General features: G+C 71.4%; 181 protein-coding genes, 2 tRNA genes, 1 pseudogene and 1 riboswitch (1 of these 185 only partly in view). Of the genes and pseudogenes, 80 read left to right on the plus strand and 104 right to left on the minus strand.

What is annotated here, in order from left to right:
* The 3 genes in view from ACFVYL_RS13350 to ACFVYL_RS13360 are tightly spaced (at most 40 nt apart) and all read left to right on the plus strand, a layout consistent with a single transcriptional unit that may run on beyond the window.
* Nucleotides 1-890, plus strand: the 3' portion of a protein-coding gene (locus ACFVYL_RS13350) for an ABC transporter substrate-binding protein (protein ID WP_389715176.1). 67 nt of this gene lie to the left of the window's left edge; 890 of the gene's 957 nt are visible here — the last part of the coding sequence; the start codon falls outside the window, past its left edge; it ends in the stop codon at nucleotides 888-890.
* 40 nt (nucleotides 891-930) lie between these two features.
* The gene (locus ACFVYL_RS13355; protein ID WP_389715178.1) at nucleotides 931-1875 is read left to right on the plus strand and encodes an amino acid ABC transporter permease; all 945 of its coding nucleotides are present in this window, start codon (nucleotides 931-933) and stop codon (nucleotides 1873-1875) included.
* Complete coding sequence (locus ACFVYL_RS13360) at nucleotides 1875-2636, plus strand: amino acid ABC transporter ATP-binding protein (protein ID WP_389715179.1); 762 nt, start codon at nucleotides 1875-1877, stop codon at nucleotides 2634-2636. Before ACFVYL_RS13355 ends, ACFVYL_RS13360 begins: the two co-directional genes overlap by 1 nt.
* Before the next feature lie 124 nt (nucleotides 2637-2760).
* Here the strand turns inward: ACFVYL_RS13360 and ACFVYL_RS13365 are convergent, their stop codons facing one another.
* The gene (locus tag ACFVYL_RS13365) at nucleotides 2761-3546 is read right to left on the minus strand and encodes a class I SAM-dependent methyltransferase (RefSeq protein WP_389715180.1); all 786 of its coding nucleotides are present in this window, start codon (nucleotides 3544-3546) and stop codon (nucleotides 2761-2763) included.
* A 91-nt stretch (nucleotides 3547-3637) separates the two neighbouring features.
* Between ACFVYL_RS13365 and ACFVYL_RS13370 the strand changes: the two genes are divergently transcribed.
* Nucleotides 3638-4288, plus strand: a complete 651-nt coding sequence (locus ACFVYL_RS13370) for a CGNR zinc finger domain-containing protein (RefSeq protein ID WP_389715182.1) — start codon at nucleotides 3638-3640, stop codon at nucleotides 4286-4288.
* Here the strand turns inward: ACFVYL_RS13370 and sodX are convergent.
* Nucleotides 4171-4605, minus strand: a complete 435-nt coding sequence (gene sodX, locus ACFVYL_RS13375; RefSeq protein ID WP_389715184.1) for a nickel-type superoxide dismutase maturation protease — start codon at nucleotides 4603-4605, stop codon at nucleotides 4171-4173. The two genes, ACFVYL_RS13370 and sodX, sit on opposite strands and share 118 nt — an antisense overlap.
* A 144-nt stretch (nucleotides 4606-4749) precedes the next feature.
* Here sodX and sodN point away from each other — a divergent pair, with 144 nt between their 5' ends.
* The 3 genes from sodN (at nucleotide 4750) to ACFVYL_RS13390 (ending at nucleotide 6968) form a co-directional block, all read left to right on the plus strand.
* Nucleotides 4750-5145: a superoxide dismutase, Ni gene (sodN, locus tag ACFVYL_RS13380; protein WP_078075133.1), complete on the plus strand. Its 396-nt coding sequence runs from the start codon at nucleotides 4750-4752 to the stop codon at nucleotides 5143-5145.
* 271 nt (nucleotides 5146-5416) lie between these two features.
* Nucleotides 5417-6160, plus strand: coding sequence for an ANTAR domain-containing protein (locus ACFVYL_RS13385; RefSeq protein ID WP_389715186.1), 744 nt, complete (start codon nucleotides 5417-5419; stop codon nucleotides 6158-6160).
* A gap of 76 nt (nucleotides 6161-6236) precedes the next feature.
* Nucleotides 6237-6968, plus strand: a complete 732-nt coding sequence (locus tag ACFVYL_RS13390; protein ID WP_389715187.1) for an ANTAR domain-containing protein — start codon at nucleotides 6237-6239, stop codon at nucleotides 6966-6968.
* A gap of 26 nt (nucleotides 6969-6994) precedes the next feature.
* Here the strand turns inward: ACFVYL_RS13390 and ACFVYL_RS13395 are convergent, their stop codons facing one another.
* Together ACFVYL_RS13395 and ACFVYL_RS13400 are read right to left on the minus strand one after the other, a co-directional pair.
* Entirely contained in the window at nucleotides 6995-7651 is a 657-nt protein-coding gene (locus ACFVYL_RS13395) for a response regulator (RefSeq protein ID WP_389715413.1), read from the minus strand.
* A complete protein-coding gene (locus tag ACFVYL_RS13400) occupies nucleotides 7651-9951 on the minus strand; it encodes a histidine kinase (RefSeq protein ID WP_389715188.1) in 2301 nt (766 codons plus the stop codon). The genes ACFVYL_RS13395 and ACFVYL_RS13400 overlap by 1 nt, the downstream gene beginning before the upstream one ends.
* A gap of 118 nt (nucleotides 9952-10069) precedes the next feature.
* On the opposite strand from ACFVYL_RS13400, the gene ACFVYL_RS13405 reads away from it, so the two are divergent.
* Both ACFVYL_RS13405 and ACFVYL_RS13410 read left to right on the plus strand, forming a co-directional pair.
* A complete protein-coding gene (locus ACFVYL_RS13405) occupies nucleotides 10070-11152 on the plus strand; it encodes a CPBP family intramembrane glutamic endopeptidase (protein ID WP_389715190.1) in 1083 nt (360 codons plus the stop codon).
* Nucleotides 11153-11295: 143 nt separating this feature from the next.
* Complete coding sequence (locus ACFVYL_RS13410; protein WP_389715191.1) at nucleotides 11296-13446, plus strand: GTP-binding protein; 2151 nt, start codon at nucleotides 11296-11298, stop codon at nucleotides 13444-13446.
* Nucleotides 13447-13511: 65 nt separating this feature from the next.
* Here the strand turns inward: ACFVYL_RS13410 and ACFVYL_RS13415 are convergent, their stop codons facing one another.
* Nucleotides 13512-14507: a sigma factor gene (locus ACFVYL_RS13415; RefSeq protein ID WP_389715192.1), complete on the minus strand. Its 996-nt coding sequence runs from the start codon at nucleotides 14505-14507 to the stop codon at nucleotides 13512-13514.
* Between the two features lie 79 nt (nucleotides 14508-14586).
* Here ACFVYL_RS13415 and ACFVYL_RS13420 point away from each other — a divergent pair, with 79 nt between their 5' ends.
* Together ACFVYL_RS13420 and ACFVYL_RS13425 are read left to right on the plus strand one after the other, a co-directional pair.
* Nucleotides 14587-15051: a carboxymuconolactone decarboxylase family protein gene (locus tag ACFVYL_RS13420; protein ID WP_389715193.1), complete on the plus strand. Its 465-nt coding sequence runs from the start codon at nucleotides 14587-14589 to the stop codon at nucleotides 15049-15051.
* A gap of 128 nt (nucleotides 15052-15179) precedes the next feature.
* Nucleotides 15180-16088, plus strand: coding sequence for an aminoglycoside phosphotransferase family protein (locus ACFVYL_RS13425; protein ID WP_389715415.1), 909 nt, complete (start codon nucleotides 15180-15182; stop codon nucleotides 16086-16088).
* Nucleotides 16089-16220: 132 nt separating this feature from the next.
* Here the strand turns inward: ACFVYL_RS13425 and ACFVYL_RS13430 are convergent, their stop codons facing one another.
* The 6 genes from ACFVYL_RS13430 to ACFVYL_RS13455 all read right to left on the minus strand — a co-directional run bounded on the left by ACFVYL_RS13430 (nucleotide 16221) and on the right by ACFVYL_RS13455 (nucleotide 22346).
* Nucleotides 16221-16850 carry an HAD-IA family hydrolase gene (locus tag ACFVYL_RS13430; RefSeq protein ID WP_389715195.1) on the minus strand — a complete coding sequence of 210 codons (630 nt, stop codon included), beginning with the start codon at nucleotides 16848-16850 and terminating at the stop codon, nucleotides 16221-16223.
* Nucleotides 16851-16961: 111 nt separating this feature from the next.
* The gene (locus tag ACFVYL_RS13435) at nucleotides 16962-17789 is read right to left on the minus strand and encodes a hypothetical protein (protein WP_389715196.1); all 828 of its coding nucleotides are present in this window, start codon (nucleotides 17787-17789) and stop codon (nucleotides 16962-16964) included.
* A gap of 292 nt (nucleotides 17790-18081) precedes the next feature.
* Entirely contained in the window at nucleotides 18082-18429 is a 348-nt protein-coding gene (locus ACFVYL_RS13440) for a hypothetical protein (protein ID WP_389715198.1), read from the minus strand.
* A gap of 37 nt (nucleotides 18430-18466) precedes the next feature.
* Nucleotides 18467-19159, minus strand: coding sequence for a GNAT family N-acetyltransferase (locus tag ACFVYL_RS13445; RefSeq protein WP_389715200.1), 693 nt, complete (start codon nucleotides 19157-19159; stop codon nucleotides 18467-18469).
* Between the two features lie 490 nt (nucleotides 19160-19649).
* Nucleotides 19650-20819 carry a family 2 encapsulin nanocompartment cargo protein polyprenyl transferase gene (locus tag ACFVYL_RS13450; RefSeq protein WP_389715416.1) on the minus strand — a complete coding sequence of 390 codons (1170 nt, stop codon included), beginning with the start codon at nucleotides 20817-20819 and terminating at the stop codon, nucleotides 19650-19652.
* Between the two features lie 120 nt (nucleotides 20820-20939).
* Complete coding sequence (locus ACFVYL_RS13455) at nucleotides 20940-22346, minus strand: family 2B encapsulin nanocompartment shell protein (RefSeq protein ID WP_389715201.1); 1407 nt, start codon at nucleotides 22344-22346, stop codon at nucleotides 20940-20942.
* 188 nt (nucleotides 22347-22534) lie between these two features.
* Here ACFVYL_RS13455 and ACFVYL_RS13460 point away from each other — a divergent pair, with 188 nt between their 5' ends.
* From ACFVYL_RS13460 to ACFVYL_RS13475, 4 genes are all read left to right on the plus strand, one after another.
* Nucleotides 22535-25141 (plus strand): bifunctional lysylphosphatidylglycerol flippase/synthetase MprF, encoded by a 2607-nt coding sequence (locus ACFVYL_RS13460; protein WP_389715202.1) that lies wholly within the window; start codon nucleotides 22535-22537, stop codon nucleotides 25139-25141.
* Nucleotides 25142-25260: 119 nt separating this feature from the next.
* A complete protein-coding gene (locus tag ACFVYL_RS13465) occupies nucleotides 25261-25497 on the plus strand; it encodes a hypothetical protein (RefSeq protein ID WP_389715204.1) in 237 nt (78 codons plus the stop codon).
* Between the two features lie 139 nt (nucleotides 25498-25636).
* On the plus strand, nucleotides 25637-26227 hold the full coding sequence (locus ACFVYL_RS13470) for an N-acetylmuramoyl-L-alanine amidase (RefSeq protein WP_389715205.1): 591 nt from the start codon (nucleotides 25637-25639) through the stop codon (nucleotides 26225-26227).
* Between the two features lie 79 nt (nucleotides 26228-26306).
* Nucleotides 26307-27221, plus strand: coding sequence for a 1-aminocyclopropane-1-carboxylate deaminase/D-cysteine desulfhydrase (locus ACFVYL_RS13475; protein WP_389715207.1), 915 nt, complete (start codon nucleotides 26307-26309; stop codon nucleotides 27219-27221).
* A 26-nt stretch (nucleotides 27222-27247) separates the two neighbouring features.
* Here the strand turns inward: ACFVYL_RS13475 and ACFVYL_RS13480 are convergent, their stop codons facing one another.
* Nucleotides 27248-28846 carry a Na+/H+ antiporter gene (locus ACFVYL_RS13480; RefSeq protein WP_389715208.1) on the minus strand — a complete coding sequence of 533 codons (1599 nt, stop codon included), beginning with the start codon at nucleotides 28844-28846 and terminating at the stop codon, nucleotides 27248-27250.
* 45 nt (nucleotides 28847-28891) lie between these two features.
* Between ACFVYL_RS13480 and ACFVYL_RS13485 the strand changes: the two genes are divergently transcribed.
* The 3 genes from ACFVYL_RS13485 (at nucleotide 28892) to ACFVYL_RS13495 (ending at nucleotide 30837) form a co-directional block, all read left to right on the plus strand.
* Nucleotides 28892-29152, plus strand: coding sequence for a UBP-type zinc finger domain-containing protein (locus tag ACFVYL_RS13485; protein WP_355802944.1), 261 nt, complete (start codon nucleotides 28892-28894; stop codon nucleotides 29150-29152).
* Nucleotides 29153-29398: 246 nt separating this feature from the next.
* Nucleotides 29399-29812 (plus strand): anti-sigma regulatory factor, encoded by a 414-nt coding sequence (locus ACFVYL_RS13490; protein ID WP_030780840.1) that lies wholly within the window; start codon nucleotides 29399-29401, stop codon nucleotides 29810-29812.
* Complete coding sequence (locus ACFVYL_RS13495) at nucleotides 29809-30837, plus strand: RNA polymerase sigma factor SigF (RefSeq protein WP_389715210.1); 1029 nt, start codon at nucleotides 29809-29811, stop codon at nucleotides 30835-30837. Before ACFVYL_RS13490 ends, ACFVYL_RS13495 begins: the two co-directional genes overlap by 4 nt.
* Before the next feature lie 117 nt (nucleotides 30838-30954).
* On the opposite strand, the gene ACFVYL_RS13500 is transcribed toward ACFVYL_RS13495, so the two are convergent.
* Nucleotides 30955-31413: a hypothetical protein gene (locus ACFVYL_RS13500; protein ID WP_389715212.1), complete on the minus strand. Its 459-nt coding sequence runs from the start codon at nucleotides 31411-31413 to the stop codon at nucleotides 30955-30957.
* Between the two features lie 80 nt (nucleotides 31414-31493).
* Between ACFVYL_RS13500 and ACFVYL_RS13505 the strand changes: the two genes are divergently transcribed.
* Together ACFVYL_RS13505 and ACFVYL_RS13510 are read left to right on the plus strand one after the other, a co-directional pair.
* Nucleotides 31494-32462 (plus strand): diacylglycerol/lipid kinase family protein, encoded by a 969-nt coding sequence (locus ACFVYL_RS13505; RefSeq protein ID WP_389715214.1) that lies wholly within the window; start codon nucleotides 31494-31496, stop codon nucleotides 32460-32462.
* 316 nt (nucleotides 32463-32778) lie between these two features.
* On the plus strand, nucleotides 32779-33036 hold the full coding sequence (locus ACFVYL_RS13510) for a WhiB family transcriptional regulator (protein ID WP_016639615.1): 258 nt from the start codon (nucleotides 32779-32781) through the stop codon (nucleotides 33034-33036).
* Between the two features lie 190 nt (nucleotides 33037-33226).
* Here ACFVYL_RS13510 and ACFVYL_RS13515 read toward each other — a convergent pair whose 3' ends face one another.
* Complete coding sequence (locus ACFVYL_RS13515) at nucleotides 33227-34693, minus strand: sensor histidine kinase (protein WP_389715418.1); 1467 nt, start codon at nucleotides 34691-34693, stop codon at nucleotides 33227-33229.
* Between the two features lie 388 nt (nucleotides 34694-35081).
* The gene (locus ACFVYL_RS13520; RefSeq protein ID WP_389715215.1) at nucleotides 35082-35702 is read right to left on the minus strand and encodes a TetR/AcrR family transcriptional regulator; all 621 of its coding nucleotides are present in this window, start codon (nucleotides 35700-35702) and stop codon (nucleotides 35082-35084) included.
* 93 nt (nucleotides 35703-35795) lie between these two features.
* Between ACFVYL_RS13520 and ACFVYL_RS13525 the strand changes: the two genes are divergently transcribed.
* Together ACFVYL_RS13525 and nagB are read left to right on the plus strand one after the other, a co-directional pair.
* On the plus strand, nucleotides 35796-36554 hold the full coding sequence (locus ACFVYL_RS13525) for an SDR family oxidoreductase (RefSeq protein ID WP_389715216.1): 759 nt from the start codon (nucleotides 35796-35798) through the stop codon (nucleotides 36552-36554).
* A 229-nt stretch (nucleotides 36555-36783) separates the two neighbouring features.
* Nucleotides 36784-37569, plus strand: coding sequence for a glucosamine-6-phosphate deaminase (gene nagB / locus ACFVYL_RS13530; protein ID WP_389715217.1), 786 nt, complete (start codon nucleotides 36784-36786; stop codon nucleotides 37567-37569).
* Nucleotides 37570-37693: 124 nt separating this feature from the next.
* Here nagB and ACFVYL_RS13535 read toward each other — a convergent pair whose 3' ends face one another.
* The 4 genes from ACFVYL_RS13535 to ACFVYL_RS13550 all read right to left on the minus strand — a co-directional run bounded on the left by ACFVYL_RS13535 (nucleotide 37694) and on the right by ACFVYL_RS13550 (nucleotide 42380).
* Nucleotides 37694-39190 carry a glycoside hydrolase family 3 protein gene (locus ACFVYL_RS13535; protein ID WP_389715219.1) on the minus strand — a complete coding sequence of 499 codons (1497 nt, stop codon included), beginning with the start codon at nucleotides 39188-39190 and terminating at the stop codon, nucleotides 37694-37696.
* A gap of 8 nt (nucleotides 39191-39198) precedes the next feature.
* On the minus strand, nucleotides 39199-40029 hold the full coding sequence (locus tag ACFVYL_RS13540; RefSeq protein ID WP_389715221.1) for a carbohydrate ABC transporter permease: 831 nt from the start codon (nucleotides 40027-40029) through the stop codon (nucleotides 39199-39201).
* The gene (locus tag ACFVYL_RS13545; protein WP_389715223.1) at nucleotides 40026-41006 is read right to left on the minus strand and encodes a carbohydrate ABC transporter permease; all 981 of its coding nucleotides are present in this window, start codon (nucleotides 41004-41006) and stop codon (nucleotides 40026-40028) included. The genes ACFVYL_RS13540 and ACFVYL_RS13545 overlap by 4 nt, the downstream gene beginning before the upstream one ends.
* Nucleotides 41007-41099: 93 nt before the next feature.
* A complete protein-coding gene (locus tag ACFVYL_RS13550) occupies nucleotides 41100-42380 on the minus strand; it encodes an extracellular solute-binding protein (protein WP_389715224.1) in 1281 nt (426 codons plus the stop codon).
* Between the two features lie 325 nt (nucleotides 42381-42705).
* Between ACFVYL_RS13550 and ACFVYL_RS13555 the strand changes: the two genes are divergently transcribed.
* Nucleotides 42706-43488 carry a GntR family transcriptional regulator gene (locus tag ACFVYL_RS13555; protein ID WP_389715225.1) on the plus strand — a complete coding sequence of 261 codons (783 nt, stop codon included), beginning with the start codon at nucleotides 42706-42708 and terminating at the stop codon, nucleotides 43486-43488.
* Nucleotides 43489-43555: 67 nt separating this feature from the next.
* Here ACFVYL_RS13555 and ACFVYL_RS13560 read toward each other — a convergent pair whose 3' ends face one another.
* Entirely contained in the window at nucleotides 43556-44125 is a 570-nt protein-coding gene (locus tag ACFVYL_RS13560; RefSeq protein ID WP_389715227.1) for a hypothetical protein, read from the minus strand.
* 192 nt (nucleotides 44126-44317) lie between these two features.
* On the opposite strand from ACFVYL_RS13560, the gene ACFVYL_RS13565 reads away from it, so the two are divergent.
* The 7 genes from ACFVYL_RS13565 (at nucleotide 44318) to ACFVYL_RS13595 (ending at nucleotide 53249) form a co-directional block, all read left to right on the plus strand.
* Nucleotides 44318-46489, plus strand: coding sequence for a carbon starvation CstA family protein (locus ACFVYL_RS13565; RefSeq protein WP_389715228.1), 2172 nt, complete (start codon nucleotides 44318-44320; stop codon nucleotides 46487-46489).
* Between the two features lie 29 nt (nucleotides 46490-46518).
* Entirely contained in the window at nucleotides 46519-46686 is a 168-nt protein-coding gene (locus ACFVYL_RS13570; protein ID WP_389715419.1) for a YbdD/YjiX family protein, read from the plus strand.
* A 110-nt stretch (nucleotides 46687-46796) separates the two neighbouring features.
* Nucleotides 46797-47066 (plus strand): DUF3311 domain-containing protein, encoded by a 270-nt coding sequence (locus tag ACFVYL_RS13575; RefSeq protein WP_389715230.1) that lies wholly within the window; start codon nucleotides 46797-46799, stop codon nucleotides 47064-47066.
* A complete protein-coding gene (gene mctP / locus ACFVYL_RS13580) occupies nucleotides 47063-48706 on the plus strand; it encodes a monocarboxylate uptake permease MctP (protein WP_389715232.1) in 1644 nt (547 codons plus the stop codon). Before ACFVYL_RS13575 ends, mctP begins: the two co-directional genes overlap by 4 nt.
* A gap of 91 nt (nucleotides 48707-48797) precedes the next feature.
* The gene (locus ACFVYL_RS13585; RefSeq protein WP_389715234.1) at nucleotides 48798-49304 is read left to right on the plus strand and encodes a GNAT family N-acetyltransferase; all 507 of its coding nucleotides are present in this window, start codon (nucleotides 48798-48800) and stop codon (nucleotides 49302-49304) included.
* A 236-nt stretch (nucleotides 49305-49540) separates the two neighbouring features.
* A riboswitch (cobalamin riboswitch) is annotated at nucleotides 49541-49677 on the plus strand.
* Nucleotides 49678-49806: 129 nt separating this feature from the next.
* Nucleotides 49807-52227 carry a ribonucleoside-diphosphate reductase subunit alpha gene (locus tag ACFVYL_RS13590; protein ID WP_389715236.1) on the plus strand — a complete coding sequence of 807 codons (2421 nt, stop codon included), beginning with the start codon at nucleotides 49807-49809 and terminating at the stop codon, nucleotides 52225-52227.
* Nucleotides 52227-53249, plus strand: coding sequence for a ribonucleotide-diphosphate reductase subunit beta (locus tag ACFVYL_RS13595; RefSeq protein WP_389715238.1), 1023 nt, complete (start codon nucleotides 52227-52229; stop codon nucleotides 53247-53249). The genes ACFVYL_RS13590 and ACFVYL_RS13595 overlap by 1 nt, the downstream gene beginning before the upstream one ends.
* A 66-nt stretch (nucleotides 53250-53315) precedes the next feature.
* On the opposite strand, the gene ACFVYL_RS13600 is transcribed toward ACFVYL_RS13595, so the two are convergent.
* The 10 genes from ACFVYL_RS13600 to ACFVYL_RS13645 form a co-directional block, all read right to left on the minus strand.
* Nucleotides 53316-54692, minus strand: coding sequence for a cytochrome P450 (locus tag ACFVYL_RS13600; protein ID WP_389715240.1), 1377 nt, complete (start codon nucleotides 54690-54692; stop codon nucleotides 53316-53318).
* Nucleotides 54689-55813: an epi-isozizaene synthase gene (cyc1, locus tag ACFVYL_RS13605; protein ID WP_389715242.1), complete on the minus strand. Its 1125-nt coding sequence runs from the start codon at nucleotides 55811-55813 to the stop codon at nucleotides 54689-54691. Before cyc1 ends, ACFVYL_RS13600 begins: the two co-directional genes overlap by 4 nt.
* Before the next feature lie 302 nt (nucleotides 55814-56115).
* The gene (gene def / locus ACFVYL_RS13610) at nucleotides 56116-56772 is read right to left on the minus strand and encodes a peptide deformylase (RefSeq protein WP_389715243.1); all 657 of its coding nucleotides are present in this window, start codon (nucleotides 56770-56772) and stop codon (nucleotides 56116-56118) included.
* Between the two features lie 63 nt (nucleotides 56773-56835).
* Nucleotides 56836-57816: a tetratricopeptide repeat protein gene (locus tag ACFVYL_RS13615; protein WP_389715245.1), complete on the minus strand. Its 981-nt coding sequence runs from the start codon at nucleotides 57814-57816 to the stop codon at nucleotides 56836-56838.
* A gap of 199 nt (nucleotides 57817-58015) precedes the next feature.
* Nucleotides 58016-59266, minus strand: a complete 1251-nt coding sequence (locus tag ACFVYL_RS13620) for an HD-GYP domain-containing protein (RefSeq protein ID WP_389715247.1) — start codon at nucleotides 59264-59266, stop codon at nucleotides 58016-58018.
* Nucleotides 59263-60609: an HD-GYP domain-containing protein gene (locus ACFVYL_RS13625; protein WP_389715248.1), complete on the minus strand. Its 1347-nt coding sequence runs from the start codon at nucleotides 60607-60609 to the stop codon at nucleotides 59263-59265. Before ACFVYL_RS13625 ends, ACFVYL_RS13620 begins: the two co-directional genes overlap by 4 nt.
* Nucleotides 60610-60772: 163 nt before the next feature.
* Nucleotides 60773-61093, minus strand: a complete 321-nt coding sequence (rsrA, locus tag ACFVYL_RS13630) for a mycothiol system anti-sigma-R factor (protein ID WP_389715250.1) — start codon at nucleotides 61091-61093, stop codon at nucleotides 60773-60775.
* Nucleotides 61090-61773, minus strand: coding sequence for a sigma-70 family RNA polymerase sigma factor (locus ACFVYL_RS13635; protein WP_389715251.1), 684 nt, complete (start codon nucleotides 61771-61773; stop codon nucleotides 61090-61092). The genes rsrA and ACFVYL_RS13635 overlap by 4 nt, the downstream gene beginning before the upstream one ends.
* Before the next feature lie 231 nt (nucleotides 61774-62004).
* The gene (locus ACFVYL_RS13640; protein ID WP_389715252.1) at nucleotides 62005-62640 is read right to left on the minus strand and encodes an alpha/beta family hydrolase; all 636 of its coding nucleotides are present in this window, start codon (nucleotides 62638-62640) and stop codon (nucleotides 62005-62007) included.
* Between the two features lies 1 nt (nucleotide 62641).
* Complete coding sequence (locus tag ACFVYL_RS13645; protein ID WP_389715254.1) at nucleotides 62642-63457, minus strand: SOS response-associated peptidase; 816 nt, start codon at nucleotides 63455-63457, stop codon at nucleotides 62642-62644.
* Between the two features lie 49 nt (nucleotides 63458-63506).
* On the opposite strand from ACFVYL_RS13645, the gene ACFVYL_RS13650 reads away from it, so the two are divergent.
* The 4 genes from ACFVYL_RS13650 (at nucleotide 63507) to ACFVYL_RS13665 (ending at nucleotide 67071) form a co-directional block, all read left to right on the plus strand.
* Entirely contained in the window at nucleotides 63507-64229 is a 723-nt protein-coding gene (locus tag ACFVYL_RS13650) for a M50 family metallopeptidase (RefSeq protein ID WP_389715256.1), read from the plus strand.
* A 32-nt stretch (nucleotides 64230-64261) separates the two neighbouring features.
* A complete protein-coding gene (aroA, locus tag ACFVYL_RS13655) occupies nucleotides 64262-65608 on the plus strand; it encodes a 3-phosphoshikimate 1-carboxyvinyltransferase (RefSeq protein WP_389715257.1) in 1347 nt (448 codons plus the stop codon).
* A 17-nt stretch (nucleotides 65609-65625) separates the two neighbouring features.
* Nucleotides 65626-66636 (plus strand): ribosome small subunit-dependent GTPase A, encoded by a 1011-nt coding sequence (gene rsgA / locus ACFVYL_RS13660; RefSeq protein ID WP_389715258.1) that lies wholly within the window; start codon nucleotides 65626-65628, stop codon nucleotides 66634-66636.
* A 111-nt stretch (nucleotides 66637-66747) separates the two neighbouring features.
* A complete protein-coding gene (locus tag ACFVYL_RS13665) occupies nucleotides 66748-67071 on the plus strand; it encodes a DMT family transporter (protein WP_389715260.1) in 324 nt (107 codons plus the stop codon).
* A gap of 19 nt (nucleotides 67072-67090) precedes the next feature.
* On the opposite strand, the gene ACFVYL_RS13670 is transcribed toward ACFVYL_RS13665, so the two are convergent.
* A complete protein-coding gene (locus ACFVYL_RS13670; RefSeq protein ID WP_389715262.1) occupies nucleotides 67091-67699 on the minus strand; it encodes a TetR/AcrR family transcriptional regulator in 609 nt (202 codons plus the stop codon).
* A gap of 143 nt (nucleotides 67700-67842) precedes the next feature.
* On the opposite strand from ACFVYL_RS13670, the gene hisN reads away from it, so the two are divergent.
* Nucleotides 67843-68643 carry a histidinol-phosphatase gene (hisN, locus tag ACFVYL_RS13675; RefSeq protein ID WP_389715263.1) on the plus strand — a complete coding sequence of 267 codons (801 nt, stop codon included), beginning with the start codon at nucleotides 67843-67845 and terminating at the stop codon, nucleotides 68641-68643.
* Between the two features lie 247 nt (nucleotides 68644-68890).
* On the plus strand, nucleotides 68891-69292 hold the full coding sequence (locus tag ACFVYL_RS13680; RefSeq protein WP_389715264.1) for a cyclic nucleotide-binding/CBS domain-containing protein: 402 nt from the start codon (nucleotides 68891-68893) through the stop codon (nucleotides 69290-69292).
* 81 nt (nucleotides 69293-69373) lie between these two features.
* On the opposite strand, the gene ACFVYL_RS13685 is transcribed toward ACFVYL_RS13680, so the two are convergent.
* Nucleotides 69374-70825 (minus strand): catalase, encoded by a 1452-nt coding sequence (locus ACFVYL_RS13685; RefSeq protein WP_389715265.1) that lies wholly within the window; start codon nucleotides 70823-70825, stop codon nucleotides 69374-69376.
* 144 nt (nucleotides 70826-70969) lie between these two features.
* Here ACFVYL_RS13685 and ACFVYL_RS13690 point away from each other — a divergent pair, with 144 nt between their 5' ends.
* The 4 genes from ACFVYL_RS13690 (at nucleotide 70970) to ACFVYL_RS13705 (ending at nucleotide 74387) form a co-directional block, all read left to right on the plus strand.
* Nucleotides 70970-71386, plus strand: coding sequence for a Fur family transcriptional regulator (locus ACFVYL_RS13690; protein ID WP_389715266.1), 417 nt, complete (start codon nucleotides 70970-70972; stop codon nucleotides 71384-71386).
* 171 nt (nucleotides 71387-71557) lie between these two features.
* On the plus strand, nucleotides 71558-72343 hold the full coding sequence (locus tag ACFVYL_RS13695) for an ABC transporter ATP-binding protein (RefSeq protein ID WP_389715267.1): 786 nt from the start codon (nucleotides 71558-71560) through the stop codon (nucleotides 72341-72343).
* Nucleotides 72340-73212, plus strand: a complete 873-nt coding sequence (locus ACFVYL_RS13700) for an ABC transporter permease (RefSeq protein ID WP_389715268.1) — start codon at nucleotides 72340-72342, stop codon at nucleotides 73210-73212. Before ACFVYL_RS13695 ends, ACFVYL_RS13700 begins: the two co-directional genes overlap by 4 nt.
* Nucleotides 73213-73253: 41 nt before the next feature.
* Entirely contained in the window at nucleotides 73254-74387 is a 1134-nt protein-coding gene (locus ACFVYL_RS13705) for an ABC transporter substrate-binding protein (RefSeq protein ID WP_389715421.1), read from the plus strand.
* A 60-nt stretch (nucleotides 74388-74447) separates the two neighbouring features.
* Here the strand turns inward: ACFVYL_RS13705 and ACFVYL_RS13710 are convergent.
* The 4 genes from ACFVYL_RS13710 to ACFVYL_RS13725 form a co-directional block, all read right to left on the minus strand.
* Nucleotides 74448-74521: transfer RNA gene (locus ACFVYL_RS13710), tRNA-Met, on the minus strand.
* Between the two features lie 114 nt (nucleotides 74522-74635).
* Complete coding sequence (locus ACFVYL_RS13715; protein ID WP_389715269.1) at nucleotides 74636-76456, minus strand: sel1 repeat family protein; 1821 nt, start codon at nucleotides 76454-76456, stop codon at nucleotides 74636-74638.
* Nucleotides 76457-76700: 244 nt separating this feature from the next.
* Nucleotides 76701-76774, minus strand: a tRNA-Met gene (locus ACFVYL_RS13720).
* A 50-nt stretch (nucleotides 76775-76824) separates the two neighbouring features.
* Nucleotides 76825-79797, minus strand: coding sequence for a UPF0182 family protein (locus ACFVYL_RS13725; protein WP_389715422.1), 2973 nt, complete (start codon nucleotides 79795-79797; stop codon nucleotides 76825-76827).
* 148 nt (nucleotides 79798-79945) lie between these two features.
* Between ACFVYL_RS13725 and ACFVYL_RS13730 the strand changes: the two genes are divergently transcribed.
* Nucleotides 79946-80485: a PPA1309 family protein gene (locus tag ACFVYL_RS13730; RefSeq protein ID WP_389715271.1), complete on the plus strand. Its 540-nt coding sequence runs from the start codon at nucleotides 79946-79948 to the stop codon at nucleotides 80483-80485.
* A gap of 66 nt (nucleotides 80486-80551) precedes the next feature.
* On the opposite strand, the gene ACFVYL_RS13735 is transcribed toward ACFVYL_RS13730, so the two are convergent.
* The 4 genes from ACFVYL_RS13735 to ACFVYL_RS13750 form a co-directional block, all read right to left on the minus strand.
* The gene (locus tag ACFVYL_RS13735) at nucleotides 80552-81643 is read right to left on the minus strand and encodes a PDZ domain-containing protein (RefSeq protein ID WP_389715272.1); all 1092 of its coding nucleotides are present in this window, start codon (nucleotides 81641-81643) and stop codon (nucleotides 80552-80554) included.
* A gap of 95 nt (nucleotides 81644-81738) precedes the next feature.
* Complete coding sequence (locus ACFVYL_RS13740; RefSeq protein ID WP_389715274.1) at nucleotides 81739-82074, minus strand: hypothetical protein; 336 nt, start codon at nucleotides 82072-82074, stop codon at nucleotides 81739-81741.
* A gap of 174 nt (nucleotides 82075-82248) precedes the next feature.
* The gene (locus ACFVYL_RS13745; RefSeq protein ID WP_389715276.1) at nucleotides 82249-82713 is read right to left on the minus strand and encodes a molybdenum cofactor biosynthesis protein MoaE; all 465 of its coding nucleotides are present in this window, start codon (nucleotides 82711-82713) and stop codon (nucleotides 82249-82251) included.
* A 121-nt stretch (nucleotides 82714-82834) separates the two neighbouring features.
* Entirely contained in the window at nucleotides 82835-83947 is a 1113-nt protein-coding gene (locus ACFVYL_RS13750) for an SDR family oxidoreductase (protein ID WP_389715278.1), read from the minus strand.
* Between the two features lie 191 nt (nucleotides 83948-84138).
* Between ACFVYL_RS13750 and ACFVYL_RS13755 the strand changes: the two genes are divergently transcribed.
* Together ACFVYL_RS13755 and ACFVYL_RS13760 are read left to right on the plus strand one after the other, a co-directional pair.
* Nucleotides 84139-85614: a zinc-dependent metalloprotease gene (locus ACFVYL_RS13755; RefSeq protein ID WP_389715279.1), complete on the plus strand. Its 1476-nt coding sequence runs from the start codon at nucleotides 84139-84141 to the stop codon at nucleotides 85612-85614.
* A complete protein-coding gene (locus ACFVYL_RS13760) occupies nucleotides 85611-86135 on the plus strand; it encodes an NUDIX hydrolase (RefSeq protein WP_389715280.1) in 525 nt (174 codons plus the stop codon). Before ACFVYL_RS13755 ends, ACFVYL_RS13760 begins: the two co-directional genes overlap by 4 nt.
* 296 nt (nucleotides 86136-86431) lie before the next feature.
* On the opposite strand, the gene ACFVYL_RS13765 is transcribed toward ACFVYL_RS13760, so the two are convergent.
* The 4 genes from ACFVYL_RS13765 to ACFVYL_RS13780 all read right to left on the minus strand — a co-directional run bounded on the left by ACFVYL_RS13765 (nucleotide 86432) and on the right by ACFVYL_RS13780 (nucleotide 90355).
* Nucleotides 86432-87187 carry an AIM24 family protein gene (locus ACFVYL_RS13765; protein WP_389715281.1) on the minus strand — a complete coding sequence of 252 codons (756 nt, stop codon included), beginning with the start codon at nucleotides 87185-87187 and terminating at the stop codon, nucleotides 86432-86434.
* 16 nt (nucleotides 87188-87203) lie between these two features.
* Nucleotides 87204-87884, minus strand: a complete 681-nt coding sequence (locus ACFVYL_RS13770) for an AIM24 family protein (RefSeq protein ID WP_361722062.1) — start codon at nucleotides 87882-87884, stop codon at nucleotides 87204-87206.
* Nucleotides 87885-87895: 11 nt separating this feature from the next.
* The gene (locus ACFVYL_RS13775; protein WP_389715282.1) at nucleotides 87896-89590 is read right to left on the minus strand and encodes a TerD family protein; all 1695 of its coding nucleotides are present in this window, start codon (nucleotides 89588-89590) and stop codon (nucleotides 87896-87898) included.
* A 141-nt stretch (nucleotides 89591-89731) separates the two neighbouring features.
* Complete coding sequence (locus ACFVYL_RS13780; protein ID WP_389715283.1) at nucleotides 89732-90355, minus strand: M48 family metallopeptidase; 624 nt, start codon at nucleotides 90353-90355, stop codon at nucleotides 89732-89734.
* 211 nt (nucleotides 90356-90566) lie between these two features.
* Between ACFVYL_RS13780 and ACFVYL_RS13785 the strand changes: the two genes are divergently transcribed.
* Nucleotides 90567-91709 (plus strand): ThiF family adenylyltransferase, encoded by a 1143-nt coding sequence (locus ACFVYL_RS13785; protein ID WP_389715284.1) that lies wholly within the window; start codon nucleotides 90567-90569, stop codon nucleotides 91707-91709.
* A gap of 41 nt (nucleotides 91710-91750) precedes the next feature.
* Complete coding sequence (locus tag ACFVYL_RS13790; protein ID WP_389715285.1) at nucleotides 91751-93178, plus strand: ABC1 kinase family protein; 1428 nt, start codon at nucleotides 91751-91753, stop codon at nucleotides 93176-93178.
* A 13-nt stretch (nucleotides 93179-93191) separates the two neighbouring features.
* Here ACFVYL_RS13790 and ACFVYL_RS13795 read toward each other — a convergent pair whose 3' ends face one another.
* From ACFVYL_RS13795 to ACFVYL_RS13815, 5 genes are all read right to left on the minus strand, one after another.
* The gene (locus ACFVYL_RS13795) at nucleotides 93192-93383 is read right to left on the minus strand and encodes a hypothetical protein (RefSeq protein WP_389715286.1); all 192 of its coding nucleotides are present in this window, start codon (nucleotides 93381-93383) and stop codon (nucleotides 93192-93194) included.
* A 145-nt stretch (nucleotides 93384-93528) separates the two neighbouring features.
* Nucleotides 93529-93852, minus strand: a complete 324-nt coding sequence (locus ACFVYL_RS13800; RefSeq protein ID WP_389715287.1) for a hypothetical protein — start codon at nucleotides 93850-93852, stop codon at nucleotides 93529-93531.
* The gene (locus ACFVYL_RS13805; RefSeq protein ID WP_389715288.1) at nucleotides 93849-94217 is read right to left on the minus strand and encodes a WhiB family transcriptional regulator; all 369 of its coding nucleotides are present in this window, start codon (nucleotides 94215-94217) and stop codon (nucleotides 93849-93851) included. Before ACFVYL_RS13805 ends, ACFVYL_RS13800 begins: the two co-directional genes overlap by 4 nt.
* 169 nt (nucleotides 94218-94386) lie before the next feature.
* Nucleotides 94387-94728: a hypothetical protein gene (locus ACFVYL_RS13810; protein WP_389715289.1), complete on the minus strand. Its 342-nt coding sequence runs from the start codon at nucleotides 94726-94728 to the stop codon at nucleotides 94387-94389.
* A 163-nt stretch (nucleotides 94729-94891) separates the two neighbouring features.
* Nucleotides 94892-97156, minus strand: a complete 2265-nt coding sequence (locus ACFVYL_RS13815) for an ATP-dependent DNA helicase UvrD2 (RefSeq protein ID WP_389715290.1) — start codon at nucleotides 97154-97156, stop codon at nucleotides 94892-94894.
* Nucleotides 97157-97249: 93 nt separating this feature from the next.
* Here ACFVYL_RS13815 and ACFVYL_RS13820 point away from each other — a divergent pair, with 93 nt between their 5' ends.
* Nucleotides 97250-97492 (plus strand): mycoredoxin, encoded by a 243-nt coding sequence (locus tag ACFVYL_RS13820; RefSeq protein ID WP_389715291.1) that lies wholly within the window; start codon nucleotides 97250-97252, stop codon nucleotides 97490-97492.
* A 182-nt stretch (nucleotides 97493-97674) separates the two neighbouring features.
* Here ACFVYL_RS13820 and nudC read toward each other — a convergent pair whose 3' ends face one another.
* From nudC to ACFVYL_RS13850, 6 genes are all read right to left on the minus strand, one after another.
* A complete protein-coding gene (gene nudC, locus ACFVYL_RS13825; protein ID WP_389715293.1) occupies nucleotides 97675-98622 on the minus strand; it encodes an NAD(+) diphosphatase in 948 nt (315 codons plus the stop codon).
* A gap of 90 nt (nucleotides 98623-98712) precedes the next feature.
* On the minus strand, nucleotides 98713-100116 hold the full coding sequence (locus ACFVYL_RS13830; protein WP_389715294.1) for a dipeptidase: 1404 nt from the start codon (nucleotides 100114-100116) through the stop codon (nucleotides 98713-98715).
* Between the two features lie 10 nt (nucleotides 100117-100126).
* Entirely contained in the window at nucleotides 100127-103759 is a 3633-nt protein-coding gene (locus tag ACFVYL_RS13835; RefSeq protein WP_389715295.1) for a UvrD-helicase domain-containing protein, read from the minus strand.
* A gap of 83 nt (nucleotides 103760-103842) precedes the next feature.
* Complete coding sequence (locus ACFVYL_RS13840) at nucleotides 103843-104541, minus strand: hypothetical protein (protein ID WP_389715296.1); 699 nt, start codon at nucleotides 104539-104541, stop codon at nucleotides 103843-103845.
* 96 nt (nucleotides 104542-104637) lie between these two features.
* Complete coding sequence (locus ACFVYL_RS13845; protein WP_389715423.1) at nucleotides 104638-108021, minus strand: ATP-dependent helicase; 3384 nt, start codon at nucleotides 108019-108021, stop codon at nucleotides 104638-104640.
* Nucleotides 108022-108215: 194 nt separating this feature from the next.
* Nucleotides 108216-108701: an MGMT family protein gene (locus ACFVYL_RS13850; protein ID WP_389715298.1), complete on the minus strand. Its 486-nt coding sequence runs from the start codon at nucleotides 108699-108701 to the stop codon at nucleotides 108216-108218.
* Nucleotides 108702-108913: 212 nt separating this feature from the next.
* Between ACFVYL_RS13850 and ACFVYL_RS13855 the strand changes: the two genes are divergently transcribed.
* The gene (locus tag ACFVYL_RS13855) at nucleotides 108914-111694 is read left to right on the plus strand and encodes a lysylphosphatidylglycerol synthase domain-containing protein (protein WP_389715299.1); all 2781 of its coding nucleotides are present in this window, start codon (nucleotides 108914-108916) and stop codon (nucleotides 111692-111694) included.
* Between the two features lie 104 nt (nucleotides 111695-111798).
* Here the strand turns inward: ACFVYL_RS13855 and ACFVYL_RS13860 are convergent, their stop codons facing one another.
* Complete coding sequence (locus ACFVYL_RS13860) at nucleotides 111799-112566, minus strand: YwiC-like family protein (protein ID WP_389715301.1); 768 nt, start codon at nucleotides 112564-112566, stop codon at nucleotides 111799-111801.
* 159 nt (nucleotides 112567-112725) lie between these two features.
* Between ACFVYL_RS13860 and ACFVYL_RS13865 the strand changes: the two genes are divergently transcribed.
* From ACFVYL_RS13865 to ACFVYL_RS13900, 8 genes are all read left to right on the plus strand, one after another.
* A complete protein-coding gene (locus tag ACFVYL_RS13865; protein ID WP_389715302.1) occupies nucleotides 112726-116385 on the plus strand; it encodes a nitrate reductase subunit alpha in 3660 nt (1219 codons plus the stop codon).
* Nucleotides 116385-117917 (plus strand): nitrate reductase subunit beta, encoded by a 1533-nt coding sequence (narH, locus tag ACFVYL_RS13870; RefSeq protein WP_389715304.1) that lies wholly within the window; start codon nucleotides 116385-116387, stop codon nucleotides 117915-117917. Before ACFVYL_RS13865 ends, narH begins: the two co-directional genes overlap by 1 nt.
* Complete coding sequence (gene narJ / locus ACFVYL_RS13875; protein WP_389715305.1) at nucleotides 117914-118549, plus strand: nitrate reductase molybdenum cofactor assembly chaperone; 636 nt, start codon at nucleotides 117914-117916, stop codon at nucleotides 118547-118549. Before narH ends, narJ begins: the two co-directional genes overlap by 4 nt.
* Entirely contained in the window at nucleotides 118549-119271 is a 723-nt protein-coding gene (gene narI, locus ACFVYL_RS13880; RefSeq protein ID WP_389715307.1) for a respiratory nitrate reductase subunit gamma, read from the plus strand. The genes narJ and narI overlap by 1 nt, the downstream gene beginning before the upstream one ends.
* Nucleotides 119268-120530: a TIGR04053 family radical SAM/SPASM domain-containing protein gene (locus tag ACFVYL_RS13885; protein WP_389715309.1), complete on the plus strand. Its 1263-nt coding sequence runs from the start codon at nucleotides 119268-119270 to the stop codon at nucleotides 120528-120530. The genes narI and ACFVYL_RS13885 overlap by 4 nt, the downstream gene beginning before the upstream one ends.
* Nucleotides 120527-121954 (plus strand): protoporphyrinogen oxidase, encoded by a 1428-nt coding sequence (hemG, locus tag ACFVYL_RS13890; protein WP_389715311.1) that lies wholly within the window; start codon nucleotides 120527-120529, stop codon nucleotides 121952-121954. Before ACFVYL_RS13885 ends, hemG begins: the two co-directional genes overlap by 4 nt.
* Before the next feature lie 119 nt (nucleotides 121955-122073).
* On the plus strand, nucleotides 122074-123618 hold the full coding sequence (locus ACFVYL_RS13895) for an alpha/beta hydrolase (protein WP_389715312.1): 1545 nt from the start codon (nucleotides 122074-122076) through the stop codon (nucleotides 123616-123618).
* An 87-nt stretch (nucleotides 123619-123705) separates the two neighbouring features.
* Complete coding sequence (locus ACFVYL_RS13900) at nucleotides 123706-125274, plus strand: alpha/beta hydrolase (RefSeq protein WP_389715313.1); 1569 nt, start codon at nucleotides 123706-123708, stop codon at nucleotides 125272-125274.
* Between the two features lie 114 nt (nucleotides 125275-125388).
* On the opposite strand, the gene moeZ is transcribed toward ACFVYL_RS13900, so the two are convergent.
* The 12 genes from moeZ to ACFVYL_RS13960 all read right to left on the minus strand — a co-directional run bounded on the left by moeZ (nucleotide 125389) and on the right by ACFVYL_RS13960 (nucleotide 140131).
* Nucleotides 125389-126567 carry an adenylyltransferase/sulfurtransferase MoeZ gene (gene moeZ / locus ACFVYL_RS13905; RefSeq protein ID WP_389715314.1) on the minus strand — a complete coding sequence of 393 codons (1179 nt, stop codon included), beginning with the start codon at nucleotides 126565-126567 and terminating at the stop codon, nucleotides 125389-125391.
* A gap of 62 nt (nucleotides 126568-126629) precedes the next feature.
* On the minus strand, nucleotides 126630-127379 hold the full coding sequence (locus tag ACFVYL_RS13910; RefSeq protein WP_389715316.1) for a spherulation-specific family 4 protein: 750 nt from the start codon (nucleotides 127377-127379) through the stop codon (nucleotides 126630-126632).
* The gene (locus tag ACFVYL_RS13915) at nucleotides 127367-128323 is read right to left on the minus strand and encodes an NAD-dependent epimerase/dehydratase family protein (protein ID WP_389715317.1); all 957 of its coding nucleotides are present in this window, start codon (nucleotides 128321-128323) and stop codon (nucleotides 127367-127369) included. Before ACFVYL_RS13915 ends, ACFVYL_RS13910 begins: the two co-directional genes overlap by 13 nt.
* A 141-nt stretch (nucleotides 128324-128464) precedes the next feature.
* Nucleotides 128465-129940 (minus strand): hypothetical protein, encoded by a 1476-nt coding sequence (locus ACFVYL_RS13920; RefSeq protein WP_389715318.1) that lies wholly within the window; start codon nucleotides 129938-129940, stop codon nucleotides 128465-128467.
* Complete coding sequence (locus ACFVYL_RS13925) at nucleotides 129937-131859, minus strand: DUF3492 domain-containing protein (RefSeq protein WP_389715319.1); 1923 nt, start codon at nucleotides 131857-131859, stop codon at nucleotides 129937-129939. Before ACFVYL_RS13925 ends, ACFVYL_RS13920 begins: the two co-directional genes overlap by 4 nt.
* Before the next feature lie 201 nt (nucleotides 131860-132060).
* A complete protein-coding gene (locus ACFVYL_RS13930) occupies nucleotides 132061-133671 on the minus strand; it encodes a dipeptide ABC transporter ATP-binding protein (RefSeq protein WP_389715320.1) in 1611 nt (536 codons plus the stop codon).
* Nucleotides 133668-134666 carry an ABC transporter permease gene (locus ACFVYL_RS13935; RefSeq protein WP_389715321.1) on the minus strand — a complete coding sequence of 333 codons (999 nt, stop codon included), beginning with the start codon at nucleotides 134664-134666 and terminating at the stop codon, nucleotides 133668-133670. The genes ACFVYL_RS13930 and ACFVYL_RS13935 overlap by 4 nt, the downstream gene beginning before the upstream one ends.
* Nucleotides 134663-135598 carry an ABC transporter permease gene (locus ACFVYL_RS13940; RefSeq protein ID WP_389715322.1) on the minus strand — a complete coding sequence of 312 codons (936 nt, stop codon included), beginning with the start codon at nucleotides 135596-135598 and terminating at the stop codon, nucleotides 134663-134665. The genes ACFVYL_RS13935 and ACFVYL_RS13940 overlap by 4 nt, the downstream gene beginning before the upstream one ends.
* Entirely contained in the window at nucleotides 135595-137322 is a 1728-nt protein-coding gene (locus ACFVYL_RS13945; protein WP_389715324.1) for an ABC transporter substrate-binding protein, read from the minus strand. Before ACFVYL_RS13945 ends, ACFVYL_RS13940 begins: the two co-directional genes overlap by 4 nt.
* A gap of 215 nt (nucleotides 137323-137537) precedes the next feature.
* Nucleotides 137538-137630 carry an Ms4533A family Cys-rich leader peptide gene (locus ACFVYL_RS13950; RefSeq protein ID WP_389715326.1) on the minus strand — a complete coding sequence of 31 codons (93 nt, stop codon included), beginning with the start codon at nucleotides 137628-137630 and terminating at the stop codon, nucleotides 137538-137540.
* A 69-nt stretch (nucleotides 137631-137699) separates the two neighbouring features.
* Nucleotides 137700-139121, minus strand: a complete 1422-nt coding sequence (locus ACFVYL_RS13955) for a DUF3152 domain-containing protein (RefSeq protein ID WP_389715327.1) — start codon at nucleotides 139119-139121, stop codon at nucleotides 137700-137702.
* An 8-nt stretch (nucleotides 139122-139129) separates the two neighbouring features.
* A complete protein-coding gene (locus ACFVYL_RS13960; protein WP_389715329.1) occupies nucleotides 139130-140131 on the minus strand; it encodes an alpha/beta fold hydrolase in 1002 nt (333 codons plus the stop codon).
* A 199-nt stretch (nucleotides 140132-140330) separates the two neighbouring features.
* On the opposite strand from ACFVYL_RS13960, the gene ACFVYL_RS13965 reads away from it, so the two are divergent.
* From ACFVYL_RS13965 to ACFVYL_RS13980, 4 genes are all read left to right on the plus strand, one after another.
* Nucleotides 140331-140552, plus strand: a complete 222-nt coding sequence (locus ACFVYL_RS13965) for a hypothetical protein (RefSeq protein ID WP_389715330.1) — start codon at nucleotides 140331-140333, stop codon at nucleotides 140550-140552.
* A 235-nt stretch (nucleotides 140553-140787) separates the two neighbouring features.
* Nucleotides 140788-141429 (plus strand): TetR/AcrR family transcriptional regulator, encoded by a 642-nt coding sequence (locus ACFVYL_RS13970; protein ID WP_384249395.1) that lies wholly within the window; start codon nucleotides 140788-140790, stop codon nucleotides 141427-141429.
* 139 nt (nucleotides 141430-141568) lie between these two features.
* Entirely contained in the window at nucleotides 141569-141796 is a 228-nt protein-coding gene (locus tag ACFVYL_RS13975) for a DUF3107 domain-containing protein (protein ID WP_358590202.1), read from the plus strand.
* 192 nt (nucleotides 141797-141988) lie between these two features.
* Nucleotides 141989-142258 carry a hypothetical protein gene (locus tag ACFVYL_RS13980; RefSeq protein ID WP_389715332.1) on the plus strand — a complete coding sequence of 90 codons (270 nt, stop codon included), beginning with the start codon at nucleotides 141989-141991 and terminating at the stop codon, nucleotides 142256-142258.
* An 89-nt stretch (nucleotides 142259-142347) separates the two neighbouring features.
* On the opposite strand, the gene ACFVYL_RS13985 is transcribed toward ACFVYL_RS13980, so the two are convergent.
* Nucleotides 142348-143085, minus strand: a complete 738-nt coding sequence (locus tag ACFVYL_RS13985; RefSeq protein WP_389715333.1) for a ferritin-like fold-containing protein — start codon at nucleotides 143083-143085, stop codon at nucleotides 142348-142350.
* Nucleotides 143086-143550: 465 nt separating this feature from the next.
* On the opposite strand from ACFVYL_RS13985, the gene ACFVYL_RS13990 reads away from it, so the two are divergent.
* Nucleotides 143551-145938: a DEAD/DEAH box helicase gene (locus tag ACFVYL_RS13990; RefSeq protein ID WP_389715335.1), complete on the plus strand. Its 2388-nt coding sequence runs from the start codon at nucleotides 143551-143553 to the stop codon at nucleotides 145936-145938.
* Between the two features lie 102 nt (nucleotides 145939-146040).
* Nucleotides 146041-146949: an alpha/beta fold hydrolase gene (locus ACFVYL_RS13995; protein ID WP_389715337.1), complete on the plus strand. Its 909-nt coding sequence runs from the start codon at nucleotides 146041-146043 to the stop codon at nucleotides 146947-146949.
* Between the two features lie 35 nt (nucleotides 146950-146984).
* Here the strand turns inward: ACFVYL_RS13995 and ACFVYL_RS14000 are convergent, their stop codons facing one another.
* Nucleotides 146985-147956 (minus strand): NYN domain-containing protein, encoded by a 972-nt coding sequence (locus tag ACFVYL_RS14000; protein ID WP_389715338.1) that lies wholly within the window; start codon nucleotides 147954-147956, stop codon nucleotides 146985-146987.
* Nucleotides 147957-148137: 181 nt separating this feature from the next.
* Between ACFVYL_RS14000 and ACFVYL_RS14005 the strand changes: the two genes are divergently transcribed.
* Nucleotides 148138-148290, plus strand: a complete 153-nt coding sequence (locus ACFVYL_RS14005) for a hypothetical protein (RefSeq protein WP_389715339.1) — start codon at nucleotides 148138-148140, stop codon at nucleotides 148288-148290.
* Between the two features lie 101 nt (nucleotides 148291-148391).
* Here the strand turns inward: ACFVYL_RS14005 and ACFVYL_RS14010 are convergent, their stop codons facing one another.
* The 5 genes and pseudogenes from ACFVYL_RS14010 to ACFVYL_RS14030 form a co-directional block, all read right to left on the minus strand.
* Complete coding sequence (locus tag ACFVYL_RS14010; protein WP_389715340.1) at nucleotides 148392-149582, minus strand: cytochrome P450; 1191 nt, start codon at nucleotides 149580-149582, stop codon at nucleotides 148392-148394.
* Between the two features lie 44 nt (nucleotides 149583-149626).
* A complete protein-coding gene (locus ACFVYL_RS14015) occupies nucleotides 149627-150895 on the minus strand; it encodes a cytochrome P450 (protein WP_389715342.1) in 1269 nt (422 codons plus the stop codon).
* Nucleotides 150892-152091 carry a cytochrome P450 gene (locus ACFVYL_RS14020; RefSeq protein WP_389715343.1) on the minus strand — a complete coding sequence of 400 codons (1200 nt, stop codon included), beginning with the start codon at nucleotides 152089-152091 and terminating at the stop codon, nucleotides 150892-150894. The genes ACFVYL_RS14015 and ACFVYL_RS14020 overlap by 4 nt, the downstream gene beginning before the upstream one ends.
* A gap of 147 nt (nucleotides 152092-152238) precedes the next feature.
* Nucleotides 152239-163626: pseudogene (locus ACFVYL_RS14025) on the minus strand (SDR family NAD(P)-dependent oxidoreductase); the annotation flags it as partial.
* Nucleotides 163627-163858: 232 nt separating this feature from the next.
* Nucleotides 163859-175207 (minus strand): type I polyketide synthase, encoded by an 11349-nt coding sequence (locus tag ACFVYL_RS14030; protein WP_389715345.1) that lies wholly within the window; start codon nucleotides 175205-175207, stop codon nucleotides 163859-163861.
* Nucleotides 175208-175901: 694 nt separating this feature from the next.
* Between ACFVYL_RS14030 and ACFVYL_RS14035 the strand changes: the two genes are divergently transcribed.
* The 4 genes from ACFVYL_RS14035 to ACFVYL_RS14050 all read left to right on the plus strand — a co-directional run bounded on the left by ACFVYL_RS14035 (nucleotide 175902) and on the right by ACFVYL_RS14050 (nucleotide 180757).
* The gene (locus tag ACFVYL_RS14035; protein WP_389715346.1) at nucleotides 175902-176981 is read left to right on the plus strand and encodes a polyprenyl synthetase family protein; all 1080 of its coding nucleotides are present in this window, start codon (nucleotides 175902-175904) and stop codon (nucleotides 176979-176981) included.
* On the plus strand, nucleotides 176978-177895 hold the full coding sequence (locus tag ACFVYL_RS14040; RefSeq protein WP_389715347.1) for a terpene synthase family protein: 918 nt from the start codon (nucleotides 176978-176980) through the stop codon (nucleotides 177893-177895). Before ACFVYL_RS14035 ends, ACFVYL_RS14040 begins: the two co-directional genes overlap by 4 nt.
* Before the next feature lie 13 nt (nucleotides 177896-177908).
* The gene (locus ACFVYL_RS14045; protein WP_389715348.1) at nucleotides 177909-179285 is read left to right on the plus strand and encodes a cytochrome P450; all 1377 of its coding nucleotides are present in this window, start codon (nucleotides 177909-177911) and stop codon (nucleotides 179283-179285) included.
* Between the two features lie 104 nt (nucleotides 179286-179389).
* Complete coding sequence (locus ACFVYL_RS14050; RefSeq protein WP_389715350.1) at nucleotides 179390-180757, plus strand: cytochrome P450; 1368 nt, start codon at nucleotides 179390-179392, stop codon at nucleotides 180755-180757.
* 33 nt (nucleotides 180758-180790) lie between these two features.
* Here ACFVYL_RS14050 and ACFVYL_RS14055 read toward each other — a convergent pair whose 3' ends face one another.
* The 3 genes from ACFVYL_RS14055 to ACFVYL_RS14065 all read right to left on the minus strand — a co-directional run bounded on the left by ACFVYL_RS14055 (nucleotide 180791) and on the right by ACFVYL_RS14065 (nucleotide 183266).
* Nucleotides 180791-181396, minus strand: coding sequence for a MarC family protein (locus tag ACFVYL_RS14055; RefSeq protein ID WP_389715352.1), 606 nt, complete (start codon nucleotides 181394-181396; stop codon nucleotides 180791-180793).
* 154 nt (nucleotides 181397-181550) lie between these two features.
* A complete protein-coding gene (locus ACFVYL_RS14060; RefSeq protein ID WP_389715354.1) occupies nucleotides 181551-182426 on the minus strand; it encodes a PHP domain-containing protein in 876 nt (291 codons plus the stop codon).
* A gap of 198 nt (nucleotides 182427-182624) precedes the next feature.
* The gene (locus ACFVYL_RS14065; RefSeq protein ID WP_389715356.1) at nucleotides 182625-183266 is read right to left on the minus strand and encodes a DUF6758 family protein; all 642 of its coding nucleotides are present in this window, start codon (nucleotides 183264-183266) and stop codon (nucleotides 182625-182627) included.
* Nucleotides 183267-183430: 164 nt separating this feature from the next.
* Here ACFVYL_RS14065 and ACFVYL_RS14070 point away from each other — a divergent pair, with 164 nt between their 5' ends.
* The gene (locus tag ACFVYL_RS14070) at nucleotides 183431-184684 is read left to right on the plus strand and encodes an MFS transporter (RefSeq protein ID WP_389715357.1); all 1254 of its coding nucleotides are present in this window, start codon (nucleotides 183431-183433) and stop codon (nucleotides 184682-184684) included.
* A gap of 44 nt (nucleotides 184685-184728) precedes the next feature.
* On the opposite strand, the gene ACFVYL_RS14075 is transcribed toward ACFVYL_RS14070, so the two are convergent.
* Nucleotides 184729-185313 (minus strand): suppressor of fused domain protein, encoded by a 585-nt coding sequence (locus tag ACFVYL_RS14075; protein WP_389715359.1) that lies wholly within the window; start codon nucleotides 185311-185313, stop codon nucleotides 184729-184731.
* A gap of 499 nt (nucleotides 185314-185812) precedes the next feature.
* Between ACFVYL_RS14075 and ACFVYL_RS14080 the strand changes: the two genes are divergently transcribed.
* Nucleotides 185813-186949 carry a magnesium and cobalt transport protein CorA gene (locus tag ACFVYL_RS14080; RefSeq protein ID WP_389715361.1) on the plus strand — a complete coding sequence of 379 codons (1137 nt, stop codon included), beginning with the start codon at nucleotides 185813-185815 and terminating at the stop codon, nucleotides 186947-186949.
* 44 nt (nucleotides 186950-186993) lie between these two features.
* On the plus strand, nucleotides 186994-187506 hold the full coding sequence (locus ACFVYL_RS14085) for a hypothetical protein (RefSeq protein ID WP_389715362.1): 513 nt from the start codon (nucleotides 186994-186996) through the stop codon (nucleotides 187504-187506).
* Nucleotides 187507-187618: 112 nt separating this feature from the next.
* Here the strand turns inward: ACFVYL_RS14085 and ACFVYL_RS14090 are convergent, their stop codons facing one another.
* On the minus strand, nucleotides 187619-188392 hold the full coding sequence (locus tag ACFVYL_RS14090; RefSeq protein WP_389715363.1) for a hypothetical protein: 774 nt from the start codon (nucleotides 188390-188392) through the stop codon (nucleotides 187619-187621).
* 193 nt (nucleotides 188393-188585) lie between these two features.
* Here ACFVYL_RS14090 and ACFVYL_RS14095 point away from each other — a divergent pair, with 193 nt between their 5' ends.
* From ACFVYL_RS14095 to ACFVYL_RS14105, 3 genes are read left to right on the plus strand one after another with little or no spacing between them, the layout of a single operon-like run.
* Nucleotides 188586-189863 (plus strand): magnesium transporter MgtE N-terminal domain-containing protein, encoded by a 1278-nt coding sequence (locus ACFVYL_RS14095; protein ID WP_389715365.1) that lies wholly within the window; start codon nucleotides 188586-188588, stop codon nucleotides 189861-189863.
* On the plus strand, nucleotides 189853-190410 hold the full coding sequence (locus tag ACFVYL_RS14100; protein WP_389715367.1) for a DUF1003 domain-containing protein: 558 nt from the start codon (nucleotides 189853-189855) through the stop codon (nucleotides 190408-190410). The genes ACFVYL_RS14095 and ACFVYL_RS14100 overlap by 11 nt, the downstream gene beginning before the upstream one ends.
* A gap of 44 nt (nucleotides 190411-190454) precedes the next feature.
* The gene (locus ACFVYL_RS14105) at nucleotides 190455-191588 is read left to right on the plus strand and encodes an Mrp/NBP35 family ATP-binding protein (protein WP_389715368.1); all 1134 of its coding nucleotides are present in this window, start codon (nucleotides 190455-190457) and stop codon (nucleotides 191586-191588) included.
* A gap of 280 nt (nucleotides 191589-191868) precedes the next feature.
* Here the strand turns inward: ACFVYL_RS14105 and ACFVYL_RS14110 are convergent, their stop codons facing one another.
* The 5 genes from ACFVYL_RS14110 to sigE form a co-directional block, all read right to left on the minus strand.
* Complete coding sequence (locus tag ACFVYL_RS14110; protein WP_389715370.1) at nucleotides 191869-192537, minus strand: hypothetical protein; 669 nt, start codon at nucleotides 192535-192537, stop codon at nucleotides 191869-191871.
* Between the two features lie 120 nt (nucleotides 192538-192657).
* Nucleotides 192658-193119 (minus strand): sec-independent translocase, encoded by a 462-nt coding sequence (locus tag ACFVYL_RS14115; RefSeq protein ID WP_389715372.1) that lies wholly within the window; start codon nucleotides 193117-193119, stop codon nucleotides 192658-192660.
* A gap of 215 nt (nucleotides 193120-193334) precedes the next feature.
* Nucleotides 193335-195446 (minus strand): trypsin-like peptidase domain-containing protein, encoded by a 2112-nt coding sequence (locus ACFVYL_RS14120; protein ID WP_389715374.1) that lies wholly within the window; start codon nucleotides 195444-195446, stop codon nucleotides 193335-193337.
* Nucleotides 195447-195577: 131 nt separating this feature from the next.
* Nucleotides 195578-196591, minus strand: coding sequence for an anti-sigma factor family protein (locus ACFVYL_RS14125; RefSeq protein WP_389715375.1), 1014 nt, complete (start codon nucleotides 196589-196591; stop codon nucleotides 195578-195580).
* Entirely contained in the window at nucleotides 196588-197361 is a 774-nt protein-coding gene (gene sigE / locus ACFVYL_RS14130; RefSeq protein ID WP_389715377.1) for an RNA polymerase sigma factor SigE, read from the minus strand. The genes ACFVYL_RS14125 and sigE overlap by 4 nt, the downstream gene beginning before the upstream one ends.
* A gap of 154 nt (nucleotides 197362-197515) precedes the next feature.
* Here sigE and ACFVYL_RS14135 point away from each other — a divergent pair, with 154 nt between their 5' ends.
* The gene (locus ACFVYL_RS14135; RefSeq protein WP_389715424.1) at nucleotides 197516-198214 is read left to right on the plus strand and encodes an O-methyltransferase; all 699 of its coding nucleotides are present in this window, start codon (nucleotides 197516-197518) and stop codon (nucleotides 198212-198214) included.
* A 417-nt stretch (nucleotides 198215-198631) separates the two neighbouring features.
* Here ACFVYL_RS14135 and ACFVYL_RS14140 read toward each other — a convergent pair whose 3' ends face one another.
* Nucleotides 198632-198799, minus strand: coding sequence for a DUF3117 domain-containing protein (locus ACFVYL_RS14140; RefSeq protein WP_003966491.1), 168 nt, complete (start codon nucleotides 198797-198799; stop codon nucleotides 198632-198634).
* A gap of 308 nt (nucleotides 198800-199107) precedes the next feature.
* Here ACFVYL_RS14140 and ACFVYL_RS14145 point away from each other — a divergent pair, with 308 nt between their 5' ends.
* Complete coding sequence (locus ACFVYL_RS14145) at nucleotides 199108-199908, plus strand: enoyl-CoA hydratase/isomerase family protein (RefSeq protein ID WP_389715379.1); 801 nt, start codon at nucleotides 199108-199110, stop codon at nucleotides 199906-199908.
* 46 nt (nucleotides 199909-199954) lie between these two features.
* Here the strand turns inward: ACFVYL_RS14145 and ACFVYL_RS14150 are convergent, their stop codons facing one another.
* Together ACFVYL_RS14150 and ACFVYL_RS14155 are read right to left on the minus strand one after the other, a co-directional pair.
* Nucleotides 199955-200545 (minus strand): DNA-3-methyladenine glycosylase I, encoded by a 591-nt coding sequence (locus ACFVYL_RS14150; protein ID WP_389715380.1) that lies wholly within the window; start codon nucleotides 200543-200545, stop codon nucleotides 199955-199957.
* A complete protein-coding gene (locus ACFVYL_RS14155) occupies nucleotides 200542-200925 on the minus strand; it encodes a DivIVA domain-containing protein (RefSeq protein WP_389715382.1) in 384 nt (127 codons plus the stop codon). Before ACFVYL_RS14155 ends, ACFVYL_RS14150 begins: the two co-directional genes overlap by 4 nt.
* 125 nt (nucleotides 200926-201050) lie before the next feature.
* On the opposite strand from ACFVYL_RS14155, the gene folP reads away from it, so the two are divergent.
* On the plus strand, nucleotides 201051-201911 hold the full coding sequence (gene folP, locus ACFVYL_RS14160; protein ID WP_389715383.1) for a dihydropteroate synthase: 861 nt from the start codon (nucleotides 201051-201053) through the stop codon (nucleotides 201909-201911).
* Nucleotides 201912-202100: 189 nt separating this feature from the next.
* Here folP and ACFVYL_RS14165 read toward each other — a convergent pair whose 3' ends face one another.
* Together ACFVYL_RS14165 and dapE are read right to left on the minus strand one after the other, a co-directional pair.
* Entirely contained in the window at nucleotides 202101-202868 is a 768-nt protein-coding gene (locus ACFVYL_RS14165) for a TIGR00730 family Rossman fold protein (RefSeq protein ID WP_389715384.1), read from the minus strand.
* A 97-nt stretch (nucleotides 202869-202965) separates the two neighbouring features.
* On the minus strand, nucleotides 202966-204045 hold the full coding sequence (dapE, locus tag ACFVYL_RS14170) for a succinyl-diaminopimelate desuccinylase (RefSeq protein WP_389715385.1): 1080 nt from the start codon (nucleotides 204043-204045) through the stop codon (nucleotides 202966-202968).
* Nucleotides 204046-204477: 432 nt separating this feature from the next.
* Between dapE and ACFVYL_RS14175 the strand changes: the two genes are divergently transcribed.
* Nucleotides 204478-204921, plus strand: coding sequence for an ATP-binding protein (locus ACFVYL_RS14175; protein WP_389715387.1), 444 nt, complete (start codon nucleotides 204478-204480; stop codon nucleotides 204919-204921).
* Between the two features lie 67 nt (nucleotides 204922-204988).
* Here ACFVYL_RS14175 and ACFVYL_RS14180 read toward each other — a convergent pair whose 3' ends face one another.
* Both ACFVYL_RS14180 and fdxA read right to left on the minus strand, forming a co-directional pair.
* Nucleotides 204989-206083, minus strand: coding sequence for a bifunctional succinyldiaminopimelate transaminase/glutamate-prephenate aminotransferase (locus ACFVYL_RS14180; RefSeq protein WP_389715388.1), 1095 nt, complete (start codon nucleotides 206081-206083; stop codon nucleotides 204989-204991).
* A 93-nt stretch (nucleotides 206084-206176) separates the two neighbouring features.
* Entirely contained in the window at nucleotides 206177-206497 is a 321-nt protein-coding gene (gene fdxA, locus ACFVYL_RS14185) for a ferredoxin (protein ID WP_030573070.1), read from the minus strand.
* A gap of 143 nt (nucleotides 206498-206640) precedes the next feature.
* Between fdxA and ACFVYL_RS14190 the strand changes: the two genes are divergently transcribed.
* From ACFVYL_RS14190 to ACFVYL_RS14200, 3 genes are all read left to right on the plus strand, one after another.
* Nucleotides 206641-207642, plus strand: a complete 1002-nt coding sequence (locus ACFVYL_RS14190; RefSeq protein WP_389715390.1) for a GNAT family N-acetyltransferase — start codon at nucleotides 206641-206643, stop codon at nucleotides 207640-207642.
* A gap of 83 nt (nucleotides 207643-207725) precedes the next feature.
* Nucleotides 207726-208556 (plus strand): tetratricopeptide repeat protein, encoded by an 831-nt coding sequence (locus ACFVYL_RS14195; RefSeq protein WP_389715391.1) that lies wholly within the window; start codon nucleotides 207726-207728, stop codon nucleotides 208554-208556.
* 68 nt (nucleotides 208557-208624) lie between these two features.
* Nucleotides 208625-209479 carry a tetratricopeptide repeat protein gene (locus tag ACFVYL_RS14200; RefSeq protein ID WP_389715392.1) on the plus strand — a complete coding sequence of 285 codons (855 nt, stop codon included), beginning with the start codon at nucleotides 208625-208627 and terminating at the stop codon, nucleotides 209477-209479.
* Nucleotides 209480-209524: 45 nt separating this feature from the next.
* On the opposite strand, the gene ACFVYL_RS14205 is transcribed toward ACFVYL_RS14200, so the two are convergent.
* The 8 genes from ACFVYL_RS14205 to ACFVYL_RS14240 all read right to left on the minus strand — a co-directional run bounded on the left by ACFVYL_RS14205 (nucleotide 209525) and on the right by ACFVYL_RS14240 (nucleotide 217255).
* Nucleotides 209525-210184 (minus strand): response regulator, encoded by a 660-nt coding sequence (locus tag ACFVYL_RS14205; protein ID WP_389715394.1) that lies wholly within the window; start codon nucleotides 210182-210184, stop codon nucleotides 209525-209527.
* Complete coding sequence (locus ACFVYL_RS14210; RefSeq protein WP_389715395.1) at nucleotides 210181-211377, minus strand: sensor histidine kinase; 1197 nt, start codon at nucleotides 211375-211377, stop codon at nucleotides 210181-210183. Before ACFVYL_RS14210 ends, ACFVYL_RS14205 begins: the two co-directional genes overlap by 4 nt.
* Nucleotides 211374-212132 (minus strand): ABC transporter permease, encoded by a 759-nt coding sequence (locus tag ACFVYL_RS14215; RefSeq protein ID WP_389715396.1) that lies wholly within the window; start codon nucleotides 212130-212132, stop codon nucleotides 211374-211376. The genes ACFVYL_RS14210 and ACFVYL_RS14215 overlap by 4 nt, the downstream gene beginning before the upstream one ends.
* Nucleotides 212129-213097 carry an ABC transporter ATP-binding protein gene (locus ACFVYL_RS14220; protein WP_389715398.1) on the minus strand — a complete coding sequence of 323 codons (969 nt, stop codon included), beginning with the start codon at nucleotides 213095-213097 and terminating at the stop codon, nucleotides 212129-212131. Before ACFVYL_RS14220 ends, ACFVYL_RS14215 begins: the two co-directional genes overlap by 4 nt.
* A gap of 239 nt (nucleotides 213098-213336) precedes the next feature.
* Entirely contained in the window at nucleotides 213337-215457 is a 2121-nt protein-coding gene (locus ACFVYL_RS14225) for a hypothetical protein (protein ID WP_389715400.1), read from the minus strand.
* 164 nt (nucleotides 215458-215621) lie between these two features.
* On the minus strand, nucleotides 215622-215990 hold the full coding sequence (locus tag ACFVYL_RS14230) for a DUF6113 family protein (RefSeq protein ID WP_389715426.1): 369 nt from the start codon (nucleotides 215988-215990) through the stop codon (nucleotides 215622-215624).
* Between the two features lie 113 nt (nucleotides 215991-216103).
* A complete protein-coding gene (gene mshB / locus ACFVYL_RS14235; protein WP_389715401.1) occupies nucleotides 216104-217036 on the minus strand; it encodes an N-acetyl-1-D-myo-inositol-2-amino-2-deoxy-alpha-D-glucopyranoside deacetylase in 933 nt (310 codons plus the stop codon).
* Between the two features lie 24 nt (nucleotides 217037-217060).
* Nucleotides 217061-217255, minus strand: a complete 195-nt coding sequence (locus ACFVYL_RS14240) for a hypothetical protein (protein WP_389715427.1) — start codon at nucleotides 217253-217255, stop codon at nucleotides 217061-217063.
* Between the two features lie 147 nt (nucleotides 217256-217402).
* On the opposite strand from ACFVYL_RS14240, the gene ACFVYL_RS14245 reads away from it, so the two are divergent.
* Nucleotides 217403-219571, plus strand: a complete 2169-nt coding sequence (locus ACFVYL_RS14245; RefSeq protein WP_389715402.1) for a prolyl oligopeptidase family serine peptidase — start codon at nucleotides 217403-217405, stop codon at nucleotides 219569-219571.
* Between the two features lie 29 nt (nucleotides 219572-219600).
* Here ACFVYL_RS14245 and ACFVYL_RS14250 read toward each other — a convergent pair whose 3' ends face one another.
* The 4 genes from ACFVYL_RS14250 to ACFVYL_RS14265 are packed head-to-tail and all read right to left on the minus strand — an operon-like array spanning nucleotide 219601 to nucleotide 223571.
* Nucleotides 219601-220638, minus strand: a complete 1038-nt coding sequence (locus ACFVYL_RS14250) for an ABC transporter ATP-binding protein (RefSeq protein ID WP_389715403.1) — start codon at nucleotides 220636-220638, stop codon at nucleotides 219601-219603.
* A complete protein-coding gene (locus tag ACFVYL_RS14255; protein ID WP_389715405.1) occupies nucleotides 220625-221671 on the minus strand; it encodes an ABC transporter ATP-binding protein in 1047 nt (348 codons plus the stop codon). Before ACFVYL_RS14255 ends, ACFVYL_RS14250 begins: the two co-directional genes overlap by 14 nt.
* Nucleotides 221672-221677: 6 nt before the next feature.
* Complete coding sequence (locus ACFVYL_RS14260) at nucleotides 221678-222655, minus strand: ABC transporter permease (RefSeq protein WP_389715407.1); 978 nt, start codon at nucleotides 222653-222655, stop codon at nucleotides 221678-221680.
* The gene (locus tag ACFVYL_RS14265) at nucleotides 222648-223571 is read right to left on the minus strand and encodes an ABC transporter permease (RefSeq protein ID WP_389715409.1); all 924 of its coding nucleotides are present in this window, start codon (nucleotides 223569-223571) and stop codon (nucleotides 222648-222650) included. Before ACFVYL_RS14265 ends, ACFVYL_RS14260 begins: the two co-directional genes overlap by 8 nt.
* Nucleotides 223572-223626 lie beyond the last annotated feature (55 nt).

Here is a 223626-nt window from a genome sequence, read left to right on the forward strand (position 1 = left end):
GCGCCATCGCGGTCGCGGGCACGCTGCTGCTTTCCGGCTGCGGCGACCAGACCAACGACAAGGAGAGCAACTCGGTCAGCAATGCCCCGCTCGCCGACAAGCTGCCCCAGGACATCCGCGACAAGGGCGTCCTCAAGGTCGGGTCCGACATCGCCTACCCGCCGGTCGAGTTCAAGGACAAGTCCGGCAACACCGTGGGCATCGACCCCGATCTGGGCGAGGCCCTCGGCAAGCAGCTCGGCGTGCGGGTCGAGTTCGAGAACGGCACCTTCGACACCCTCCTCGGCGGTCTGCGCTCCAAGCGCTACCAGATCGCGATGTCGGCCATGACCGACACCAAGAACCGCCAGGAGGGCATCGACGAGGAGACGGGCAAGAAGGTCGGCACCGGCGTCGACTTCGTCGACTACTTCACCGCGGGCGTCTCGATCTACACCAACAAGGGCGAGGACCAGTCCATCAAGACCTGGGACGACCTCTGCGGCAAGAAGATCGTCGTCCAGCGCGGCACCGTCTCGCACGACCTGGCCAAGGCCGAGTCGAAGAAGTGCAAGGGCGGCAAGAGGATCTCGATCGAGCAGTACGACAACGACCAGCAGGCCCAGGCCCGGCTGCGCTCCGGCGCCGCCGACGCGGGCTCGTCCGACTTCCCCGTGGCCGCGTACGCGGTGAAGACCTCGGGCGGCGGCAAGGACTTCCAGCTGGTCGGCGAGCAGGTCGAGGCCGCCCCGTACGGCATCGCGGTGTCCAAGAAGAACCCCGAGCTGCGGGACGCCGTCAAGGCCGCGCTCGACGCGATCATCAAGAGCGGCGAGTACGGAAAGATCATCAAGAAGTGGGGCGTCGAGGACGGCGCGGTCAAGGAAGCCAAGGTCAACGGCGGCAAGTGATCCCCTCCCCCTCCCTCCCCGTCGCTGAAAGGCCACGCACGTGACCCCCGACATCTCCAAGAAGGGCCCGGCGGACGACGTCCCCACGGCCCGCCCCGCGGAGGCCATCAAGGCCATCCCGGTCCGGCACTTCGGCCGCTACATAGCTGCCGTCCTGGCGATCGGCGTACTCGCCGCGATCGTCTTCGCCTTCGCGCAGGGCGACATCAACTGGGGCGCGATCCCCGACAACTTCTTCGACGAGCGCATCCTCAAGGGTGTCCGCGAGACGCTGATCCTCACCTTCCTTTCGATGCTCATCGGCGTGGTCGGCGGTGTGCTGCTCTCGATCATGCGGCTGTCGAAGAACCCGGTGACCCAGTCGATCGCCTGGTTCTACATCTGGTTCTTCCGCGGCACACCGGTCCTGGTCCAGCTCTTCGTCTGGTTCAACCTCGGCTTCGTCTTCGACTACATCAACCTCGGTCCGATCTACAAGGACGAGTGGTCGGACTTCATGACGCCGATGCTGACGGCGCTGCTCGGCCTCGGCCTCAATGAGGCCGCGTACATGGCGGAGATCTGCCGTGCCGGTCTGCTCTCGGTCGACGAGGGCCAGACCGAGGCGGCGCACGCGCTCGGCATGAGCCACAACAAGACGCTGCGCCGCGTCGTGCTGCCGCAGGCCATGCGCGTCGTCGTGCCGCCGACGGGCAACGAGTTCATCAACATGCTGAAGACGACGTCGCTGGTCGCGGCCGTCCAGTACTACGAACTCCTCAAGTACGCGCAGGACATCGGCACCTCGTCAGGCGCGACGGTGGAGACGCTGCTGCTCGCCGCCTGCTGGTACCTGATCATGACGTCGGTCCTCAGCGTCGGTCAGTTCTACCTGGAGCGGTACTACGCCCGCGGCTCGTCCCGCTCCCTGCCGGACACCCCCTTCCAGAAGATCAAGGCCAACATGCTGTCGCTGAGCAACCGCGGCGCCGGAGGTGTGCGCTGATGACCGCCATGGTGAAGGCCGAGGGCGTCCACAAGTCCTTCGGCAACGTAGAGGTCCTCAAGGGCATCGACCTGGAGGTCGAGTCGGGCCAGGTGTTCTGCCTGATCGGCCCGTCCGGCTCCGGCAAGTCGACCTTCCTGCGCTGCATCAACCACCTGGAGAAGATCAACGCCGGGCGGCTGTACGTCGACGGGCGCCTGGTCGGCTACCGCCAGAAGGGCGACAAGCTGTACGAGCTCAGGGACAACGAGGTCGCCCTGCAGCGCCGGGACATCGGCATGGTCTTCCAGCGCTTCAACCTCTTCCCGCACATGACGGCCCTGGAGAACGTCATGGAGGCGCCGGTCCAGGTCAAGGGCGTCGCCAAGGCGCAGGCCCGGGAGCGGGCCGGGCAGCTCCTGGAGCGCGTGGGCCTCGGCGGCAAGGCGGGCAACTACCCCTCGCAGCTCTCCGGCGGCCAGCAGCAGCGCGTGGCGATCGCCCGCGCGCTCGCGATGGACCCGAAGCTGATGCTCTTCGACGAGCCGACGTCCGCGCTCGACCCCGAGCTCGTCGGCGACGTGCTCGACGTCATGCGCGACCTCGCGGAGTCCGGCATGACGATGGTCGTCGTCACGCACGAGATGGGCTTCGCCCGCGAGGTCGGCGACAGCCTCGTCTTCATGGATGAGGGCGTGGTGGTCGAGTCGGGCCACCCGCGCGAGGTCCTGACGAACCCTCAGCAGGAGCGGACGCAGTCGTTCCTGTCGAAGGTCCTCTAGCGCCCCGTAAGGGGTGCGGGGCGCTGCGCGAGCGGCTACTGCGCGGCCGCGGCTGACAAGCGCGCGACGGGAAGGGGCGGTACGGATCACCATCCGTACCGCCCCTTTTCCTGATGGCGGAGGGCTACTTCAGGCCAAGCACCAGCGCGTCCGACGGCGACGCCCAGACCGGCCGCGCCTCCGCGAAGCCCGCCTCGCGCAGCGTGCGCGCGTGCCACTCGGCCGAGGGCATGTCCCCGTCCGCGTGCTCCCCGTAGATCTCGAACCGCTTGGCGGTCGGCCCCGCGAGGACCGGATCCTGCGCGGCGAGCTGCCACCACTCCCGCCAGTCCAGCACGCCCTCCGCCTTCGCGCGGTCCATCTGCCGGTGCCGGCGCTCGCTCTCGGCGGCGTTGATGCGCGGGGTGGCGGGGTCGGGCATGTGGTCGGCGTTCATGAAGACTCCGCCGTCCCTGACGAGGCCCGCGACCTGGCCGTAGAGCGTGGCCAGCGGGTCGCTGTAGAGCCAGTGCAGGGCCGTGGCCGTGAGCACCGCGTCGTACGCGTCGTGCGGGAGCGCGGCGGTCCAGTCCGGGTCCTTCAGGTCGGCGGTGACGAAGGTGACCCGGTCGTCCCCGGCGAAGGTGCCCTCGGCGATGGTGAGCAGCGCGGGGTCCAGATCGACGCCGACACTCGTCGCGTCCGGGAACCTCTTGAGCAGCCGGTCCGTAATACTTCCCGTACCGCACGCCAGATCCAGGACGCGCGGCGCGGTTCCGACCACGGCCTCGACCATGTCGAGCATGATCCCGAACCGCTCCTCGCGGTCGGGCAGGTACCACTGCTGCTGCCGGTCCCAGCTGTCCTGCCAGGCGCGCCAGTCGGTGCCGAGCCCGGCGGCCGCCTCTGTTCCGGTCCCCGTATCCGTCATCAGAACCCCTCCACTCCGTAATACCCTGGTACCGCAATCGGCTATTACCGGCCGACGAGATGACCCTAGCCCGCCCCCGTAAGGACTACAAGTGGAACTGGCCTATTACTCGGACTACGCCGTACGTCTGGTCAACAGCGAGGAGCCGGGCCGCAACAAGGACACGCTGACGTCCGTCGAGGCGATCAGGGAGCTCTTCGGTACGAGCACCCAGATGGCCCGGCGCGCGACGGACTCCGACGTCACCCGCTTCCGGTCCGTGCGGGGCAGGCTCCGGGCGGTCTTCGAGGCGGCGGACGGCGGCGACGAGACGCTCGCGGTCGACCTCCTGAACTCACTGCTCCTTGAGTTCCCCGTCAGCCCGCAGATCTCGGGCCACGACCACCGGGACGACGACGGGCGCCCGCTGTGGCACATGCACCTGGCGGACCACCCCTCGAACGCGACGGCGGGGTACGCCGCGATCGCCGCGATGGGGCTCGCCTTCCACCTCACCGAGCACGGCGTGGAGCGCCTCGGCCTGTGCGAGGCCGCGCCGTGCCGCAACGCCTACCTCGACACCTCGACTAACCGCTCCCGGCGCTACTGCTCGGACCGCTGCGCGACCCGCGCCAACGTCGCCGCCTACCGCGCCCGCAAGCGCCTGGAGAGCGAACATTCCGCCGGAACCGGCCGTACGGCACCCACCGCCCAGCGCGCCAGCGTGAGCGGCGAACGGTGGCCGGGCGCCGGCGGGCGATAGCGGAACCACACCTTCCCGAGGACGAGTTCCTCGGGAACGACGCCGTAGTCCGTACTGTCCCCGCCCGCGAAGGTGTTGTCGCCGAGCACCCACCAGCCGCCCTCGCGCCGCTCCTTGGCCCGCTTGACGACCAACAGATCCTGCTGGAAGGGGTGACGCAGGATCACCACGTCACCCGGACGCACGCGCGCGCCCCACCGCACGAGCAGACGGTCCCCGTGCTGCAGCGTCGGCACCATCGAAGGGCCCGTCACCTCCGCCGCGCCCCACGGCACAAGGGCCCTTCCGCGCTCGCTCTCCTGCGACAGCTCCGGCATCACCGGCACCTCCCCGGTCCTATCCTCCACCAGTCCCAGTCTGACCCTGGACTTTTGTCCTAAGCCCATGGGGGCACTCGCGAAAACCCGCCTCTCACGGAGTAATGTCCCACCTGAGAAGACGATCACGAGGAGGACAGCACCATGCTTTCCCGCCTGTTTGCCCCCAAGGTGAAGGTCAGCGCCCACTGCGACCTGCCCTGCGGTGTGTACGACCCGGCCCAGGCCCGCATCGAGGCGGAGTCGGTCAAGGCCGTGCAGGAGAAGATGGCCGGCAACGACGACGCGCACTTCCAGGCGCGCGCCACGGTCATCAAGGAGCAGCGCGCCGAGCTCGCGAAGCACCACGTCTCGGTGCTCTGGAGCGACTACTTCAAGCCCCCGCACTTCGAGAAGTACCCGGAGCTGCACCAGCTGGTCAACGACGCCCTCAAGGCCCTCTCGGCCGCCAAGGGCTCGACCGACCCGGCCACGGGCCAGAAGGCGCTGGACTACATCGCGCAGATCGACAAGATCTTCTGGGAGACCAAGAAGGCTTGATCTTCACCCGGGCCACCGACCTGCCGTTTCGCGGGTCGCGCCGCCCGTCCGGCCGCACCCGGACCGCAGGCCGCCGTGAGAACGGCGTTCATGGCGGTCAGGGTGCGGTCTTTCGTTTCACGCCTCCCCGCGTCCGCACGCCCCCGCACCGGCCTGGCCAAGCCCCGCGCGGTCGACGAGACTGACAACGCGGTCGACGAGACTGACAACAGGTGGACACGTGAGAGCCTGTGGGAAGGTGGACCCGGATCACCGTGGGAGGTGTGTGGGCATGCTGGAACCGCCGCGCGAGGAACAGCTCGCGTCTGCGTTCGTCGACCTCGCCGACACCCTGGTGCAGGACTTCGACGTCATCGGCTTCCTGCACACACTCGCCGAGCACTGCGTGGCCCTCCTCGACATCGCGGCGGCCGGAGTGCTGCTCGCCACCCCGGGCGGCCGGCTCGTGGACGCCGCCGCCTCCGACGAGCGCACCCGCCTGCTGGAGCTCGCCAGCATCGAGTGGGACGAAGGCCCCTGCAGGGACTGCTACCGGACCAGGACCCAGGTGTCCGACGTGTCGCTGGGGTCCGAGGCGGCCCGGGAGCGGTGGCCCCGGTTCGCACCCAGAGCCGTGGAGGCGGGCTTCACCTCGGTCGTGGCCGCCCCGCTGCGCCTGCACGACCAGGTGATCGGGGCGCTGAACCTGTTCAGGGACCGGCCGGGACCGCTGGACGGATCCCAGGTGCGGCTCGGCCAGGCGCTGGCCGACACCGCCACCATCGGTGTCCTGCAACAGCGGGCGGTGAGTGAGCAGCTGACGGTGTCCGCGCAACTGCAGGCCGCCCTGGACAGCCGCATCATCATCGAACAGGCCAAGGGCTACCTGGCGCACCGCCGCGACACCGGAGTCGAGGAAGCGTTCACGCTCATGCGCCGCCATGCACGCAGTCACCAGGTGCGACTCACCGAGGTCGCCCGTCAAGTCCTCCAGGGCACCGCCGACACCTCTCTCCTGGTGCGGCGCGACCCGTGAAGCGTCGGCCCATCGGCGCTGGCCGGTGGGCCGGACACCGGCTGACCTGCCCGGCACACGGAACGGAGCGTGTTCGGTGACCCACCCGGTGATGGCCGACTACCTGCGCGCCCTCAGCTCGCACGAGGGGCCCGGCCTCGCACCCCTGCCCCTGGCGGCCTGCGCCGGCATGCTCGGACTCGACGGCCTCGGCCTGGTGCTGACCCCGGGGGACGGCCCGGCCGAACTGGTGCAGTCCCACGGAGAGCGCACACTCGCCCTGGAGGACCTGCAGCAGGTCCAGGGCCAGGGCCCCAGCCTGGACGCCGCCCGCCACGGAGCGCTGATCCTGCTGCCGGACGTGGCCGACGGCTCCGCGTTCGCACCCCAGCGCTGGCCCGGTCTGCCGGTCGCGATGGAGGCACTGGGCGTACGCGCGGTGTTCTCCTTCCCGCTGCGGGTCGGGGTCATCGGGCTCGGCGCCCTCACCGGCCACCGCACGCGCTCCGGCCCGATGACCACCGATCAGCTGACCGAGGCGTTCCGGCTGACCGGGACCATCGCCGAGATCGTCATCGCCACCACCGCCGAATCCGGGCTCGCCCGGACGCCGCTGCTCGACGATCCCGGTCTGCACTTCGCCGAGGTCCACCAGGCCACCGGCATGCTCGCCGCCCAGCTCGACACCGACTGCGACCACGCCCTGATCCGGCTGCGCGGTTACGCCTACAGCCACGACAGGCCCCTGCTCGATGTCGCCCGCGACGTGCTGGGGCGCAGGCTGCGCCTGGACCTGGTCGACGGCGGGGACGGGCACAGCTCGCCCTGATCCGCGCAACGCGCCGGTCGGTTCGGTCAGTACGTGTTCCGGGGCCGGGCAAGGCCCAGGTCGTAGGCGAGGATCGTGGCCTGCACGCGGTCGCGCAGACCCAGCTTGCTCAGCAGGGCGTTGACATGGGACTTGACCGTGCCGGTCGTGACGCCCAGGGCGGCCGAGATCTCCGCGTTCGTGTGGCCCGCGGCCACCAGGGCGAGGACCTCGTGCTCGCGGGGCGTGAGCGCGTCGAGGAGTGCGGGGTCCGGGGCGGGGGCCGTGCCGGCGAAGGCGTCGATCAGGCGGCGCGTGACGGTGGGGGCGAGCATGGCCTCGCCCGAGGCCACCACGCGGATACCGGCGAGGAGTTCCTCGGGCCGCGCGTCCTTCAGGAGGAAGCCGGAGGCGCCGGCGCGCAGGGCGTCGTGGACGTACGCGTCCTGGTCGAAGGTGGTCAGGACCAGCACGCGTGGGGCGGGGGCGGCCGTGCCGGGGGCCGCCGTGAGCAGGCGGGTCGCCGTCAGGCCGTCCATGCCCGGCATCCGGATGTCCATCAGGACGACGTCCGGTACGAGTTCGGCGGCCAGCTGCACCGCGTGGGCGCCGTCCGCCGCCTCGGCCACCACGCGGAGGTCAGGCTCCGCGTCGACGATCGCCGCGAATCCGGCACGGACCACGGCCTGGTCGTCGACGACCATCACCCGGGTCGGCGAACTCCCTGCGGGGACATGATCGGTTCCGGGTCCGGTTCCGGGTCCGGGTCCGGGTCCGGTGTCCGTACTGCGGGGGCCGGGCGCGCGCTCGGTAGTGATGGCGGTGCCTCCTTCGGGCTGTCGGGGGGTGTGGGTTTCTTGGGCGGGTCGGGGGTGGGGCCGGGGTTGTGTACGGGGGTGTGTACGGGGGTGTGTACGGGGGCGGGGACCGGACCGGCGATACGGCCTGGGTCAACGTCGGCGGCCGGGCCCGGGCAGGAGGCAGGTACGAGGCCGGGCCCCGCCGCCTCCCGCAGCACCGCCAGCAGGCCCCGCATCGCCGACAGGCCAGCCCTCGCCGCGTCGGCGACCCCGTCCAGGTCACCCGCCTCGGCCCGGACGACCACCGCGTCGGCGTGCCGCAGTACTTCGCCGCGCAGTTCCCCGGCGATGCGGCGGCGCTCCTCGTGCGCCTCGGCCACCGCCGACCGCACCGTCGCCGTGAGCGCGTGGTCCTCCCAGGCCCTGACCCGTTCGCGCCGCGTCCGTACACCCGCGCCCAGACCCCACAGCGCCGCCATCGGCAGCAGGAACACCGCACCGAGCACCACCGCGAGGAACACCAGGAGGCCGAAGCCGCCGTCCGTCGCGAGGTCCCGGATGCCGTTGGCCGACGCGAGGGCGAGCGAGGACAGGGACAGCCCCGCGGCCCCCACCGCCATCACCGGCCAGGTGCGGCCCCCCGGCCCGGCGAACGCCGCCACCGCGTACACCGCCACGCACTCCGCGGCCCCGCCCGCCACCAGCAGGCACAGGGCCACGGCGGGCGACAGCAGCCCGAGGGCGAGGCCGAGCGGCGCGAGCCATGCCGTGGCGAGGACCGCGCACAGCACCGCCCAGGGCGCCCGGCGCCGCCACAGCAGCGGCAGCGCGTGCGCGGCGGCCGGGCCGCAGGCCAGGACGGTCGCGGTGGGCTCCTCGGCGAGGATCACGACGAGCGGGAGTGCGGCGGCGGCGAGGGCGAGGGCCCCGTCGGACAGGTCGAGGCCGCGCAGCGCGGGGTGGCGGGCGGCCCGGTCGCGCAGGGCCCCTGTGGGGCGCAGGGCTCCCGAGGCGCGCGGCAGACGGGCCCGCACGGACCAGCCCGGGCCGTCGTCGCGCGGCCCGGCCGCCAGGGTGCCGCCGAGCGCGGTGGCCCGCTCCCTCATGCCCGCCGTGCCGCGCCCGGAGCCGAGCCGCTGCCCGGCGGGAACGCGGGTGCCGCTGCCCTCGCCCTCGCCCGATGAGCTCGCCCCGTCATCCTCGACGGTCAGGTGCACCGCTCCGTCGGCTCCGTCGGCTCCGTCGGGCCCACCAAGTCCCTCCGCCACCCGGATACGGACACGTACCGTCGCTTCGGGGGCGTACCGCAGCGCGTTGGTGAGGGCCTCGCGCACGATGCCGAACGCCGCGTCGGCGACCGGTCCCGTCAGCGCCGCCAGGTCCGGCGCCACGTCGACGGCGGGCCGCAGGCCCAGGCGGGCGAAGCCGGCGGCCAGTTCGTCGACGCGGTCCCGCAGGGCACTCCCCTCGTCCGCCGCCGCGGTCCGCGCCATCGCCACCAGGCGGTGCAGCGCCGCCAGCGTCTCGCGTCCGGTGTCGGCCGCGAACCGCAGGGCCTGCCCGGTCAGTTCGGGCCTCCGGTCGCCGAGCCGCAGCGCGGCGGCCGCGGTGACCACGACCGATGTGAGGTGATGGGCGCTGACGTCGTGCAGGTCGCGGGCGAGGCGCTCGCGCTCGGTGAGGGCGGCGCGGGCCCGTTCGGACTCCGCCCGCGCGAGGTCCCGCGCGGCGGCCCGGCGTCCGGCGAGCCAGCGGCGCCGGGTGCGGCCCAGGCCCGCGACGGTCAGGAAGAGCACGCAGTTGATCACGGCCTCACCGCCTGCCTCGACCCCCGATTCGAGCAGCACCGCCGCACGGCCCGTCTCGCAGAGGGCCAGGGCTCCGCCGACGAGTGCCGCCGTCCGCCCCGGGCAGCGCACCGCCACCGAGTACAGGGCGACCAGCGGGCTCAAGGCGTGCAGGAGCGTCGCGTCCTCCGGGAGCGGCAGGCAGGCGAGCAGGACGGCCTCGACGGCGAGCGCGGCGACGACCGGGCGGCCGCGGCGCACGCCGAGCGCCGCGGTGATCACGACCGCGGCGGCGAGCCCCGCCGCCGGCTGGAGCACGCCCACCGGGTCGTCGTCGCGCAGGGCGCGGCCGGGCCAGTAGGCCACCTGCTGGATCGCCAGCAGGACGGGCAGCAGCCAGTTACGTATCCGCTCCATGGTGGCCTCGATGATACGGAGGGGTGGCTTCCTGTCGGCCGCGTCTATCCCTGGTTGGAGAGCACGATCGTGCGGGCGGCCGACGCCACGGCCCGGCCCCGCCGGAATGCTGGTGCACATGACCACGCCGCCCTCCGCGAACCGCTCGGCCCACCCGTACGAACCCGCGTACGGGCCGTACGAACCCGCGCATGGGCCGTACGAACCCGCGTACGGGCCGCACGCCTCGTACGGGCCCTACGCGCCGCACGAGCCGAGGGCCCTCGTCCCCACCCCGCCGCTCCCCTACCACCGCCTCGCCCTGGCCACCGGCCGGCACCGCTGGTGGCGCCCCCTGGCCGGGACCGGACTCGTGCTGGTCGGCGCCGTCGTCGCGTCGCTGGTGGTGCTGCTGGCGGGCGAGGTGGCGGGAGCGTTCCTGGACCGGCCCGTCGGCAAGGACGGGTTCCGCGCCTGGGGCGGTATCGGTGAGACGGGGCAGGCACTGTTGTCGCTCGCCCTGCTCACCCCTGTGGTGTTCCTGGCCGCCCACTGGGCGCAACGGCGTCCCGCGGGCACCCTGTCGTCGGTGACCGGACGGCTGCGGTGGCGCTGGCTCGTGCGGTGTCTGGGCGTCGGACTGCCGCTGGTCACCGCGTCGACGGGACTCATGCTGCTGCTCCCGGAGTCGGCGGCCGACGGCACGAACGCCACGGAGTGGGCGGGCTTCCCGGACTTCCTGCTCGGGCTCGCGATGGTGTGCGTACTCGTGCCGTTCCAGGCGTCGGCGGAGGAGTACGCGTTCCGGGGCTGGCTCACCCAGGCGGTCGGCGCCTGGTGCCGCTCGCCGTGGGTGGCGATCCTGCCGCAGGCGTTCCTGTTCGCCGCGGCCCACGGGTGGGGGACGCCGTGGGGCTTCGCGGATCTGGTCGTGTTCGGGCTGGTCGCGGGCGTGCTGACGGTCCGTACGGGCGGACTGGAGGCCGCGATCGGCCTGCACGTGCTCAACAACCTCCTTGCGATGGGGCTGTCGGCCGCGATCGCCGGAGGCCTCGCCTCCGAGGAGACGGCCGCGGACATGGAGTGGGCTGCCGTGGGTGTCGACGTGCTGGCGGTCTGCGCGTACGCGGCGGTCGTGCTGTGGCTGGCGGGACGCAGCGCCCTCTTGCCGCCCGACGCGAAGGCCACCGCACGGGTGGCCCCCACGACCCCCTCGTCCTAAATCATTTGCCGCCTGCGAGCACCGGCTGCTGCACTGGGGAAGTCGGCAAGGGTCGGCGGAATCTGCGGAGGAGACGGAAATGCGGCGTTCGTGCATGTCCCACACGAAAGGAATTCCCACTTCCGCAAAGGACATGACGGTACGTGCACTCATCTGCTCCGCACATTCTGAATCTGGGCATTCTGGCCCACATCGACGCCGGTAAGACCAGCCTGACCGAGCGGCTCCTGCACGCCGCCGGTGTCATCGACGAAGTCGGCCGCGTCGACGACGGAAACACCCGGACCGACTCGCTCGCCCTGGAGCGGCAACGCGGCATCACCATCAAGTCCGCCGTCGTCTCCTTCGTCATCGACGCCCCGGAGACGGCCGGGGGGATGGACGGCGGGACGGGCGACGAGGCTGCTGACAGGACCGACGACGGCGTCACGGTCAATCTGATCGACACCCCGGGCCACCCGGACTTCATCGCCGAGGTGGAGCGGGTCCTGAGCGTGCTCGACGGCGCCGTGCTCGTGGTCTCCGCCGTGGAGGGCGTCCAGGCACAGACCCGCGTCCTGCTGCGGACACTGCGGCGGCTGCGCATCCCCACGCTGATCTTCGTGAACAAGACGGACCGCGGCGGCGCCCGTTACGAGGGCGTCCTGCGGAACATCTCCGAACGGCTGACCCCGGACATCGTCCCGATGGGAACGGTCTCCGGCCTCGGCACGCGCACGGCACGCTGCACGGCGTTCACCGCGCAGGACGCCGAGTCCTCGCCCGGGGGCGACTTCACCGCCCGCCTCACCGAACTGCTCGCCGGTCACGACGACGCGCTCCTCTCCGCGTACGTCGAGGACGCGGCGTCCCTCTCGTACGACCGTCTCCGCGCCGAACTGGCCCATCAGACCCGCCGCGCCCTCGTGCACCCGGTGTTCTTCGGCTCGGCGGCGACGGGTGCCGGAGTGGCCGAACTGATGGACGGCATCCGGGAGTTCCTCCCCGCCTTGGCCGGTGACGCCGACGGGCCGGTCTCCGGAAGCGTGTTCAAGGTGGAGCGCGGGGCGGCCGGGGAGAAGATCGCGTACGTACGGATGTTCTCGGGCACGGTCCGTACGCGCGACCGTCTGGACATCGGCACCGGCGTCGACGGGGGCGGGGCCCGCCGTGCGGGCAAGGTCACCGGCGTCAGCGTCTTCGAGCGGGGCGAAGACGTGCGCGGCCACGAGGTCCGCGCGGGCCGCATCGGCAGGCTCCGGGGGCTCGGCGACGTCCGGATCGGGGACGTGATCGGCGTACCGCGCGAGGGGACCGAGCCCGGCGGCCACTTCTTCGCGCCGCCCACCCTGGAGACGGTCGTCTCTCCGCTGGACCCCGCCGACCGGGGCGCCCTGCACCTCGCGCTCACCCAGCTCGCCGAGCAGGACCCGCTGATCGACCTGCGGCAGGACGCCGTCCGCCAGGAGGTGTCCCTCTCGCTCTACGGCGAGGTGCAGAAGGAGGTCATCCAGGCGACGCTCGCCGCGGAGTTCGGCCTCGACGTGTCGTTCCGTGAGACCACGACGATCTGTGTGGAGCGGGTCGTCGGCACCGGCTCGGCGTTCGAGATCATCGACAAGGACCCCAACCCGTTCCTCGCCACGGTCGGACTGCGGGTGGAGCCCGCGCCGGTCGGCGCCGGTGTGGAGTTCCGGCTCGGGGTCGAACTCGGCTCGATGCCGTACGCGTTCTTCCGCGCGGTCGAGGAGACGGTCGAGGAGACGCTGCGGCAAGGCATCCACGGCTGGCGCGTCCCCGACTGCACGGTCACGATGACGCACGCCGGGTACTGGCCGCGGCAGAGCCACGCCCACGGCACGTTCGACAAGAGCATGTCGAGCACCGCCGGGGACTTCCGGAACCTGACTCCGCTCGTCCTGATGGACGCGCTGCGGGAGGCGGGCACGGCGGTGCACGAGCCGATGCACCGCTTCCGGCTCGACGTCCCCGCAGACACGGTCGGGGCGGTCCTGCCCGCCCTCGCCCGGCTGCGGGCCATCCCGCACACGCAGACGACGAACGGGTCGTCGTACCGCCTGGAAGGAGACGTCCCCGCACAGCAGGTGCACGCGCTGGAGCAGCTGCTGCCCGGACTGACGCGTGGCGAGGGCGAGTTGGAGTCCGCCTTCGACCACTACGAGCCGGTACGCGGCGGCACACCACCGACCCGCGAACGGACGGACCACGACCCGCTCAACCGCAAGGACTACCTGCTGCGGGTGGTGCGCCGGACGAACGGCGGCAGCGGCCGGGACTGCGCCGCCGGTCAGTGACGCCCTGCTCCCGGCTCCTGCCTCGCGCCCAGCGCGGGGCGGGGGTCATCGCCGCGCACGCACCACTAGCCCCCCAGCACCGGGAGGTTGAGCCGCTTCAGGCGCTCGCGGTCCGCGATGATGTTGATCTCCACGATCTTGCCGTCCACCACCGTGAAGGACCCGAGCGAGACCGCCTCGCCGCCGGGCAGCCCGACCAGGCCCGGCAGTCCGTTGACGAGCACCAGATACTGGTCCGCCGCGACCCGCGCGAACATCTTCGCCTGCCCGGCCACCACCGCGGCACCCCGCACCACCTTCGACAGACCCGACGACAGCTCGCCGGTGTCCGCGCGCAACACGACGTCCGGGTCGAGGAGTTCGAGCAGCGCGTCGAAGTCACCGGTACGCGTGGCGGCCATCCACGCCTCGACGACCTCGCGCTGCTTGGCCACGTCCGTCTCCGCGGCCGGCGTGGAGCCCTGCACGCGGCGGCGCGCCCGGCTGGCCAGCTGGCGCGTCGCGGCCGGCGAACGCTCCACCACCGGCGCGATCTCGTCGAACGGCACGGCGAACATGTCGTGCAGCACGAACGCGAGCCGCTCGGCGGGCGCCAGCGTCTCCAGTACGACCAGGAGCGCGAGGCCCACCGAGTCGGCGAGCAGCACCTCCTGCTCGGGGTCGGCCGCGTCCACGCGGGTGACGACCGGGTCCGGGATGTGCGTCTCCCCGAACGTCTGCAGCGAGGCGTCCAGGGAGTCCTCGCGGCGGGACTGCCGGGAACGCAGCAGGTCGAGGCAGATGCGTCCGACGACCGTGGTCAGCCAACCGCCCAGATTCTGCACCTGGCCCGGCCCCTGCTCCGCGCCGCCCGACGCCGCGCCCGCCCCCGACTCCGACTCCGACTCCGCGCCCACCCCCGACCCGGCCACGGTACGGCTCAGCCGGAACCACGCCTCCTGCACCGCGTCCTCGGACTCGCTCAGCGAGCCGAGCATGCGGTACGCGACCGCGTTCAGACGCGGCCTGTGCTCCTCGAACCTCGCCGCGAGCGCGACCTGTGCCGATCCGTTCTCGTCCATCTGTCACTTTCTCCCGTCGCGGCCCGTCATAGGTATGACGGTCAGCCCCACACATGCGTGACAACCGAGGAGAACAGTAATGATCATCGGGATGAGGAGTCCGACCGAGGTCCTCCCCGACGTCGCGCCCACGCTTCAGATCCTGTTGGAGAGTACGCAGACCGCCGGCGTGCCCGAGGCCACGCTCGGACTCGTCCGTCTGCGCACGAGCCAGATCAACGGCTGCGCCGCGGGGGTCGGACTCGGCGTGCGCAGCGCGCTGCGGAACGGCGAGACCGACGAGCGCCTGCACGCCGTGGCCGCCTGGCGCGACACCTCCTGCTTCACCGGCGCCGAGCGGGCCGCGCTCGCGCTCGCCGAGCACACGGCGCGCCTCGCCGACCGCCCGGACGCCGTCCCTGACACCGTCTGGGACGAGGCCGCCGCCCACTACGACGAACGCCAACTCGCCGCGATCGTCCTCATGATCGGCGTGACCAACCTCTTCAACCGCCTCGACGTCACCACCCGGCAGCCGTCGGGCGAGGGCGGCGAGCCGAGGTGACGAGCCGGACGCCCGCGAAAATCGGTGGACGCGGGACCGGCGGAACAGGTGGGATGAGGAGTCACCCCAAGCTGTCACCGGCTGCCCAAGCGCCGTAGGACCCCGAGGAGTTGCCCGAGTTGTCGTCCGTGCAGATCGATGCCGACCTCGTCCGCCGGCTGCTGGCCGAACAGTTCCCGCGGTGGGCCGACCTGCCCGTCGCGTCGGTACCGCTCCCTGGCATGGACAACGCGACGTTCCGGCTCGGTGACGACATGTCCGTACGGCTGCCGCGGTACGCCCGTTGGACCGGGCAGGTCGAGCGGGAGCAGCGCTGGCTCCCGTGGCTGGCCCCGCAACTGCCGCTCACCGTCTCGACACCGGTCGCCGCGGGGCGGCCCGGGCAGGGCTACCCCTTCCCCTGGTCGGTCTACCGCTGGCTCGACGGTACGGCCGCGACCACCGAAGGACTCGCCGACCCCGTCCGCACGGCACGCGAACTCGCCGGATTCATCGGCGCGTTGCAGAAGATCGACGCCACCGACGGCCCCGCCCCGGACCTGAGCAACGCCTTCCGAGGCGAGCGCGTGGGCACCGAAAGCGACTCCCTGGCCGCCGACTCCCTCGTACGGTCCAAGATCACGAAGCTGGACGGCATCGTCGACACGGGCGCCGTCACGGCGGTCTGGGAGGCGGCCCTCGCGGCGCCCGCATGGGACCGCGAGCCCGTGTGGCTGCACGGCGATCTCGCGACCGGCAACCTCCTCGCCGTCGACGGCCACCTGAGCGCCGTCATCGACTTCGGCACGCTGGCCGTGGGCGATCCCGCCTGCGACCTGATCCCCACCTGGATGTTCCTGCCCGCCGAGGCACGGGCACCCTTCCGCGCGGCGGTCGGCATGGACGACGCGACGTGGGCTCGGGCCCGCGGCCTGGCACTCGCCGGGTCGCTGCCGGTGCCCGACGACCCGTTCTTCGCCATCCCCGCGCGGGTGACGGCGGCGCTGCGGCACCTGAACGCGGTGCTCGACGACTTCGCGGAGCACGCGGGTTCCTAGGGGCGGCGGGGAGGACGTGGCCTTGGAGGCAGGTTCAGCCACGTCAGGTCGGGCCAGGCCCGGTCAAGTCAGGCCCGGTCGGTCGGGTCAGGCCCGGTCAGGTCAGGTCAGGTCAGGTCAGGTCAGGTCAGGTCAGGTCAGTGAGGCCAACGCCGCCCGCAGGTCCGCCGGTTCCTGGTAGAGCAGGCCGGTCATCCCGAGCGCGACGGCGGCGTCCACGTTCTCCTGGCGGTCGTCCACGAAGAGGCAGCGGCCCGGTGCGACCCCGGCCCGCGCCGCCGCCGTCTCGTAAATGCGGCGGTCCGGCTTGGCGATGCCGAGATCGGCGCTGCTGACCACGTCGTCCAGCAGGCCCTCCGGCCCGGTCAGCCCCAGCAGGGCGAGGTCGTCGGCGAGCCACGGGGTCGCGTTCGTGACGAGCAGGACGGGCAGCCCGGCCGCGCGGACCTGCCGAAGCAGCCCCACGACCACCTCGTCGGCCCGGAACTTCGCCTCGGCCAGCGTCGCCCCGAGCTCCTGCCCGCGCGCCCACGGCACCCGGTCGGCGAGCCCGTCCGCGATCGACTCGATCCACCGCTCCTTGGTGATCTCCCCGCGCATCAGCGGCATGTCGGTCTCGGGCCGGAAGGCCACCTCCGCCGTGCTCCCCTGCGGCAGGCCGACCGAGCGCTCCAGCTCTTCCAGCTCCGCCATGTCGTAGAAACGGATCACGCCGTCGAGGTCACTCAGTACGGCGTCGAACGCCCGGGCGCAGATCGTCATCACACGTGTTTATCACGCTGCCCCCACTGCCCCGCTGCCCCGCTGCCCCGACGGGCATCCTCCACCCGAGCCGCGCCCCACCCCGCCCCTCGTGCGCCCGCCACTCCGGACTCACCGCTCCCCGAGCACCTCACTCACCCTGGCGCGCACGCGCATCTGGTTCTTGCCCACGACCTCGTACCGCGACTTGTGGCGGCGCAATTCCTCACGCTGCTTCTCGTTGCTGACGACCCACCACACTCCGGCCACATTCAGCTTCCGGCTGCACTCGACATCGGCGACAGCCGTCTCCAACTCCCGCTTCGTACGGTGGGTGTTGCCGTCCTTGCGCCCCTCGCGCCACGCCTTGTCCCGATAGGCCTGCGACGGGTTCTCATACCGTTTGAAACCCTTGTCCACCACGCAGCGCGACCAGCCGCCGAAGGCATCACGCACCCGCCGGTCCCCGGCAACGGCCTTGTCGATCTTCCCCTTGCGCTCCTGCACGTACCCCCAGAGCCGCGCCCGCTCGGCCGCACCTCCCGTGACCTCCCGCATGCCCTCCCCGGAGCATCCGCCCTCGGGGAGCACGCGGCCGTTCACCACGTCACGACCGCCGCGCTCCGCATCGAAGCCGTACAGCACTTCGTACTCTTGCTGCGTCAGCGCCCGCCCCTTCGGCCGCACCCCCGCACGCAGACGCCTCAAGCGGTCCGGTTCGATGCCATAGCCCCAGCGGCGAGCCTGGTCGAGGTCGAGCATCCCGTACGGAGACACCGTGGTCATCGTGAGCGCGACGACATGTTCGCCTCCCGATCCGACCTGCGGCTTGGGGTCGAGCGGGAAATCGGCGAACCCGAAGGACCGCATGCACCGCTGCGTCGTCCGCTGCAGCGCCCGCCCCAGACGTTGGTCGTCCCGGCGGCTGAACTCGTATCTCTCCAGCGGAAGTTCGGGCATGTCCCGCAAACTCCGCACCCGCGGCACACCGGATTCCCGCCCGTTCCCCGGGCCACCATCCCCGGAGCCGCACCCCGACATCGCCCCCGTCAACACCACGCCTGCCAGGGCGAGTACGCCCCACCACGCCTTCATCGCGCCCCTCCCCGGGCGGCCACATCACCGCTCCGCGGGGACCCTACCGCCAGGCCGACCAGGGCAGCCCGACACGTCCCGGCACACCTCACCCCGGGCCGGTCCGAGCACGGTCGAGACGGCGGTCGACCCGCAAGGCGTCACGTCCCGCAAGGCGTCACGTATCGCCGCTGCTGCCCTCCCCGCGAGGGGCTGCGCGCTCGCCCTCGCCCCCGCGCGCGACGGACCTCCTGCTGTACCGCGACCAGGTCCGGTGCCAGGGCCGGGGCCGCTTGACCGCCGCACCCACGCCACCGCCCGCCCGGCCACCCGGCTCCTCGCCGTCACCGAGGACACATGCCTCACACTCCGCGTTGCGGCACGGCCCGGGGCCCCACACGGGGACGAACACCCCGAGTACCTTGCGCCGCCGGATCGCCGTACCCACCGGCCCTCCGCAGACCTTGCACACCGGCTCGCCCTCGTACTGCGGCGCAAGGTCGGGCCGTGGCTCTTCGCTGCCCATACCTCCAGGTTATTCCGATACGGCCGACCGAGCAGTCCTACGACGTCGACCTCTTCGCCACGGCCGCGCCCGGATCACGCCACATCGGCCACATCCGCGGACCGTCCGGCAGATCGAGCGTCGTACTCATGATCTCGAACCCCAAGCGCGCGTACAGGTCACGGCTCCGCGTGTTGCTCGCCTCCAGATAGGCGTGCGTGCCCTCGCGATCGCACCGTTCGAGCACCGCGGCGACGAGCTCCGTACCGAGCCCCTCGCCCTGCCGGTCCGGGTGCACGGCTATGAGGTGCAGGTATTCGTGCGCCCTGTCGGTCGGATGGATCGCGTCCGTCAGCCGCCCGATCACCTCGACGCGCTCGTTCCCGGGGTCGACGATCCGGCGCAGCAACGCCGGTCCGTCCTCGTCACCCGCCCCCTCCCCCGCAGCGGCCTCCCCCAGCTCCCCGCCACCTGCGTCTTCGTCACCCGTGTCCCTGTCACCCGCGTCTCCGCCACCCGCGGGCACGGACCACCACAGCGCCACGGCCGCGCCGTCCTCGGTGACGTCGACGTACCCCTCGCTGAGCGCGATGTCGAAGAAGGCACCCATCAACCCACCGTGCAGGCGCAGGCGCCGCTCCTCCTCGGGAAAGATCCAGCTGCTCACCGGGTCCTGCATGAACGCCGCATCGAGCAGCCGGACCACGTCCTCCCGGTCGCCCTCCCCGGCCCTCCGGATCGCCACGCCCACAGCCCGCCCCTCACCACTCGTCCGCTCCCGACGACGCGTCCACGGGCCCCTCAACCCCTGGGCTCGGCACGTCGGTTGCAGAGTAGGTGATCTCCGGCGTACACCGGAGGGCGGTCTCGGAAGGCGTCGGGACCCACAGCCCGGCGGGCCCGGACCTCCCCAGGCCGAGCCACACCGGGCTATGTCCCACCTCACCTCCTCACCCCACTCCATCCCAGGCCTTCATCCCGTCCCCCCATTACTGTCTACGCCGACTGTCTACGCAGCCCCAGCGCCCCCCCGTCGCCCCCCTTCGCTCCCCACTCAGTTCCGCGGCGAGGCGCACGGCGTACTCCCCCGAGGCCGCGGCTTGGCCCGCGCTCCTCTCTCCTCACCCAGCCCCCTTCACTCCGCACCCCGGCCCCATCACTCCGCACCCCGCCCTCGCAGCACCTCACCCCATTCCTGTCCCTTCACCCCCCTCCTCAGCACGCCACTCCCCCGCCCCCTCTCAATACGTACGCCGCGTCACGAACTCCGCGAGTGCCAGCAGGCCGCCCGCCGATTCCGGATCAGGAACCGCTCCGGCGAGCTGCCCCACCGCCTTGGACATACGGTCCGCCGCGTGCCCCTGCGCCCAGTCGCGACCACCCGCACGCTCCACGGCATGGGCCGCGCGCGCCGCGAACTCCCGAACTTCTCCGGCCTTTTCGATCCCCGCCTTCTCGACCCCCGCCTTCTCGATCCGGGCCCCCTCGAACCCCCTCGTGCCGTCCCCCGCCCCGCCGTACAACTCGGCCAGTTCGGCTGCGGCCGGTGTGCCCGAGGCCAGAGCCGCGACGACCGGCAGGGACTTCTTCCGGGCCGCCAGGTCGGCACCCGCGGGCTTGCCGGTGCGGCCGGGGTCGCCCCAGATGCCGATGACGTCGTCGATGAGCTGGAAGGCGAGGCCCGCCTCCCGGCCGAACCCGTCCAGCGCATCGGCCTCCTCCTTGCCCGCGCCCGCGTACACCGCCCCCAGCGCGCAGGCACAGCCGAGCAGTGCCCCGGTCTTGGCCTCGGCCATGGCGAGGCACTCCTCCAGCGTGACCTCGTCCGGACCGCGGGCCTCCAGCGCGGAGTCCGCGAGCTGGCCCGCGCAGAGCTCCACCACGCAGGCGGTGAGCCGGGCGGCGGCTGCCGGGGCCCCCGGGTGGGGGTCTTCGGCGACCAGTCGCTGTGCCAGTGCCTGCAGGGCGTCGCCAGTGAGAATCGCGCCGGCCTCGCCGAACACGGTCCAGGCGGTGGGCCGGTGCCTGCGCGTGGTGTCGCGGTCCATCACGTCGTCGTGCAGGAGTGTGAAGTTGTGGACCAACTCCACGGCGGCCGCCGCCCGTACGGCCGCGGCGGGCTCCCCGCCGAGGGCCCGCACCGCGGTGAGCACGAGCGCGGGCCTGATGGCCTTGCCCGCGTTCCCCGAGGCCGGTGTGCCATCCGCGTGCTCCCACCCGAAGTGGTAGAGCGCGATCCGGCGCAGCGATCCGGGCAGCGAGTCGATCGCCCTGCGCAGCTCCGGATCGACGTGCGTCCGTGCCGACGCCAGAATCTCCGCGGCCTCGTGCCCTTCGCCCGGTACGGCCCCCGGGGCACGCCCCGAGTCGCCGCCCGCCACGTCCACCGATTCCGTCGTTTCCGTCGTCATGTCCGTCATGGACTCACCCCGTGAAGGATGCGGACGGTGGCGGTTCCTCGGCCTGTGGGCGCGTACGGAGGGGGTGTACCCCGTGCCGTCCCCGGAGACACGGCGCCTGGCTCGGCTGGCTCACTGCCATCGACCGATCTCGACGTTCTCCAGGACCCCGAGCGCGTCGGGAACGAGCACCGCCGCGGAGTAGTACGTCGAGACCAGGTACGAGATGATCGCCTGCTCGCTGATGCCCATGAACCGTACGGACAGGCTCGGTTCGATCTCGTCGGGGATGCCGCTCTGGCGCAGGCCGACGACACCCTGTTCCTCCTCTCCTGTACGCATGCAGATGATGGACGTCGTCCGGGCCTCGGTGACCGGGATCTTGTCGCACGGGAAGATCGGCACCCCGCGCCAGGTGGGGATCCTGGTGCCTCCCACATCAATGGCCTCCGGAGCGAGCCCCCGCTTGTTGGTCTCACGGCCGAACGCGGCGATCGCGCTCGGGTGGGCGAGGAAGAGCTTGGAGCCGCGCCTGCGGCTGAGCAGTTCGTCCAGGTCGTCCGGGCTGGGGACGCCGTCGTGGGGCTGGATCCGCTGTTCGTACTCGCAGTTGTTCAGGAGGCCGAACTCGCGGTTGTTGATGAGCTCGTGCTCCTGACGCTCCTTGAGCGCCTCGACGGTCAGCCGCAACTGCTGCTCGGTCTGGTTCATCGGCTGGTTGTAGAGGTCGGCCACGCGCGTGTGGACGCGCAGCACCGTCTGGGCGACGCTCAGTTCGTACTCACGCGGCGCCGATTCGTAGTCCACGAAGGTGCCCGGGAGCACGGCCTCTCCGACATGGCCGGCCGACAGGTCGATGGCCGCCTCGCCGTACCCGTTCGTGCGCTGGGCCGGGAGGGACCGCAACCTCTGCAGGTGGTCGCGGAGCGTGTCGCTGCGCTCCGCGACCTGTTCGAGTTCCTGGCGGGGCAGGGTGAGGACCGTGCACGCGGTCACCGCACGCGCGGTGTACTCCCAGATGGACTCGGAGTCGATGAGTGCCTGTTCGCCGAAGTAGGAACCGTCGGCGAGCGTTTCGAGCACGGTGTCGTCCCCGTACGGACCCGCACCGATCTTCTCGACGCGGCCGTGCGCGAGCAGGAACACCTCGTCCGCCTGGCTGCCGAAGGAGGCCAGGACCTCTCCCTCGGCGAACTCCCGCTGATGGCAGCGCTGCGCCAGCTCCCCCAGCACCCCCTCGTCCTCGAAGTCCCGCAGCACCGGCAGCTCGCCGAGCTCGGCCGGGATGACCTGCACGCGGTCGCCGGTCTTCACGAAAGTCACCCGGCCGTCGCCGACCGAGTAGCTCAGCCTGCGGTTCACCCGGTACGTGCCGCCCTGCACCTGGACCCAGGGCAGCATCCGCAGCAGCCAGCGGGAGCTGATCTCCTGCATCTGTGGTGCGGATTTGGTGGTGGTGGCCAGATTCCGCGCGGCGGATGTGCCGAGACTCTGCTGCGGCTTCTCCGACTCAGTACGGATCTCTTCGCCTACCGACATTGGCTTTGCCCTCCCGAATACCTGCATGCGGTGATCTGCCCGCCCAAATCCTTCCAGCACCGAACGTGGTCGCGCCATTACACAAACGAGCGGGAATAGATCACGCTTCCGCGGGGCAGTAGGTGCGTTTCCACCCGTTCGGCCCAACTCGGGAGGTGCCGGGCCGGGCAGCCTGGTGGGCTCGGGAGATGACCACCTCCGAGGCCGCTGCCGACGCCGGTGCGCGAGAGCCGGCGGCGCCGGTCGCGCCGCCGGGCGAGCGCGGTCCGGTGCGCTGGCTGCACGCCGTCGGCCGGGCCTTCGAACCGGTGCGCCGTGCGCCGGTGACCGTGTTCGTGGTCGTGGCGCTGTGGGCCGTGGGCTTCTTCACCGGGAGTCTCGGCGCCGGCCCCTCCCGCACGCTCCTGAACGACATCGGCGTGGGCGTTCCCGCACTCGCCGAGGGCCGCTGGTGGACACCGCTCACCTCGATCCTCTGGTGCCCGGGCATTGGCAACTACATCGGCTCCACCCTGCTGTTGCTGCTCCTGGGCTCAGCCGCCGAGCAGCGCATGGGCTCCGTGCGCACCGCCGTCGTCCTGGTCCTCGGCCAGGTCCTTGGCGCGCTGCTCGGCACCGGCGTCGTCAAGCTGGGCGCGCTGGCCGGTGAGGACTGGCTGGACGACCTCTCGCGCAGCCTGACGGCGACGCCCGGGATCGGCGCCTGCGCCGTCGGCGCCTTTCTCAGCTTCCGGCTCGACGCCCTGTGGCGGCGCAGGCTCCAGCTGTGCCTGATCGTGTTCCCGCTGATGCTCGCGCTGTACGTCGGCCATCTCCAGGGGGTGCTGCGGCTGGGCGGCGTCGTGGTGGGCCTCGGGCTCGGCGCCCTCGCGCACCGGCACACGCACCGGCTGCGGATGCCGCACGCCTCACACTCCGAGGGGCGGGTCCTGGTGGCCCTCGTGGTGGCCGCCTCCGCCGTCGGCCCCCTCGTCGCCACGCTCTACAAGGACTCGCTCGGCCCCTTCAACGTCCTCGACCTGTACGTCTCCGGAGGACCCAGCCCCGAGGAGATCGCGGAGGCCTGCGTCCGGGCCGGCAGCACGGACTGCGCCCGCATCCATGCCCAGGACCGCTTCTACGGCTCTCCCGCGATGCTCATGGGCATCGCCATTCCGCTGCTGCTGCTTGTGCTCGCCGAGGGACTGCGCCGCGGTCTGCGGCTGTCCTGGCGGATCACCGTGGCCGCGCAGCTGGTGTGGCTGGGGCTCATGGCGTACCTGCTGAGTGACATCGCCTCGCACCCGGACCGGTACGTGCTGGAGGGCAGCGACCTGTCCGACCAGAAGGCCGCGATGATCCAGTCGGTCGTCGAGCAGATGATGCTGCCCCTGCTCGTCCTGGTGCTGCTCCTCCTCGCCCGGCGCCTCTTCGACCAAAGCCTTTCGCGGACCACCGTGACGGGGCTCGCGGGGACCGTCGGCGGCACGCTGCTGCTGGCCTGCCTGGCCTACGTGGGCATCGGTTACGCGGTGCGCGACCAGTTCACGCCCGACGCGACCCTCTCGAAGCTGGTCTCGGGCATCCCCGCCCAGTTCCTGCCGCCGAGCTACGAACCGTTCTTCTTCCAGGGCCGGGCCCCCGTGCCGGTCGGCGGCACGGCGCTGTCCCTGTACGAGTACTGCGGGATGCTGTTCTGGGTGGTCACCCTGATCGCCCTCTTCGTGGCGTTCCGGCGGCCCCTGATGCATGCCGACGCCGGGGCGGCCACACGCGCGCGTGCCCTGCTCGCCGCGCACGGCGGCTCCACGCTCTCGTATCTGACGACGTGGCCGGGCAATCACTACTGGTTCTCGGCGGACGGCCGGGCCGCGGTGGCCTACCGCGTGCATTCCACGGTCGCGCTCACGACGGGTGACCCCTTCGGGGAGACGTCCGCGCGCGCGGAGGCGATCGGCGGGTTCGCCGACTACTGCGACCGGAGGGGCTGGACACCGTGCTTCTACAGCGTGACGGCCGACGCCAAGCTCCGTACGGACGCGCTGGGCTGGAGCTCCGTGCAGGTCGCCGAGGACACCGTCGTTCCGTTGCCCGAGCTGGCCTTCACCGGCAAGAAGTGGCAGGACGTCCGCACGGCCCTGAACAAGGCCAAGAAGGAGGGGATCACCGCGGAGTGGCACATCTTTCCGGAGGCACCCCTGGCGCTCACCGACCAGATCCGCTCGATCTCCGAGGAGTGGGTGGCGGACAAGGGACTCCCGGAGATGGGCTTCACGCTCGGTGGCCTCGACGAGCTCGACGACCCCCATGTGCGCTGTCTCCTCGCTGTCGACGAGGAGCGCACGGTGCACGGCATCACGAGCTGGATGCCCGTCTACGGAGACAACGGAAGAGTCGCCGACGGCACGCCCGCCCCGCCGGTGGGCTGGACCCTGGACTTCATGCGGCGCCGCTCCGACGGGTTCCGCGGCTCGATGGAGTTCCTGATCGCGTCCGCCGCGCTCGGCTTCAAGGAGGAGGGCGCCCAGTTCCTCAGCCTCTCCGGAGCGCCGCTCGCCCGCTCCTCCGACTCGGGGGAGCCGCCCGCCGCGCTGCAGCGCCTGCTGGACTACGCGGGCCGCACCCTGGAGCCGGTCTACGGCTTCCGTTCGCTGCTCAACTTCAAGGCCAAGTTCCAGCCCCAGTACCGGCCCATGTACATGTGCTATCCCGACCCGGCGGCCCTGCCCAACATCACGCGGGCGATCGGCAAGGCCTATCTGCCGCACATGAAGCCCACCCAGGGAGTGCGTCTGATGCGCAAACTGACCTCTTAGACACCGGGAAGACGCGGCCCGAGCACGGGCCGGGAACTCCAAGATCTGCACAACCGTTGAACCCATCGCGGGGCATCCGTACCACCCGCCCCCTTCGCACCAACCGGCAGGAGAAGGCAATGGCAGGCTTCCTGGATCGCGCCAAAGAGCAGGCCCAGCGGGGCCTCACGCAGGGCAAGCAGAAGATCGACGAGGTCCAGGAGAAGCGCGCGGGCGACGCCCTCCTGAAGAAGCTGGGCGCCGCGTACTACGCGGAGCGGCGGGGCACCGGCTCCGCCCAGGCCACCCAGCAGGCGCTGCAGGCCCTGGAGTCCCACATCGCGACGAATGGCGACGGCTTCCTGCACGGCAACTGACCGGATCGGCTCGCACGCTGTCCGAACAGGCCTCGAATCGGTTCCGAACAGCTGGTTACGGCACCGGAGTTCCGGTACAAGCAGGGCGTACGAGACGGTCCGCGACCGGCGGCCGTCGCGCCTTGCGAAGAAGGCCGCCATGTCCCCACCCATGTCTGCGGGCAGGTTCCTGGACATCCTGCGAGACGAAGGCGTGACCGTCGTCGAAGTCGGCGACTGGGAGCACCACAACCGCAACCACAAAGGTCCCTGGGGCCCCGTGCACGGCGTGATGATCCACCACACCGTGACATCGGGCAGCCAGCGCACGGTGGAGATCTGCCGCGACGGTTACGCGTCGCTGCCGGGCCCGCTCTGCCACGGCGTCATCACCAAGGACGGCTGTGTCCACCTCGTGGGCTACGGCCGCGCCAACCACGCGGGACTCGGCGACGACGACGTGCTCCGCGCCGTCATCGCCGAGAAGCGGCTACCGCCGGACAACGAGGCGAACACCGACGGCAACCGCCACTTCTACGGCTTCGAGTGCGAGAACCTCGGCGACGGCGAGGACCCCTGGCCCGACGAGCAGCTGGACGCCATCGAGAAGGTCTCGGCCGCGATCTGCCGCCACCACGGCTGGACGGAACGCTCGGTGATCGGCCACTTGGAGTGGCAGCCGGGCAAGATCGATCCGCGCGGCTTCACGATGGACCGGATGCGAGACCGCATCGAAGAGCGCCTCAAATAACCCCACCCCGAGGAACGCCCGGGGAGCCCCGGCACAGGGCTCCCCTGCCGGACGTCGCCTCGCGGGGGACAATGGCGGGGTGTGTCCCACCCCGCCCGCAGGCCTGCGCCCCCGACTGCCGTCCCCGTTGCAGCCCATAGAGGACGACCGTTTCGCCCGGCGCGGCGTACGGCTGCTGCTCAAGCGCGACGACCTGATCCACCCCGACCTGCCGGGCAACAAGTACCGCAAGCTCGTCCTGAACCTGCGGGCCGCGGCCGACGCGGGCCACGACACCCTCCTCACCTTCGGCGGCGCCTACTCCAACCACCTGCGCGCCACCGCCGCGGCGGGCCGTCTCCTGGGCTTCGCCACGATCGGCGTCGTCCGTGGCGACGAACTCGCCGGGCGCCCCCTGAACCCGTCCCTGACGCGCTGCGCGGCCGACGGCATGCGCCTGCACTTCGTCGACCGGACGACGTACCGGCACAAGGCCGAACCCGGCACTCTGGCGGAGCTCCTGCGCGCGACGGACGCCCCGGACGCGTACGTGATCCCCGAGGGCGGCAGCAACAGCCTTGCCGTACGGGGCTGTACGGCGCTCGGCGGGGAGCTGCGCGAGCACACCGATGTGGCGGCCGTGGCGTGCGGCACGGGCGGCACCCTCGCGGGTCTGGCCGCCGGCCTCGGCCCGGACCGTCACGCCCTCGGCATACCCGTCCTCAAGGGCGGCTTCCTGGGCGGCGACATAGCGGCCCTGCAGCGCCGGACGTTCGGCGAGCCGACCGCCAACTGGCACCTCGACGACCGCTTCCACTGCGGCGGCTACGCCCGTACCCCGCCCGAACTCATCGCCTTCGCCGAGGACTTCGAGGCCCGCCACGGCCGCGCGACCGGCCTCTTCGTGGAGCGGCTCTACGTCGCAAAGCTCCTGTACGCCCTGACCGCCCTCTCCGAAGAGGGTGCCTTCCGACCCGGCACCCGCCTCACCGCGGTCATCACCGGCACGGTGTAGGCCGCCAGTCCTCGCTCGGCCCTCGCTCAGTCCTCGATCTCCCGGTGGGCGGCGGCCTCCTCCAGGTCCAGCTTGCGCAGCAGCGTCCGCATCATCTCGTCGTCGATGCGCCGCTCGTCCCGCATCCTCACGAACACCTCGCGCTCCGCTTCGATCGCCTCGCGCGCCAGCCGGCGGTAGGTGTCGTCCGCCGACTCCCCGGTCACCGGGTTCGATTGGCCCAGTCGCTCCCACACGGAGTTGCGGCGCCGCTCCAGAACGGTGCGCAGACGGTCCTGGAGGGGCTCTGGCAGGCGATTGCGCTCGTCCCGCATGAGTTCCTCCACCCGCGCCTCCGCGGCCTGTGAGGCGGCGTTCTGCGCCTGCGCCTCCGCGAGCGTCTGCGCCTGCGCGTCACGGCCGGGCAGTTTCAGGACACGGATGAGCCACGGCAGCGAGAGGCCCTGCACGACGAGCGTGCCGATCACCGTGGTGAACGTCAGAAACAGGACAAGATTGCGCGCCGCGAAGGGCTGCCCGTCGTCCATGACGAGCGGGATGGAGAAGGCGATGGCGAGCGAGACGACGCCCCGCATCCCGGCCCAGCTGACGATCAGCGGCCGCCGCCAGTCCAGATCGCCCTCGCGCTCCCTGATCCGGGCCGACATCCCGCGCGGCAGATACGTCGCCGGGTACGACCACACGAAGCGCACCACGACGACGAAGACGAAGACCCCGACGGCGTACCAGACCGCCTGTCCCACGCTGTACTCGCCGAGCCCCTTGAGCACGACGGGCAGTTGCAGTCCGATGAGCGCGAACACCGTCGACTCCAGGATGAACGCGACGACCTTCCACACGGCCGCCTCCTGCAGCCGCGTCTCGAAGTCGACCTGCCAGGACCGGTGGCCCAGGTAGAGGGCGACGACGACCACGGCGAGCACTCCGGAGGCGCCGGCCTGTTCCGCGGCGGCGTACGCGACGAAGGGGATGAGCAACGACAGCGTGTTCTGCAGCATCGCCTCCTTCAGGTGGGTGCGCAGCCAGTGGATCGGCACCATGAGCAGCAGCCCGACGCCGACCCCGCCGACCGCCGCCATCAGGAACTCCCTGATGCCGCCCGCCCAGCTCGCGCCCTCGCCGACCGCCGCGGCGAGCGCCACCTTGTAGGCGGTGATCGCGGTCGCGTCGTTCACCAGGGACTCGCCCTGCAGGATCGTGGTGATCCGTGAGGGCAGCCCCACCCGGCGCGCGACGGCGGTCGCCGCGACCGCGTCCGGGGGCGCGATCACGGCGCCCAGGACGAGTGCGGCGGTCAGCGGCAGGTCGGGGATGAGCAGGTACGCGAGCCAGCCGACGGCGACCGTGGCGAACAGGACGTACCCGACGGAGAGCAGGGCGACGGGCCTGAGGTTGGCGCGCAGGTCCAGGTAGGAGCTCTCCAGGGCAGCCGTGTGCAGCAGCGGGGGCAGGATCAGCGGCAGCACGATGTGCGGGTCGAGGTGGTAGTCGGGCACCCCGGGGACGTACGAGGCGATGAGTCCCACCCCCACCAGGAGCAGCGGTGCCGGCACGGGCGTCCTGCGCGCCGCCCCCGCCACCACGGCGCTCGCCGCGATCAGTGCCACCAGGGGCAATACATCCATCGCCGGACTCTCCCACCCTCCGCGTTCCGTCGTAACCTGGCAATCATGAACGAGTGCCCGCACGTCGCCGCGCTGCCGCACCCCGAGGTGTCACCGCTGAGCGAAACGTGTCTCGAGTGCCAGGCGGCCGGCAGTCACCCGGTCCAGCTCCGGCTCTGTCTGGAGTGCGGGCACGTCGGCTGCTGCGACTCATCGCCCTTCCAGCACGCGACGGCGCACTTCAAGGAGACCTCACACCCAGTGATGAGGACCTTCGAGCCGGGCGAGAGCTGGCGCTGGTGCTTCGTGGACGGTTCGATCGTCTGACGCCTGGGTACGTCAACCCGGCACCCGTTCTTTCCAATTGGGCCTGCGCAACCCCTAGCCACTGTCCGTACTCATAGGCTTACTATGAGTGACAGCATCGGGTGGGGCCCCCGGGACACGGAACTGGGGAGCGCGGTAGCGTCACCGCAGAAAGAAGTGGTGCGTTACCCGTGTGACGCAGTCCGGACCACCGCTGGACGTTGGGTCCGGAACCCCGAAAGTGCTTGTACCACCTTGGAGGTGAGGGTGTCCCAGATCGCAGGCGAGCCCGGGAATCAGGACTTCGTAGAGGTCCGTCTTCCGGCTGCGGGTGCCTACCTGTCTGTGCTGCGGACGGCGACCGCCGGCCTCGCGGCGCGTTTGGACTTCACTCTCGACGAGATCGAGGACCTCCGTATCGCGGTCGACGAAGCCTGCGCGATCCTGCTCCAGCAGGCCGTGCCCGGCTCCGTGCTCAGCTGCGTCTTCCGCCTCGTCGACGACTCGTTGGAGGTGACGGTCTCGGCGCCCACGACCGACGGCCGGGCCCCGGAGCGGGACACCTTCGCCTGGACTGTGCTGTCGGCCCTCGCGGGCCAGGTCGACTCCACCGTCGCCGAGGACAACACCGTCTCGATCAGTCTCTACAAGAAGCGCGGCGCGGGACCCGGGCCGGCGTGAGGAACGGGGACGGGCCGGTGCGGGACGAAGAGCGCGGCACACAGGGTCCACCCGCCGGCGGCAGGGAGGGGACGCGCCGCATGACCACCGGAATCCCCGAGCAGCAGGCCAAACCGCACCCTGAGGAACCGGGCCCGGTTCCGCTCAGGGTGGCCGATGTGTCGGAGCAGGCAGAGCCGACCGCCAAGGACGAGTTCAAGCGGCTCTCCGGCCGGGGCGGCGGGCGACGGGTGGGAAACATGAGCGAGCACGAGCACAGCCGGCACGATCCACAGGACCGCAGCGGCGCACGCGCGATGTTCATCGAACTGCGTTCCCTGGCGGACGGCAGTCCGGAGTACGCCGAGCTGCGCAACAGGCTGGTCCGCATGCACCTGCCGCTCGTCGAGCACCTGGCCCGCCGCTTCCGCAACCGCGGCGAGCCCCTCGACGACCTCACCCAGGTCGCCACGATCGGGCTGATCAAGTCCGTGGACCGCTTCGACCCGGAGCGCGGCGTGGAGTTCTCCACGTACGCGACACCGACAGTCGTCGGCGAGATCAAGCGGCACTTCCGCGACAAGGGGTGGGCCGTCCGTGTCCCGCGGCGCCTTCAGGAGCTGCGTCTCGCGCTGACGACGGCGACGGCCGAGCTGTCGCAGCTGCACGGCCGCTCCCCCACCGTGCACGAGCTGGCCGAGAAACTGGCCATCTCCGAAGAGGAGGTCCTGGAGGGCCTGGAGTCGGCCAACGCCTACTCCACCCTGTCCCTGGACGTCCCCGACACGGACGACGAGTCGCCGGCCGTCGCGGACACCCTGGGCGCCGAGGACGAGGCCCTGGAGGGCGTCGAGTACCGCGAGTCGCTCAAGCCCCTCCTGGAGGACCTGCCCCCGCGCGAGAAGCGCATCCTGCTGCTGCGCTTCTTCGGCAACATGACCCAGTCGCAGATCGCGCAGGAGGTCGGCATCTCCCAGATGCACGTCTCCCGCCTGCTGGCGCGGACGCTCGCGCAGCTGCGGGAAAAGCTGTTGGTCGAGGAGTAGTCACTCCCCGTAGTCGCCCTCGGGCAGTCGCAGTAGTCACCCTCGGGTGGTCACTCCTTGTAACCGCTCCCGCAGGGGCGCTCCCCGCGGTCACTTCCTCTACTGGGCGCGTACCCGCTACTTCTGATCCTGAACGTTGCCGGGGCCCTGGATGCCGAGGGCCTCGGTCGTCGCCGGATTGATCAGGAGCACGAGCGAGGCGACGGCCGCGATGGCCAGGACGATGCCGGCCGGGATCGCCACGCTGTCGGCCTGCAGCATCTGCCAGGCCACCGGAAGCGCCATGATCTGCGTGATGATCGCGGGCCCGCGGCTCCAGCGGCGCAGCTTCATCAGTCCGCGTGCGGCGAGCAGCGGAAGCAGCGCGAGGACGATCAGCGTGATGCCGCCCGTCTCGGCCTGCCGGGCGTCGTCGGGCGATCCCGCGAGACCCATCGCAAGCATGTACACGCCCCCGGCGAGGAGGGCGAGACCCTCCAGTGCGACCAGGGCTGCGGCGGCGGTCACCCGCGCGGGTCGGGGGCCCGGCTCGGGCGACTCCGGGGTTTCGGGGGTGGTTTTCCGCTCAGTACTCACCCCAGCAGGGTAGCTCCGGGTGCCCTCGCCCCGGCACCTCGGTCTAGGCCGGGTAAAGACGGCTAGGTAGTCTGCTGCGCATGCGTGCACTCCTCGTGGTCAACCCGGCGGCAACCACCACCAGTGCGCGTACGCGTGATGTGCTGGTCCACGCCCTGGCGAGCGAGATGAAGCTCGACGCGGTCACCACGGAGTACCGCGGGCACGCCAGAGACCTCGGCCGGCAGGCCGCGGAGAGCAAGGACATCGAGCTGGTGGTCGCACTCGGCGGCGACGGCACCGTCAACGAAGTCGTCAACGGACTGCTGCACCACGGCCCCGATCCGGACCGCCTGCCCCGCCTGGCCGTCGTCCCCGGCGGCTCCACCAACGTCTTCGCGCGGGCCCTGGGGCTGCCGAACGACGCCGTGGAGGCCACCGGCGCCCTCCTGGACGCCCTGCGCGAGGGAAGTGAGCGCACGGTGGGCCTGGGCATCGCGGGCGGCACACCCGGCACGGAGGACGAAGCCGTGCCCTCGCGCTGGTTCACGTTCTGTGCGGGCCTCGGTTTCGACGGCGGTGTCGTCGGCAGGGTCGAACAGCAGCGCGAACTCGGCCGCCGCTCGACACACGCCCTTTATGTGCGCCAGGTGCTCCGTCAGTTCATCGACGAGCCGCACCGCAGGCACGGAATGATCACCCTGGAGCGGCCCGGCGAGGACCCGGTGACCGACCTGGTGATGTCGATAGTCTGCAACACCTCGCCCTACTCCTACCTGGGCAATCGCCCCCTGTACGCCTCCCCGCAGGCCTCCTTCGACACGGGTCTGGACGTCCTCGGCCTGAAGAAGCTCTCCACTGCGGCGGTGGCGCGTTACGGCACTCAGCTGCTGACGTCGACGCCGGATCGCGGACCGCACGGTAAGCACGCGGTTACGCTCCACGACCTCACGGACTTCACCTTGCAATCGAAGGTGCCCCTGCCCCTCCAGATGGACGGCGACCACTTGGGGCTGCGGACGAGCGTGACGTTCACAGGCGTACGCCGTGCACTGCGTGTGATTGTGTGAGTAGAAGGGCCTAAAGTCCTTTCACTCGAACGTTTAGGCCAGGGTCCACCCCATAGAAGTACGGCTGTGACCCAGCCGACACTGAGGAATCAAAAAAAACTTTCCTGAAGGGGTTGTATCCGCCGCCGAGGTTTGCGAATCTCTACATGGCGATCGGGACGGCCCGCAACATCGGCCCCACAGAGAGCCAGAACCCCTCCTCCACCACAGGTCCACACCAGGCAACTGGGCGTCGGCCCTTCCCGTGCGGGGGGATTCGTGAAAGCGTTCACATTCACAAGCAACCTGCATGTAATACCAAGGAGAGGTAGCAGCCATGGACTGGCGTCACAACGCCGTTTGCCGCGAGGAAGACCCCGAGCTCTTCTTCCCCATCGGCAACACCGGTCCTGCGCTGCTGCAGATCGAGGAAGCCAAGGCCGTCTGCCGCCGCTGCCCCGTCATGGAGCAGTGCCTGCAGTGGGCGCTCGAGTCCGGCCAGGACTCCGGCGTCTGGGGTGGCCTCAGCGAGGACGAGCGCCGCGCAATGAAGCGCCGCGCCGCTCGCAACCGTGCACGCCAGGCCAGCGCCTGACGTTCACGCCCCCCACGAGCCTGAGCTTGGCGGCGCGTACAGCGAGTACGCAACTCCCGCCCCCGAGCCGCAGCCGCGCAGTACCCCCGATGCGCATCGCAACGTGAGCAGTGAGCCCCGGACCCATGGGTCCGGGGCTCACTGCTTTCGTCTGTCCGGCCGCCGGCGCCCGCCCGGCCGTTTGCCGCTGCTACTTGTCGCCGCGGACCGGAATGTCGAGGACGACCTGCGTGCCGCGCTCCGGTGCACGGACCATGTCGAAGGTGCCGCCCAACTCGCCCTCGACGAGCGTGCGGACGATCTGCAGGCCGAGATTGCCCGAGCGGTGCGGGTCGAAGCCCTCGGGAAGTCCGACGCCGTCGTCCTGGACCGTGATCAGCAGTCGCGCTTCCTTGGTGGTGCCGCCCCGCACGGCGGACACCTCGACCGTGCCGGTGTCCCCCTCGCGGAAGCCGTGCTCGAGCGCGTTCTGCAGGATTTCCGTGAGCACCATCGACAGCGGCGTCGCGACCTCCGCGTCGAGGATCCCGAAGCGGCCTGTGCGCCGGCCCGTGACCTTGCCGGGTGAGATCTCGGCGACCATCGCGAGCACGCGGTCGGCGATCTCGTCGAACTCCACGCGCTCGTCCAGGTTCTGGGAGAGCGTCTCGTGGACGATGGCGATGGAGCCCACCCGGCGCACCGCCTCCTCCAGGGCCTCGCGGCCCGTGGCGGAGTCGATGCGGCGGGCCTGCAGGCGCAACAGCGCGGCGACCGTCTGGAGGTTGTTCTTCACCCGGTGGTGGATCTCCCGGATGGTGGCGTCCTTGGTGATCAACTCCCGCTCGCGGCGGCGGAGTTCGGTGACGTCCCGCAGGAGGACGAGCGATCCGATGCGGGGGCCCTTGGGCTTGAGCGGGATCGCGCGCAGCTGGATCACGCCGTCGCCGCCCTCGATCTCGAACTCGCGCGGCGCCCAGCCGCTCGCGAGCTTGGCCAGGGCCTCGTCCACCGGGCCGCGGGACGGGGCGAGTTCGGCCGTCGCGGTGCCGAGGTGGTGGCCGACGAGATCGGACGCGAGGCCGAGACGGTGGTACGCGGAGAGGGCGTTCGGCGACGCGTACTGCACGACGCCGTCGGCGTCGAGACGCACCAGACCGTCGCCCACGCGCGGGGAGGCGTCCATGTCGACCTGCTGCCCCGGGAAGGGGAACGATCCTGCGGCGATCATCTGCGCGAGATCGGATGCCGACTGGAGGTAGGTCAGCTCCAGCCGCGACGGTGTGCGCACGGTCAGCAGGTTGGTGTTGCGGGCGATGACGCCCAGGACGCGCCCTTCCCAGCGTACGGGAATGGACTCGACGCGCACCGGGACCTCTTCGCGCCACTCCGGGTCGCCCTCGCGCACGATGCGCCCCTCGTCCAGGGCGGCGTCGAGGAGAGGCCGGCGGCCGCGCGGCACGAGGTGGCCGACCATGTCGTCGTGGTAGGAGGTGGGGCCGGTGTTGGGCCGCATCTGCGCCACGGAGACGTAGCGGGTCCCGTCGCGCGTGGGGACCCAGAGCACCAGGTCGGCGAAGGAGAGGTCGGAGAGCAGCTGCCACTCCGAGACCAGCAGGTGCAGCCACTCGAGGGCGGAGTCGCCGAGGGCGGTGTGCTGGCGTACGAGGTCGTTCATGGAGGGCACGTGTGCGAGCGTACCTTTCGCTTCCGGCGGGTCCGCTCCGTGGAGTTCCCGGCGGGAGACCGGGCGAGGCGGGCGGGCTCCGGCGTTCCCGACGAGCCGCGGCGCCAGGGCGGGACCCTCAACCCGCCCACGGCACCGCAGCCCTTCAGGTGCATCGGCCGCCAGAATGTGCGGTACTGAACAGCCGATCGGGAGGATCCGACGCGGTCAGGGCAGAGAGCGCCGGTTCCTCGATCCGCTCTCCTGTGCGGGAAGAGCGGAGGCTTTACCCACGCATTGTGGACTAGACCATTCTCCCATGTCTACGCGTCTACAGATGTTTGTCGTTGTCTCTTTCTCCGACGCGTGGGTGAGGCGCGGACTCGACCGGATCCGACGCTCAGGCCCCATTCTCCACCGGGGTCTGCGCCTGCGGCCACGCCTGCATGGCGAGATCGGCCACCGCTTCGAGGTCGGCTCTGGTGGCGCCGTCCCTGGCCTGCTGCGACATCCCCTGAAAGACGGCCGCCGTGTAACGGGCGAGGGCGGCGGGGTCGGTGTCGCCGGGCAGTTCCCCCGCCGCGACGGCCGCGCGGATACGGGACTCGATGCCCGCCACATTGGCGTTCCGCCGCTCGCGCAGGGCCTCCTCCACCTCCGGCGTCGTGCAGTTGGCGGCCGCCGAGATGACGAGGCAGCCGCGGGGATGGCTCGGGTCGGTGAACTCGGCCGCGGCCTCGCGCAGCATCCGTGACACGGCGCCGCGCGCCGTCGGCTCCTCGTCGAAGGCACGGCCACCGAAGGACCCGTGAGTGAGGCGGTACCGCACCACGACCTCGTCGAAGAGGCTGCGCTTGTCGCCGAAGGCGGCGTAGAGGCTGGGCGCGCCGATCCCCATGACGCGCGTCAGATCGGAGACCGAGGTCCCCTCGTACCCATGCTCCCAGAAGGCGCGGATCGCCTGCTCCAACGCCGTGTCGCGGTCGAAGGAGCGGGGGCGGCCGCGCTGTTTCGTCGCCATGGAGTGAATTGTATAGCGGGCGCTAGTAAATGGTGCCGGGGTCGGGTACGGTCTTTTCTGTAGCGACCACTAGAGAAAGAGGGGGCGCCTGACATGAGTGCGTCTACGGGCAGGCTTGCGGGGAAGACGGCGCTGGTCACGGGCGGGAGCCGGGGCATCGGTCGAGGTATCGCCGAGCGGCTCGGGCGGGACGGTGCACGGGTGGCCGTGCACTACGGCAGCAATGAGGTGGCCGCGAAGGAGACGGTCGCCACGATCGAGGCGGCGGGCGGGTCCGCCTTCGCGATCGGCGCGGAGCTGGGGGTGCCCGGCGACGCCGAGGCGCTCTGGTCGGAGTTCGACCGGCACGCGGACGGCCTGGACATCCTGGTGAACAACGCGGGCATCGGCCTGTACAGCCAGGTGGGAGAGGTCCAGGAGGAGGATTACGACCGGGTGTTCGCGGTCAACGCCAAGGCACTCTTCTTCGTCACGCAGAAGGGGCTCGGCCGGCTGCGCGACGGCGGCCGGATCATCAACATCTCCTCCGGTGTCACCCGGATCGCCTTCCCGATCACCATCGCGTACTCGATGACGAAGGGCGCGGTGAACGTCTTCACCCACACGCTGGCGCAGGAACTGGGCCCGCGTGGGATCACGGTCAACGCGGTGGCGCCGGGGATCATCCAGACGGAAATGATGGACGGGCTCCCCGGAGGACAGCAGGCGGAGATGGCGGGGTACTCGGCCTTCAACCGGATAGGACAGCCCGCCGACGTGGCGGACATCGTCGCCTTCGTCTCCTCGGACGACGCCCGCTGGATCACCGGGCAGTACATCGACGCGACGGGCGGGTCGGTGCTTGGGGTGTGACGGCGGCGGCCGGAGAGGCCGGTCACGCGGAGCCGGGCCCGGCCCGCGCGGGGGGTGCTGTCCGACGGGAATGGTTCGACGGGCGGAGGCGGTGGGGAGGGCCGAGCATGGACTGGAGGAATCGACCGTTCTGGCGGCACAGCTCTGCTAGATTGGTCTATACCACCAGTCCTTGGGAGTCCCCCTCACTCCTCCCGCAGTCCACCCTCTCCAGATCGGCAGGCCCAGCGTGGAAGTTGTCATCGTCCCGGACGCCAAGGCAGGCGGCGAGCTCATCGCGGAGGCCATGGCCGCCCTGGTGCGCCGTAAGCCTGACGCCCTGCTCGGTGTCGCCACCGGGTCCACCCCGCTGCCCATCTACGAAGCGCTGGCCGCCAAGGTCGCCGCCGGTTCCGTGGACGCCTCGCGTGCGCGCATCTGCCAGCTCGACGAGTACGTGGGGCTGCCCACGGGACACCCCGAGTCGTACCGCTCCGTCGTCCTGCGTGAGGTCGTCGAGCCGCTCGGGCTGAGCGAGGCCTCCTTCATGGGTCCGGACGGCAGTGCCGAGGACGTGCAGGCGGCGTGCGTGGCGTACGACAAGGCGCTCGCCGAGGCGGGGGGCGTCGACCTCCAGCTGCTGGGGATCGGCACGGACGGGCACATCGGGTTCAACGAGCCGTGCTCGTCGCTCGCTTCGCGTACGCGGATCAAGACGCTGACGGAGCAGACGCGGGTGGACAACGCGCGCTTCTTCGACGGGGACATCGACCAGGTCCCCCACCACGTGATCACCCAGGGGATCGGGACGATCCTGGAGGCGCGGCACCTGGTGCTGCTCGCCACGGGGGAGGGCAAGGCGGACGCGGTGGCCGCGACGGTCGAGGGTCCTGTCGCCTCGGTCGTGCCCGCCTCCGCGCTGCAGCTGCACCCGCACGCCACGGTCGTCGTGGACGAGGCCGCCGCCTCCAAGCTGAAGCTGGCGGACTACTTCCGGCACACGTACGCGGACAAGCCCGACTGGCAGGGTCTGTAAGCGAGTTCGGCTACGGGTTCGGATCGGATACGGCTTCGGATACGAAAGGGGCGCCCCTGCTCGGGGGCGCCCCTTTGTCTTACTGGTTTGCCGGTTTGCCGGTTTGCCCGGTGCGGCTCGTGCGTCAGGCTCCCGTGACGGCTTCCGCCGCCGCCTCGCCGCACACGCGCGACGCGCCCCGCGTGGCGATGTGGATCGCGCCGGTGGGGGCGGACTGCGGGACGCCCATCTCGACGACGACCGTGTCAGGGCGGGCCGAGACGAGCGTGGTCAGGGCATCGGCCATCCACCCGTGACGGTGGGCGTCGCGGACCACGGCCACGATGCGGCGCTCCCCCGCCGCCGCGAGGGCCCGGTCGCCCGAACCGTCGCCGGAGAAGGTGCCCGACGTCGTGCCGGGGAAGCGGCGTGCCAGCTCGGCGGTCACGCCCCAGGGGGTCTCGTCGCCGACCGCGATGTTCGGGACCGGGGAGAAGGTGGCGACGTAGGGGGCCTCGCTGACCGGGGCCGCGTAGGTGGCGCCGCGGGTGACCGTCAGGGCGCGGCGGGCCGCGACCAGTCCGATCCCGGTGTCGGGCACGCCCCCCGAGAGATCGGTCGCGCCCGACACCGAGGTCCAGCCCGCCAGGGCGCGCACGCGGTCGGCCGCCTCGGCGAGCCGCTCCTCGGGCAGTTCGCCCGAGCGCACCGCGGCGACGAAGGCGTCCCGCAGCCGCAGCACGGTCCCCTCGTCCGAGGGGCCGCCGCCCGTGCAGATCGCGTCGGCGCCGGCGGCGACGGCGAGGACACAGCCGCGCTCGAAGCCGTACGTACCGGCGATCGCCTGCATGTCCATGCCGTCGGTGACGATGAGCCCCTCGTAGCCGAACTCCTCGCGGAGCAGGCCGGTCAGGATGCGGCGGGAGAGGGTTCCGGGGTTGTCCGGGTCCAGGGCCGGGGCCAGGACATGGGCGCTCATCACGGCCCGCGTGCCCACGGCGATCGCCGCGCGGAACGGCGCCAGGTCACGGGAGTTAAGGACGTCCCGGTCGACGTCGATGACCGGCACGGAGTGGTGCGAGTCGATCGCCGTGTCGCCGTGGCCCGGGAAGTGCTTGGCGGAGGTGGCGACGCCGGAGGACTGCATGCCCTCGACGTAGGCGGCCGTGTGCCGGGCGACCAGTTCGGGGTCCGTGCCGAAGGAACGTACGCCGATGACGGGGTTGTCGGGGTTGGCGTTGACGTCGGCCGAGGGCGCCCAGTTGAGGTTGACGCCGCAGGCGGCCAGGCGGCGGCCGAGGTCGGCGGCCACCTCGCGGGTGAGCGCGGTGTCGTCGACGGCGCCGAGCGCGTGGTTGCCCGGGTAGGAGGAGCCCGTGCGCACCTCCAGGCGGGTGACGTCGCCGCTCTCCTCGTCGATGGCGATCAGGAGGTCGTCGCGCTCGGCCCGCAGCTGCGCGGTGAGGGCGGCCACCTGCTCGGCGGTCTGCACGTTGCGGCCGAACAGGCTGACGGAGGCGAGGCCTTCGCCGATCCGGCGGCGCAGCCAGTCCGGGGCGGCGGTGGTGCCGTCGAAGCCGGGCTGCAGGACGGCGAGGGCGTTGCGGGTGAGGGTGTCACCGGCGTGCGTGAGTGTCGTCATGTGCGGAGCTATCCCTTCACTGCGCCGTCGGTCAGGCCGCTGACGGCCCTGCGCTGCAGGAAGACGAAGAGGATGAGGATCGGGATGGCGAAGAGGGAGGAAGCGGCCATGATGGCGCCCCAGTCGTCGCCGTAGACAGACCGGAAGCCGCGGAGCCACACGGGCAGGGTCTGGGCGTCGGCATCCTTGTTGAGTACGAGGACCAGCGGGAACTCGTTCCAGGCGGTGATGAAACCGAAGAGCGACGTCGACATCAGACCGGGCGCGAGCAGCGGGAGGATCACCTTGCGGAAAGCCTGTATCCGGGAGCAGCCGTCGACCATGGCCGACTCCTCGAGCTCCCTGGGCACCGCGGCCACGAACCCGCGCAGCGTCAGGAGCGTGAAGGGCAGGATCATCACCATGTAGAACAGGGTCAGCGGCACCAGACTGTTCAACATGTCCGCGTCGCGCACGATCATGTAGACCGCGATGACCATGACTTCCCAGGGCGCCATCTGCGCGAGCATGAAGCCGATGATGAAACTGCGGCGCCCCTTGAACCGCATCCGGGCGAGCGCGAAGGCAGAGGCGAGACCGAGCACCATCGAGAGGAGCACCGCGCAGACGGTGACGGTGACCGAGTTGGCCACCAGGCTCCAGAAGTTGGGCGCGTCGACGGCCGTCTTGAAGTGCTGGAAAGTGGCGTCCGTGGGGAACCAGACCGGGTCCTCGCTGATGATGTCGCCGGTCGGCTTGAGGGCCGTGGCGAACATCCAGTAGACGGGGAAGACGAACCCGATGAAGAGGATGACCGCCGTGGCGTTGGGCCAGATCCGGCCGAAGAGTGAGCGCTTCACAGCTCGTCCTCCGATTGCTTGAGCACGATCCGCAGGTAGAACGAGGTCACGCCGAGCAGCACGAGGATGGTGAGCAGGGAGATCGCCGCGCCCATGCCGAAGTGCTGGTTGCCGATGCCTTCGATGTACGCGTAGACGGGCAGGATCTCGGTGAGCCGGTCGGGGCCGCCTTCGTTGAGCGCGAAGACCTGCGCGAACGCCTTGAAGACCCAGATGACTTCCAGGAACGTCGTCGCGTAGAGGAAGGGCCGCAGAAAGGGAAGCGTGACCTGGGTGAACTGCTTCCAGGCGCTGGCCCCGTCAAGGGAGGCGGCCTCGTACAGTTCCTTGGGGATGGTGGTCGTGGCGGCGTACAGGTTGATCGCCACGAAGGGGATCGACTGCCAGACGATCAGGACGAGCACCACGAAGAACGTGGAGTACTGGCTGCCGGTCCAGTTGTAGTCGGCCATCGAGTCGAAGCCGGCCTTGGCGAGCACCCAGTTGACGACACCGAAACGCTGCGCGAAAAGCCACTGATAGACGGTGGTCGCCGCGATGACCGGCATCGCCCACGCGAGTACGAGGCCCACCAGCAGGAACGTCCGCATCCGCTTGCTGAGGCGAGTGAGCAGCAGCCCGGTCAGGGTGCCGAGCAACATGATCAGTACGACGTTGGCCGCGGTGAAGACGATCGAGCGTCCGGTGACCCGCCAGAAGTCCTCACCGGTGAGGACCTCCTTGAAGTTGTCGATGCCGTTCCACTCGGTGAGATGCAGAATGAACTGCCTCATGTTGAGGTTCTGGAACGACAGCAGCCCGTTGTTGAGCAGCGGCCAGCCCAGCAGCAGCAGCGTGGCCGCGACTGCCGGAAGCAGGAGCAGATAGGGCGCGAAGGCTCCGGCTCTGCGGGATGCACGTGGCCCCCGCGGCCCGCCCCCATCCGTTTTCAGTACCTCCGTCGGGCCGGAGGGCGGCCGTTCGGTCTGCACGGTCATGCTCGCCATCTCTCTCGTTGGCCTGACAAGACGCAGGGGCGCGCCGGGGGCGGCGGGCGTGGCGGGCCCGCCGTCCCCGGCACAAGCGCGCCCTTACTGCTTCTGCGACAGACGCTTGTTGAACTCGCCTTCGACCTGCTTGGCGGCATCCGCCGGAGACTTGCCGTTCAGCACCGCGGTCATATAGCCCTTGACCGGGTTCGGCGCGTTCTCCACCGCGGCCCACTCCGGGATCAGCGGGGTCGTGCCGCCGCCGGCCGTGGCGGGAGCCATGGCCTCCGCGGCCGGGTTGCCCTTGAGGTTGGACTTCAGCGACTCCTTGTTCGGGATGACGCTGCCTTCCTTGGCGAGCTGGCCCTCGAACTTGTCGGAGAGCGCCAGCTTGAGGAACTCCTTGGCGAGCTCCTGCTTCTTGCTGGTCGCGGCGACGGCGAGGTTCGAGCCGCCGAGGAAGACGCCCTCGGGCTTGGCGGCCGTGGCGCCGGGGATGGTGAAGTAGCCGACGTCCTTCGCGAAGTTCTTGTCCTTGCTGGCCTTGATCGCGGTACCGGCCTCCCAGCCCATACCGATGAAGGCGCCGGTCTTGCCCTTGCCGAAGATCTCCCCCTGCTGCGGGGTGGCCTCGTCCTTGTCCTTGGGTGCCTTGGACAGAGCCGCGAACTTCTTGTACGTCTCCATGGCCTTGGCGACCTTGGGGTCGGAGAGGTTGGAGACGTACTTGTCGCCGTCCTTCTTGACCAGTTCGGCGCCCTCGCCGATGGTCAGGCCGACGAAGTGGTACCAGTTCTGGCCGGGCAGGTAGATCGGCTCGGCGTCGGTCTTGGAGCCGATCTTCTTCAGGTCGGCGTAGAACTCGTCGCGCGTCTTGGGGGTGCCCTTGATGCCGGCGTCCGCCCAGATCTTCTTGTTGTAGACCACGACGCGGTTGAGGACGAACCACGGGGCGGCGTACTGCTTGCCGTCGATCACCGAGGAGGCGTTGATGGACTTGGTCCAGTCGGAGCCGATCGAGGACTTCAGATCGCTGAGGTCGGCGAGACCACCGCTCTTGGCGTAGGCGGACGTCATCGTGTTACCGATCTCGAAGACGTCGGGCGGGTTCTCCTCAGAGAGGGCCGTGGTCAGCTTCTCCTGGATGCCGTCCCACTTCTGCACCTCGATCTTCAGCGTGGCGCCGGTCTTCTTCTCGAAGGCCGCCTGGAGATCCTTCTGCCACGTGTCCGGCGTGGAACCGTCCATCGCCCAGAGCGTCAGCGTCTCGCCCTTGAAGCCGTCCGCCCCACCGGACTTCTTGTCCTCGTCGTCACTGCCGCAGGCCGCGACCGAGATCAACATGCCCGCGACACCGATGGCCGCTATGAGCTTGCGCTTCACGTCACCCTCCTCAAGGGATGCCAGTCAACCCCCCACCCGCAGCGACCTAATGGACCGAGATCTGCCCGTGGGACTGGAACCTGGTCTTTAATGGTGTAGACCAGTACGGGGAGCTTGGCCTAGACCTTTAGGGGTGTCAAGGGTGTATAAGAAGGGCTGTCGCGTCCGTTATCGGACCGACACCTGAGCAGGCAGAGTCTTCCCCCAAGCTCTCGACTTCGCTCGACCAGGGGGCGCCCCCATGGCCCGGTACGTGCCACGATGTGAGCCGCGACAGACGGAGGAGCCGGTGACGGCAGCAGCACAGGAGCCGGGAAGGTCAATCATGGGCACCGAAGCGGGCAGCACAGGGGCCGATGTGGGCGTGCCCGCGGAGGGCACCGGCGTCGGCCGCACCGCGCGCGTGCCCAAGTACTACCGCCTCAAGCGGCACCTCCTGGACATGACCGAGACGCTGCCGCCCGGCACCCCCGTCCCGCCGGAGCGCACGCTCGCCGCCGAGTTCGACACCTCCCGCACGACCGTGCGCCAGGCGCTGCAGGAGCTGGTCGTCGAGGGGCGCCTGGAGCGCATCCAGGGCAAGGGCACCTTCGTCGCCAAGCCCAAGGTGTCGCAGGCCCTCCAACTCACCTCGTACACCGAGGACATGCGGGCCCAGGGCCTGGAGCCGACCTCGCAGCTCCTCGACATCGGCTACATCACCGCCGACGACACCCTCGCCGGCCTGCTCGACATCAGCGCGGGCGGCCGCGTGCTGCGCATCGAGCGGCTCCGGCTCGCCAACGGCGAGGCGATGGCCATCGAGACCACGCACCTGTCGGCGAAGCGCTTCCCGGCCCTGCGCCGCTCCCTGGTCAAGTACACCTCGCTGTACACGGCGCTCGCCGAGGTGTACGACGTGCATCTCGCGGAGGCCGAGGAGACCATCGAGACCTCGCTCGCCACCCCGCGCGAGGCGGGCCTGCTCGGCACCGACGTCGGCCTGCCGATGCTGCTCCTGTCGCGGCACTCCCGGGACGGCTCGGGACAGCCGGTGGAATGGGTACGTTCGGTGTACCGCGGCGACCGGTACAAGTTCGTGGCGCGCCTGAAGAGGCCGGTCGACTGACGACTTCGCAGAATACGGCGCGGACCGCTTTCCCCTGCACCGGAAAGCGGCCCGCCTGAACGTGGAGCTACACTCCGCGCTTACTTATCTCCAGCTCGACGTAGCCCTTCAGTTTCCCGCCGCTGCCGCACTTCGCCACTGAGTTCGCAGACTTTTTCCATGGTCCACGCACAGTCCACTTGTGGTTTCCCTTTTTGCACGTGACGCGAGCCCGGACTTTCCTGTCCCTAATGTTCCTGCAGCTGGCGGACGCGGCCTTGCTCGATGTCTTGCGGACGAGGCAGAGCGGGTAGGGGCGCTCGTTGTTCTTGAACTCCACCTCCATCGTCAGGACCTTCGCTCCACAGTTCGCCGTGACGTACGCGGGGCGTCCCACCACCTCCCATGTGCTCCGCTTGGTGAAGGTCCCGGTGCCGTTCCCGCGCAGACAGGTCGCCACCGTCCGGTAGGCATTGGCCGTCGCGGTGCCCCGGCAGTTGCCGTTGGCCTTCGTCCCGCTGCCTGACTTCCACGTTTTGCAGGCAATATGTGGCACGTCTGTAGCCTCTGCCGCCTGCGCGGGAGCAGTTCCCGACAATCCGCCCATGAGCAGTGCGGCAGCAATCCCCGTGGCGGCAAGTACGTTCCGCTTGGTCATACGGAATCCCCGTCTATCGGTCTGTCGATGTGAAAGTGGCCAACTGGCCGAGCACGCACGCTAGTTGAGGCTCCCACCCACATCAAGGTCTGAACCAATCAATCTTTCGACGGAATCAGCTCCTCGCTATAGCAGGAAGTCCTCCCTTGCCCTACCGTCTTTCCGATATCGCAAGAGCGGGAGGACACCTCTGTGCGCGTCGCGACTTCACGAGCGAATCCCCGATCCGTCGTCATCTGGTCCCTCGTCGCGCTGACCGGCGCCGCGGGCTGGACCGTCCTGGCCCTCGCACGCGACGAGGAGGTGTCGGCCGCCTGGATGGTGGCCGCGGCCCTCGGCTCGTACGCCGTCGCCTACCGCTTCTACTCCAAGTTCATCGCGTACCGGGTCCTGAAGGTCGACGAGAAACGGGCCACCCCGGCCGAGCGGCTCGACAACGGTATCGACTTCCACCCGACCGACCGCCGGGTGCTGCTCGGCCACCACTTCGCGGCGATCGCGGGCGCGGGACCGCTGGTGGGCCCGGTCCTCGCCGCACAGATGGGATACCTGCCCGGCACCATCTGGATCATCGTCGGCGTCATCCTCGCGGGCGCCGTGCAGGACATGGTCGTGCTGTTCTTCTCGACGCGGCGCGACGGCAAGTCGCTCGGGCAGATGGCGCGCGAGGAGATCGGCCCGTTCGGCGGGGCCGCCGCGCTGCTCGCCACCTTCACCATCATGATCATCCTGCTCGGGGTGCTCGCGCTTGTCGTCGTCAACGCGCTCGCCGACTCGCCGTGGGGCACCTTCTCCATCGCGATGACCGTCCCGATCGCCCTGCTCATGGGCTTCTACCTGCGGGTGCTCCGCCCCGGCCGGATCAGCGAGGTCTCCCTGATCGGTGTCGCGCTGCTGCTGCTCGCGCTCGTCGGCGGGCGCTGGGTCGCCGAGTCCTCGCTGGCGGACACCTTCACGCTGGCGCCCTCGACGCTGGTGATCTGGCTGGTGGCGTACGGGTTCATCGCCTCGATCCTGCCGGTGTGGATGCTGCTCGCGCCGCGTGACTACCTCTCCACCTTCATGAAGATCGGCACCATCCTGCTGCTCGCGCTCGGCGTCGTGATCACCCTGCCGACACTGAAGATGGACCCGGTGACCGACTTCGCCTCGCGCGGCGACGGGCCGGTCTTCGCGGGCTCGCTCTTCCCCTTCGTCTTCATCACCATCGCCTGCGGCGCCCTGTCCGGCTTCCACGCGCTGATCTCCTCGGGCACGACGCCGAAGATGATCCAGAAGGAGACGCAGATCCGCATGATCGGCTACGGCTCCATGCTGATGGAGTCGTCCGTGGCGGTCATGGCGCTCGTCGCGGCCTCGGTCATCGACCCGGGCCTGTACTTCGCGATGAACGCGCCGGCCGGTGTCGTCGGCGAGACCGTCCAGGAGGCGTCGAAGGCCGTCGCGGGCTTCGGGTACTCCATCTCGCCGGCCGACCTGGCGCAGGCCGCCAAGGACGTCGAGGAGTCCTCGCTGCTCTCGCGGACCGGCGGCGCGCCCACGCTCGCGGTCGGCGTCTCGGAGATCTTCTCGAAGGTCACCGGCGGCTCGATGCGGGCCTTCTGGTATCACTTCGCGATCATGTTCGAGGCGCTGTTCATCCTGACCGCGCTCGACGCGGGGACGCGCGTGGGCCGCTTCATGCTGCAGGACATGCTCGGGAACGTCTACAAGCCCTTCAGGAACCTGAGCTGGAAGCCTGGGCTGCTCCTGACCAGTGCGGCCGTCACCGGCCTTTGGGGCTACTTCCTGTGGGTGGGCGTGCACGAGCCGCTCGGCGGGATCAACCAGCTCTTCCCGGTCTTCGGCATCGCCAACCAGCTCCTCGCCGCCGTCGCCCTCGCCGTCTGCACCACGCTGCTCGTGAAGTCCGGTCGCCTCAAGTGGGCCTGGGTCACGGGGATTCCGCTCGCCTGGGACGCGACGGTGACGCTCACCGCGAGCTGGCAGAAGGTGTTCTCCAGCGATCCGCGCGTCGGCTTCTTCCAGCAGCGCGCGAACTACCGGGACGCCATCGACGAGGGCAAGGTGCTGCCGCCCGCCAAGTCGATGGACGACATGCACACCGTCGTCACCAACTCCACGGTGGACGGCGTCCTTTCGGCGGCGCTCGCACTGCTCGTCGTCATCGTGATCCTGGACGCGGCGCGGGTGTGCGTCAAGCACCTCCGCGACCCCGGGGCCACCCGCCTGAAGGAAGCGCCGTACGTGGAGTCGAAGGTGACCGCGCCCGCCGGGCTCTTCGCGACCCGCGAGGAGAAGCGGGAGGCCCTGGAGTCTGCGGACGGACAGCGCACCACCACCGGGCCGGGGGCGTCCTCGTGACGGCGCTGCTGCTGCGGGGCCTGCGCTGGATGCGCTGGTACTTCAGGGAGTTGACCGACGAGTCGGGGTACGAGCGGTACGTGGCTCATATCCGCAAGGACCATCCCACCGCAACCGTCCCCAGCCGTCGCGCATTTGAGCGCATGCGGACAGACCGGCAGGAGTCGGACCCCCGCCAGGGGTTCCGCTGCTGCTGAGCAGGGACATTCATCTGTCCGTTATCCGGACGGGGGTTCCATACCGCGAGACTGTGGCTTAGATTTCCCGCACGTTAAGCATGGGATAAGTGAGGGAACGGAGCCGCGATATGTCAGATGCGCCTGAAGTGAACAGACCGGTCGTCACGCCGGTCCGCGTGGTCGTCGCCCTCTGCCTCGTCGCGCCCTTCGTGGCGATGCTGTGGGTGAGCTCCTACGCCAAGGTCGACCCGACACTCATCGGCATTCCGTTCTTCTACTGGTACCAGATGCTGTGGGTGCTCATCTCCACGGCGCTGACGATGATCGCGTACAAGCTGTGGCAGCGTGACCAGCGCGCCCGCAAGGCCGAGCAGGCCCACGGGGGTGCCGGACAGTGACCACACTCGCATCGGGGACGGGCGGCGTGAACGGCATCGCCCTGGCCGTCTTCATCTTCTTCTTCGTGGCCGTCACGGCGATGGGCTTCCTGGCCGCGCGCTGGCGCAAGGCCGAGACCGAGAGCCTGGACGAATGGGGCCTGGGCGGCCGATCGTTCGGCACCTGGGTCACCTGGTTCCTGCTCGGCGGCGACCTCTACACGGCGTACACCTTCGTGGCCGTCCCCGCGGCCATCTACGCGGCGGGCGCGGCCGGCTTCTTCGCGGTGCCGTACACGATCCTCGTCTACCCGCTGATCTTCACCTTCCTGCCGCGTCTCTGGTCGGTCTCGCACAAGCACGGATACGTGACGACGTCCGACTTCGTGCGCGGGCGGTTCGGCTCCAAGGGGCTCTCGCTGGCCGTCGCGGTCACCGGCATCCTCGCCACGATGCCGTACATCGCGCTCCAACTGGTCGGCATCCAGGCCGTGCTCGACGTCATGGGCGTCGGCGGCGGCCCCGACACCAACTGGTTCGTCAAGGACCTGCCGCTCCTCATCGCGTTCGCGGTGCTCGCCGCGTACACGTACTCGTCCGGTCTGCGCGCGCCCGCGCTGATCGCGTTCGTGAAGGACGGCCTGATCTATCTCGTCATCGCCGTCGCGATCATCTACATCCCGATCAAGCTCGGCGGGTTCGACGAGATCTTCCGGGCGGCGAGCGACAAGTTCTCGGCGACGAACGAGGCGGCGGGCAAGCCCGTCGCGGGCCTCGCGCCGGGCGAGGCCGGGCAGTGGACGTACGCGACGCTGGCCCTCGGCTCCGCGCTCGCGCTGTTCATGTACCCGCACTCGATCACGGCGACGCTCTCCTCCAAGAGCCGCAACGTGATCCGCCGCAACACCACGATCCTGCCGCTCTACTCGCTGATGCTCGGCCTGCTCGCGCTGCTCGGGTTCATGGCGATCGCCGCCGGGGTGAAGGTGGAGAACGGTCAGCTGGCGATTCCGCAGCTGTTCGAGAACATGTTCCCCGACTGGTTCACGGGCGTCGCGTTCGCCGCCATCGGCATCGGCGCGCTCGTCCCCGCGGCGATCATGTCGATCGCGGCCGCGAATCTCTTCACCCGCAACATCTACAAGGACTTCCTCAAGCCGGACGCGACACCGCAGCAGGAGATGAAGGTCTCCAAGCTGGTCTCGCTCCTGGTGAAGGTCGGCGCCCTCGCCTTCGTCCTCACCATGGACAAGACGGTCGCGATCAACTTCCAGCTGCTCGGTGGCATCTGGATCCTGCAGACGATGCCCGCGCTGGTCGGCGGCCTGTTCACCCGGTGGTTCCACCGCTGGGCGCTGCTCGCGGGCTGGGCGGTCGGCATGGCCTACGGAACGCTCGCCGCGTACGGCGTCGCCTCGCCGACCCAGAAGCACTTCGGCGGCTCGTCCGACGAGATCCCCGGCATCGGCGAGATCGGCTACATCGGCCTGACGGCGTTCGTCCTGAACGTGGTCGTGACCGTGGTCCTCACCTTCGTCCTGAAGGCGCTCAAGGCCCCCGACGGCGTCGACGAGACGTCCCCGGAGGACTACACGGCCGACGCGGGCGACCCCGGCGTCATAGAGGAACTGCCGAAGGCGACGGCGGGCGCCGGACACTGAGAGCCTGTGTCATAACCCGCTGCGCACAGCGGCAAAGGGCCGCCGGAAATCCGGAGGCCCTTTGTCGTACCCGTGTTGCACACTGCGCCGCATGGACATCACGATCAGGCGGGCACGGCCCGAGGAGTACGGGGCGCTGGGTGATCTCACCGCGCGGGCCTATCTCGAAGACGGACACCTGGACTTCGGGGCGGAGGACCGCTATCTGCCCGTACTGCGGGACGTGGCGGGGCGCGCGGCGCACGCCGAGATCCTGGTGGCCGCGGCGGACGACACGACGGCAGGCGGGCTGCTCGGCGGCGTGACCTTCGTGCCGTCCTGCGGCCCCGTGGCCGACATCGCGCGGGAGGGCGAGTCGGAGATCCGCATGCTGGCGGTCTCGCCCGGGGCGCGCGGCCGCGGTGTGGGCGAACTCCTGGTGCGCGCCTGCGTCCAGCGGTCCAGGGACGCGGGCAGGGACCGGCTCGTGCTGTCCTCCTCGCCCTCGATGCGGACCGCCCACCGGCTCTACGAACGCCTCGGCTTCGCACGGACCCCGGAGCGCGACTGGTCCCCGGTCCCCGGCCTCCCACTGCTCACCTACGCGTTGACACTCTAGGTCCTGTCGTCAAACTCGCGTCGTTCGCCCGGAGGGCGGCCTCGCGGCGTCTGGTGCGTGCGATCGCAAGGCGGAGGGTCATCCCGGTACTGGGCGTACCGGGATGAGCCCGACAACGCGGCGAGCGTGCGTGCCAGGCGTCGCGAGGCAGACGGGAGTTTGACGACAGGGCCTAGGGGCCACTGTCCGAGCCCGCCGCGCGATCCGACACAAGATGTAGGCCTGCTTCAGCAGCGCGACACAAGATGTATGCTCGTGCTCGCTGTCGCCGCAGGGGAATCCGGTGCAAGTCCGGAACTGTCCCGCAACGGTAGACGTGTACGCATTTGTCGTGCGCGGAGTCCGAAGACCTGCCGGCAGTGCACCCGAGTCGTCCGGCCCGGGTGCCGACCGTCCGGGCCTCGTGGAATGGGCCGGTGGACGCGGTACGCCGCCCTGCCCGGGTGCGCCCGTGTGTGCCGATCCCTCCCCAGGCCCAGAGCCGAGCGAGGGAGAGCCCCACGTGACCATCGCGCCCGCCGAACCTGCGTCAGCGCTGGCACCGCAGCCCACCGACAGCGCTGAGGGTACCGACGCGCCGGGGACCGCGCTGCTGCGCACCCTGACCGACCTCACCGCCGACCTCCCCGACGCCGACCCCGGCCGGGTGGCGGCCGCCGCGCTGCGCGGCCGGTCGGCCAGGGCCGACGAGAGTGAGCTCCGGGAGCTCGCGACCGAGGCGGCCGCGGGGCTCATCTCCGAGGACCCTACGTACTCGAAGCTCGCCGCCCGGCTGCTCTCCCTCTCCATCGCCGCCGAGGCCGCCTCGCAGGGCGTGCGCTCCTTCACCGAGTCGATCGCGGTCGGCCACCGCGAGGGCCTGATCGCCGACCGCACCGCCGCGTTCGTGACCGCGCACGCCGCCCGGCTCGACGCGCTCGTGGAGAGCGCGCTCGCGGACGGCGCCGACTTCCGCTTCGGCTACTTCGGCCTGCGCACGCTGCACAGCCGCTACCTGCTGCGCCACCCGATCACCCGGCAGGTCATCGAGACGCCGCAGCACTTCATGCTGCGCGTCGCGAGCGGCCTGGCGGAGACCGACTGGGACACGGCGGCGGACAGCAGCCGCGCGGTCGGCGAAGTCGCCTCGCTGTACGGGCTGATGAGCCGCCTGGACTACCTGCCGTCCTCGCCGACGCTCTTCAACTCCGGCACCCGCCACCCGCAGATGTCCTCCTGCTACCTCCTCGACTCCCCGCTGGACGAGCTCGACTCGATCTACGACCGCTACCACCAGGTCGCGCGGCTCTCCAAGCACGCGGGCGGCATCGGCCTCTCGTACTCCCGCATCCGTTCGCGCGGTTCGCTGATCCGCGGCACGAACGGGCACTCCAACGGCATCGTGCCGTTCCTGAAGACGCTGGACGCCTCGGTGGCCGCGGTGAACCAGGGCGGGCGGCGCAAGGGCGCGGCCGCGGTCTACCTGGAGACCTGGCACTTTGACATCGAGGAGTTCCTGGAGCTGCGCGACAACACCGGCGAGGACCAGCGGCGCACGCACAACCTCAACCTCGCGCACTGGATCCCGGACGAGTTCATGCGCCGCGTCGCCGCCGACCGGGAGTGGTCGCTGTTCTCGCCGTCCGACGTGCCCGAGCTCGTCGACCTGTGGGGCGAGGAGTTCGACGCCGCCTACCGCCGGGCGGAGGCCGCAGGACTCGCCAGGAAGACGATGTCGGCCCGCGACCTCTACGGCCGCATGATGCGCACCCTCGCGCAGACCGGCAACGGCTGGATGACCTTCAAGGACGCCGCCAACCGCACCGCGAACCAGACCGCCGAGCCCGGCCACACCGTGCACTCCTCCAACCTCTGCACGGAGATCCTGGAGGTGACGGACGACGGCGAGACGGCCGTCTGCAACCTCGGCTCGGTGAACCTCGGCGCGTTCGTGGAGAACGGCGACCTCGCGTGGGACCGTCTCGACGAGACCGTCCGGACCGCCGTCACCTTCCTCGACCGCGTCGTCGACATCAACTTCTACCCGACCGAGCAGGCGGGCCGCTCCAACGCCAGGTGGCGCCCGGTGGGCCTCGGCGCGATGGGACTTCAGGACGTCTTCTTCCAGCTGAAGCTTCCCTTCGACTCCCCCGAGGCGCGGGCGCTCTCCACCCGTATCGCCGAGCGCATCATGCTCGCCGCGTACGAGACCTCCGCCGACCTCGCCGAGCGCAGCGGCCCGCTGCCCGCCTGGGAGAAGACCCGCACCGCGCGCGGCGTCCTGCACCCCGACCACTACGACGTCGAGCTGACATGGCCCGAGCGCTGGGCGGCGCTGCGGGAACGCATCGCCGCGACCGGCATGCGCAATTCGCTGCTGCTCGCCATCGCGCCGACCGCCACCATCGCGTCCATCGCGGGTGTCTACGAGTGCATCGAGCCGCAGGTCTCCAACCTCTTCAAGCGCGAGACCCTGTCCGGCGAGTTCCTCCAGGTCAACGCCTATCTGGTGGAGGATCTCAAGCGGCTCGGGAGGTGGGACGCGCAGAGCCGCGAGGCGCTGCGCGAGGCCAGCGGCTCGGTCCAGGGATTCGACTGGATCCCCGCGGAGGTGCGCGCGCTGTACCGCACGGCGTGGGAGCTCCCGCAGCGCGGCCTGATCGACATGGCCGCCGCGCGCACCCCCTTCCTCGACCAGGCGCAGTCGCTCAACCTCTTCCTGGAGACGCCGACCATCGGCAAGCTCTCCTCGATGTACGCGTACGCCTGGCAGCAGGGCCTGAAGACCACGTACTACCTGCGCTCGCGCCCCGCGACGCGCATCGCGCGCGCGGCCGGCGGCTCGAACGCGGCCGCCACCGCCCCCGTCCCCGCCCAGGCCACGGCCGAAGAAGCCGTCGCCTGCTCCCTGGAAAACCCCGAGTCCTGCGAGGCCTGTCAGTAATGAGCACCACGACGAACAGCGAGAAGAACCTCCTCGACCCGGGCTTCGAGCTGACCCTGCGCCCCATGCGCTACCCGGACTTCTACGAGCGCTACCGGGACGCGATCAAGAACACCTGGACCGTGGAGGAGGTCGACCTCCACTCGGACGTCGCCGACCTCGCCAAGCTCTCGCCCGGCGAGCAGCACATGATCGGCCGTCTGGTCGCGTTCTTCGCGACCGGCGACTCGATCGTCTCCAACAACCTGGTGCTCACGCTCTACAAGCACATCAACTCCCCTGAGGCGCGGCTGTACTTGAGCCGTCAGCTCTTCGAGGAGGCCGTGCACGTCCAGTTCTATCTGACGCTGCTCGACACCTATCTGCCCGACCCGGATGACCGTGCGGCGGCCTTCGACGCGGTCGAGGAGATCCCCTCCATCCGTGAGAAGGCCGAGTTCTGCTTCAGGTGGATGGACTCGGTCGAGAAGCTGGACCGCCTGGAGAGCAAGGCCGACCGGCGCCGCTTCCTGCTGAACCTGATCTGCTTCGCCGCGTGCATCGAGGGCCTCTTCTTCTACGGTGCCTTCGCGTACGTCTACTGGTTCCGCTCGCGCGGTCTGCTGCACGGCCTCGCCACCGGCACCAACTGGGTGTTCCGCGACGAGACGATGCACATGAGCTTCGCCTTCGACGTCGTCGACACCGTCCGCAAGGAGGAGCCCGAGCTCTTCGACGACGCGCTCAAGCAGCAGGTCACGGACATGCTGAAGGAGGCCGTCGAGGCCGAGCTGCAGTTCGCGCGGGACCTGTGCGGCGAGGGCCTGCCCGGCATGAACACCGACTCGATGCGCGAGTACCTGCAGTGCGTCGCCGACCAGCGCCTGCAGCGCCTCGGCTTCGCACCGGTCTACGGCTCGGAGAACCCCTTCTCCTTCATGGAGCTGCAGGGCGTCCAGGAGCTGACCAACTTCTTCGAGCGGCGGTCCTCCGCCTACCAGGTCGCGGTCGAGGGTTCGGTCTCCTTCGACGACGAGTTCTAGCCTCGGCGCCCGGCGCACGCGCGTGCCCGCCCCGTCCGGTGCGACGGGGCGGGCACACGGGTCCGCTCAGCGCGGCCGGGCCCGCAGGACGAGCCGTTTGGGGTGCAGGGTGATGCCTACGCGGGTGCCGGTGTCGGTCTCATCGACCCGTTCCAGGCGCCACTTCGGGACCACCGTCCCCAGGATCAGGGCGAGTTCGGCCAGGCTGAAGTGGTCGCCGGGGCACTTTCGGTTGCCGACGCTGAACGGCATCATCGCGAAGTCCGGTACGTCACCCGCGCGTTCCGGATTCCAGCGGTCCGGGTCGAACTCCAGGTGCCGCTCGAAGGAACGCGGGTCGCGCTGCATCGCGTAGACGCTGTAGACGATGTCCGCGTCCGCCGGAATCGAATAGCCGCCCAGCTCGGTTTCGGCCACGGACCGACGGGTGAATATCCAGGCGGCCGGCCGTATACGCATCGCCTCGGTGACGACATTGCGGGTGTGCGGCAGGTCCCCCAGATCGTCGAATGTGATCGCCCGGTCCGGGGCCACGGAATTTACCTCTTCAACCAACCGCCTTTCCTGCTCGGGGTGTTCGGTGAGCAGATGGAACGTCCACGCCAGCGTCGACGCCACATTCTCCGCACCCGCCACGACGAGCGAAACCACGTTGTCGTGGATCTCCTGGTCGGCTATGGGCGCACCGGTTTCGTCCCTGGCCCGCAGCAATTCGGCGAGCAGGTCGTCCGGACCGCCGGGTCCGGCCGCGCGGCGTTCCGCGACGATCTCGTCCACGAGCGCGTGCAGATCGGCAAGGGCCCGTTCGAACCGCCGGTTGGCCGGGGTCGGCACGCGGTAGAGCGGGCCGACGGAGAGCACCATCCGGCGGTAGAGCCCCTCGAAGACGGTGTGCAGCGAATCGGCGATGCGGTCCGCCTTCTCACCGATCGAGTCGACCTCCAGGAGCGAGCGCGAGACGATGCGCACGGCGGTGCGGAACATCTCCGCGCTCACGTCGACCGTGGCGCCCGGCTGCCAGCGGGCCGCCGTGGCGCGCGCCTCCTCCTCCATCACCCTGGCGTAGCCGGCGATCCGCTCGGGCCGGAACGCGGGCTGCATCGTGCGCCGCTGGCGGCGGTGCAGCTTGCCGTTGCTGGTCGCCACGCCCTTGCCGAGGAGCACCTCCAGGGTGTCCCAGAGCGGTCCGCCGACGATGTACTCGGGGCTCTTCAGGAGGGCGCCGACGAGCTCCGGATCGCAGACCGCGTACGCCGTCCTCGGTCCCAGCCTGATCCGTACGAGATCCCCGTGGTCGCGCAGCGCGGCGAGGAAGCCGAGCGGGTCGCGCACCAGTTTCCAGGCGTGGCCGAGCAGCGGCACGGCTCCCCGGACGAGGGGCGGGGTGCGCAGCGGGCCGGGGCCCGGTGTGGCCGACGTGGGTATCGCGGATTCGACGCTCATTCTTCACCCACCAGTTCGTTTTCCGCCAGGACGTCTTCCGTCACATACGGGGGCATGGACCTGTCGTCCCAGCTGTCCACCCGATAGCGGCCGGATTCGTGATGGAACCAGTACACGGAAGAGAACCAGTTCCGCATATTGAAGACGCACGATTTCACCGCGTCCGAGAGTTCCCTTCCGCGTTCGCTTCCGTCCGCCAATTCATCGGCGAGCAGCATTACTTCGCGCTCGGCTTCCATGAATTCCAGGACGCAGCCGCTGACGCGTCTGTGGACTTCGCGGACCGCCTCTTCGAGTGTCATTCCCTCGTGGTGGATGAGGCTGATACCGAGATTGTGCAGCTCGTCTCCCGCGAGCTCTTTCGGCAGGGAACACAGGTCGTTGTACCAGGCCGAGAAATCCTGGGTCGCCAGTGCCGCCCGCCGGTACGCACGGTGTTTCCTTATGGCGCCCGGCAGTTCGCGCCCCGCGGTGGGTTCGAGGAGGTCGATCCACGCCCAGTGCGCGAACGTGAGGCGGCGCAGCTCGACGTAGGCCTCGACCGTGGGCACGCTGCCGCAGGACCGGTTCCTGAACTCCCGGTCGTACGCCTCGATCACCGGGTGGAAGTGCCGGGCGAACCTGGCGTTCCAGCTGGGGCCCAGGAAGGAGTACAGGCGCCGGACGCAGTCCGCGAACCCCGCGACCAACGGGTCCTTGTGGTGCAGGTACTGCCGGGGGTCGTTCAAGGTGGCGTGCAGGCCCCGGCACAGCCGCCGCCACTGTGCCGTCCTGCCGTGCACCGAGTCCCTGTCGTGCCGGTCGTCCCACGCGAAGAACCAGCTGCTGAGATCGGCTATCGCACTGAGCAACTCGTCCGGCGCGCCAATGTAGTAGCCGGCGACCAGGTCGGTGTAGCAGAGGCTGTCCGCGTACCGTTCGACCTTGTCCGGTGGCATCAGGCGCATTTCGCGCAGCCACGTCCTGGACTTCTCCTGAAGCTTTGGCCAATACGGGTGCAGACGGCGAGGGAACGTGGCTTCGATCACCGGAACGGCCAGCGCCGGTGGGACGGTAACCACCGGTGTGCGTGGCTGTGTGTGTGCTTGGGTCGGTGAAGTGCTTCCGGAATATGCAGGCACGAACGTACCCCTTTCAGCCGCCTGAGGACACGCGCCCCTTCCGCCGTGCCGGGCGCGCGCCGTTGCGTATCCCCGCGCTTTCCATTCAGCACCACAACTGACCGTTCAGGGAACAGATTTGCGCCATTCACTACCCCCCAGTGCCGAGAACATCCCCGTACGTGACTGAATATGGATCACTGGCAGCCTGTTTTGCTCGCACTGGCGAGCGGTTCACGCCAACGGCCCCTGGTCAGGGGCTAGTTCCCGACCAGGGGCCGCTCGTGTCACGCGGTACCCACGCCTCTCAGGCGTCGCGTGCGTCAGTCATTCGCCACCACGGGGTAGCGCGGGGTGCCCTCTTCCATCTGCCGCAGCGCGTCCTTGCGCTCCCGCTTGGAGAGCCGGTCGATGTAGAGGTAGCCGTACAGGTGGTCCGTCTCGTGCTGCAGGCAGCGCGCGAAGTAGCCGGTGCCGCGCACCTTGACGGGGTTGCCCTTCTCGTCCTGCCCGGTCACCTCGGCGTAGTCCGGGCGGGCCAGCGGGGCGTACGCCGTCGGGACGGAGAGGCAGCCCTCGCCCGAGTCGTCGAGGCTGCGCCGGTCGGCGGGCAGCTCGGTCAGGACCGGGTTGCAGATCACACCGACGTGGCGCACGCCCTCGTCGTCCATGCAGTCGTAGACGAAGACCTTCAGGTCGACGCCGACCTGGTTGGCGGCCACGCCCACGCCCTGCGCGACGCGCTGCGTGGCGAACATGTCGTCGACCAGCTTCGCCAGCTCGTCGTCGAAGGCCGTGACGTCCTTGCACTCCTTGTGCAGCACCGGGTTGCCGACGACCGTGATCGGCCGGGACGTGCCGCGCTCGCGGTAGGCCGTCTCCCGCTCCTCACAGTCCTCGGTGTCGATGACGAAGCCCTCGTCGTCGACGGGGAGGACCCCGTCGCCGCCGATGGCCTGCTGCTCAGTGTCCTGCGCCATGTCCGCCGTACGCCTTCCGTGTAACCCTCAAGAGTTTGTGCCGGTACAGCCTACGGCGAAGTGTCAGCAGACCTCTTCGAGATCCCGCCAGTCACGGGAATCCGGGCTGTCCGCCACCCAGCCGTCCAGGAGCCCGCGCACCAGGGCGGCGGGCGCCGCGAGGCCGCACTCGCGCTCCGGCACCCAGAGCGCGCCCGGGCTGCGGTGGCCGAGCGGGCCCGGGTGGCCGGGCTCGCTGTGGTCGTGCGGGTCGAGGTGCTCCCCGTCGCCCTCATCGCTCGGCATCCGGGACTCGGAGCACATCCGGCAGAGCAGCCGCACGGAGGACGACCAGTCCTCGGCGGCGAACCCCGCGTCGGCCGCGAGCCGCTCCAGGGCGTCCCTGTCCTCCTCGGTGGCCGCCTCCAGGAGGACCACCCAGGTCGGCACGGGTGAGGGCGCCCACAGCTCGATCTCGTCGAAGACGGGGTACGAGTGCCCGTCCGCCGTCGTCCGCTCGCCGTGCGGGACGCCGTCGTGCAGCACGACCTCGCCCCAGCGGCGCCCGGACGAGGGCAGCGGGATGGACAGGACCTCCATGCGGGCCGGGTCGAGCCGGCGGCCCCACACGACCTCGGCCTCGCCCTCCGGGGAGAGCCGCACGGCCGCGCTGCCGAGCTCCATGCCCGTCGGCTCGCCGGAGGCGGCCACACCGCCGGGCACCCGCAGGCCGTACGCCTGCCAGGCGCGGCGGGCCAGGGGCCAGTCCTGCAGGGCGGTCGCCGCGATGCCGACGTTCCACCAGTCGGGGGCGCCCGCGGACCGGTCGAGGAGCGCCACGGCACGCAGCCCCGCGGCCCGTGCCTGCTCCCAGTCGTGCCGGAACTTGTGCAGCAGGGCGAGGTTGAACCAGGACTCGGACAGCCAGGGTTCGAGATCCGCCGCGCGCGTGAGCAGTGCCCCCGCGTCCTCGTACCGGCCGTCGCCGATCAGCGTGAACGCGCGGTCGGTCGCCTGCCGCCATGAGGCGGAGGGCCGGTGCCGTCCCTTGCCGAAGATCCTCACGATTCCCGCCTGTTTCCCGCCTGCCACGTCAATTCGCAGTCTCGTCTCGATCGGGCGCGGCGTCGGGTCCGTACCCCCGTGCACCCTCTTCTTCGCATCCAACCACGTACGGTCGGACAGCCGCTCATTACCCATGGGTTACCCAGCTGGACCCGAGGTAAGGCCCGCCGGTCCCCCGGCTCCACCCTGGCCCGGGACCCTAAGGGCCGCCTCGCCCGTCCCTGGACAGCACCCTGGCCAGCGACTCCACGACCTCCGGCTGGTAGTCGTGGCCGGTGGCCAGGCGCAGCCTCTCCAGGGCCTGGAGGGGCCCGTCGAGCGCCCCCGAGGGTCCTTCTCCCCGCGCCATCTCGTCGTACGCGTTCGCGGCCCGCACAATTCGCGCGGTGAGCGGCTGTTCGCGGTACGGATCGGCCTGGCGCTCCACGACGACGGCGACGGCGGCGTCCACCCCGGTCTGCCGTACGACGGCGCCGCCGAGCAGGGCTATTCGGCGCTGTTCCGCCTCCGGCAGCGCGGCCGTGGCGCCCTCGGGGACGGGGTCGACGAGGGAGAGCTGGCCGATGTCGTGCATCAGGGCGGCGTGCTCCAGGACGGTGAGATCCGACGCGGAGAGCCCGAGGTCCCGGCCCACGGCCCGGCTCAGCCCCGCCACGCGGTGGGCGTGGCCCTGCGGGGTGTACCCGGCGATCTCGGTGGCCCTGGCCAGGGAGGCCATGGTCTGCCGGTAGGTCGCCCGCACGGCCGCGTACCGCCGGAAGGACAGCTGGGTGAGGAGCAGCGGCAGGCTGAAGACGGGCAGCGCCCACAGGCCCGCCACGGCCACCGAGAGCGCCATGACGGCGCCCGTCGCGCAGACGGCGGAACCGATGCCGAGCGTCGCGCGCAGCTCCTCGCGCAGCAGCGGTCCGAACGGCCACCGGGTGCGGGCACGCGCGGTCAGGGCGGCGAGAACGGCGTCACAGAGCGCGGTGAGGACCAGCAGGGCGACGATGACGAGCGCGAAGTACGGCCCGTGCCCGACCCACTCCCCCAACTTGCCGGAGTTGTAGAGGGGTTGGAAGCAGGCGGCGGCGAAGCCGACGGTCAGCACCCGGCGGGCGATGTGGTCGGGCGTGCCCCCGCGGCCGAGTGCCACGTGCGGCACCGCGCCCACCAGGGCCGCCGCGACGACCACGGCGATCACCTGCGGCACCCCGTGGTGCGTGGCCCGCCCGGCGTTCTCGCCGAGCAGGGCGTACGCCAGGGCCCCCGCGGCGCCGAGCGGCGCGGACTCCCGGCCCTGCCCGCTCCCCCACCGGGCCAGCTCCCCGAGAGCGATCAGCACCCCGAAGGCGAGCGCGATCCGGCCCTCGGTGATGCCGTGCCAGAGGGTCCAGGCCAGGGCGGCGAGGGCCCCGAGAGCGGCCAGCCAGACGACGGTCGGGGGCAGGCGCGCCGGGGCCTTCACCGGGCCGCCGAGCGGGAGACCGCGGGGGTGGCGGGGGCGGCACCGGCAGGCACGTTTCCGCCCTGGTCCGGCACGTCGGCCGTGACCTCGGGGTGCCAGCCGTGCCGCTCCAGGGCGCGCGCGAGGGCGCCGACCATCTCGGGGTCGAACTGCGCCCCGGCGCACCGCGAGAGCTCGGCCACGGCGGCCTCGACGGGCCTGGCCCGCCGGTAGGACCGGGTGGAGGTCATGGCGTCGAAGGCGTCGGCCACCGCGACGACCCGCGCGCACTGGGGAATCTGCGGCCCGGTGAGGCCGTACGGGTACCCGCTGCCGTCGACGCGCTCGTGGTGGTGCAGGATCGCGGCCCGCGCCTCGCCGAGGAAGCCGATGCCGCGCACCATCTCGTGCCCGTACTCGGGGTGCAGCTCGATGATGCGCCGCTCCTTCGGGGTCAGCGGCCCGTCCTTCCTCAACAGCCGTGTGGGGACGCCGAGTTTGCCGACGTCGTGCAGGATCCCGGCGAACCGCAGGACCTCGACGCGCTCGTCGTCCATGCCCAGTTCGCGCGCGATCATCACGGAGGCGCGGCCGACCCGCTCGCTGTGCCCGCGGGTGTACTTGTCCTTGATGTCGACGGCCTGCACCAGGGCCCGGATCGTGGCCTGGTGGGCGGCCCGCTCGCGGTGGTACTGCGCGAAGGCCCAGCAGGAGACGCCCATCGGGAGCAGCACGAGGAGGGCGGCGGGCGGGCCGTACGGGCTGGCCCAGAGCACGGCCATCATCAGCCCGGCCAGGCCGTGCACGGCGACGGGCGCGAGCGAGCGCAGGAAGAGGCCACGCCAGGCGGTCCTTGCGGGCAGGCGCTCGGCGGTCACGAGGATGCCGCCGTCCAGCACGGTGAGCACTCCGGAGAAGGCGAGCACGGCGGCTCCGGCGGGCGCGAGGACGTACGGGAAGTCGGGCGCGGCACCGGCCGCGGGGCCGCCAAGCGCGCCGTACACCCACGCCGACGCCCAGGCGGCCAGGGCGAGTTGGGCGGCGCGCCAGAGGCGGCGCACCCGTCGGGGCTGCCGGTCGACGCGGGCGAGCAGGGCGCCCGGCAGGGCCACGAGGGCGGCGGCGGGCGGCGGCAGCAGGAACACCGCGGCGAGCAGTACGGGGAAGAAGGTGCCGAGGCCGCGCGGGACGCGGCGCCCGAGGGAGCGGCACCGCGTGATCTGCTCGCAGCCGGCGAAGAGCGCGGCCAGGAGCAGGACGGCGGGCCACGACGGGCGGGTGCTCGGCGTGGGCACGGCGCAGGCGGCGCCCGCCAGGGCGACGCACAGGATGTAGACGCGGGCCCGCGCCGGCACCGACCGCATGGAGCTCTCCTCCCCGTTCCAGGTCCGGAGACTAGAACGGGTACCCCGCGGTCAGCGCTCGGCTGCCGTTAATTAGCACGTTCGAGTGACGCAGGAGGAGAACGGGACGGACTGGACCGCCGGACGGCGTCCGACGGTCAACCGCCGGTCGTCAAGCGGGTGTTCAGGCCTCCGAGGCCGACACGTCCCGGGGGAGGTCCTGCGTGACGTCCTGGTCGGGCACGGCCTGCCCGGAGCGGATGAGGTCGATGCGTCCCATGACCTTGGCCCGCAGGTCGACGGGGACGTCGTCCTGGCCGCAGCAGCGCTTCACCAGCTTCTTGACCGCCTGCTCGAGGCCGTACTTCTCCAGGCACGGAGAGCACTCCTCGAAGTGCGTCTCGAACTTGTTGCAGTCGCTGTCCGGCATCTCGTGGTCCAGGAACTCATAGAGATGGTCCAGGACCTCACTGCAGTCAGTCTCGTGCGGCTCTCCGCAGCTCATGAGCCCGAGCCTTTCGTTCCGTTCGACTCCCCGGCACCCGCCGGGACGAGCCCGCGCTCGCGGGCGTAGTCCTCCAGCATGCCGCGCAGTTGGCGACGGCCCCGGTGCAGTCGGGACATGACCGTACCGATGGGTGTCCCCATAATGTCCGCGATCTCCTTGTACGCAAAGCCCTCTACGTCGGCCAGATAGACGGCGATGCGGAACTCCTCAGGGATCGCCTGCAGCGCCCGCTTCACGTCCGAGTCCGGCAGGTGGTCGAGCGCCTGCGACTCGGCGGAGCGCAGACCGGTGGACATGTGCGACTCGGCACGTGCGAGCTGCCAGTCCTCGATCTCCTCGGCGGCGCTGCGCTGCGGCTCGCGCTGCTTCTTGCGGTACGAGTTGATGAACGTGTTCGTGAGGATGCGGTACAGCCAGGCCTTGAGGTTGGTGCCCTCGCGGAACTGGTGGAACGACGCGTACGCCTTCGCGTAGGTCTCCTGCACCAGGTCCTCCGCGTCCGCCGGGTTGCGCGTCATGCGCAGCGCCGCCGAGTACATCTGGTCGAGGAACGTCAGGGCGTCCCGCTCGAAGCGGGCCGAGCGCTCCGCGGCCGTCTCGGACTTCTCGGCACTCTCTCGGGGCTGCTCCGCCTGGCCGTGCTCGGCCCCTGCGTCGGTCCCAGTGACCGGACCCACCTCCTCCAACGACGTGGTGGGGCCGAATGCAGCCCCACTCGAATCGGAGGATAGACGACGATCCATACCGCGCGCCGCCCGAATAGTTGCGTTTTTGGGTGCGCTCAGCACCGTCCACTCCAGGTCAGAGGCGCTGGAGCGGTTCGGGCAGATGGTCGAACCCATGCGGCGGACTCCCTCTCGTACGAGCAGCTACCGACGGCGTTCACCGTCTGTCCGCCACAACAGGGGTCAGCCGCTCAGCATTCCCGTCCAACGCGTCACAGCGTCCGTGATGCGCTTCACTGCCTGGTCCTGTCCGATGTCCGCGCGCTTGGGCACGGCGAAGCCGTGGTCCCCGTACGGGATCTCCACGAGCTCGTACGTCCCTTCGGGGAATTCGGCGGGCCTGCCGAAGGGGTCGTTGCCGCCCTGTACGACGAGGGTGGGCACGCCCGCGCCGAGCAGTTCGCCGGCGCGGGTCTTCTCGGGCCTGCCCGGGGGGTGCAGCGGAAAGCTGAGGGCGAGGACGGCTGCGGCGCCCAGCTCGGTGGCGGTGCGGCAGGCGACGCGGGCGCCCGCGCTGCGGCCGCCGGAGATCACCGGGAGGCCCTTCTTCTCCAGTGCGGGCCAGATGCCGCGCCACCCGGCGTCGAGCGTCTTCGGCGCGGGCGCCACCTTCTTGCCCGCGACCCGCCAGGGCTGTTCGACGAGGGCGACGCTCACGCCGTGCGCGGGCAGGACGGCCGCGATGGCCTGGAGGTCGCGGGCCTCGACGCCGCCGCCGGCGCCGTGGCCGACGGCCAGCAGCAGGCGGGCCTTCCGCGCCGGGTGCCAGGTGATCCTGGCCACACCGGCGTCGGTCTCGACTGTCTCGCTCTTGGTCACGTCAGAAGAGTGTGCCCTCTTCGGGACCGTCCAGCTCCTTCAGCAGCTCCGGGCCGTTGTTGCGGACGTTGCTGACGGCAGTGGACACCGGATAGGCCCGCATCAGGCCGTGCGGCGGCGGCTCCAGGAGGGTGCGCAGGTCCTCGGCGTCCGTACGGGACGGGTCGAGCCAGGCGTCCCAGCGGTCCGGCGTCAGCATCAGCGGCATGCGCGGGTGGATGTCCGCGAGCGCGCGCGGGCCCTCGTCGGGGGCGACCGCGAGGGGCGCGGTCTCCGCCTCCGTGGTGATCACCGTGCACGTCACCCACCAGGCCAGAGGGTGCTCGTCGGGCAGGGTCTTGTCCCGCCAGAACTCGTAGAGCCCTGCCATGGCGAAGACCGAGCCGTCGGCGGGGGTCACGAAGTAGGGCTGCTTGCGCGGCCGCTTCTTCTTGCCCTCGACCTCCAGCTGCCGCTCCTCGGGCGCGGTCACCCACTCGTAATAACCGTCGGCCGGGACGACGCAGCGCCGGGAGGCGAAGGCGCGGCGGTAGGACGGCTTCTCGTGCACGGTCTCGGCGCGGGCGTTGATCATCCGCGCGCCGCCCTCGGGCGTCTTGGACCAGGAAGGGACGAGGCCCCACTTCAGTGTGCGGAGCTGGCGAACCGGACGCGGGTCGTCGGCGTCTTTCAGGGGACGGTCGAGGATCGCGTAGACCTCTTTCGTGGGCGCCACGTTGTAATCGGGGGCCAGGACCTCCGCCGGCTCCCACTTCTCGATCCCGAAGATTCCCGCGAGATCCTCGGGCCCACGACTGGATGCATACCGTCCGCACATACGTGCCAGACTGCCAGACCGCGCACGACCCGAGGGAGCCGTCCCAGTAATGGAAAGCACCGCCAACGCCAGCCTGACCGACCTCTGGGACCGGGTGTTCGGCACGCAGTCGGCGCCCGAGCAGTGGCTGGTCATAGCCGCCGGCGTCGTCGCCCTGGCCGTCGTCGTCCCGCACAACGTCTGGCGCCTCGCCCGCAACGCCATCACCATCGCGCACGAGGGCGGCCACGGCCTGGTCGCCCTGCTCACCGGGCGCCGCCTCGACGGCATCCGGCTGCACTCCGACACCTCGGGCCTGACGGTCTCGCGCGGCAAGCCCTCCGGGCCCGGCATGATCCTCACCGCGGCCGCGGGCTACACCGCGCCGCCGCTGCTTGGCCTCGGCGGGGCGGCGCTGCTCGCCGCCGGGCACATCACGGCGTTCCTGTGGCTCGCGACCGCGCTGCTCGTCGTGATGCTGGTGATGATCCGCAACGCGTACGGCGCCCTGACGGTGATCCTCACCGGCGGCACCTTCCTGATCGTCTCCTGGCTCGCCGACACCGACGTGCAGGCGGCGTTCGCGTACGCGGTGGTGTGGTTCCTGCTCCTGGGCGGCGTACGTCCCGCCTTCGAGCTGCAGTCCAAGCGCAGGCGCGGCGGAGCGGGCGACTCGGACGCGGACCAGCTCTCGCGGCTCACCCACGTCCCCGCGGGACTCTGGCTCTTCCTCTTCCACGCCGTCTCGCTCTGCTCCCTGATGGGCGGGGCCCGCTGGCTCCTCGACGTCTGAGCAAGGTCCCTGACAGGCCCTAAAGTGAGGGCATGACCGCAACTCCGGCGCACACCGCCCTCTGGCCCGCCCCGCACGCACGCGGAGCCGTCACCGCGACGGTCCACGTCCCCGGTTCGAAATCGGTCACCAACCGTGCGCTGGTCCTGGCCTCCCTGGCCGCCGAGCCCGGCTGGCTGCGCCGCCCGCTGCGCTCCCGCGACACCCTGCTGATGGCGGGCGCCCTGCGCGCCATGGGCGTCGGCATCGAGGAGACGGTGTCGTCGAGCTCCGCCGTCGCCGGGGGCTCGGACACCTCCGGCGAGGCCTGGCGCGTGATCCCCTCGCGTCTGCACGGCCCGTCCGCGGTCGACGTCGGCAACGCCGGTACGGTCATGCGCTTCCTGCCCCCGGTGGCCGCCCTCGCCGACGGCCCGATCCGCTTCGACGGCGACCCCCGCTCGTACGAGCGCCCCCTGCACGGTGTCATCGACGCCCTGCGCGTGCTCGGCGCCCGCATCGACGACACGGACGGCAGCCGCGGCGCGCTGCCCCTGACCGTGCACGGCGGCGGCGCCCTGGAGGGTGGCCGGGTCGAGATCGACGCCTCGTCCTCCTCGCAGTTCGTGAGCGCCCTGCTGCTCTCGGGCCCCCGCTTCAACCAGGGCGTGGAGGTGCGGCACGTGGGCGGCGCGCTGCCGTCCATGCCGCACATCCGGATGACGGTCGACATGCTCCGCGCCGTCGGCGCGCAGGTGGACACCCCGGAGGCGGGTGGCGAGCCGAACGTGTGGCGGGTCGCCCCCGGCGCCCTGCTCGGCCGCGACCTGACCATCGAGCCCGACCTGTCGAACGCCCAGCCGTTCCTCGCCGCGGCCCTGGTCACCGGCGGCACGGTCACGATCCCCGACTGGCCCGCCCACACCACGCAGCCCGGCGACGCGCTGCGCCAGATCTTCACCGAGATGGGCGGCTCCTGCGAACTGACCGAGCAGGGCCTGGTGTTCACCGGCTCCGGATCGGTGCACGGCCTGGACGTGGACCTGAGCGAGGTCGGCGAGCTCACCCCCGGCATCGCGGCGGTCGCGGCCCTCGCGGACTCCCCCTCGACGCTGCGCGGCGTCGCCCACCTGCGCCTGCACGAGACGGACCGCCTGGCCGCGCTCACCAAGGAGATCAACGAACTGGGCGGTGACGTCACCGAGACCGCCGACGGCCTGCACATCCGGCCGCGCCGACTGCACGGCGGCATCTTCCACACCTATGACGACCACCGCATGGCGACCGCGGGCGCGATCATCGGCCTCGCGGTGGACGGTGTACAGATCGAGAACGTCGGGACGACGGCGAAGACGCTCCCCGACTTCCCCGACCTGTGGACCGGGATGCTCGGGAACTGACGGGCGGATCGAGAGCCATGCGCCGCTACGGCAAGAACCCCGACGAGGACGACATCCGCGTCCGCCCCAACCGCAAGGGCAACCGCCCCCGTACCCACATCAGGCCCAAGCACGAGGACGCCACCGAGGGCATGGTCCTCACCGTCGACCGGGGCCGGCTGACCGTCCTGGTCGACGACCGGATCGTGATGGCCATGAAGGCCCGCGAGCTGGGCCGCAAGGCCGCCGTGGTCGGTGACAGGGTCGCGGTCGTCGGAGACCTGTCCGGCAAGAAGGACACGCTCGCGCGGATCGTGCGGATCGCGGAGCGCACCTCCGTCCTGCGGCGCACCGCGGACGACGACGACCCCTACGAGCGGGTGGTCGTCGCCAACGCCGACCAGCTCGCCATCGTCACGGCGCTCGCCGACCCCGAGCCGCGTCCGCGCCTCATCGACCGGTGCGTCGTGGCGGCGTACGACGGCGGTCTGGAGCCGATCCTCGTCCTCACCAAGTCGGACCTGGCCTCCGCCGACAAGATCCTGGAGACGTACTCCACCCTCGACATCCCCTATGTGGTCACCAGCCGCGAGGAGTTCACCGACGGCGCGGAGCTCGCGCGCGTCCACGAACTGCTCGACGGCAAGGTCACCGCCTTCGTGGGGCACTCGGGGGTCGGCAAGACGACGCTCGTCAACGCGCTCGTACCCGAGGCGCGGCGGCGCACGACCGGGCACGTCAACGCGGTCACGGGCCGCGGCAGGCACACCACCACCTCCGCCCTCGCGCTCCCCCTGGAGGGCTCGGGGGGCTGGGTGATCGACACGCCGGGCGTGCGGTCGTTCGGGCTCCACCACGTCGACCCCTCCCGCGTCATCCTCGCCTTCCCCGACCTGGAGCCGGGGACGGCGGACTGCCCGCGCGGCTGCAGCCACGACGAGAAGGACTGCGCCCTGGACGCCTGGGTCGCGGGGGGCCACGCGGATCCGGCGCGCCTCTATTCGCTGCGCCGCCTGCTCGCCACGCGGGAGCGGCACGACGGCGACTGACCTCCCCGTTGTTTGCGCCGCGACGGCAAAGGTAAATGCATAATCGCACCAAGCCGGATTCAAGCCAGACGAAGCGGCCGCGGATCGTGGACGAGTACGGGAGGCAAGGACATGGCGTGGCTGCTGGTCATCGTCGCGGGGATCCTCGAGACCGGCTTCGCGGTCTGCCTGAAGCTGTCGCACGGCTTCACCCGGCTCTGGCCCACGATCGCGTTCGCCTGCTTCGCCCTCGGCAGCTTCGGCCTGCTGACCCTCGCCCTGCGGAAGCTGGACGTGGGTCCGGCGTACGCGGTCTGGACGGGGATCGGCGCCGCGGGCACCGCGATCTACGGCATGATCTTCCTCGACGACCTGGTCTCCACGCTGAAGATCGTCTCGATCTCCTTCGTCATCATCGGCGTGATCGGCCTGCAGCTCTCCGGCTCGACGCACTGACAGCACTGACCCGGGCCGACTAGGGCCGCACGCCCACCCAGCGCCCGATGGCCCCGCGGACCAGTTCCGCGGGGTCGTCGTCGTTCCCGGCGGGCGCGACGACGTACGACAGGGCGAGGCGGACGGCGCTCTCGCAGGCGAGGGCGAGTTCGGGGTCCCTGGTCCGGCCCCGGCCGCCGAGCGCGAGGACCGCCCGGTCCCTGACGAGCGCGAGCAGCTCCGCGGCGGAGGGCACCCCCGCGTCCGCGCGGCGCTGCGCGGGCACCGGCGAGGTGGACCCGCCGACCCGGCTCGGCGCGGGCAGCCGCTCGCCCCAGCAGTCGGTCAGCGCGGCCCGCACCAGCGCGTTGGCGCGGGCGGCGCCCACGGTCCACGCGGCCACGGCGGCGAGCCGCTCGGCGGGCTCGCGCTCCTGCGCGAGGGCCCGCTCGACGCCGTGCAGATAGCCGTCGGTCTCGCGGCGGAGCAGGGCGCGGGCGAGGCCGTCCTTGCTGCCGAACTCGTTGTAGAGGGTCTGCCGGGAGACCCCGGCGCTCGCCGCCACGTCGACCATGCGGACGCCGGGCCACGGCCGCCGCGCGAGCGCCGTGTACGCCGCGTCAAGTAAGGATTCCCGTGCTGCAGGCATCGTCGCCTCCCCGGGCCCGAAACGGCTCCCGTGCCAGAGTTGACGCGCTCGGCAGCACTGTCAATAGTTCCGGCGATGGCACGGGTGAGCGCCCGCGACCCGGCCCTGTGGATCGTGCTGAACGAGATCGATACTGTTCACCCATGCCCGACTACCACGATGATCTGCGTCTCGCCCACGTCCTCGCGGACACCGCCGACGCCGCGACCATGGACCGGTTCAAGGCCCTCGACCTGAAGGTCGAGACCAAGCCGGACATGACACCGGTGAGCGAGGCCGACAAGGCGGCCGAGGAGCTGATCCGTGGCAACCTCCAGCGGGCCAGGCCGCGTGACGCGATCCTCGGCGAGGAGTACGGCGTCGAGGGCACGGGACCGCGCCGCTGGGTGATCGACCCGATCGACGGCACCAAGAACTACGTACGCGGCGTGCCGGTCTGGGCCACCCTGATCTCTCTGATGGAGGCGGGCGAGGGCGGCTACCAGCCGGTGGTCGGCGTGGTGTCGGCGCCCGCGCTCGGGCGCCGCTGGTGGGCGGCGAAGGGCGGCGGCGCCTACACGGGGCGCTCGCTCAGCTCGGCGACCCGGCTGCAGGTCTCCAAGGTCTCGCGGCTCTCGGACGCCTCACTGGCGTACTCCTCGCTCACCGGCTGGGAGGAGCAGGGCCGCCTCGACGGCTTCCTGGACCTGACGCGCGCGGTCTGGCGCACCCGCGGCTACGGCGACTTCTGGCCGTACATGATGGTCGCCGAGGGCGCGGTCGACATCTGCGCGGAGCCGGAGCTCTCGCTCTGGGACATGGCGGCGACCGCGATCGTGGTGACGGAGGCGGGCGGCACCTTCACCGGCCTCGACGGCAGGCCGGGACCGCACAGCGGCAATGCGGCGGCCTCGAACGGCGTGCTCCACGACGAACTGCTCGGCTACCTCAACCAGCGGTACTGAGGGCGCGGCCCGCGCCACCGAGGACCGGGTCGGCGCTCGCCGGGGTCGCGGTCCGCACCGGCGCGTGGGCCCGGACCGCACACGCCCTGAACTGACCGCACGCGCCCCCTTGCTGCCCTCCGGTGTGGCTGCGACTCTATGAGTCCCCCCACTTGTGAACTTGTGAATCCCTTCTCCAAGCCGGTAGCGGAGGCAATCCTTCGCCCACCGGGAGACCGAGGATTCGCCAAGGAGGTGGCTCACGCCCATGCTCGTCCGCGACGCCATGAGCTCGATGGTCCTCACCATCGGCCCCGCCCACACCCTCCGTCAGGCCGCCCGGCTGATGTCGGCGCGCCGCGTCGGCGCCGCAGTGGTCCTCGACCCCGACACCTACGGACTCGGCATCCTGACCGAACGCGACATCCTCGTCTCCCTCGGCCTCGGCCAGGATCCGGACCAGGAGACCGCAGGCACGCACACCACGACGGACGTCGTCTTCGCCTGCCCCTCGTGGACCCTGGAGGACGCCGCGGACGCCATGTCGCACGGCGGCTTCCGGCACCTCATCGTCATGGACCGGAACGAGCCGACCGGGATCGTCTCGGTCCGCGACATCATCCGCTGCTGGGCGCCGGTGCGGCGCGCGGCGGCCACCGTGGCGGGCTGACATACGGCGGCTGGCATACGGCGGCGGGCCGGTCCCCGAGGGGATCCGGCCCGTCGCTCATCCACGGCAAGTGGCGCAGGGTCAGCCGCGCAGGGCCTGGACCGCGGCCTCCAGCCGCTTGCCGAAGTCACCGTCGGCCTGACGGAAGTTGTCGATCGCGCGCTCGGCTATGTCCTCGCGCGAGACCTTGGCGATGAAGCCCGACAGGTTCTCGACCAGGCGGTTCTTCTCGTCCTCGGACATCAGGCGGTAGAGGTTGCCCGCCTGTACGAAGTCGTTGTCCTCGGCGTGGACGGCCGGCGCGTGGTTGCCGGTGGAGCCCGTGACCGGGATCGGCTGCCACAGCGGCCGGCCCGTCTGGGCCGGGCCGCCGAAGCTGTTCGGCTCGTAGTTCTTCGCGCCCTTGTGACGGCCGTCGTACAGGAAGCCGTCACGCGAGTTGGTGCGCGCCTCGGTGGCGTGCGGGCGGTTCACCGGCAGGTGGTCGGCGTTGATGCCGACGCGGTAGCGGTGGGCGTCGCCGTAAGCGAAGAGGCGGCCCTGCAGCATCTTGTCGGGGGACGGGCCGATGCCCGGCACGAAGTGGGCGGGCGAGAAGATGGCCTGCTCCACCTCGGCGAAGATGTTCTCCGGGTTGCGGTTGAGCTCCAGCTTGCCGATCTCGATCGGCGGGTAGTCCGCGTGCGGCCACACCTTGGTGAGGTCGAACGGGTTGAAGCGGTAGTTCGCCGCGTCCGCCGCCGGCATGATCTGCACCTGTACGGACCAGGACGGGAAGTCGCCGCGCTCGATGGCCTCGCGCAGGTCGCGCTGGTGGGAGTCGGGGTCCTCACCGGCGAGCTTGTTGGCCTCGTCCTGGGTGAGGTTCTTGATCCCCTGGTCGGTCTTGAAGTGGTACTTGACCCAGAAGACCTCGCCGGCCTCGTTGTTCCACTGGAAGGTGTGCGAGCCGAAGCCGTCCATGTGGCGGTACGAGGCAGGGATGCCGCGGTCGCCGAACAGCCAGGTCACCTGATGGGTGCTCTCCGGGCTGAGGCCCCAGAAGTCCCAGACGTTGTCCGCCTCCTGCGAGCCCGAGTAGGGGTCCCGCTTCTGGGTGTGGATGAAGTCGGGGAACTTGATGGCGTCCCGGATGAAGAAGACCGGGGTGTTGTTGCCGACGAGGTCGTAGTTGCCCTCTTCGGTGTAGAACTTCAGCGCCCAGCCGCGCGGGTCGCGCACCGCGTCGGCCGCGCCGAGGTTTCCGGCCACGGTGGAGAAGCGCAGGAACGTCTCGGTCTGCTTGCCGACCTCGGAGAGGAACTTCGCACGCGTCCACTGCGAGACGTCGCGGGTCAGCGTGAAGGTGCCGTACGCACCGGCGCCGCGGGCGTGCACGATCCGCTCCGGGATCCGCTCGCGGTTGAAGTGGGCGAGCTTCTCGAGCAGCGCCTGGTCCTGCACCAGGACCGGACCGTCGACGCCCGCGGTCTCGCTGTTCTGGTTGTCGGCGACCGGTGCCCCGGCCTCCGTGGTGAGCGGTCCCTGCGTCACGTGCGCCTCCTGCGTCATTCCTGCAAGTCCTGTCCCTTGGCGTTTTCCGTACTCGATCCTACGATGGACTTTGTCTAAGTCAAGCGACGATCCAAAGTCACATCCGTTCGGGACTGAGGTCCCCCGCCTGTTAGGCTGGCTCACATGAGTGACCTGTTGGAACGACTGCGCGGACGCGGCTGGCGCATGACCGCGCAGCGGCGCGTCGTGGCCGAGGTCCTCGACGGGGACCACGTCCACCTCACCGCGGACGAGGTGCACGCCCGCGCCACGGACAAGCTGCCCGAGATCTCCCGGGCGACCGTCTACAACACCCTGGGCGAGCTGGTGACCCTCGGTGAGATCCTCGAAGTCTCGACGGACCGCCGCGCCAAGCGGTACGACCCGAACGCGCACCGCCCCCACCAGCACCTGGTCTGCGCGCGCTGCGGCACCATCCGCGACGTGCACCCCACGGGCAACCCCCTGAGCACCCTCCCCGACTCGGAGCGCTTCGGCTTCACGATCGAGGACGTCGAGGTCACGTACCGCGGCGTCTGCCCGAACTGCGCGGCCGCGTAAGCACTTTCCCGTACGTCACGAAGGGGTCCGGCACCGCTCTCGGTGCCGGACCCCTTCGGCGTACCCCCGGAACCGGCGGATCCCGGCCACGGCGCACCTCTTCCAAGATCTGACGCACCGTCATATTCTCTGCGGCGCCCGCCGTCCGCCTGCCCTCCGCGAGGAGAAGCCGTGGAAGCTCCGCACCCGCCGCACCCCAAACTCCGCGCCCGCGCAGTGACCAGAACCTTCGGCCGAGCCGCCGGGGCGGTGCACGCCCTCGGCCCCGTCGACCTGGACGTCGCCCCCGGCGAGTTCACCTGCGTCGTCGGCCCCTCCGGCTGCGGGAAGTCGACCCTGCTCCGCATCGCCGCCGGCCTGCTGCGACCCAGCTCGGGCGAACTGGGCATCCGCACCGCCGCCCGCCACCCCGTCGCGATGATCTTCCAGGACTACGGCATCTACGACTGGAAGACCGTGCAGGCCAACGTACGTTTCGGCCTGGACATCCAGAAGACCCCCCGCCGCGAGGCGAACGCCCGCGCCACGGCCTGGCTGACCCGCATGGGCCTCGCCGACTTCGCCGACGCCTACCCCGCCGCCCTCTCCGGCGGCATGCGCCAGCGCGTCGCGATAGCCCGCGCCCTGGCCGTGGAACCCGAGATCCTCCTCATGGACGAGCCGTTCGCCGCGCTCGACGCCCAGCTCCGCACGATCCTCCAGGACGAACTCCTCGCCCTCACCCAGACCACCCGCACCACGACCCTGTTCATCACGCACAGCCTCGAAGAGGCGATCGTCCTCGGCGACCGTGTCCTGGTGATGTCGGCCCGGCCCGGCCGCATCATCGCCGAGCGCCGCCCGCCGTTCCCGCGCCCCCGCCGCGGCGAGGTCCGCGCGGCACCCGAATTCACCGCACTGAAGAGCGAGTTGTGGGAGCTGCTGCGCGCCGAGGTCGGCACGGCGGCGGCCGCATGACCACCGCCACCGGCAAGAGCCCCGCCCCGCGGGAAGAGGTGCTGGTCAGAAGGCCCGGCCCGCAAGAGCTCCACCCCGTCCGCGCCCATCGCCGCCGCCGGGCCCTTGAGCTGTCGCTCGCCGCGGGCGTGCCCGTCGCCCTGATTCTGCTGTGGCAGCTCGCCGCCGTCAGCGGCTGGATCGACGACCGCGTCTACCCCGCGCCGCAGACCATCCTGGAGGACGGCTGGCAGCGCGCCGCGGACGGCGATCTGTGGCCGGATGTGTGGGCCACGCTCAAGCGCGTGCTCGCCGGGTACGCGATCGGCACGGTCGCCGGGTACGCGCTCGGCCTCCTGATGGGCTCGCTCTCCGTCGTGCGCGCCGCCCTCGAACCCACCCTCGACGCGCTGTACGTGGTCCCGAAACTGGCGCTCCTGCCCGTCTTCCTGAACATGTTCGGCCTCGGCGAGGGCCCGCAGATCGCCCTCGTCGCCGCGACGGTCTTCTTCTTCGTCTGGATATCGACGATGGCGGCGGTCCTCGCCGTCCCCTCCGGCCACCGCGACGCGGGCCAGGTCTTCGGCGCCACGCCCTGGCAGATGTTCCGCCACGTTCTGCTGCCCGCCTCGCTGCCCGCCGTGCTGGTCGGCGCGCGGATCGCCGCGGGCGTCGCGGTCCTGGTCATCGTCGCCTCGGAGCAGATCGCGGCGGCGGACGGCCTGGGCCACCTCATCTTCGACTCGCGCGCCCTCTTCCAGAACGACGTGATGTTCGTCGGCATCGTCTGTGTCGCCGTGCTCGGCGTCGTCTTCTCCGAACTGGTGCGGCTCGCGGGCCGGTTGCTCACCCCCTGGGCACCGCGCGACCGCGGCCGAAGCCAGTCATGACCTCGCCCGACGTACGTACGAAGACAGCACTCGGAGGCGCCATGCGCACCCGCTCCACCGGACTCGCCCTGCTCGTGACCGGCTCGCTGCTCGCCGCCGCGGGCTGCGCGAAGGAGGACGACGAAGCCGCGTCCACCCCCGTGAAGCCCCGCACCGTCACCGCCGTCTCCGGCTGCGGCAAGGGCAGTTGGACCGACCCATCCGACCTGACACACGACCGCGCACCGGCCCGCTGCGCGCCCCGCACCCCCGCCCCCGATCCGCTCCCCGAGGAGCGCGGCCTGACGATAGCGACCGGCGCCCTGAGTGCCGAGTACGTCGCCCCGCTCCAAATGGCACTGGAAAAGGGGGAGTTCAAGAAGGAGGGTCTGAACGTCGACCTGAAGGTGCTGCCCACCCCCGACGCGCTCCCCCTCCTCGCCAAGGGCGACATCGACGCCCAGTGGGCGGCCCCGGAGGCCGCCGTGATGAACGGCATCACCAGCGGCTTCGACATCAAGTGGACGGCAGGCAACTTCTCCCCCGGCCCACGGTCCAAGAGCGGCCTGTGGGTGCGGCTGAAGAAGAACGAGAGCGCGGCCCATGTCCCCATGGCGGGCCGCAAGCTCGGCACGATGATCGGCAAGGGGTCCGTCATCGCGTACCCCATGAACCAGGCCCTGAAGAAGCACGGCGGCGGCCTGGACAAGATCCGGTTCCAGCAGCTGGGCTCGGCGGACGTCCTCACCGCGCTGCAGAACGGCGGCACCGACTCGGCGTGGCTGCTCGACCCGGTCTGGCGCGAGGTCGACGGCGACAAGAGGTACGCGTTCCTCGGCGGCCAGCCCCCGGCCGAGCCCCTGGGCGGCCTCCTCTTCGGCCCGAACCTGCTGAAGAAGGACCCCGACGCGGGCGTCGCGCTGCTGCGCGCGTACATCCGGACGGTGAACACGTATTTCGCCGGTGACTACAAGGCCGACAAGTCCTTCGCGAGAAAGCTCGCCAGACTGCTCAAGACGGACGAGGAGGTGCTGCTCTCCACCCCGTCGCTGCGCATGGACTGGGAGATCCGCGCGGGCACGACGGACCGCCTGCAGGACGCGTACCGGGCGGCCGGGGTCTCGGAAGGCGCCAAGGTCCCGGAGAAGAAGGCGGTGGACCGCACGCTGTACGAGGAGGCGGTCGGGCACAAATGAACGAGGGCCCACATGAATCGAGGGCCGGAAGCCAATCGGCTTCCGGCCCTCGACCGTCAGTAGCGGGGACAGGATTTGAACCTGCGACCTCTGGGTTATGAGCCCAGCGAGCTACCGAGCTGCTCCACCCCGCGTCGGTGAATACAACTCTACGTCAGGGCTACGACCAGCGCAAATCCGTTCGGCGGAGGCTCCGCGTAGGGGTTCGGCGGAGGCTCCGCGTAGGGGCGGACGCGGTGCGCCCGCCCCTACGCGGTGAGCTCTTGCCGCAGGGCCTCGCGCAGCCGCCCGGCACGCTCGGAGACCTCCGCTGGCCCGAGATCGACCGCCCGCGAAGCCCACCGCTGCCCCTGCGCCAGCTGCCCACGCCGGGCGTAGAGCAGGGCGAGCCGCAGCGCCGCCCGGCCGTGCCCCGCGTCGGCGGCCCGCGTCCACCACAGCGCCGCCTCCGGCTCACTGCCCTCGCGGGCGAGGAGCAGCCCGAGGTTGAACGCGCCGTTGCTGCTGCCGGCCTCCGCGGCCTTGCGGTACCACCGTGCCGCCTCGACGACGTCGCCCCGGCCCGAGGCCAGCATGCCGACCCGGACCTGGGCCCGCCGGTGCCCCTGCTCGGCGGCCCGCTGGTACCACTCCTCGCACTCGCTCTTCTCCGCGGCGGGCTCGCCGAGCGCGGGCGGGGCGGCAGCCGGGCGCCGCGCGTCGAGCACCGTCCCGAGCCGGTACGCCGCCTCGGCGCTGCCGCCCCCCGCCGCGCACCGCAGATACCGCTCGGCCTCGCGGTCGTCGCCCGCGCGCAGCCGCGCGGTGCCGACCTGGAGCGCGGCGTCGGTGTGCCCGGCCGCGGCCGCGCGCTCGTACCAGCGCAGGGCGCCCGCCTCGTCGCCCCGGCTCGCGTACAGGATCCCGAGGTTGAACGCGGCGTCGACGCTGCCGGCCTCCGCGGCCTTGGAGAACCACGGCTCGGCCCCGGCGGCGTCGCCGCCCTGGAGCAGCAGCACGGCGAGCGCGTTGGCCGCCTCCCGGTGCCCGGCGTACGCGGCGCGGCGGTACCACTGGTCGGCCTGCGCGGTGCGGTCCTGCTCGGCGCAGAGCAGCCCGAGGTTGTACGCGCCGTTCACGTCGCCCGCGTCCATGGCGGCGCGGTACCAGCGCTCGGCGGTCTGCGTCTCGCCCCGCTCCGCGTGCAGCGCGCCCAGTGCGTTCGCGGCATTGCCGTCGCCGTCCTGCGCGGCCTTGAGCCACCACACGGCAGCGCTCTCCTCGTCGCCCGCGTCCCGCAGCAGGAACCCGAGGGCGCAGGCCGCCCTGGACTCCCCGTCCTTCGCGGAGTTGAGGTACCAGCGGCCTGCTTCCTTCAGCTCGCCGCGCCGCTCCAGGATCGCGCCGAGGTGCAGTGCGGCCCTGCGGTGTCCGCGGGCGGCCGCCTGGCGGTACCACTGCTCGGCCTCGTCGGCGGGCGTCTTCGTGTCGTCCTGGCCGTGCTCCGCGCGCGAGGGGCGCTCGCCGCGCTCCGTGGTGGCCCGCCGGTCGAGCACGCGGGCCAGGCGGTACGCGGCCTCGCGGTGGCCGCGCTCGGCGGCGACGCGCAGCCAGCGCTCGGCGCCGACGTCACCGCGGTGCTCCAGGAGGTCCGCGAGCGCGTACGCCCCGAGGGTGTGGCCGTCCTCTGCGGACTGGCGCAGCCAGTACTCGGCGGCGGGCTCGTCGCCGCGCTCGCGGTGGTGGCGCCCGAGCGCGTGCGCGGCCGCCGCGGAACCGGCGACGGCGGCGACCCGCCACCAGCCGGCCGCCTCGTCGGCGTACCCGCGCTGGTGGAGGAGGACACCGAGATTGTTGGCCGCGGCCCGGTCGCCCTCGGCGGTCGCGGCGCGCAGCAGAGATTCGGCCCCGTCGAGATCACCGCGGCGCAGCAGAAGACTTCCGAGAACGCTCATCGCGTCCACGTCCCCGGCCTCGGCGGCCAGCCGATGGCGCATCTCCTCGGCGGCCGCCCCGGGATCCTCCCGGTCGGCCGGCTGCACAAACCGCCCTGTCTCCAACAGAGTTGCCTTGTCCCCCATAACGTCCATCGTCGCACCACCTGCAACCTGGGTACACCTGGTATACCGCAGCCAGTGAGGTCACTTCAGCGTTTTGTCGACATGCCCACAGAGAGATAAGTGAAACACAGATCCCCCAACTCTCCCCCGACCTCGCACCGTTCGCATGTCTTGGCATAGGACACCCGCACACGACCGCCACCGGCCGCCGCACGTGCCCCGGCACACACGACGAAGGCCCGGATCCGTAAGGATCCGGGCCTTCACCTTGCAGTAGCGGGGACAGGATTTGAACCTGCGACCTCTGGGTTATGAGCCCAGCGAGCTACCGAGCTGCTCCACCCCGCGCCGTTGTGTTCAAACCCTACCACGGCGCGAGGGGGCTCCTTGACCAGCCACTAGCCGGTCTCGTCGGCCCCGGGGTCGTCCTTCTTGTCACCGCTCTTGTCACTGCTGTTGCCGGCGTTCTTGTCGGCGTTCTTGTCGTCCTTCTTGCCGCCGCTATCGGCGCTCTTGTCGTTGGCCTTCGCCGACGCCTCCTCGGCTCGCTCCAGGGCCTCCTGAAGCTGGTCCTGGGCCTCGCCGTACGCCTTCCAGTCGCCCTTCTTCATGGCGGCCTCGCCGTCCTCGAACGCCTGCTGGGCGTCGTCGAGCGCGGCCTGGACCGTCGGATCGCTCGTCTTGGGCGGCTTGGTCGGCTCGTCCTGGCCCTCACCCGGTGGCTTGGTGGCGCCCTCGGCGCTGAAGACCTCGTTGAGCCCCTCGCCGAGCGAGTCCGCGAAGGCGGTCTCCGTGCCGTACGACACGGCGACCTTCTTCAAGAGGGGATACGCCGACTTGCGTCCCTGTACGTAGACAGGTTCGACGTACAGGAAGCCGTCGTCCAGTGGCACGGTCAGCAGATTGCCGTAGAGGACGTCGGAGTCGGCGCCCTTCATGTCCCGGACGAAGTTGCCGACCTGCGTCATGGAGTTCAGCTTGTTCTGGACCTGTTCAGGTCCGTCGACGTCGCCCTGCACTCTGAGCAGCTGCATCCTGCCGTAGTTCTTGCTTCTGGCATCGGCGTCGACCGTCATGAACGCCCGTAGGTTGGGCCGCTCGCTCGGCGTGAACGTCGTCGTCAGAGAGAACTGCTGCTGTGTCTGCCCCGGCGACTTCAGGGACAGGTAGTACGGCGGGACCGCACTGTCGTCCTTCTTCGTCGGGTCGTTCGGCACCTGCCAGGCGTCACTCGCGTTGTAGAACTGGCCGGGGTCCGTGACGTGGTACTTCGTCAGGAGTTCGCGCTGGACCTTGAACATGTCCTGCGGATAGCGCAGGTGGTCCATCAGCTTCGGCGGGATCTCGCTCTTGTCCTTGACGGTGCCGGGGAACGCCTTCTTCCAGGTCTTCAGGACCGGGTCCTTGTCGTCCCAGGTGTAGAGCTTGACGTCACCGGTGTACGCGTCGACGGTCGCCTTCACCGAGTTCCGGATGTAGTTGACCTGGTTCTGCTGGGCGATCACGGTGCGCTGGCTGTCGGCCTGCGACAGGGAGTCGGCCGTGGTGTCGCCGAGCGTCGTCCGCGAGGCGTACGGGTAACCGTTGCTGGTCGTGTACGCGTCGACGACCCACTGGATGCGGCCGTCGACCACCGTCGGATAGACGTCGCCGTCGATGGTCAGCCAGGGGGCCACCGCCTCGACGCGCTCCTTGGGCGTGCGGTTGTACAGGATCCGCGAGCCTTCGCCGATGGCGCCGGAGTAGAGGATCTGCGGCTCTCCGAACGACACCGCGTAGGCCGCGCGGTTGATCGGGTTGGAGAGATTGACGCCGCTGTCGCCCTTGTAGCTGTACGTCTTCTGACCGCCGCCATTCTCTTCGTAGTCGAGCTCCTTCTGGGGCCCGCCCACGATCGAGTACTGGGTGGTCTTCTCGCCGTAGTAGATCCGCTGCTCGTACTCGCCGAGGTCACCGTTGGTGGGCAGACCGGACTCGGTGAACGCCGGGGCGCCCTTGGAGCCCTTCTTGGTCTCCGTGCCCTTGGCGGCGACCATGCCGTAGCCGTGGGTGTAGGCGAAGTGGTCGTTGATCCAGTTCCGCTTGTCGAGCTTGTTCACGTTCAGCTCGCGCAGGCCGACGATGGTGTCCTGGCCCTTGTAGCGGTCCACGTCCAGCGTCTTCGGGAACTGGTAGTAGCTGCGCTCCTGCTCCAGCTGCTGGAAGGTGGGCGAGACGATGTTCGGATCGTTCAGCCGGTAGTTGGCCGCCCTGTCCGCGTTCTCGCGCTTCTTCTTCGAGTCCTCCTCGACCTTGCCCGCGCCCTTGTACTCCTGGGGCTTCACACCGTTGATGCCGTACGCGTTACGCGTGGCCTCGATGTTCTTCTCGATGTACGGCGCTTCCTTGGCCTGCTCGTTCGGCTGAACCTGGAACTTCTGGACGATCGCAGGGTAGAGCCCGCCGATGAGGATCGCCGAGAGCACCATCAGGCCGAAGCCGATGACGGGCAGCTGCCAGGTGCGCCGCCAGAGCGTCGCGAAGAAGAGGATGGCGCAGATGACGGCGATGCAGAACAGGATCGTCTTCGCCGGCAGATACGCGTTCGCGTCGACGTACCTCAGGCCGGTCCAGTTGCCCGTCGCCTTGAAGTCACTGGACTTCACCGCGAGGCCGTACCGGTCGAGCCAGTACGCGATGGCCTTGAGCGACACGAAGACGCCGAGCAGCACCGAGAGGTGCCCGGTGGCCGCCCCGGTCGCGCGCGCGCCGGGGCTGGTGATCCGCAGCCCGCCGTACAGGTAGTGCGTCAGGGCGGCGGCGACCAGGGAGAGCACCGTCGCCGCGAAGCCGAAGCCGAGCAGGAAGCGGTACCAGGGCAGGTCGAACGCGAAGAACGCCACGTCCATGTGGAACTGCGGGTCCTTCTGGCCGAAGGGCACGCCGTTGACCCACAGGAGCCAGGTGCGCCACTGTCCCGCGGCGGACGCTCCCGCGATCAGCCCCACCAGAGCGGTGACTCCGATGAGGAGCCACTTCTTGTAGGGGGCGATGCCCATGCGGTACCGGTCGAGGCTCTGCTGCTCCATCGACATGGCGCTCAGCGGCGGGCGCAGCCGGTGCGCCAGCCAGATGTTCACGCCGACTGCGGCCGCCATCAGGAGGCCGAAGACGAAGAACAGGCCGATCTTGGTCCACAGGGTCGTCGTGAAGACCGATGAGTAGTGGACCGAGCGGTACCAGAGCCAGTCCGTCCAGAACCCCGCGAACATGACGAAGGCCATGGCCAGAACGGCCAGTACCCCCAGTGTCATGAGCAGGGTGCGGACACGCCGGGAGGGTCGGCCCACTCTGATCCGTGGCCCCGTCGGGCCTCCGCCGCGGTCCGGCATCTGGAAAGCCAAGGTGCGCACCTCGAAGTTCGCTGTTGATGAGCTGTTGGTCCGTCAGGCCCCCGAGATCGCGGACCCACACCTATGCAACTTACTCACGCTTTACTCGGTTCCCGTTTCTCGGGACTAACGAGGCAGGATTGTGACCATGTCCAACACTCCCATGGCAGCGAGCCCCCTCACGCGGGCAGTGCTCGAGATCGACGAGTACGTCTCCGGCCTCGGCTGGGACCGGCCCGCCCGCCTCTTCGCGCTGGTCGACACGGCGCGACTGCGTACCCAAGAACCCGGCCTCGCCTCCCAGCTCGGCCTCGACGACGGCGTGGAACACGCCGGTTACACCCCCATCGAGCAGGAGGAAATTCCCGCCGACAAGCCGCTGGACGAGTTCCTCGGCACCATCGCCTGGCCCGACGCGGTGACGGGCTGCGCTCTCACGGTGGAGCGCCTGATGCTGCCGCCGTCCGCCGAGACGTCCGTCCCTGAGGGCCTCAGCGAGGCGCAGCTCGCGAAGTGGGTGGCCGAGCACCCGGACCGCCAGGAGGTCCGCATGACCGTGGCGGTGCTCCGTGACGGGGCGCGCGAGTCCGCGCTGCGGCTGCGCGAGAAGGACTCCGCGACGGAGGTCCTCACCGGCTCGGACCTGGTGCCGGGCCTCGCGGAGGCGCTCGCGGCGACGTTCGCGTAGGGGAAGGTCCTCACGTTCTGTACGCGGGTGGCTCGCCGCCCGCGTACAGCTGTTCGTCGTCGGGGGTCAGCTCGCCGTGCACCGCGGCAGGCCGGCCGTGTCGCCCTTGCGGATCTTCTTCAGGGACTTCACCGCGTCGTCGATGGTGTTCACCTTCACGAGCTTGAGCCCGTCGGGGACGTCCTTCGCGGCGGCCGCGCAGTTGGCCTTGGGCGTCAGGAAGTACTCGGCGCCCTTGTCGCGCGCGCCGACGGTCTTCATCTCGATGCCGCCGATCGGGCCGACCTTGCCGTTGTCCTCGATGGTGCCGGTGCCGGCCACGAAGTTGCCGCCGGTGAGGTCGTCCGGGGTCAGCTTGTCGACGATGCCGAGGGCGAACATCAGGCCGGCGCTGGGACCGCCCACATCGGCCAGCTTGATGTCGATCGTGAACGGGAACGTGTGGTCGGTGCCCGCCTGGATGCCGACGACCGCGCGGTCGGCGTCGCCCTCGGCCGGCTCCGTCGTGATCTTGATGTCGTCCGTGCCCGTCGCTTCCTTGCCCGCCTTCTCGGCGGCGGCCGCCTCCTTGACCGGGACGATCGAGAACGTCACGGGCTCGCCGGGCTTGTGCTTGGTGACGAGCTTCGCGACATCCGTCATCTCATGGACGGGCTTGCCGTCGACCTTCCTGATGACGTCACCCGCGTGCAGCTTGCCCTCCGCCGGGTCGCCCTTGAAGACGGTGGAGACGATGACCTGGGACTTCACCGGGATGTCCAGCTGCCGCAGCGCCGCGACCTTGGCGCTCTCCTGGGAGAGGCTGAACTCCTCGGCGTTCTCCTGGGAGGACTGCTGCTCGGTCTTGCCGTCCGGGTAGAGCGTGTCGTGCGGCACCACGATGTTGTCGTGCGCCAGCCAGCCGTAGACGGCCTCCGCGAGGTTCATGTTGTAGTCGGCGCTCGTGACCCGGACCGTCGTCATGTTGAGGTTGCCAGTCGTGGGATAGGTCTTCCGCCCGGAGATCTGCAGCACCGGTTCGCCGTCGTGGTCCCCGAGGGTGTTCACCGTGGGGCCGGGAGACATCTCCGAGTACGGCACTTTGATGAGCACTCCGGCGCAGAGCAGCGCGATCAGCATGAGGGTGGAGGCGAGCATCGTCGCGGTGCGGCGTGGCATGGAACGACAGTACGGGACCTGCCTGTGGGAGCACCCCTGGGGCCGGTCCGTACGGGGCCTCCCGGCCGGGCGGGGCGGGGCCCCGGGCCGCAGGACTACGTCCCGGTGGAGGACTTCCCCATGACCACGTGACGCTTCTCGGTCTTGTCGGTCTTGTGGAGCTCGCTCTCGTCGAGCGCGGTCTCGAAGAGCTCGGCCTCTTCGGACTCGGCCCCTCCGGGCTCGGCGCCCTCCTCGGGACGCACGCTCTCGCGGGGGCGTTCCGTCGCCCCGCGGGACTTCTCCATCGCCTCGCGGAACGCGGCGTAGCCGTTGAGCTCGGTGGCGTCGCCCGTCCGACCGGACTTGCGGTTACGGGCGGCCCAGCTGCCCCACAGACCCGCACCGACGGCCGCCAGGAGCGGAATCAGCAACCAGGCAAGTGATGCCATGTCGACCTCCCGACCCCATGATCCACCGCAACTGACTGATCAGCAGATTAACCATCTGCATGGTCAACGCTCACGGCAGGGGTCGGGTTACGCAACCGGAGCCACACGGGTCAATCACGCCTCAGGTGATTTACCTCGCCCCGGCCCGCGCTCCCCCGCGCTCCCGCACCCGTCTCAACAGGCGCCGACCCACTCTTCCTTGCCGTCGGAGAAGCGCTGGTGCTTCCAGATCGGCACCTCGTGCTTGAGGTCGTCGATCAGCTTGCGGCAGGCGTCGAAGGCTTCCGCACGGTGCGGACAGGAGACGGCCACGACCACCGCGAGATCGCCGACGGCGAGGTCACCGACGCGGTGCACGGCGGCCAGGGCGCGCACCGGGTACGCGGCGACGACCTTCTCGGCCACCCGGCGCATCTCCGCCTCCGCGCTAGGGTGGGTCGAGTACCCCAGCTCGTCGACGTCCGCGCCGCCGTCGTGATTGCGCACGGTCCCCACGAAGAGTGCCGTGCCGCCCGCCGCGTCGTCGCCGACGGCCCGGAAGACCTCGTCCAGCGAGAGCGGGGTGTCACGGATCGCGAGGAGGCGGATCGGGTCCTGGGCGGCCTGCTCGCCGGGGTGGTCCATCGTGGTGCGTGCCATGCGGCCATGGTGCCGCACGGCACGGGCCACACGGAATAGACCTTTCCCCCGGCACGCGCGCGTGTCGCCTTGGAGCTCCCTACAGGGTGCCGCCCCGCGCGGTCGCCCCGCGGAGTGCGCCTCAGATCCGCCGCCGCGCCTTCCGTGCCCTGCGCACCACCGCGGCGGCGCCCAGCAGCGCGACCGTCGCGCCCGCCGCGCCCGCGGCCGTGGCGTCCTTGCGGCCGAGGCGCCGGCCGGCCACGGTGCGCCGTCCGGAGACCTCTTCGAGCAGCTCCGAGAGGACCTCCTCGTTGGTCCACTGCGGCCGCCACCCGGCGTCGTGCAGCCTGCTGACGCTGACCACCCAGGGGTACATCGTGTACGCGAGATCGCCGGCCGGGGACGGTGTCAGGCCGATCCGGTGCAGCCGGGCGGCGGCGCCGAGGGCGACCGTCGAGGGCAGCTCCATGCGCCGGATCCCGCTGAGCTCCTCGACCTCCTCCTGCTCAAGCCAGCCGTCGCAGCCGACGGCCAGCTCGCCGTCGACCTTCTCCAGGACCGCGTACTCCAGAGCGCTGCACAGGTCCTCGACGTGGCAGAACTGCCAGGCGGGGCGTGAGCCCGCCACGACCAGGAGCCGGGGCGACTCGAAATAGCGGGTGAGGGCTGTGTCCGTGCCGCCGACCAGGGTCGCGGGCCGTACGACGGTGACGTTGAGGCCGGGGTGCGCGCGGGGCGCCCGGCGGGCGAGACGCTCGACCTCAAGGAGGTCGCCGACGCCGGTGGCCTCGGCCGTGGCGCGCAGTTCGGCGTCTTCGGAGAGGGGCAGTTCGTTGTCGGACAGCGCTCCGTAGACCATCGCCGATGTGCACAGGACGACGCGGTGCACGCCCGCGGCGGCGGCAGCGGTCAGGACGGTCTGGGTACCGCGCACGTTGTAGGCGGTGCGGGCCGCCCCGTCCGTCTCCAGGTCGAGGTCGAGCGCCAGGTGCACCACGACGTCCGCGCCGCGCAGCTTCTCGGCGATGGCCGGATCCCGTACGTCCAGAATGTGCCACTGCGCCTGCGAGCAGTCACCGCGGCGCTCGTCGATGGCGATGACCTGCTTGATCTCCTCCGAGGCCGCGAGGCGCTCGGTCAGCAGCGCGCCCACCCCGGAGGCCGCGCCGGTCACGGCGACGACGGGCCCTCGGACGGGCGCCGGGGTTGACGGGTTTCGCGCTGCGCGAACCTGTGGATCTGGGGAACTCACCGGGCGTCTCCAGCGGTTGTCTTCAGTACGTACGCGAATGACGCGTACGTACCAGGTGGCATCCATCCTGCCGCAGGCCATGAGTCGGCGAAGCACCGAGGCCCGATCCCGTCACGGTGTCTACGCTGGGTGGTGTTGTAGGGCAGCCGCCGCCGGCACATGACCGGCGGCCTGACGAGCCGAGGAATCCCGTGAGTGACACCCCATTCGGATTCGGCCTTCCGCCGGAGGAGCCGGAAGACGGCGACGAGGGCAAGAAGAAGGAATCCCCTGGAGAGGGCCAGAGCGGGGGACAAGGCGCAGGTGGCCCCGCGAACCCGTTCGGTTTCGGGGGGTTCCCGGGCGCGGGCGGTCCCGGCGGCGGCGACAATCCGTTCGCCGCGATGTTCGGTTCGATGAACCCGAACGACCTGGGAGCCGCGTTCCAGCAGCTCGGCCAGATGCTCTCGTACGAGGGCGGCCCGGTGAACTGGGACATGGCCAAGGACATCGCCCGCCAGACCGTGTCCCAGGGCACGGCGGACGGCACGAAGGACGCCAGCGTCGGCCCCGCCGAGCGCTCCGCCGTCGAGGAGGCCGTGCGCCTGGCCGACCTGTGGCTGGACGACGCGACGTCGCTGCCGTCCGGGTCAGGCACGGCGGTGGCATGGAGCCGCGCCGAGTGGGTCGAGGCGACCCTGCCGGTCTGGAAGGAGCTCGTCGACCCCGTCGCCGAGCGCGTCGGTCTGGCCATGGGCGACGTGCTGCCCGAGGAGATGCAGGCCATGGCGGGCCCACTGATCGGCATGATGCGCTCGATGGGCGGCGCCATGTTCGGCCAGCAGATCGGCCAGGCCGTGGGCGTGCTCGCGGGCGAGGTCGTCGGCTCCACCGACATCGGCCTGCCGCTCGGCCCGTCCGGCAAGGCCGCGCTGCTCCCCGTGAACATCGAGGCCTTCGGCAAGGACCTGGGCGTCGACAAGGACGAGGTGCGGCTCTATCTGGCGCTGCGCGAGGCCGCCCACCAGCGCCTCTTCGCCCACGTCCCGTGGCTGCGCTCGCACCTGTTCGGAGCGGTCGAGGGGTATGCGCGCGGGATCAAGGTCGACACCGCCAAGCTGGAGGACGTGGTCGGCCAGCTCGACCCGCAGAACCCCGAGCAGCTGCAGGAAGCGCTCCAGCAGGGCATGTTCCAGCCGGAGGACACCCCGGCCCAGAAGGCCGCTCTGGCCCGCCTGGAGACGGCTCTCGCGCTCGTCGAGGGCTGGGTGGACGCGGTGGTCCACGCCGCCGCCAAGCCGCGCCTGTCGTCCGCTGACGCCCTCCGGGAGACGCTGCGCCGCCGCCGCGCCACGGGCGGACCCGCCGAGCAGACGTTCGCGACCCTGATCGGTCTCGAGCTGCGCCCACGCCGTCTGCGGGACGCCTCGCGCCTGTGGGCCTCCCTCACGGACGCACGCGGCGTGGACGGCCGCGACGGCCTGTGGGAGCACCCGGACATGCTGCCGACGGCCTCCGACCTGGACGACCCGGACGGTTTCGTCCACCGCGAGCAGCTGGACTTCTCCGAGCTGGACAAGATGCTCGGCGAGGCCGCCGGGTCCGGCCCCGCGAAGCCGGACCTCTCGAAGGAGAAGGCCGACGAGAGCGACGCGGGCGACGAGGACAAGGGCGACGACGGCAAGTGAGCCTGTACGACGACACGGTCCTCGTGCTCAAGAGGTACGAGGGCCAGCCCGAACTGCGCCAGGCCTACCTGGACCACCTGTCCGAGCACGGCGACGACGGCATGTGGAAGGCCTGCACCGCGGGCCATGTGACGGCGAGCGCCCTGGTCGTCGACCCTTCGCGCGGCCGGGTGCTGCTGACCCTGCACAAGAAGCTGCGGATGTGGCTCCAGATGGGCGGCCACTGCGAGCCGGGCGACGCGTCGCTGGCCGCGGCGGCGCTGCGTGAGGCCACGGAGGAGTCCGGCGTGCCGGGCCTGACCCTCCTCGCGGGCGGTCCCGTCCGCCTGGACAGGCACCCGATCCCGGGCCCGTGCACCCAGCACCTGGACGTGCAGTACGCGGCGGTCGCCCCGCCCGACGCCGTCGAGGCGATCAGCGACGAGTCCCTGGACCTGCGCTGGTTCGCGTACGACGAGGTGGCGGGTGCGGCGGACGAGTCGGTCGTACGGCTCATGGAGGCGACAAGGGCACGCCTGTAGGGGGACCCCTTCGAGGCGCCCCGAAGGGGCTCTCGAAGGGACGCGGGGAACTGCGCGACCAGCCACATACGGCCCGCGGAAAACCCCGCGCCCCTCGGTCACCCCTGCCCGGGCAAGGGCCTAGGCCCTGTCGTCAAACTCGCGTCGTTCGCCCGGCGGGCGGCCTCGCGGCGTCTGGTGCGTGCGATCGCAAGGCGGAGGGTCATCCCGGTACTGGGCGTACCGGGATGAGCCCGACAACGCGGCGAGCGTGCGTGCCAGGCGTCGCGAGGCAGACGCGAGTGTGACGACAGGGCCTAGCTCCAGACGTTGCCCTGGTTCGCCCCCCGGGCGCCCTGCTGGCCCACCCCGAACTGCGCCTGGGCGCCCCGCCCGATGACCGCGTTCTGCGGCGGCAGCATCTCGCTGGGCTGGACGAGGGCGTAGCCCTGGCCCATGAAGCTCAGCTCCCAGCCCTCGCCGGTGTTGCCGCGGCGCCGCCACACGCCCGAGGAATGGGTCTGGGCCTGCATCTGGACGCGCAGGCCGTTGGACCAGGCGACGATCGCGTCGGCGTCGGCGTTGACGTACCGGTCCGGCGTGACCTGCAGCATCAGTGGCTGGCCCGACGTCATCAGGGCGACCTTGCCGCGTCCGGTGATGTTGAGCTGGTACTTGCCGGAGCCGGAGATTCCGTACTGACTGTCCACGGCGATGACCTGGTGGGTCAGCGACGAATCCATCGCGAGGACATAGCTGCTGTCCACGGTCAGGCCGTCCTGCTCCACATCCACTACGTGGATGTACTGGGCGAGGTTGGCGAGGTAGACCGTCCCCTGGCCGTGGCAGCGCATCAGGTCCAGGCCCTCACCGGTGTGCGCACGGGCGCGCTGGTTGCCCCGGCTCTGGTACTCGGCGTCGAACTCCATCAGCCCCTGGTAGGCGACCATGGCGCCCTTGCGGGCCAGGACGTCGTCGTGGCCCTCCAGGGCGACCCGCAGCATCTGCGGGTTCTGGACGGAGTAGCGCTCCTGTGTCTGCTGTTCGGCGTGCGCGAAAAGTGGACTCTGCATGGTGTGTTGCTCCCCCTCAGCCCCGTGCTCGGAGACGGTCGGTGCTGTCCTCGCTGGGCTGTACGACGACGATGCCCTCTCCGGAGAAGCCCATCTGGTAGGCCTCGCCGCTGCCGCGCCCAATGAGGGAGCCGGCCTTGAAGCTGCGCTTGCCCTTCACCTTCAGGTTCGGGGACCAGGCGATCAGGGCGTCCGGATCGACATACGTCTCGTCCTCGCCGCGGCCGCAGTCGACCACGATCGGGGTGCCGCGGGAGGTCAGCGCGACCCAGCCCTGGCCGGAGATCTTGATGTTCCACAGGCCCTGTCCCGCGAACTTGGCCATGCCCTTGACCCGCTCGACGCCCCACTGGAGAGACGCGTCGAAGGCGAGCAGGTTGGTGCCGTTCACCGAGAGGGAGTCACCCGCCAGGTTGATGACGACGACATCCGCTCCGTAGTCGGCCAGGTAGAGGAGGCCGTCTCCGGAGCACTTCATCAGGGGCGCGCCCTCGCCGGTCATCCACTCGCGCGCGACCTGACGGACGGCGGGCGGATTCGGCTCGTACTGCACGAACCCTTCGTAGGCGACCATCGAGCCCACGCGCGCGAAGAGGTCGTTGCCGGTCTGCATGGCCACCTTGACCATGTGGTGGCCGTGGTTCTCCATGCGGGTGGCGACGGGTGCGGGAGCAAAGCCCGCGAGTTGCTGATTCATGACGGGCTCCCTCAGACCTCGTACGGCTGGACGACGATGAAATTGCCGGGTGCGCCACGGAACTGGAGATTCACGCTCTCCCCCGTGGAGCCCGCGTAGGCGTTGCTGCGCAGCCGTACCTGGCTGGAGACGATCGCCTGCGCGGCGGCCGACCAGGCGACGACGGCGTGGCAGTCGGCGAACGTCGTCGGCGTGACGGGCAGCACGACGGGCACGCCGTGGGTCTTCACGATGATCGTGCCGGTGCCCTGGAACTGCATGACGAACAGGGCGCCGCCGGGGATCCCGTGCCCCTCGATCCTGCGCACCTCGTGCTGCAGGCTCTCGTCGAACGCGAGGACGTTCTCCGCGGAGACGCAGATCGCGTCACCCTGGAGCTCGATGGGATGCAGGTGGGTGCCCTCTTCGGCGAGGAAGACCTGGCCCCGGCCGGAACAGCGCATCAGCTGCATCTCCTGGCCGGTGGAGTTGCCGACGATGCGCCCGGCGAAGCCCGCGCCCTTGTAGCTGAACTCGACCTTGCCCTGGTAGAGCACCATGCTGCCCTGGCGGGCCAGGATCGGCTGGTCGGCGACGCCCAGGTCGACGCGGACCAGCTTCTCGTTCTGCTGCGTCCAGCGCTGGCCGGTGGGGGCCTCGCGGTACTTCTGCAGGGCGGCGGCCACACCGGCACCCTGCGGAGCCGCGCCCTGCGGGGCGGCGGGCTGGCCCGGGAACTGGCTACCCGGAGGCTGCTGACCGTAGCCGGGAGGCATCGGGGCCCCGGGCTGCTGCCCGTACCCGGGGGGCATCGGGGCCTGCGGCTGCTGGCCGTAGCCCGGCGGCAGGGGCGCGGTCCCGCCGGGAGCCTGCTGGCCGGGGACCTGGCCGAACTGCGGCTGCTGCGGGGGCTGCTGGCCCGGCTGGCCGTACGGCGAAGGGGGCGGCGGAGGCGGGACGGGGCCGCCCGGCGGCTGGTTCAACGGGGCGACGACGGTCTGCGCGGCGTGCACCGACGGGTCCGCGGGAGCGGGCGGCGCCGTGGCGCCCTGGGGCGGCGCGAAGTGCTGCGCCGGTGCGGGCGCCTGGGGCGGCGCGGCGGCCGCCGGGGCACCGAACGCGGGCGGGGCCGCGGCCTGCGCCGGCGGTGCGAAGGAAGGAGCGGCGCCCTGCGGCTGCTGAGGGGCGGCGGGCTCCTCCTCGGCGACCTCGCCGCCGAAGTTCTTCAGGAGCGCGTCGAGTCCGCCGTCGAAGCCCTGGCCGACCGCGGCGAACCGCCAGACGTCCTTCAGATAGAAGTCGCCCAGCATGACGGCGCGCTCCGTGGAGAACTCCGCGCCGTTGAAGGCGTAGCGCGCGACTTCCTCGCCGCCCGCGACGATGCGGATGTACCCGGAGGCGACCTGCGACATCTGTCCGGCTCCGTCGACCGTCGCCGTGAACGACAGCCGCTGGATCTGCTGCGGGATGCGGTCGAGCGTGACGCGGAAGGACTCGCTGTCGCCCGCCTGCGCGCCGAGGAGCTGGATCGACTCCTCGGGCGACTTCGGCTGGTTGAAGAAGATGAAATAACGGTCGTCCGAGAGCCGTTCGCTCGCGTCCAGGCCGAAGCAGCTGATGTCGAAGGTCAGCCCGGGGGCAGAGATCTGTACGCCGACGTACAGGTCCGTGCCCGGAGTGAGATCACTGATCTTGGCCTTGTGGCCGCGTTGGAATTCCCTGGCCATACGTAACGACCGTCCCCCATCCCGAATGTGAATACGTCGCGTCAGGCTAACCGCAAAGTCTGACAGCGAACGAAGCCGGTACAGACCCGCTACACAACCCTCGAGGTCCGGCGAACATTCACTCCGCGCGGTCGCGGACGTTCACTCCTCGCGGGCGGCGGGAAGGTGCGGCAGCCTGCTCGCCGCGACCACTCCTTCGAGGTACCCCCTGGCCCGCTCGGTACGGGGGTAGGCCTCAAGGAGGCGCCAGAAGCGGGGGCCGTGACCTGGGACGAGAAGGTGGGCGAGCTCGTGGACGAGAACGTAGTCCACGACGTATTCGGGCATGCCCTGCAGCCGGTGCGAAAGGCGGATGCTGCCCTCCGCCGGCGTGCAGGAGCCCCACCGGGTGTTCTGGTTCGTGACCCAGCGCACCGAGGCCGGTCTGGGGCGCCCTTCGAAGTACTGCTCCGACAGCTGCCCGGCGCGCTCGGCGAGCTCCGTGTCGCCGAGGAGCCGCTTGCTCTCCTGGGCCGCGAGCTTGTCGAGCATGACATTGACCCAGCGCTGCTCCTCCGCCTCGGACATCCGGGCGGGGATGAGGACGACCGTGCGGTCGCCCTCCCGGTACGCGGAGACCGTTCTGCGACGGCGCGCACTCCGTCTGACCTCGACCGCGCTGGTCGCCGCGCCGGACGGCGCCGGGCTGGTCGTGCTGCGCTGCGGAGTTCCGGCGCGACGCGCTGAGGTCTCCCCAGCGACGCGAGAGGACGGGTCGGCGGGCACGCCCCGACGTTACCCGCTGGGCATAGGGGAAGTCCCGCCTCCGGGACGGTTCGGCGCCGTTCCGCACCCCGCGCGTTTGATTAGTACGACGAACACCCTCCGCCTGTGGACAACGCGACGCAAGAGTCCGGCGATGCGGGCATTCTGGCAATCGATCGGCGCGGCGGACGGGACCGCGCCGACCGGCCGACGGGGGACGACCATGCGTCTGATGCATCCGATGGTGAAGCCGGCGCTCCGGCGTGGCTGGCGGGACATGAGCACCGTGCAGTTCGGCGTGGCGCCCGCGCACGCCCTGGTGCTCGGCCCGATGGACACGGCGACGAGCAGCTTCCTGACCCTCCTTGACGGCACCCGCGGGCTGCCGCTGCTGCGCGAGGAGGCACGGCGGATGGGGCTGCCCGACGGGCACGTGGACAGACTGCTGGGAGAGCTCTCGCGCGCCGGGCTCCTCGACGACTCGACGGGCGGCGGAGCGGCGGCCGACTCCCTGCGCGAGCGGGAGGAGGTCATGGAGCGGCTGCGGGCCGACGTGGCGTCGCTGTCGCTCCTGTCGCCCGAGCCGGGCGGTGCGATCGCGAAGATGGCGGCGCGTCGGGCCATGCGGGTGCGGGTCCGGGGCGCCGGGCGGGTGGGCACGGTCGTGGCCTCGGTGCTCGCGGCCGCCGGAGTCGGCCGGGTCGATGTGCTGGACGGCGGACATGTGCGGCCGTGGGACGTCGCACCGGGCGGCCTGCCCGCGGAGTCCGTCGGGGAGCGCAGGGACACGACGGCCCGTCGGATCGTGCGGCGGTCGGCGCCCGGCCGACCGGTCCGGCAGCCTCGGCAGCCGGCTGAGCCGGAGGGGACAGCGGGCCTGTCCCTCGTGCTCATCACCCCGAGGGACGGTCTGGATGCGTATGCTCCCGCGCCCGCCGCGGCAGAGGAACTCCTCGCCTCGGGCACCCCCCATCTGTACGCCGGAGTGATCGAGGGGACGGGTGTGGTGGGCCCGCTGGTTCTGCCGGGGGCGACCGCGTGCGCCGAATGTCTCTTCCGGCAGCGCACGGATCGCGACCCCACCTGGCCCCGGATGCTGGCCCAGTGGCGCTCGGGCCACGCCCGGCAGGTGCCCGCGTGCGATGTGGCCCTGTCGACGTCGGTCGCCGGGCTCGCGGCGGGGCACGCCCTCGCCTTTCTGGACGGGGAGCCATCGGCCTGTGCGGGTGCGCGCTGGCAGGCTGCCGTGCCCGGATTCGAGTGGCGCTCGAGCCCGATTTGGGCCCATCCATCATGCTCTTGTGGGGCGGCGGTGTCCGTTAGGGGGGATCGGCCCACCGCTGGTTCGGAGCCGCACGCAACAATGGCCGGGTAACCGCCTGAGAGGGCGCGGCTGTCTGGGACTTGGAGGGGCGCATGTCTGATCTTCCCCGGAAGGCGGTCACCCGTACCGCCAAACTGGCCGCGCTGCCACTCGGCTTCGCGGGGCGCGCGACCTGGGGGCTCGGCAAGCGGATCGGGGGCAAGTCCGCGGAGATCGTCGGGCGTGAGCTGCAGCAGCGCACGGCCGAGCAGCTCTTCAAGGTCCTCGGTGAGCTGAAGGGCGGTGCCATGAAGTTCGGGCAGGCGCTGTCCGTCTTCGAGTCAGCGCTGCCCGAGGAGATCGCGGGGCCGTACCGCGCTGCGCTGACGAAGCTGCAGGAAGCGGCGCCTCCGATGCCTACCAGCACCGTGCACTCCGTCCTCACGGAGCGTCTCGGAGCGGACTGGCGCGAGTATTTTCTGGAGTTCGAGGACAAGCCGGCGGCCGCCGCGTCCATCGGTCAGGTGCACCGGGCCGTCTGGACGGACGGTCGTGAGGTCGCGGTCAAGGTGCAGTACCCGGGAGCGGGCGAGGCGCTGCTGTCCGACCTCAACCAGCTCGGACGGTTCGCCCGGCTTCTGGGCCCGCTGATTCCCGGGATGGACATCAAGCCTCTCATCGCGGAGCTGCGGGACCGGGTGTCGGAGGAGCTCGACTACGGCTTGGAGGCCGCGGCCCAGCAGGCGCACGCCGAGGAGTTCGCGGACGACCTCCACGTGGTGGTGCCCCAGGTGGTGCACCAGAGCGACCAGGTCCTGGTCACCGAGTGGATGGACGGGACCCCCCTGTCGAAGGTGATCTCGGAAGGCACGCAGGAACAGCGCGACCGGGCGGGACAACTGCTGGCCCACTTCCTCTTCTCTGGTCCGGCCCGCACCGGACTGCTGCACGCCGACCCGCACCCGGGCAATTTCCGCCTGCTGCCCGACGAGGAGAACGGCTATCGCCTGGGGGTCCTCGACTTCGGCACGGTGGACCGGCTGCCCGACGGGCTGCCCCCGACCATCGGCACGTCCCTGCGGATGACGCTGGCGGGCGAAGCCGACGCGGTCTACGACATGTTGTGCGAGGAGGGCTTCGTCAAGGAGTCCGTCGATCTTGAGCCGCAGGCGGTGCTCGACTACCTGCTGCCGATCATCGAGCCCATGGCCGTCGACGAGTTCACCTTCACCCGTGCCTGGATGCGCAAGCACGCGGCACGGCTGGCCGATGTCCGCTCCCCCGCCTACCAGTTGGGCCGGTATCTGAACCTGCCCCCGGCGTATCTGCTGATCCACCGGGTGACGGTGAGCACGATCGGAGTGCTGTGCCAGCTGGGCGCGACGGTGCGGATGCGGGACGAGCTGGAGGAGTGGCTGCCCGGTTTCGTGGAGGAGACCGAGGAGCTCAGGGACTCCGAGGAGCTCACGGAGTCGGAGACGCTCACGGAGTCGGAGGAGCTGGTCGAGGCTCGGGAGGGCGGCGCGGCGGCGGAGGCCTGAGCCACGGAGAGGCTCACCACCAAGCGGAGTCGAGGCGTCCTTCGATGGCTCTGATGTTCTCCCGTGCGCAGGCGTCGCAGAAGTAGCGGCGGGCGCCGTTCTCCACGGAGCAGGTCCAGGTCGGTGGCATGCCCTCGGCGACCGCACCGCAGCGGCAGCACACGAGATTCCCGGTCTCCTGGGGCTGGGGATTCTGCTGGTCCACCCGGTGACCATAGCGCCGTACCGGGAAGATCGGGGAGCACAACGCACCACGGGGGGCGGTCCGTTCGGACCGCCCCCCGTGGACGTCTGTCAGGGTGCCGAGCCGCGTCGGCGGCGCTTTCGGCGTGACATCTGCTGCGTGGCTCCTACTGCATGACCGCGATGGCGAGCGCGCGCCGGGCACGCAGCGAGGCGCGCTCCGCGCGGCGCTGCATGCGGCGGGCCGCCAGCAGGCGCTCGGCCGGGCGTTGGGCCTCGGCCTCGCGCAGTCGTTCGTGCATATGCGCACGAGCCATGGCTTCTGGGATGAGTTGCATCTCGCGGGTCCTGTTCTGGCGCGCGACGTGCGCACCGGTGGTGGTGAAGTCTGTGGTGGCGGAGCCGGCGGGCTCACGCGTGGCTGCCTTCATCGGGGCCTGTTTCTTGGGGTCGTGCGTCAGGGGGCGGTCGATGGTTCCGGCGGTGCTCATGCGGCGACCGGGTTCTTGCGCGGGCGACCACGGGGCCGCTTGCGGGCAACGACGACACCCTGGACGAACAGCTCGCCGCCCCAGACGCCCCACGGCTCACGCCGCTCCTTGGCGCCGGCGAGGCAGGCTTCCATCAGCGGGCAGGTCCGGCAGAGGGACTTGGCGTACTCGACGTCGGCCGGGGACTCCGCGAAGAAGACCTCCGGGTCGTAGGCACGGCAGGGAACGGGTACGCCGAGGTTCTCGATGGCGTCGTCGAGCGCGGTGAGCGCAGTCAGGGGGGTCAAGGCCGGGTCCTCCGTGGGTGCGGGCGGGGGGAGCGTCTGTGAAGGCGGTACGGACGGGGCGTGCGCTTCGAGTTGCACGGTGGTGTTTTCCTCGTCTGGTCGTGCCGGCCTGGGTCGGCCGGTTGGCGGCTGGTACCGGGCTTGCTGTCGGCCCCTTCGCTCCGTTCTCCCTGTTCTGGGGAAAACAGAAGGGCCGCGGATCCCGGGTGGGGTTCCGCGGCCCTGAAGGCGCCTGTCTGATCGAGGATCAGACTGGATCACTCCAGGGTTCGAGCCCACGGAAGGCCCACATCGTGTGGTGCTGCGTCGTCTGCTTCCGGAATCCGGCACCGGCTGCCGCAAAGGCATAGGCCTGGGCCTGCGCCTCCGCTACTGCTGCTTCCGGTGCCTTGGTCGGTCGCTCATTGCCCCCATTGATCTCGCGGACGGGAAGACCGGCGAGAGGCAGGGAGGCGGACATCGGACGGGAGGCGGGGATGCCGCCGGACAGACCGGTGCCCTGGTTCGAGAAGCCGAGCAGGCAGGAAGCGACGACCGAGCGATCGGTCATTTTCGCGGTGCTGATGAAGCTCTCGTTGATGCTGATCACTGGAATCGCCTCCTCTCGGCGTCTAGGGGTTCGGTCGGAACCGAACCTGCGGACTGACAAGTACAGCACGGAACCGGGGCTTCGGAGAAGCCCGCCGTTTCCGTGTTAAGAACCTATGGGTCTTCCTTGCGCATGCGCAAACTATTTTTTCGACGAGTTTGAATCATTCTTCCTCGGCGCCCCTTACACGCTCCTGACCTGTGCACATGGCAAGGACGTCGGCGCCGAACCGGTGAAACTTGCGGACGCCGACCCCCGGGATCCGGGCCAGCTCGCCCTCGTCCTCCGGCACGGCCTCCGCGATGGCGATCAAGGTCTTGTCCGTGAAGACGCAGTAGGCGGGCTGTCCCAGCTCCCTCGCCTGGCCGGAGCGCCACTCCCGCAACCGTTCGTAGAGCCCCTCGTCCATGTCGGACGGGCAGTCCTCGCACCGCATGAGCTTCATCTCACCCGCCTCGGTGAGGGTCCTGCCGCAGACCCGGCAGCGGGCCGGCGTACGGATCTTGCGCTGACGGCGGCCCGCAGCGGCCACGGTCCCGCCGCCGCTGCCGCGCTCGACACCACCGGGACCACCGCCCGCGGCGCGGGCCGCGGAGCCCGTCCCGGATCCGGGACGCAGCCCGTCCAGGAAGCGGCTGGGACGGCGGCTCGGACGGCCCCCCGGCGAGCGGGAGAGCGCCCAGGAGAGCGAGAGGTGGACGCGGGCGCGGGTCACGCCCACATAGAGGAGACGACGCTCCTCCTCGATCTGCTCGTCCGTCTTGGCGTACGTGATCGGCATCATGCCCTCGGCGAGGCCCACGAGGAACACGGCGTCCCACTCCAGGCCCTTCGCCGCGTGCAGCGAGGCGAGCGTGACGCCCTCGACGGTGGGCGCGTGCTGGGCGTTCGCCCGCTCGTCGAGCTCGGCCACCAGGTCGGCGAGGGTCGCCTCCGGTCTGGCCCGCGCGAAGTCCTCGGCGAGCCGCACCAGCGCGGCCAGCGACTCCCAGCGGTCGCGGACGGCCCCGGAGCCCGCGGGCGGCTCGCTCGTCCAGCCCTTCGTGGAGAGCACGGCGCGCACCTGGGAGGGCAGGTCGACCACGTCGTCGAGGAGGGCGTCGTTGCCCCCGAAGCGGGCCGCGCCGCGCAGGGCCGCGCCCGCCTCGCGCACCTCGGTGCGCTCGAAGAACCGCTCGGCACCGCGCAGCTGGTAGGGCACGCCCGCGTCGGCGAGCGCCTGTTCGTAGATCTCCGACTGGGAGTTCGTGCGGAAGAGGACCGCGATCTCGCTGGCGGGGACGCCGTCGGCCATGAGGGCGCGGATGCGGCGGGCGGCGCCCTCGGCCTCGGCCGGCTCGTCCACATACTCCGTATAGACCGGTTCCGGGCCGGGATCGCGCTGGGAGATCAGCTCCAGGCGGTGGTCGGCGGCGCGGCCGCGGGCCTGGGAGAGCAGGCCGTTGGCGAGGTGGACCACCTGGGGGGTGGAGCGGTAGTCACGGACCAGCTTGACGACCGTGGCCCCGGGGTGGCGGGTGCGGAAGTTCAGCAGGTGGTCGGGGGTCGCGCCGGTGAAGGAGTAGATCGTCTGGCTGGCGTCGCCGACGACGCAGAGGCTGTCCCGCTCGCCGAGCCACAGCTCCAGGAGGCGCTGCTGGAGAGGGCTCACGTCCTGATATTCGTCGACCACGAAGTGCTGGTACTGGGCGCGGATCTGTTCGGCGATGTCGTGCCGGTCCTGGAGGATGCCGACGGCGAGCAGCAGCACGTCCTCGAAGTCGATGACGGCGCGGTCGCGCTTGAGGTCCTCGTACGCGGCATAGAGCTGGGCGATCTCGGCGGGGTCGCGCGGGACGTCCCGGCCCGACTTGGCGGCGGCGGCCGCATAGTCCGCGGGGACGGTCTGGGTGACCTTGGACCACTCGATCTCGCTGGTGAGGTCGCGCAGCTCGTTGCGGTCGAGCCGGATGCGGCAGGCGGCCGCCGCGTCCGCGACGAGCTTGATCTTGCGGTCGACGATCCGGGGCAGCGGGCCGCCGACCGCCTTCGGCCAGAAGAACTGGAGCTGGCGCAGGGCGGCGGAGTGGAACGTACGGGCCTGGACGCCGGAGGCGCCGAGCTGGCGCAGGCGGCCGCGCATCTCGCCCGCGGCGCGGTTGGTGAAGGTGACGGCCAGCACGCTGGCGGGCTGGAGCATCCCGGCCCGCACCCCATAGGCGATCCGGTGGGTGATCGCCCGGGTCTTGCCGGTGCCGGCGCCCGCCAGGACACACACCGGCCCGTGCAGGGCGGTGGCCACCTCGCGCTGTTCCGGGTCGAGCCCGTCGAGCACCGCGTCGGCAGAGTCCGGGACCTGCGGGAAGAGGGAGGAGTGCGTTGCTGATGTCACCCTGCCATGCTGCCAGGTCGCAGGAGGCGGCTGAGCCGGTTGTCCACAGGGCAGCACCTGCGGTCGTACTAATGCGGGAATGGTGGCTGGGTCGCGTACGTTCGATCCATTGCGAACACGCACCCCGAGCGACGAAGGAGCACGAAAGACATGCCGGGCACTGTGACGATGTACAGCACCACGTGGTGCGGCTACTGCCGCCGCCTCAAGGGCCAGATGGACCGCGAGGGCATCGGGTACACCGAGATCAACATCGAGCAGGACCCGGACTCGGCGGCCTTCGTCGAGAAGGCGAACGGCGGAAACCAGACGGTTCCCACCGTCCTCTTCCCGGACGGCTCGACGCTCACGAACCCCTCGCTGGCGCAGGTCAAGCAGAAGCTGGACGTCTGAGGGCCTGTCTTTGAACCCCCGTCGTCCGCGCGAAGCGTGGGCGCAGCGGCGGCCGGTGCGTGCGATCAGCGTGCGGAGCCTCAGGTCATGTGGCGGAGCCACCTGTCCTGGGGCTCCGCACGCCGAGCGTGCGTGCCGGCCGCCGGGGCGCAGGCGGGGGTTCAAAGACAGGCTCTGAGGGCTCAGCCCACGGTCCCGGGCTTCGGCAGGGGCTTGCCGTACCAGAGCTCGATCAGCCGGGCCGCAATCGAGATTCCGTAGGGAGGCAGGACCTCTCCGGACTCGAATGCGGCCCGCAGGTCTTCGCGGGAGAACCAGCGGGCCTCCTGGATCTCCTCGCCGTCGACGTTGATCTCCGAGGAGGTCGCGTCGGCCATGAAACCGAGCATCAGGCTGGAGGGGAACGGCCAGGGCTGGCTCGCGACGTACTCGACGTCGCCGACCGTGACGCCCGCCTCTTCGAAGACCTCGCGCCGTACCGACTGCTCGATGGACTCCCCCGGCTCGACGAAGCCCGCGAGGGTGGAGAAGCGGCCCTCGGGCCAGTGCACCTGGCGGCCGAGGAGGATGCGGTCCTCGCTGTCCCTGACCGCCATGATCACGGCGGGGTCCGTGCGCGGGTAGTGTTCGGCGCCGCAGGCCTGGCAGCGGCGGATGTGGCCCGCCGCCGCGATCACGGTGCGCTCGCCGCAGCGCGAGCAGAATCGGTGCAGGCGCTGCCAGTTCTCCAGGGCGACTGCGTGCACCAGCAGGCCCGCGTCCCGGGGGGAGAGCAGGAGCCCCGCCTCGCGCAGCCCGGCCGGGCGGGCCGACTGGTCCATGCGGCCCGGCAGGCCGTCCTTCTGGAGCGCGAAGTAGCTGACGCCGTCGTCGTCCGTGCCCAGGAAGTAGCGGTGCTCCTCGGTGAGGGGCGCCTCGAAGGCAGGCGTCATCACCAGTTCGGTCCGGCCCTCGGGCGTCTCGTCGATGAGCGCCTGGCCACCGGAGACCACGAAGACCCGGGTCGTGGGGTGGCTCCAGGCCGCGGCGAGCCACGCCTCGTCCATGCGGTGGTGGGCCGCGCGGTCGATGCCGCTCGCGGCGGTCAGCGAGACGGGGCGGCCTGCGGTGCGGTCGGTCCAGGTGGTCACAGGTGCTTCCAACTCCCCCGATGGAATGGATGGTTCAGCAGGGCGTGCGGCAGGACGTGTTCGGCGTCCGGTGGGGCCACGACGGGGTCTTCAGTGTGCATCGCGCCAGTTCTCCGCGAGGTCGCCCCACAGGTGTGCCGTCGTCTCGACACCCTTCAGGAGCAGGTCGATCTCGACCTTCTCGTTCGGCGCGTGCCAGCCGTCGGAGGGGACGGAGATGCCGAGGAAGAGCACGGGGGCGGCGAGCACGTCCTGGAGGTCGGCCGCCGGTCCGGAACCGCCCTCACGCGTGAAGCGGATCTGCTGCCCGAAGGCGCGGCCCATCGCCCGCACGACGGACTGCAGGGCTGGGTGGTCGAGCGGGGTCAGGCACGGGCGCGTACCGGCGCTGAAGGTGACCGTGTGGCGGATGCCGGCGGGGACGCGGTCGGCGGCCCAGGCGCGCACGGCCTGCTCCACGCGCTCCAGCTGCTGCCCCGCGACGAGCCGGAAGGACAGCTTCACGAAGGCGGACGACGGGATGACCGTCTTGCTGCCCGCGCCCTGATAGCCGCCGCCGATGCCGTTGACCTCGGCGGTGGGGCGGGCCCAGATGCGCTCCAGGGTGGTGTGCCCGGCCTCGCCGTGGGTGCCGTGGGACTTGGCCGTGCGCAGCCAGCGCTCCTCGTCGAAGGGCAGCTCGGCGAAGAGCTCGCGCTCGCGTTCGGTGAGCTCGGTGATGCCTTCGTAGAAGCCCGGTATCGCCACGCGCGCGTGATCGTCGTGGAGGGCGGCGACGAGGCGGGCGACCTCGGTGGCGGGGTTCGGCACGGCGCCGCCGAAGGAGCCGGAGTGGATGTCCTGGTCGGGGCCGTGCAGTTCGATCTCGCACTCGGCGAGGCCGCGCATGCCCGTGCAGACGGTCGGGGTGTCCTCCGACCACATGCCGGTGTCCGACACGATCACCGCGTCGGCGGCGATGCGGTCCCGGTGGGCCTCGATGAGGGCGCGGAAGTGCGGGGAGCCGGACTCCTCCTCACCCTCGACGAGCAGCTTGAGGTTGACCGCGGGCGCCGTGCGGCCGGTGGCGGCGAGGTGGGCGCGGACGCCGAGGGTGTGGAAGAAGACCTGGCCCTTGTCGTCGGCCGCCCCTCGCGCGTGCAGGCGGTTTCCCCGGACGACGGGTTCGAAGGGCTCGGTGTCCCAGCCGTCCTCACGGGCCGCGGGCTGGACGTCGTGGTGGCCGTAGACGAGGACCGTGGGGGCCTGCGGATCGTCGGAGGGCCATTCCGCGAAGACGGCTGGCGCCCCGGGCGTCTCCCAGATCTCCGCGACCGGGAAGCCGGTCTTCCTGAGCTGAGCGGCGAGCCATTCGGCGCTGCTGCGCACGTCCCCGGCATGGTCGGGCTGGGCCGACACGGACGGGATGCGCAGCCACTCGGCGAGGTCGTCGAGGAAGGCGGCGCGGTGGTTCTCGATGTACGTGCGGACGGCGCTGTCCGGTGTCTCGCTCATGGTCACGAGCCTATCCGCCATCCGGGGTGGTCTCGTCCGGCGGCTCGTCGCCCGGCGCACCGGCCGGTTCCTCCAGGAGGAGGCGCTCCAGCTGGGCACGGCCCGGCAGGTTCCCCGGGCGGGCGGTCTCCCCGCTGCGTACGTAGAGGAAGGCGGCCTTCACCGACTCCAGGGGGATGCCCTGCTGCTCGGCCCAGGCAAGTCGGTACACGGCGAGCTGCAGGGGGTCGGCGGTGCGGGTACGGCTGGTCTTCCAGTCGACGATCTCGTACGTGGTGTCGGCGCCGTCGCCTTCCTTGTAGACGGCGTCGATGCGGCCCCGGATGACGCGGCCGGCGATCACGAACTGGAAGGGGACCTCGACGCGGTGGGGCGCGCGGTGGGCGTACTCGGTGCGTTCGAAGGCCTCCTTGAGGGCTTCCAGGTCGCGCTCGTCGGCGATCTCGGCCTCGTCGGGGCCGCCGCCCGGCAGGTCCTCCGGGGGGAGCATCGGCAGGGTGAGTTCTTCGAAGCGGGATTCGATCCAGGCGTGGAAGCGGGTGCCGCGGCGGGCCGCGGGCTGCGGCGGGCTCGGCATGGGCCGGGCCAGGTCCCGCGCGAAGCCCTCGGGGTCGGCGGCCAGGCGCATGAGCTCGGACGCGGTGAGCGAGGGTGGCACCGGGATGTCCCTGACGGTTTCGCGGGCGCGCAGGAGCTCGCCGGTCAGGGCGTCCAGGTCGCGGTCCCAGGAGGCGAGGGTGCGCGCCTCCTCCGGGGTGAGGCGGACGCCGAGCTCCCCCGCGCCGGGCTCCGCGGGGGCGGGGCGGCTGTTCGGGACGTGGTCGGCCGGGTGGGGCAGGGCGTCGGGCGCGGCTGCGGGGGGCGGCACGCGTACGTGGCCGCTCTCCTGCGGGGCGTCGGGGTGCGCGGATACGGCGCCCGACGTGTCCGCGGGGTGCGGGAGCGCCGGGCGCCGTGTCGCCAGCGCGTCCCAGTCCGCCGGGTCGGCGGCGGGAAAATCGGCCTCTCCGTAGGGAGGCTCGTCATCCTCCGGAGGGGGCGGCCATTCCGGGTCGTCGGCCGGGGCCACGTCGTCGTACGCCGCCGGGTGGGCCTCTTCGTGGGAGCGGGCGAGCTCCGGGGCGTCCTCCCCCGTCAGGCGGTCCAGATGGGCGAGGACGGTCTGCGCGGCGGTGCGGCGGCGGGCCATGGAGTCGTCGTCGAGCGGGAGCGGCCACGCCTGGTCGGCGGTGGCCTCCCCCAGGGCGGGGTTCTCCTCGTCCTCGGCCGGCTCGTCCGCCCAGGCCTCGATCTCGCCGTGGCCCGCCGCGCAGTGGTCGTGCAGGGCCTGGAGGAAGTCCGAGGGGCCGCGCGGCTTCTTCTGGGAGGGGCCCCACCAGTGGCCCGAGCCGAGGAGCAGGGAGCGCGGGCGGGTGAAGGTCACGTAGCCGAGACGGAGTTCCTCGGTGCGCTGGTGGTCCTTCATGGCTTCGTGGAAGGCCTTCATGCCCTTGGCGTCCCACGCCTCGATGTCGGGCAGGGTCGCCGCGTCGCCGCGCAGTTCGTGCGGGACGACCTTGGCCTGGGCGGTCCACTTCTCCCGGCCCTGCGCGCTGGGGAAGACGCCGCTGACCAGTCCGGGGACGGCGACGACGTCCCACTCCAGGCCCTTGGACTTGTGGGCGGTGAGCACCTTGACGGTGTTCTCGCCGCCCGGCAGGGCGTTGTCGAGGCCCTTCTCGTACTGGGCGGCGGTGCGCAGGAAGCCGAGGAAGGCGAGGAGTGTCGCGCCGTTGTCGTTCGCGGCGAAGGAGGCGGCCACGTCCAGGAAGTTGGAGAGGGTCTCGCGGCGGCGGGCCGCCAGAGCGCCCGGTGAGGCGGAGAGCTCGACCTCCAGGCCCGTCACGGCGAGGACGCGGTGCAGCACGTCCATCAGCGGGTCGGACAGCGAGCGGCGCAGCTCGCGCAGTTCCGCGGCGAGACGGGCGAAGCGGACCCTGGCCTCGGCCGAGAAGGGCAGCCCGTCGTCCCCTCCGGAGGCGTCGGCCGGTTCGAGGGGGGACTCCAGGAAGGTGTCCAGTGCGTCCGCGAGCGATATCACCTCGGCGGGGTCGACTCCCTCGACGGCTTCGGCGAGGCGCCGGTCCGGGTCGTCGGGGGCGACGTGTCCCGGTCGTACGAGGAGGCGGGCGCGGCGGCCGAGGAGGGCGAGGTCGCGGGCGCCGATGCGCCAGCGCGGACCGGTCAGGAGCCGCACCAGGGAGGCGTTGGCCCCCGGGTCCTGGAGGACCTCGCAGACGGCGACGAGGTCGGCGACCTCGGGGAGGTGGAGGAGTCCGGAGAGGCCGACGACCTCCACGGGGATGTCGCGGGCCACGAGCGCGCCCTGGATCTCGCCGAAGTCCGTCGCCGTGCGGCACAGAACGGCGATCTCACCGGGCGCCTTGCCGGTGCGGACCAGGTGGGCGATCGAGTCGGCGAGCCAGTCGATCTCCTCGGCGTGGGTGCGCAGCAGGGCGCAGCGCACCACGCCGTCGCGCTCGGCGCCGGGCGCGGGCCGCAGGGCCTCCACGCCCGCGTGCATGGCGCGCAGGGGCTCCGCGAGGCCGTTGGCGAGGTCCAGGAGGCGGCCGCCGCTGCGGCGGTTCTCGCTGAGCGCGTGGCGGGCGGCGGGGCGGCCGTCGGCGTGTGCGAAGTGCTCGGGGAAGTCGTCGAGGTTCGCCACCGAGGCGCCGCGCCAGCCGTAGATGGCCTGGCAGGGGTCGCCGACCGCGGTCACCGGGTGGCCCGTGCCGCCGCCGAACAGGCCGGACAGGAGGATGCGCTGGGCGACCGACGTGTCCTGGTACTCGTCGAGGAGTACGACGCGGAATTCGTCGCGGAGGATCTCGCCGACTTCCGCGCGGGTGCGGGCCAGCGTCGCGGAGAGGGCGATCTGGTCGCCGAAGTCGAGGAGGTCGCGGGAGCGCTTCGCCTCGCGGTAGTGGCCGACGAGCTCGGCCAGTTCGAGCCGGGCGGCCGCCGTCTCGGGGACCTTGCGCAGGTCGGCGTTGGAGAGCTTGGCGCCCTCCAGGGCCTGCAGCAGTCCGGTGTCGTACGCGCGGAGCCGCTCGGGGCGTACGAGGTGTTCGGCGAGCTCGCTGTCGAGGCTGAGGAGGTCGCTGACGAGGTCGGGGAAGGACCGGGTGAGGGCGGGGTAGGGCCCGGGGGCCTCGCGCAGCACGCGTGCGGCGAGCTGGAAGCGGGTGGCGTCGGCGAGGAGGCGCGAGGTCGGTTCGAGGCCGATGCGCAGGCCGTGGTCGGTCAGGAGGCGGCCGGCGAACGCGTGGTACGTGGAGATGACCGGCTCGCCGGGCGGGTTGTCCGGGTCGACCGCGTCGGGGTCGGTGACGCCCGCCCTGACGAGGGCCTGGCGCACGCGCTCGGCGAGCTCCCCCGCCGCCTTGTTCGTGAACGTCAGGCCGAGGACCTGCTCGGGGGCGACCTGCCCGGTGCCGACCAGCCACACCACGCGGGCCGCCATCACCGTCGTCTTGCCCGAGCCGGCGCCGGCCACGATCACCTGCGGGGCGGGCGGCGCGGTGATGCAGGCCGTCTGCTCCGGGGTGAAGGGGATGCCGAGGAGCTCCTTGAGCTGCTCGGGATCGGTGAGGCGAGGTGACACGTCAGAGAGGCTAGCGGTGGCCACTGACAACCGGGACGGGTCAGGCTACGAGCGGCCACCGCACGCTCATGGGAGGCGTGGGGTCAGGAGCCCGCGGCCAGCTTCTTCGGGTCGACGACCTGGTCGGCCGGCGGGGCCTTGACGTCGACGGCCTTGCCGTAGTCCTGGAAGGTGACGGTGCCCGGGCCGTCGGTGCCCTTGTTCACGACCTTCAGGAAGTAGGGCTTGCCCTCCATCGCGACGTAGAAGGTGGTGGTCTCGTCCTTCTTCGTGCGGGTGAGGACCGCGGCCTTCTGGCCGGCGACCTCGGCGTCGTCCTCGCGCTTCAGCTTCTTGAGGTTCTTGTTGCTGAACATGTTGTCCGGGTTGCAGACGGCCTTGCCCCCCTTGTTGGGCCGCTTCACCCAGCGGCCCTTGAGGAGTTCCGCCGTGGCGCCGCCGCCCTGGGCCTCCCAGAACTTGTCGTCACCCTTGGAGTACGAGAACTCGCCGGAGGACAGGAACTCGGCCTTCCCCATCTTGGCCGAGCCCATCGTGCCCTTGCAGTCACCGGACTCGGCGACCGCGAACTCGATGTCGCTCACCTCGCCCTTCTGCTTCATCTGGCCCTTCATGCGGTAGGACCCGGCGTCCTTGGACGCCTTGGACGCCTTCTCAGCGATCTTGTCGGCGCTCATGCCGTCGAAGGGGTCCTTGTCGCCGTCGCTGCTGCAGCCCGTCATGCCGATGACGGCGGCGGCGCAGGCGACTGCCACTGCCAGGAGCTTCCGGTTGGCTGCCATATACGCGTACTCCTCAAAAAGGTGCGCCTCGGGCGGCGCACAGCAAGTTCTTACGGTGACTTTAATTCGCCCACGTGGGTGCCGTGTCCCCCGGGGCTACTCCACGACCTGGCGGCCCTCCGGACGCGCGCTGCACGACGCCCGAAACGCGCAGTGTGTGCAGTGCTGGCCGGTGGTGGGAGTGAAGCGTTCGTCGAGGACCTTGCCCGCGGCCGTCGCAAGGAGGTCGCCGATCCACTCCCCGGAAATGGCCTCCTGGGCCTGCACCTTCGGGAGGGCGTCGCCGCCGTTCTTCTTGGCGGCGCCCTGGCGCAGCTGCACCAGTTCGGCGCCGCCCGGTTCCGGACGTACCCCTTCGAAGAGGTCGTCCGCGGCGCCTTCGCGGACCGCCAGCTGGTAGACGGCGAGCTGCGGGTGGCGGGCCACCTCGGCGGAACTGGGGGCCTGCTTGCCTGTCTTGAAATCGACTACGTAGGCACGGCCTTCCGCGTCCCGCTCGACACGGTCCATGGAGCCGCGCACCCGCACTTCGTAGGAACCTGCTTCCAGAGTCACGTCGAAGCCGTGCTCGCTGGCGACCGGGGTACGGCTCGCGCGGTCCATCACATGCCACTGGAGGAAGCGCTCCAGCGCCGCACGCGCGTGCTCCTTCTCCTGCGCCGACTTCCAGGGCGCGTCGAACGCGAGCGCGTCCCACACCGAGTCGAGGCGCTCCATGAGGACGTCGAGGTCGGCGGGGGTACGTCCGGAGGCGACCTCGTCGGCCAGTACGTGCACCACGTTGCCGAAGCCCTGGGCGGCGGTCGAGGGAGCGTCCGCCTTCACCTCGCGGCCGAGGAACCACTGCAGGGCGCAGGTGTTGGCGAGCTGGTCGAGAGCGCTGCCGGAGAGCACCACAGGCTTGTCCCGGTCCCGCAGCGGGACCTCGCTCGCCGTCGGTTCGTACATGCCCCACCAGCGGTAGGGATGCGCGGCCGGTACGAGGGGGCGGCCGTCGGCGTCGCTGAGCGCGGCGAGGCGGGCCAGGCGCTGGGCCGCCGCCTCGCGCAGGGTGTCGGAGACGCGCGGGTCGACGGTGGTGGCGCGCAGCTCCGCGACGAGCGCGGCGACGGAGAGGGGGCGGCGCGGGCGGCCCGTTATGTCCTTGGGCTCGACGCCCAGTTCGGTGAGGAAGCGGGAGGGCTGGTCGCCGTCGTCCGCGGCCGCCTTCACCGCGGTCACGACGAGGCGTTCACGCGCGCGCGTGGCGGCCACGTAGAACAACCGGCGTTCTTCGGAGAGGAGCGCTCCGGGAGTGAGCGGCTCGGCGAGGCCGTCGCGGCCGATGCGGTCCGCCTCCAGGAGGGAGCCGCGGCGGCGCAGGTCGGGCCAGAGGCCCTCCTGGACGCCCGCGACCACGACGAGCCGCCACTCCAGGCCCTTGGAACGGTGGGCCGTCATCAGGCGTACGGCGTCGGGGCGGGCCGCCCGGCGCGTGAGCGTGTCCGCGGCGATGTCCTGCGCCTCGGTCTCCTCCAGGAAGTTGAGGGCGCCGCGACCGCCCGTACGCTCCTCCGCGCGGGCCGCGGCGGCGAACAGGGCGCACACCGCGTCGAGGTCACGGTCGGCGTTGCGTCCGGCCGCGCCGCCGCGGCGCGCGGTGCGCTCCAGACGCCTGGGCCAGGGCGTGCCGTCCCACAGCTCCCACAGCGCCTCCTCGGCGGTGCCGCCGCCCGCGAGGCGCTCACGGGCCTTGCGGAGCAGCGCGCCGAGGCGCTGGGCGCCCCGGGCGTACGTCGGGTCGTGCGCGACGAGGCGCTCCGGCTCGGCGAGGGCGCGGGCCAGCAGCTCGTCGGAGGAGGGCGGCACGTGGTTGCCCGCCGCGCGCTCCTCCTCGCGCAGGGCGCGGCCTAGGCGGCGCAGGTCGGCGGCGTCCATGCCGGCCAGGGGCGAGGTCAGGAGGGTGAGCGCGGTCTCGGTCTCGAGCCAGGCGGGGACGGTGCCCTCGTAGGCGGCGCTCCCGGAAGCAGCACCTTCGGAGGTAGCACCTTCGGAGGTAGCACCTTCCAAGCCGATGCTTTCGGAGACGGCACCCTCGGAGACACCATCCTCGGAGACAGCACCCTCGACCGCCCTCGCCACCACCCGCAGCGCCGTGAGCAGCGGTGTCACCGCGGGCTCGTGGCGCAGGGCGATGTCGTCGCCGTCGATCTCCAGGGGGACGCCCGCCGCGCTGAGGCTGCGGCGGACCGCGGGGATCGTGCGGGCGCCCGCACGGACCAGGACCGCCATGTCGCCCCAGGGGACGCCGTCCTCCAGGTGGGCGCGGCGCAGGATGTCCGCGATGTTGTCGAGCTCGGCGCCGGCCGTCGGGTACGTGTACACCTCGACGCGGCCGCCGTCCCTGACCGGTGCCAGCTCCCGGTGGGCCCGCACCTTCTCCGCGGGCAGTCTGGTCAGCGGCATGCGCCGGGTGAGGAGCCGGGTGGCCTCCAGGAGCTGCGCGCCCGACCTGCGGGACGTCCTCAGGACCTCGACCGGCGCCGGGGTGCCGTCCGCGCGCGGGAAGTCGTGCGGGAACTCCAGGATGCCGTTCACGTCGGCGCCCCGGAACGTGTAGATCGACTGGTCGGGGTCGCCGAAGGCGACGAGTGTGCGGCCGCCCCCGGCGAGCGCGTGCAGCAGCCGCACCTGCGCCGGGTCGGTGTCCTGGTACTCGTCCACGAAAACGGCGTCGTACTGCGCGCCGAGCGCTCGCGCCACCTCGGGCCGGCGCGCGAGCAGCACCGCGCGGTGCACCAGTTCCGCGTAGTCGAGCACTCCTTGCAGGTCGAGTACGTCCAGGTACTCGGCGAGGAAGGCCGCCGCGGCGCCCCAGTCGGGCCTGCCGCTGCGGCGGGCGAAGGCGTCCAGGGCATCCGGGCCGAGGCCCAGCTCACGGCTGCGGGCGAGCACGGCGCGCACCTCGTCGGCGAAGCCGCGCGTGGTGAGGCAGGCGCGCAGCTCGTCGGGCCAGCGGATGTGCCCGTGGCCCTCCTGCGCGAGGTCGATCTGGCCCGCGAGCAGTTCACGTACCGCCACGTCCTGCTCGGGACCCGACAGGAGGCGCAACGGCTCCACGAACAGGTCGGCGTCCTGGTGGGCGCGGACGAGGGCGTAGCAAAAGGAGTGGAAGGTCGTGGCCTGCGGAGCGCGCGCCGCCCCTATGCGCAGCGCCATGCGGTCACGCAGCTCCACCGCGGCCTTGCGGCTGAAGGTGAGCACCAGGATCCGCCCGGGGTCCCCGCCTTGGGCGACGCGCTCGGCGACCGCCTCCACGAGCGTGGTCGTCTTGCCGGTGCCGGGCCCGGCCAGGACCAGCAGGGGCCCGCCCTTGTGGTCAACCACACCGCGCTGACCTGCGTCCAAGCGGGGAGGAGCCAACGGTGCCGGCGGCGTACGCACCAGTCGGTAGACATCCCGGCTCCCCTGTCGTACCTGGTGGTGCGACGGGTGCCGGATGTGCCGAGTGGAAGAAGGGGAACTCACGTGGGTCGCCGGTCCTGGTGGGTGTGCTGGTCTCGGAGCGGCTGCACGGTGGCAGCGGGGTGAAGGGGATGTGTGCTGTCGACGCTACGCCAGTGGGCGCACAGGACGCGTGGCTTCCCCCGTACGGGCCACCGGTCCCCCGCCGGACCGCCGGATGCCGGAAGCTGTCAGGTGTGAGCCTCCGGAGCCTGCGGGCGAGCGTCACCCGCGGCGTCGCTTTCCCCGGCGCCGCCGGCCACCGTGCATCCGATCACCACGCCATCGACAACCGCCTCGTCGGCCACCGCGCCGCCGTCCCACCGCGCCTGCCGCATGTCGAGCTTCGGAACGTGCCCCTGGGCGGCGCGCGACGCCTGCCTCAGGGGTGTGCCCTCCTCCCGGTACCGCTCCAGGGCCCGCAGTTCGCTGCCCGGCAGCAGCACGCCGTCCGAGCGGACCACACGCCACCACGGAACGCCCCCTCCGTAGAGGGCCATCACGCGTCCGACCTGGCGCGGACCGCCTTCCTCGAGCCACTCGGCGACGTCCCCGTACGTCATCACCTTCCCCGGAGGGATCAGCTCGGCGACCTCGAGGACCCTTTCCGCGTACTCCGGCAGTGCCTGCCCCGCATCGTCGGGCCGTGCCTGTCCCGTTCGGCTCTCCTCGCTCATCCGGACCATCCTGCCGTACCCCACCGACAAGGTGACGGGCCCGGCACAGAGCGTGCCGCAGGGCCTCTGACTGGGCACAAAGTGTCGTTTCGTGACCACTTCGCAGCCTTGCGTTGCCCCCTGCTGCCCCCCTCCGGGGGCAGGACATGCCACCATCGTCCGGGCGGTGACTGGTGATACGAGATCAAGAAGAGACTACGGAGCAGCAGGGCGTGCATCCCGATGAGAAGGCGGGCACCTCTGCGTCCCAGTCACACCTGGACACCGGTGAGCGCCCCCTGGAACCCGAGAAGAGCGAGCAGCGGACCGGCGAGCGGGACGACGAGCCAGGGGTCGAGCCCGATGTCGCACACGAGATCGACCCCGGCTCCGGCTGCGCCGACGGCGAGGGGGCGCACACCGACCGTGTCGCGGGCGACGAACCGCTCCTGGCCGCTCGTGTGCACCGCCCGTCCGACCTCATGCGGCTCCTCGTCGGTGTCCTCGCCATCGCCGTGCTCCTCGCCATCGCCGCGTTCGCGCACGGCACGACCTCCGGCCTCGAACAGGACATCGACAAGGGCACGGAGCAGGCGCCCGATCTGCTGATCAAGGTCGCGGGCCTGGTCGCCAGCATCGGCGTACTCCTCGTCCCGGTCGCGTTCGCGATCGAACGCCTGATCAAACGGGACGGGCTGCGCATCGCCGACGGTGTCCTGGCCGCCGTCCTCGCGCACGGCGTGACACTGGCCACCGACCTCTGGGTCGCGAAGGCCGCCCCCGACTCCATCCAGGACGCGCTGACCAAGCCGTCCCCCGCTGACCTGCACGCCTTCACCGATCCGGTGCACGGCTACCTCGCGCCGGTCATCGCGTACATGACGGCCGTCGGCATGTCCCGCAGACCGCGCTGGCGCCTGGTGCTGTTCGTGGTGCTGCTGCTCGACGCGTTCACGATGCTGGTGACCGGTTACACGACGCCGTTCTCGATCATCCTGACGGTGCTGATCGGCTGGGCGGTGGCGTACGGCACGCTCTACGCGGTCGGCTCTCCGAACGTACGGCCGACCGGGCAGACCCTCCTCGTGGGCCTGCGGCACGTCGGCTTCCGCCCCGTGAGCGCCGCCCGCGAGGAGTCCCCGGACAGCGAGCACGGCGACCGCGGCCGCAGATATTTCGTCACTCTGGAGGACGGCCCGCCCCTGGACGTCACGGTCATCGACCGCGAGCAGCAGGCGCAGGGCTTCTTCTACCGGGTCTGGCGCAGGCTCACCCTGCGGGGCATCACCCAGCGCCGCAGCCTGCAGTCGCTGCGGCAGGCCCTGGAGCAGGAGGCCCTCCTCGCGTACGCGGCCATCGCGGCCGGGGCGAACGCGCCCAAGCTGATCGCCACGTCCGAGCTCGGCCCCGACGCCGTGATCCTCGTCTACGAGCACACCGGCGGCCGCACCCTGGACTCCCTGCCGGACGAGGCCATCACGGACGCGCTGCTGTGCGAGACCTGGCGGCAGGTACAGGCGCTGCAGTCGCGCCGGATCGCCCACCGCAGGCTCGCGGGCGACGCGGTGCTGGTGGATCGTTCCGGCAAGGTCATCCTCACGGATCTGCGCGGCGGCGAGATCGCCGCGGGCGACCTGGTCCTGCGGATGGACATCGCCCAGCTCCTGACCGCCCTCGGCCTGCGCGTGGGCGCCGAGCGCGCGGTCGCCGCCGCCGTCGAGGTCATCGGCCCGGACGCGGTGGCCGACTGTCTGCCGCTGCTGCAGCCCATCGCCCTCACCCGCTCCACCCGGGGCACGCTGCGCAAGCTGGCCCGGGAACGGTCCCAGCGCGAGCGCGAGGCCGTCCTGGAAGCCTCCCACCGGGCCAGAAGCGTCCGCGCGGAGGTGTCCGAGGACGGTCCGCAGGACAAGCCGTCGCAGAAGGCCGAGAAGCAGGCCGCCAAGCAGGAGCAGCAGGCCGAGAAGCAGGCCATAGACGACGCCATGGAGCAGGCCCGCGAGGACGACCTGCTCACCCAGATCCGCCACCAGGTGCTGCTCATCCGCCCGGCCGCGCCGGTCGAGCCCGCGCAGCTGGAGCGGATCAGGCCCCGGACACTGCTCAGTTTCATCGCCGGCGCCATCGGCGCGTACTTCCTGCTTTCGCAGCTCACACACGTCGAGTTCGGCACGCTCTTCCAGGAGGCGGAGTGGGGCTGGGTGGCCGCCGCGGTGGGCTTCTCCGCGCTGAGCTACTTCGCGGCGGCGATGAGCCTGCTCGGCTTCGTGCCGGAGCGAGTGCCGTTCCTGCGGGCGGTGGCGGCGCAGGTCGCCGGCTCGTTCGTGAAGATCGTGGCACCCGCGGCGGTCGGCGGTGTCGCGCTGAACACCCGGTTCCTGCAGCGGTCCGGAGTGCGCTCGGGCCTCGCGGTCGCGAGCGTCGGCGCCTCACAGCTCTTCGGCCTCGCCTCGCACATCCTGCTGCTGCTGGTCTTCGGCTATCTGACGGGGACGGAGAAGACGCCGTCGTTCACGCCGTCCCGCACCGTCATCGCCGGTCTCCTGTCGGTCGCGGTGCTGGTGCTCGTCGTCACCGCGATCCCCTTCCTGCGGAAATTCGTCGTCACGCGCGTGCGGTCGCTTTTCGCCGGTGTCGTGCCGCGCATGCTGGACGTGCTGCAGCGGCCGCAGAAGCTGCTCACCGGCATCGGCGGGATGCTGCTGCTCACCCTGATGTTCGTGCTCTGTCTGGACGCCTCGGTGCGGGCCTTCGGCAACGAGGAGATGACGTCGCTCAGTCTCGCGAGCGTCGCGGTCGTCTTCCTCGCGGGCAACGCCCTGGGGTCGGCGGCGCCGACGCCCGGCGGTGTGGGCGCGGTCGAGGCGACGCTGACCGTCGGTCTGATCGCGGTCGGTGTCCCCAAGGAGGTGGCCGCGCCCGCCGTGCTGCTCTACCGCCTGCTGACGCTGTGGCTGCCGGTGCTTCCGGGGTGGCTGTTCTTCAACCATCTGACACGGAAGGGGCTGCTCTGACTCATCCGGCGGTATGACACGTCGGCGGTACGAGCGGTACGACACGTCGGTGGTACGAGCGGTACGACACCTCCCCGGTACGACACCTCCCCCGGTACGACACGTCAGAACAGCAGCAGAAGCCCCGCCAGCAGCACCACGGCCCCGAGCACCTCCACCGCCCCCACCACGGCCACCTTCACGCCCTTGCCCGGCAGCAGCGCCGCGCGCGCCAGGTACGCCGCGAAGGGCACCGCGAGCCAGGGGCTCAGCGCGTACGCGGCGGGCACCGCGAGCACGTGGTACGCCACCGACGCCCGGTAGTAAGCGCGTGAGCCGCGCTCGCGGATCATCGTCTTCACGTACGGCACCGTGCCCGCGAAGAACAGCAGACAGGCGAGTGCGGGGCGCCAGCCGTCGGCGAGGGGGCCGCCGCCCGTCCGCAGCGTCACGAGGAGCATGCCGCAGGCGGGGATCACCGCCGCCAGGCCGTTGACCAGGGCCCGTTCCTTGTTCCGCCACGCGTAGTACGTGTTGACGGCCACGAAGGGTGCGACGCACAGGGCCGCGACCAGCAGCCAGGGATGCGCGAACAGGAGCGGTACCCCGCAGGCCGCGCACAGCGCCGAAGAGGCGAGGGCGGGGCGCACATGGCGGCGCGGGGCCCTCGGATTCCGGGAGAGACGGCGCAGCCGCAGCCACTGCTGGGCGTGGAAGGCGGCGACGTACCCCGCCAACCAGGCGAGGAACAGCGGCAGATGGGCCCAGCGGGGTCCGGCGCCCGGCCCGTGGGCGAGGAACACGCCCGCCGCGAACGGCACCGTGAGCATCGCCCACGCGCCGTGCTGGTTCGGCAGCCACGTGTGGAGGGCGCCGCGCTTCTTCCTGCTCATGCTCTCAGCCTCGCAGTACAGGGGCCCGAATAATTCCTGCTGTTGGTCACCCCTTCACGGGACCTAAGACCTCGGGGCCCCAACCAACCCCAGGCTTAGGGTCGTTGTAGGCGGCACGTGCGTGCGGCCTTTTCTTCGGGACGGCCAGGAGACAAGACGTTGCAGCAGAGGAAAGACATCGCTGAGACGCTCGTGAAGGCCGGGAGTTTCTTCACCCGGACCGCGGAGACATCCGATGACCTGCACCGGGTGCAGCACACCGGCGGCCGGGACGGGGAGTCCTTCTATCGTGACCGCTGGAGTCACGACAAGGTCGTGTATTCCACGCACGGAGTGAATTGCACCGGCTCGTGCCGCTGGAAGGTGTACGTCAAGGACGGCATCATCACGTGGGAGACGCAGGCCACGGACTATCCCTCCGTGGGCCCCGACCGCCCCGAATACGAACCCCGCGGCTGCCCGCGTGGAGCCTCCTTCTCTTGGTACACGTATTCGCCGACTCGCGTCCGTTATCCGCATGTGCGCGGCGCGCTCCTCGAGATGTACCGCGAGGCGAAGTCGCGGCTGAAGGACCCGGTCCTTGCCTGGGCCGACATCCAGGGCGACCCCGAGCGCCGGCGGCGGTACCAGCGGGCGCGCGGCAAGGGCGGCCTGGTGCGGGCCGGCTGGGACGAGGCCGTCGAGATCGTCGCGGCCGCACACGTCCACACGATCAAGGAGCACGGCCCCGACCGGGTCGCGGGCTTCTCCCCCATTCCCGCGATGTCGATGGCGTCGCACGCCGCGGGCGCCCGATTCCATTCCCTCATCGGCGCCCCGATGCTCTCCTTCTACGACTGGTACGCGGATCTCCCCGTCGCCTCCCCGCAGGTGTTCGGCGACCAGACGGACGTACCGGAGTCGGGCGACTGGTGGGACGCCGCGTATTTGATGATGTGGGGTTCCAATGTGCCGGTGACGCGGACGCCGGACGCGCACTGGATGACCGAGGCGCGCTATCGGGGCCAGAAAGTCGTCACCGTGTCTCCGGATTTCGCGGACAACACGAAATTCGCGGACGAGTGGATGCATCCGCACCCCGGAACGGACGGCGCGCTCGCCCTCGCCATGGGGCACGTCATCCTGAAGGAATTCTTCGTCGACCGGCAGACGCCCTTCTTCCAGGATTACGTACGCCGCTATACGGATCTGCCTTTCCTGGTCACACTCGACGAGACCGGAAAGGGCCTCGTACCGCACAAGTTCCTCACCGCCGCCGATATCGGCGAGGAGACCGAGAACGCGCAGTGGAAGACCGTTCTGATCGACGACGCGAGCGGCGAGTTCACGGTGCCCAACGGCACGCTCGGGCACCGCTGGGGCGAATCCGGGACCCCCGACTGGAATCTGGACCTCGGTGACACGGTGCCCCGGCTCACGCTGCACGCGCCGGACGCCGAGAGCGCGGAGATCCTGCTGCCCCGCTTCGAGGACGACGTGCACGGTGTCATGCGCCGGGGAGTCCCGGTGCGCCGGATCGGCGGCCGGCTCGTCACCACCGTCTTCGACCTGATGCTCGCCCAGTACGGCGTCCCGCGCGCGGGGCTGCCCGGTGAGTGGCCCGCCTCCTACGAAGACGCCTCCCAGCCCGGCACCCCCGCGTGGCAGGAGACCCTCACGTCCGTGCCGGCCGCCCAGGCCACCCGGGTGGCGCGGGAGTTCGGCGAGACGGCCGAGGCCTCACAAGGGCGCTGCATGATCCTCATGGGCGCGGGGACGAACCACTGGTTCCACGCGGAGACGACCTACCGCGCCTTCCTCGCACTGCTCACGCTCACCGGCTGCCAGGGGCGCAACGGCGGTGGCTGGGGGCACTACGTAGGGCAGGAGAAGTGCCGCCCGGTGACCGGCTGGGCGACGCTGGCGAGCGCGTCCGACTGGGGGCGCCCGCCCCGGCACATGATCGGCGCGGGCTGGTTCTACCTGCACACCGACCAGTGGCGCTACGACAGCCTGCCCGCCGAGTCCCTGGCGTCCCCACTGGGAGAGGGCCGTTTCGAGGGCATGACGGGCGCCGACTGCCTGGCCGCCTCCGCGCGCATGGGCTGGATGCCGTCGTACCCGACCTTCGACCGCAACCCCCTCGACCTCGGAGCGGCCGAGGACCCGGTGGCGAGCGCCGTCAAGGAGCTGGCGGACGGCACGCTGGGCTTCGCCGGGGAGGACCCCGACGCGCCCGGCAACTGGCCGCGCGTGCTCAACGTATGGCGGGCCAACCTGCTCGGCTCGTCCTCCAAGGGCAACGAGTACTTCCTCAAGCATCTCCTTGGCACCCACTCCAACCTGCCCGCCGACGGCCCGCGTTGCGCGCCCCGCGATGTGAAGTGGCGCTCCGAGGACGTCGAGGGGAAGCTCGATCTGCTGCTCTGCCTCGACTTCCGGATGACGTCCACGACGCTGCTCTCCGACGTCGTCCTGCCGGCCGCCACCTGGTACGAGAAGCACGACCTGTCGTCCACCGACATGCACCCCTTCCTGCACGCCTTCACACCGGCCGTGGACCCGCCCTGGCAGGCGCGCACGGACTACGACGCGTTCCTGGCCGTGGCGCGCCGCTTCGGCGAACTGGCGGGCGAGCACCTGGGCGTGCGGCGCGACCTCCTGGCCACCGCGCTGCAGCACGACACCCCGGGCGGCGAGATGGCCCAGCCCGGGGGTGTCGCGCTCGACTGGTCGAAGGGCGAGTGCGAGCCCGTCCCGGGGCGCACGATGTACAACCTGGCGGTCGTGGAGCGCGACTACGGAGCGGTCGGCGAGAAGTTCGCGGCGCTCGGCCCGCTGGTCGACCGGCTCGGGGTGACCACGAAGGCGGTCACGTTCGACGTCACCGAGGAAGTCGCGTACCTGAAGGAGAAGAACGGCACGGTGCGCGGCGGCGCCGCCGACGGCAGGCCGCGCCTGGACACCGCCCAGCGGGCCTGTGAGGCGATCCTGTCGCTCTCCGGGACCTCCAACGGCCGCCTGGCCACCCAGGGCTTCGAGACGCTTGAGAAGCGCGTCGGCACCGAGATGGCACACCTGGCCGCCGAGGCCGAGGGGAAGCGGATCACCTTCGCCGACACCCAGGCCCGGCCGGTGCCGGTCATCACGTCTCCGGAGTGGTCGGGCAGCGAGTCCGGCGGCCGCCGCTACACGGCGTTCACCGTCAACACCGAACACCTCAAGCCCTGGCACACGCTCACCGGGCGCCAGCACTTCTTCCTCGACCACGACTGGATCCACGAGGTCGGCGAGGCACTGCCCGTCTACAAGCCGCCGCTGAACATGCACCGCCTCTACGGAGAGCCTCAGTTGGGATCCCGGACGGACGGCGACGGCGGCCGCGAGGTCGCCGTGCGGTTCCTGACCCCGCACAACAAGTGGGCGATCCACTCCCAGTACCAGGACAACCTCTACATGATGACGCTCGGCCGGGGCGGGCAGACGGTGTGGATGTCCCCGCAGGACGCGGACGCCATCGGCGTGCGGGACAACGAGTGGATCGAGGCCGTGAACCGCAACGGCGTCGTCACGGCCCGCGCGATCGTGTCCCACAAGATGCCCCCGGGGACGGTCTACATGAACCACGCCCAGGAGCGGACCGTCGGCGTCCCGAAGACGGAGAAGACCGGGCGGCGCGGCGGCATCCACAACTCCCTCACCCGGATCATGCTCAAGCCGACCCATCTGATCGGCGGATACGCCCAGTTGACCTGGGCCTTCAACTACCTGGGCCCGACCGGCAACCAGCGCGACGAGGTGACGGTCATCCGCCGCCGCGACCAGGAGGTCACTTACTGATGCGGGTCATGGCACAAGTGGCGATGGTCATGAACCTCGACAAGTGCATCGGCTGCCACACCTGTTCGGTCACCTGCAAGCAGGCGTGGACCAACCGCAAGGGCACCGAGTACGTCTGGTTCAACAACGTCGAGACGCTTCCCGGGCAGGGCTATCCGCGCCGCTGGGAGGACCAGGAGCGGTGGCGGGGCGGCTGGGAGCGGACCAGGTCCGGCCGACTGCGGCTGAGGGCCGGAGGGCGCCTCAAGCGGCTCGGGCAGATCTTCGCCAACCCCGAACTGCCGGAGCTCACGGACTACTACCAGCCCTGGACGTACGAGTACAAGAACCTCACCGACGCCCCGGCGGGCGACGACATGCCCGTCGCCAAGCCCGTCTCGCAGCTCACGGGCGAGCCCATCGGGACCATCGAGTGGGGGCCGAACTGGGACGACAACCTCGGCGGCGCCCCCGAGCACGCGCCCAAGGACCCCTTGGTGGAGAAGATCCGCGACGAGGTCGGCGAGAGGATCCGCTTCGAGTTCGAGCAGAGCTTCATGTTCTATCTGCCGCGGATCTGCGAACACTGCCTCAACCCCGCGTGCGTCTCGTCGTGCCCCTCCGGAGCGATGTACAAGCGCGTGGAGGACGGCATCGTCCTGGTCGACCAGGACCAGTGCCGCGGCTGGCGGATGTGCGTCACCGGCTGCCCCTACAAGAAGGTCTACTTCAACCACGCCACCGGCAAGGCCGAGAAGTGCACGTTCTGCTTCCCGCGCGTGGAGGCCGGGATGCCGACCATCTGCTCGGAGACCTGCGTCGGGCGCATGCGCTATCTGGGCGTGATGCTGTACGACGCCGACAAGGTCACCGAGGCGGCCTCCGTGGCGGACGAACAGGACCTCTACCCCGCCCAGTTGGAGTGCTTCCTCGACCCGCACGACCCGGCGGTCACGGCCGCCGCCCGCGCGTCGGGCATCACCGACGAGTGGCTGGCCGCGGCCCGCCGCTCCCCCGTGTACGACCTGATCAGGACGTACCAGGTCGCCCTTCCGCTGCATCCGGAGTACCGCACGATGCCGATGGTCTGGTACGTGCCGCCGCTCTCCCCGGTGGTCGAGGCGGTCGCCGCGACCGGCCGCGACGGCGAGGACCCCGGCAACCTGTTCGGCGCCATCGACGCACTGCGGATCCCGGTGGAGTACCTCGCCGAGCTGCTCACGGCGGGCGACACCTACGCCGTCGACGCGGTGCTGCGCCGCATGGCCGCCATGCGCGCCTACATGCGGCGCGTCAACCTCGGCGAGGAGCGCGACGAGTCCGTCGCCGCCGCCGTCGGTCTGACCGGGCAGGAGATGGAGGACATGTTCCGCCTCCTCGCCGTCGCCAAGTACGAGGACCGGTACGTGATCCCGACCGCCGCGCGGCCGGAGGCGGACGCCCTCGCCGACGCCCACCCCTTCGAGGACGACTGCCCGGTGGCCGGGGCCGCACCCGCCGCCTCCGAACAGCGCGTCCTGCTCAATCTCAGCCCCACCCGGAGGAGCGCATGAGCCCCGACGCCCTCACCCGTCTCGTCGCCGGGCGGCTCCTGCAATACCCGGACGAGCGGCTGTACGCGGAGCTGGACCGTCTCTACGAAGCGAGCGGTCACCCGCTGCTGCGCGCCTTCATCACCCACGCGCGCGGGCAACGCCCCCTGGACCTCGCCGCGCACTACACAGACGTCTTCGACACCCGCAACCGCCGCTGCCTCTACCTCACCTGGTGGTCGGACGGCGACACCCGCAACCGCGGGCTCTCGCTGGTGCGCGTCAAGCGCGTGTACCGCGAGCACGGCCTGGAGTTCACCTCCGAAGAGCTGCCCGACTTCCTGCCGGTGCTCCTCGAATTCGCCGCCCGCGAGGAGAGCGCGGGCACCACCCTCCTTGAGGAGCACCGGGCCGGACTCGAACTGCTCCGGCTCGCCGTCACCGACGCGGACACCCCGTACGCGCGCGTGCTCGAAGCGGTCTGCGGGACGCTCCCGGGGCCCTCCCCCAAGACGCGGGCCGAGGCGAAGGCGCTCGCCCGCAGCGGGCCGCCCCGCGAGTCCGTCGGGCTCGAACCCTTCGGGCCGGGCGTGGAGCTCCCCTGGCCCACCCTCCCCGGCGCCCGCCCCGGCCGCGAAAGGACCCCGGCGTAATGGACCTCATCCTGTGGGGCGTCATGCCCTACGTCGCCGTCACGCTCCTGATCGCGGGCCTGGCCTGGCGGGCCAGGTACGACCGGTTCGGCCTGACCACCCACTCCTCCCAGCTGCGGGAGTCGCGGCTGCTGCGCATCGGCTCGCCGCTCTTCCACTTCGGGATGGCGTTCGTGGTGCTCGGCCACGTCGTGGGCCTTCTGATCCCGGACAGCTGGACCGACGCGGTGGGCGTCAGCGACCACACGTACCACCTCCTTGCCGTCTCCACGGGCGCCGTGGCGGGCCTCGCCGCGGCCGCCGGCATCGGGATCCTCGTGTACCGGCGCCTGACCGTGCCCGCCGTCCGCAAAGCCACTCTCCGTAGCGACCACCTGATGTACACGGTGCTGCTCGGCGCGCTGCTGCTCGGCCTGACCGCGACCGTCCTCAACTCCTCCGGAGCGGTCGACTACAACTACCGCGAGGGCATCTCCGTCTGGTTCCGCAGCCTGTTCACGCTCCGGCCCGACTACGGGCTGATGGGCGCCGCGCCCCTCGCCTTCAAGCTGCACATCGTCTTCGGCTTCGCGCTGTTCGCGCTGATCCCCTTCTCCCGGCTCGCCCACATCGTCAGCGCACCCTTCAAGTACCTCTTCAGGCCCTACGTGGTCTACCGCCGCCGCGACCCCGGGCAGCTCGCGAACCGGGCTCCGGAGCGGGGCTGGGAGCGGGTGTCGTGAACCGGGTCGTCAGACGCCCCCGGCACGATGTCGGCGAGCGCCCCTTCATCGTCATCTGGGAGGCCACGCGCGCGTGCCCGCTGGCCTGTCCGCACTGCAGGGCCGAGGCACGGCCCGCGCGGGACCCGCGCGAACTGGACGGCGCGGACGCCCGCCGCCTCATGGACCAGATCGCCGCCTTCGGACGGCCGGGCCCGCTCTTCGTGATCACGGGCGGCGACCCGTTCCAGCGGGCCGACCTCACCGACCTGATCTCTTACGGAACAGCCCGCGGACTGCGCGTCGCCGTCTCCCCCTCGGGGACGCCGACCCTGGACCGGGCGAACCTCACGGCCGTGCGCGACGCGGGCGCCGTCGCCCTCTCACTGAGCGTCGACGGCTCCACGCCCGGGCGGCACGACGCCTTCCGGGGCGTGGACGGCGTCTTCGAGTGGACCCTGGAGGGCTGGCGGACCGCCCGCGAGCTCGGTCTGAAGGTGCAGATCAACACCACCGTCACGCGCGACAGCCTGGAGGACCTCGCGGACATCGCCGCGCTGGTGCGGCGCGAGGGCGCGATGCTGTGGAGCGGCTTCGTGCTCGTGCCGACGGGCCGCGGCGGACAGCTCGCCGCGCTCACCCCCGACGAGGTCGAGGACGTCCTGCACTTCCTGTACGACACGGGCGCGGTCCTTGCCACCAAGACCACCGAGGGCCACCACTTCCGCCGCGTGGCGCTCCAGCGCGTCATCCTGGAGCGGCACGGCGAGACGCCCGAACGGGGTCCCCTGTACGCCCGCCTCACGGCACGCGCGCGTGCGCTCGGTCTGCACGAGGGCGAGCGGCGCGCGGCGCGCAGGCCGCCCATGGACGTCGGCCCGGGGCGCGGCTTCGTCTTCGTCTCGCACACCGGCGAGGTGCGTCCCAGCGGCTTCCTGCCGCTGTCGGCCGGCAATGTGAAGCACCATCCGCTCGTCGACATCTACCGGGGCTCCGCGCTGTTCACGACGTTGCGCGAGCCGTCCCTGCTCGGCGGCGCGTGCGGGCGCTGCGAGTTCAACACCGTCTGCGGGGGCTCCCGTTCGCGCGCCTACGGGGTGACGGGGCGGGTCCTCGCCGCCGATCCCTGGTGCGCGTACGAGCCCGGGAGCTTCCCGTACCAGGACGAGCTGCGGGAGCTGCTCGCGCAGGCCACGCCGTCCCACACCGGCCCCGCGGCCCACACCGGCCCCGCGGCCCGCACCAACGCCTCGGCCCGAACGGAAGGGGGCGCCGCATGACGCGCTCAGTGATCGTCGTCGGTGGCGGCATCAGCGGTCTGACCGCGGCCTGGCGGCTGCGCGCCGACGCGGAGGTCACCGTCCTTGAGGGCGCCCCCCGCATCGGCGGCAAGCTGCGCACCGGCACCCTCGCGGGCATTCCCGTCGACGAGGGCGCCGAGTCGCTGATGGCGCTGCGCCCCGAGGCCGTGCACCTCGCGCAGGAGGTCGGTCTCGGCGACGACCTGTGCGACCCGGCACCGGCTCCCACCACCCTGTGGTCGGACGGCGCGCTGCGCCCGCTGCCGCCCGGTCACGTCATGGGCATCCCCACCGACCCCGGCGTGCTGGCGGGCACCGGGCTGCTCTCCCAGGAGGGCGTGGCCCGGCTGCGACACGAGGAGACCCTGCCCGCCGAGCCGATCGCCGACGACGTGTCCGTCGCCGAGTACCTCGGCGGGCGCCTCGGGCAGGAGGCAGTGGACCGGCTCGTGGAACCGCTGCTCGGCGGGGTCTACGCGGGCCGCCCCGACCGTCTCTCGCTGCGGTCCGTGCTGCCGCGCGTGGCGGCGGTCGCGGAGCGGGGCGAGCCGCTCCTCGGGGCGCTGCGGCGCATGCGTCCGTCCGGCGGCGCCGCCGCCCCGCGCGCGGGTGCCCCGCGAGCCGTCCCCGTGCAGGGCCTGCGCGGCGGCGCCGGACGCCTCCCGCTGGCCGTCGCCGCGGCGAGCGGGGCCCGCGTGCTCACCGGCACGCGCGTGCGTGAGCTGCGGCGCACCCCCGGCGGGCGGTGGCGGGTGTTCGCCGTCACCGGGGACGGACCGCTGCTCCTGGAGGCGGACGCGGTCGTCCTTGCCGTGCCCGCGTACGAGGCCGCGGAGCTCCTGCGACCGCACGCCCCGCTCGCCGACGCCGATCTCGGGGCGATCCAGCACGCCAGCACCGCCGTGGTGACCATGGCGTTCCCGCGGGCGGACGCCCTCGTCCTCGGGCACGGGAACCGGCACGGGGACGAGCTGCCCACGGGCAACGGCTTCCTCGTCCCCGCGGTCGACGGAGGCGCCCTCAAGGCCGCCACGTTCCTCAGCAACAAGTGGCAGTGGCAGCGTGCGGCGGCCCCCGACCTCTTCCTGCTGCGCACCTCGATCGGCCGGGTCGCCGAGGAGCACCGGCTCGCCACCCCGGACCGCCATCTGGTGCGCGCCTCGGTCACCGAGCTGCACCGGGCGCTCGGGTCCATCGGCGAGCCCGTCGCGGCCCGCGTCACCCGCTGGGAGCGGGGCCTTCCGCAGTACGGCGTCGGCCACATCGAGCGCATCGCCCGCGTCCGCGAGGCCGTCGGCAAGCTGCCGGGGCTCGCGCTGTGCGGTGCGGCGTACGAGGGTGTGGGCGTCGCCGCGTGTGTGGCGACGGGGACGGCCGCCGCCCGCCGGATCACCGAGGGCTGACCCCGGCGACGCGCGCGGGAACGCCGGAAACGCCGGGATCGCCCAAAACCGGAAGGCCGAGCTCACCCACACGGCCCGCGCCCCGAGCGCCCCGTCAGGAGCCCGCGCAGGATGAGCACATGCCCACACAGTTCCAGCCGCGCGTCACCGCGCTGGCCGCCGTCACCCTGCTCCTGTCCGCCGCGCTCTCGGCGTGCGGCGGCGACTCCAAGGAAGAGGACCTGTCGGCTCAGAAGCTGAGCTGGAAGGACTGCCCCGCACCCGCCGACTCCGAAGGCGGCGGCGGGGCCCCGTCCCCGCTGCCCGGCGGCGCCGAGTGGCAGTGCGCCACCATGAAGGCGCCCCTCGACTGGTCGAAGCCGAAGGGCGACACGATCGACGTCGCTCTGATCAAGGCGGCCACGAGCGGCGGCAAGGACGACCGCATCGGCTCCCTCGTCTTCAACTTCGGCGGCCCCGGCGGCTCGGGCATCACCACGCTGCCCGCCTTCGCAGAGGAGTACGCAAAGCTGCGCACCCGCTACGACCTGGTGAGTTTCGATCCGAGGGGCGTCGGCCGCAGCGCGGGCATCCGGTGTGAGGACGCCGAACAGCTCGACACGTACTTCCAGCAGGACTCCACGCCCGACGACGAGGCGGAGCGCAAGAAGCTCATCGAGAACGTGAAGTCCTTCAACAGCGGCTGCGAGAAGAACGCCGGCGACACGCTCGGACACGTCCGCACCACCGACGCGGCACGCGACATGGACCTGATGCGCCAGGTCCTCGGCGACGACAAGCTGCACTACTTCGGGATCTCGTACGGCACCGAACTCGGCGGCGTATACGCACACTTGTTCCCCAAGAAGGTGGGGCGAGCGGTCTTCGACGCGGTCGTCGACCCCACCGAGAACGCCGAACAGGGCTCGCTCGGCCAGGCGAAGGGGTTCCAGCTCGCGCTCGACAACTTCGCGAAGGACTGCACGTCCCAGATGGCGGACTGCACGGTGGGGGACAGCGAGCAGGACGTCAAGGACAAGATCGCGAAGCTCCTGAAGGACCTGGACGGCAAGCCGATCCGCGGGCTCCCGCCGCGCGAACTGACGCAGACCGCCGCCACCAACGGCATCGCGCAGGCCCTGTACTCCAAGGACTTCTGGCCCTACCTCACCCAGGGCCTCGAAGAGGCCTACGACGGCGACGGCAAGATCCTGATGGCGCTCTCCGACTCGATGAACGGGCGCAACGAGGACGGCGAGTACAGCAACATCCAGTCCGCCAACGTCTCGGTCAACTGCGCGGACGACAAGGCGCGTTACACCCCGCGGTACGTCGAGGAGAAGCTCCCCGAGTTCCGCGAGGCCTCACCGCTGTTCGGCGACTACCTGGCGTGGGGCATGGTCAGCTGCACCGACTGGGCGGTCGAGGGCCAGGCCGACCACCCCGACGTGAGCGCCCAGGGCGCGCCGCCCATCGTCGTCATCGGCAACACCGGCGACCCGGCCACGCCGTACGAGGGCGCGCGCAAGATGGCCCGGGCGCTCGGCAAGGGCGTCGGCGTCGAGCTGACGTACAAGGGCCAGGGGCACGGGGCGTACGACAGCAAGAACAAGTGCGTACGGGACGCCGTGGACGGCTACCTGCTCAAGGGGACGGTGCCCGAGGCGGACACGGTCTGCTCCTAGAACCTGTGTCGCGGGTGGCACTCGCCGCCGCTGTCACAGGCCCCGCCTACTATGACCTGACTGTCTTTCGAGGGGGGAAGCGCTTCCATGCAGCGTTTCGTACGGTCGACGGCCCTGGCCGCCGCAGGAGTGCTGGTGGCGGGCCTGGCCGTCGGGTGCGGGTCGTCCGGCGACGACGGCGAGAGCGACGGGAAGGGCCCCTCGGCGACCTCCCGCGGACCGCGGCCGAAGCCGGACCCCTCCTCGACCCTGCCCGCCTCGCTGACCGCCCAGAAGCTGGACTGGGGCCGCTGCAAGGCGCCCGAGGGAGGCAGCGCCCCGGGCGCCGGGTGGCAGTGCTCGACGCTCAAGGTCCCGCTGGACTACACGAAGCCGGACGGCGAGCGGATCGGGATCGCCCTCATCCGCGCCAAGAGCACGGGCAAGGGCGACCGCATCGGCTCCCTCGTCTTCAACTTCGGCGGCCCCGGCGGCTCGGGCGTCTTGGGCCTGCCGTCCTTCGCCGACTCGTACGACACGCTGCGCGAGCGGTACGATCTGGTCAGCTTCGACCCGCGCGGGGTCGCGGCGAGCGAGGGCGTGCGCTGCCGCGACGACCGGGCGACACAGGCCGCCGAGAAGAGGATCGACCTGACGCCGGACACCCCGGCCGAGGAGAAGGCCTACTTCAAGGACGCGGCGGAGTTCGGCGCCGGCTGCGCGCGGAACGCGAAGAAGGTCATCGAGCACATCTCCACGGCGGACACCGCCCGCGACATGGACGTCATGCGCCAGGTCCTCGGCGACGACAAGCTGCACTACTTCGGCGTCTCGTACGGCACCGAACTCGGCGGCACGTACGCCCACTTGTTCCCCCGGCGCGTCGGCCGCCTCACCTTCGACGCGGTCGTCGACCCGAGCACGGACTCGATCGGCCACACGGAGAACCAGGCCAGGGGCTTCCAGCGCGCCCTGGACAACTACTTCAGGTCCCGCGGCCAGGATCCGAAGGCGGGAACCGCGAAAATAGTGAGACTGTTCAAGCGCCTGGACGCGGAGCCGATGCGCGCCTCGGGCGACCGGAAGCTGACCGAGTCCCTCGCGAGCACGGGAATCCTGGTCACGCTCTACAGCAAGCAGACCTGGCCCACACTGACCCGCGCCCTGGCCGACGCCGAGAAGGGGGACGGCTCGGCGCTGCTCCAGCTCGCCGACGCCTACAACGAACGCGACCCCTCCGGGCACTACAGCACGCAGAGCCACTCGCAGCGGGCCATCTCCTGCCTGGACTCCAAGACCCGGACCTCTCCAAAGGAGGCGAAGAAGCGCCTGGACCGCTTCCGTGGCATCTCGCCCGTCTTCGGGGAGATCCTCGGCTGGGACACGGCGGGCTGGTGCCACCAGTGGCCGGTGGCCGGGCTGTACGACTCCCCCGAGGTGAGCGCGCCCGGTGCCGCGCCGATCCTCGTCGTCGGCAACACCGGCGACCCGGCCACGCCCTACGAGGGCGCCCGCAAGATGGCGGACGAGCTCGGCAAGGACGTCGGCGTCCACCTGACGTGGAAGGGCGAGGGCCACGGGGCGTACGGCAACGGCAGCGACTGCGTGGACGGAGCGGTCAACACGTACCTGCTGGAGGGCACGCCCCCGAAGAACAACAAGGTCTGCTCCTCCTGAGCCACACCAGCCCATGTCAGCCCGTCCGGCGTTGGAGGACGAGCCCTTGAGGCGAAAAAGGGGGACCCGCACCGAAAAGGTGCGGGCCCCCCTTGGACCGTTCAGGCCCTACGCCTAGTAGACCGGCTTCTCGGGCTCGATCTGGTTGACCCAGCCGATCACGCCGCCGCCCACGTGCACCGCGTCCGCGAAGCCCGCGGACTTCAGCACGGCGAGGACTTCCGCGGACCGGACACCCGTCTTGCAGTGCAAGACGATCTTCTTGTCCTGCGGGAGGTCCTGCAGGGCGTTGCCCATGAGGAACTCGTTCTTGGGGATCAGCTTGGCGCCGGGGATCGAGACGATCTCGTACTCGTTCTGCTCGCGTACGTCGATGATCTCGATCTTCTCGTCCGCGTCGATCCACTCCTTGAGCTGCTTGGGAGTGATCGTCGAACCGGCCGCCGCCTCCTGGGCCTCCTCGGACACGACGCCGCAGAAGGCCTCGTAGTCGATGAGCTCGGTGACGGTGGCGTTCGGGCCGCAGACCGCGCAGTCGGGGTCCTTGCGGACCTTGACCTGGCGGTACTGCATCTCCAGGGCGTCGTAGATCATCAGGCGGCCGACCAGCGGGTCGCCCACGCCGACCAGGACCTTGATCGCCTCGGTGACCTGGATGGAGCCGATCGACGCGCAGAGCACGCCGAGCACGCCGCCCTCGGCGCAGGAGGGCACCATGCCGGGCGGCGGGGGCTCCGGGTAGAGGCAGCGGTAGCACGGACCGTGCTCGCTCCAGAAGACGGACGCCTGGCCGTCGAAGCGGTAGATGGAACCCCACACGTACGGCTTGTTGAGCAGCACGCACGCGTCGTTGACCAGGTAACGCGTCGCGAAGTTGTCCGTGCCGTCGACGATCAGGTCGTACTGGCCGAAGATGTCCATCACGTTGTCGGCCTCGAGCCGCTCTTCGTGGAGGATCACGTTCACGTACGGGTTGATGCCGAGGACCGAGTCCTTCGCGGACTCCGCCTTGGAGCGGCCGATGTCCGACTGGCTGTGGATGATCTGACGCTGCAGGTTGGACTCGTCGACCTCGTCGAACTCGACGATACCGAGCGTGCCGACACCGGCCGCGGCCAGGTACATCAGGGCCGGCGACCCGAGGCCGCCGGCGCCGACACACAGCACCTTGGCGTTCTTCAGCCGCTTCTGCCCGTCCATCCCGACATCGGGGATGATCAGGTGGCGGGAGTACCTGCGGACCTCGTCGACGGTGAGCTCGGAGGCGGGCTCGACCAGGGGTGGCAGCGACACGGGGACTCCGTTGGTCGGTATTTCGGAAGGTTGTTCTCCACGTAACACTGCCACGCCCTTCTTCATTCCGAGACACCCGTTCCGATACGCGAGACGATTTCGTCCCAGTAACCGGGCAGCGACTCCCAGGGGTCGCCGCCGGCACCCCTTTCCACACAGTCGGTGAAGTAGATCGTGGAGGCGCCCTGCCAGCGGGCGATGCGCAGCGCCTCGTCCAGGTGCCCCAGCGGCATGCCGTGCACGAAGTGGCAGAAGCGCTCCGGCGGGTAGTCGGCGGTCCACTCGGCCACCTGCGACCAGCGGTAATCGCTCCACGGCCCGGCGAAGGTCACCAACTGGTCGCCCGTCTCGGCATATCCGGGGTACGGATGGCTGCCGTGGCCGAGCACGATGTGCGCGTCGTCGATCAGCGCGCGCAGGGTCGTCACCGTCCGGCGCACCTCCGCAAGCGCGGCCCGTTCGGTCGGGCAGCGGTCCAGGGAGAAGCCGTCGACCTGGTACCAGTCGAGGTAGCGGTGCGCGTCGGACACCAGCTCCCCGAACGAGCGGGCGCCGTACGTCGCGTCGAGGTGGCCGAGCACCCGGACGCCCGCGTTCCGCAGTCGGCCCGCCGCTTCGAGGCAGTGCGGGTCGGGCCGCTCGCCAGGACCGTTCGCGACATTGAGGACAACCCACTTCAAAGGGGTGCCGGGGCGGGTGAGTTCGGCCCATTCGACGGGCGCGACGAGCGGGTGGGCAAAGCCCGGGATGCCGAAGCCGACGCGCACCTCGGTGCTCGCGGCGCCCCTCGTGGACCTGGTCAGATGCGGCATGCGGCCTCCATCCAGATGTCGGCGAGCGACTCTTCGAGGTTGATGCGCGGCCGCCAGCCGAGCCGGTCGCGCGCGGTGCGGACATCGGCCTGCTGCCAGCTGCCGCAGCCGTCCGGGTAGGGGTACGCGGCGGCCGGGGTGCCGTGCTCGGACTCGCCGCGCTGGTGGCCGATGACCTGGCGCACAGGCACCTGGTCCAGCTCGTGCAGCGCGCCGCCGTACCCCGCGACGCGGGCCAGGACGGCGGCCGCGTCACGCAGTCGTACGGCACGGCCCGCGCCGATGTTCACGACGCCCTGGGCGGCGGAGAGCGAGGCGGCGTGCACGGCGCGCGCCACGTCGCGGACGTCGACGAAGTCCCGCTGCACCCCGAGCCCGCCGAGCTTGAGCTCGCCGTCGCCGGACTGCATCGCGCGCCGCATGGCCTCCGCGAGGCGGCCGAGCGGCGACCCGGCCGGCGTCCCGGGTCCGGCGGGCGAGAACACCCGCAGGACGACGGCGTCGAGCCCGGAGCCGAGCACCAGTTCGGTGGCCGCCAGCTTGCTGACCCCGTAGGGCCCGCCGGGGCGCGGCACCGCGTCCTCCGCGGTCGAGGAGCCGGGCTGGCTCGGCCCGTACTCGGCGCCGCAGCCCAGCTGCACGAGGCGCGCCCCGCAACCGCTGCGGCGCAGGGCCTCGCAGATGGTGGCGACGGCGACGGTGTTGTGGCGGGTCAGGTCGCGGGCGCCGCCGCGGGTGGCGCCCGCGCAGTTGATGACGACGCCCGGGTGCACGGCGTCCAGGAAGCGGGTGAGCGCGCCGGGGCTGCCGCTCGCGAGGTCGAACCGTACGTCCGAGTCGTCGCCGCGGCCGAGTGCGGTGAGCTGCACCGCCGGGTCGGCGAGCAGCCGGTCGGCGACGAACCGGCCGAGGTATCCGTTGGCTCCGATCAGCAGCACCCTCATCGGGCGCCTCCCGGGGTGGCCGCTCGATGGCGGAGACGGCTGCGGGTGATCATCTGTCTTTCTCCTTCGGGGTGTTGCCGTGGTGCACGGGTGAGGCCCGCGGTGTCGGCCCCGCGGGAGGGTGGTCGTGCCGGTCGGTGGCTACGGCGCGGCACGGGATGCCGCGTGGGCCGAGGCGAGGGTGAGGGTCCTGGCCGCGTGGACCAGGAGGACGAGGGCGGCGGCGCCGCACGCGGCGGCCGGTACGGCGCCGGGGCCCCAGCCGTCGACGGCGGCCGTGACGGGCGCGGCCAGTGCGGCGCAGCCGGGCAGCCTGGCCATGAACACCAGGGCCAGCGCGGTCGCTTCGCAGGCGCCCGCGGCGCCGAGCAGCAGGGCGGGGGCGCGGGTGAAGCCGTAGACGCCGAGGAGGCGGGCGAGCAGCAGCAGGGCGCCGAGTGCGGCGGCCCCGAGCAGTGCGGGAGGGCCGCCGCCGGGGTGGTCGCCCACTCGCCCGCCCAGGTCGCCGAGCACGGCGTCCGCGGCCGCGAGGAGCGCCCCGAGCGACCCCAGGAACAGCGCGAACACCCCGAGCAGCAGCGGCCGTACGGAGGACGCGAACTCGTCGAGCCCGCGGCTTGCGGCGAGCCGGCCCCCGGCCCGTACGGCGAAGAGGCGGGCGCACCAGGTCGCGGGCGCGACGGCGAGGGCGAGACCCAGGAGCGCGGCGGCCGCCGGGTCCCACAGGTCGCCGAGTCCGTCGGGCCCGCCCGCGAGGACGCCCCGCAACAGGCCGTCGCCGAGCAGGGCGTACGCGAGGAGCCAGCACACCCACGCGCGCGTGGCGGGCATCGGGTGCGTGGCGGCGCGCAGCGGTCCGTGCCGCAGGGCGATGCGCAGGGCCGCGCCGACGGCGAGCGCGCCGAGGGGTACGGCCACGAGCCGCGTGTCCCCCTCGCTGTGGGCGAGGCCGGTCACGGCTGCGGCGCAGGCCGCGCCGGGCAGCAGCGCGAACAGGGCCCAGCCTGTGGGCACTTCGGGGGCGCCGACGGGTGCGCCCTCGCAGGTGGTCCGCGTGTCGCCCCCCGTCCGTCCGCCGCCGCGTCCGCCGGTGGGCGGGTCGTCGGCGGCGGGCGAGGTGTCGCCATCGTCGCGGGGCACGCGCGCGTACATCTCCTCGGCCAGCGCGAAGACGTCGCGGTGCCGGAAGCGTGCGGCCGTTCTGTCGGTGACGCCGTGGGCCTCCAGGCCCGCCGCGATCTCCAGCGGGTCGACGGCGCGCTCGCACAGTCGGCGGTGGCGGTGCATGAGGGCCTTCACGGGGTCGGCGGGGCCGCGCCGCGCGGGCTTGGCCGGGGCGGCGGGCGGGCGGGGCGCCGGGACACCGGTGGAGCCGGTGCCTCTGCCCTTGCCGCGCGCGTCCCAGCCGCTGTCGCCGTCGTCGCCGCCGCCTTCGCCGAAGGCGGGTACGGACGCGCCGCCGACCGGGGCGGCGGTTCCGGCGCCCGGCAAATCCGTCGGCACCGGCGTCAGCGCCCGGTCCGCGAGCAGTTCCTCGGACCGCGAGTCCCAGCCGCTCGCACCCTCCGGAGCGTGCGGTGCGTCCACGGCCCGGACGGCTCCCTCGTGTCGCTTCATACGGTGGCCCCCTTCAGCTGCGCCCGAACATCGGCCTCGCCCGACCCCAGGACCTCTCCCGGCCCCAAGGTCTCTCCCGGCCCCAGGACCTCTCCCGACCCCAGGACCACGCCAGACCCCAAGACCTCTCCTGGTGCCGCGACCTCTTCCGTCACGGCCCAGCTCGGCACGCCGCCGCCCTCGGCGCCCGACCCGGCCCCGTTCGACGCGGGCCCCACCGCGACCGCCCACCGCCCCGGGAGATACGCCTCCGCCGGATGCGCGAACGGCACGGGCTCGCCCGCCTCGTCCACCACGTCCCTGTGCACCGGGCAGTGCGAGACGATCTCCAGGTAAATGCTTCGAAATGCCGCGACGTTCTGCTCGACGGTGAAGAGTTCAAGGGCCCGCGCCCGCGCTGCGGCGCCCAGGCGCGCGCGCCGCTCGGGGTCGCGCAGGAGCGACACGCACGCCTCCGCGAGCGCCTTCGGATTGCGCGGCGGCACGACAAGACCCGTGCCGCCGATGACCTCCACCACCGCGCCGACATCCGTCGAGACGGTCGCGCGCCCGCAGAACATGGCCTCGACCAGGCTGATCGGGAAGCCCTCGACGACGCTGGAGAGGACGACGACGGCTCCGGAGGCGTACGCGTCGGCGAGTTCGGGGACGTCGGGGCCGCCGATCTCCTCGAAGGAGACGGGGTTGCAGCCGACGGCGTGCGCGCCCGGCGCCTCGTCGGGGAAGAGCTGCGCGGCGAGGGCCCGGCAGTGCGCGAGGTACTCCAGCGCCTCCGGCTCCTCGGCCGGCGCCCCGACGATCCTGAGGCGCGCGCCCGGCGCCGCCGCGCGGATCTCGGCGAAGGCGTGGAGCAGCGAGATCAGGTCCTTGGCGGGCTCGATGCGGCCGACCCACAGGAGCGTGCCGGGGCCCGCGGCCAAATCGTCGTAGCCCCCTTCGCCGATCTCCGAGAAGCGGGCCGCGTCCATGCCGGGGTGGACCGTGCGCAGCTTGGCGCGATCGGCGCCGCAGCGCTCCTGCCAGCGCCGGGCGTGGGTGTTGCCGGGGGTGATGAGGGTGGCCCCGCGGTACACCTCGGCCGCGAGGAGGCCATGGAAGGACGCGAGGAGCGCCCGCGCCGGTGCGCTCAGGTCCGTGTCGCCCGCGGCGAGGTAATGCGCCCGGAGCTGCACGCCGTACTCGGTCACGAGCAGCGGGACCCCGTCGAAGTGGCCGGCAAGGAGTCCCGGCAGCGCCGCGGGTCCGCCGGAGGCGGCGTGGCACAGGTCGACGGCGCCGAGTCCGTCGGCCCCGTACCAGTCGAGGGAGAGCGGTCGCAGCGCGCGCTCCATCAGGCCCGCGGCGGTGAGCAGGTCGGGCACGCGGGCGGCGCGGGCCGCCCGCAGTGCGCCGGGCGCGCGGCAGGCGCGCTCCAGGGCGCGGACGGCGGACTCGGAGCGCAGGGCGGCGACAAGGCCGCCCTCGTCGCGGGCGAGTTCGGCCAGCCCGTACAGGGCGTTGCTGAAACGGTCCGCCACTTCGCCGCGAGCGCCCTGCGCCCCGCCCTCCGCACCAGCAGCGACACCGGCACTGGCACCGGCGCCAGCACCCGTACTCCCGCCGAAACCCCCGCGGCAGACCACGTCCGCCAGCTCCCCGTAGTACTCCACGAACCGGCGGCGGGCCCGTCGCCCGTGCCCGCCGCGGGGACCCGCGGCACAGAGCGCCTGGTCGTCGACGGTCCACAGCGGCGCCGTGCGCACCCGGCCGACCTGCGGGGGCAGTTCGACCCAGCCCTGCGCCTGCTGCCGCCGGCTGCGGCTGAGGGCGTAGACGTCGAACTCGTGCTGCCCGAGCCCGCGCACGAGCCGGTCGCACCAGAGCCTGGCTTCACCGCTCACATACGGATAGCCACCCTCCGTAAGCAGTCCGACGCGCACGAGTGCACCCCCGATATCCCGTCCGGGGAGCCGCCGTTGGTCCGGCGGCTCGCAGCGGGACGAACGTATGCGGTCATGCGGGTGGCGCGACGGACGGTTGTCCATCGCGCCACCAAAAGGGGTGAACGGCAGTAACTTTCCCGCGTCGGTCGCGTTCTGTCGCGCTATAGCACCCCAGAAGCCCCGTTCCGCTACCGGGAGTCAGGCTGCGGCCAGCTCCTTGCGGGCCTCGCGCCGTTGCCTCGCCGCCTCGGGGTCGAGCGCGGGCACGGCCGCGAGGAGCCGCTGGGTGTACGGGTCCCGTGGCGCGCGGTAGACCTCCGCCACCGGGCCCTCCTCGACGATCCGCCCCCGCCGCATCACCGCGACCCGGTCGCTGACCTGGCGCACCACCGCGAGATCGTGGGCGACGAAGACCAGCGCGAGCGCGAGCTCCCGCTGCAACTCGGCGAGCAGCGCGGTCACCTGGGCCTGCGTCGTCACGTCGAGGGCGGATACGGGCTCGTCGCACACGATGAGCCGGGGCTCCGCCGCGAGCGCCCGCGCGATGCCGACGCGCTGGCGCTGGCCACCGCTGAACTCGTGCGGGTAGCGGTCGTAGTGCGCCGGTTCGAGCCCCACGCGCCCCAGGAGTTCGCGCACCCTCCCCCGCACGAAGGAGTCGGCCTCGCCCCGCGCGCGCAGCGGGTCGGCGATGGACTCGCCCACGGAGCGGCGCGGGTTGAGCGAGGAGACGGGGTCCTGGAACACCATCTGCACCCCGGGCACCACCCGGCCGCCCGGCACCTCCGCACCCCCGTGGCGGAGTTGCCCGGCGGTCGGTTCCAGGAGGCCCACGAGCATGCGCCCGAGCGTGGTCTTGCCGCTGCCGCTCTCGCCCACGATGCCGAGGGTCTCCCCGCGCCGGACGGTGAGCGAGACGTCGTCGACGGCGGTGACCGCACGCCTGCCGCGCCCGAACTCCCGGCGCAGGCCGACGGCTTCGAGCACGACCTCGCCCGCTTCACCGGCGGCCGGCACCAGCGGCGAGTCCACCCGCGGGACGGCCTTCAGGAGCTCCTGCGTGTACGCCTCCCGCGGCGCTCCGAGGACCTCCCGTACGGCGCCGCGCTCCACCGCGCGCCCGTCCCGCATGACCAGCACGTCGTCGACGCTCTCGGCGGCGACACCCACGTCGTGGGTGACCAGGAGCAGCCCCATGCCGGTCTCGCCGCGCAGGGTGTGCAGCAGGTCGAGGATCTGGGCCTGGACGGTGACGTCGAGCGCGGTGGTCGGCTCGTCGGCGACGAGCAGCGCGGGTTCGCAGGCCAACGCCATGGCGATGAGGGCGCGTTGGCGCATGCCGCCGCTGAACTCGTGCGGGCGGGCCCGCGAGCGGCGCGCGGCGTCGGGGATGCCGACCCGGTCGAGCACCTCCACACCGCGCGCGCGTGCCGCCCGCCGGGACGCGCCCGTGTGGACGCGGTACACCTCGGCGATCTGGTCGCCCACCGCGTAGTAGGGGTCGAGGGAGGAGAGCGGGTCCTGGAAGACCATCGCGGCCTTCCCGCCGCGCAGCCGCCGCAGTTCGGTGCCGGACGCCGCCTGTACATCGACGCCGTCGACCAGTACCGACCCGCCGACGTGCGCGCCCGTGCCCCGGTGGAGGCCGAGGAGTGCGGACGCCACGGTGGACTTGCCGGATCCCGACTCGCCGACGAGGGCGAGCGCGCCGCCCTTCTCCAGCGTGAAGGAGACACCGTCCACGGCCCGGACGGCACCGGCACCGGACCCGAACTCGACTCTCAGGTCCTCGACTCGGACGAGACTCATGACAGCACCACCCGTCGGTCGGCCACCGCGTACAGCACGTCCGCGACGGCATTGGCGAGCACCACGAAGAAGCCGGTGACCATCACCATCCCGACCACCACCGGCAGGTCGACGACCTTGACCGCGTGCACGAGTTCGCGCCCGAGTCCGGGCAGTCCGAACAGCGTCTCGCTGAGCACCGCGCCGCCGAACATCGACCCGAAGTCGTTGGCGGTCAGCGCGATGACGGGCGCGACGGCGCCGCGCAGCGCGTGCTTCCCGATGATCGACCGCTCCCCCACGCCGTACGCGCGAAAGGTCCGCACGTGATCGTCGGCGAGGGTCTCCAGCATCGAGGAGCGGGTCAGGCGCGCGTACTTGGCGGCCTCGATGAGGGCCAGCGAGAGCCAGGGCAGGAGCAGGTTCCACGCCCACTGCGTCGGGTCGTCCGCGAAGGGCACGTACTGCGGGAAGGGCAGCCACTGGAGCTGACCGCAGACCACGATCATCAGGAGCAGGCCGATCACGAAGACGGGCGTGGCGGTGCCCGCGAGCGTGACGGCGGTCAACACGCGCTCGCTGATCCGGCCGCGCCGCCAGGCGGAGAGCACGCCCGCGCCCACCCCGAGGATGAGCCACAGCACCATCGCGCCCAGCGCGAGCGACCCCGTGACCGGCAGCTTCGCCGTGATCAGCGCGGTGACCTGCTGGTCGCTCTGGTACGAGATCCCGAGGCAGGGCGCGTCGCAGTGTTCGGTGCCGGTGCCCGTCGAGTAGTCCTGGCCCACGACGATGCCTTGCAGGAAGTCCCAGTAGCGGACGTACAGCGGATCGTCGAGCCGCAACTGCTCGGCGACCTGGTGCACTTGGGCAGGTGAGCAGCGCGGGCCGCAGGTGATCTGGGCGACGTCGCCCGGAGCGGTGTAGAAGACCGCGTAGATGATGACGGAGAGCACGAGGAGCGTGACGGCGGCGCCGATGAAGCGCCGCAGCAGGAATCCGGGGAGGCCGGTCATGCGCGGGCCTCCTGCTTCCGGCCGGTGCCGATCCGCAGCCGCGACGTGGCCCGCGGGTCGAGCGCCGTGCGCACGCCGTCACCGAGGACGGTGAGCGCGAACACGGTCACGAACAGCGCACCCGCCGGGTACAGCAGGTGCTGCGGCGCCGCCTGGTACCAGACGTCGGCGGACGTGAGCATCTGGCCCCACGACGCGGTGGGCGGCTTCACGCCCACGCCGAGGAAGGAGAGCGCGGCCTCGGCGGTGATGTTGGTGGGGACGAGCAGCGCGGCGTAGGTGATGACGGGCGCGGCGAGGGCGGGCAGCAGTTCGCGGCGGGCGATCCGCACGGAGCCCCAGCCGCTGAGCCGCGCGGCGGCCACGTGGTCGAGCTCCTTGAGCGTGATGGTCTGCGCCCGCACGATCTTGGCCAGGCTGCCCCAGGCGATGAGCCCGATGACGAGGGCGACGAGCATGGGCCGCGGAAATCCGCTGGGCACGACCGCCATCAGCGCGAGTGCGAAGACCATGAGCGGCAGGGCCACGATGACGTCGGTGGCCCTGCTGAGCACCTGGTCGACCCAGCGGTTGCCGAACCCGGCGGCCATCCCGACCGCCACACCGACAATGACCTGCACGAGGGTCGCGGCGAGCGCGACGCCGAGCGAGACCCGCGCCCCGTACACGAGGCGCGCGAAGAGGTCACGCCCGGTCTGCGGCTCGACGCCGAGCCAGTGCTCGCCGCTGATCCCGCCGAACGGGCCGACCGGGACGCCGCCGCGCGCCGAGTCGATGAGATCCGGATGGTACGAGGTGGGGTCCTGCCCCTCCAGGGCGGTGAGCAGCGGCGCGGTGAGCGCCACGACGACGAGCAGCGCGACGACGCCCGCCGCCACGAGGGCGGCGCGCTGCGCGCGCAGCCGCCCCCAGAAGCCGGAGCGGACGGTCACGACGACCTCACCGCGACCTGGGAGACATCGAGGACACCGGTCCAGTCGCTGATGACGATGTTCTTGACGTCCTTGCCGTAGAGGCGCTTGTAGACCGGGTGGAAGAGCGGCACGGTCAGCGCCCGCTCACCGATCTTCTTGTCCAGGGCGCCCCAGCGCGCGGCGGCGGCCTTCAGGTCGGTCAGCTTGTTGATCTCGTCGATCTCGTCGTTGACGGACTTGTCGTCCAGGAACCCGGAGTTGAAGTTGGCGCCGTCCTTCACGATCTGCCGGCCGTCGAAGATCGGGGCGAGGAAGGGACCGCCGGAGGGCCAGTCGGCGCCCCAGTGGGCGAGGAAGAGGCCGGGCTCGTCCTTGGCGCGGTGGGTCTTGTCCCTGTAGTCGTTGTCCTCCAGGCCCTGGAGCTTGACGGTGATCCCGGCCTTCTTGAGCGCGTCCTGGATGGCGGTGGCGATCTCGGGGCTGGTCTCGAAGTCCTTGGCGTTGGAGTGCGTGAGCGTGATGGTCAGCCCGTCCTTGTGACCGGCCTCCTTCAGGAGCTCCTTCGCCTTCTGCGGGTTGCCGTTCGGGCCCGCCGGGAAGTGGTCGTACTTCGTGTATCCGAAGGACTTCTGGTTCGGCAGGTACGTGGTGGCGGGCTCGGCGAGCGAGGAGCCGCCCGCGGCGTTGACGACGGAGGAGCGGTCCACGGCGTAGGCGACGGCCTGGCGCACCTTGGGGTCGTCGAAGGGCTTCACCTTGGGGTTGAAGGCGAGGTAGTTCGTGTAGCCGAAGTGCCCGGTGCCGACGTGCGAGGCCAGCTTCTTGTCGCCGGTGACCCTGGCGAGCTCGGCCGGGCCGAGGTTGGTGCCGGCGGTGACGGCGGCGGCGTCGGCGCCCTGGCTCGCGGAGAGCCGCTGGTTGATGACGGACGAGTCGAGCCCGGACCGCACGTCGATGACGTCCGGGTAGGCCTTGCGCTCCGGGTCGGTCTTCGCGGACCAGTGCGGGTTGCGCTCCAGACGGAGCCGCTCGCCGTCGTTCTCGTTCCTGACGACCTTGTAGGGGCCGGAAGAGACGGGGTGCTCCTCGTACTTGGTGCCCTTGTCCTTGCTCTTCGGGACGGGCGCGAACTGCGTCTGGGTCGCGAGATAGGGGAACTCGCCCTCGGGCTTGTTCAGATGGAAGACGATGGTCCGCTCGTCGGGCGTCTCGATGGACGCGAGCCCCTTGCCGCTCTTGTCCTTGTACGGGCCCTGGTATGTGGCGCCGCCGACCAGCCAGTCCCTCAAGTAGGGCGCGCCACCGCTGAGTTCGGCGGCGAAGGACCGCTCGATGCCGTACTTCACGTCCTTCGAGGTGATCGGCGAGCCGTCCTCGTACGTGATCCCCTTCTTCAGCGTGTACGTCCACACCGTGGCGTTCTTGCTCGGCTTGCCCAGATCCGTGGCGAGGTCCGGCACGACCTCGGTGCCCTTGGCACCGTCCTCGCGGTTGCGGGTGGTCAGGGTGCGGAAGACGAGGCTCGGCACGTTGCCGCCGCCGGAGGTGTAGAGCCGGGCGGGGTCGAAGTCGGTCTGCGGGTCGCGGTTGAGGACGGTGAGCGTGCCGCCCTCGGCCGGCTTTCCGCCGCCGCTCCCGGCGTCCTCGTCCTTCGGACCCGCGCAGGCGACGACGCCCGAGGCCAGGACCAGGCTGACGGATGCCGCTGCCACGCGGCGGGCTATGACGGGCGATTGACGCATCGGAAGAAGACCTCTCGGGGGACGCTGCGAAAAGGGCAGCGGATCAACGGGAATCGAGCAGAGACCGAGCGGAGCTCGCCCCGGAGAAGGCGCGGAATACGCGGCACAAAGGCAGCGAAAAGCAGCTGAGCCCGACTACGAGCAGCCGAAAAAGGCTACGGTCCGGCCGGGACCGGTACAGCTGGGAAAGAGCGACGCACTCGCCGGGGCGGGCGTCAGCAACAGTGGATGTCGGCCACGCAGAGCGCGGTCACGCCGAACAGCGCCAGCTCAATGGCGGCGCTCGACGGGGCGTGAAGGTTCGACATGCGCAGAAATATGAACGAATTTCCGACCGATGTCAAAACCGCCCCCGGGACCCCGGGACCCGCCCCGCCTCAACTCTTCGGGAACACCCAGGGGTTGGCCTTGCACTTGATGCCGTCGTGCTCCAGGAATTTCGTCTGCTGCTGCATGACGGGGGCGAGCTGCCCGTCCTTCGTGCAGTCCGTGTGATTGTGGCCGAGCCGGTGGCCGACCTCGTGATTGATGAGCATCTGGCGGTACGGGTGGATGGCGTTGCCGAATTCCTTCTTGACGGCGTCGCCGTAGGTCTTGGCGCCCTGCGCCCACCGATAGGCGTTGATCATCACGCGGTCCGTCGCCGCGGAATCGCACGACACGTTGTCCTGGGTGATGTCCAGGCCGGATTTCGCGCACCACTTCGCGGTCGTCCCCGGGCTCGCCAGCGTGACGACGAAATCGGGCCGTCCCGACGAGATCCGCTCGAAGGTGCGGGCCCCCGCGTGGGCCCAACTCCGGTCGTCGTTCAGGGTCTTCTGGACCGCCTGCGCGAAGAGCTGCCCGTCGAGACCGAGCCCCTTCTCGACGTCGACGCGGTAGCGGAGCCGCTGCCCCTTGCCGGGCGCCTTGTCGAACCCGGGCATCGCCTCGAAGTCACCGGACGCCTTGAGCTTCGGGTCCAGCGGGAATACCTTGCCCATCTTCTCGTCGTACGTGTCCGGAGCCGCGTCCCGCAGATCGTTCGGCGTCGGCCTGCGGTCCGAGCGGGACGCGGGGTCCTCGGTGTCGCGCGCGCCGCCCGGCGCCGCCTTGGTACCCGTGTCCGAGCCCTTCGCCCCGCCGGCGAGCTGCCCCACGACGACGACCGCGACCACGCCGATCACGGCGGCGGCCGCGATGCCGCCGACGGTGCGCCCGCGCTTCTTGGTGCGGCGCCCGGTGTCGGACCCCTGACCGTCCAGGAGGGGCTCGACGTCGCCCCAGTCGGTGACGGAGGCATACGGGTCGCGGGGCGGTGGCGGCTCCATGGCCGCGTCGACCGCGCCGACCGCGTCCGCGCCGGGCTCCGGCGAGGCCGGTGTGAAGCCCTCGGGGAGTTCGTCGGGGAAGGCGGCCATGTAGTCCTGCCGGGGCCCGGGCACACCGCTGCCGCCCCCGGCCCGGGGGCCACCGCCTGTGCCGGTACCTGTGCCCGTACCAGTATCGGTACCTGTGCCGGTGTCGGCGCCGTCGCCCCAGCCGCCGCCGGGCTCGCGCTGCTCGGGGTGCCCGCCCCGCACGTGCGGAACCCCGTGGGAGGGCGTGCCCTGCGCGGGTGTCCCGTGAGCGGGTGTCCCGTGAGCGGGTGTCCCGTGGGCGGGCGTGTCCTGCGCGGGCGTTCCGTCCGCGCTCGGCGCACGCCTGCGTCGCCCCGGGCCGGGACCCGACTGCGGGCCCGCGCCGCGCGACTTCGGTATCCCCGAGGTGCTGGTGTGGTCAGGTGTGTCTGCCGGGCCCCGGCGGCTGTGACGTCCCACGCGCCGCCTCAGCTCCCCGAACCCGTACGCGAGCCCTCGCGGCCCGCCGCGGTCAACTCACCCGTGTCGACGAGGAGTTCACGGAAGGCCGTGGCCACGGTCTCGGGGTACTCCATCATCGCCACGTGCCCGGCGTCGGGCAGCGTGAGCAGCCGCGAGTCGCGGAACGCGGCGGCCGCCTTGCGGGCCATGCGGAACGAGACGAGCAGATCGCGGCCGCCGTAGACCAGCAGGGTCGGCGCGAGCACCCGCTCGGCCTGCCGCCACAGTCCATGCTCGCCGCCCAGCGTGTACGCGTTCACGACGCCGCGCGCCGACCGGGTCATCGCGTCCCAGAAATAAGGGAGCTGGAGCCTGCGCTCCATCTCCCGCACCGCGGCGCCGAATCCTTCCGGCGTGACCCTGCCCGGGTCGCCGTAACAGAGCCCCATGACGCCGCGCACCCGCTGCTCCGCCGTCCACTCCCTGGTGAGCCGGGTGAAGAGCGCGGCGACGCCCGGCACCGCGAGCAGCCCGGTCGGCACCGCCGTGCGCTGCACCCGCAGCTCCGGCAGGGCGGGCGAGATCAGTGTCAGCGTGCGGACGAGGTCGGGGCGGACCGCGGCGACGCGCGTGGTGATGGCGCCGCCCAGTGAGTTCGCCACGAGGTGGACGGGGCCGCGGCCGCGCGCGTCGAGATAGCGGATGACCGCACGGGCGCCCCCGGTGACCGAGTAGTCGCCGTCGTCGGGCGGCGGGGAGTCCCCGAACCCCGGCAGGTCGAGCGCCTCGCAGTCGACGACGTCCTCCAGCCGCGGCATCAGGGCCGACCAGTTCTGCGAGGAGCCGCCGAGCCCGTGCACGTACAGCGCGGGCGGCAGTCCGGGGCGGACCGAGGGCCGGGAGCGCACGGTCAACGAGAGCCCGGGCAGGGCGACCGAGTCGAGCCGTTCCCCCTCCGCGACCGCCACGGCACCCGGCTTGGGGGCGGCGGCGGTGGCCAGTAGGTTCGGCAGGTCGGTCGAAGGCATGCGGCAATGTTACGAGACGATCACGCGCTAGTTCACGTGTTCGCTGTCACAGAACGCACACAGATCGCGTAGCGCCTCGTCCAGGTCTCTTCTACGCTCGGAAGAGCTGGCGAAAACCGACGGGAAGAGTCATGGAAAGAGGGCGCAGGGGCACTCGAACCACCAGGCCACCGAGTACCGCGAGGGAAGAGAGCCATACATGAGTGTCGACCCGACCGACCCGGACACCTTCGAAACGGAAGAGACGCAAGAGCCCGAGGTCGACGTCGAGGCCCCGGAGGCGGACACGGCCGAGCAGCACACCGATCTCGCTCCCCGCCGGGACGACTCCCTGGTGGAGGCCGACCCGAACTCCGCCAGCGAGGCCGACCTGGCCGAACAGGCCCGCGTCGTCAGCCTCGACGAGGACGACTACCGCTAGGCCGCCCTCCGGGCGAACGACGCGAGTTTGACGACAGGGCCTAGGGAACCCGGGCGGAAGCCGAGAACCGCGGGCCCGGACCTGACCGCGTTTGCCCTGCTACGCACCGGTGCGCGGCCCTTCTGCGGTCGTCCAGTCCGTGAAATCCTGCGCTCGCACCGCGCACATCACAGTTACCGAAAAGTACGATGGCGGCGCGGCGCTCACCGCACATCGGACGATTTTGGGAGGCGGCGTGACAGCCATCGAGCAGACAGAGGCAGCACGCCCGCGGGGCACACGACTGCCGCGCCGTGCCCGACGCAACCAGCTCCTGGGCGCCGCCCAGGAGGTGTTCGTCGCACAGGGTTACCACGCGGCGGCGATGGACGACATCGCCGAGCGCGCCGGCGTCAGCAAGCCCGTGCTCTACCAGCACTTCCCGGGCAAGCTCGACCTCTACCTCGCCCTGCTCGACCAGCACTGCGAGTCACTGCTGCAGTCCGTGCGCACGGCGCTGGCGTCCACCACAGACAACAAGCTCCGCGTCGCCGCGACGATGGACGCCTATTTCGCGTACGTGGAGAACGAGGGCGGCGCCTTCCGGCTTGTCTTCGAGTCGGACCTGACGAACGAGGCCGCGGTGCGCGAGCGCGTGGACCGCGTCACCCTCCAGTGCGCGGAGGCGATCTGCGAGGTCATCGCCGAGGACACCGGCCTGCCCAGGGACGAGGCGATGCTCCTCGCCGTGGGCCTCGGCGGGTATTCGCAGGTCGTCGCCCGGTACTGGCTGGCCAGCCGCAGCACGGTGCCACGCGACAAGGCGGTGGAGCTGCTCACCTCGCTCGCCTGGCGCGGCATCGCCGGTTTCCCGCTGCACGGCACGGAAGGCCACTGAGCCTCCGCGTTTTTGTTCCCGTCCCGTGTTCGCTACCGGCGTGCACGGCCGCGGCCGTCCCCGTCCCCTCACCGGGCTAATGTGTGCTGGGTACGGCGCGGACGGCCGCGCACAGACTGACCGTCGGAGGGACAAAGCCGTGGAGGTCAAGATCGGCGTGCAGTACGCGCCCCGCGAGATCGTGCTGGAGAGCGGCCAGAGCGCCGAGGAAGTCGAGACCGCGGTGTCCGAGGCGCTGACCGGCAAGTCGCCGCTGCTGAGCCTCGTGGACGACCACGGCCGCAAGGTCCTGGTTCCGGCCGACCGCCTCGCGTACGTCGAGCTCGGTGAGCCGACCGCGCGCAAGGTGGGCTTCAGCGCCCTGTAGGACGCTCGGGCGCATGCCTGACGGAACGGCCCGGTGGTTCTCAACCACCGGGCCGTTCCTGTGCGTTGTGCCGGTCCTGTGCGCGTCGTACGGGGAAACCGGCGCCATCCGATCATGGAGGGTTGCATTCCGGCCGCCCGGGGTAGACCGGCTACGACCGATTTGCACCTGGCCGCAAGGGAGGGCACCACCGTGATTCTGGAAGCACTCGGCTCCACACTGCTCGGCCTCGCCCTGGCCTGGGCCGCCGCGCACCGCCTCGGGCACCGACTGCCCGGGCGCAGCCTGGTCCTGTCCACGGGCCCCGTCGGCGCACTCATCGGCGCCTTCATCACGCACATGGCGCTCGGCTCCGGCCACGCCCCCGCGACGCTCGTGGGAGCGCTCGCCGTATCGGCGGCCCTGCTGTCGCTGCTGCTCCGCCCGACCGGCGGCAGACTGCGCCACTCGGCGACGGCCTGAGGGCCGAAAGCGGCCGAAGGCCCCGTCGGCCCGAGGCCCCGTCGGGCGGCGCGCCCCGCAAGGGGTGCGGGGCGCCCCCACGGGGGTCGTTACGCCGCCAGGCCCAGCGCGGCCATCCGCTTGGTGTGCGCCTCGGTGATCCGGGAGAACATCCGGCCGACCTCGGCGAGGTCGAAGCCGTCGGCCACGCCCCCGACCAGCATGGTCGACAGCGCGTCACGGTCGGCGACGACCCGCTGCGACTGGGAGAGGGCCTCGCCCATCAGCCGCCGCGCCCACAGCGCGAGCCGCCCGCCCACGCGCGGGTCCGCATCGATCGCGGCGCGCACCTTCTCCACGGCGAAGCTCGCGTGCCCGGTGTCGTCGAGCACCGCGAGCACCAGGGCGCGGGTGTCGCCGTCGAGACGCGCTGCCACCTCGCGGTAGAAGTCACTGGCGATCGAGTCGCCGACGTAGGCCTTGACCAGGCCCTCCAGCCAGTCCGACGGCGCGGTCTGGCGGTGGAAGCCGTCGAGCGCGGCGACGAACGGGTGCATCGCCTCGGTCGGCTCCGCGCCGATCGCCGAAAGGCGGTCCCTGAGCTGCTCGAAGTGGTGGAACTCGGCCGACGCCATCTTCGCCAGCTCCGCCTTGTCGCCGAGCGTCGGCGCGAGCTTCGCGTCCTCCGCGAGGCGCTCGAACGCCGCGAGCTCCCCGTAGGCGAGCGCGCCGAGCAGGTCCACCACCGCGGCGCGGTAGTCGGGCTCGGCGGAAGCTGTCGCCCAGTCCTGAGCGGCGACTCCAGTGGGTTCGGGGGCGGATTCGGCAGGGGTGTCAGGCGTCTCCATGAAGCGCACAATAGCCCGCTTGCCGGAAGGCGTAAGGCCCTGGTCAGTGACTGTGACGACGACCATGTGACGAATTCGCCGGACACACATGCGAGATTTAGCGGTACAGTGGTAATGCGCCCGCCGAGTATTTGACGGGCCGTATGAATGAGGATGCCCGGTCGGTGGCCCGATCGGCTCCGACCCGACAGCCCTCCGGGCGGTGCGCACACGCTGCGTACGGCACGAGGAGGGAACCTCAGCGGTACGAGCGCTCGAGCGCCGGCAGTGGTCCCGCGCCCCCGGCCCGCCCCACAAGCGGCCGGCGGTTACCGGCACGGTCACGACCCCCAGCGTTCGCCTCGCACCGCATCTCACAGACAAGGCATAGCCCTGACTACGACTTTCCGAGAGCTCGGGATCCTTCCCGAGACGGCCGAGGCCCTCGAAGCCGTCGGCATCATCAGCCCCTTCCCCATCCAGGAGATGACGCTCCCCGTCGCCCTTTCGGGCTCGGACGTCATCGGCCAGGCCAAGACCGGCACCGGCAAGACGCTCGGTTTCGGCCTTCCACTCCTGGAGCGCGTGATCGTCCCCGCCGACGTCGAGGCCGGCCGCGCCAAGCCCGAGCAGCTGACCGAGGCGCCGCAGGCCCTCATCGTCGTGCCCACCCGCGAGCTCTGCCAGCAGGTGACGAACGACCTCCTGACCGCCGGCAAGGCGCGTAACGTCCGCGTCCTCGCCATATACGGCGGCCGTGCCTACGAACCGCAGGTCGAGGCCCTCAAGAAGGGCATCGACATCGTCGTCGGCACACCCGGCCGGCTCCTCGACCTCGCCGGGCAGCGCAAGCTCGACCTCAAGCACGTCAAGTGCCTGGTCCTCGACGAGGCCGACGAGATGCTCGACCTGGGCTTCCTGCCCGACGTCGAGAAGATCATCAACATGCTTCCGGCGAAGCGCCAGACGATGCTGTTCTCGGCGACCATGCCGGGCGCCGTCATCGGCCTGGCCCGGCGGTACATGTCGCAGCCCACGCACATCCGCGCCACCGCGCCGGACGACGAGGGCCAGACCGTCGCGAACACCAAGCAGCACGTGTTCCGCGCGCACAACATGGACAAGCCCGAGATGGTCTCGCGCATCCTGCAGGCTGAGGGCCGCGGACTCGCGATGATCTTCTGCCGGACCAAGCGCACCGCCGCCGACATCGCCGAGCAGCTCGAGAAGCGCGGCTTCGCCTCCGGCGCGGTCCACGGCGACCTCGGCCAGGGCGCGCGCGAGCAGGCGCTGCGCGCGTTCCGCAACGGCAAGGTCGACGTGCTCGTCTGCACCGACGTCGCCGCGCGCGGCATCGACGTGGGTGGCGTGACGCACGTCATCAACTACCAGTCCCCCGAGGACGAGAAGACCTACCTGCACCGCATCGGCCGCACCGGCCGCGCGGGCGCCAAGGGCATCGCGATCACGCTGGTCGACTGGGACGACATCCCGCGCTGGCAGCTGATCAACAAGGCGCTCGACCTGGGCTTCAACGACCCGGTCGAGACCTACTCCAGCTCCCCGCACCTGTACGAGGAGCTGAACATCCCGGCGGGCACCAAGGGTGTCCTGCCGCGCGGCGAGCGGACCCGTGCGGGTCTGGGCGCGGAAGAGGTCGAGGACCTCGGCGAGACCGGTGGGCGTGGCCGTGGCGGCCGCTCCAGCGGTCGTGGCCAGGACCGTGACCGAGACCGCGATCGGGACCGTGACCGCGACCGTGCGGGCTCCGCGTCCGCCGAGCGCGAGCGTCCGGCCCGTACGCCGCGTCGCCGCCGCCGCACGCGCGCCGGCAGCCCGCTCGACGCCGCCACGACGGTCGCTCCGGCCGCCGTGGTGACCGAGAGCGCCGCTCCGGTGGCCGAGGCCGCTCCGGTGACCGAGACCGCCGCCCCGGTCGCCGCCGAGGCAACCGAGCCGCGCACCCCGCGCCGCCGTCGGCGCACGCGTGCCGGTGCCGCGTCGGAGGCCCTGGCCACGGCCGAGGGCACCGCCGTCGAGGCGGAGGCGCCCGCGCCCGTCGCCGAGGCGGAGGCTCCGGTGTCGAAGCCGCGCCGCCGCACCCGCAAGACCGCCGAGACGGTGGCCGACGCCGCCGCCGCGGAGGTCACCGCGCCCGAGGCCGCCCCGGCGGCCGAGGCGGAGGTGGAGGCTCCGGTCACCAAGCCGCGCCGCCGTACGCGCAAGACCGCGGAGGCCGCCGAGGTCGCCGTCGCCACGGCCGAGGGCGCCCCGGAGACGGCCGAGGCCGTCGAGGCGCCTGCCGCCGAGAAGCCGAAGCGCCGCACGCGCAAGGTGGCGGAGAAGGTCGCCGAGGCTGCCGCCCCGGAGGCCGAGGCGGAGGTGGAGGCGCCGGTCACCAAGCCGCGCCGCCGTACGCGCAAGGCCGCCGAGACCGTCGCCGACGCCGCCACCCCCGAGGTCACCGCGCCCGACGCCGAGGCCGAGAAGCCCAAGCGCCGTACCCGCAAGACCGCGGCCAAGGCCGTCGAGACCGTCGCCCCGGAGGCCGAGGCGGAGGTGGAGGCGCCGGTCACCAAGCCGCGCCGCCGCACCCGCAAGGCCGCCGAGACGGTCGCCGACGCCGCGACCCCCGAGGTCACCGCGCCCGACGCCGAGGCCGAGAAGCCCAAGCGCCGTACCCGCAAGACCGCGGCCAAGGCCGTCGAGACCGTCGAGGCCGAGATCCCGGCGCAGGCGACGGACGAGGCCAAGCCCCGTCGTCGTACGCGCAAGGCCGCTGCCGCCCCGGTGGACGCGGCCGAGGCGCCCGTCGCGGCTCCGCGCCGCCGCACGCGCAAGAAGGCCGAGTCCGTGGAGACCTCGGAGAGCTGACCCAACGGTCACCCCTCCGCCGGTCCTCACCGCCGTACCGAAGGCCCGCCCCCGCCCGGGGCGGGCCTTCGCGCCTGGTGCGACGACCGTTAGCCTCGGCTCATGAGCAGGCCCCCGACCTTCGTCCCGCCCGCGTGTGCGACCGCGCGCACCCTCCGTACCGCCCGCGGTGACTTCGCCGTCCTCGACGCCGTGCCCGCCGCGGGTGTCCGGTGCCGGGGGACCGTGCTCCTTGTCCCCGGCTTCACCGGCAGCAAGGAGGATTTCATCGCCCTCCTGGAGCCGCTGGCCGACGCGGGCTACCGTGCGGTGTCCGTGGACGGCCGCGGCCAGTACGAGACCGCGGGCCCCGACGACGAATCGGCGTACGCCCAGGCGGAGTTGGCGCGCGATGTGCTGGCCCAGGCGGACGCCCTGGCCAAGGCCCCGGAGGCGACGGAGCCACACGATGCCGCGCCGTCGCTCCGCCGCCATCTCCTCGGGCACTCCCTGGGCGGTCAGATCGCCCGCGCCGCGGCGCTCCTCGAACCCGGCGCCTTCGCCACCCTCACCCTCATGTCCTCGGGCCCCGCCGCGATCGCCCCCGCCCAGCGGGAACGCGCCGCGATGCTGGCGGACGCCCTCAAGGTGCTTTCGATGGACGAGGTGTGGCAGGCGATGCGGGCCATGGAGCCGCCGCCCCCGCAGGACGTGGAGACCGGCGCCGGAGAGGGCGGCCTCGACGAGGCGCTGCGGGCCCGCTGGCTGCTTCACAGTCCCGCCCAGCTCATCGCCACGGGCAGGCAGCTCTCCACCGAACCGGACCGCGTCGCCGACCTCGCCGCGCTGCCGCTGCCCAAGCACGTGGTGTCGGGCGAGCGCGACGACACCTGGCCCGTGCCGCTCCTGGACGAGATGGCAGAGTGCCTGCACGCCCACCGCACGGTGATCCACGGTGCCGAGCACTCCCCCAACACCGACCGCCCCACGGAGACGGCGGCGGCCCTGATCGACTTCTGGGACCGCCACTGACCGCGCAGTACGGCGTCAGTACTGCGTCTGCCGCGTCAGTACTGTGCCTGCAAGTGCTCCCAGAAACCGTCCCGCAGCGCCCGGCGCAGGTCCGCCTGCCCGCGCAGCGAGTACTGCAGGAGCCGCTCCGCCTCCACCAGGAGGTCCTGGTCCACGGAGCCCGGCAGATAGGGATGGCCGGGCAGCAGCCCCACCAGCGCCTCGCGCCCCCGTGCCGCGAGCCACTTCGCGGCGATCTGCGCGCCGACGAAGCGGACCTCCTCGCGGGTGGGGCGGTGCACGGTGGCGCCCGCCTCGTACGTCGTGACGGTTCGGCGCGTGACGTACGGCTTGAAGAAGTCGAGGTCGAACGTGCGCTGGCTGTCGACCTCCCACAGCAGCGCCTCCGCCTGGTTGCGCCCCTCGGGCGCCTCGATGCCCCACAGGTGGACCCGGGCGCCGTACCCCTGCGCCGCCTCGACCGCCGAGACCAGGTCCTCGTCGCCGCCGATCAGTGCCGCGTCGCTGATGGCGCGGTGCCTGGCCAGTGACTCCAGGTCGCTGCGGATCAGGGAGTCGACGCCCTTCTGCTGGTTGTTGGCGTTGAGGTTGCCGAGCCTGACCTTGACGTCGGGCAGCTCGGCGATCGACTGCTGCTCGGTCGTGTGGATGCGGCGCCTGGCTCCGTCGTACCAGTAGACGCGCAGCAGACGGCTGTCCGCGAAGATCGTCCTGGCCTTGTCGATGAGCGCGTCGATGAGGCCCTCCGCGTCCAGGTCGAAGGCCCGCCGGTCCTCGGTCCCGGTCGCGAGGCGGCCCGCAGCCGCGTACAGGTACCCGGCGTCGACGAAGATCGCGTGCGTGGACGGCGTCCTCGCGACCTCGGCGAGCACGCGCGCAAGCAGGCCGTTGGCGCGCTCCAGCTGAGCACTGATCTCGGCCGCGTCGAGGGTGTCGGGAGCGGCGGGGGCGGCGGGGGCGGGGTCGACTGCGGTCGGGTCGACTGCGCTGGGGTCGGCGTCGTTCATATCGAGTCCAGTCTCCCGCCGGTCACACAGCGAACACAACTGGTCTCGCTACTCGCAGGTAATTAGGTTCTCGAAAAATTTCCTTAGCGTAGGGAATGTTTGCACCGAGCAACTCGTTGTACCCATCAGAAACACAGCAGTTCTCCTTGCAGGAGGATGACCAGACGAAGGGAGAAGCCCTATGCGCTTCGAAATCATGCGACTCGACGACGTCGATGGCTCGGCCGTGGACAGCACCGTCGTGGACGCCGCCTCCGTCAAGCGGATCGTGCAGCAGGCCGCCGCGATCGGCCAGCGCCTCTACATCCGCCCGGCCGGCACCCCGGCCTCGTAACGCAGACGTCGAAGGGCCCCCGTACGGATTCCGTACGGGGGCCTTTCGTATGGCACGACCACGCGCGTCGACGCCGTCAGCCGAAGGTGACGGGCATGCCCTCAGCCGAAGGTGACGGGCAACTGGTGCAGGCCGCGCAGCATCAGGCTGGGGCGCCAGGCCAGGCTGTCGGGCCCGGCGTCCAGCGCGAGATCCGGGCAGCGCTCCAGGAGGGTGCGGAAGGCGACCGCGCCCTGCATACGGGCCAGGGGCGCGCCCAGGCAGTGGTGGATGCCGTAGCCGAACGCCATGTGGCCCCGGGCGTCCCTGCGGATGTCGAAGCGGTCGGGCTCGGCGAACTTCTTGGGATCGCGCGAGGCCGCGGCCAGCACCACGGCCACCGACTCGCCCCGGTCCACGGACACCCCGCCGATCTCCACCGGCTCCTTGGTGTAACGGAACGCCGTCGTCTCCACCGGCCCCTCGTAGCGGAGCATCTCCTCCACGGCGTTGTCCAGGAGCGAGAAGTCGGCGCGCAGGGCCGCCAGCTGCTCGGGGTGGCGCAGCAGGGCGAGCGTTCCGCTGGAGAGCAGGTTGGCGGCCGTCTCGTAGCCCGCCACCAGCAGCAGGAAGGCCATGCCCAGCATCTCCTCCGGGGAGAGCCGGTCGTCCTCGGCGTGCAGGCCGCCGGCCAGCGCGCTCAGCAGGTCCGCGCCCGGCTCCACCCGCTTGGCGGCGACGAGCTCGGCGAGATAACCGGTCATCGCCTGCGCCGCGGCACCGGCCTCCTCGGGCCGGGTGAAGTCGGTGCTCGCCAGATACCAGTCGTGGAACATCTTGCGGTCGCCCGACGGCACCCCGAGCAGTTCGCAGATCACGGCCAGGGGCAGCGGCAGCGCGAACGCCTCAAGGAGGTCCGCCTTGCCCAGCGGCAGCATGGCGTCCACCAGCTCGTCCGCGATCTGCTGGACCCGGGGCCGCAGCTCCGCGATCCGCCGGGACGTGAAGTCCTTGGCGACGAGCTTGCGCAGCCGGGTGTGGTCCGGGGGGTCCGTCTGCACCATGTTCAGGCCGATGGAGTTGCCTCCGTCGTCCTGCCACCCGGCCGAGTGCCGGATGTCGTTGGACAGGCGCGGGTCGGTCAGTGCGGCGCGCGCCTCCTCATGGCCCACCACGAGCCAGAACTCGCCGGACGCGGCGGTACGGACGCGGTGCACCGGGCCTTGGGCCCGCATGCGCTCGTAGACCGGATACGGGTTGTCGACGAAGCCCTGGCCGAGCCCGGTCAAGTCCTCGAAATCTGTCACTGCCAAGGCGTTTCCTCACTAGGGATGGATGAGATGGGTGGGGGCTGACGTCAGCTCGTGGTCCAGGTCACCGGGAGAGCCAGCAGGCCGTTGATGACGAAGCCGCCCGGGATGTGCTGCGGTTCGAACCCGGCGGCAAGTTCCAGGGTCGGCACCCCTTCGACCAGCGCTTCCAGCGCCACCTGAGCCTCCAGCCGCGCCAGGCCCGCCCCGAGGCAGGAGTGGGGGCCGTGGCCGAACGCGAAGTGCCGCGGCGGCGCCGTGCGGCCGAGTGCGAAGGTCTCCGGGTCGTCGGCCGAGCCGGGGTCCCGGCCCGCCGCCGCGACCATCGCGTGCACCTTCGCGCCGGCCGGAAGGTCCACCCCGCCCAGCGTCACGTCCTCGGTCACCGTGCGGGGCACGCCCTGCACGGAGGTGTTGAACCGGAGCCCTTCCTCCACGGCCCCGGGTATCAACGACCGGTCGGCGACGAGCCGCTCCCACTGCGCACGGTCCCGCAGCAGCTGGTGGACCGTGTTCGTGATGAGGTGCGTCACCGTCTCGTGGCCGGCGGCCATCATGACCAGGAGGGCGAGGACGGCGTCGTCGACAGTACACACCGGATCGCTCTGCGCGGCGGCGTCGGCGAGCACGCCGAGCAGGTCGTCCGCGGGGCGCCGGCGCCGGTCCGCCAGCAGGTCCCGGAAGTACGCCTCGAAGGCGAGCACGCTCTTCGCGCACCGGAGCTGGTCCTCGGGCGGCAGCGGGAGCACCTGCATGAGGAGCCAGTCGCCCAGCCACGACTTGACGGTGGCCCGGTCCGCCGGCGGTACGCCGATGACGTCGCAGAGCACGGTCAGCGGCAGCGGGTACGCGAAGCCCGCGAGGAGGTCGACGCCGCCTGCGTCCTTGAAGCCCGCCACCAGCTCGCCGGCCGTGGCCCGGACGGCGGGCTCATGGCGCCGCAGAGCGCGCGGCGAGAACTCCTCGTCGAGCAGCGAACGGAACCTGCCGTGGCCGGCGGGACCGGCGTTGAACAACGCGACCCGGTAGTAGACCGATCCGGCGAGCAACTCCCGGCACGCGTCGGTGAATTCGTACGCGCCATGGGTGTTCGTGCGGCTGGTGAACCGCGTCGGGTCCCCCAGCACGCCGGCCATCTCCGCCCGTCCCGTGACCACCCACGGGCCGTCGGCCGACATCGGGCAGACCGGTACCCGCTCCCGGGCGACGCGATAGGCGTCGTACGGACTCGCCATGTACCGCGGATTCATGAGGTCGAACAGTTTCGCGGGGTCGACCTCGCCCGCCTCGCCGTATTCCTGGAGGCCCTCGGTCACCTGTCACTTCCTTCGTAGCGCACCGGCAGGTGAAGCAGCCCGCGCATCAGGCTCGGCCGCCAGGCCAGGGTGTCCGGGTCCGTGTCGAGGGCCAGGCCGGGGCAGCGCTCCAGGAGGGCGCGCAGGGCGACGGTGGCCTCAAGGCGGGCCAGCGGCGCGCCCAGGCAGTGGTGGACCCCGTGGCTGAAGCCGAGGTGGCCGCGCGCGTCGCGCCGGATGTCGAAGCTGTCGGGGTCGGTGAAGCGCGCCGGGTCCCGGTTCGCCGCCGCGAGGAGGACGAGCACGGGGTCCCCCGCGGGGATCACCGTGCCCGCGATCTCCACGTCCTCGGAGGCGAAGCGGTGCGCCGTGGAGTGCGACGGGCCGTCGTAGCGGAGCATCTCCTCGACGGCGTCGTCGATCAGCGCGGGGTCGGCCCGCAGGGCGGCGAGCTGCTCCGGGTTGCGGAGCAGCGCACACGTGCCGTTGGCGATGAGATTGACGGTGGTCTCGTGCCCCGCGACCAGCAGCAGGAAGGCCATGCCGAGCATCTCTTCGGGCGAGAGGCGGTCGCCGTCCTCGTCCATGGTGCGCACCAGGGCGCTGAGCAGGTCCTCGCCGTCCGAGCGGCGCTTGGCCTCGATGAGTTCGGCCAGATAGCCGGTCATCGCCTGGACCGCGGCACCGGCGGCCTCGGGGCTGCTGGGGAAGACGAGTTCCCCGGACCAGACGCGGAACTGGTCCCTGTCGGTGGCCGGAACCCCGAGGAGTTCGCAGATGACCGCCATCGGCAGCGGCATCGCGAACGCCTCGACGAGGTCGGTGCGGCCCAGGGGCAGCATGGCGTCGATCAGCTCGTCGGCGAGCTCCTGGATGCGCGGGCGCAGCGCCTCGATGCGGCGCGCGGTGAACTCCCTGGCCACCAGGCGGCGCAGCCGGGTGTGGTCCGGCGGGTCGGTCTGCAGCATGTTCAGACCGATGGCGTTGCCGCCGTCGTCCTGCCAGGAGGACGAGTGGCGGATGTCGTTGCGCAGGCGCGGGTCCGTCAGGGCGGCGCGGGCCTCCGCGTGTCCGACGATCAGCCAGACGTCGCCGGCGTCGTAGGTCGGCACGCGGTGAACCGGTCTCTGCTCGCGCAGGTGGGTGTAGATCGCGTACGGGTCCGAGGCGAAGTCGGCGCCGGGCGGGGCCACTTTTTCGAAGGCGGGCATGGTCATGGGGAGGCTTCCTCTCCTGTGGTGGCTGGGGTGTTGTAGTCGGATGTGCCGAAGTGGCGGGTGCCGATGCTCAGGGCGTCGCGGGGGCTCGGGGCGTCGCGAGAGCCCAGGGCGTCGCGGCTCTGGGTGTCGCAGCTCGGGGCGTGCTCACAGGCCGTGTTCGGTGAGCCAGCTCTCGATGGCGCCGGTGGTCAGCGGCAGGTTGTGCTCCATGATCGTGAAGTGGTCGCCCGGGGTGGGCACGGCCGTGTGGGGCAGGGGCCAGATCGCCCGCCAGCCCTCGTCCTCGAAGCCCTCGTCCTGGTGGGGCATGGGGTCGGCGGCGCTGAGGAAGAGCGTCGGGGCCTTGATCGGACGCAGCACGCACTGCTGCATGAAGAGGGCGTTGTAGCGGCCCATGGCGGTCAGCTTCACACCGTTCAGGGCGAAGGGACCGAGGAGTCGTTCACGGGAGTCCAGGCCCTCGTTCATCGCGAGGGTCGTCTTCTCCGCGAACTGGTGGGTCGCCTGGAAGGTGTCCAGGAGGACCACCGCGTCCGGTGTCAGGCCCGCCTCCTCGGCCCGCATGGCGAGGGCGTGGGCGATCAGACCGCCCATGGAGTGCCCGAGCAGGACGAACGGCTCGCTCCCGGCCATCTCGCGCAGCTGCACGAGATGCACCTCGACCAGGGCGTCGAAGGTGTCCGCCACCAACTCGCCCTCGGCGTAGCCGGGGTTGACCAGCGACAGGACGTCCCGCTTGCCCTCGAAGTGCTGCGCCATCATGGCGTACTGGATCGGCCCCGCGGTGGCCGTGATGGCGGGCAGGCACACCAGCTTGGCCCGGCTGCCGTCACCGGTGGCCATCCGGACCGGCGGCAGCACGTGATCGGCGGCGTCGTCGACGGTGAAGGAGGGACGGAGCCAGCCCGCCGCCTGGATGAGATCCATGCCGGTCGAGCCGGTCCTGCCCTGGGCGTAGGCCTGGTGGTAGAGGGCGGTGAGGCTGTCCAGAGGTTCGGCGGGTGCGACGGCGGCGGGTGCGACGGCGGCGGGCGGTCCGGCCTCCGGCCGCGTCTCCGCTTCCGCCGCTGCCGCCCGCTCGGGGTCGGCGTGCGCCCCGGGCTCCGCGTGCGCCGTGGGCCCCGCTTGCGCCGTGGGCTCCGCGTCGCCGGGTTCGAGGGTGGCCCGCTCCTCCAGCAACTCGGCGAGGCGGCCGGCGAGCAGGGACGTGGTCGAGTACTCGAACGTCGTCGTCGCCGGGAGCCGCAGATCCAGCAGGGCTCCGAGCCGGTCCCGCAGGGTGATGCCCCCGATCGAGTCCATCCCGAGGTCCAGGAACGCGACGTCCCCGCCGATGTCCGTGGCGTCGTTGCGCAGTACGGCGGTGAGCTGGTCGCGGATGAGGCGGGCCAGCAGTGCGGGGCGTTCCGCCGGTGCGGCGTCCCTCACCAGACGGGCGGCCGCGCTGTCCACGGGGGCGTGCCGGGGCCGCTCGCGCGGTACGGGCCGGGCCGCGGTGCTCTCCTGGAACCGTGCGCGGTCGACGGCTCGCAGGGTCAACTCCCCGATGGATGCGACGGGTTGACCGATGCTGCCCGCGAGGTGGAGGCCGAGCGTCTCCGGGCCGGAGGCCGAGAGGCGCACGCGGAGCGTGGTGGTGGGCGCCGAGTGCAGCCGGATACCGGTCCAGGAGAACGGGATGCGGACCTGTGCCGCACCGCCTTCTTCCCGGCCGCTCCCGTCGGCGTCGGCACCGGCGTCGGCACCGGTCGCTCCTGCCGCGTGCAGGGCCGCGTCCAGGAGTGCGGGGTGCAGGGCGAAGCCGTCCGCGAGGCTGGTGGCCTCTTCGCCGAGGGCCACCTCGGCGAAGATCTCCGTACCGCGCCGCCAGGCGGCGTGCAGGCCGCGGAAGGCGGGCCCGTACGCGAATCCGCGAGCGGCGAGACCGTCGTAGAAGTCGTCCAGTGCGACGGTCGACGCGTTCGGCGGCGGCCATGTGCCGGAGAGTTCCGCGAAGGCGTCGGCGTCGGCGTCTCCACCCACTGCGCCGGCGTCTCCACCCTGTGCGCCGGTGCCGGTGTCCGTCCCGGGCAGGGCCGGGGCGACGATCGCCCGGGCATGGCGCGTCCATCCGTACGCCGTGTCCGCATCGGTGGACTCCACGCGGGAGTGGACGGTCAGCGAGCGCTGCCCGCTCGCGTCGGGACGTCCCACCTCCACCTGGACGTGCACCGCGGCGGAGGCGTCGAGGAACAGCGGTTCCTCGACGGTGAGTTCGGTGATCCGGGGGCAGCCGGACTCGCCGCCCGCGTACAGCGCCCAGTCGACGAACACGCTGCCGGGCAGGATCACCGTGCCGAGCACGGTGTGGTCGGCGAGCCAGGGGTGGGTCGTCCGGGACAGCCTGCCGGTGTACACGAGGGTGTCGCTGCCGACCGGGCCGACCACGCCCGCGAGCAGCGGATGGTCCGGCACCGCCAGTCCGACGCCGCTCGCGTCGCCCGCGTGCTCCGGGGCGTCCAGCCAGTACCGCTGCCTGCGGAAGGCGTAGGTCGGCAGATCCACGGTACGGCCGCCCGGGAAGGCGTGCGTCCAGTCCACCGGGGCGCCGTGCACGAACACCTCCGCGAGGGCGGCGAGCATCCGCTCCTGGCCGTCCTCACCGCGCCGCAGCGTTCCGGTGACCACCGCCGCCGCGCCCTGGCCCGCGGCTTCTCCGGCCGTGCCGTCCTCAAGCGTGTGCTCGATCGCGTTGATCAGCACCGGGTGCGGGCTGACCTCCACGAACACCCGGTGTCCCGCGGCCGCCAGAGCGCGGGTCGCGGAGTCGAACCGTACGGTCTCCCGCAGGTTGCGGTACCAGTACTCGGCTCCGGCCGCGCCGCCGTCCAGCAGCGCCCCGGTCACGGCGGAGTACATCGGCACGCCGCCGGGGGCGGGCGCGACGGGCGCGGCCAGGTCGAGGAGCGCGGTGCGCAGCCGCTCGACCTGCGGGGTGTGGGAGGCGTAGTCCACCGGGATACGGCGCGCCTGGACGCCCTCGTTCCCGCATGCCTCCATCAGCTCGTCCAGCGCGTCCGCGTCGCCCGCGACCACGGTGGCGCCGGGCCCGTTGACCGTGGCCACGCCGATCCGGCCGGGCCACCTCGCGAGCAGTTCCGTCACCTGGTCGACCGGCCGCGCCAGCGAGACCATGCCGCCCTTGCCGGACAGCTCGGCGCCGATCAGCTTGCTGCGCAGCGCCACGATCCGGGCGGCGTCGTCGACCGACAACACACCCGCCACACACGCCGCGGCCAGCTCACCCTGCGAATGCCCCACGACAGCAGCGGGCTCCACGCCGTACGAGCGCCACAGCTCGCCCAGCGACACCATCACCGCCCACAGCACGGGCTGGACGACATCGACGCGGTCAAGCGACGGGGCACCCGGACGCGAGCGCAGCACATCCAGCAGGGACCAGTCGGTGTGCGGCGCCAACGCCTCACCACACCGCTCGGCCGACTCCGCGAACACCGGCGACGTATCGAGCAGATCCGCGGCCATTCCGGCCCACTGCGACCCCTGCCCCGGGAAGACGAATACGGTCCCGGACCGCCCGGCCGACACTCCGCGCACCACGCCTTCGGCCGGTTCGCCCCGGCCCAACGACGCGAGCTTGTCCAGGAGTTCGTCGCGGGTCCCGCCGATCACCACGGCGCGATGGTCGAACAGCGCACGGGTGGAGAGCAGCGAGCGGGCGATGTCGACGGGTGCCAGGGCGGGGTCGCCGCTCACCCGCTCGTGCAGGCGGCGGGCCTGTTCGCGCAGGCTGTCGGCGTTCTTCGCGGAGATCACCCACGGCACCGGTCCGCCGGTGGGGCCGGCGGTGGGCTCGGCGGTGGGGTCGGCGGTGGGCGCGGCCGTCCCGGCCGGACCCTCCTCGATGATCACGTGCGCGTTGGTACCGCTGATGCCGAACGACGACACGGCGCCGCGCCGCGGCCGGCCGGCCGGTGTCCACGGCTCGTCCTTCTCCACCAGGCGCACCGCGCCGGCCGTCCAGTCGATGTGCTCGGCGGGCCGCTCGACGTGCAGGGTGCGCGGTACGACACCGTGGCGCATCGCCATCACCATCTTGATCACACCGGCCACGCCCGCCGCCGCCTGGGTGTGACCGATATTGGACTTCACCGAGCCGAGCAGCACGGGCCGGTCGGCGGGACGGTCCTTCCCGTACGTCGCCTGAAGGGCCTGCGCCTCGATCGGATCGCCCAGCGGGGTACCCGTACCGTGCGCCTCGACGACGTCCACCTCGGACGCCGCCACACCGGCGTTCGCCAGCGCCTGCGTGATCACCCGCTGCTGTGCCCGGCCGCTGGGCGCGGTGAGGCCGTTGGACGCGCCGTCCTGGTTGAGCGCGGAGCCGCGGAGCACCGCGAGCACCCGGTGCCCGTTGCGCCGGGCGTCGGACAGCCGCTCCACCACCAGCATGCCGACACCCTCGGCGAAGCCCATGCCGTCGGCCTCGGCGGAGAACGCCTTGGACCGGCCGTCGGGCGCGAGCCCCCCGACACGACTGAACTCGACCATCGGCCGCGGCGTCGACATGACGGTCGCGCCACCGGCGACCGCGAGCGTGCAGTCGCCCTGCCGCAGGGCCTGCGCGGCCAGGTGCAGTGCGACGAGCGACGACGAACAGGCGGTGTCCACCGTGATCGCGGGACCTTCGAGACCGAGGGTGTACGCGATGCGGCCGGACGCCACGCTGGGGGCGCTGCCGTTGCCGAGGTACCCCTCGAAGCCGCTGAGCGGCTCGCGGAACCGCGAGGCGTAGTCGCTGTAGATCAGTCCGGCGAAGATGCCGGTCGACGTGGACCGCAGCGTGGTCGGATCGATTCCGGCGCGCTCGAACGCCTCCCACGTCGATTCGAGCAGCAGCCGCTGCTGCGGGTCGGTCGCCAGCGCCTCGCGCGGCGAGATCCCGAAGAACTCGGGGTCGAAGTCGGCCATGTCGTGCAGGAATCCGCCGACCCGGTCGAAGCGGTCGGCCGACGCGGAGTCGCCGAGCTCGACGTGCCACCCCCGGTCGTCGGGGTACGCGCCCATGGCGTCCCGGCCGTCGGTGAGCAGCTGCCACAGGTCCTCGGGCGAGCGCACCCCACCGGGGAACCGGCAGCTCATGCCGACGATGGCGATCGCGTCGTCGTCGCCCGAGGCGTCGACCGAGGCATCGACCGAGGCGTCAGCCGGGACATCGGCCCAGGCGTCGGCCGCGCGGGCGCTCACGACGGCGGCCGAGCCGCTCTCCGCACCCTCCGGTACGAGCCGTACGCGCAGCTCCGCCGCCAGTGCGGCCGGCGTCGGGTGGTCGAACACGACGGTCACCGGGAGCCGCAGCCCGGTCGCGGTGCTGAGGCGGTTGCGCAGTTCGACCGCCGTCAGCGAGTCGAAGCCCAGGTCCTTGAAGGCCCGGTCCTCGGCCACGGTGTCGGCGTGCCCGTGGCCGAGGACCACGGCGGCCTGGGCGCGCACGAGTTCGGTCAGGGTCCGGTCGCGGTCCGCAGGGGAAAGCCCGGCAAGCCGTTCCCGCAGGCCGCCGCCGACGGCCGCGTTCACGGCCGCGCGCCTGGCCGGTGTGCGCACGAGCCCGCGCAGGACCGGGGCCGGGTCCTCCTGCCTGCGCAGGGCCGCCACGTCCAGTGCGGCGGGCACGCTCAGGGCGCGCGGCGACCGTACCGCCGCGTCGAAGAGGGCGAGGCCCTGGTCGACGGAGAGCGGCCGCACTCCGATGCGGCGCATCCGGTCCAGGTCGGCGTGGGTCAAGTCGCCGGTGAGCGCGCTGCGCCGGGACCAGAGGCCCCACGCGAGCGAGTGGGCGGGAAGGCCCTGGGTGCGCCGGTGCCGGGCGAGCGCGTCCAGGAACGCGTTGGCCGCGGCGTAGTTGCCCTGTCCGGCCGACCCGAGCACACCCGCGGCGGAGGAGAACAGGACGAAGAGCGACAGGTCGCGGTCCCGGGTCAGCTCGTGCAGATGCCAGGCGGCGTCCGCCTTGGCCCGCAGTACGGCGTCCAGGCGCTCCGGCGTCAGCGCGGCGACCACGCCGTCGTCCACCGTCCCCGCGGCGTGCACCACACCCCGCAGGCCGGGCAGTCCTTCGAGGAGTGCGGCCAGCGCGTCCCGGTCGGACACGTCGCACTTCATCACCCGCACCGAGGCGCCCGACGCGGTCAGCTCCGCGACGAGTTCCGCGGCTCCGGGGGCCTCGGCGCCGCGCCGGCCGACCAGGACGAGGTCGGTGGCCGCGCCGCCGGTGACCAGGTGGCGGGCGACCGCCGAGCCGATGACCCCCGTACCACCGGTGATCAGCACCGTGCCCCCGACGGCGGCCGCGGGAGTGGTCAGGACCGCCTTGCCGGTGAGCCGTGCCTGGCTCAGCTGCCTAAACGCCTCGGGCGCCTCACGCGTGTCCCACGCGGTGACCGGCAACGGGGACAGCACGCCCCGGTCGAAGAGCTCAGCGAGTTCGGCGAGCATGGCCCCCAGGCGCTCCGCTCCGGCCTCACCCAGGTCGAACGCCCGGTACCGCACTCCCGGCCACTGCGCGGCGACCTCCTCGGCGGCACGGATGTCCGTCTTGCCCATCTCGATGAACCGGCCGCCCCGCGGCAGCAGTCGCAGTGAGGCGTCCACGAACTCGCCTGCCAGGCAGTTCAGTACGACATCGACGCCCCGGCCCCCGCTCTCGTCGAGGAACCGGTCGGCGAACTCCACGGTGCGCGACGACGCGGTGCGGGCGGCCGGGACACCGGTGCCGCGCACGACGGGCCACTTGGGCTCGCTCGCGGTGGCGTACACCTCCGCGCCGAGGTGGCGCGCCAGCTGCACGGCCGCCATGCCCACCCCGCCCGCGGCGGCGTGGACCAGCAGCGATTCCCCGGCGCCGACCTGGGCGAGGTCCGTCAGCGCGTACGAGGCGGTCAGGAAGACCGCGGGCACGGCGGCCGCCTGGGCGAAGGACCAGCCGCGCGGCATCGGTACGACGAGGCGGCTGTCGGCCACCGCCACCGGCCCGCCGTACGCCCCGGACAGCAGCCCCATGACCCGGTCGCCCACCGCGAGGCCGGTGACCTCGGCGCCGACTTCGAGGACCACGCCGGCGCCTTCGCTGCCGAAGAGCCCCTCACGGTCGGGGACGACGCCCAACGACACCAGCACATCCCGGAAGTTGACGCCGGTCGCCCGCACCGCGACCCGCACCTCACCCGGGCCGAGCGGCTCCTCGGCGCGCGGGCGGGGGGTCAGCCGCAGATCGTCCGGGGTGTCACCGGCGCCGAGGTCCAGACCCCAGGCGCCGCTCCCGGCGGGCACCGCAAGCACCTTCGGGTCCGACGGCGAGACCCGGCCGAGGCGCGGCACGGACAGCGCACCGGCACGCACGGCGATCTCGGGTTCCCCGGCGACCAGTGCGGCGGCCGCCACCGCCGCCGGGGAGGAGACGGCGTCCACGTCGAGCTGCCCGAACCGCTCCGGGTGCTCCGAGCACACCGAACGCCACAGTCCGCGCACCCCGGCCACCGCCACGTCGACCGGCTCACCGGGGAGCACGGCAGCGGCGCCCCTGGTCACCAACACGAGCTTGGTGGCCTCCAGTTCGGGGCAGGCCAGCCACTCCTGCGCGGCCCCCAGCGCCGCGGCCAGCCGCTCCCGGGCCGCCGCGGGGACGTCGGACACCTCACGGGCCGGCGGGCACGACAGCAGCACCGCGCGCGGCGCCTCCTCGCCCGCGCGGACGGCGGCGATCAGCGACGCGGCGTCCGCGTACGCGGACGCGTCGAACCCGGGCAGGCCCTCGCCGATCACCACGACCGGTGACACAGCAGCCTCGTCCGAATGGTCTGATGCGCCTGAACTTCCGGACAGGGGCGTCCAGTTCAGCTCGAACATCGAGTCGCGCGGCAGACCGGCCGTCGAGAGGCCGACGGCCGGCGGGCGGACGACGATCTCCTCGATCGTGACGACCGGCAGGCCCGCGAGGTCGCTCATCACCAGCGAGAAGGCGTCCTGGCCGGTCCGCGACACCCGTACCCGTGCGGAGGTCGCACCGGTGGCATGGATGCGTGCGCCGGTGAACGAGAACGGCATCATCCTCTCCGCCGACCCGTCGAGCAGCGCCACGAGGCGGGTCTGCAGGGCCGCGTCCAGCAGCGCCGGGTGTACACCGAACCGGTCGGCGTCGCCGCCGGACTCCGGCAGGGACACCTCCGCGAACATGTCGTCACCGCGCTGCCACACGGCACGTACGCCCTGGAACACCGGCCCGTAGGCGTAGCCGTGACCGGCCAGACGCTCGTAGAACCCGTCGAGATCGACCGGCTCCGCGTCCGCGGGCGGCCACTGGGCCGTGGCCGCGGACCCGCGGTCCGTCGCCTCGTCCGGGCGCGGCAGCGGCGTCGCGGTCAGGGCGCCCGTGGCGTGGCAGTCCCAGGCGGTCACCTCGCCGTCGAGCTCCGGGAGGTGTGGCCGGGAGTGCAGGCGTACGGCTCGCACGCCGTGCTCGTCGGCGGCGTCGACGCCCACCTGGATGTCGACGGCGGTGCCGTCGGCCGGTATGACCAGCGGGGCGTGCAGAACGAGCTCGTCCAGCCCGTCCGCACCCGCGTACTGGCCGCCCCGCAGCATCAGTTCCACCATGGCCGCACCCGGCACCACGATCCGGTCGAGGACGGCGTGATCGGCCAGCCACGGGTGCGAACCCGTGGACAACCGGCCGGTGAACAGGAAACCGCCGCCCTCCGCCACGCTCACACCGGCTGCCAGCAGAGGGTGTCCCGTCCCCGACATGCCCGCGCCCCGCATGTCACCGACACCGCCGGACGTGAGCCAGTAGTGCCGGCGCTGGAAGGCGTAGGTGGGCAGGTGGGCGGTCGGTTCGCCGTCCGGGGCGGGGGCGGGCAGGAGGGCCGTCCAGTCCGGGGTCACGCCGTGGACCCAGAGGGCGGCGAGGGAGGTGAGGAACTGCCGGTCGCCTCCGTGGTCACGGCGCAGGGTGCCGGTGACGGTCAGCGGCTTGTCCGCCGCGTGCCCCGTCTCCTCGATCGCACCGGTCAGGACCGGATGCGCGCTGACCTCCACGAACGTGGTGTAGCCGTCCCTGATCAGAGCCTGGACCGTCTCGTGGAAGCGCACCGGCTCCCGCAGGTTCCGATACCAGTACCCGGCGTCCAGCTCCTCCCCCGCGACCCGCTCACCGGTCACGGACGAGTACATGGGCACCTGGCCCGCGCGAGCGGTGACCGGCGCGGCCACCTCCATCAACCGCTCGCGGACCGCCTCCACGTGCGGGGTGTGGGAGGCGTAGTCCACCGGGATACGGCGCGCCTGCACACCGTTGCTCTCACACGCCTCCATGAGCTCGTCCAGGGCAGCCGCGTCTCCCGCGACCACGGTGGCGTCCGGCCCGTTGACCGTGGCGACAGAGATACGTCCCTGCCAGGGGGCCAGCACTTCCCTCACCTGCTCGACCGGGCGGGCCAGCGAGACCATGCCGCCCTTGCCGGACAGCTCGGCGCCGATCAGCTTGCTGCGCAGCGCCACGATCCGGGCGGCGTCGTCGACCGACAGCACACCCGCCACACACGCCGCGGCCAGCTCACCCTGCGAATGCCCCACGACAGCAGCGGGCTTCACACCACGCGAACGCCACAGCTCGCCCAGCGACACCATCACCGCCCACAGCACGGGCTGGACGACGTCGACGCGGTCAAGGGACGGGGCACCCGGACGCGAGCGCAGCACATCCAGCAGGGACCAGTCGGTGTGCGGCGCCAACGCCTCACCACACCGCTCGATGGAGGCCGCGAACTCCGGTGACGCGTCGAGCAGTTCGACGGCCATACCGGCCCACTGCGACCCCTGACCCGGGAACACGAACACGACATCCGCGTCGGTCCCGCTGGGGGCCGTGCCCGTGACCACGTTGCCGCAGGGCTCGCCCGCAGCGATCGCGTCCAGGCCCGCGAGGAACTCCTCCCGGCCCCCGGCCACCACCACGGCACGCTGCTCAAGCGCCGCACGGCGCGTCGCCAGCGACCAGCCCACATCCGCGACGCGGGCCTCGTCGGCCTCGGCGAACGCACGCAACCGCGCCGCCTGCCCCCGCAGCCCCTCCGCGGACCGGCCCGACACCACCCACGGAACCACCGCAGCGGCACCACCGGCAGCAGCAGCGCCACCGGCACGTACCGCCGGGGCCGGAGCCGCCGGAGCCGCTTCCACAGTCGGCGGGCCCTCGACGATCACGTGCGCGTTCGTGCCGCTCACGCCGAAGGACGACACCGCCGCCCGACGCGCCCGCCCGGAGTCCGGCCAGGACGTGTTGCTCGTCGCCAGCTCCACCGCGCCCGAAGACCAGTCGACATGCGGAGTCGGCTCATCGGCATGCAGCGTCCTGGGGACGACTCCTTCCTGGAGGGCCATCACCATCTTGATCACACCGGCCACGCCCGCCGCCGCCTGCGTATGACCGATGTTCGACTTCACCGAGCCGAGCAGCACGGGCCGGTCGGCGGGACGGTCCTTCCCGTACGTAGCCAGCAAAGCCTGCGCCTCGATCGGGTCACCCAGCGCGGTACCCGTACCGTGCGCCTCGATCACATCCACCCCGGATGCCGCGAGACCCGCGTCCGCCAGCGCCTCCCGGATCACCCGCTCCTGCGCCGGACCGTTCGGAGCCGTCAGCCCGCTCGAAGCGCCGTCCTGGTTCACCGCCGAACCACGGATCACCGCCAGCACCCGGTGTCCGTTGCGCCGGGCGTCGGACAGCCGCTCCACAAGGAGCATCCCCACGCCCTCGGCCGCGCCCATCCCGTCCGCGGCGGCGGAGAACGCCTTGCACCTGCCGTCCCTGGCCAGGCCCCGCTGCTTGCTGAACTCGGTGAAGAGGTCGGGGGTGGACATCACCGCGACACCGCCCGCGAGGGCGAGCGAGGACTCGCCCCGACGCAGCGACTGCACCGCCAGATGCAGCGCCACCAGGGACGACGAGCAGGCCGTGTCCACCGTCAGGGCCGGTCCCGTCAGGCCGAAGGTGTAGGCGATACGACCCGACGCGACGCTTCCGGCGACGCCGGTCATGGCGTGGCCCTCGACCTCCTCCGGGATCGCGGCCAGTCTGCTCCCGTAGTCGCGGAAGCTGGCGCCGACGAAGACACCGGTCCGGCTGCCGCGCAACGACAGCGGGTCGACGCCCGCGTTCTCCAGCGTCTCCCAGGAGGTCTCCAGGAGCAGCCTCTGCTGCGGGTCCATGGCGAGGGCCTCACGCGGCGATATCCCGAAGAAACCGGCGTCGAACTCGCCCGCGTCGTGCAGGAATCCGCCCTCGGCCGTGTACGAGGTGCCCGGCCGGTCGCCGTCGGGATCGACGAGCGAGGCCAGGTCCCAGCTGCGGTCGACGGGGAACCCGGTGATGCCGTCCCCGCCCTGCGACACCAGGTCCCAGAGTGCCTCGGGCGAGGACACGCCGCCGGGGTAACGGCAGCTCATCCCGACGATCGCCACCGGCTCGTCGGTAGCCGATTCCGCCACCCGGAGTCGTGCTCGCGTCTCCTGGAGTTCGGCGGTGACCCGCGTCAGGAAATGGCGGAGCTTCTCGACGTCGTCCATTACTTGCTCCATGCGGTGAGTCAGCAGTAGGTCAGGAGATCCTGAGGACAGGAGATCCGAGGGCAGGAGATCCGGGGGCAGGAAATCCATCCGAGGTCAGGTGACCCGAGGTCAGGAGACCCCGAGGCCAGGGGATCCCGGGTCAGGAGATCCCGAATTCCTTCTCGATGAAGGTGAAGAGCTCGTCGTTGGTGGCGGCCGCGAGTTCCTCCCCGGCGACGGGGCTCTCCGTGGCTCGACCGGCGCGCCCGCCCTCGGCCGACCGGAGGAGGCGGCGCAGCCGGTCGGCGATCGCACTTCTGGCGGGGTCGTCGTCCGCCATCGTCGCCAGCAGACTGTCCAGTCGGTCCAGGTCGGCGACGCCGGCCGTGTCCGCTTCCGCTTCCACTTCCGCTCCCGCCCCCGCTTCCCCCGCAGCCGTCTCGTCGGCGTCGGCGTCGAACAACTCCGTGCCGATGTGGGCGACGAGTGCGTTCACCGTCGGGTGGTCGAAGATCACGGTGACCGGCAGCCGGACCCCGGTGACGCCGTTCAGCCTGTTGCGCAGTTCCACGGCGGTGACGGAGTCGAGGCCCATGTCCAGGAACTGCCGCTCCACACCCACCGCTTCGGCCGAGTCGTGCCCGAGGACGGCGGCCACCTGGGTGCGTACGGCATCGCGCAGGTGCCGCTTGCGCTCCCTCGGGTCGGCGTCGGCCAGTCGGTCGCGCAGGGTGGTGCCGGTCCCCGCGCCGCCTGCGCCGCCCGCTCCCTCACTGGGTGCGGATCCGGGTCCGGGTCCGGATGCGGATGCGGATGCCCCGACCGCCTGCCGGGCCTCGGGAATCCCGTCCAACAGACTGCTCGGCCTGACGGCCGTGTAGGCGTGGGTGAACCGCTCCCAGTCGATGTCGGCCACGACAACGGCCGCCTCGCCGCGTTCCAGGGCCGCTTCCAGTCCCAGTACCGCCGTGTCCGGGGACAACAGGGGCAGGCCGTGCCGGAGTCGCAGCCCGGCCACCGCGTCGGCGTCGGCCATGCCGCCCTCCGCCCAGGGTCCCCAGGCCACGGAGGTCGCCGCAAGCCCCTGCGAGCGGCGGTAGCGGGCCAGCGCGTCCACGTAGGCGTTCGCCGGGGCGTAGTTGGCCTGGCCCGCCATTCCGACGCTGCCCGCCACGGAGGAGAACAGGACGAAGGCGGCCAGGTCCCGGTCGAGGGTGAGCTCGTGCAGCCGCCACGCGGCGCCTGCCTTGACCCGCAGTACGGCGGCCACCTGCTCGGGTGACAGGGCCTCGACGGCCGCGTCGTCCAGCACGGCAGCCGTGTGGAAGACCGAGGTGAGGGGGCAGTCGGCCGGGACCGATGCGAGAAGGTCACGGAGGGCGTCGTCATCCGCGATGTCGCACGCCGCCACCGTCACCCTGACGCCCGTCGCGGCGAGCTCGGCCTCCAGTTCGGCGGCTCCCGGCGCGGCGCTCCCCCGACGGCTGACGAGCAGGAGGTGTTCGGCGCCGCGGGCCGCCAGCCGACGGGCGACCTGGCTCCCGAGCGCTCCGGTGCCCCCGGTGATCAGTACGGTTCCGCTGCCCGGCTTCCAGTCGGTGCCGGAAAGGTCGCCGAGCGGGGCCCGGACGATGCGGCGTCCGAGGATTCCGGCGGGGCGGAGCGCGATCTGGTCCTCGTGACCGTCGGCCGCCAGGACCGCGCACAGCTGGCTCATGGTCCGCTGGGACAGGGTCGGGGACGGGGTGCGGTCGGGGTCCAGGTCCGGGGACGGGTCCAGGTCCGGGGACAGGCCCTGGGCCAGGTCCTGAGCCGCCGGGAGGTCGATCAAACCGCCCCACAGCGAGGGGAGTTCCTGGGCCGCGGCGCGTCCCAGACCCCACACCATCGCCTGGGCCGGGCTGGTCAGCGGATCGTGGCCACCGACGGACACCGCCCCTTGGGTGACACACCAGACGGGAACGGCGAGCTGGGTCGCCGCAAGGCTCTGCATCAGGTCCAGCGTCCGCCGCAATCCACTCGGGAACACCGTCGTGCCCGCGACGGGCCGCTCGTCGAGAGCGAGCAGCGAGACCACGCCGGCCACGGACGACCGCGCCTCGATCATGTCGGCCCATCGCAGTGGGGCGTCGGACGCCACCAGCGTTTCCACCACGGCCCCGTGTGCCCGCAGCCCTTCGACGCTCGCCTCGTGCACCGCGCTCCCGACCTGGTCAGGGTCGACGGCCACCAGCCAGGTGCCGGTCAGCCGGGGAGCCTGACCGCCCTGACCGCCCTGACCGCCCTGACCGGCAGGACCGAACTGACCAGCAGGACCGGCAGGACCGCCCTGACCGAGCACCGGCGTCCAGTCCTCGCGGTAGCGCCAGGAGTCCAGCGCGGAGACGGCACTGTGTCGCCGATGCCATGCCGACAGGGCGGGCAGCACGGCCGTCAGCTCGGTGCGGTCGACGTCCCACTCCAGGGTCCGCCCCAGTTCCTCCAGGTCCTCGCGCTCCACGGCTGCCCAGAAGTCGGCGTGCGTGTCCGGTGCCGTGGTGCCGACGACCGGTTCCTTAGGGGCGAGCCAGTAGTGGTGGTGCTGGAAGGCGTAGGTGGGCAGGTTCACCGGATCGCCGTCGGGGGCGGGCAGGAGACTCGCCCAGTCCGGGGTCACCCCGTGCACCCACAGCGCGGCGAGAGAGGTGAGGAACTGCCGGTCGCCCCCGTGGTCCCGGCGCAACGTCCCGGTGACCGTCAGCGGCTTGTCCACCGCGTGCCCGGTCTCCTCGATCGCACCCGTCAGCACCGGATGCGCACTGACCTCCACGAACGTGGTGTGCCCCTCACCGATCAGGACCTGGACCGTCTCGTGGAAACGCACCCGCTCCCGCAGATTCCGATACCAGTACTCGGCATCCAGCTCCTCACCCGCGACCAGCCCACCCGTCACGGTCGAATACATCGGAACCCGACCCGCACGGGGAGTAATCGGCGCGGCCACCTCCATCAACCGCTCACGCACCGCCTCCACATGAGACGTGTGCGACGCGTAATCCACCGGAATACGGCGTGCCCGAACGCCCCCGCGTTCACACGCCTCCATCAGCTCGTCCAGGGCAGCCGCGTCTCCCGCGACCACCGTGGCACCCGGCCCGTTGACCGTGGCCACAGAGATACGCCCGTCCCACGGACCCAGCAGCTCGGTCACCTGCTCGACGGGCCGGGCCAGCGAAACCATGCCGCCCTGCCCCGACAGCTCACGCCCGATCACCGCGCTGCGCAGGGCGACGATCCGCGCACCGTCCTCCACGGACAGCACACCCGCCACACACGCCGCCGCGATCTCACCCTGCGAATGCCCCACGACAGCAGCGGGCTCCACGCCACGCGAACGCCACAGCTCGCCCAGCGACACCATCACCGCCCACAGCACGGGCTGCACCACGTCCACCCGCTCCAGGGACGGTGCACCCGGACGCGAACGCAGCACATCCAGCAGGGACCACTCGGTGTGCGGCGCCAACGCCTCACCACACCGCTCGACCGACTCCGCGAACACCGGCGACGTATCAAGGAGATCCGCGGCCATACCGGCCCACTGCGACCCCTGACCCGGGAACACGAACACCACACCAGCATCGGAGCCGCTCGGGGCCGCACCGGTGACCACGTTGCCGGAAGGCTCGCCCGAAGCGATCGCCTCCAGGCCCGCCAGGAACTCCTCCCGATCCCCGGCCACCACCACCGCACGCTGCTCCAACGCGGCCCGCCGCACCGCCAGCGACCACCCCACCTCCGCAACCGAGGCAGCCGCACCCTCACCAGCAGCGACAAACTCACGCAACCGCGCCGCCTGCCCCCGCAGCCCCTCCACGGACCGCCCCGACACCACCCACGGCACCACCGCAGCAGCACCACCGGCACCACCAACACGTACAGCCGGGGCACCAGCGGGCGCCGAAGCCGACTCGACAGTCGGCGGACCCTCGACGATCACATGCGCGTTCGTGCCACTCACGCCGAACGACGACACCGCCGCCCGACGCGCCCGCCCGGCCTCCGGCCAGGGCACGGTCCGCGTCACCAAGTCCACCGCGCCGGAAGACCAGTCGACATGCGGAGTCGGCTCATCGACATGCAACGTCCCAGGGACTGTCCCCTCGCGCAGGGCTATCACCATCTTGATCACACCGGCCACACCCGCCGCCGCCTGCGTATGACCGATGTTCGACTTCACCGAGCCGAGCAGCACGGGCCGGTCGGCGGGACGGTCCTTCCCGTACGTAGCCAGCAAAGCCTGCGCCTCGATCGGATCACCCAGCGCGGTACCCGTACCGTGTGCCTCCACCACATCCACACCGGACGCCGCGAGACCCGCGTCCGCCAGCGCCTCGCGGATCACCCGCTCCTGCGCCGGGCCGTTCGGAGCCGTCAGACCGTTCGACGCACCGTCCTGGTTCACCGCCGAACCACGGATCACCGCCAGCACCTGATGCCCGTTCCGCTCGGCGTCCGACAGGCGCTCCACAAGGAGCACACCCACACCCTCCGCCCAGGCGGTGCCGTCCGCCGCCGCCGCGAAGGGCTTGCACCGGCCGTCGGGCGCGAGTCCGCGCTGATGGCTGAACTCCGTGAAGATGCCGGGTGTGGACATGACGCTGACCCCGCCGACGAGGGCCATCCCGCACTCGCCGTTGCGCAGGGCGCGTACGGCGAGGTGCAGTGCCACCAGGGACGACGAGCACGCCGTGTCCACCGTGATGGCCGGACCGGTCAGGCCGAGGGTGTAGGCGATACGGCCGGACGTCACGCTGCCCGCGGAGCCGGTGAAGAGGTAGCCCTCGGAACCCTTGGTGTCGGTCGCCCCACTGCCGTAGCCCTGCGGTACGACGCCGACGAAGACACCGGTCCGGCTGCCGCGCAGCGACAGCGGGTCGATGCCCGCGCGCTCCAGGGACTCCCAGGAGCTCTCCATCAGCAGCCTCTGCTGCGGGTCCATGGCGACGGCCTCACGCGGCGAGATGCCGAAGAAACCGGCGTCGAACCCGCCCGCGTCGTGCAGGAATCCGCCGTGGTGGACGTAGCAGCTACCGGGCCGAGTGGTGTCGGGGTGGTACAGCTCGTCGAGGTTCCAGCCACGGTCGGTCGGGAACTCGGAGATCACGTCGTGATCCGACAACAGCACGTCCCACAGTTCCTCCGGTGAACGTACGCCACCCGGGAAACGGCAACTGGTCGACACGATCGCGATGGGATCGTCGGCAGCGGCGGACGCGGCGGCCCCTGACACGACGGACGCCGACGCCGACGTCGATGCCGATGCCGATGCCGGGGTGTCTACGCCGAGAATCCCCTCCCGTAGCTTCTCGGCGAGCGCCACGGGGGTCGGGTAGTCGAACACCACAGTGGGCGACAGGGCCAGACCCGTCGACGCGACCAGGCGGTTGCGCAGCGCGACCCCCGCCAGCGAGTCGAATCCGAGATCACGGAAGGCCCGGCCCACCTCCACCTCGTCGGCCGAGGACCAGCCCAGCACGGCCGCCGCCTGGCGGCACACTTCCTTCAGCACGATCTGCTTCTGCTGCGCCGCCGTGGCCGCTTCGGCGACCCGCCCTGCGAAGCCTTCGAGCAACTCGGGCGCGGGCCCGGCCGGCAGGTCGACCTGGACCTCGGACGCCGAGCCGGTGGGGGCGAGCCAGTAGCGCCTGCGCTGGAAGGCGTAGGTGGGCAGGTCGACCGCTTCGCCGTCTGGGGCGGGCAGGAGACTCGCCCAGTCCGGGGTCACCCCGTGCACCCACAGCGCGGCGAGAGAGGTGAGGAACTGCCGGTCGCCCCCGTGGTCCCGGCGCAACGTCCCGGTGACCGTCAGCGGCTTGTCCACCGCGTGCCCGGTCTCCTCGATCGCACCCGTCAGCACCGGATGCGCACTGACCTCCACGAACGTGGTGTGCCCCTCACCGATCAGAGCCTGGACCGTCTCGTGGAAACGCACCCGCTCCCGCAGGTTCCGATACCAGTACTCGGCGTCCAGCTCCTCCCCCGCGACCAGCCCACCCGTCACGGTCGAATACATCGGAACCCGACCCGCGCGGGGAGTAATCGGCGCGGCCACCTCCATCAACCGCTCGCGCACCGCCTCCACATGAGACGTGTGCGACGCGTAATCCACCGGAATACGACGCGTCCGGATTCCGGCCGCCTCCGCCTCCGCGGCCACCCGCTCCAGCTCGTCCAGACCACCGGCCACCACCGTGGACGCGGGCCCGTTCACGGTGGCCACCGACACGCCCTCCCGGTCCCGCAGAAGGTCATCCACCCGTGCGGCCGACGCCGCCACCGACAGCATTCCGCCCCGGCCCGCGAGTTCCTCGGCGATCACCGCGCTGCGCAGGGCGACGATCCGCGCCCCGTCCTCCACAGACAGCACACCCGCCACACACGCCGCCGCGATCTCACCCTGCGAATGCCCCACGACAGCAGCGGGCTCCACGCCCCGCGAACGCCACAACTCCCCCAGCGACACCATCACCGCCCACAACACGGGCTGCACCACGTCCACCCGCTCCAGAGACGGCGCACCCGGACGCGAACGCAGCACATCCAGCAGAGACCAGTCGGTGTGCGGCGCCAACGCCTCACCACACCGCTCGACCGACTCCGCGAACACCGGCGACGTATCAAGGAGATCCGCGGCCATACCGGCCCACTGCGACCCCTGACCCGGGAACACGAACACCACACCAGCATCAGCCGTACCGGAATCAGCAGCCGCACCCGTGACCACATGGCCCGCCGGTTCACCCGAAGCGATCGCCTCCAGGCCCGCCAGGAACTCCTCCCGATCCCCGGCCACCACCACCGCACGCTGCTCCAACGCGGCCCGCCGCACCGCCAGCGACCACCCCACCTCCGCAACCGAGGCAGCCGCACCCTCACCAGCAGCGACAAACTCACGCAACCGCGCCGCCTGCCCCCGCAGCCCGTCCTCGGACCGCCCCGACACCACCCACGGCACCACCGCAGCAGCACCACCGGCACGTACAGCAGAGGCAGCCGAGACAGGAACAACCTCCGGTCCGGCCTGTTCCAGCACCACATGCGCGTTCGTGCCGCTGATACCGAACGACGACACAGCCGCCCGACGCACCCGCCCCGACTCCGGCCAGGGCACGGTCCGCGTCACCAACTCCACCGCGCCAGACGCCCAGTCGACCTGCGGAGTCGGCTCATCGACATGCAACGTCCCGGGGACGGCCCCCTCGCGCAGGGCCATCACCATCTTGATCACACCGGCCACACCCGCCGCCGCCTGCGTATGACCAATGTTCGACTTCACTGAGCCGAGCAGCAACGGATGCTCGGCAGACCGGTCCCGCCCGTACGTCGCCAGCAGGGCCTGCGCCTCGATCGGATCACCGAGCGCGGTACCCGTACCGTGCGCCTCCACCACATCCACACCGGACGCCGACACACCGGCGTCCGCCAACGCCTCCCGGATCACCCGCTGTTGCGACAGGCCGTTCGGAGCCGTCAGACCGTTCGACGCACCGTCCTGGTTCACCGCCGAACCACGGATCACCGCCAGCACCCGGTGTCCGTTACGCCGGGCGTCGGACAGCCGCTCCACAAGCAGCATTCCCGCGCCCTCGGCCATCCCCGTACCGTCCGCGGACGCGGCGAACGCCTTGCACCGGCCGTCGCGGGACAGGCCACGCTGCCTGCTGAACTCGGTGAAGATTCCCGGTGTGTTGAGGACCGTCACGCCACCGGCCAGGGCGAGCGAGGACTCTCCCCGGCGCAGCGACTGCACCGCCAGATGCAGCGCCACCAGGGACGACGAACACGCCGTGTCCACCGTGATGGCCGGTCCCGTCAGGCCCAGCAGGTAGGCGATGCGACCGGAGGCGACGCTGGTGGTCTTGCCGGTGAGCAGGTACCCGTCGAGCGATTCGGGCGCCTCGTGCAGCCGGGGCCCGTACTCCTGGTCCATGGTGCCGACGAAGACGCCGGTCCGGCTGTCGCGCAGCGAGGCAGGGTCGATGCCGGCCCGTTCCAGCAGCTCCCAGGAGGTCTCCAGGAGCAGCCTCTGCTGCGGGTCCATGGCGAGGGCCTCGCGCGGCGATATCCCGAAGAACCGGGCGTCGAACTCGCCCGCCCCGTCGAGGAATCCACCGCCTCGGGCGAAGCTGCTGCCGAGCCCTTCCGCGTCCCGCAGCCGCTCCAGGTCCCAGCCGCGGTCCTCGGGGAACGCGGAGATCGCGTCCTGCTCGGTGGCCACCAACTGCCAGAGGTCTTCCGGGGAGTGGGCGCCGCCGGGCAGCCGACAGCTCATCGCGATGATGGCGATGGGGTCGTCGTCGCCGGCCGGTCCCGCGTTCTCGGGGTGCGCGGCGGGGGCAGGTCCCTTCGCCGCGGTGGCGACATGGGCGGCCAGTTTGGCCGGTGTGGGGTGGTCGAAGAGCGTGGCGGTGGTCAGGCCGACGCCGAGCGCGGCACCGAGCCGGTTGCTCAGCTCGCCGAGCATGATCGAGTCGAACCCGAGTTCCTTGAACGTACGCCCCGCGTCGATCGCGTCCGGCGTAGCGTGCCCCAGGACCGCGGCGACATGGGCTCGGACGCGGCGTGCGGCATCGATGTCCGGTGTGGGGGCAGTGGCCGTCTCCCCGCGGGCGGAGGAGGCGGGGGCAGAGGCAGGGCCCGATGCCTGGGCCGACACGGGGGCCGATACGGGGGCCGATACGGGTACGGGAGCGTCGCCCGCGTCGTCGAACCAGTGCCGACTGCGCTGGAACGCGTAGGTGGGCAGGTCGGTCCGCTGGGCGCCCGTGCCGCTGAACACCGCGGCCCAGTCGACGTCCGCGCCGTTGACCCAGAGGTGGGTCAGCGAGGCGAGGATCTGCCGGTGGCCGCCCTTGTCACGGCGCAGTGTTCCCGTGGCGGTGACGGTCGCTCCGGTGGCCCGGCCGGTCTCGTGCACGGCGTTGGTCAGGACCGGGTGCGGGCTGACCTCCAGGAAGAGGGTCCTGCCCTCCTCGACGAGGGTCTGGACGGTGTCCTTGAAACGCACCGTGTGACGGAGGTTGCTGTACCAGTACTCGGCGTCCAGTGATGCGCCCGCGACCGGTCCTGCGGTGACCGTCGAGTACATCGGTACGTCGGCGGGCCGCGGGGCGATCGACGCCAGCCGCCGCAGGAGCTCGTCGCGTACGGGTTCGACCTGCGGGGTGTGCGAGGCGTAGGCGTTCTTGACGAACCGTGTGCGATGGCCCGCGCTCTCCGCCCGGGACACGACCTCGGCCAGCGACTCCGGGCTGCCCGCCACCACCGTGGCGGTGGGGCTGTTGACCGCGGCGATCCAGACGTCGTCCAGGCCCGCGAGGAACTCGGCGGCCCGCTCCGCCGGGGCGTCGAGGGACGCCATGCCGCCCCGGTCGGTCAGCTGCCCGGCGATCCTGCTGCGCAGAGCGATCAGGAGCGCGGCGTCGTCCAGTGACAGCGCGCCCGCGACGCACGCCGCGGCGATCTCGCCCTGTGAATGACCGATGACCGCGGAGGGGACCACGCCGTTCGAGCGCCACACGCGCGCCAGCGAGACCATCACGGCCCACAGGGTGGGCTGCAGTACGTCCACCCTGTTCAGCGCGCTGCCGTCCGTCGTGTCCCCGAGCACCTCGCGCAGATCCCAGTCGACGTGCGGAGCCAGCGCCCGGGCGCACTCCTCCACGGAGTCCGCGAACACCGGCGAGGTGCGCAGGAGTTCGGCGGCCATGCCGACCCACTGCGCCCCTTGGCCGGGGAACACGAACACCACTTCGGTGTCGGCGGCGCCGGGGGCCGTGCCCGTGACCACGTGGCCCGCGGGTTCGCCGGACGCGATGGCGTCGAGGCCTGCCAGGAATTCCGCACGGTCACCGGCCACCACGGCCGCGCGGTGTTCCAGGGCGGTCCGGTGGCGGGCCAGCGACCACCCGATGTCCGTACGGGAGGCGCCGTCGGAGGCATCACCCGAGGTGTCACCGGCGGCCTCACCGGCGGCAGCGAAGTCACGCAGCCGTGCCGCCTGCGCGCGCAGCCCGTCCGCGGTCCGCGCCGACACCACCCACGGCAGCGCGTCAGGGGTACGGGCGGAGGTGGAGGCCGAGGCGGAGGCGGCAGAGGGGGAGGCCGAGGTGGCAGAGGGGGAGGCGGACGCGGCCGCCTCGGCGGACCCCGGAGCCTCGGACACGATCACATGCGCGTTTGTGCCCCCCACGCCGAAGGCCGACACCCCGGCGACCAGCGGCGCGTCGGGGCTGGGCCAGGGCGACAGTTCCGTCTGCACCCGCAGGTTCCACTCGTCCAGGGGGATCGCGGGGTTGGCGTCACGGAAGTTCAGGCTGGGCGGCAACCGGCGGGCCTTGAGGGAGAGCAGCACCTTGATGAGTCCGGTGATGCCCGCCGCGCCCTCGAGGTGGCCGACGTTCGTCTTGGCGGAGCCGACGAGCAGCGGCCGGTCCCCGGGGCGCGCGGAACCGACGGTCTCCGCCAGTGCCGCCGCCTCGACGGGGTCGCCGACCGCGGTGCCCGTACCGTGCAGTTCGACGTACTGGACGGCTGCGGGGTCGATGCCGGCGTCGGCGCAGGCCCGGCGCAGGACGTCCGCCTGGGCGGGGCGGCTCGGCGTGGTGAGGGTGTCCCCGCCGCCGTCGTTGTTGACGGCGCTGCCGCGCAGCACGCCGTGGATCCGGTCCCCGTCGGCGAGCGCCCGCCCGAGCGGTTTGAGCAGGACGAGGCCGCCGCCCTCGCCCCGGACGAACCCGTTGGCGCGGGAGTCGAAGACGAAGCACCGGCCGTCGGGGGAGAGGCCGCCGAATCGCGCCACGCTCAGGGTGCTGTCGAAGGCCAGGTTGAGGTGGAGCCCTCCCGCGAGGGCGGTGTCGCACTCCCCGTCGCGCAGGCTCCGGCAGGCGGCGTGCACCGCGACGAGGGAGGAGGACTGGCCGGTGTCGATGACCATGCTCGGGCCGCGGGCCCCCAGCAGATAGGACAGCCGGTTGGCGATCATGCCCCGGTTCAGGCCGGTCAGCGTGTGGTGGGTCACCGATGCCGGACCGCGCTGCCGCACCAGGGTGGCGTAGTCGTCGCTGATGGCGCCGACGAACACTCCCGTACGGCCGTCGGCGAGGCGCGAAGCGCTCAGGCCCGCGTCCTCGATCGCCTCCCAGCCGATCTCCAGCATGAGCCGCTGCTGGGGGTCCATGGCCGCCGCTTCCCGCGGCGAGATCCCGAAGAATCCCGCATCGAACAGGTCGGGCCGGTCGAGGAAGGCTCCGTGTTCCAGGGCGGCGCCCTTATCGGCGTCCGTTCCGGCGTCCGTGCCCCGCGTCCATCGGTCGGACGGCACCGAAGTGACCGCGTGCGCACCGGAGCTGAGCAGCCGCCAGAACTCCCCCGGGCTGTTCGCCCCGGGCAGTCGGCAGGCGATGCCGACGACCGCGATCGCGCTTTCGGTCTCGTCGTCCGACAACAGAGCAGAGACTACGGACATTTAGGCACCTTCCCCCGACGCCTGGAAAACACTTACCCGCCCCGAACTGCCAGGAGAGGCCGTAAGCGCACTCAAATAAAGCCGGCCGCACTCGGCGCCGACTCATTAGGTATACGCAGATGTATCGATGGACGATACGCAATCAAAAACCAGGCCAGTTAACGGAATATTACCTAGGTACCTTGATCAACTACGGTGTCCCGAACGTACCTCAGCCAGCAGCGGCACGCAAGCGTGTTCTAGTGGCCTGGACCACAGGTAAGCGGCGCGCAAGGGACTGCGTGGGCCCGCCACCCATCCCCGGTCACGCAAAGTGATCTCTTCCGGATCCGACGATCATGTGCTTAGACTGGCGAAGCTCAGAGAGTTGGCCGGACTCCAACGGGGGAATGTCGAGTGGCGAGTAGAAGCCTCTTCCATGCACACGATCGGGCATGTCGCGCATGAGTCGCCCGCGGGCGACGGAGCGATAGACGACGACCGGCGGGCGGCCTGCGATAGCCGGTGATCGGCACGTCAAGAGAGCACCCTGACTGCGGGAAGCCGTGCGGCGAGTTCCGCGACTTTCCCTTTCGCAGGTGGTGTCTCACTCATCTCGCTTGCCCGTGTTGCATTTCCTGTGAGAGCTTCTACCAGTATTTCCGCACTCCCCCGCCCGGAACCCTGCCATCAATCGAACGGGGGAAGTTGGTAAATGACAGCGCCCATAAGCACCTTGGACGCCCTGGACTCGGAAATAGTTCTCAAGTCGGTGGACGACGCGCTCGCGGACTTCCTGGCGGTGAAGAACAGCGCCACCGCCCAGCCGCACCTGCCGTATCTCTCGGGACTGGTACGGGATTTCCTGTCGGGCGGCAAGCGCATTCGCCCCCTGCTCTGTGCGACCGGCTGGCGGGCCATGGGCGGCGGTGACGACGACGAGCCGATGATCCAGATCGCCGCCTGTCTTGAGATGTTCCACGCCTTCGCGCTCATCCACGACGACGTCATGGACAACAGCGACACCCGCCGCGGCCGCTCCACCATTCACCGCACCATGGCGGCCCACCGCGCCACCTCCCGCGGGGCGGAAGAGGCCGACTGGTTCGGCGTGAGCGCCGCGGTCCTGCTCGGCGACCTCACGCTCACCTGGTCCGACGAGCTCCTCCACCAGGCCGGACTCACCCCCGGACAGCTCGCCGCGGTGCTGCCGCTCCTCGCCGAGATGCGCACCGAGCTGATGCTGGGCCAGTACCTCGACCTGCACGCCACCGGCGAACTGACGGCGGACGTCGACGCCACGCTGAACGTCTACCGGTACAAGACGGCCAAGTACACCATCGAGCGCCCCCTGCACATCGGTGCCGCCATGGCGGGCGCGGGCCCGGAGGCCATGGCCGCCTTCACCGCCTACGCGCTCCCCCTCGGCGAGGCGTTCCAGCTCCGCGACGACCTGCTCGGGGTGTACGGCGACCCGCTGATCACCGGGAAGTCGCGGATGGACGACCTGCGCGCGGGCAAGAACACCGCGCTGACCGCGCTCGCCCTCAGCGCCGCCGACGGCGAGCAGACCGCGCGGCTGCGCAGGCTGCTCGGCGACCCGCTGCTGGACGAGGAGGGCGCCGAAACCGTCCGCGGCATCTTCGAGGCGACCCGCGCCCGGGACGGTGTCGAGCGCATGATCGACGACCGCAGGCGAGAGGCGCTGCGCGCGCTCGACCGCGCCCCGTTCACCGCGGACACGGTGAACACCCTTGAGCAGATCACCCGCATGGCCATTGTGAGGGACTCATGACCACTGATATTTCCGCGCCCCAGAACACCGGACTCCCCGGCATGATGCGGCACTGGCAGGAGAGCACGAGGCAGTTCGCCGCCGCGTTCGAGCAGCACATCGGCCAGGCACCGCAGATGTGCCCGCTGACGGACGACGAGCTGCGCGAAGTCATCGACGCCTGCAACAAGGCGGTCGCGCCCTTCGGGAAGTCGGTCTCCGACGAACGCTGGATCTCCTACATGGACGTCGTCCGGTGGTCGCAGAGCGCGCGGCACATCCGGAACATGGAGGCTTTTAAGGCCGTCTGCATCCTGAATTGTGTCACCTTCGTGTGGGACGACATGGATCCGGCGCTGCACGACTTCGACGCGTTCCTGCCCGAACTGCGCGCCATTTGTGAGAAGTACTACAGCGAGGAAGACGCCCGTTTCGCCTTGGAAGGGGCCCGGGCATTCATCACCAGCGATCACATGTTCCGTGACTCGCCCATCAAGCAGGTGCTCTGCACCACCTCTCCGGAGCAGTACTTCAGGTTCCGTGTGACAGATGTCGGTGTTGACTTCTGGATGAAGATGTCCTACCCGATCTACGGTCATCGGGAGTTCACGGAACACGCGAAGTCGGGTCTGGCCGCTCGTATGACCACGCGTGGTCTCGCGATCGTCAACGACTTCTACTCGTACGACCGCGAGGTTTCGCTGGGGCAGATCACCAACTGCTTCCGGCTGTGCGATGTGTCGAACCAGAGTGAATTCGAGAAGTTCTTCAAGGAACGCCTGGACGACATCGTCGAGGACATGCGATGCATATCGGCTTTCGATGACATCACGCGAGATGTCCTGCTTGATCTCATCTACGGCAACTTCGTCTGGACCACGAGCAACAAGCGGTACAAAGCGGCCGTGAACAACGTCAACTCTCGTATTCAGTAGGGAAGCGGGAAACGTGACCACGGCGAAGGACTCCGCCAAACCGACCAAACCGACCCGTTCCTGGTCGTTCGGCACCGCACCGGGATCGGTCCCCCTCCTGGGGCACACGCTCTCGCTCTGGCGTCGCCCGCTGGACTTCCTGGCCTCGCTGCCCGCCCACGGGGACCTGGTCGAGATCAGGCTCGGGCCCAGCCGCGCCTATCTCGCCTGCCATCCCGAGCTCGTCCACCACGTCCTGGTGAACCCCCGCGTGTTCGACAAGGGCGGCGTCTTCGACAAGGCCCGCCAGTTGCTCGGCAACAGCCTTTCCGTGTCGCGCGGCGAGGACCACCGTTTCCAGCGGCGCGTCATCCAGCCCGCGTTCCACTCGACCCGGATCGCCGAGTACACCGCCGCGGTCGGCGACGACACGCGCGCCGCGATCGACTCCTGGCGGCCCGGGCAGGAGCAGGACATCGGCGAGGCCATGCACGCCCTCCTGATGCGGGTCGCCGCCAGGACGCTGTTCTCCACCGGCGTCGACGTGGCGACCATCGAGGAGGCCCGGCAGTGCCTGCGCACCGTCTCGCAGGGCATCTACAAGCGCACGGTCGCGCCGATCGGCCTGATGGAGAAGCTCCCCACCCCCGAGAACCGGCGCTACGCGTACGCGAACACCCGGCTGCGGGAGATCGTCGACACGATGATCAGTGAGCGGCGCCGGTCCGAGGAGGACCACGGCGACCTGCTCTCCACCCTCCTGCGGGCCGAACACCCGGAGTCCGGACAGCGCCTGACCGACGAGGAAGTCCTCGACCAGGTCGTCACCTTCCTGGTGGCGGGCAGCGAGACGACCGCGTCGACCCTCGCCTTCGTCTTCCATCTGCTGGGCGCGCACCCCGAGATCGAGCGGCGGGTGCACGAGGAGATCGACGCGGCCGTGGGGAGCCGTTCCCCGGTCTTCGACGACCTCCCGAAGCTGGAGTACACCCGCGCGGTCATCACCGAGGCGCTGCGGCTGTACCCGCCGTCCTGGATGTCCATGCGGGTGGCGGCGGTCGACACCGAGCTCGGCGGCCACCCCGTTCCGGCGGGCGCGATGGTCGTCTACAGCGCCTACGCCATGCACCACAACGCCGAACTCTTCCCCGAGCCGGAGAAGTTCGACCCCGACCGGTGGCTGGACGAGCGCGCCAAGGACGTCCCGCGCGGGGCCCTGCTGCCGTTCGGCGCGGGCAACCACAAGTGCATCGGCGACGTGCTCGCGCTCACCGAGACCGCCCTGATCGTGGCCACGATCGCCAGCCGCTGGCGTCTTCGCCCCGTCCCGGGCAGCGCGCTGCACCCGGAGCCGAAGGCCACCCTGGAAGCCGGCACGCTGCCCATGATCTGCGAACCACGCCGGCACTGAGGGGCCCGGTCCCCGCGGCACGACCGCCCGAAGCAGCGCACGACTGCCCGAAGCAGCGCACGACCGCCCGACCAGACGCATGCCAGCGAAGAGATGAAGGAGCCATGGGTACGAGGACCGCGCACCAGCAACCCGCGACACACAACTGGCGGTTCGCCACCGCGCCCGGCGGTCTGCCGTTGATCGGGCACGCCGTGCAGATGGCCCGCCGGCCGATGGAGTTCCTGTCCTCGCTGCCGGCCCACGGCGACCTGGTCGAACTGCGCCTCGGCCCCAACCGCGCCTTCCTGCCCTGCCATCCGGACCTGGTCCAGCAGGTACTGCTCAACGCACGCGTCTACGACACGGGCGGCCCGGTGAAGGAGAAGGCCCGCCCGATCCTGGGCAACGGCCTGATCACGTCCGACTGGGCGGACCACCGCAGACAGCGGCGCCTGGTGCAGCCCGCCTTCCACACCACCCGGCTCCCCGCGTACGCCGAGGTGATGCAGTACGAGAGCGAGGTCGAGGCCCGGGCGTGGGAGGCGGGACGGGCCATCGACGTCAGCAACACCATGCAGGCGCTGACCGCCCGGGTCACCGCCCGCGCGCTGTTCTCCACCGACATCGCGGGCAAGGCGGTCGCCGAGATCCAGCACTGCCTGCCGGTCATCGTGCACGGCGCGTACCTGCAGGCGATGGACCCCACCGGGCTCTTCGCGAAGCTCCCGATCGCGGCCAACCGGCGCTTCGAGCAGGCGCTGACCCGCATGCACCGGTTGATCAACCAGATCGTCGAGGACTACCGGCGGACCGACGACGACCGCGGCGACCTCCTTTCGGCCCTGCTCACCGCCGAGGACCCCGAGACCGGCGGGCGCCTCGACGACCAGGAGGTCCACGACCAGGTCATGACGCTGCTGCTCGCCGGAATCGAGACGACGGCCAGCGCCCTGGCGTGGACCTTCCATCTCCTCGGCGAAAATCCGAAGGTCGAGGCGGCCCTGCACGCCGAGCTGGACGAGGTGCTCGACGGCCGGACGCCCGTCTATGCCGACATCCCGAAGCTCGACTACAGCCGCCGGGTGTTCACCGAGAGCCTGCGCCTTTATCCCCCCGCCTGGCTCTACACCCGGACCACGACCGAGGCCACGGAGCTCGGGGGCCGGGGGCTTCCGCCGAACTCCGACATCCTGGTCAGCCCCTACGTCCTGCACCACAACCCCGAACTGTTCAGGGACCCCGAATCCTTCGACCCCGACCGGTGGCTTCCCGAGCGGGCGAAGGACGTGGCGCGCGGCTGCTACCTCCCCTTCGGGGCCGGCAGCCGCAAGTGCATCGGGGACGTGTTCGGCATGACGGAGGCCACCATCGCCCTGGCCACCATCGCCGGACGCTGGCGACTGCGCCCCGTACCGAACACGAAGATCCGGCCGCACCCGCACATGAGCCTCAGCGCGGGCCCGCTTCCCATGGTCCCGGAACGACGCTGAGACGCACGCCAACACGGCGCAAGAGCGCCGCCGCTAACTGCCGTTGATCACCTGCGTCACGCCGTTGATGATCTGCTGCACCGCGATGGCGGACAGCATCATGCCCGCGAGCCGGGTGACGAGCACCACGCCGCCGTCCTTGATGACGCGGATGATCAGCAGCGAGTACCGCATCACCAGCCAGAGCACCACGTGCATCGCCACGATCGCCGCCCAGACGGAGAGCTGCGTACCGACGCTGTCGGCGTCCTGGACGGCGAGGATGACGGAGACGATCGCGCCGGGCCCGGCGAGCAGCGGCATGCCGAGCGGCACGAGCGCGACGTTGACGTCCTTGGTCTGCTTCGGCTCGTCCGTCTTGCCGGTGAGCAGGTCGAGCGCGATGAGGAGCAGCAGCAGTCCGCCCGCGATCATCAGCGCGGGGACGGAGACGTGCAGGTAGTCGAGGATCTGGTGGCCCACGAGGCCGAAGACCGAGATGACGCCGAAGGCGACGCAGACGGCTTGGAAGGCCATCCGCTGCTGCACCTTGGCGGGCCTGCCCGCGGTCAGTCCGAGGAAGATCGGGGTGATCCCGGGCGGGTCCATGATCACGAACAGGGTGAGGAAAAGGGAGCCGAAGACGGCAACGTCGAACACAGTGATGGCCTTGCAGAGAGTCGTACGAAGGAGCCGTGCCGGGCGGCGCCGGGCGCAGGGCACGGCCGCCGCCGCCACGGAACCGGTGGATGCGGTGAAGTGAAGTGCGGTGATGTGAGGTGCGGTGGAGGACGGCCCTGCGCGGTGCGGGCCGTTACGCGGCGGGGCTTCCGCCGGCTCCCGGCACGGGGAACGCCCCGGTCGCGCGGCGGGTGATCTCGCCGTAGATCTCGGGGTCGGTGGTGAACTCCCCGAGCACACACGTCTTGCGGCTGCCGTGGTAGTCGCTTGAGCCGGTGACGAGCAGGCCGAGGTCCGCCGCGAGTCCGCGCAGCCTGGTGCGGGTCTCGGGGGTGTGGTCCATGTGGTCGACCTCGATGCCGTCGAGGCCTGCCGCCGCGAGCTCGGCTATCACCGTGTCGGACACGATCTTGCCGCGCTTGATGGCGCCGGGGTGCGCGAAGACGGTGACGCCGCCGGCCGCCTTCACCAGGCGGATCGCGTCGAAGGGGTCGAGCTCGTGCTTGTCGGCGAAGGCGCGGCCGCCGTCGGCGAGCCACTCCGCCGTGAAGGCGTCGGAGACGGTGGGCACGACGCCGAGGTCGACGAGCGCCTCGGCGATGTGCGGACGGCCGACCGAACCGTCGCCCGCGATCCGGGCGACCTGCTCCCAGGTCACCGGCACGCCGAGCCCCTGGAGCTTGCCGATCATCTCCTTGGCGCGCGGCACCCGGTCGTCGCGGACCAGTTCGCACTCGCGGGCGAGCTCGGGCTCCTCGGGGTCGAAGAGGTAGGCCAGCATGTGCAGGCCCATGCCGTCGAGGCTGAAGGAGAGCTCGGCGCCGGTCACGAGGGTCAACCCGGACGGCAGCTCGCGCAGGGCCTGCTTCGCCTCCGCGTGGCCCCGGGTGGTGTCGTGGTCGGTCAGCGCGACGACGTCGAGCCCGGCGGCCGCCGCGTTGCGGACCAGCTCGGCCGGGGTGTCCGTGCCGTCGGACGCAGTGGAGTGGGTGTGCAGATCGATGCGCACGACGCTGGCTCCAGTGCTCTGACGGGCGGAAGAAGGGGACGCTCAAGGATAACGGGAACCGGGCACCCTTCACCCCGCCCCTGACGAGGCATCGCTCACGGAGCGGACACGTACGGCATCAGGAGCCGCTCACCACAGCGCCCGCTCCCCCATCACCCGCTCGCCCCCCTCAGCGCTCACGGCGTCAGCCATCCCCGCTCACGGCGTCAGCAGCCGTGGCGACAGCGCCCCGCACGGCAGCAGGTCCACCTCCGCGCCCGCGTCCCGCAGATCGGTGAGGACCAGTTCGTCGTACATCAGGAGGCCCGACTGCTCCGGCCACGCGATGGCCCACAGCCACAGCCCGCACGCCTCGCCCGCGAACACGGCGCGGTCGTCCGGCGTCCCGGAGACGTGCCACATCGGCGTCGGCCGGCCGGCTGCGAGGACCTTGGTCTGCGGCGGCTTCTCGACGCTCATGTGCGGGCCGGGGTCGGGGCCGTCGATGCCCGCGTACCGCGCGCCGAGGCCGACGCCCAGCTCCTCGGCGACGAGCACGAGCTCCCCGACGCCGCCGAGCGGCGCGGGCCCCGAGCAGGCCACGGCCGTCGCACGGCCGCCGCTGCGGTCGTCGCCCGCGCAGGCCACCCCCGTGAACAGCCAGCCGACCGGCAGGGGCCACGGCATCCACACCGGCACCTGCGCGCGGTGCACCACGACCTGGAGGGCCTCGACGCTGGGCGGGATCACGGGCTGCAGCGGATGCACGGTGCCGTGCACGTCGCACTGCCAGGAGTCGGCAAAGAGACCGGGAGCCCTGACCCGGCCACCACACTTCGGGCAACTGGGTTCGCCCCTCATAGCGCCCAACGGTCCTCCCCGGCCGCCGCCCCGTCAAGGACGATCACCCGTCCGGTGGCCCTGTCACCAGGCAAAACTAGATGCAGCTTGCATCAGTTAGCCTGCCTAACTTAATGTGTGTATACATCAACGAACCAAGTGGGAAGCAGCGAAGGAGCGGCTGTATGCACAGCAGCACAGGAGACCCCGCCGAAGGGGACCCGTTCGACGCCGGGGCGGGCGGCCTCTTGCGCCAGCCGAAGGCCGTGTGGGCCACGGCGGGCGCGTCCGTCGTGGCGTTCATGGGCATCGGGCTCGTCGACCCGATCCTGCCGTCCATCGCCAAGGGCCTGGACGCGAGCGCCAGCCAGGTCTCCCTCCTCTTCACCTCGTACTTCCTGATCACCGCGGTCGCCATGCTGGTCACCGGCTTCGTCTCCAGCCGCATCGGCGGCAAGAAGACCCTGCTGCTCGGCCTCGCGCTCGTGGTGGTCTTCGCGGGCCTCTCCGGCACCTCGGGCTCGGTCGGCGAACTCGTCGGCTTCCGGGCGGGCTGGGGCCTCGGCAACGCGCTCTTCGTCTCCACCGCGCTCGCCGTCATCGTCGGCGCCGCGGCCGGGGGCAGCGCGGCCGCGATCCTGCTGTACGAGTCGGCGCTCGGCCTCGGCATGGCGTGCGGGCCCCTGGTCGGCGCGCTGCTCGGCGACGCCAGCTGGCGCTACCCCTTCTTCGGCACCGCGGTCCTGATGGCGATCGGCTTCCTCTGCATCACGGCGTTCCTCAAGGAGCAGCCGAAGCCCGCGAGGAAGACATCACTGCTCGACCCGGTCAAGGCGCTCGGCCACGGCGGGCTCGCCTCCGCGGCGGCCTCGGCGTTCTTCTACAACTACACGTTCTTCACCGTGCTGGCCTTCACGCCGTTCGTGCTCGACATGACCCCGTACAAGTCGGGCGCCGTGTTCTTCGCCTGGGGCGTGCTGCTCGCGGTCTTCTCGGTGCTCGTCGCGCCGCGGCTGCAGGCACGGCTCGGCTCGCTGAAGGTGCTCGGCGGCTCACTGATCCTGCTCGCGGCGGACGTCCTGGTGCTCGGCTACGGCAACCACGTCACGGCCGTCGTCTGCACGATCCTGTCCGGTGCCTTCATCGGCGTGAACAACACCGTGTACACCGAGCTCGCCCTCGGCGTCTCCGACGCGCCGCGCCCGGTGGCCAGCGCCGGCTACAACTTCGTGCGCTGGTTCGCGGCGGCCGCCGCCCCGTTCTTCGCGCCGAAGATCGAGGAGTGGAGCGACGTCCACATCCCGTTCGTGGTCGCGGCCGTCACGGCGGTGCTCGGCGCGGTCGTGGTCTGGGTGCGCAGGAACGCCCTCACGCACGAAGCCGAGGAACTGGAACCGAAGCACGCCACGGAGGACAGCGTCACGGTCTTCGCCAACTAAATGACGAGCGGTCGGACTTCAGTCCAATGACGAGCGGCCGGACTTCAGTCCAGGGACACGGACTTGCGCAGCGGATCGCGCAGGTCCGTGCCGCTGTTCAGCCACCGCTCCTGGAGGGCCGCCGCGCCGTGCACCCGCTTCCACGCCGCCTCGTTCGGCGTCATGGGGAGCAGCGGCAGAAAACGTACGGGCTCCATGGGGGCGTCGAGGCCGAGGTCCTCGACCAGACCGCCGGGCTCCGCGACGAGCACCGAGGTGAACGGCGCGCCGGGCCACAGCGGTTCGCCCACGTCCAGCGAGGCACCGGGCACCACGACCAGGCCCTCGACCTGCGGTGAGGCGGCGAGGACGGCGAGCGGGCGCAGCACCTTGTCCGTGTCGACGAGCCCCCCTCGTACCGAGAGGACCAGCTCGGCGCGCGGGCCCTTGACCGGGTCGGCAAGGGCGGCCGTGGGGTCGGTCATCGGCTGGGCGGACATGCCGAGCGTCGCGTAGCGCACGACGTCGCCGTCCGTGAACCGCAGCACCTCGACCCGGTCGGTGCCCAGGAAGGTCACCGCGGCGCGCGCGTCCGGTTCCCCCAGGCCAGTACGGAAATGGGCCTCGACCAGCGCAAGAACATCAGCCATGACGTGAGCATAGAACTCGTCAGGTAAGGGCAAAGCGGGGGCTTGACACTTCTGTCGGCTGATAGTGTTGGCCGCTGGCTCAGGGCAGCACGCAGAAGCGTCGCTTTCAAGCCCTGCAGACAGACACTGACTTTGCGCCACTGGCGTGAAGGGCGCATGGGACTTCCCTTACGGGGGACCGGCCGGAGGAGGTGGGGCTGCAATGGACCGAAGTCGACCGTGCAGTACCACCCGCTCTTCCGCCCGGTGAATCACGCAGCCCTGTAGCTGCGCACGCACACACACGCACCGCGAGCACTGTTCGTGCCGTGTGCGACGGAAGAGCACTCCGTTCCCACCTGATCTGTCTGAGTTCCCTGATCTGTGTCAGTAGCGAAGCTGCCACCGCGACGGTGCGGTGCTTCCCGCTTTGTGGACGTGCCAAACACTCCGCCATAGGACGTCCCCATTCCGGGCAGTTCCAACCGTCGCAGGCCGCCTCCGCCGAAGGAGCCTGCCCATGTCGATGATCCGCGACCTTCGTGCCGCCGTCCGCCCCTCGCTGCGCAAGGACGGCACCTCCTACCCTTCCTCCCCCGCGTCGTACGACACCTACGACGCGACCCGTGACGCCGCGTCAGCCGTCGTCGACTGCGCCGTCTACCGGGACGGCGCCCGCCTGGAGTGCGCCGACACCCTCACCCCGCACGAGGCCATGCTCGAGGTGCGCCGCCGCGGCGGCTTCGCCTGGATCGGCCTGCACGAGCCGACCGAGGCCGAATTCGCCGGTATCGCCGCCGAGTTCGGGCTGCACCCCCTCGCCGTCGAGGACGCGGTCCACGCCCACCAGCGCCCCAAGCTGGAGCGCTACGACGACACGCTGTTCACCGTCTTCAAGACCATCCACTACGTCGAGCACGCCGAACTCACCGCCACCAGCGAGGTCGTGGAGACCGGCGAGGTGATGTGCTTCACCGGCCGGGACTTCTTCATCACCGTGCGGCACGGCGGTCACGGCTCGCTGCGCACCCTGCGGCGCCGCCTCCAGGAAGACCCGGAGCTGCTCGGCAAGGGCCCCTCGGCGGTGCTGCACACCATCGCCGACCACGTCGTCGACGGGTACATCGCGGTCGCCGACGCCATGCAGGACGACATCGACGACGTGGAGAGCGAGGTGTTCTCCGCGCCGAGCAAGGGCAAGGGCACCTCGCGCGGCGTCGACGCCGGGCGGATCTACCAGCTCAAGCGCGAGGTCCTGGAGTTCAAGCGGGCCGTGTCGCCGCTGCTTCGCCCGATGCTGCTGCTCAGTGAGCGGCCGATGCGGCTCGTCGACCCCGACATCCAGAAGTACTTCCGTGACGTCGCCGACCACCTCACGCGCGTCCAGGAGCAGGTCATCGGCTTCGACGAGCTGCTCAACTCGATCCTGCAGGCCAACCTCGCGCAGGCCGCCGTCGCACAGAACGAGGACATGCGCAAGATCACCTCGTGGGCGGCGATCATCGCCGTTCCGACGGCCGTCTGCGGGGTCTACGGCATGAACTTCGACCACATGCCCGAACTGCACTGGCGGTACGGCTACCCGATGGTGCTCGCCCTCATCGGCGGCGTCTGCCTCGCGATCCACCGGACCCTGAAGCGCAACGGCTGGCTGTGACGGCCGGGGCCGGCCGCGGGGCGTCACTCGATAGGCTGCCGCCCATGACTGCTGACCCGCTCCTTGAGCGCGCCCTCGTCGAGGAGGCCACCAAGAAGTCCGGCCTCGTCTGGGTCCAGGGCGAGGGTTCGCCCGCCCGGGCGCTCTGGCACGTCTGGCACGAAGGCGCCGTGCACCTCGTGGGCGACGGGCCCGGCGAGCAGCCGCTGCCGGGGCTCGTCGACGGAGGCTCCGCCGAGGTGACCGTGCGCAGCAAGGACAAGGGCGGGCGTCTGGTCGCCTGGACGGCGGACGTGAGTGAGCTCGCGCCCGGCTCCCAGGAGTGGGAGGCGGCGGTCGCCGAGCTCAAGGGGAAGCGGCTGAACGCGCCGGATGCCGAGCGGGTCGCCGTGCGGTGGGCCGAGCAGTGCCGGGTCGTCCGGCTCACGCCGCGCGAGGTGACGACGGAACTGCCCTCGGGGTCTCTCGCGGCTGCGCCCTTGCCCACGGGGGTGACTACGCGGGAGCCGGTGCCGGACGCGTTGCCGCGGTTGCTGTTCCGGCGCAGGCGCCGCTGAGGAACGGGGCTGTTCTGCCCTGCGGGTGCGTTGTGGTTGCTCGCCCAGTTCCCCGCGCCCCTTGAGCACGCCCCTTCGGGGCGTTCGCGCAGTTCCCCGCGTCCCTGAACGGTTACGACGTCGGGAGTTGCTTCCCGTAGTCGACCATCTCGTCCTTGCCCGGCTCCTTGAGCGGGAAGTCCTCGTTCCAGTCGGTGAGCTTGAGGGTGCCCGCGTGGCCGCCCCGCTCCAGGCGCAGGGGATAGGGCTTGCCGTCCAGGGAGACCGAGAGCGTGCCGCCCGCGCCCTCGTCGCCGGTGATCTTGATGCTGCGCAGGCGGCCCGTCTTGCCGCGGTCGCCCTTGGCGAGCTGCCCGTGCAGGGTGAGCATGCCGCCCAGGAGCTTGTCCTTGTCCGTGAAGCCGCTCAGCTGCTGGTAGGCCGGGTCTCCCTGGGGGACCTTCACGTACTTGTCGTCCAGCTTGGCCGCGGCGGCCCCGTCACCACTCCCGGACTTCCCGTCGGCCGCGCCGCCGTCGTGCGTCCAGAACTCCGAGCCGGCCTTCAGATAGAGCTCATCGCCGACCCGCAGCAGCTGGAACGTCTGCCCCTTGGAGGTGACCGAGCCGGTGCCGCCCTCGCCCTTGAGGCGCATGTCGAGGGTGTACGTGTGGTTCTTGCTCACCACCGTGCCGGAGAGCCGGACCGCGGACGCCGCCTCGGCCGCCCTGTCCGCCTTTCCCTGGATCTTCGACGCGGAGAGCTTTCCGACGCCGTTCGTCCCCGCGTCGGGGTCCTCGCCGCCGCCACAGCCCGTCAGACTCGTGGACGCCGCCACCAGGCCCGCGCACATCGCGCTCACGAACGCTGCCCTGCGGGCGCGGCTGGCCAGGGGAAGTACGGTCACAGGTGGCGCTGCCTCTCGTGCGGACGACCTCTACGGCTTCGGCAGTACGGCAGCGTACCCGGGACGGGCGCATCGATCGGAGGCAGTCCGTCCGGACCCTCCGCCGGGGCGTGTCCGACCGGGACGGGCTAGCCTGAAGCCCGTATTGACGGATCAAACGGCATGAACCCCCCGGCCTGAAGGAGGCGCACGCATGGCGGCAGGCGCCCCCAGGGTCTTCGTGTCACACCTCTCCGGCATCTCCGTCTTCGACCCGAACGGCGATCAGGTGGGCCGGGTGCGCGACCTGGTGACGATGCTCCGGGTGGGCCGCAGGCCCCCGCGGCTGCTCGGCCTCGTGGTCGAGCTGTCGACGCGGCGCCGCATCTTCCTGCCGATGACCCGCGTCACCGGCATCGAGTCGGGCCAGGTCATCACCACCGGCGTGCTCAACGTACGGCGCTTCGAGCAGCGGCCCACCGAGCGGCTCGTCCTCGGCGAGATGCTCGACCGCCGGGTCCATCTGGTCGAGACCGGCGAGGAGGTGACCGTCCTCGACGTGTCGGTGCAGCAGCTGCCCGCACGCCGCGACTGGGAGATCGACCGGGTCTTCGTACGCAAGGGCAAGGGCGGCACCTTCCGGCGCAAGGGCGAGACCCTCACCGTCGAGTGGGCCGCCGTGGACGGCTTCTCCCTGGAGGAGCACGGCCAGGGCGCCGAGAACCTCCTCGCCACCTTCGAGCAGCTGCGCCCCGCCGACCTCGCCAACGTCCTGCACCACCTCTCCCCCAAGCGACGGACCGAGGTGGCCGCCGCCCTCGACGACGACCGGCTCGCCGACGTCCTGGAGGAGCTCCCCGAGGACGACCAGATCGAGATCCTCGGCAAGCTCCAGGAGGAGCGCGCGGCCGACGTCCTGGAGGCCATGGACCCCGACGACGCGGCCGACCTCCTCGCCGAGCTGCCCGAGGAGGACAAGGAACGCCTGCTCACCCTGATGCAGCCGGACGACGCGGCCGACGTGCGGCGCCTGATGGCCTACGAGGAGCGCACGGCCGGCGGCCTGATGACGACCGAGCCGATCGTGCTGCGGCCCGACGCGACGGTCGCCGACGCCCTCGCGCGGGTGCGCATGGAGGACCTCTCCCCCGCGCTCGCCGCCCAGGTGTACGTGTGCCGGCCGCCGGACGAGACGCCGACGGGCAAGTACCTGGGCACGGTGCACTTCCAGCGGCTGCTGCGCGATCCGCCGTACACGCTGGTCGGCTCGATCCTCGACGACGACCTGCAGCCGCTCGCCCCGGGCGCCACGCTGCCCGCCGTCGCCGGGTTCTTCGCCACGTACGACATGGTGGCGGCGCCCGTGGTCGACGAGGGCGGCTCGCTGCTCGGGGCGGTCACCGTCGACGACGTGCTCGACCACATGCTGCCCGACGACTGGCGCGAGACGGAGTTCCACCTGGAGGAGGAAGGAGCGGGCCATGGCGGCTGACCGTGAGCGCGACAACCGCGCCGAGCCGCGGAGCCCGCGATTCCGGCTGGACCAGCCGAGGACCCCGCGCCCCAAGCTCCTGCCCGACTACGACCCGGAGGCCTTCGGCCGGCTCTCGGAGCGCATCGCCCGCTTCCTCGGCACCGGCAGGTTCATCGTCTGGATGACGGTCGTCATCATCCTGTGGGTGGTGTGGAACGTCGCGGCCCCCGACCACCTGCGCTTCGACCACTACCCGTTCATCTTCCTCACCCTGATGCTGTCGCTGCAGGCGTCGTACGCCGCTCCGCTGATCCTCCTCGCCCAGAACCGCCAGGACGACCGCGACCGCGTCAACCTGGAACAGGACCGCAAGCAGAACGAACGGTCGATCGCGGACACCGAGTACCTCACCCGCGAGATCGCCTCGCTGCGCATGGGCCTCGGCGAGGTGGCGACCCGCGACTGGATCCGCTCCGAGCTCCAGGACCTGGTCAAGGAGCTGGAGGAGCAGCGCGCGCTCTTCCCGCCGGACGGTTCGCGCGGGAGTGATGTAGGCGACCGCTGACAGGCCTTTCCCGGGCGGGGTTACCGCGCCGTACTATCGGTCGTATGGCTACGGAAGACGCGGTGCGTGAAGCACTGTCGACGGTGAACGACCCCGAGATCCAGCGACCCATCACCGAGTTGGGGATGGTCAAATCGGTGGATATCGCCGCTGACGGGGCGGTAGCGGTCACCGTGTACCTGACCGTCTCCGGCTGCCCGATGCGCGAGACGATCACCAAGAACGTGACCGACGCGGTCGCCGCCGTCGAGGGCGTCACGCGCGTCGACGTCACCCTCGACGTGATGAGCGACGAGCAGCGCAAGGAGCTGGCGGCCGCGCTGCGCGGCGGCACCGCCGAGCGCGAGGTCCCCTTCGCCAAGCCCGGCTCGCTGACCCGCGTCTACGCGGTCGCGTCCGGCAAGGGCGGCGTCGGCAAGTCCTCGGTGACGGTGAACCTCGCGGCCGCGATGGCTGCGGACGGTCTGAAGGTCGGCGTCGTCGACGCCGACATCTACGGCCACTCCGTGCCGCGCATGCTGGGCGCCGACGGCAAACCCACCCAGGTCGAGAACATGATCATGCCGCCGTCTGCGCACGGCGTGAAGGTCATCTCCATCGGCATGTTCACCCCGGGCAACGCCCCGGTCGTCTGGCGCGGCCCGATGCTCCACCGCGCGCTCCAGCAGTTCCTCGCGGACGTCTTCTGGGGCGACCTGGACGTCCTCCTCCTCGACCTGCCGCCGGGCACCGGCGACATCGCGATCTCGGTCGCCCAGCTCGTCCCGAACGCCGAGATCCTGGTGGTCACCACGCCGCAGCAGGCGGCCGCCGAGGTCGCCGAGCGCGCCGGTTCCATCGCCGTGCAGACCCACCAGAAGATCGTGGGCGTGGTCGAGAACATGTCCGGGCTGCCCTGCCCGCACTGCGGCGAGATGGTCGACGTCTTCGGCACCGGCGGCGGTCAGAGCGTCGCCGAGGGCCTCACGAGGACGACGGGCGCGACGGTGCCGGTCCTCGGCTCCATCCCGATCGACGTCCGCCTGCGCGAGGGCGGCGACGAGGGCAAGCCGGTCGTCCTCACCGACCCGGACTCCCCCGCGGGCGCGGCTCTGCGCACGATCGCCGGCAAACTGGGCGGCCGCCAGCGAGGCCTCGCAGGCATGACCCTGGGAATCACCCCCCGCAACAAGTTCTGACCCCGTACACCCCGTCGTCGCCCCCAGGCAGCGGGGGCGGGCCGCGCAGTTCCCCGCGCCCCTAAGAGCGCCCTACGGGCGCACGCATCAGGGGCGCGGGGAACTGCGCGAGCAACCACGCCGAACCCGCAGATCCCCACCACCCCAGCCCCACAGATCAGGGGCGCGGGGAACTGCGCAAGCAACCCCCACGGACCCGCAGAGCCCCACCAACTCCCGCACACGGGGAAGGGGGCGCCGTCACCCCGACGACGCCCCCTTCCCCGTACAGCCCGCCGCCCTAGGCGTACGCTCCGATGTCCCCAATCACCGAAAACCCCAGCCCATAAGCGCTCATCCCCCGCCCGTACGCCCCCAGATGCACGCCCTCCTTCGTGGAGCCCGCGAGGACCCAGCCGTACTCGGACTCGCGGTAGTGGAACGGGGTCGGCGCCCCGTCCACCGGCAGGGACAGCGACGACCAGTCGGAGCCCTCCAGGTCGTCGGCGAGGACCCAGGCCGTCTCCGTCTGCTGGTCGAGCCAGTCGTCGCGCAGGGTGTGGTCCATCTGGATGGGCCAGGTGAACGACAGCAGGCCGACCCCGGCGAGCCAGGCCGCGGAGGACACCGAGGTGGCCTCAAGGACACCCGTACCGTCCGCGCTGCGCCGAACGGGGCTGGCCGCGACGGTCACCACGACCGCGAAGCGTTCCTTGTCGCTGTTGCCGAGGACGCCGTCGGCACGGACGGACGGCTCCTCGCCGTGTCCGATCGAACCGTGCTCCACGGTGCCGTCCGACGTCGCGCCGACCTGCATCAGCCAGCGCTGCCCCGTGAAGGCCTCGTCCAGGCCGTACCAGGGGAAGGGCGCCAGCAGGTAGCCGTCGATCGTGCGCCGGGCGGAGGGCACCGCTTGTGCGGTGCCGTCCGCGACCGGCGCCTGCGCGCCCACCCGACTAGTCGTCTCCATGTACCCGGCCGCCTCCTCGCTCTCGTGTGTCCGGAGCGGCCCGCCCCCCTCGGGCGTCCTCACGCCGGACAACAAGGCAGGATAGCCACACCTGTTGGCGGCGGCAGTTCAGGCGATGCCTCAGGTGGCGTCCGCGTCGAACGGCGGCGGGTCGCCCGCGTCGAGCTTCCTGGGCTCCGCGGACTTCTTCTGCATGTCGACGCGGGCTCCGCCGGAAGAGGTGCCCGCGGCCTCCGAACCGGCTTCGGAGGAGTCGCTGTCGCGGCCGTGCACGGCGTCCGCGACCTCGTTCATCTCCTTCTTCAGGTCGAAGCCGTTGCGGATTTCCTTGATCCCGAGCTCGTCGCTGTCGAGATGCTTGCGGATGAACTTCTTGGGGTTCAGGTCGTCGAACTCGAAGTCCTTGAACTCCGGGCCCAGCTCCTCGCGGATGTCCGCCTTCGCGCTGTCGGAGAACTCGCGGATCTTGCGGATCGTGCGGGAGATGTCCTGAATGACCTTCGGCAGCTTGTCCGGACCGAAAATGAGCACGGCGAGGACGACCAGCGCCACTATCTCGAGTGCGCCAATGTCATTGAACACCTAGAGCTCCTTGCGATGTCCTCAGCCCGCAGCAGGTCGTCCGTGCATGGTCCGTGCGTGGATGGCAGGTGGTGCGCAGCAGGTCTTGCATGGTCCGGACCGGAACCACGGTACCCGCCGCCCATGTCCGTCCGGTAGCCGCTGCACGACAACGCGGATCAGTCCTGGCCAGTCCTTTACCCGGACTCCACCGTCCGCCCGGCCCGCACCGCCGCTCAGTCGCCGCCGGCCGAGCCGAGCACCAGGGTGACCTCGCGGTCGTCGCCGCCCCGCTCGACCGTCAGCCGCAGGCGGTCCTTCGGGCGGTGCGCGCGGACCTTGACGATCAGTTCGTCACTGGAGTGCACGGGGCGGCCGTCGACCTCGGTGATGACGTCGCCCGGCCTGAGACCCGCCTTGTCACCGGGGCCGTCGCTGTTGACCGACGGGCCGCCGTTCTTGCCCTTGTCCGCGATCCGGGCGCCGTCGCCGGTGAACTGGCTGTCGAGCGTGACGCCTATCACGGGGTGCGTCGCCCTGCCGAAGTTGATCAGCTCTTCGGCGACGCGCTTGCCCTGGTTGACGGGTATGGCGAAGCCGAGGCCGATGGAGCCCGCCTGGCCGCCGGTGGGGGCGGAACCCTCGTCCGCCGAGCGGATGGCGCTGTTGATGCCGATGACGCGTGCCCTGGAGTCGACGAGGGGACCGCCGGAGTTGCCGGGGTTGATGGGAGCGTCGGTCTGCAGGGCGTCCACGTACGAGACGTCGCTGCCGTCGCCCTTCTCGCCGCCCGCGGTGATGGGCCGCTCCTTGGCGCTGATGATCCCGGAGGTCACGGTGTTCTCCAGGTCGAAGGGGGCGCCGATGGCCACGACGGGGTCGCCGACCTGGACGTTCTCTGAGTTGCCGAGGGCCAGGGGCTTCAGGCCGTGCACGTTGGACACCTTGACGACCGCGAGGTCGTAGCCGGAATCGCGGCCGATGACCTCGGCCTTGGCGGTCTCGCCGCCGCTGAAGGTGACCGAAACCTCGCCACCGGTGCCCGCGGGCTCGACGACGTGGTTGTTGGTGAGGATGTGGCCCTTGGCGTCGAGGACGAAGCCGGTGCCGGTGCCCTGTGCGGAGTCGCCGCTGACGTGGAGGGTCACGACGCCTGGCAGGGCGGCCGACGCGATGCCGGCGACGCTGTCCTTGGGGCGGTCCGCGGATTCGGCGCCCGGCTGGCGGAGCTCGATGTCGTCGGCGCCGTTGCGTTCGAGGTACGAGCCGACCGCGCCGCCGATGAGGCTGGACACGAGAGCGATCACGACCGCCCCGCCGACCAGCATCCGCTTCCCCCGCTTGCGCCGCTTCTCCGCGGTCTCCGGAGGCAGCGAGCCGATCTGCTGGAGGGGCGCGTTCCACGGGTCGTAGGGCTGCCGGGCCTGCGGGAGCTGCGGGGCCTGAGGGAGCTGCGGGGGCGCCTGAGGGTGGGTGACGGTGTCGTACGGGGGCGGGGCGGTCCCGGGGGCCGGCGTGCCGTGCGCGGGCGTCCCGTGGGCCGGGTCGCCGCCCGGCGCGGCGGGGGGAAGGGCGGTGCCGCGGGCCGGAGTCGCCCCGGGGTGCTGCACCGGCGGCGCGGGCGCCCAAGGTCCCGGCTCGCCGTAGGGCGGAGTGCTGTACGGATCCGGGTCGTGCAGGGGCCGCGGGCGCCCCGCGGGGGCCGCCGTCGCGTCCTGGGCCGGCGGATGCTGTGCGGGAACGGGGGCGGGCGTCCCCCCGTCCGTGGTCCTGGTCCCGTACGGGGCACCGGCGGCCGGTATGGGGCCGCCGGGGGTTCCGCCGTGCGGGGCGGGGGCGGGGGCGGCGGCCGCGGTGCCGACGGACTGGGACGGCGCTCCCGCATCCGGCACCGGAGCGTCCAGGTTCCAGCCGTCCTGCGCCGGGGCGCCCGGGGCCGGGGTGGCGGGGGCCTGCCCGGGGAAGACGGCGGGCCGGGGCTGCGGTTCCGCGGCCTGGTCGGGGGCGCCCGGAGCCGGGTCGGCGGGCGCCAGGCCAGGGAGAGCGGCGGCCGTGTCATCAGGCTGCGGCTGCGCTCCCGCGTCCTGCGGCAGAGCACTTGGAGCCTGCGTCAGCGGCTGCTCCGGAAGCGGAGCCGGGGTGGCGGGGGCCTGACCGGGGAAGTCAGCGGCCGCCTCGGCGGCCCCGGGCTGCGGTTCCGGGGCCTCGGCCGGGGTGACCGGAGCGTGCGTCAGCGGCTGCTCCGGGGCCGGGGCAGAGTCCTCGGCGGGCAACTGATCCGCCGAGCCCGGCACTTCCGGCCGGGGGCGACTCCACCAATTCGCCTTCGTGGGCTTCCCCTCGTCCATGTTCTCCCCACAACTGGCCCGCGGCGGACGCCGTTCGCATGGTCTACCCCGCGCCCGCCACGATCCCCGGCGAGCACGGCCCACCGAGGATTCAACCAGGTTCCCCCGCGCAAGCGCAGGGCACCGTCGGGTCAGCGCATCTGCGACGTACCCTTCAACGCCCCCGTGCCCGGGGACGCCGCCGTGGTCCGCACCGGATTCGACTCCCTCGCCACCACCGGGTCCTCCGCCTGCGGCAGGTCCATGCCGGGCAGCACACCGGAACGAAGGCCCTGCGGCACCGGACGTATCAGCGGGGAGATGGTGGCGGCGCCCGCCACCATCGGCGCCGTCAGCTCGTACACCGAACCGCGGGGGCGGAGCGGCTGCGTGGGAGGTCCTGGCAGCAGCGGTCCCGTGACCTCGGTCGGCGCGACCGGCGCCGACAGTGCGCCGGGGCGCTGGCCCTGCACCGACAGCGGATTGCCGCCACCACGGCGCCGCACGGAGTCGGAGGTCGCCGAGGTGCCCGGGCCCTGACTGCGCTCCGGGGTCACATTGCTGCCGGAGCCGCCCGCGCGGGTGTCGCCCGAACCGACGGGAGCACCCACCGTGACGCCGCCGAGCGCGATCGCGGCCAGCGACACCGCGCCCGCCGCCGCGAACGCGAAACGGCGGCCGCGCCAGAGCGACCGCTCCGCCTCGTGCCGGGTGACCTCGTGTATGCGAAAGCCGTGCTGCTCGCTGGGCAGCACCGCGGCGTGGGCGCCCGCGGGCACGTACTCCACGAAGGGCTCGGGGGCCACGCCGAAGATCCCGCCCCTCGGCAGACCCGCGGAGTCGGTGGCTCCGGTGGCGAACCCCTCGTCACCGCCGAGCACGCCAGGTCCTCCCGACGGCCCGGCACCAGCTCCCGGAAGACCCTGGAGACGGGCGAGGAAACTCTCGGAAGGCGGCGGCGGGGCCGCCTGCGCGAAGACGTTCTTCAGGCGACGCTGCGCGTCCGCCTCGGTCTTGCACATCGGACAGGTCGCCAGATGCGCGAGGACGCGCTCGCGCGCGTCATGTCCCAACTCGCCGTCCACAAGGGCGGCGAGCCGGTCCCCCAGATGCTGCTCGGCCTCGGCTAGTCGCCGTTCGGCAGGATTCGACCGTGATCCACTCACGCGGTCGCACCCCCTCCTCCCAGCGCCACGGCTCCGGTCACCGCGAGCGAACGGCGCTCCGCGCGGGCCTCGGGAGACCGGTGCTTGAGGGCCTTGCGCAGCTGCGAGCGACCCCGGTGGATACGGCTGCGGACCGTACCGAGCTTGACGCCGAGTGTTGCGGCGATCTCTTCGTACGAAAGGCCCTCGATGTCGCAGAGGACCACGGCGGCGCGGAACTCGGGCGCAAGCGTGTCGAGCGCCTGCTGGACGTCCGCGTCGAAGTGCGTGTCGTTGAACACCTGCTGCGGCGACGGCTCGCGGCTCGGCAGACGCTCCGCGGCGTCGTCCCCGAGCGCGTCGAAGCGGATGCGCTGCTTGCGGCGCACCATGTCCAGGAAGAGGTTGGTGGTGATGCGGTGGAGCCAGCCCTCGAACGTGCCGGGGGTGTAGGTCGAGAGGGACCGGAAGACACGGACGAAGACCTCTTGCGTGAGGTCCTCGGCGTCGTGCTGATTGCCGGTCAGGCGGTACGCCAGGCGGTACACGCGGCCGCTGTGCGTGCTGACGATCTCCTCCCAGGTGGGCGGAGTCCACGCCTGCGATTCCGCGTCAGCGGCAAAGGTCGCGGTCTGAGCGGAGTCGTTGGCACGGATGCGGTCAGCGGTGTCGGTCACGGATTTGGGCTCACCCGCCAACCCGAGAAAACGCCGGAGCGCTCCTCCCCGATCCGCGGACGCAGCCGCACCTCCCCTGTCGGCTCTGGTGGTGTCCAGTGGAGCCCCTACCATAACCACCTCGCCCGTTAGCTCCGGATAAGCGTTTTTACGTGAATTTGGTACGGGCTTCGCAGCAGGTGTCCTGCCGCTTCGAGCCGCCCGCTTCCGGTCTTGATCCATCCGTCCACCCCCGCTGTTCTCCCACCCCCTAATAACGCCCGGTCCCATCTGCGGGTTCCCGCCCCCAACGGATACAGTCACGGCCAGGCAACCACGGGGACAGGAGAGGGCCATTACCGGCAACCAGCACACGAGCTGGGCGTTCGCCGACGCCTTTGTCGCCGAGGACGAGTCACTGCGCTGGGCCCGGGACCGGGCCCGGGAGGCAGGCCTGCCCTCGGTGTCGCCCGGCACCGGCGCCGCGCTGCGCATGCTGGCCGCCACGGCTGACGCGAAAGCGGTGGCCGAAATCGGTACCGGGACCGGAGTGTCGGGCATCCACCTGCTGCACGGCATGCGGCCCGACGGCGTCCTCACCACGGTCGATCCCGAGCCGGAGCGGCAGCAGTTCGCCCGGCAGGCCTTCCGTGCGGCGGGCTTCGCGGGGAACCGTGCGCGGTTCATTCCGGGGCGCGCCCTCGATGTCCTGCCGCGTCTCGCCGACGGCGGGTACGACCTCGTGTTCTGCGACGGCGACCGGCTGGAGTCCCTCGAATACCTCGCTGAATCGTTGCGCCTGCTGCGGCCCGGTGGGCTCGTCTGCTTCGAGGGCGTCTTCGCGGACGGCAGGACCGTGGACTCCGGACCTCAGCCGGTCGAGGTCCTGCATCTGCGGGAGCTGTTGCGGGCGGTGCGGGAGAGTCCGGACCTTGTTCCGTCGTTGCTGCCGGTGGGGGATGGGTTGCTGTGCGCCGTCAAACGGTAGCGCTGCGCTGGCTTGGGCGGTTTGGGGTTGTGGAGGGTGTGGGGGCGCGGGGGGGGTAGGCGTGGTCGCGTCTGCGGGTGGGTCGTGGCTGGTCGCGCAGTTCCCCGCGCCCCTGAAGGACCCGCCCGACGTCGTCCGACGGCCGTCCCTGGTTGCTCGCGCCGTTCCCCGCGCCCCTGAAGGACCCGCCCGACGCCGTCCGACGGCCGTCCCTGGTTGCTCGCGCCGTTCCCCGCGCCCCCGAAGGACCCCGCCCGACGCCGTCCGACCGCCGCCCCCGGTTACTCGCGCCGTTCCCCGCGCCCCTGCGGGACGCGCCCCCGCACCGGCCCGCGCAACCTCTTACGGCCCCGGACACACCCCTGCCCCGGCTCGTCGTACGATGCCGGGGCAGGGGGAAGATTGGGCGCTTCCGCGTCAGCCGACGACCTTCTTCAGGGCGTCGCCGAGCGCGTCGGCCTCGTCCGGAGTCAGTTCGACGACAAGTCGTCCGCCGCCTTCGAGCGGAACGCGCATGACGATGCCCCGCCCCTCCTTGGTCACCTCGAGCGGGCCGTCGCCCGTCCGCGGCTTCATGGCCGCCATGCTCGTTCCCCTTCCTGAAACCAGCTCATCGCAGCCGACAACCCAGGTGTCACCGGCATCGAACACATTGCTTCCAGGCCATTATCCCGCATGGCAGGACCCGATGACCAACATCGGTCGGCATCGACTGCGCAACGCGCGCCCGCAAAACCACTCAATTCGGCGATGTGGCTGCGATACTTCGCCACCCCATACGCCTCACGGCCCCGGATTTGTTAGACGCAGGTCACATATCCGTCCTCATGCCGGACCCCGATGATCTCCGTCATGCTGAGTTCCTACGTACTGGACCAGCGGAGGGGAACACCATGGCCGACAGCGTGCTCTACGAGGTGAGCGACGGACTCGCGACGATCACGATCAACCGTCCCGAGGCGATGAACGCCATGAACACCGAGGCGAAGGTCGGCCTGCGGGAGGCGGTGCGGGCGGCCGCCGCGGACGAGGCCGTGCGCGCGGTACTGCTCACCGCGACCGGGCGCGCCTTCTGCGTGGGGCAGGACCTCAAGGAGCACATCGGCTCGCTCGCCGCGGACCGCGAGGCGGGCACGGGGCAAACGATGAGCACGGTCAGGGAGCACTACAACCCCATCGTGCGGGCGCTGACGAGCATGCCGAAGCCGGTCGTGGCGGGCGTCAACGGCGCCGCGGCGGGGGCCGGCCTCGGCTTCGCGCTGGCCGCCGACTACCGCGTGGTCGCGGACACGGCGAAGTTCAACACCTCGTTCGCCGGCGTCGCGCTGACCGCGGACTCGGGCGTCTCCTGGACGCTGCCGCGGGTGATCGGCCCCGGCCGCGCCGCCGACCTGCTGCTCTTCCCGCGCAACATCTCCGCGCAGGAGGCGTACGAGCTGGGCATCGCCAACAAGATCGTGCCCGCCGCCGACCTCGCCGACGAGGCGGCGCAGGTGGCCCGCGCCCTCGCGGACGGCCCCACCCTCGCGTACGCGGCGCTCAAGGAGTCCCTCGCCTACGCGGCGGGCCACTCCCTGGACGAGGCGCTGGACAAGGAGGACGAACTGCAGGGCAGGGCGGGCGCGTCCGAGGACCACACGATCGCCGTGCAGGCCTTCATCGCCAAGGAGAAGCCGAAGTACCTCGGGCGCTGAAGCGGCGACATGCCCCCGGCGTCCAAGCGGCGCCCAAGCGGTGCCCCTACGCCGCCTCGCGGGCCACGCAGTCCGCGAGGTGGTCGTCCACCAGGCCGCAGGCCTGCATCAGCGCGTACGCCGTGGTGGGGCCGACGAAGCGGATGCCGCGCTTCTTGAGGGCCTTGGAGAGGGCCGTGGACTCGTCGGTGATCGCGGGCACGTCGGCGAGGGTCCGCGGGGCCGCACGGGTCGCCGGGTCCGGCGCGAACGACCAGATCAGCTCGTCCAGTTCGCCTTCGGCCCAGTCGGCGAGCACGCGCGCGTTGGCGAGGGTCGCGTCGATCTTGGCGCGGTTGCGGATGATCCCGGGGTCGGCGAGGAGCCGCTCGCGGTCCTCGTCGGTGAACCCGGCGACCGAAGCGATCTTGAAGTCGGCGAAGGCGGCACGGAAGCCCTCGCGGCGGCGCAGGATCGTGATCCAGGAGAGGCCGGACTGGAAGGCCTCCAGGCAGAGCCTCTCGTACAGCGCGTCGTCGCCGTGGACCGGGCGGCCCCACTCGTCGTCGTGGTACGCCACGTAGTCCGCGGTGGACAGGCCCCACGGGCAGCGGAGTCCGCCGTCCGGGCCCGCGACCGCGCCGCTCTCGGTGCTCACTGGTCGTCGCCCTTCGTGTCCTCGGTGGTCTTGCGCGGTTCGTACCCCTCGAAGAGGGCGGGGCCCGCGACCGCGGTGGCCTGCGCGCCCGCCAGGGCCGCCTCCAGCTCGGCGATGCGGGCGTCCCGCTCGGCCAGTTCGGCGCCGAGGCGGCTGAGCACGTCGTCGACCTCGTCCATGTGATAGCCGCGCAGGGTCATCGGGAAGCGCACCGCGTCGACGTCGGCGCGGCGCAGCGGCCGGTCCGGGGGCAACGGGTCGGTGAGCCGCTCGGGCGCGACGTCGGCGAGCGCGCCGCTCTCGCCACCGCCGATCACGGCGAGGGACACCGCGCCGACCACCACGACGAGGGCGATGACCAGGAACAAGAACAAGACCATCTCTGCAGGCCCCCACGCTCGACTGCCCGTGCTCAAACTGTCAGGGTCCGATCGTGCCATGCGGCTGTGACAGTTAAGGTCGCAGGCGGCCGCACCGCGACTAGGACCCAGGAGGGCCACAGGGGATGCTCAGGCTTGGCAGGCGCGAGTTCGACGCGCACGAGCCGGTGATCATGGCGATCGTCAACCGGACCCCGGACTCCTTCTACGACCAGGGCGCCACGTTCCGCGACGAGCCGGCGCTCGCGCGCGTGGAGCAGGCCGTGGCGGAGGGCGCCGCCATCATCGACATCGGCGGGGTGAAGGCGGGCCCCGGCGAAGAGGTGACCGCGCAGGAGGAGGCGCGCCGTACGGTCGGCTTCGTCGCCGAGGTGCGCAGGCGCTTCCCCGACGTGGTGATCAGCGTCGACACCTGGCGGCACGACGTCGGCGAGGCGGTCTGCGAGGCGGGCGCCGATCTGCTCAACGACGCCTGGGGCGGCGTCGACCCGAAGCTCGCGGAGGTCGCCGCGCGGTACCGGGTGGGCCTGGTCTGCACGCACGCGGGCGGCGCCGAGCCGCGCACGAGGCCGCACCGGGTCACGTACGAGGACGTGATGGCCGACATCCTGCGCGTGACGGTCGGCCTGGCCGAGCGCGCGGTGGAGCTGGGCGTGCCGCGCGAGTCCGTGATGATCGACCCGGGGCACGACTTCGGCAAGAACACCCGGCACAGCCTGGAGGCCACCCGCAGGCTCGGCGAGATGGTGGACACGGGCTGGCCCGTCCTGGTCTCCCTGTCCAACAAGGACTTCGTGGGCGAGACCCTCGACAAGCCGGTCAAGGAGCGCGTCATCGGCACGCTCGCCACGACGGCGGTCTCGGCGTGGCTGGGCTCGCAGGTCTACCGGGTCCACGAGGTCGCGGAGACGAAGCAGGTCCTTGACATGGTGGCGACGATCGCGGGGCATCGGCCCCCGGCGGTCGCCCGCCGAGGGCTCGCCTAGCACCCCTCAGACTCGCGAGAGCTCGCCCAGTACCCCTCGAACTCGCGAGAGCTCGCCCAGTACCCCTCGAACTCGCGAGAGCTCGCCCAGTACCCCTCGAACTCGCGAGGGCTCGCCCAGTACCCCTCGAACTCGCGAGGGCTCGCCCAGTACTCCTCGGATTCGCCTGGTACTCCCCAAAGGGGAGTCCTACTTCCCGACTTCCTTCGTCACCAGGGAGATGGCCTCCTCGACGTCGTCCGTGACGTGGAAGAGGAGCAGGTCGGCCTCGGAGGCCTTGCCCTGGGCGATGACCGTGTTCCTCAGCCAGTCGACCAGGCCGCCCCAGTACTCCGTGCCGAACAGCACGATCGGGAACCGCGTGACCTTGCGGGTCTGCACGAGGGTGAGCGCTTCGAAGAGCTCGTCCAGGGTGCCGAGGCCGCCGGGCAGGACCACGAAGCCCTGCGCGTACTTCACGAACATCGTCTTGCGGACGAAGAAGTAGCGGAAGTTGACGCCGATGTCGACGTAGGGGTTGAGGCCCTGCTCGAAGGGCAGCTCGATGCCGAGGCCGACGGAGGTTCCCTTCGCCTCGACGGCGCCCTGGTTGGCGGCCTGCATCGCGCCGGGGCCGCCGCCCGTGATCACCGCGAAGCCCGCCTCCACGAGCGCCTTGCCGATCTCGACGCCCGCCGCGTACTCCGGCGAGCCCTCCCCCGTGCGCGCCGAGCCGAACACGCTGATCGCGGGCGGGAGTTCGGCGAGCGTGCCGAAGCCCTCGATGAACTCGGACTGGATGCGCAGGACCCTCCAGGGGTCCGTGTGCACCCACTCCGAAGGGCCGTCGGAGTCGAGGAGACGCTGATCGGTGGTACCGGCCTGCACCTTGTCCCGCCTGCGCAGCACCGGACCGAGCCGCTGCTCCTCGGGACCCTTCCCGCCAGCGCGGGCAGCACCGTCGTGGGGATGGCTCATCGTCTGCTCCCTCCATGCGTACGTGACTGACAGCGTAGATCTACGCGGGTTACGGCAGAGGGACCTCGGGATGTCCGGTACCAGGAACCTCCTGCGGCTACGCCGTCAGCCAGGCCCGCAGTCTCTCCTCCGCCACCGGGATCAGCGACGCCTCGACCCGCTCGTCGATCTTGTGCGCGAGCAGTGGGTTGCCGGGGCTGTAGTTCACCGCGGGCACGCCGAGGGCGCTGAAGCGGGAGACGTCCGTCCAGCCGAACTTGGGGCGCGCCTCGCCGCCGACGGCGGCCATGAACGCGGCGGCGGCCGGGTGGGTGAGGCCGGGGCGGGCCGCTCCCGTGTGGTCGTCGACGACGAACTCGTCGACGCCGCAGTCCGCGAAGTAGTCGCGCACGAAGGCGAGGGCCTCCTCCTCGCTGCGGTCGGGGGCGTAGCGGAAGTTGACGGTGACGGTGCACTCGTCGGGGATGACGTTGGTGGCGACGCCGCCCTCGATGCGGACGGCGTTGAGGCCCTCGTGGAACTCCAGGCCCTCCACCACCGGCTTGCGGGGCTCGTAGGCGGCGAGTCTGGCGAGGATCGGGGTGGCGGCGTGGATGGCGTTGGAGCCCATCCACGCGCGCGCGGAGTGCGCCCGTACGCCCCTGGTCTTCAGCAGGACGCGCAGGGTGCCCTGGCAGCCGCCCTCGACCTGGCCGTCGGTCGGTTCGAGGAGGACCGCGAAGTCGCCCGCCAGCCAGTCCGGGTGGGCTTCGGCGACATGGCCGAGGCCGTTGAGGTGCGCGGCCACCTCTTCGTTGTCGTAGAAGACGAAGGTGAGGTCGCGGTTGGGCTCGGTCACCGTCTGCGCGATGCGCAGCTGGACGGCGACGCCCGACTTCATGTCGCAGGTGCCGCAGCCCCACAGCACGCCGTTCTCGTCGAGCCGGGAGGGCACGTTGTCCGCGATCGGCACCGTGTCGATGTGTCCGGCGAGGATGACCCGCTCCGCGCGGCCGAGGTTCGTCCGGGCCACGACGTTGTTGCCGTGCCGGTCGACCGTGAGGTGCGGCAGGGCGCGCAGGGCCGTCTCGATGGCGTCGGCGAGAGCCTTCTCCTCGCCGCTCGGGGACGGGAAGTCGACCAGGCGCGCGGTCAGCTCCGCGGCGTCGAGCGTGAGGTCAAGCGGTGTGTGAGGCATGCGGACGACCCTAGCGTCGGACGACGCGTCGCCCGGTTGGCGGGCTCCAGTACGTTGGGCGCGGTCCGCATCGTCACCGGCGAGTAGGAATGTCGACCACTACAGGAGTACGGGACGTCACTCGATCGGGGCGCGCCGAACACGGTGGGACGACACCGCGCACGTCTTTGCGTACCCCTCCCGCACAGCCCCCAAAACCCTTGAGAACTCCAGGGATTATGGATTCCTCGGGCCATCGGCGCTCTGCCCCTTTGCCCTCCTTTATCCGCAGCTGATTATGCGACGCATTGCCAACTCTTTACGTTGACGCACCGCAACCTTCGCGGCCTTCGAGCGGTAGTCACTGCGTCCGATCGCCGGAAGCCGTCCGGCGGGATGCCGGAGCCGATCCGGTCGGACACCCCCAAGTTCTCTCCCGTCTGAAGGAGCATCATGTCCCTCCCCCTGACCCGCCGGATCGCCCGTGCCGCGCTGCTCAGCGCAGCGGGTGCAGCTTCCGTGGTCGGTGCGGCCGGCTCCGCGAGCGCCGTCGGCCTGCCGGCCGGCCCCGACCTGGGCGGAGTGAGCGCCCTGGACGGCGCGGGCCTCGGTGACGCCGTCGACGGTGCGGCTCAGAACGTCACCAACATCGCCGGCGAGACCGGCAGCAAGGCCGTGAAGCAGACGGTTCCCGCGGCCGGCAAGGCCGTCGGCAGGGCCGGCAAGACGGCGACCCCCGCCGCCCAGCGGGCCGCCGGTGACGTCGCGGGCAGCGCGGGCAAGACCCTCGGCGACACCGCCGACACGGCCACGGAGGGCGGCCTGCCCACCGACTCGCTGACCGAGGGCGGCCTGCCGACCGACCAGCTGCCGGTGAAGAGCCTGCCGCTCGGCTGATCGCCCGGCACCCGTGCGAAGGGCCCGGAGCCAGTGGCTCCGGGCCCTTCGCATGCTCACGGGCGGGTCACGCCAGGCGCTCGACCGCCGCCGCGACCCGTTCGTCCGTCGCCGTCAGCGCCACCCGTACGAACCGGTCGCCCGCCGGGCCGTAGAAGTCGCCGGGGGCCACCAGGATGCCGAGGTCCGCGAGGTGCCCGACGGTGTCCCAGCAGGACTCGTCGCGGGTGGCCCACAGGTACAGGCTCGCCTCGCTGTGCTCGATCCGGAAGCCGTGCTTCAGGAGTGCGTCGCGCAGGGCGGTGCGCCGGGCCGCGTACCGCTCGCGCTGCTCGCGCACGTGCTGGTCGTCGCCGAGCGCCGCCACGATGGCCGCCTGGGTCGGCGCGGAGGTCATCATGCCGCCGTGCTTGCGGATCTGCAGCAGCTCCCCGAGCACGGCCGCGTCACCGGCGAGGAACGCCGCGCGGTAGCCCGCCAGGTTGGACCGCTTGGAGAGCGAGTGGACGGCGACGATCCCCTCGTACGAACCGCCGCACACGTCCGGGTGGAGGACCGAGACCGGCTCCGCCTCCCAGCCGAGCTCCAGGTAGCACTCGTCGCTGACGAGGAGCACGCCGTGCTCGCGGGCCCATGCGACGGTGCGGGTCAGTTCGTCCTTGGTCAGGACGCGACCGGTGGGGTTCGAGGGCGAGTTGAGCCAGAGGAGCCTGAGGTTCGCCGGGTCGAGCTCGGTCGGGTCGTCGTAGGAGACGTACGCGGCGCGGGCCAGGCGCGCGCCCACCTCGTACGTCGGGTAGGCGAGCCGCGGGTAGGCGACCACGTCGCCGGGGCCGAGCCCCAGCTGCGTCGGCAGCCAGGCCACCAGCTCCTTGGAACCGACGACCGGCAGCACGTTGCGGTGCGTGACGCCCCGGGCGCCGAGCCGCCGTTCGCACCAGCCGGTGATCGCGTCGCGCAGCTCCGCCGTGCCCCACACCGTCGGATACCCGGGCGAGTCCGCCGCCGCGATCAGCGCTTTCTGGATCAGCTCGGGCACCGGGTCCACCGGGGTGCCCACCGACAGGTCGACGATGCCGCCGGGGTGGGCGGCCGCCGTGGCCTTGTACGGCTCCAGCTTGTCCCAGGGGAAGGTGGGAAGCCGGTCGGAGACTACGGACACGTGGTGACTCCCGTACTGGTACTGGTCGTTGCAAATGCCTCGGCCCCGTGCGGCGGGATGCCGTACGGGACCGGGGCGACGCGCGGGCTGCCGTTACTGGTTCTGCGGCGGCAGGGCGGCGATGAAGGCGTGGTCGCGCTCGATCAGACCGAGCTTGCTCGCGCCACCGGGCGAACCGAGCTCGTCGAAGAACTCGACGTTCGCCTTGTAGTAGTCCTTCCACTCCTCAGGAGTGTCGTCCTCGTAGAAGATCGCCTCGACCGGGCAGACCGGTTCGCAGGCTCCACAGTCGACGCATTCGTCCGGGTGGATGTACAAGGACCGGGAGCCCTCGTAAATGCAGTCGACCGGGCACTCCTCGATGCACGCCTTGTCCTTGACGTCGACACAAGGCTGCGCGATGACGTAGGTCACGCTGTCGTTCCTCCTCGATACGGGCGTTGGCGGGCCGTCCTCAGGCTCCGCTCGCCTGGCGCGCGGGAGCGCGGCGTCGTCGATGCCCACCCCTAGTATCTCCGTTCCCAGGCATGATCCGAACAGGAGGGGCTCACAGAGCTGTGGAATTCACCGCCGGCGGACGTCTTGAAGTCCGCATCACCCCTGCTGACGTGGGCAAAAGAGTCTCCGTCCGGTGCTTGAGCGACGCTTTGGCGCCAGGCGAGAAGTTCACCGACACGGTGGGCGTTCTCGTATCGTGGAACAACGGTGTAATGCTCATCACACGACGGAACGGCGAGAGTGTCCGGATTCCGGACAGGACGCTGGTCGCCGGCAAGGTCGTGCCGCCCGCGCCCGCCCGCAGGCGCGGACCCGCCGCCTCCTACGAGGAGCTGGCCCGGGTGTCCGCGCGGGCCTGGCAGCCCGTGGAGAGCGAGCGGCTCGGGCAGTGGGAGCTGCGGGCGGCCGCCGGGTTCACGCGGCGGGCCAACTCCGCGCTGCCGCTCGGCGATCCCGGCCGGCCGCTGGACGAGGCACTTTCGTACGTGCGCGAGTGGTACGCGGCCCGCGGGCTGCCCCCGTACGTCCAGACCGCGACCGGCGCCGAGGGCGCGCAGGAGCTGCTCTGCGCCGGCCTGGAGGAGCACGGCTGGGCGCGCGAGGTGAGCGCGGAGCTCCACATCGGGGGGCTCGCCGCGGTCGGGGACCTGACGGCGGACGTGGAGCGGGTGGAGCTGTCCCGTTCCTTCGACGACGCGTGGCTGCGGCGGTACCAGCGTTTCGGGGTACCCGGACCACATGTGTTCAAGGTGCTGGCGAGCGGGCCGTCGGTATGGTTCGCTTCCGTGCCCGGGAGCGGTGACGCCCCGGCCGCGATCGGGCGGTGCGTGGTGGACGGTCGCTGGGCGGGGTTCATGGCGGTCGAGGTGGACCCGGCACACCGGCGCCAGGGGCTCGCCACCGCGGTGATGGCCGCGCTGTCCCGGCAGGCCCTGGCCGAGGGCGCGTCGGCGGCCTGGCTGCAGGTCGAGGCCGCCAACGACGGCGCGCGGGCGCTGTACGGCGGGATGGGTTTCACCGCGCATCACGCCTATCACCACTACCGGTACGGCTCCGCCTGAGCGGGCACGGCGGCCCGGCGGAGCACGGCAGAGCAGAGCAGAGCACGGAGACAGCGCCCGGCGAGGGCAGACACGAGGCACGTATGCACGCGGAGTCCGGCGAATGGCGACGGCGGTTCGCCGAAGAGGCGCGGTCGGAACGGCCCGGTCTCGCGCCGCTGTGCCTGCTGATCGGCACCGAGGCGGACCCCTCGCTCGACGAGGAGGGCATCGACGCCGCCGAGATCGAGCTCGACCGGCTCGCGGGGCTGCTGCCGTTCCGGCCCGGCGGGCCGCGCGCGTGGGCCGAGGCGATGGCCCAACTCCTCGGTGAACAGTGCGGGTTCGAGGGGACGCCGGGCGACTACCAGCGCCTGGACTCCTCGCTCCTGCACCAGGTCCTGCGCCGCCGCAGGGGCCTGCCCATCCTGCTCTCCGTCGTCTGGATGGAGGTCGCCCGGCGCGCGGGCGCGCCCGTCTACGGGGTGGCGCTGCCCGGGCACTTCGTCGTCGGCTTCGGGCCCCGCGACGAACAGGTGCTCGCCGACCCCTTCGACGGCGGCCGGCTGCTCACCGGCGCCGACGCGGAGCTCCTCGTCGCCGGGACGGCGGGTACGGGCATCCCGCCCTCGATGCTGACGCCCGCCGATCCGCTCAACATCGTGCAGCGCATCCTCAACAACATCCGCGCCTGGGCCGCCGCGCGCCCCGAGCGTTCCGAGGTCGCGCTGTGGGCCCTGGAGCTCTCGCTCCTGCTGCCCGCCCATCCGGCCCGCCTGCGCTACGAGAGGGCCCAACTCCTCGTACAGCGCGGCGACTTCCTCGGCGGCGCGCGGGAACTCGACGCGTACGCGGAGGTCGTGTCGACCGTCGAGCCGACCACGGCGGACCGCGTGCGCGAGCAGGCGCGGGCCGCGCGGGCGATGCTGAACTGACGGCGGCAGGGGCGGGCGCGGCGGACCCCGGCGACGTATCGATCGGCGCGAGGGGGCACCAAGGACGTATGCGCCCCCTACCCCCCGGAACCACCGAGCGGCGGCGGCTGTTCGCCGCCGAGGCCGAGTCCTCGCGGCCCGACCTGGCACTCCTGTGCCTGCTGATCGGCGCCGAGGCGGACCCCTCGCTCGACGGGACGGGCATCGCCACCGCACGGTGCCTGCTCGACCGGCTCGCGGAGCGGGCCGTGCACGGCCACCGGCAGCGGCGCGCCGACGACCCGCGGTCCTGGGCCACCGCCCTCGCCGAACTCCTGGGCGGCCACTGCGGATTCAGGGGCAGACCCGGCGACTACCAGCGTCTGGACTCCTCGCTCCTGCACCACGTCCTGCGCCGCCGCAGAGGCCTGCCCATCCTGCTCTCCGTCGTCTGGATGGAGGTCGCCCGGCGCGCGGGCGCGCCCGTCCACGGAGTGGCCCTGCCCGGGCACTTCGTCGTCGGCTTCGGGCCCCGCGACGAACAGGTGCTCGCCGACCCCTTCGACGGCGGCCGGCCGCTCACCCGCACGGACGTGGAGCTCCTCGTCGCGGCCGCCACGGGAGCCCCCCTCGCGCCGTCGATGCTCCGCCCCGCGAGCCCGCTGGATGTCGTGGGGCGCATCCTGGACAACATCCGCGCCTGGGCCGCCGCCCGCCCCGAACGCACCGACGTGGCGCTCTGGGCCGTCGAACTCGCCCTGCTGCTCCCGGCGCCGCCGCCCCGTCTGCACTACGAGCGCGCCCAACTCCTCGTACAGTCGGGGGACTTCGTCATGGGCGCCCGCGCGCTCGACTCCTACGCCGACGACGTCGCCGAGCGGGACCCGGCGACGGCCGACCGGGCGCGGTGGCAGGCGTCCGGGGCGCGGGCGATGCTGAACTGACGGGCGGGGGCGATGCTGAACTGACGGCGGGGGCGCCGACGCGCGTCAGAGCCAGCCCTTGTCCCTGGCCGTCCTGACCGCCTCCGCGCGGTTGCGGACCGCGAGCTTCTGGATCGCCGTCGAGAGGTAGTTGCGGACCGTGCCCCGGGAGAGGTGCAGGAGCGTGGCGAGCTCGGCGTTGGTGGCGCCGTCGGCCGCCGCGCGCAGCACCTCGCGTTCGCGCTCCGTCAGCGGGTTCGCGCCCCCCGCGAGGGCCGCCGCGGCCAGCGTGGGGTCGATGACCCGCTCCCCCGCGAGCACCTTGCGCACCGCCGCCGCGAGCTGGGCCGCGGGGGCGTCCTTGACCAGGAACGCGTCGGCGCCGGCCTCCATGGCACTGCGCAGATAGCCGGGGCGGCCGAAGGTGGTGAGCACGATCAGCTTCACCTCGGGGAAGGCGGCGTGCAGTTGGCCGGCCGCCTCGATGCCCGTCATGCCGGGCATCTCGATGTCGAGCAGCGCCACGTCCACGGCGTGCTCGCGCGCCGCCGCGAGCACCTCGTCGCCGCGGGACACCTGGGCGACGACCTCGATGTCCGGCTCAAGGCCGAGCAGCGCCGCGAGGGCCTCGCGGACCATCGCCTGGTCCTCGGCCAGCAGAATCCTGATGACATCGCCCGCGCCGACGGCGCCTTCCCCGCTGTTCCCGCTGTCCCCGCTGCTCATGAAGGGGATCCTACGGTGGCCTTCGCCAGCGGCACGCGGGCCGCCAGACGGAAGCCGCGGCGGGCCCCGGGCCCCGTCTCCAGGTCCCCGCCGACCGCCTCCACGCGCTCCGCGAGGCCGGTCAGGCCGTTGCCCGCGACGGCGCCGGAGCCGCCCGCTCCGTCGTCCTCCACGGTGAGCTCCAGGAGCGGCCCCGCGAGCGTCTGGCGCGCCGTGAACGCCACCGTGCAGCGCCGCGCCCCGCTGTGCCGTACGACGTTGGTCACGGCCTCCCGCAGCGCCCAGGCCAGCGCCGCCTCCGCCTCCTCGCCCGGCAGTGCGGCTGGCGGTTCCATCGGGACGTCGGCGTCGATGCCCGCGGCGGTCAGGGCGGTGCGCGCGCCCGCGAGCTCGCCCGCGAGGGTGCGCCGCCGATAGCCCGAGACCGCCTCCCGGACGTCCACCAGGGCCTGGCGGCTGACCTGTTCGATGTCAGCGACCTGCTGGGCGGCCTTCGCCGGATCCGTGGGCAGCATCCGCCCGGCGAGCTCGCTCTTGAGCGTGATCAGGGAGAGCGAGTGACCGAGCAGGTCGTGCAGGTCACGGGCGAGCCGCAGCCGCTCCTCGTTGGCGGCGAGCTGGGCGACGGTGGCGCGGGCCTGCCGCAGCTGGATCGTCGTACGGATCAACTGGCGTACGCCGGACATCGCGAAGCCCACCAGGAGGGTGATCACCCCGAGGTTGGTGATCAGGTCGCCGAGGCCGTCGTCGCGCAGGCCGACCACGATCATCAGGAGGGTGACCGAGGGGATGGCCCAGAGCGCGTACCGCATCGGCAGGACGGCGCCCGCGGAGACCGAGGCGTACACGAAGAGTCCGAGCCAGGGGTCCCCGAGGCTGAAGGCGAGGGCCGTCGCGAGGACCACCAGGAGCCCGAAGGAGGCGATGACTCCGCCCCATTGGAGGATCCTGGTGGTGTAGCGGAAGACGAGGGTCAGGTAGCAGACCACGAAGACGGCGAGGCCCAGCGAGCCGAGCACGGTGGCAAGGGCCGTGTGACGGCCGTCCGTCAGATCCTTGACCGGGGCGCTCAGGAAGACCAGCCAGACACCGATCCAGAGGGACTTCGTCAGGAACTGACGGCGGTTCTGGGGCGGTCTCCCGAACGTGTACACGGGGTGGAGCTCGCTGTCTTCGGCTTCTGTCTCGCTCACGCCTTCAGTGTGTCCTTCCGGTACAGCCACGCCGCGCCGCCCGCGAAGAGGAGGAAGTAGGCGACCAGGAGTGTGACGTCCTTCGCGTGCGGCGCCTCGCCCAGTTCGATGGCCTGCCCGAGGGCAGCGTACGCGTGGGTGGGCAGCCACGACGCGGCCTCCCGCAGCCAGTGCGGGAACGTCGTCACGGGCATCCACAGGCCGCCGAGGAGGGAGAGCCCGAAGTAGATGATCATCGTGATCGGGCGTACGGCGTCGCCGGTCGCGAGGTAGCCGATGGCCACGCCGAGCGCGGCGAAGCAGAGGCTGCCCGCCCAGATCGCACCGGTCAGCGCCAGCCACTGCCAGGCGTCGAACCGGACGCCCTTGAAGATCCCCGCGACCGCGAAGACCACGACGATGGACGGCAGGCTCACCACGGCCGCACTGGCGGTCTTCGCGAGGACGTAGCCGCGGCCGGGCAGGGACGTCAGCCGCAACTGCCGTACCCAGCCGCTCTCGCGCTCCTTGGCGATGCGCTCGCTGTTGCCCATGAGGACGGCGGTGAGGGCGCCGAAGGACGCCATCGAGACCATCATGAACGCGGGGACGGACAGGCCCGTGCCGGAGACCTCGTCGGAGCCGCCCTGGCTGCCCGCGATGATCACGAAGAGCACCGACGGGTAGATGACGGAGAAGAACAGGAATTTGCGGTTGCGCAGGGAGCGGGTGATCTCGAGCTTGATGAGACTCCGCGAGGCGAAGGCGTTCGTCATCGGGTCCTGGCCTCCTCGGCCTCGGTGATCGCCACGAAGGCCTGCTCTAGTCCGAGCCCGGCGACTTCGAGGTTGCGGGGGTAGAGGCCGAGCCCGTACAGCGCGTGCACGGTGGCGTCGGCGTCCGTCGACTGGAGGCGGACCGTGTGGCCCGAGACGTCCAGCGTGGTGAGGTGCGGCAGGGCGCGGAGCCTTTCGGCGAGGGCGGCGCCGATGCCGGTGCCGGTGTCCGGGGCGCCGTCCGGCAGGTCGAAGGCGACCTTGCGGGCGCCCGCCTTGGCCTTGATCTCGGCCGCGGTGCCGTCCGCGAGGAGGCGGCCGCGGTGCAGGACCAGGACGCGGTCGGCGATCGCGTCGGCCTCCTCCAGGTAGTGGGTGGCGAACAGGACCGCGCGGCCCTGGTCCGCCTGCTCCCGCATGGTGGCCCAGAACGCCTGGCGGGCGGTGACGTCCATGCCGGTGGTCGGCTCGTCGAGCACGATCAGGTCGTTGGCGCCGGCCGTGGCGAGCGCGAAGCGGACGCGCTGCTCCTGGCCGCCGGAGAGCTTGTCGACCTTGCGGTCGGCGATCTGGGTGACGCCCGCGTGGGCGAGCACGTCGCTCACGCGGTGCGGCCTCGGGTGCAGGTCGCAGGCGAGCGTCACCAGTTCGCGCACGGTGACCTCACCCATCAGGCCGCCGCTCTGCAGCATGGCGCCGACCCGGCCCGCGGTGATCGCCTCGCGGGGCGTCGCCCCGAAGACCCGCACCGTGCCGCTGTCCGGGCGCCTGAGGCCGAGCAGCAGATCGAGGGTGGAGGACTTGCCCGCGCCGTTCGGGCCGAGGAGCGCCACCGTCTCACCCGGGTGGAGATCGAGGGTCAGGCCGTCGACGGCACGGACCTCTCCGTAGTTCTTGGTCACCTGCTCGAAGCTCACCGCGGTCGTGGTGGCCGCGACGGCGGGCGGTGATGTGGTCGTCGTCATGTCCACCATCGTCACAAAACCGCAGGTGGCGGCGGCAGTGCCGGATGTGGTGTCTCCGGGATGACAGATGTCATGCCGGACGACGTGCCGTGTGTCGTACGGGACGGCATGCGCGCAGGCCGGACGGTTCACCCGGGGACACCCGGGCGAGTCCGTCCGGCCTGCGCGCTCGTGCGCGTGCGCGTGCGCGTACGCATACGCATACGCATACGCATACGAGGATCAGCCGGCGTGCGGCGTCAGCTCGCGTTCGTCTCGATCACGCCGATCCGCTCCGCGGGCGTCTTGCCGACCAGCGCCTTGCCCATCGCCTGGGCGACGTCCGTGGCCTGGACCGGGGTCTTGGAGCCGTTGCCGCGCTGGATCAGGACTCCGTCGAAGACGTTGCCGTACAGCTTCTTGAGCTCTTCCAGGTTGTAGTGCACCTGGAGGGTGCCGTTCGAAAGGGGCCTCGTCTCAAGGATCTTCGGCAGCGACCTCGCCGGGCCGAACGGGATCGACTTGGCGCCCGCCTTGATCGTGACGTTGGCGGACATGGCCGGCTTCGCGAAGGTCGTCATGAACTTGTCGACCTCGGCCTTGGCGATCCGCGGCTTGCGGGTGGTGACCGGCACCCGGACCGCGCCCGCGCCGCCCGTCTCGACCTGCTTCTTGTACGCCTCGGCGACCGCCGTGGTCGACGCCTGCGGGTCGATCCCCTTGCCGACCTTGCCGTAGACCGGGACGGCCTTGCCGGGCAGGAACTTGACCGTGCCCTCCTTCGCCGTGCCCGAGCCACCCGCGGCGCGCTCCAGGGCGGCCGCCAGCTTCTCCTCGTCGACGGGCATGACGGGCTCGACGACCCGCTGACCGCCGAAGAGCGAACCGATCACGGAGACCGGGTTGTAGTCGCTGCCCGCGGCCTCGCGGACGGTGGCCTGGCTGTCGAGGGTCAGGCCCGCCTGGTCCGGCTTGAGCGTGACCGACGTGCCGTCGACCGACAGCTTCAGGGGCTTGGTGACGCGCGCGCCGAGGGCGTCGTCGAGCTTCTTGACGGCCTCGTCGCGGGTGCCGCCGCCGATGTCGACGCCGAGGACGGTGGTGCCCTTCGGCACGTCCGCGTGGTTCATCAACAGGCCCGCGCCGTAGGCGCCGCAGCCCAGGACGACCACGGCGACCGCGACGAGGACCAGCTTGTTGCGGCCCTTCTTCTTCGGCGCGGGCGCGGCGGGCGGCACGTTCGAGCGGACCGGCTCGGGCAGCTTCGGCGGGGTGTGCGGCACCGGTCCGTCACCCTGCGGTCCCGACGGGAACGGCGAGTTGTCCTGTACGGGCGGCACGACGGGGATGCCGCTGGTGAGGGTCTCACCGGAGACGTTGCCGCCGGGCGCGGAGCCGCCGGGGCCACCGGGGGCGCCGGGCACGCCAGGCACGCCGGACATGGGGCCGCCGCCGCCGACGGGCGGGCGCGGGCCGCCGGGCGGCGTGGCGGGGCCGGACTTCTGCGGCGTGAGGATCGCGGTGTCGTCGCCGGCAGCGCCGGAACGGGGCGGCCGCCCCGCGGAGTTGGCCGGAGCGCCGGGGCCGCCGGGCCCGCCGGGCGCCGGAGTGCGGGCCCCGGAGGCGGGCGCCCCCACCGGGCTGTCGCCGGTGACCGGGCCGCCGGTCGGGCCTGTGGGGGGCTGCCCTGCGGGGTTCCGGGAGCCCCCGGCCCCACTCGCACCCGCGCCCGTGCCCGCGCTCCCGGAGAAGTACGGCAGATCGCCACGCTGCGGGTCGCCGCCCTGCGGGGCGCCCGTGCCGAGCGGCCCCGACGCCACGGCGCCGGAGACGTCGAAGGAGCCCGTACCGGAGCCGTTCGACCCTGAAGCGCCGGAAGCGCCTGAAGCGCCGGAACCGCCCTGGGCGGGCTTGCGCGGCGCGAACCAGTCGCTCGTCTTGTCCTCGGCCGCCGCGGAGGCCGCCGTACCGCCGTCACCCGGTCCGGCACCGCTGCCGGCCCCGGGGGCGAGCGGGGCTCCGGCGCCCATGGAACCGCCCGCGTCGCCCGCTCCGGGAGCACCCGGCAGGCCGTCGTCACGGCGGTCGTCGTCGTCCGCGTTCGCGAAGTCCCCGCGCGCGCCGTCGTCGCCGACGGGCGTGCGCATGACGACCGGCGGGATGGGCCGCGAACCGGGGATGTTGATCCGGATGCGGGTGGTCAGCGTGGTCTGGGTCTCGGGCTCTTCGGGCCGCTCGTCGGCGGCCTGCCGCCGCACTCCGTCCTGGCCGCCGTCGGCGGCACCCTGGGCCGGGGAGCCGTAGGGCGGCGTCCCCGAGGGGTATGCGGCTCCACCGCGCCCCTGAGGGCCGGAGGACGAACTGTCAGTTTCACGACTCAAGGCAGGTTCTCCTGGTTGACTCCGCCGCCCGTCTCGACCTCATCCGGGGTCCCCCCGGCCGGAGGTTGGGGAGGCTCGGCGGCCGCACCACCATACTGGCCGCCGTCGGCACTCATCCTTTGACCGGCGTCAAACCCGTGCGGGACACGGGCCGAAGTGGTACGTCACTTGCCAAGTCGGGCGGCGGGACCGCTCGGTTGCGAGCCCTGCCCGAGCGTGGCGCACATCACAGCAACGGCCATTCCGCCGAGCAGGAAGCCGTACGAGCCGAGACCCGCGCCGAAGAGGAAGTCGCCCTCGGGTCTGGTCGCGGTGAGCAGCAAGACCGCCACCAGCCAGCCCGCGGCGGGCGCGACGGCCCCCGCTCTGGTGCCGGTGGCCCGCGACCCCCCGTAGAAGAGTCCGGCGGCGCCGAGGAGCGCGAGCAGCAGCCCGGCCGGGAAGAAGCCGCCCTGGACGAGTGCTCCGGCGACGCCGACGACGGCGCCGAGCACGAAGAGCCCCGCGTACGCGGCGAGCCGCCCCGGTCTCACGGGCTGGGCGAGGAAGCTCCCCGCGGGCGCGGCGGCACCCGCGCCGGACGCCGCGGCGGCGGTCTTCTCGGAGGCGCCGGAACCGGCACCCGACGACGCACGGGATCGCGTACTCACAGCGCGGTCACCTCGGCCACATCCGTCACCCTTTCGAGACCCGCGAAGAGATCCGTCTCGCGGGCCGTTCCCTCAGTGGAGGCTGTGGGGACTTCTCCCCGCACCAGCTCGTAGTACTCCACCTCGAAAATCGGCTGCGCGAGCTCGTTCGAGAGGATGAAGAGCGGGCCGCTCACCGTGATCTGGGTGGCGTGGGCCGCCATCGCCGCGGCCTTGGCCGCCTTGTAGGGGCGGCCGTCGATCTCCGTGGTGATCCGCTCGTCGTCCGTGACGCCCGGCACGTCGGCGACGACGGCGGGCGCAGCGAACGGCGAGTGCCGCAGCGCCCCCGACATCCACCGGAAGCGCTCCTCGACCACGGACCGCGGGGCGCGGTTCCAGTAGATCTTGGCGACGGTGTGCGGGTCGCCGAGGTCCGCGCGGAAGGCGGGCTCGGAGGCGAGCTCGGCGGCGCGCATGGCGACGCGGTGCGCCTGGATGTGGTCGGGGTGGCCGTACCCCCCGTCGGGGTCGTACGTGACGAGGACCTGGGGGCGCACCTCGCGGATCACCTCGACGAGGTACGCGGCCGCCTCGTCGAGGTCGGCCGACCAGAAGGCGCCGGGGCGGTGGTTCTGCTCGACGCCCATCATTCCGGAGTCGCGGTAGCGCCCCGTGCCGCCGAGGAAGCGGTGGTCGCTGACCCCGAGCGCCTTCATGGCGGCGGCCAGCTCCCCGATGCGCTGGGCGCCCAGGGTGTCCTCTCGGTCGGCGGCGAGATGGGCGAGGTCGGCCGGGATGACCTCGCCCTCCTCGCCCAGCGTGCAGGTCACCAACGTGACATGGGCGCCCTCGGCCGCGTACTTGGCCATGGTCGCGCCGGTGGTGATCGACTCGTCGTCGGGGTGCGCGTGCACGAGCAGCAGGCGCCGGGCGGGCAGTTCCGTCATGGGACCACCCTACGAGTCCCCGGCTCAGAACTTGATGTCGCCGATCACCCCTGCCACGTTGGTCGTCAGCTCGTTGATGGTCGGCGCGACGGACGAGCTCGCGAGGTAGAAGCCGAGCAGCGTACAGACGACCGCATGCCCCGCCTTCAGACCTGACTTCTTGACCAACAGGAAGACGATGATCGCCAGCAGCACCACCGCCGAAATCGAGAGTGCCACGGCGGTCACCTCCAAGTCGTTGCCGTAACCCAGTGCGGACGCCAGCAGGTTCATACCCACCAAGCGCTACGGATCATAACTATCCGTGTGGACGCATGAGTCGGAGCACGGCAGCACAGGGGGGCGCATGCGCCATAGGCTCGGGGGATGACCACCGAGATCCCCGGAATTCCCAGGCCCGACGAGAGCCCGGCACAGCGGCTCTCCTTCCCGCGTCAGCACGCCCGCACCCAGCGTTTCACCCTCGGCGCGCCCCGCGCGTTCACGGTGTCGCCGGACGGTTCGCGCGTCGCGTTTCTCCGTTCGTCCTCCAGTACCGATCGAGCCAACCGGCTCTGGGTCCTCGATGTGTCGGACGGTTCCGTCGAGCGCGAGGTGGCCGATCCGCTGCTGCTCCTCGGCGGCGCGGCCGAGCAGTTGTCCGCCGAGGAGCGCGCGCGGCGCGAGCGCAGCCGTGAGGGCGGCGCGGGCATCGTGGGCTATGCGACGGACGCCGCGGTGGAGCTGGCGGCGTTCGCCCTGTCGGGCCGCCTCTTCACGGCGGAGCTGCGGGCGGGCACGGCGCGCGAACTGCCCGCGCCGGGGCCGGTGATCGACCCGCGCCCCTCGCCCGACGGGCGTCATGTCGCGTACGTCGCGGGGGGCGCGCTGCGCGTGACGGGGGCCGACGGCACGGGCGACCGGGCCCTCGCGGAGCCGGAGACGGGCCAGGAGGCGACCGTCACGTACGGCCTGGCGGAGTTCATCGCGGCCGAGGAGATGGCCCGTTCACGGGGCTTCTGGTGGTCGCCCGACTCCACCCGGCTGCTGGTCGCCCGGGTGGACGACGCCCCGGTGCAGCGGTGGTGGATCGCGGACCCGGCGCACCCGGACCGCAAGCCCGAGCAGGTCGCGTACCCGGCCGCGGGCACGCCCAACGCGGACGTGCGCCTCTTCGTGCTCGGCCTGGACGGCGCGCGCACCGAGGTGGCCTGGGACCGCGCGCGCTTCCCCTACCTGGCGCGGGTGCACTGGTCGGCGGACGGCGCCCCGCTGCTGCTCGTGCAGTCCCGCGACCAGGGCAGCCAGCTGTACCTCGCGGTGGACCCGGACGACGGGTCCACCCGGATGGTGCACGCGGAGGAGGACGCGGACTGGCTGGAACTCTTCCCCGGCGTCCCGTGCTGGTCGCCCAGCGGCAAGCTGGTGCGGATCGTGGACGAGGGCGGTGCCCGCGTCCTGGCCTGGGGGGAACGGCCGCTGACGGGACCGCAGTTGCATGTGCGCGCGGTCCTCGACGTGACCGAGGAGGATGTCCTGATCTCGGCGTCGGCGGGCGAGGCCGCGGCCGACCCGGAGACCGGCGAGATCCATGTGTACCGCGTCAACGAACTGGGCGTGGAGCGCGTCTCGCAGGAGCCGGGGGTGCACTCGGCGGTCCGCGCGGGCGGCCTCACCGTCCTGGTGTCGGCCACGCTCGACCACCCCGGAGCGCAGGTACGGGTGATGCGCGAGGGCAAACAGGTGGCCGCCGTCACCTCGCACGCGCAGCGCCCGGGGCTCACTCCGCGCGTGACGCTCACCGAAGGGGGCACGCGGCGGATTCCGTGCGCCGTCCTGCTCCCCACGGATTACAAGGAGACAGACGGCCCCCTTCCGGTACTGCTCGATCCGTACGGCGGTCCGCACGGCCAGCGCGTCCAGCGTGCGCACAACATGTTCCTGACCTCGCAGTGGTTCGCCGACCAGGGCTTCGCGGTGATCGTGGCGGACGGCCGCGGCACCCCCGGCCGCTCCCCCGGCTGGGAGAAGTCGATCAAGAACGACAAGACCCGGACGCTGGAGGACCAGGTCGACGCGCTCCACGCGCTCGCCGAAAGGTTCCCTCTCGACCTGGAGCGGGTGGCGATCCGCGGCTGGTCCTACGGCGGCTACCTGGCCGGCATGGCCGCGCTGCGCCGCCCCGACGTGTTCCACGCGGCGGTGGTCGGCGCCCCGGTGACGGACCTGCGGCTCTACGACACGCACTACGAGGAGCGCTACCTCGGCGACCCGAACCAGGCTCAGGAGACGTACCGGCACAACTCCCTCATCTGGGACGACGGCCTCGTCGAAGCGGCCGAGCCGCACCGCCCCATGCTGATCGTGCACGGCCTGGCCGACGACAACGTGGTCGTGGCGCACTCCCTGCGGCTCTCCTCCGCCCTGCTCGCCGCGGGCCGCCCGCACGAGGTCCTGCCGCTGTCCGGCGTCACGCACATGACCCCGCAGGAGCAGGTCGCGGAGAACCTGCTGCTGCTCCAGGTCGACTTCCTGAAGCGGTCCTTGGGGCTCTGAGGGGCTCTGACCGGCCGCGGGCCCGCGGCCTACGGCACGACTTGCTTCTCCTCGGCGAAGTGGCAGGCCGAGGCGTGTGCCGCGGGTCCGTCCTCGTACCGGAACTCCGCGGGCACCGCGAGCGCCGGGACCTCAAGGGCGCACCGCTCCCGCGCCTTCCAGCAGCGGGTGCGGAAGCGGCAGCCGGAGGGCGGGTTGGCGGGCGAGGGCACGTCTCCGGAGAGGATGATCCGCTCCCGGTGCTCGCGCGCCTCGGGGTCGGGGACGGGCACGGCGGAGAGCAGCGCCTGCGTGTAGGGGTGCGTCGGGTGCTCGTAGATCTCCTCGTCCGAGCCGATCTCGACGATGCGCCCGAGGTACATGACGCCGACCCGGTCGGAGATGTGCCGCACGATCGAGAGGTCGTGGGCGATGAAGACGTAAGAGAGGTCGAACTCGTTCTGCAGCTTGTCCAGGAGGTTGATGACCTGCGCCTGGACGGAGACGTCGAGCGCGGAGACCGGCTCGTCGGCGACGATGATCTCGGGGCGCAGCGCGAGGCCGCGGGCGATGCCGATGCGCTGGCGCTGGCCGCCGGAGAACTGGTGCGGATAGCGGTTGATGTACTCGGGGTTGAGCCCGACCACGTCGAGCAGCTCCTGCACCTTCCGGCGGCGCGACCCCTTCGGCGCGACCTCGGGATGGATCTCGTACGGTTCGCCGATGATGTCGCCGACCGTCATGCGCGGGTTGAGCGAGGTGTAGGGGTCCTGGAACACCATCTGGATGTTGCGGCGCACCGCCTTCAGGGCGCGTCCGGACAGCTTGGTGATGTCCTCGCCCTTGTAACGGATCTCGCCCGCGGTCGGCCGCTCCAGGTTGACCAGCATCTTGGCGACCGTCGACTTGCCGCAGCCGGACTCCCCCACGATGCCGAGCGTCTCGCCCTGCGCCAGGTCGAAGTCGACGCCGTCCACGGCCTTGACCGCGCCGACCTGTTTGCGGATGACAATGCCCTGGGTGAGCGGGTAGTGCTTGACCAGTCCGCGGACCTGGAGGATCGGCTCGCCGCCGTCACCGTGAGGCATCGAGCGTCTCCTTCCAGAAGTGGCAGGCGCTCCTGCGCTCGGCGGTCAGCCCCTCGTACGTCACCCGCGCGAGCGGCGGATCGTCGGTGCGGCACACGTCCTGGGCCATGGGGCAGCGGGGGTGGAAGGGGCAGCCGGGCGGGATGTTCATGAGGTTCGGCGGCAGGCCCTTGATCGCGTAGAGGTCCTGGCCCTTCTGGTCCAGGCGCGGGATGGATTCGAGCAGGCCGAGGGTGTACGGGTGGGCGGGCGCCCGGTAGATCTCGTGGACGGGGGCCCGTTCGACGATGCGGCCCGCGTACATGACGGCGATGGTGTCGGCGACGTCCGCCACGACGCCGAGGTCGTGGGTGATGAGGATCAGGCCCATGTTCATCTCGCGCTGCAACTCCGCGAGCAGGTCCATGACCTGGGCCTGGACGGTGACGTCGAGGGCGGTGGTCGGCTCGTCGGCGATGATCAGCGAGGGTTCGAGCGCCATCGCCATGGCGATCATGATGCGCTGGCGCATGCCGCCGCTGAACTGGTGCGGGTACTGCCCGACGCGCTCCCTGGCCGCCGGGATCCGCACCCGGTCCATCAGCTCGATCGCCTTGTTCTTCGCGTCCTTGCGCGACATGCCCCGGTGGACGACGTACATCTCGCCGAGCTGGGCGCCGACGCTGAGCACCGGATTCAGCGAGGAGAGCGCGTCCTGGAAGATCATCGCCATGCCGGCGCCGCGCACCTTGCGCCGCTCCTCCTCCTTGAGCTTCAGCAGGTCCCGGCCCTGGAAGAGGATCTCGCCCCGGGTGATCTTCCCGGGCGGGACGTCGAGGATGCCCATGACGGCCTGGGCGGTCACGGACTTGCCGGAACCGGACTCGCCGAGCACGGCGAGGGTCTCGCCCGCCGCGACGCTGTAGTCGACGCCGTTGACGGCCTTGGCGATCCCGTCCCGGGTGCGGAACTCGACGTGCAGGTCGCGCACTTCGAGCAGCTTGGCCGCCCCGGGCTCCCTGCGGGCGGACGGATCGGATGCCACGGTTGCCATGGGCGCCTACCTCAGCTTCGGGTCGAGGGCGTCGCGCACCGCGTCGCCGAGCATGATGAACGCGAGCACGGTGATGGCCAGGGCTCCGGCGGGCCAGAGCAGCATGTGCGGGGCGTTGCGGATGTACGGGGAGGCGGCCGAGATGTCGATGCCCCAGCTGACGGTCGGCGGCTTCAGGCCGACGCCGAGGTACGAGAGCGTCGCCTCCAGGGCGATGTACGTGCCGAGCGCGATGGTCGCCACGACGATGACCGGGGCGACGGCGTTCGGCGTGATGTGGCGAAGGAGCATCCGGGAGTTGGAGGCGCCGAGCGCCCGCGCCGCCTGGACGTAGTCGTTGTGCTTGGCGGTGATGACCGAACCGCGCGCGATGCGGGAGATCTGCGGCCAGCCGAGCAGCACCATGAAGCCGACCACCGGCCAGACCGTGGAGCTGGTGACCACCGAGAGGAGCACCAGGCCGCCGAGTACGACGGGGATGGCGAAGAAGATGTCGGTGATGCGGGAGAGAATCGCGTCCCACGCCCCGCCGAAGAACCCGGCGAGCCCGCCGAGCACGCTGCCGATGAGCGCGACGCCGAGGGTGGCGCACACGCCGACGGTGACCGAGACCCGGGTGCCGTGGACGACCCGGGTGTAGACGTCGCAGCCCTGCTCGTTGAAGCCGAAGGGGTGGCCGGGCGCCGAGCCCTTCTGCGCGTTGGCGAGGTCGCAGTCCAGCGGGTTGCCGGAGGCGATGAGGGAGGGCCACAGGGAGATGACGACGAGGAAGAGGATGATCAGGCCCGAGACGATGAAGACCGGGTTGCGCCGCAGGTCGCGCCAGGCGTCGGACCAGAGGCTGCGCGCCGGTGCCGAGGGGCCGCCGCCGTCGGGCCCGCCGGGCGGCTTCTCCAGGGTCGTCGCCTCGCTCGCGGCGAGGTCCATCGCGCCGCCCATGCCGGTCGCCGCCATGGCGCGCTCCGGCTGCTGGGGTTCAGGCATAGCGGATCCTCGGGTCGAGTACGGCGTACAGGAGGTCGACGATCAGGTTGGCCGCCAGGAAGACCAGGACGAGGACGGTCACGAAGCCGACGACGGTCTGGGTGCTCTGGCGGAGGATCCCCTGGTAGAGCTGGAAGCCGACGCCGTGGATGTTGAAGATCCGCTCGGTGACGATCGCGCCGCCCATCAGCGCGCCCACGTCGGTGCCGATGAAGGTGATCACCGGGATGAGCGAGTTGCGCAGCAGGTGCCGGATGATGACGCGGCGCCGGGGCAGGCCCTTGGCGACGGCGGTGCGGACGTAGTCGGCGCGCCGGTTCTCCGCGATGGAGGTGCGGGTCAGGCGGGTCACGTACGCCAGGGAGACCGAGGCCAGGACGAGTCCGGGGATCAGCAGCTCGTTGACGGGTGCCTCGCTGGACACGGAGGGTTTGATGACGCCCCACTGGACGCCGAGCAGGAGTTGCAGCACGAGTCCGGTGACGAAGGTGGGGATGGAGATCACGACGAGCGTGAGCAGCAGCACCACGGTGTCGACGGGGCGCCCGCGCCGCAGCCCCGTGAGCACGCCGAGCGAGATGCCGATGACGATCTCGAAGACGACGGCGACCAGGGTGAGCCGGATGGTGACCGGGAAGGCGGCCGACATCAGCTCGGTGACCTTCTGTCCGTTGAAGGCGGTGCCGAAGTCGCCGGTGAAGAGGTTGCCCATGTACGTCAGGTACTGCTGCCACACCGGCTTATCGAGGCCGAACTCCTTCTTCAGCCGGCCGGCCGTGGCGGGGTCGCACTTGCGGTCGCCGCAGAGGCCCGCGACGGGGTCGCCCATCACGTTCACCATCAGGAAGATCAGCAGGGTGGCGCCGACGAAGACCGGGATCATCTGCAGCAGACGCCGGATCACATAACGTCCCACGGTGGCTCCGGAATTAGGGGGAGCGGCCGCCGGGCGCCCTCGCGGGGGGCCGGGG

The organism is Streptomyces sp. NPDC058308 (assembly GCF_042880275.1).
GTDB lineage: Bacteria > Actinomycetota > Actinomycetes > Streptomycetales > Streptomycetaceae > Streptomyces.

Excerpts from the sequence above, each read along its gene's own strand:
- narI (WP_389715307.1), top strand. The coding sequence starts at position 118,549 with ATGGACCTCATCCTGTGGGGCGTCATGCCCTACGTCGCCGTCACGCTC.
- ACFVYL_RS14020 (WP_389715343.1), bottom strand. The coding sequence starts at position 152,091 with ATGACCATGCCCGCCTTCGAAAAAGTGGCCCCGCCCGGCGCCGACTTC.
- ACFVYL_RS14260 (WP_389715407.1), bottom strand. The coding sequence starts at position 222,655 with ATGCCTGAACCCCAGCAGCCGGAGCGCGCCATGGCGGCGACCGGCATG.
- ACFVYL_RS14100 (WP_389715367.1), top strand. The coding sequence starts at position 189,853 with ATGGCGGCTGACCGTGAGCGCGACAACCGCGCCGAGCCGCGGAGCCCG.
- ACFVYL_RS13770 (WP_361722062.1), bottom strand. The coding sequence starts at position 87,884 with ATGAATCAGCAACTCGCGGGCTTTGCTCCCGCACCCGTCGCCACCCGC.
- ACFVYL_RS13965 (WP_389715330.1), top strand. The coding sequence starts at position 140,331 with ATGAGTGTCGACCCGACCGACCCGGACACCTTCGAAACGGAAGAGACG.
- ACFVYL_RS13400 (WP_389715188.1), bottom strand. The coding sequence starts at position 9,951 with ATGGAGCGGATACGTAACTGGCTGCTGCCCGTCCTGCTGGCGATCCAG.
- ACFVYL_RS13555 (WP_389715225.1), top strand. The coding sequence starts at position 42,706 with ATGGGCACCGAAGCGGGCAGCACAGGGGCCGATGTGGGCGTGCCCGCG.
- ACFVYL_RS13460 (WP_389715202.1), top strand. The coding sequence starts at position 22,535 with ATGACCACCTCCGAGGCCGCTGCCGACGCCGGTGCGCGAGAGCCGGCG.
- ACFVYL_RS13715 (WP_389715269.1), bottom strand. The coding sequence starts at position 76,456 with ATGGACGTTATGGGGGACAAGGCAACTCTGTTGGAGACAGGGCGGTTT.
- aroA (WP_389715257.1), top strand. The coding sequence starts at position 64,262 with ATGACCGCAACTCCGGCGCACACCGCCCTCTGGCCCGCCCCGCACGCA.
- ACFVYL_RS13395 (WP_389715413.1), bottom strand. The coding sequence starts at position 7,651 with ATGGTCGTCGACGACCAGGCCGTGGTCCGTGCCGGATTCGCGGCGATC.
- ACFVYL_RS13670 (WP_389715262.1), bottom strand. The coding sequence starts at position 67,699 with ATGCCTGCAGCACGGGAATCCTTACTTGACGCGGCGTACACGGCGCTC.
- ACFVYL_RS14250 (WP_389715403.1), bottom strand. The coding sequence starts at position 220,638 with ATGCCTCACGGTGACGGCGGCGAGCCGATCCTCCAGGTCCGCGGACTG.
- ACFVYL_RS13775 (WP_389715282.1), bottom strand. The coding sequence starts at position 89,590 with ATGGCCAGGGAATTCCAACGCGGCCACAAGGCCAAGATCAGTGATCTC.
- ACFVYL_RS14175 (WP_389715387.1), top strand. The coding sequence starts at position 204,478 with ATGTCCCTCCCCCTGACCCGCCGGATCGCCCGTGCCGCGCTGCTCAGC.
- ACFVYL_RS13435 (WP_389715196.1), bottom strand. The coding sequence starts at position 17,789 with ATGCCCGAACTTCCGCTGGAGAGATACGAGTTCAGCCGCCGGGACGAC.
- ACFVYL_RS14050 (WP_389715350.1), top strand. The coding sequence starts at position 179,390 with ATGGGTACGAGGACCGCGCACCAGCAACCCGCGACACACAACTGGCGG.
- ACFVYL_RS13665 (WP_389715260.1), top strand. The coding sequence starts at position 66,748 with ATGGCGTGGCTGCTGGTCATCGTCGCGGGGATCCTCGAGACCGGCTTC.
- ACFVYL_RS14040 (WP_389715347.1), top strand. The coding sequence starts at position 176,978 with ATGACCACTGATATTTCCGCGCCCCAGAACACCGGACTCCCCGGCATG.
- ACFVYL_RS13515 (WP_389715418.1), bottom strand. The coding sequence starts at position 34,693 with ATGAACGACCTCGTACGCCAGCACACCGCCCTCGGCGACTCCGCCCTC.
- ACFVYL_RS14000 (WP_389715338.1), bottom strand. The coding sequence starts at position 147,956 with ATGAACGACGCCGACCCCAGCGCAGTCGACCCGACCGCAGTCGACCCC.
- dapE (WP_389715385.1), bottom strand. The coding sequence starts at position 204,045 with ATGCCTCACACACCGCTTGACCTCACGCTCGACGCCGCGGAGCTGACC.
- ACFVYL_RS13900 (WP_389715313.1), top strand. The coding sequence starts at position 123,706 with ATGCAGCGTTTCGTACGGTCGACGGCCCTGGCCGCCGCAGGAGTGCTG.
- sodN (WP_078075133.1), top strand. The coding sequence starts at position 4,750 with ATGCTTTCCCGCCTGTTTGCCCCCAAGGTGAAGGTCAGCGCCCACTGC.
- ACFVYL_RS13645 (WP_389715254.1), bottom strand. The coding sequence starts at position 63,457 with ATGTGCGGACGGTATGCATCCAGTCGTGGGCCCGAGGATCTCGCGGGA.
- ACFVYL_RS13765 (WP_389715281.1), bottom strand. The coding sequence starts at position 87,187 with ATGCAGAGTCCACTTTTCGCGCACGCCGAACAGCAGACACAGGAGCGC.
- ACFVYL_RS14105 (WP_389715368.1), top strand. The coding sequence starts at position 190,455 with ATGGCTACGGAAGACGCGGTGCGTGAAGCACTGTCGACGGTGAACGAC.
- ACFVYL_RS13575 (WP_389715230.1), top strand. The coding sequence starts at position 46,797 with ATGTCAGATGCGCCTGAAGTGAACAGACCGGTCGTCACGCCGGTCCGC.
- ACFVYL_RS14080 (WP_389715361.1), top strand. The coding sequence starts at position 185,813 with ATGTCGATGATCCGCGACCTTCGTGCCGCCGTCCGCCCCTCGCTGCGC.
- ACFVYL_RS13820 (WP_389715291.1), top strand. The coding sequence starts at position 97,250 with ATGCCGGGCACTGTGACGATGTACAGCACCACGTGGTGCGGCTACTGC.
- def (WP_389715243.1), bottom strand. The coding sequence starts at position 56,772 with ATGGCGCAGGACACTGAGCAGCAGGCCATCGGCGGCGACGGGGTCCTC.
- ACFVYL_RS14140 (WP_003966491.1), bottom strand. The coding sequence starts at position 198,799 with ATGGCGGCCATGAAGCCGCGGACGGGCGACGGCCCGCTCGAGGTGACC.
- ACFVYL_RS14195 (WP_389715391.1), top strand. The coding sequence starts at position 207,726 with ATGCACGCGGAGTCCGGCGAATGGCGACGGCGGTTCGCCGAAGAGGCG.
- ACFVYL_RS13520 (WP_389715215.1), bottom strand. The coding sequence starts at position 35,702 with ATGGCGACGAAACAGCGCGGCCGCCCCCGCTCCTTCGACCGCGACACG.
- ACFVYL_RS14070 (WP_389715357.1), top strand. The coding sequence starts at position 183,431 with ATGCACAGCAGCACAGGAGACCCCGCCGAAGGGGACCCGTTCGACGCC.
- ACFVYL_RS14200 (WP_389715392.1), top strand. The coding sequence starts at position 208,625 with ATGCGCCCCCTACCCCCCGGAACCACCGAGCGGCGGCGGCTGTTCGCC.
- ACFVYL_RS13385 (WP_389715186.1), top strand. The coding sequence starts at position 5,417 with ATGCTGGAACCGCCGCGCGAGGAACAGCTCGCGTCTGCGTTCGTCGAC.
- ACFVYL_RS13680 (WP_389715264.1), top strand. The coding sequence starts at position 68,891 with ATGCTCGTCCGCGACGCCATGAGCTCGATGGTCCTCACCATCGGCCCC.
- ACFVYL_RS14145 (WP_389715379.1), top strand. The coding sequence starts at position 199,108 with ATGGCCGACAGCGTGCTCTACGAGGTGAGCGACGGACTCGCGACGATC.
- ACFVYL_RS14220 (WP_389715398.1), bottom strand. The coding sequence starts at position 213,097 with ATGACGACGACCACATCACCGCCCGCCGTCGCGGCCACCACGACCGCG.
- ACFVYL_RS14215 (WP_389715396.1), bottom strand. The coding sequence starts at position 212,132 with ATGACGAACGCCTTCGCCTCGCGGAGTCTCATCAAGCTCGAGATCACC.
- ACFVYL_RS13510 (WP_016639615.1), top strand. The coding sequence starts at position 32,779 with ATGGACTGGCGTCACAACGCCGTTTGCCGCGAGGAAGACCCCGAGCTC.
- ACFVYL_RS13790 (WP_389715285.1), top strand. The coding sequence starts at position 91,751 with ATGTCTGATCTTCCCCGGAAGGCGGTCACCCGTACCGCCAAACTGGCC.
- ACFVYL_RS13725 (WP_389715422.1), bottom strand. The coding sequence starts at position 79,797 with ATGCCGGACCGCGGCGGAGGCCCGACGGGGCCACGGATCAGAGTGGGC.
- hemG (WP_389715311.1), top strand. The coding sequence starts at position 120,527 with ATGACGCGCTCAGTGATCGTCGTCGGTGGCGGCATCAGCGGTCTGACC.
- ACFVYL_RS14095 (WP_389715365.1), top strand. The coding sequence starts at position 188,586 with ATGGCGGCAGGCGCCCCCAGGGTCTTCGTGTCACACCTCTCCGGCATC.
- ACFVYL_RS13505 (WP_389715214.1), top strand. The coding sequence starts at position 31,494 with ATGCGTGCACTCCTCGTGGTCAACCCGGCGGCAACCACCACCAGTGCG.
- ACFVYL_RS13560 (WP_389715227.1), bottom strand. The coding sequence starts at position 44,125 with ATGACCAAGCGGAACGTACTTGCCGCCACGGGGATTGCTGCCGCACTG.
- ACFVYL_RS13990 (WP_389715335.1), top strand. The coding sequence starts at position 143,551 with ATGACGCTCCCCGTCGCCCTTTCGGGCTCGGACGTCATCGGCCAGGCC.
- ACFVYL_RS14245 (WP_389715402.1), top strand. The coding sequence starts at position 217,403 with ATGACCACCGAGATCCCCGGAATTCCCAGGCCCGACGAGAGCCCGGCA.
- ACFVYL_RS13470 (WP_389715205.1), top strand. The coding sequence starts at position 25,637 with ATGTCCCCACCCATGTCTGCGGGCAGGTTCCTGGACATCCTGCGAGAC.
- ACFVYL_RS14165 (WP_389715384.1), bottom strand. The coding sequence starts at position 202,868 with ATGAGCCATCCCCACGACGGTGCTGCCCGCGCTGGCGGGAAGGGTCCC.
- ACFVYL_RS13450 (WP_389715416.1), bottom strand. The coding sequence starts at position 20,819 with ATGACGACGGAAACGACGGAATCGGTGGACGTGGCGGGCGGCGACTCG.
- narJ (WP_389715305.1), top strand. The coding sequence starts at position 117,914 with ATGAGCCCCGACGCCCTCACCCGTCTCGTCGCCGGGCGGCTCCTGCAA.
- ACFVYL_RS13545 (WP_389715223.1), bottom strand. The coding sequence starts at position 41,006 with ATGACCGTGCAGACCGAACGGCCGCCCTCCGGCCCGACGGAGGTACTG.
- ACFVYL_RS13935 (WP_389715321.1), bottom strand. The coding sequence starts at position 134,666 with ATGACCGGCCTCCCCGGATTCCTGCTGCGGCGCTTCATCGGCGCCGCC.
- ACFVYL_RS13650 (WP_389715256.1), top strand. The coding sequence starts at position 63,507 with ATGGAAAGCACCGCCAACGCCAGCCTGACCGACCTCTGGGACCGGGTG.
- sigE (WP_389715377.1), bottom strand. The coding sequence starts at position 197,361 with ATGGTAGGGGCTCCACTGGACACCACCAGAGCCGACAGGGGAGGTGCG.
- ACFVYL_RS13915 (WP_389715317.1), bottom strand. The coding sequence starts at position 128,323 with ATGAGGGTGCTGCTGATCGGAGCCAACGGATACCTCGGCCGGTTCGTC.
- ACFVYL_RS14085 (WP_389715362.1), top strand. The coding sequence starts at position 186,994 with ATGACTGCTGACCCGCTCCTTGAGCGCGCCCTCGTCGAGGAGGCCACC.
- folP (WP_389715383.1), top strand. The coding sequence starts at position 201,051 with ATGCTCAGGCTTGGCAGGCGCGAGTTCGACGCGCACGAGCCGGTGATC.
- ACFVYL_RS13525 (WP_389715216.1), top strand. The coding sequence starts at position 35,796 with ATGAGTGCGTCTACGGGCAGGCTTGCGGGGAAGACGGCGCTGGTCACG.
- ACFVYL_RS14155 (WP_389715382.1), bottom strand. The coding sequence starts at position 200,925 with ATGGTCTTGTTCTTGTTCCTGGTCATCGCCCTCGTCGTGGTGGTCGGC.
- ACFVYL_RS13920 (WP_389715318.1), bottom strand. The coding sequence starts at position 129,940 with ATGAAGCGACACGAGGGAGCCGTCCGGGCCGTGGACGCACCGCACGCT.
- ACFVYL_RS14255 (WP_389715405.1), bottom strand. The coding sequence starts at position 221,671 with ATGGCAACCGTGGCATCCGATCCGTCCGCCCGCAGGGAGCCCGGGGCG.
- ACFVYL_RS13415 (WP_389715192.1), bottom strand. The coding sequence starts at position 14,507 with ATGGACGAGAACGGATCGGCACAGGTCGCGCTCGCGGCGAGGTTCGAG.
- ACFVYL_RS13705 (WP_389715421.1), top strand. The coding sequence starts at position 73,254 with ATGCGCACCCGCTCCACCGGACTCGCCCTGCTCGTGACCGGCTCGCTG.
- ACFVYL_RS14030 (WP_389715345.1), bottom strand. The coding sequence starts at position 175,207 with ATGTCCGTAGTCTCTGCTCTGTTGTCGGACGACGAGACCGAAAGCGCG.
- ACFVYL_RS13465 (WP_389715204.1), top strand. The coding sequence starts at position 25,261 with ATGGCAGGCTTCCTGGATCGCGCCAAAGAGCAGGCCCAGCGGGGCCTC.
- ACFVYL_RS13985 (WP_389715333.1), bottom strand. The coding sequence starts at position 143,085 with ATGGAGACGCCTGACACCCCTGCCGAATCCGCCCCCGAACCCACTGGA.
- ACFVYL_RS14075 (WP_389715359.1), bottom strand. The coding sequence starts at position 185,313 with ATGGCTGATGTTCTTGCGCTGGTCGAGGCCCATTTCCGTACTGGCCTG.
- ACFVYL_RS13535 (WP_389715219.1), bottom strand. The coding sequence starts at position 39,190 with ATGACGACACTCACGCACGCCGGTGACACCCTCACCCGCAACGCCCTC.
- ACFVYL_RS13585 (WP_389715234.1), top strand. The coding sequence starts at position 48,798 with ATGGACATCACGATCAGGCGGGCACGGCCCGAGGAGTACGGGGCGCTG.
- ACFVYL_RS14110 (WP_389715370.1), bottom strand. The coding sequence starts at position 192,537 with ATGGAGACGACTAGTCGGGTGGGCGCGCAGGCGCCGGTCGCGGACGGC.
- ACFVYL_RS14005 (WP_389715339.1), top strand. The coding sequence starts at position 148,138 with ATGCGCTTCGAAATCATGCGACTCGACGACGTCGATGGCTCGGCCGTG.
- ACFVYL_RS13600 (WP_389715240.1), bottom strand. The coding sequence starts at position 54,692 with ATGAGCGTCGAATCCGCGATACCCACGTCGGCCACACCGGGCCCCGGC.
- ACFVYL_RS13945 (WP_389715324.1), bottom strand. The coding sequence starts at position 137,322 with ATGCGTCAATCGCCCGTCATAGCCCGCCGCGTGGCAGCGGCATCCGTC.
- ACFVYL_RS13360 (WP_389715179.1), top strand. The coding sequence starts at position 1,875 with ATGACCGCCATGGTGAAGGCCGAGGGCGTCCACAAGTCCTTCGGCAAC.
- ACFVYL_RS13960 (WP_389715329.1), bottom strand. The coding sequence starts at position 140,131 with ATGCCTTCGACCGACCTGCCGAACCTACTGGCCACCGCCGCCGCCCCC.
- ACFVYL_RS13430 (WP_389715195.1), bottom strand. The coding sequence starts at position 16,850 with ATGACGATCTGCGCCCGGGCGTTCGACGCCGTACTGAGTGACCTCGAC.
- ACFVYL_RS14065 (WP_389715356.1), bottom strand. The coding sequence starts at position 183,266 with ATGAGGGGCGAACCCAGTTGCCCGAAGTGTGGTGGCCGGGTCAGGGCT.
- rsrA (WP_389715250.1), bottom strand. The coding sequence starts at position 61,093 with ATGAGCTGCGGAGAGCCGCACGAGACTGACTGCAGTGAGGTCCTGGAC.
- ACFVYL_RS14120 (WP_389715374.1), bottom strand. The coding sequence starts at position 195,446 with ATGGACGAGGGGAAGCCCACGAAGGCGAATTGGTGGAGTCGCCCCCGG.
- ACFVYL_RS13455 (WP_389715201.1), bottom strand. The coding sequence starts at position 22,346 with ATGTCGGTAGGCGAAGAGATCCGTACTGAGTCGGAGAAGCCGCAGCAG.
- ACFVYL_RS13700 (WP_389715268.1), top strand. The coding sequence starts at position 72,340 with ATGACCACCGCCACCGGCAAGAGCCCCGCCCCGCGGGAAGAGGTGCTG.
- ACFVYL_RS13840 (WP_389715296.1), bottom strand. The coding sequence starts at position 104,541 with ATGGCAGCCAACCGGAAGCTCCTGGCAGTGGCAGTCGCCTGCGCCGCC.
- ACFVYL_RS13995 (WP_389715337.1), top strand. The coding sequence starts at position 146,041 with ATGAGCAGGCCCCCGACCTTCGTCCCGCCCGCGTGTGCGACCGCGCGC.
- ACFVYL_RS13860 (WP_389715301.1), bottom strand. The coding sequence starts at position 112,566 with ATGAGCAGGAAGAAGCGCGGCGCCCTCCACACGTGGCTGCCGAACCAG.
- ACFVYL_RS14035 (WP_389715346.1), top strand. The coding sequence starts at position 175,902 with ATGACAGCGCCCATAAGCACCTTGGACGCCCTGGACTCGGAAATAGTT.
- ACFVYL_RS13930 (WP_389715320.1), bottom strand. The coding sequence starts at position 133,671 with ATGAGTCTCGTCCGAGTCGAGGACCTGAGAGTCGAGTTCGGGTCCGGT.
- ACFVYL_RS13895 (WP_389715312.1), top strand. The coding sequence starts at position 122,074 with ATGCCCACACAGTTCCAGCCGCGCGTCACCGCGCTGGCCGCCGTCACC.
- ACFVYL_RS13740 (WP_389715274.1), bottom strand. The coding sequence starts at position 82,074 with ATGGCATCACTTGCCTGGTTGCTGATTCCGCTCCTGGCGGCCGTCGGT.
- ACFVYL_RS13690 (WP_389715266.1), top strand. The coding sequence starts at position 70,970 with ATGAGTGACCTGTTGGAACGACTGCGCGGACGCGGCTGGCGCATGACC.
- ACFVYL_RS13625 (WP_389715248.1), bottom strand. The coding sequence starts at position 60,609 with ATGCGGTCGGTGCCGGCGCGGGCCCGCGTCTACATCCTGTGCGTCGCC.
- ACFVYL_RS13730 (WP_389715271.1), top strand. The coding sequence starts at position 79,946 with ATGTCCAACACTCCCATGGCAGCGAGCCCCCTCACGCGGGCAGTGCTC.
- ACFVYL_RS13910 (WP_389715316.1), bottom strand. The coding sequence starts at position 127,379 with ATGCCGCATCTGACCAGGTCCACGAGGGGCGCCGCGAGCACCGAGGTG.
- ACFVYL_RS13365 (WP_389715180.1), bottom strand. The coding sequence starts at position 3,546 with ATGACGGATACGGGGACCGGAACAGAGGCGGCCGCCGGGCTCGGCACC.
- ACFVYL_RS13950 (WP_389715326.1), bottom strand. The coding sequence starts at position 137,630 with ATGTCGAACCTTCACGCCCCGTCGAGCGCCGCCATTGAGCTGGCGCTG.
- narH (WP_389715304.1), top strand. The coding sequence starts at position 116,385 with ATGCGGGTCATGGCACAAGTGGCGATGGTCATGAACCTCGACAAGTGC.
- ACFVYL_RS13570 (WP_389715419.1), top strand. The coding sequence starts at position 46,519 with ATGCGCTGGTACTTCAGGGAGTTGACCGACGAGTCGGGGTACGAGCGG.
- sodX (WP_389715184.1), bottom strand. The coding sequence starts at position 4,605 with ATGCCGGAGCTGTCGCAGGAGAGCGAGCGCGGAAGGGCCCTTGTGCCG.
- ACFVYL_RS13745 (WP_389715276.1), bottom strand. The coding sequence starts at position 82,713 with ATGGCACGCACCACGATGGACCACCCCGGCGAGCAGGCCGCCCAGGAC.
- ACFVYL_RS14205 (WP_389715394.1), bottom strand. The coding sequence starts at position 210,184 with ATGAGCAGCGGGGACAGCGGGAACAGCGGGGAAGGCGCCGTCGGCGCG.
- ACFVYL_RS13480 (WP_389715208.1), bottom strand. The coding sequence starts at position 28,846 with ATGGATGTATTGCCCCTGGTGGCACTGATCGCGGCGAGCGCCGTGGTG.
- ACFVYL_RS13830 (WP_389715294.1), bottom strand. The coding sequence starts at position 100,116 with ATGAGCGAGACACCGGACAGCGCCGTCCGCACGTACATCGAGAACCAC.
- ACFVYL_RS13420 (WP_389715193.1), top strand. The coding sequence starts at position 14,587 with ATGATCATCGGGATGAGGAGTCCGACCGAGGTCCTCCCCGACGTCGCG.
- ACFVYL_RS13595 (WP_389715238.1), top strand. The coding sequence starts at position 52,227 with ATGAGCACCACGACGAACAGCGAGAAGAACCTCCTCGACCCGGGCTTC.
- ACFVYL_RS13735 (WP_389715272.1), bottom strand. The coding sequence starts at position 81,643 with ATGCCACGCCGCACCGCGACGATGCTCGCCTCCACCCTCATGCTGATC.
- mshB (WP_389715401.1), bottom strand. The coding sequence starts at position 217,036 with ATGACGGAACTGCCCGCCCGGCGCCTGCTGCTCGTGCACGCGCACCCC.
- ACFVYL_RS13850 (WP_389715298.1), bottom strand. The coding sequence starts at position 108,701 with ATGAGCGAGGAGAGCCGAACGGGACAGGCACGGCCCGACGATGCGGGG.
- ACFVYL_RS13800 (WP_389715287.1), bottom strand. The coding sequence starts at position 93,852 with ATGAGCACCGCCGGAACCATCGACCGCCCCCTGACGCACGACCCCAAG.
- rsgA (WP_389715258.1), top strand. The coding sequence starts at position 65,626 with ATGCGCCGCTACGGCAAGAACCCCGACGAGGACGACATCCGCGTCCGC.
- ACFVYL_RS13440 (WP_389715198.1), bottom strand. The coding sequence starts at position 18,429 with ATGGGCAGCGAAGAGCCACGGCCCGACCTTGCGCCGCAGTACGAGGGC.
- ACFVYL_RS13785 (WP_389715284.1), top strand. The coding sequence starts at position 90,567 with ATGCATCCGATGGTGAAGCCGGCGCTCCGGCGTGGCTGGCGGGACATG.
- ACFVYL_RS13405 (WP_389715190.1), top strand. The coding sequence starts at position 10,070 with ATGACCACGCCGCCCTCCGCGAACCGCTCGGCCCACCCGTACGAACCC.
- hisN (WP_389715263.1), top strand. The coding sequence starts at position 67,843 with ATGCCCGACTACCACGATGATCTGCGTCTCGCCCACGTCCTCGCGGAC.
- ACFVYL_RS13485 (WP_355802944.1), top strand. The coding sequence starts at position 28,892 with ATGAACGAGTGCCCGCACGTCGCCGCGCTGCCGCACCCCGAGGTGTCA.